This is a genomic window from Micromonospora zingiberis (assembly GCF_004331455.1).
GTDB lineage: Bacteria > Actinomycetota > Actinomycetes > Mycobacteriales > Micromonosporaceae > Micromonospora > Micromonospora zingiberis.
The window spans coordinates 1-230686 of record NZ_SJJR01000005.1; the positions used below are offsets into that span (position 1 = coordinate 1).

General features: G+C 72.4%; 196 protein-coding genes and 3 pseudogenes (1 of these 199 cut by a window edge). 115 read left to right on the top strand and 84 right to left on the bottom strand.

Features of this window, described 5'->3' with window-relative positions; translation table 11 throughout:
• Positions 1 to 174 precede the first annotated feature (174 nt).
• Both sucB and lpdA read right to left on the bottom strand, forming a co-directional pair.
• Positions 175 to 1950 (bottom strand): 2-oxoglutarate dehydrogenase, E2 component, dihydrolipoamide succinyltransferase, encoded by a 1776-nt coding sequence (gene sucB / locus E0H26_RS09500; protein ID WP_131303210.1) that lies wholly within the window; start codon positions 1948 to 1950, stop codon positions 175 to 177.
• A gap of 74 nt (positions 1951 to 2024) precedes the next feature.
• Complete coding sequence (lpdA, locus tag E0H26_RS09505; RefSeq protein ID WP_131303211.1) at positions 2025 to 3416, bottom strand: dihydrolipoyl dehydrogenase; 1392 nt, start codon at positions 3414 to 3416, stop codon at positions 2025 to 2027.
• A 180-nt stretch (positions 3417 to 3596) separates the two neighbouring features.
• Here lpdA and E0H26_RS09510 point away from each other — a divergent pair, with 180 nt between their 5' ends.
• The gene (locus tag E0H26_RS09510) at positions 3597 to 3926 is read left to right on the top strand and encodes a hypothetical protein (RefSeq protein WP_131303212.1); all 330 of its coding nucleotides are present in this window, start codon (positions 3597 to 3599) and stop codon (positions 3924 to 3926) included.
• Positions 3927 to 4001: 75 nt separating this feature from the next.
• Here the strand turns inward: E0H26_RS09510 and E0H26_RS09515 are convergent, their stop codons facing one another.
• Positions 4002 to 5573: a leucyl aminopeptidase gene (locus tag E0H26_RS09515; protein ID WP_131303213.1), complete on the bottom strand. Its 1572-nt coding sequence runs from the start codon at positions 5571 to 5573 to the stop codon at positions 4002 to 4004.
• 164 nt (positions 5574 to 5737) lie between these two features.
• Between E0H26_RS09515 and gcvT the strand changes: the two genes are divergently transcribed.
• Positions 5738 to 6862 (top strand): glycine cleavage system aminomethyltransferase GcvT, encoded by a 1125-nt coding sequence (gene gcvT / locus E0H26_RS09520; RefSeq protein WP_131303214.1) that lies wholly within the window; start codon positions 5738 to 5740, stop codon positions 6860 to 6862.
• Between the two features lie 165 nt (positions 6863 to 7027).
• Here gcvT and E0H26_RS09525 read toward each other — a convergent pair whose 3' ends face one another.
• From E0H26_RS09525 to E0H26_RS09540, 4 genes are all read right to left on the bottom strand, one after another.
• Positions 7028 to 8317, bottom strand: coding sequence for a DUF2314 domain-containing protein (locus tag E0H26_RS09525; RefSeq protein WP_131303215.1), 1290 nt, complete (start codon positions 8315 to 8317; stop codon positions 7028 to 7030).
• A gap of 66 nt (positions 8318 to 8383) precedes the next feature.
• Positions 8384 to 9157 carry an adenosylcobinamide-GDP ribazoletransferase gene (locus tag E0H26_RS09530; protein ID WP_131303216.1) on the bottom strand — a complete coding sequence of 258 codons (774 nt, stop codon included), beginning with the start codon at positions 9155 to 9157 and terminating at the stop codon, positions 8384 to 8386.
• On the bottom strand, positions 9147 to 11042 hold the full coding sequence (cobU, locus tag E0H26_RS09535; protein WP_131303217.1) for a bifunctional adenosylcobinamide kinase/adenosylcobinamide-phosphate guanylyltransferase: 1896 nt from the start codon (positions 11040 to 11042) through the stop codon (positions 9147 to 9149). Before cobU ends, E0H26_RS09530 begins: the two co-directional genes overlap by 11 nt.
• A 72-nt stretch (positions 11043 to 11114) precedes the next feature.
• A complete protein-coding gene (locus E0H26_RS09540) occupies positions 11115 to 11321 on the bottom strand; it encodes a hypothetical protein (protein ID WP_131303218.1) in 207 nt (68 codons plus the stop codon).
• Positions 11322 to 11488: 167 nt separating this feature from the next.
• Between E0H26_RS09540 and E0H26_RS09545 the strand changes: the two genes are divergently transcribed.
• Both E0H26_RS09545 and E0H26_RS09550 read left to right on the top strand, forming a co-directional pair.
• Entirely contained in the window at positions 11489 to 11689 is a 201-nt protein-coding gene (locus E0H26_RS09545; protein WP_131303219.1) for a hypothetical protein, read from the top strand.
• On the top strand, positions 11689 to 12477 hold the full coding sequence (locus tag E0H26_RS09550; RefSeq protein ID WP_131303220.1) for a site-2 protease family protein: 789 nt from the start codon (positions 11689 to 11691) through the stop codon (positions 12475 to 12477). Before E0H26_RS09545 ends, E0H26_RS09550 begins: the two co-directional genes overlap by 1 nt.
• A gap of 66 nt (positions 12478 to 12543) precedes the next feature.
• Here E0H26_RS09550 and E0H26_RS09555 read toward each other — a convergent pair whose 3' ends face one another.
• From E0H26_RS09555 to E0H26_RS09565, 3 genes are all read right to left on the bottom strand, one after another.
• Positions 12544 to 13542, bottom strand: coding sequence for an aldo/keto reductase family protein (locus E0H26_RS09555; protein WP_131303221.1), 999 nt, complete (start codon positions 13540 to 13542; stop codon positions 12544 to 12546).
• 170 nt (positions 13543 to 13712) lie between these two features.
• On the bottom strand, positions 13713 to 18674 hold the full coding sequence (locus E0H26_RS29800; protein WP_240742088.1) for a WG repeat-containing protein: 4962 nt from the start codon (positions 18672 to 18674) through the stop codon (positions 13713 to 13715).
• A 417-nt stretch (positions 18675 to 19091) separates the two neighbouring features.
• Complete coding sequence (locus E0H26_RS09565; RefSeq protein ID WP_131303222.1) at positions 19092 to 19652, bottom strand: helix-turn-helix domain-containing protein; 561 nt, start codon at positions 19650 to 19652, stop codon at positions 19092 to 19094.
• Between the two features lie 66 nt (positions 19653 to 19718).
• On the opposite strand from E0H26_RS09565, the gene E0H26_RS09570 reads away from it, so the two are divergent.
• Positions 19719 to 20507, top strand: coding sequence for an AzlC family ABC transporter permease (locus E0H26_RS09570; protein ID WP_131303223.1), 789 nt, complete (start codon positions 19719 to 19721; stop codon positions 20505 to 20507).
• Positions 20501 to 20809, top strand: a complete 309-nt coding sequence (locus E0H26_RS09575; protein ID WP_131303224.1) for an AzlD domain-containing protein — start codon at positions 20501 to 20503, stop codon at positions 20807 to 20809. The genes E0H26_RS09570 and E0H26_RS09575 overlap by 7 nt, the downstream gene beginning before the upstream one ends.
• A 4-nt stretch (positions 20810 to 20813) precedes the next feature.
• Here E0H26_RS09575 and E0H26_RS09580 read toward each other — a convergent pair whose 3' ends face one another.
• The 3 genes from E0H26_RS09580 to nadA form a co-directional block, all read right to left on the bottom strand.
• A complete protein-coding gene (locus E0H26_RS09580; RefSeq protein WP_131303225.1) occupies positions 20814 to 21419 on the bottom strand; it encodes a DUF3043 domain-containing protein in 606 nt (201 codons plus the stop codon).
• An 84-nt stretch (positions 21420 to 21503) separates the two neighbouring features.
• A complete protein-coding gene (gene murA, locus E0H26_RS09585; protein WP_131303472.1) occupies positions 21504 to 22859 on the bottom strand; it encodes a UDP-N-acetylglucosamine 1-carboxyvinyltransferase in 1356 nt (451 codons plus the stop codon).
• 223 nt (positions 22860 to 23082) lie between these two features.
• Positions 23083 to 24258 (bottom strand): quinolinate synthase NadA, encoded by a 1176-nt coding sequence (nadA, locus tag E0H26_RS09590; RefSeq protein WP_131303226.1) that lies wholly within the window; start codon positions 24256 to 24258, stop codon positions 23083 to 23085.
• Positions 24259 to 24326: 68 nt separating this feature from the next.
• On the opposite strand from nadA, the gene E0H26_RS09595 reads away from it, so the two are divergent.
• The 3 genes from E0H26_RS09595 to E0H26_RS09605 all read left to right on the top strand — a co-directional run bounded on the left by E0H26_RS09595 (position 24327) and on the right by E0H26_RS09605 (position 27256).
• Positions 24327 to 25466 (top strand): glycerate kinase family protein, encoded by a 1140-nt coding sequence (locus E0H26_RS09595; protein ID WP_131303227.1) that lies wholly within the window; start codon positions 24327 to 24329, stop codon positions 25464 to 25466.
• Between the two features lie 167 nt (positions 25467 to 25633).
• Positions 25634 to 26002 carry an iron-sulfur cluster insertion protein ErpA gene (gene erpA / locus E0H26_RS09600; protein ID WP_131303228.1) on the top strand — a complete coding sequence of 123 codons (369 nt, stop codon included), beginning with the start codon at positions 25634 to 25636 and terminating at the stop codon, positions 26000 to 26002.
• Between the two features lie 276 nt (positions 26003 to 26278).
• Positions 26279 to 27256 carry a carbohydrate kinase family protein gene (locus E0H26_RS09605; protein WP_131303229.1) on the top strand — a complete coding sequence of 326 codons (978 nt, stop codon included), beginning with the start codon at positions 26279 to 26281 and terminating at the stop codon, positions 27254 to 27256.
• 93 nt (positions 27257 to 27349) lie between these two features.
• Here the strand turns inward: E0H26_RS09605 and E0H26_RS09610 are convergent, their stop codons facing one another.
• Together E0H26_RS09610 and E0H26_RS09615 are read right to left on the bottom strand one after the other, a co-directional pair.
• Entirely contained in the window at positions 27350 to 27583 is a 234-nt protein-coding gene (locus E0H26_RS09610) for a sulfurtransferase TusA family protein (RefSeq protein ID WP_131303230.1), read from the bottom strand.
• A complete protein-coding gene (locus E0H26_RS09615) occupies positions 27580 to 28731 on the bottom strand; it encodes a cysteine desulfurase family protein (RefSeq protein WP_131303473.1) in 1152 nt (383 codons plus the stop codon). Before E0H26_RS09615 ends, E0H26_RS09610 begins: the two co-directional genes overlap by 4 nt.
• Before the next feature lie 197 nt (positions 28732 to 28928).
• Here E0H26_RS09615 and ctaC point away from each other — a divergent pair, with 197 nt between their 5' ends.
• Both ctaC and E0H26_RS09625 read left to right on the top strand, forming a co-directional pair.
• The gene (ctaC, locus tag E0H26_RS09620; protein ID WP_131303231.1) at positions 28929 to 29900 is read left to right on the top strand and encodes an aa3-type cytochrome oxidase subunit II; all 972 of its coding nucleotides are present in this window, start codon (positions 28929 to 28931) and stop codon (positions 29898 to 29900) included.
• 10 nt (positions 29901 to 29910) lie between these two features.
• Positions 29911 to 30339 (top strand): cytochrome c oxidase subunit 4, encoded by a 429-nt coding sequence (locus tag E0H26_RS09625; RefSeq protein ID WP_131303232.1) that lies wholly within the window; start codon positions 29911 to 29913, stop codon positions 30337 to 30339.
• Between the two features lie 189 nt (positions 30340 to 30528).
• On the opposite strand, the gene E0H26_RS09630 is transcribed toward E0H26_RS09625, so the two are convergent.
• The 4 genes from E0H26_RS09630 to E0H26_RS09645 form a co-directional block, all read right to left on the bottom strand.
• Positions 30529 to 30723, bottom strand: coding sequence for a hypothetical protein (locus E0H26_RS09630; RefSeq protein ID WP_131303233.1), 195 nt, complete (start codon positions 30721 to 30723; stop codon positions 30529 to 30531).
• Between the two features lie 298 nt (positions 30724 to 31021).
• A complete protein-coding gene (gene trpD / locus E0H26_RS09635) occupies positions 31022 to 32068 on the bottom strand; it encodes an anthranilate phosphoribosyltransferase (protein ID WP_131303234.1) in 1047 nt (348 codons plus the stop codon).
• An 81-nt stretch (positions 32069 to 32149) separates the two neighbouring features.
• A complete protein-coding gene (locus E0H26_RS09640) occupies positions 32150 to 32545 on the bottom strand; it encodes a response regulator (protein WP_131303235.1) in 396 nt (131 codons plus the stop codon).
• A 165-nt stretch (positions 32546 to 32710) separates the two neighbouring features.
• On the bottom strand, positions 32711 to 33694 hold the full coding sequence (locus tag E0H26_RS09645; RefSeq protein ID WP_131303236.1) for a cytochrome c oxidase assembly protein: 984 nt from the start codon (positions 33692 to 33694) through the stop codon (positions 32711 to 32713).
• 107 nt (positions 33695 to 33801) lie between these two features.
• Between E0H26_RS09645 and ctaE the strand changes: the two genes are divergently transcribed.
• The 4 genes from ctaE (at position 33802) to qcrB (ending at position 38060) form a co-directional block, all read left to right on the top strand.
• Positions 33802 to 34401, top strand: a complete 600-nt coding sequence (ctaE, locus tag E0H26_RS09650) for an aa3-type cytochrome oxidase subunit III (protein ID WP_131303237.1) — start codon at positions 33802 to 33804, stop codon at positions 34399 to 34401.
• Between the two features lie 71 nt (positions 34402 to 34472).
• The gene (gene qcrC, locus E0H26_RS09655) at positions 34473 to 35312 is read left to right on the top strand and encodes a cytochrome bc1 complex diheme cytochrome c subunit (RefSeq protein WP_131303238.1); all 840 of its coding nucleotides are present in this window, start codon (positions 34473 to 34475) and stop codon (positions 35310 to 35312) included.
• 70 nt (positions 35313 to 35382) lie between these two features.
• Positions 35383 to 36456 carry a cytochrome bc1 complex Rieske iron-sulfur subunit gene (gene qcrA / locus E0H26_RS09660; protein ID WP_131303239.1) on the top strand — a complete coding sequence of 358 codons (1074 nt, stop codon included), beginning with the start codon at positions 35383 to 35385 and terminating at the stop codon, positions 36454 to 36456.
• Positions 36453 to 38060 (top strand): cytochrome bc1 complex cytochrome b subunit, encoded by a 1608-nt coding sequence (gene qcrB / locus E0H26_RS09665; RefSeq protein WP_131303240.1) that lies wholly within the window; start codon positions 36453 to 36455, stop codon positions 38058 to 38060. Before qcrA ends, qcrB begins: the two co-directional genes overlap by 4 nt.
• Before the next feature lie 74 nt (positions 38061 to 38134).
• Here the strand turns inward: qcrB and E0H26_RS09670 are convergent, their stop codons facing one another.
• The 14 genes from E0H26_RS09670 to E0H26_RS09730 are packed head-to-tail and all read right to left on the bottom strand — an operon-like array spanning position 38135 to position 54716.
• On the bottom strand, positions 38135 to 39502 hold the full coding sequence (locus E0H26_RS09670) for a cytochrome P450 (protein WP_131303241.1): 1368 nt from the start codon (positions 39500 to 39502) through the stop codon (positions 38135 to 38137).
• Positions 39495 to 39764 carry a ferredoxin gene (locus E0H26_RS09675; RefSeq protein ID WP_131303242.1) on the bottom strand — a complete coding sequence of 90 codons (270 nt, stop codon included), beginning with the start codon at positions 39762 to 39764 and terminating at the stop codon, positions 39495 to 39497. Before E0H26_RS09675 ends, E0H26_RS09670 begins: the two co-directional genes overlap by 8 nt.
• Positions 39761 to 40975 carry a cytochrome P450 gene (locus tag E0H26_RS09680; RefSeq protein WP_131303243.1) on the bottom strand — a complete coding sequence of 405 codons (1215 nt, stop codon included), beginning with the start codon at positions 40973 to 40975 and terminating at the stop codon, positions 39761 to 39763. The genes E0H26_RS09675 and E0H26_RS09680 overlap by 4 nt, the downstream gene beginning before the upstream one ends.
• Positions 40972 to 42384, bottom strand: coding sequence for a cytochrome P450 (locus tag E0H26_RS09685; RefSeq protein ID WP_131303244.1), 1413 nt, complete (start codon positions 42382 to 42384; stop codon positions 40972 to 40974). Before E0H26_RS09685 ends, E0H26_RS09680 begins: the two co-directional genes overlap by 4 nt.
• Before the next feature lie 2 nt (positions 42385 to 42386).
• Complete coding sequence (locus tag E0H26_RS09690) at positions 42387 to 43697, bottom strand: cytochrome P450 (protein ID WP_165521802.1); 1311 nt, start codon at positions 43695 to 43697, stop codon at positions 42387 to 42389.
• Between the two features lie 10 nt (positions 43698 to 43707).
• Positions 43708 to 44331 carry a DUF6875 domain-containing protein gene (locus tag E0H26_RS29225; RefSeq protein WP_165521803.1) on the bottom strand — a complete coding sequence of 208 codons (624 nt, stop codon included), beginning with the start codon at positions 44329 to 44331 and terminating at the stop codon, positions 43708 to 43710.
• On the bottom strand, positions 44328 to 45371 hold the full coding sequence (locus tag E0H26_RS09695) for a methyltransferase (RefSeq protein WP_131303246.1): 1044 nt from the start codon (positions 45369 to 45371) through the stop codon (positions 44328 to 44330). Before E0H26_RS09695 ends, E0H26_RS29225 begins: the two co-directional genes overlap by 4 nt.
• Complete coding sequence (locus E0H26_RS09700; RefSeq protein ID WP_165521804.1) at positions 45365 to 46555, bottom strand: cytochrome P450; 1191 nt, start codon at positions 46553 to 46555, stop codon at positions 45365 to 45367. The genes E0H26_RS09695 and E0H26_RS09700 overlap by 7 nt, the downstream gene beginning before the upstream one ends.
• Positions 46518 to 47261 (bottom strand): transmembrane-type terpene cyclase, encoded by a 744-nt coding sequence (locus tag E0H26_RS09705; protein WP_131303248.1) that lies wholly within the window; start codon positions 47259 to 47261, stop codon positions 46518 to 46520. Before E0H26_RS09705 ends, E0H26_RS09700 begins: the two co-directional genes overlap by 38 nt.
• A 4-nt stretch (positions 47262 to 47265) precedes the next feature.
• A complete protein-coding gene (locus E0H26_RS09710) occupies positions 47266 to 50592 on the bottom strand; it encodes a thiamine pyrophosphate-binding protein (RefSeq protein WP_165521805.1) in 3327 nt (1108 codons plus the stop codon).
• Between the two features lie 5 nt (positions 50593 to 50597).
• Positions 50598 to 51338 carry a ubiquinone/menaquinone biosynthesis methyltransferase gene (locus E0H26_RS09715; RefSeq protein ID WP_131303250.1) on the bottom strand — a complete coding sequence of 247 codons (741 nt, stop codon included), beginning with the start codon at positions 51336 to 51338 and terminating at the stop codon, positions 50598 to 50600.
• Complete coding sequence (locus tag E0H26_RS09720) at positions 51335 to 52396, bottom strand: UbiA family prenyltransferase (protein WP_131303251.1); 1062 nt, start codon at positions 52394 to 52396, stop codon at positions 51335 to 51337. Before E0H26_RS09720 ends, E0H26_RS09715 begins: the two co-directional genes overlap by 4 nt.
• Positions 52393 to 53403 carry a polyprenyl synthetase family protein gene (locus E0H26_RS09725; protein WP_165521806.1) on the bottom strand — a complete coding sequence of 337 codons (1011 nt, stop codon included), beginning with the start codon at positions 53401 to 53403 and terminating at the stop codon, positions 52393 to 52395. Before E0H26_RS09725 ends, E0H26_RS09720 begins: the two co-directional genes overlap by 4 nt.
• A gap of 11 nt (positions 53404 to 53414) precedes the next feature.
• Positions 53415 to 54716 carry an aminotransferase family protein gene (locus E0H26_RS09730; protein WP_165521807.1) on the bottom strand — a complete coding sequence of 434 codons (1302 nt, stop codon included), beginning with the start codon at positions 54714 to 54716 and terminating at the stop codon, positions 53415 to 53417.
• A gap of 718 nt (positions 54717 to 55434) precedes the next feature.
• On the opposite strand from E0H26_RS09730, the gene E0H26_RS09735 reads away from it, so the two are divergent.
• A complete protein-coding gene (locus tag E0H26_RS09735) occupies positions 55435 to 56112 on the top strand; it encodes a DUF4142 domain-containing protein (RefSeq protein ID WP_131303254.1) in 678 nt (225 codons plus the stop codon).
• Between the two features lie 236 nt (positions 56113 to 56348).
• Here E0H26_RS09735 and E0H26_RS09740 read toward each other — a convergent pair whose 3' ends face one another.
• The 5 genes from E0H26_RS09740 to E0H26_RS09760 all read right to left on the bottom strand — a co-directional run bounded on the left by E0H26_RS09740 (position 56349) and on the right by E0H26_RS09760 (position 62011).
• Entirely contained in the window at positions 56349 to 56630 is a 282-nt protein-coding gene (locus E0H26_RS09740) for an Lrp/AsnC family transcriptional regulator (protein WP_131303255.1), read from the bottom strand.
• Between the two features lie 218 nt (positions 56631 to 56848).
• Entirely contained in the window at positions 56849 to 57745 is an 897-nt protein-coding gene (locus E0H26_RS09745; protein ID WP_131303256.1) for a sugar phosphate nucleotidyltransferase, read from the bottom strand.
• Complete coding sequence (locus E0H26_RS09750) at positions 57742 to 58284, bottom strand: NUDIX hydrolase (protein ID WP_131303257.1); 543 nt, start codon at positions 58282 to 58284, stop codon at positions 57742 to 57744. Before E0H26_RS09750 ends, E0H26_RS09745 begins: the two co-directional genes overlap by 4 nt.
• A 52-nt stretch (positions 58285 to 58336) precedes the next feature.
• On the bottom strand, positions 58337 to 60127 hold the full coding sequence (locus E0H26_RS09755) for a RelA/SpoT family protein (RefSeq protein ID WP_131303474.1): 1791 nt from the start codon (positions 60125 to 60127) through the stop codon (positions 58337 to 58339).
• Positions 60128 to 60256: 129 nt separating this feature from the next.
• Positions 60257 to 62011: a DEDD exonuclease domain-containing protein gene (locus E0H26_RS09760; protein WP_131303258.1), complete on the bottom strand. Its 1755-nt coding sequence runs from the start codon at positions 62009 to 62011 to the stop codon at positions 60257 to 60259.
• Positions 62012 to 62138: 127 nt separating this feature from the next.
• On the opposite strand from E0H26_RS09760, the gene E0H26_RS09765 reads away from it, so the two are divergent.
• The 3 genes from E0H26_RS09765 (at position 62139) to E0H26_RS09775 (ending at position 66222) form a co-directional block, all read left to right on the top strand.
• A complete protein-coding gene (locus E0H26_RS09765; protein WP_131303259.1) occupies positions 62139 to 63605 on the top strand; it encodes an NYN domain-containing protein in 1467 nt (488 codons plus the stop codon).
• 156 nt (positions 63606 to 63761) lie between these two features.
• The gene (locus E0H26_RS09770) at positions 63762 to 65021 is read left to right on the top strand and encodes a M48 family metallopeptidase (protein ID WP_131303260.1); all 1260 of its coding nucleotides are present in this window, start codon (positions 63762 to 63764) and stop codon (positions 65019 to 65021) included.
• A gap of 76 nt (positions 65022 to 65097) precedes the next feature.
• Positions 65098 to 66222 (top strand): glycosyltransferase family 4 protein, encoded by a 1125-nt coding sequence (locus E0H26_RS09775; protein WP_131303261.1) that lies wholly within the window; start codon positions 65098 to 65100, stop codon positions 66220 to 66222.
• A gap of 59 nt (positions 66223 to 66281) precedes the next feature.
• On the opposite strand, the gene E0H26_RS09780 is transcribed toward E0H26_RS09775, so the two are convergent.
• The 5 genes from E0H26_RS09780 to E0H26_RS09800 all read right to left on the bottom strand — a co-directional run bounded on the left by E0H26_RS09780 (position 66282) and on the right by E0H26_RS09800 (position 73169).
• Entirely contained in the window at positions 66282 to 67934 is a 1653-nt protein-coding gene (locus E0H26_RS09780) for a putative bifunctional diguanylate cyclase/phosphodiesterase (RefSeq protein WP_240742107.1), read from the bottom strand.
• A 76-nt stretch (positions 67935 to 68010) separates the two neighbouring features.
• The gene (locus tag E0H26_RS09785) at positions 68011 to 68820 is read right to left on the bottom strand and encodes an SAM-dependent methyltransferase (RefSeq protein ID WP_131303475.1); all 810 of its coding nucleotides are present in this window, start codon (positions 68818 to 68820) and stop codon (positions 68011 to 68013) included.
• Between the two features lie 164 nt (positions 68821 to 68984).
• Positions 68985 to 69653, bottom strand: coding sequence for a response regulator transcription factor (locus E0H26_RS09790; RefSeq protein ID WP_007072219.1), 669 nt, complete (start codon positions 69651 to 69653; stop codon positions 68985 to 68987).
• A 7-nt stretch (positions 69654 to 69660) separates the two neighbouring features.
• A complete protein-coding gene (locus E0H26_RS09795; RefSeq protein ID WP_131303263.1) occupies positions 69661 to 71355 on the bottom strand; it encodes a sensor histidine kinase in 1695 nt (564 codons plus the stop codon).
• Between the two features lie 14 nt (positions 71356 to 71369).
• Positions 71370 to 73169 (bottom strand): AMP-dependent synthetase/ligase, encoded by a 1800-nt coding sequence (locus tag E0H26_RS09800; protein WP_131303264.1) that lies wholly within the window; start codon positions 73167 to 73169, stop codon positions 71370 to 71372.
• 148 nt (positions 73170 to 73317) lie between these two features.
• Between E0H26_RS09800 and E0H26_RS09805 the strand changes: the two genes are divergently transcribed.
• The 6 genes from E0H26_RS09805 to E0H26_RS09830 all read left to right on the top strand — a co-directional run bounded on the left by E0H26_RS09805 (position 73318) and on the right by E0H26_RS09830 (position 78533).
• Complete coding sequence (locus E0H26_RS09805) at positions 73318 to 73773, top strand: SRPBCC family protein (protein WP_131303265.1); 456 nt, start codon at positions 73318 to 73320, stop codon at positions 73771 to 73773.
• Positions 73774 to 73813: 40 nt separating this feature from the next.
• A complete protein-coding gene (locus E0H26_RS09810) occupies positions 73814 to 74488 on the top strand; it encodes a hypothetical protein (RefSeq protein WP_131303266.1) in 675 nt (224 codons plus the stop codon).
• Positions 74489 to 74556: 68 nt separating this feature from the next.
• Positions 74557 to 75504 carry an ROK family glucokinase gene (locus tag E0H26_RS09815; RefSeq protein ID WP_131303267.1) on the top strand — a complete coding sequence of 316 codons (948 nt, stop codon included), beginning with the start codon at positions 74557 to 74559 and terminating at the stop codon, positions 75502 to 75504.
• Between the two features lie 16 nt (positions 75505 to 75520).
• Positions 75521 to 76210, top strand: a complete 690-nt coding sequence (locus E0H26_RS09820) for an endonuclease/exonuclease/phosphatase family protein (protein WP_420812813.1) — start codon at positions 75521 to 75523, stop codon at positions 76208 to 76210.
• Between the two features lie 92 nt (positions 76211 to 76302).
• Complete coding sequence (locus E0H26_RS09825; RefSeq protein WP_131303269.1) at positions 76303 to 77709, top strand: flavin-containing monooxygenase; 1407 nt, start codon at positions 76303 to 76305, stop codon at positions 77707 to 77709.
• Positions 77706 to 78533 carry an alpha/beta hydrolase gene (locus E0H26_RS09830; RefSeq protein WP_131303270.1) on the top strand — a complete coding sequence of 276 codons (828 nt, stop codon included), beginning with the start codon at positions 77706 to 77708 and terminating at the stop codon, positions 78531 to 78533. The genes E0H26_RS09825 and E0H26_RS09830 overlap by 4 nt, the downstream gene beginning before the upstream one ends.
• 15 nt (positions 78534 to 78548) lie before the next feature.
• Here the strand turns inward: E0H26_RS09830 and E0H26_RS09835 are convergent, their stop codons facing one another.
• The 3 genes from E0H26_RS09835 to E0H26_RS09845 all read right to left on the bottom strand — a co-directional run bounded on the left by E0H26_RS09835 (position 78549) and on the right by E0H26_RS09845 (position 82633).
• A complete protein-coding gene (locus tag E0H26_RS09835) occupies positions 78549 to 79964 on the bottom strand; it encodes an alpha,alpha-trehalose-phosphate synthase (UDP-forming) (protein WP_131303271.1) in 1416 nt (471 codons plus the stop codon).
• A 174-nt stretch (positions 79965 to 80138) separates the two neighbouring features.
• Positions 80139 to 80984, bottom strand: coding sequence for a DUF308 domain-containing protein (locus tag E0H26_RS09840; protein ID WP_131303272.1), 846 nt, complete (start codon positions 80982 to 80984; stop codon positions 80139 to 80141).
• Positions 80985 to 81196: 212 nt separating this feature from the next.
• The gene (locus E0H26_RS09845; protein ID WP_240742090.1) at positions 81197 to 82633 is read right to left on the bottom strand and encodes a serine hydrolase domain-containing protein; all 1437 of its coding nucleotides are present in this window, start codon (positions 82631 to 82633) and stop codon (positions 81197 to 81199) included.
• 1048 nt (positions 82634 to 83681) lie between these two features.
• Between E0H26_RS09845 and E0H26_RS29540 the strand changes: the two genes are divergently transcribed.
• The 3 genes from E0H26_RS29540 (at position 83682) to E0H26_RS09860 (ending at position 85004) form a co-directional block, all read left to right on the top strand.
• Positions 83682 to 83918, top strand: a complete 237-nt coding sequence (locus E0H26_RS29540) for a hypothetical protein (RefSeq protein WP_131303274.1) — start codon at positions 83682 to 83684, stop codon at positions 83916 to 83918.
• Between the two features lie 118 nt (positions 83919 to 84036).
• On the top strand, positions 84037 to 84216 hold the full coding sequence (locus E0H26_RS29545) for a hypothetical protein (RefSeq protein ID WP_131303275.1): 180 nt from the start codon (positions 84037 to 84039) through the stop codon (positions 84214 to 84216).
• A 95-nt stretch (positions 84217 to 84311) separates the two neighbouring features.
• Positions 84312 to 85004 (top strand): lysophospholipid acyltransferase family protein, encoded by a 693-nt coding sequence (locus E0H26_RS09860; protein WP_131303276.1) that lies wholly within the window; start codon positions 84312 to 84314, stop codon positions 85002 to 85004.
• A gap of 39 nt (positions 85005 to 85043) precedes the next feature.
• On the opposite strand, the gene E0H26_RS09865 is transcribed toward E0H26_RS09860, so the two are convergent.
• A complete protein-coding gene (locus E0H26_RS09865) occupies positions 85044 to 88700 on the bottom strand; it encodes an ATP-binding protein (RefSeq protein WP_131303277.1) in 3657 nt (1218 codons plus the stop codon).
• Between the two features lie 179 nt (positions 88701 to 88879).
• Here E0H26_RS09865 and E0H26_RS09870 point away from each other — a divergent pair, with 179 nt between their 5' ends.
• Positions 88880 to 89077, top strand: coding sequence for a hypothetical protein (locus E0H26_RS09870; RefSeq protein WP_240742091.1), 198 nt, complete (start codon positions 88880 to 88882; stop codon positions 89075 to 89077).
• Between the two features lie 78 nt (positions 89078 to 89155).
• Here E0H26_RS09870 and E0H26_RS09875 read toward each other — a convergent pair whose 3' ends face one another.
• Positions 89156 to 89848, bottom strand: coding sequence for a Crp/Fnr family transcriptional regulator (locus E0H26_RS09875; protein ID WP_131303279.1), 693 nt, complete (start codon positions 89846 to 89848; stop codon positions 89156 to 89158).
• A gap of 261 nt (positions 89849 to 90109) precedes the next feature.
• Between E0H26_RS09875 and E0H26_RS09880 the strand changes: the two genes are divergently transcribed.
• The 6 genes from E0H26_RS09880 (at position 90110) to E0H26_RS09905 (ending at position 94431) form a co-directional block, all read left to right on the top strand.
• Positions 90110 to 90607 carry a polyadenylate-specific 3'-exoribonuclease AS gene (locus E0H26_RS09880; protein WP_131303280.1) on the top strand — a complete coding sequence of 166 codons (498 nt, stop codon included), beginning with the start codon at positions 90110 to 90112 and terminating at the stop codon, positions 90605 to 90607.
• 79 nt (positions 90608 to 90686) lie between these two features.
• Positions 90687 to 91190, top strand: a complete 504-nt coding sequence (locus E0H26_RS09885) for a pyridoxamine 5'-phosphate oxidase family protein (RefSeq protein WP_131303281.1) — start codon at positions 90687 to 90689, stop codon at positions 91188 to 91190.
• Positions 91191 to 91347: 157 nt separating this feature from the next.
• The gene (locus E0H26_RS09890) at positions 91348 to 92376 is read left to right on the top strand and encodes a 6-phosphofructokinase (protein ID WP_131303282.1); all 1029 of its coding nucleotides are present in this window, start codon (positions 91348 to 91350) and stop codon (positions 92374 to 92376) included.
• A 69-nt stretch (positions 92377 to 92445) separates the two neighbouring features.
• On the top strand, positions 92446 to 93264 hold the full coding sequence (gene proC, locus E0H26_RS09895; RefSeq protein ID WP_131303283.1) for a pyrroline-5-carboxylate reductase: 819 nt from the start codon (positions 92446 to 92448) through the stop codon (positions 93262 to 93264).
• 127 nt (positions 93265 to 93391) lie between these two features.
• On the top strand, positions 93392 to 93760 hold the full coding sequence (locus tag E0H26_RS09900; RefSeq protein WP_240742092.1) for a DUF2203 domain-containing protein: 369 nt from the start codon (positions 93392 to 93394) through the stop codon (positions 93758 to 93760).
• A gap of 104 nt (positions 93761 to 93864) precedes the next feature.
• The gene (locus E0H26_RS09905) at positions 93865 to 94431 is read left to right on the top strand and encodes a GNAT family N-acetyltransferase (RefSeq protein WP_131303284.1); all 567 of its coding nucleotides are present in this window, start codon (positions 93865 to 93867) and stop codon (positions 94429 to 94431) included.
• 57 nt (positions 94432 to 94488) lie between these two features.
• Here E0H26_RS09905 and E0H26_RS09910 read toward each other — a convergent pair.
• Together E0H26_RS09910 and E0H26_RS09915 are read right to left on the bottom strand one after the other, a co-directional pair.
• Positions 94489 to 95178: pseudogene (locus E0H26_RS09910) on the bottom strand (NADPH-dependent F420 reductase); the annotation flags it as partial.
• Positions 95179 to 95299: 121 nt separating this feature from the next.
• Positions 95300 to 95785 (bottom strand): glutathione peroxidase, encoded by a 486-nt coding sequence (locus tag E0H26_RS09915; protein ID WP_131303286.1) that lies wholly within the window; start codon positions 95783 to 95785, stop codon positions 95300 to 95302.
• Between the two features lie 205 nt (positions 95786 to 95990).
• Between E0H26_RS09915 and E0H26_RS09920 the strand changes: the two genes are divergently transcribed.
• From E0H26_RS09920 to E0H26_RS09940, 4 genes are all read left to right on the top strand, one after another.
• Positions 95991 to 97610 (top strand): glycosyl hydrolase family 18 protein, encoded by a 1620-nt coding sequence (locus tag E0H26_RS09920; RefSeq protein ID WP_131303287.1) that lies wholly within the window; start codon positions 95991 to 95993, stop codon positions 97608 to 97610.
• Between the two features lie 310 nt (positions 97611 to 97920).
• On the top strand, positions 97921 to 98379 hold the full coding sequence (locus E0H26_RS09925) for a hypothetical protein (RefSeq protein ID WP_131303477.1): 459 nt from the start codon (positions 97921 to 97923) through the stop codon (positions 98377 to 98379).
• Positions 98380 to 98515: 136 nt separating this feature from the next.
• On the top strand, positions 98516 to 99922 hold the full coding sequence (locus tag E0H26_RS09930; protein ID WP_131303288.1) for a class II 3-deoxy-7-phosphoheptulonate synthase: 1407 nt from the start codon (positions 98516 to 98518) through the stop codon (positions 99920 to 99922).
• Positions 99923 to 100170: 248 nt separating this feature from the next.
• Positions 100171 to 101193, top strand: coding sequence for a threonine aldolase family protein (locus E0H26_RS09940; protein ID WP_131303289.1), 1023 nt, complete (start codon positions 100171 to 100173; stop codon positions 101191 to 101193).
• Positions 101194 to 101397: 204 nt separating this feature from the next.
• Here E0H26_RS09940 and E0H26_RS09945 read toward each other — a convergent pair whose 3' ends face one another.
• Complete coding sequence (locus tag E0H26_RS09945; RefSeq protein ID WP_131303290.1) at positions 101398 to 102270, bottom strand: deoxyribonuclease IV; 873 nt, start codon at positions 102268 to 102270, stop codon at positions 101398 to 101400.
• Positions 102270 to 104258 (bottom strand): Stk1 family PASTA domain-containing Ser/Thr kinase, encoded by a 1989-nt coding sequence (gene pknB, locus E0H26_RS09950; protein ID WP_131303291.1) that lies wholly within the window; start codon positions 104256 to 104258, stop codon positions 102270 to 102272. The genes E0H26_RS09945 and pknB overlap by 1 nt, the downstream gene beginning before the upstream one ends.
• A 230-nt stretch (positions 104259 to 104488) precedes the next feature.
• On the opposite strand from pknB, the gene E0H26_RS09955 reads away from it, so the two are divergent.
• Positions 104489 to 104872, top strand: a complete 384-nt coding sequence (locus E0H26_RS09955; protein ID WP_420812815.1) for an Rv2175c family DNA-binding protein — start codon at positions 104489 to 104491, stop codon at positions 104870 to 104872.
• A 149-nt stretch (positions 104873 to 105021) separates the two neighbouring features.
• Here E0H26_RS09955 and E0H26_RS09960 read toward each other — a convergent pair whose 3' ends face one another.
• Positions 105022 to 106104 (bottom strand): polyprenyl synthetase family protein, encoded by a 1083-nt coding sequence (locus E0H26_RS09960; RefSeq protein ID WP_131303293.1) that lies wholly within the window; start codon positions 106102 to 106104, stop codon positions 105022 to 105024.
• A 9-nt stretch (positions 106105 to 106113) separates the two neighbouring features.
• Positions 106114 to 106587, bottom strand: coding sequence for a helix-turn-helix domain-containing protein (locus E0H26_RS29550; RefSeq protein WP_206025000.1), 474 nt, complete (start codon positions 106585 to 106587; stop codon positions 106114 to 106116).
• Positions 106588 to 106805: 218 nt separating this feature from the next.
• On the opposite strand from E0H26_RS29550, the gene metF reads away from it, so the two are divergent.
• Together metF and E0H26_RS09975 are read left to right on the top strand one after the other, a co-directional pair.
• Entirely contained in the window at positions 106806 to 107723 is a 918-nt protein-coding gene (gene metF, locus E0H26_RS09970; protein WP_131303294.1) for a methylenetetrahydrofolate reductase [NAD(P)H], read from the top strand.
• 43 nt (positions 107724 to 107766) lie between these two features.
• Positions 107767 to 108456 (top strand): CDP-alcohol phosphatidyltransferase family protein, encoded by a 690-nt coding sequence (locus tag E0H26_RS09975; RefSeq protein WP_131303295.1) that lies wholly within the window; start codon positions 107767 to 107769, stop codon positions 108454 to 108456.
• Between the two features lie 73 nt (positions 108457 to 108529).
• Here the strand turns inward: E0H26_RS09975 and E0H26_RS09980 are convergent, their stop codons facing one another.
• The 6 genes from E0H26_RS09980 to E0H26_RS10005 all read right to left on the bottom strand — a co-directional run bounded on the left by E0H26_RS09980 (position 108530) and on the right by E0H26_RS10005 (position 113879).
• On the bottom strand, positions 108530 to 110008 hold the full coding sequence (locus E0H26_RS09980) for a phytoene desaturase family protein (protein ID WP_131303296.1): 1479 nt from the start codon (positions 110006 to 110008) through the stop codon (positions 108530 to 108532).
• 62 nt (positions 110009 to 110070) lie between these two features.
• Entirely contained in the window at positions 110071 to 111198 is a 1128-nt protein-coding gene (locus E0H26_RS09985) for a glycosyltransferase family 2 protein (RefSeq protein WP_131303297.1), read from the bottom strand.
• A complete protein-coding gene (locus E0H26_RS09990; protein ID WP_131303298.1) occupies positions 111195 to 112070 on the bottom strand; it encodes a carotenoid biosynthesis protein in 876 nt (291 codons plus the stop codon). Before E0H26_RS09990 ends, E0H26_RS09985 begins: the two co-directional genes overlap by 4 nt.
• Positions 112067 to 112633 (bottom strand): GNAT family N-acetyltransferase, encoded by a 567-nt coding sequence (locus E0H26_RS09995; protein WP_131303299.1) that lies wholly within the window; start codon positions 112631 to 112633, stop codon positions 112067 to 112069. Before E0H26_RS09995 ends, E0H26_RS09990 begins: the two co-directional genes overlap by 4 nt.
• The gene (locus tag E0H26_RS10000) at positions 112630 to 113394 is read right to left on the bottom strand and encodes a monooxygenase (protein ID WP_131303300.1); all 765 of its coding nucleotides are present in this window, start codon (positions 113392 to 113394) and stop codon (positions 112630 to 112632) included. Before E0H26_RS10000 ends, E0H26_RS09995 begins: the two co-directional genes overlap by 4 nt.
• Entirely contained in the window at positions 113391 to 113879 is a 489-nt protein-coding gene (locus E0H26_RS10005) for a YbaK/EbsC family protein (protein WP_131303301.1), read from the bottom strand. The genes E0H26_RS10000 and E0H26_RS10005 overlap by 4 nt, the downstream gene beginning before the upstream one ends.
• Before the next feature lie 450 nt (positions 113880 to 114329).
• On the opposite strand from E0H26_RS10005, the gene E0H26_RS10010 reads away from it, so the two are divergent.
• The gene (locus E0H26_RS10010; RefSeq protein ID WP_131303302.1) at positions 114330 to 114779 is read left to right on the top strand and encodes an SAV_6107 family HEPN domain-containing protein; all 450 of its coding nucleotides are present in this window, start codon (positions 114330 to 114332) and stop codon (positions 114777 to 114779) included.
• Between the two features lie 129 nt (positions 114780 to 114908).
• Positions 114909 to 115631, top strand: a complete 723-nt coding sequence (locus E0H26_RS10015) for a hypothetical protein (RefSeq protein ID WP_131303303.1) — start codon at positions 114909 to 114911, stop codon at positions 115629 to 115631.
• A gap of 176 nt (positions 115632 to 115807) precedes the next feature.
• Here E0H26_RS10015 and E0H26_RS10020 read toward each other — a convergent pair whose 3' ends face one another.
• On the bottom strand, positions 115808 to 116497 hold the full coding sequence (locus E0H26_RS10020; RefSeq protein WP_131303304.1) for a hypothetical protein: 690 nt from the start codon (positions 116495 to 116497) through the stop codon (positions 115808 to 115810).
• A gap of 326 nt (positions 116498 to 116823) precedes the next feature.
• On the opposite strand from E0H26_RS10020, the gene E0H26_RS10025 reads away from it, so the two are divergent.
• The 6 genes from E0H26_RS10025 to E0H26_RS10050 all read left to right on the top strand — a co-directional run bounded on the left by E0H26_RS10025 (position 116824) and on the right by E0H26_RS10050 (position 125806).
• Positions 116824 to 118437 (top strand): Y-family DNA polymerase, encoded by a 1614-nt coding sequence (locus E0H26_RS10025; protein WP_131303305.1) that lies wholly within the window; start codon positions 116824 to 116826, stop codon positions 118435 to 118437.
• A gap of 72 nt (positions 118438 to 118509) precedes the next feature.
• A complete protein-coding gene (locus E0H26_RS10030; protein WP_131303306.1) occupies positions 118510 to 121905 on the top strand; it encodes an error-prone DNA polymerase in 3396 nt (1131 codons plus the stop codon).
• 163 nt (positions 121906 to 122068) lie between these two features.
• The gene (locus tag E0H26_RS10035) at positions 122069 to 122815 is read left to right on the top strand and encodes a methyltransferase domain-containing protein (RefSeq protein ID WP_131303307.1); all 747 of its coding nucleotides are present in this window, start codon (positions 122069 to 122071) and stop codon (positions 122813 to 122815) included.
• Positions 122812 to 123996 (top strand): alkaline phosphatase family protein, encoded by a 1185-nt coding sequence (locus E0H26_RS10040; protein ID WP_131303308.1) that lies wholly within the window; start codon positions 122812 to 122814, stop codon positions 123994 to 123996. The genes E0H26_RS10035 and E0H26_RS10040 overlap by 4 nt, the downstream gene beginning before the upstream one ends.
• Before the next feature lie 39 nt (positions 123997 to 124035).
• A complete protein-coding gene (locus E0H26_RS10045) occupies positions 124036 to 125295 on the top strand; it encodes a DNA polymerase IV (RefSeq protein ID WP_131303309.1) in 1260 nt (419 codons plus the stop codon).
• A 115-nt stretch (positions 125296 to 125410) separates the two neighbouring features.
• Entirely contained in the window at positions 125411 to 125806 is a 396-nt protein-coding gene (locus E0H26_RS10050; RefSeq protein WP_131303310.1) for a DUF3040 domain-containing protein, read from the top strand.
• A 387-nt stretch (positions 125807 to 126193) separates the two neighbouring features.
• Here E0H26_RS10050 and E0H26_RS10055 read toward each other — a convergent pair whose 3' ends face one another.
• The 3 genes from E0H26_RS10055 to E0H26_RS10065 are packed head-to-tail and all read right to left on the bottom strand — an operon-like array spanning position 126194 to position 131037.
• A complete protein-coding gene (locus E0H26_RS10055; protein ID WP_131303311.1) occupies positions 126194 to 128668 on the bottom strand; it encodes a transglutaminase TgpA family protein in 2475 nt (824 codons plus the stop codon).
• Positions 128669 to 128684: 16 nt separating this feature from the next.
• Complete coding sequence (locus E0H26_RS10060) at positions 128685 to 129983, bottom strand: DUF58 domain-containing protein (protein ID WP_131303312.1); 1299 nt, start codon at positions 129981 to 129983, stop codon at positions 128685 to 128687.
• A gap of 1 nt (position 129984) precedes the next feature.
• Positions 129985 to 131037, bottom strand: coding sequence for an AAA family ATPase (locus E0H26_RS10065; protein WP_131303313.1), 1053 nt, complete (start codon positions 131035 to 131037; stop codon positions 129985 to 129987).
• Positions 131038 to 131543: 506 nt separating this feature from the next.
• Between E0H26_RS10065 and leuS the strand changes: the two genes are divergently transcribed.
• Positions 131544 to 134399 (top strand): leucine--tRNA ligase, encoded by a 2856-nt coding sequence (leuS, locus tag E0H26_RS10070; RefSeq protein ID WP_131303314.1) that lies wholly within the window; start codon positions 131544 to 131546, stop codon positions 134397 to 134399.
• A 707-nt stretch (positions 134400 to 135106) separates the two neighbouring features.
• Here the strand turns inward: leuS and E0H26_RS10075 are convergent.
• From E0H26_RS10075 to E0H26_RS10085, 3 genes are read right to left on the bottom strand one after another with little or no spacing between them, the layout of a single operon-like run.
• The gene (locus E0H26_RS10075; protein WP_131303315.1) at positions 135107 to 135835 is read right to left on the bottom strand and encodes a TVP38/TMEM64 family protein; all 729 of its coding nucleotides are present in this window, start codon (positions 135833 to 135835) and stop codon (positions 135107 to 135109) included.
• Positions 135832 to 136554 (bottom strand): type 1 glutamine amidotransferase, encoded by a 723-nt coding sequence (locus E0H26_RS10080; RefSeq protein WP_131303316.1) that lies wholly within the window; start codon positions 136552 to 136554, stop codon positions 135832 to 135834. Before E0H26_RS10080 ends, E0H26_RS10075 begins: the two co-directional genes overlap by 4 nt.
• The gene (locus E0H26_RS10085) at positions 136544 to 137791 is read right to left on the bottom strand and encodes a Mur ligase family protein (protein WP_131303478.1); all 1248 of its coding nucleotides are present in this window, start codon (positions 137789 to 137791) and stop codon (positions 136544 to 136546) included. Before E0H26_RS10085 ends, E0H26_RS10080 begins: the two co-directional genes overlap by 11 nt.
• Before the next feature lie 345 nt (positions 137792 to 138136).
• Between E0H26_RS10085 and mraZ the strand changes: the two genes are divergently transcribed.
• From mraZ to E0H26_RS10210, 25 genes are all read left to right on the top strand, one after another.
• The gene (mraZ, locus tag E0H26_RS10090; protein WP_131303317.1) at positions 138137 to 138568 is read left to right on the top strand and encodes a division/cell wall cluster transcriptional repressor MraZ; all 432 of its coding nucleotides are present in this window, start codon (positions 138137 to 138139) and stop codon (positions 138566 to 138568) included.
• A gap of 210 nt (positions 138569 to 138778) precedes the next feature.
• Positions 138779 to 139885, top strand: a complete 1107-nt coding sequence (gene rsmH, locus E0H26_RS10095) for a 16S rRNA (cytosine(1402)-N(4))-methyltransferase RsmH (RefSeq protein WP_131303479.1) — start codon at positions 138779 to 138781, stop codon at positions 139883 to 139885.
• Positions 139882 to 140487, top strand: a complete 606-nt coding sequence (ftsL, locus tag E0H26_RS10100) for a cell division protein FtsL (protein WP_131303318.1) — start codon at positions 139882 to 139884, stop codon at positions 140485 to 140487. Before rsmH ends, ftsL begins: the two co-directional genes overlap by 4 nt.
• A gap of 3 nt (positions 140488 to 140490) precedes the next feature.
• Complete coding sequence (locus E0H26_RS10105; RefSeq protein ID WP_131303319.1) at positions 140491 to 142695, top strand: peptidoglycan D,D-transpeptidase FtsI family protein; 2205 nt, start codon at positions 140491 to 140493, stop codon at positions 142693 to 142695.
• A 225-nt stretch (positions 142696 to 142920) separates the two neighbouring features.
• Positions 142921 to 143700 carry an IS5 family transposase gene (locus tag E0H26_RS10110; RefSeq protein ID WP_131303320.1) on the top strand — a complete coding sequence of 260 codons (780 nt, stop codon included), beginning with the start codon at positions 142921 to 142923 and terminating at the stop codon, positions 143698 to 143700.
• Positions 143701 to 143849: 149 nt separating this feature from the next.
• Positions 143850 to 145409, top strand: coding sequence for a UDP-N-acetylmuramoyl-L-alanyl-D-glutamate--2,6-diaminopimelate ligase (locus E0H26_RS10115; RefSeq protein ID WP_206025012.1), 1560 nt, complete (start codon positions 143850 to 143852; stop codon positions 145407 to 145409).
• Positions 145406 to 146830, top strand: coding sequence for a UDP-N-acetylmuramoyl-tripeptide--D-alanyl-D-alanine ligase (locus tag E0H26_RS10120; protein ID WP_131303322.1), 1425 nt, complete (start codon positions 145406 to 145408; stop codon positions 146828 to 146830). The genes E0H26_RS10115 and E0H26_RS10120 overlap by 4 nt, the downstream gene beginning before the upstream one ends.
• Positions 146827 to 147960: a phospho-N-acetylmuramoyl-pentapeptide-transferase gene (gene mraY, locus E0H26_RS10125; protein ID WP_131303323.1), complete on the top strand. Its 1134-nt coding sequence runs from the start codon at positions 146827 to 146829 to the stop codon at positions 147958 to 147960. The genes E0H26_RS10120 and mraY overlap by 4 nt, the downstream gene beginning before the upstream one ends.
• Before the next feature lie 602 nt (positions 147961 to 148562).
• Positions 148563 to 149972, top strand: a complete 1410-nt coding sequence (locus tag E0H26_RS10130; protein WP_240742108.1) for an FtsW/RodA/SpoVE family cell cycle protein — start codon at positions 148563 to 148565, stop codon at positions 149970 to 149972.
• Positions 149972 to 151078, top strand: coding sequence for an undecaprenyldiphospho-muramoylpentapeptide beta-N-acetylglucosaminyltransferase (murG, locus tag E0H26_RS10135; RefSeq protein ID WP_131303324.1), 1107 nt, complete (start codon positions 149972 to 149974; stop codon positions 151076 to 151078). The genes E0H26_RS10130 and murG overlap by 1 nt, the downstream gene beginning before the upstream one ends.
• Before the next feature lie 118 nt (positions 151079 to 151196).
• Entirely contained in the window at positions 151197 to 152726 is a 1530-nt protein-coding gene (gene murC, locus E0H26_RS10140) for a UDP-N-acetylmuramate--L-alanine ligase (RefSeq protein ID WP_131303325.1), read from the top strand.
• A 32-nt stretch (positions 152727 to 152758) separates the two neighbouring features.
• The gene (locus E0H26_RS10145) at positions 152759 to 153538 is read left to right on the top strand and encodes a cell division protein FtsQ/DivIB (protein WP_206025014.1); all 780 of its coding nucleotides are present in this window, start codon (positions 152759 to 152761) and stop codon (positions 153536 to 153538) included.
• Positions 153539 to 153778: 240 nt separating this feature from the next.
• A complete protein-coding gene (gene ftsZ / locus E0H26_RS10150; protein WP_131303327.1) occupies positions 153779 to 154894 on the top strand; it encodes a cell division protein FtsZ in 1116 nt (371 codons plus the stop codon).
• A 9-nt stretch (positions 154895 to 154903) separates the two neighbouring features.
• The gene (locus E0H26_RS10155; RefSeq protein ID WP_131303328.1) at positions 154904 to 155650 is read left to right on the top strand and encodes a YggS family pyridoxal phosphate-dependent enzyme; all 747 of its coding nucleotides are present in this window, start codon (positions 154904 to 154906) and stop codon (positions 155648 to 155650) included.
• 195 nt (positions 155651 to 155845) lie between these two features.
• Positions 155846 to 156538 carry a cell division protein SepF gene (locus E0H26_RS10160; protein WP_131303329.1) on the top strand — a complete coding sequence of 231 codons (693 nt, stop codon included), beginning with the start codon at positions 155846 to 155848 and terminating at the stop codon, positions 156536 to 156538.
• Positions 156539 to 156567: 29 nt separating this feature from the next.
• Positions 156568 to 156873 carry a YggT family protein gene (locus E0H26_RS10165; RefSeq protein ID WP_111212523.1) on the top strand — a complete coding sequence of 102 codons (306 nt, stop codon included), beginning with the start codon at positions 156568 to 156570 and terminating at the stop codon, positions 156871 to 156873.
• 44 nt (positions 156874 to 156917) lie between these two features.
• On the top strand, positions 156918 to 157718 hold the full coding sequence (locus tag E0H26_RS10170) for a DivIVA domain-containing protein (RefSeq protein ID WP_131303330.1): 801 nt from the start codon (positions 156918 to 156920) through the stop codon (positions 157716 to 157718).
• 71 nt (positions 157719 to 157789) lie between these two features.
• On the top strand, positions 157790 to 158350 hold the full coding sequence (locus E0H26_RS10175; RefSeq protein ID WP_131303331.1) for a hypothetical protein: 561 nt from the start codon (positions 157790 to 157792) through the stop codon (positions 158348 to 158350).
• 9 nt (positions 158351 to 158359) lie between these two features.
• Positions 158360 to 158677, top strand: coding sequence for a DUF167 domain-containing protein (locus E0H26_RS10180; protein WP_131303332.1), 318 nt, complete (start codon positions 158360 to 158362; stop codon positions 158675 to 158677).
• Positions 158678 to 159008: 331 nt separating this feature from the next.
• Entirely contained in the window at positions 159009 to 159428 is a 420-nt protein-coding gene (locus tag E0H26_RS10185) for a TraR/DksA family transcriptional regulator (protein WP_131303333.1), read from the top strand.
• A gap of 68 nt (positions 159429 to 159496) precedes the next feature.
• Positions 159497 to 160132, top strand: a complete 636-nt coding sequence (locus E0H26_RS10190; RefSeq protein ID WP_131303334.1) for a signal peptidase II — start codon at positions 159497 to 159499, stop codon at positions 160130 to 160132.
• Positions 160129 to 161073, top strand: a complete 945-nt coding sequence (locus tag E0H26_RS10195; RefSeq protein WP_131303335.1) for an RluA family pseudouridine synthase — start codon at positions 160129 to 160131, stop codon at positions 161071 to 161073. Before E0H26_RS10190 ends, E0H26_RS10195 begins: the two co-directional genes overlap by 4 nt.
• Positions 161074 to 161115: 42 nt before the next feature.
• Positions 161116 to 162138 carry a hypothetical protein gene (locus tag E0H26_RS10200; protein ID WP_131303336.1) on the top strand — a complete coding sequence of 341 codons (1023 nt, stop codon included), beginning with the start codon at positions 161116 to 161118 and terminating at the stop codon, positions 162136 to 162138.
• A gap of 96 nt (positions 162139 to 162234) precedes the next feature.
• Positions 162235 to 163647 carry an AAA family ATPase gene (locus E0H26_RS10205; RefSeq protein WP_131303337.1) on the top strand — a complete coding sequence of 471 codons (1413 nt, stop codon included), beginning with the start codon at positions 162235 to 162237 and terminating at the stop codon, positions 163645 to 163647.
• Between the two features lie 49 nt (positions 163648 to 163696).
• Entirely contained in the window at positions 163697 to 164596 is a 900-nt protein-coding gene (locus tag E0H26_RS10210; protein WP_131303338.1) for a DUF2567 domain-containing protein, read from the top strand.
• On the opposite strand, the gene E0H26_RS10215 is transcribed toward E0H26_RS10210, so the two are convergent.
• Complete coding sequence (locus tag E0H26_RS10215; protein WP_131303339.1) at positions 164508 to 165209, bottom strand: LON peptidase substrate-binding domain-containing protein; 702 nt, start codon at positions 165207 to 165209, stop codon at positions 164508 to 164510. The two genes, E0H26_RS10210 and E0H26_RS10215, sit on opposite strands and share 89 nt — an antisense overlap.
• Before the next feature lie 107 nt (positions 165210 to 165316).
• Here E0H26_RS10215 and hisD point away from each other — a divergent pair, with 107 nt between their 5' ends.
• The 8 genes from hisD to hisF all read left to right on the top strand — a co-directional run bounded on the left by hisD (position 165317) and on the right by hisF (position 171351).
• Positions 165317 to 166636 (top strand): histidinol dehydrogenase, encoded by a 1320-nt coding sequence (hisD, locus tag E0H26_RS10220; protein ID WP_131303340.1) that lies wholly within the window; start codon positions 165317 to 165319, stop codon positions 166634 to 166636.
• A 112-nt stretch (positions 166637 to 166748) separates the two neighbouring features.
• On the top strand, positions 166749 to 167867 hold the full coding sequence (locus tag E0H26_RS10225; protein WP_131303341.1) for a histidinol-phosphate transaminase: 1119 nt from the start codon (positions 166749 to 166751) through the stop codon (positions 167865 to 167867).
• Positions 167864 to 168475, top strand: coding sequence for an imidazoleglycerol-phosphate dehydratase HisB (gene hisB, locus E0H26_RS10230; RefSeq protein WP_131303342.1), 612 nt, complete (start codon positions 167864 to 167866; stop codon positions 168473 to 168475). The genes E0H26_RS10225 and hisB overlap by 4 nt, the downstream gene beginning before the upstream one ends.
• A gap of 34 nt (positions 168476 to 168509) precedes the next feature.
• Positions 168510 to 168683, top strand: a complete 174-nt coding sequence (locus E0H26_RS29230) for a hypothetical protein (RefSeq protein ID WP_165521808.1) — start codon at positions 168510 to 168512, stop codon at positions 168681 to 168683.
• On the top strand, positions 168680 to 169336 hold the full coding sequence (gene hisH / locus E0H26_RS10235; RefSeq protein ID WP_131303343.1) for an imidazole glycerol phosphate synthase subunit HisH: 657 nt from the start codon (positions 168680 to 168682) through the stop codon (positions 169334 to 169336). Before E0H26_RS29230 ends, hisH begins: the two co-directional genes overlap by 4 nt.
• Positions 169337 to 169396: 60 nt before the next feature.
• Positions 169397 to 169720 (top strand): hypothetical protein, encoded by a 324-nt coding sequence (locus E0H26_RS10240; protein WP_131303344.1) that lies wholly within the window; start codon positions 169397 to 169399, stop codon positions 169718 to 169720.
• 19 nt (positions 169721 to 169739) lie between these two features.
• Positions 169740 to 170465 carry a bifunctional 1-(5-phosphoribosyl)-5-((5-phosphoribosylamino)methylideneamino)imidazole-4-carboxamide isomerase/phosphoribosylanthranilate isomerase PriA gene (gene priA, locus E0H26_RS10245; RefSeq protein ID WP_131303345.1) on the top strand — a complete coding sequence of 242 codons (726 nt, stop codon included), beginning with the start codon at positions 169740 to 169742 and terminating at the stop codon, positions 170463 to 170465.
• Between the two features lie 118 nt (positions 170466 to 170583).
• Positions 170584 to 171351, top strand: coding sequence for an imidazole glycerol phosphate synthase subunit HisF (hisF, locus tag E0H26_RS10250; protein WP_131303346.1), 768 nt, complete (start codon positions 170584 to 170586; stop codon positions 171349 to 171351).
• A 539-nt stretch (positions 171352 to 171890) separates the two neighbouring features.
• On the opposite strand, the gene E0H26_RS10255 is transcribed toward hisF, so the two are convergent.
• Both E0H26_RS10255 and yczE read right to left on the bottom strand, forming a co-directional pair.
• Entirely contained in the window at positions 171891 to 172352 is a 462-nt protein-coding gene (locus E0H26_RS10255) for a hypothetical protein (protein ID WP_131303347.1), read from the bottom strand.
• 129 nt (positions 172353 to 172481) lie between these two features.
• Positions 172482 to 173150: a membrane protein YczE gene (yczE, locus tag E0H26_RS10260; protein WP_131303348.1), complete on the bottom strand. Its 669-nt coding sequence runs from the start codon at positions 173148 to 173150 to the stop codon at positions 172482 to 172484.
• Positions 173151 to 173208: 58 nt separating this feature from the next.
• Between yczE and yczR the strand changes: the two genes are divergently transcribed.
• Together yczR and E0H26_RS10270 are read left to right on the top strand one after the other, a co-directional pair.
• Positions 173209 to 174666, top strand: coding sequence for a MocR-like transcription factor YczR (yczR, locus tag E0H26_RS10265; RefSeq protein WP_131303349.1), 1458 nt, complete (start codon positions 173209 to 173211; stop codon positions 174664 to 174666).
• A gap of 69 nt (positions 174667 to 174735) precedes the next feature.
• A complete protein-coding gene (locus E0H26_RS10270) occupies positions 174736 to 176046 on the top strand; it encodes a low temperature requirement protein A (RefSeq protein WP_240742093.1) in 1311 nt (436 codons plus the stop codon).
• Between the two features lie 126 nt (positions 176047 to 176172).
• Here E0H26_RS10270 and E0H26_RS10275 read toward each other — a convergent pair whose 3' ends face one another.
• The 3 genes from E0H26_RS10275 to E0H26_RS10285 all read right to left on the bottom strand — a co-directional run bounded on the left by E0H26_RS10275 (position 176173) and on the right by E0H26_RS10285 (position 179825).
• A complete protein-coding gene (locus tag E0H26_RS10275) occupies positions 176173 to 177996 on the bottom strand; it encodes an AMP-dependent synthetase/ligase (protein ID WP_131303350.1) in 1824 nt (607 codons plus the stop codon).
• Between the two features lie 138 nt (positions 177997 to 178134).
• Positions 178135 to 179070, bottom strand: a complete 936-nt coding sequence (locus E0H26_RS10280) for a terpene synthase family protein (protein ID WP_131303351.1) — start codon at positions 179068 to 179070, stop codon at positions 178135 to 178137.
• A gap of 125 nt (positions 179071 to 179195) precedes the next feature.
• Positions 179196 to 179825 carry a TIGR03085 family metal-binding protein gene (locus E0H26_RS10285; protein WP_131303352.1) on the bottom strand — a complete coding sequence of 210 codons (630 nt, stop codon included), beginning with the start codon at positions 179823 to 179825 and terminating at the stop codon, positions 179196 to 179198.
• Positions 179826 to 179986: 161 nt separating this feature from the next.
• On the opposite strand from E0H26_RS10285, the gene E0H26_RS10290 reads away from it, so the two are divergent.
• Positions 179987 to 181852: an ABC transporter ATP-binding protein gene (locus tag E0H26_RS10290; RefSeq protein WP_131303353.1), complete on the top strand. Its 1866-nt coding sequence runs from the start codon at positions 179987 to 179989 to the stop codon at positions 181850 to 181852.
• Positions 181853 to 181854: 2 nt separating this feature from the next.
• Complete coding sequence (locus tag E0H26_RS10295; RefSeq protein WP_131303482.1) at positions 181855 to 183636, top strand: ABC transporter ATP-binding protein; 1782 nt, start codon at positions 181855 to 181857, stop codon at positions 183634 to 183636.
• On the opposite strand, the gene E0H26_RS10300 is transcribed toward E0H26_RS10295, so the two are convergent.
• From E0H26_RS10300 to E0H26_RS10310, 3 genes are all read right to left on the bottom strand, one after another.
• Positions 183637 to 184236, bottom strand: a complete 600-nt coding sequence (locus E0H26_RS10300) for a TetR/AcrR family transcriptional regulator (protein ID WP_131303354.1) — start codon at positions 184234 to 184236, stop codon at positions 183637 to 183639. It abuts the gene before it with no gap.
• Between the two features lie 67 nt (positions 184237 to 184303).
• Positions 184304 to 185059: an ABC transporter permease gene (locus tag E0H26_RS10305; RefSeq protein WP_131303355.1), complete on the bottom strand. Its 756-nt coding sequence runs from the start codon at positions 185057 to 185059 to the stop codon at positions 184304 to 184306.
• On the bottom strand, positions 185056 to 185790 hold the full coding sequence (locus E0H26_RS10310) for an ABC transporter ATP-binding protein (protein WP_131303356.1): 735 nt from the start codon (positions 185788 to 185790) through the stop codon (positions 185056 to 185058). The genes E0H26_RS10305 and E0H26_RS10310 overlap by 4 nt, the downstream gene beginning before the upstream one ends.
• 610 nt (positions 185791 to 186400) lie before the next feature.
• Here E0H26_RS10310 and E0H26_RS29810 point away from each other — a divergent pair.
• The 4 genes and pseudogenes from E0H26_RS29810 to E0H26_RS10325 form a co-directional block, all read left to right on the top strand.
• Positions 186401 to 186718: pseudogene (locus E0H26_RS29810) on the top strand (phosphoribosyl-AMP cyclohydrolase); the annotation flags it as partial.
• Between the two features lie 219 nt (positions 186719 to 186937).
• Positions 186938 to 187366, top strand: a complete 429-nt coding sequence (gene hisI / locus E0H26_RS29815; RefSeq protein WP_131303483.1) for a phosphoribosyl-AMP cyclohydrolase — start codon at positions 186938 to 186940, stop codon at positions 187364 to 187366.
• Positions 187363 to 188916 (top strand): anthranilate synthase component I, encoded by a 1554-nt coding sequence (locus E0H26_RS10320; protein WP_131303357.1) that lies wholly within the window; start codon positions 187363 to 187365, stop codon positions 188914 to 188916. Before hisI ends, E0H26_RS10320 begins: the two co-directional genes overlap by 4 nt.
• Before the next feature lie 55 nt (positions 188917 to 188971).
• Positions 188972 to 189514, top strand: a complete 543-nt coding sequence (locus tag E0H26_RS10325; protein WP_240742094.1) for a Trp biosynthesis-associated membrane protein — start codon at positions 188972 to 188974, stop codon at positions 189512 to 189514.
• A 129-nt stretch (positions 189515 to 189643) separates the two neighbouring features.
• On the opposite strand, the gene E0H26_RS10330 is transcribed toward E0H26_RS10325, so the two are convergent.
• A complete protein-coding gene (locus tag E0H26_RS10330; protein ID WP_131303359.1) occupies positions 189644 to 189895 on the bottom strand; it encodes a hypothetical protein in 252 nt (83 codons plus the stop codon).
• A 439-nt stretch (positions 189896 to 190334) separates the two neighbouring features.
• Here E0H26_RS10330 and trpC point away from each other — a divergent pair, with 439 nt between their 5' ends.
• From trpC to E0H26_RS10355, 5 genes are all read left to right on the top strand, one after another.
• Positions 190335 to 191138: an indole-3-glycerol phosphate synthase TrpC gene (gene trpC, locus E0H26_RS10335; protein ID WP_206025016.1), complete on the top strand. Its 804-nt coding sequence runs from the start codon at positions 190335 to 190337 to the stop codon at positions 191136 to 191138.
• A gap of 56 nt (positions 191139 to 191194) precedes the next feature.
• On the top strand, positions 191195 to 192424 hold the full coding sequence (gene trpB / locus E0H26_RS10340; RefSeq protein ID WP_131303361.1) for a tryptophan synthase subunit beta: 1230 nt from the start codon (positions 191195 to 191197) through the stop codon (positions 192422 to 192424).
• A 76-nt stretch (positions 192425 to 192500) separates the two neighbouring features.
• On the top strand, positions 192501 to 193304 hold the full coding sequence (gene trpA, locus E0H26_RS10345; protein ID WP_131303362.1) for a tryptophan synthase subunit alpha: 804 nt from the start codon (positions 192501 to 192503) through the stop codon (positions 193302 to 193304).
• Between the two features lie 187 nt (positions 193305 to 193491).
• A complete protein-coding gene (gene lgt, locus E0H26_RS10350; RefSeq protein WP_131303363.1) occupies positions 193492 to 194667 on the top strand; it encodes a prolipoprotein diacylglyceryl transferase in 1176 nt (391 codons plus the stop codon).
• 13 nt (positions 194668 to 194680) lie between these two features.
• Entirely contained in the window at positions 194681 to 195865 is a 1185-nt protein-coding gene (locus E0H26_RS10355) for an FAD-dependent oxidoreductase (protein ID WP_131303364.1), read from the top strand.
• Positions 195866 to 196063: 198 nt separating this feature from the next.
• Here the strand turns inward: E0H26_RS10355 and E0H26_RS10360 are convergent, their stop codons facing one another.
• Positions 196064 to 196909: a GNAT family N-acetyltransferase gene (locus E0H26_RS10360; RefSeq protein WP_131303365.1), complete on the bottom strand. Its 846-nt coding sequence runs from the start codon at positions 196907 to 196909 to the stop codon at positions 196064 to 196066.
• Between the two features lie 148 nt (positions 196910 to 197057).
• On the opposite strand from E0H26_RS10360, the gene gltB reads away from it, so the two are divergent.
• From gltB to E0H26_RS10400, 8 genes are all read left to right on the top strand, one after another.
• Positions 197058 to 201794 carry a glutamate synthase large subunit gene (gene gltB, locus E0H26_RS10365; RefSeq protein ID WP_206025002.1) on the top strand — a complete coding sequence of 1579 codons (4737 nt, stop codon included), beginning with the start codon at positions 197058 to 197060 and terminating at the stop codon, positions 201792 to 201794.
• Entirely contained in the window at positions 201787 to 203286 is a 1500-nt protein-coding gene (locus E0H26_RS10370) for a glutamate synthase subunit beta (protein WP_131303366.1), read from the top strand. The genes gltB and E0H26_RS10370 overlap by 8 nt, the downstream gene beginning before the upstream one ends.
• A gap of 206 nt (positions 203287 to 203492) precedes the next feature.
• Positions 203493 to 204293 carry an SGNH/GDSL hydrolase family protein gene (locus tag E0H26_RS10375; protein ID WP_131303367.1) on the top strand — a complete coding sequence of 267 codons (801 nt, stop codon included), beginning with the start codon at positions 203493 to 203495 and terminating at the stop codon, positions 204291 to 204293.
• Positions 204294 to 204464: 171 nt separating this feature from the next.
• A complete protein-coding gene (locus E0H26_RS10380; protein ID WP_131303368.1) occupies positions 204465 to 207101 on the top strand; it encodes an FtsK/SpoIIIE domain-containing protein in 2637 nt (878 codons plus the stop codon).
• Between the two features lie 2 nt (positions 207102 to 207103).
• Entirely contained in the window at positions 207104 to 208177 is a 1074-nt protein-coding gene (locus E0H26_RS29820) for a hypothetical protein (RefSeq protein ID WP_240742095.1), read from the top strand.
• A gap of 79 nt (positions 208178 to 208256) precedes the next feature.
• Positions 208257 to 208520: a DUF6244 family protein gene (locus tag E0H26_RS10390; protein WP_102660593.1), complete on the top strand. Its 264-nt coding sequence runs from the start codon at positions 208257 to 208259 to the stop codon at positions 208518 to 208520.
• Between the two features lie 18 nt (positions 208521 to 208538).
• Complete coding sequence (locus tag E0H26_RS10395) at positions 208539 to 208976, top strand: hypothetical protein (RefSeq protein ID WP_131303369.1); 438 nt, start codon at positions 208539 to 208541, stop codon at positions 208974 to 208976.
• A 108-nt stretch (positions 208977 to 209084) separates the two neighbouring features.
• The gene (locus E0H26_RS10400; protein ID WP_165521810.1) at positions 209085 to 213182 is read left to right on the top strand and encodes an NACHT domain-containing protein; all 4098 of its coding nucleotides are present in this window, start codon (positions 209085 to 209087) and stop codon (positions 213180 to 213182) included.
• A gap of 34 nt (positions 213183 to 213216) precedes the next feature.
• On the opposite strand, the gene E0H26_RS10405 is transcribed toward E0H26_RS10400, so the two are convergent.
• Both E0H26_RS10405 and E0H26_RS30405 read right to left on the bottom strand, forming a co-directional pair.
• The gene (locus E0H26_RS10405; protein ID WP_131303370.1) at positions 213217 to 213486 is read right to left on the bottom strand and encodes a flavin reductase; all 270 of its coding nucleotides are present in this window, start codon (positions 213484 to 213486) and stop codon (positions 213217 to 213219) included.
• Positions 213483 to 213998: a hypothetical protein gene (locus tag E0H26_RS30405; protein ID WP_338106203.1), complete on the bottom strand. Its 516-nt coding sequence runs from the start codon at positions 213996 to 213998 to the stop codon at positions 213483 to 213485. Before E0H26_RS30405 ends, E0H26_RS10405 begins: the two co-directional genes overlap by 4 nt.
• Positions 213999 to 214302: 304 nt before the next feature.
• On the opposite strand from E0H26_RS30405, the gene E0H26_RS10415 reads away from it, so the two are divergent.
• Entirely contained in the window at positions 214303 to 215106 is an 804-nt protein-coding gene (locus E0H26_RS10415) for a helix-turn-helix domain-containing protein (protein ID WP_165521811.1), read from the top strand.
• Between the two features lie 14 nt (positions 215107 to 215120).
• A pseudogene (locus E0H26_RS30570) lies at positions 215121 to 215192 on the top strand (DUF397 domain-containing protein); the annotation flags it as partial.
• A 58-nt stretch (positions 215193 to 215250) separates the two neighbouring features.
• Here the strand turns inward: E0H26_RS30570 and E0H26_RS10425 are convergent.
• Positions 215251 to 216435, bottom strand: coding sequence for a M14 family zinc carboxypeptidase (locus E0H26_RS10425; RefSeq protein ID WP_240742096.1), 1185 nt, complete (start codon positions 216433 to 216435; stop codon positions 215251 to 215253).
• Between the two features lie 678 nt (positions 216436 to 217113).
• On the opposite strand from E0H26_RS10425, the gene E0H26_RS10430 reads away from it, so the two are divergent.
• Positions 217114 to 217917 (top strand): TerC family protein, encoded by an 804-nt coding sequence (locus tag E0H26_RS10430; RefSeq protein ID WP_131303372.1) that lies wholly within the window; start codon positions 217114 to 217116, stop codon positions 217915 to 217917.
• A 324-nt stretch (positions 217918 to 218241) separates the two neighbouring features.
• The gene (locus tag E0H26_RS10435) at positions 218242 to 219093 is read left to right on the top strand and encodes an esterase/lipase family protein (RefSeq protein ID WP_131303373.1); all 852 of its coding nucleotides are present in this window, start codon (positions 218242 to 218244) and stop codon (positions 219091 to 219093) included.
• Between the two features lie 127 nt (positions 219094 to 219220).
• Here the strand turns inward: E0H26_RS10435 and E0H26_RS10440 are convergent, their stop codons facing one another.
• Positions 219221 to 220093: an aldo/keto reductase gene (locus E0H26_RS10440; RefSeq protein ID WP_131303374.1), complete on the bottom strand. Its 873-nt coding sequence runs from the start codon at positions 220091 to 220093 to the stop codon at positions 219221 to 219223.
• A gap of 139 nt (positions 220094 to 220232) precedes the next feature.
• Complete coding sequence (locus E0H26_RS10445; protein WP_131303375.1) at positions 220233 to 222152, bottom strand: alpha-L-fucosidase; 1920 nt, start codon at positions 222150 to 222152, stop codon at positions 220233 to 220235.
• A gap of 227 nt (positions 222153 to 222379) precedes the next feature.
• On the opposite strand from E0H26_RS10445, the gene E0H26_RS10450 reads away from it, so the two are divergent.
• The 5 genes from E0H26_RS10450 (at position 222380) to E0H26_RS10470 (ending at position 227271) form a co-directional block, all read left to right on the top strand.
• Positions 222380 to 222748 carry a YciI family protein gene (locus E0H26_RS10450; RefSeq protein ID WP_131303376.1) on the top strand — a complete coding sequence of 123 codons (369 nt, stop codon included), beginning with the start codon at positions 222380 to 222382 and terminating at the stop codon, positions 222746 to 222748.
• Positions 222749 to 222990: 242 nt separating this feature from the next.
• Positions 222991 to 224439 (top strand): pyruvate kinase, encoded by a 1449-nt coding sequence (gene pyk / locus E0H26_RS10455; RefSeq protein ID WP_131303377.1) that lies wholly within the window; start codon positions 222991 to 222993, stop codon positions 224437 to 224439.
• Positions 224436 to 225320 (top strand): acyl-CoA thioesterase, encoded by an 885-nt coding sequence (locus E0H26_RS10460; protein WP_131303378.1) that lies wholly within the window; start codon positions 224436 to 224438, stop codon positions 225318 to 225320. Before pyk ends, E0H26_RS10460 begins: the two co-directional genes overlap by 4 nt.
• 141 nt (positions 225321 to 225461) lie before the next feature.
• A complete protein-coding gene (locus E0H26_RS10465; RefSeq protein ID WP_131303379.1) occupies positions 225462 to 225923 on the top strand; it encodes an RrF2 family transcriptional regulator in 462 nt (153 codons plus the stop codon).
• Between the two features lie 394 nt (positions 225924 to 226317).
• Positions 226318 to 227271: a sulfite exporter TauE/SafE family protein gene (locus tag E0H26_RS10470; RefSeq protein WP_240742097.1), complete on the top strand. Its 954-nt coding sequence runs from the start codon at positions 226318 to 226320 to the stop codon at positions 227269 to 227271.
• Positions 227272 to 227371: 100 nt separating this feature from the next.
• On the opposite strand, the gene E0H26_RS10475 is transcribed toward E0H26_RS10470, so the two are convergent.
• Positions 227372 to 228826 carry a pyridoxal-dependent decarboxylase gene (locus E0H26_RS10475; protein ID WP_240742098.1) on the bottom strand — a complete coding sequence of 485 codons (1455 nt, stop codon included), beginning with the start codon at positions 228824 to 228826 and terminating at the stop codon, positions 227372 to 227374.
• Positions 228827 to 229035: 209 nt separating this feature from the next.
• Between E0H26_RS10475 and E0H26_RS10480 the strand changes: the two genes are divergently transcribed.
• Positions 229036 to 230686, top strand: the 5' portion of a protein-coding gene (locus E0H26_RS10480; protein ID WP_131303380.1) for a rhamnogalacturonan lyase family protein. It continues 581 nt past the right edge of the window; the window shows 1651 of its 2232 coding nt (coding positions 1-1651); the start codon lies at positions 229036 to 229038; its stop codon lies beyond the right edge, outside the window.

Consider the following 230686-nt stretch of genomic DNA (forward strand, 5'->3'; position numbering starts at 1 on the left):
GTTACTCTCCTCATCGAGAACCCTGCCCATTGATGATCTTTGTGTGAGAACTCAGATCATGGACAGGGTTCTCCCTGTTCCGCTAGACCTCGACCACCACAAATCCCCACGATGGTCAAAACACGAGAAGGGCGCCCCGGTCGGTGACCGGGGCGCCCTTTCGGTGTTGGGAGGTTACAGGCCCAGTTCGGGCTCGAAGTTGCCGGCCTCCAGGCGGTCCTTGACCGCGCTCAGGAAGCGGGCCGCGTCGGCGCCGTCGATGATGCGGTGGTCGTACGACAGGGCCAGGTAGACCATCGACCGGACCGCGATGACCTCGCCCAGCTCCGGGTCGTTGACCACGACCGGGCGCTTGACCACGGCACCCGTGCCGAGCATCGCCGACTGCGGCGACGGCACGATCGGGGTGTCGAACAGGGCACCCCGGCTGCCGGTGTTGGTCAGCGTGAAGGTCGCGCCGGCGATCTCGTCCGGGCTGATCTTGTTGGTCCGGGTGCGCTCGGCCAGGTCGGCGACGCGCTTGGCGATGCCGCCCAGGTTGAGGTCACCGGCGTTGTGGATGACCGGCACCAGCAGGCCGCGCTCGGTGTCGACGGCGATGCCGAGGTTCTCGGCGTCCGGGTAGGTGATCGTGCCGGCATCGAGGTCCATGCTGGCGTTGACGATCGGGTACGTCTGGAGCGCCTCGATCGCCGCCAGGGCGAAGAACGGCAGGAACGACAGCTTGACGCCGTGCCGCTGGAGGAACGAGTCCTTCGCCTGCGCCCGCAGCTTGGCAATCTTGGTGACGTCCACCTCGACCACCGTGGTCAGCTGCGCCGTCTCGTGCAGCGACGACAGCATCCGCTTGGCGATGGCCGCGCGGATGCGGGTCAGCTTCTCGGTGGTGCCACGCTTGGCGCTCGGCTGCGGCTTGGCGGCCGGCTGGGCCTTGGTCGTCGCGGCCGGCTGGGTCGGCGCCGGGGCAGGCGCGGCCTTGGCGGCGCGGGCCTTCGCCGCCGCGTCGATTACGTCCTGCTTGCGGATCCGGCCACCGACGCCGGTGCCGTTGACCGAGGCGAGGTCCACGCCGTGTTCACCGGCCAGTTTGCGCACCAGCGGGGTCACGTAACCGGCCGCCTCGCCGTTGCCGCTGGGTGCGGCCGGCTGCGGGGTCGGGGCCGGGGGAGTGGCGGCCTGCTCGGCCTTGGCCGGCTCCGGCGCGGTCTCGGCCTCCGCGGCCGGCTCGTTGTACGACATGCCCGGCGTCGGCTCGGACACCTGCGGCTCGGGCTTGGCCTCCGCCTTCGGCTCGGGCTTCGGCTCCGGCTTGGCCTCGGGGGCACCTCCGGCGGCACCGACCACGGCCAGGGTGGCGCCCACCTCGGCGGTCTCGTCCTCGGCGACCTTGATCTCCAGGAGGGTGCCGGCGACCGGCGAGGGGATCTCGGTGTCGACCTTGTCGGTGGAGACCTCCAGCAGCGGCTCGTCCACCTCGACGGTCTCGCCGACCTGCTTGAGCCAGCGGGTGACCGTACCCTCGGTGACGCTCTCGCCCAGCGCCGGCATCTGCACCGGGGTGCCCTCGCCCGACGGCGCCGCGGCCTGTGCCGGCTGCTCGGCGGGCTCCTCGACGGCCGGCTGCTCCGCCTCGGCCTGCGGCTCCTCGGCCGCCTCGGCGGCCTGCTCGGCGGGAGCCTCCTGCGGGGCGGCTCCGCCGCCGGCCGACTCGCCCTCGCCGGAGATCACCGCCAACTCGCTGCCGACCTCGGCCGTCTCGTCCTCGCCCACCACGATCCGGGTCAGCACGCCGGCCGCGGGGGACGGGATCTCGGTGTCGACCTTGTCGGTGGAAACTTCGAGCAGGGGCTCGTCGACCTCGACGGTCTCACCCTCCTGCTTGAGCCAGCGCGTGACGGTGCCCTCGGTGACGCTCTCGCCGAGCCGGGGCATGGTGACCGATACCGGCATGTTCTCCAGACTCCTTCATTTCCCTGGTGGGGGGATCATCGCCCGTCGCCGGACGCCGCGGGTTACGTCGTGGATCAGGCGTGCGCGTGCAGCGGCTTGCCGGCGAGGGCCAGGTGCGCCTCGCCCAGCGCCTCGTTCTGCGTCGGGTGGGCGTGCACCAGCTGCGCCACCTCGCCCGGGTACGCCTCCCAGTTGTAGATCAGCTGCGCCTCGCCGACCAACTCGCCAACCCGGGCACCGATCATGTGCACGCCGACCACCGGCCCGTCCTCGACCCGGACCAGCTTCACGAAGCCGGCCGTCTTGAGGATCTGGCTCTTGCCGTTGCCGCCGAGGTTGTAGTTGTAAGTCTTGATCTTGTCGGCGCCGTACTGCTCCTTGGCCTTGGCTTCGGTCAGGCCGACCGAGGCCAGCTCCGGGTCGCAGTAGGTGACCCGGGGGATGCCCGCCTCGTCGATCACCGCCGGGTTCTGGCCGGCGATCTCCTCGGCGACGAAGATGCCCTGCTGGAAGCCGCGGTGGGCGAGCTGGAGGCCGGGCACGATGTCGCCGACCGCGTACACGTTCGGCACGTTGGTGCGCAGCCGCTCGTCGGTCAGCACGTAGCCGCGGTCGGTCTTGACGCCCTGCTCCTCGTACCCGAGGTTGGCGGTGTTCGGGCCCCGGCCGACGGCGACCAGCAGCAGCTCGGCCTCGACGGTCTCGCCGCCGGCGATGGTCACCTTGACGCCGTTCTCGGTCTTCTCGACCTTCTCGAACGGCTTGCCGACCTTGAAGTTGATCTTCCGCTTGCGGAACGCCCGCTCCAGCGCCTTCGACGACTCCTCGTCCTCGGCGGCGACCAGCCGGGGCAGTGCCTCGATGATGGTCACGTCCACCCCGAAGGACTTCCACACGCTGGCGAACTCGACGCCGATCACGCCGCCGCCGAGCACGATCGCGGAGCTGGGGACCCGGTCCAGGACCAGGGCGTGGTCGCTGGTGATCACCCGCTCGCCGTCCACCTCCAGGCCCGGCAGGCTCTTGGCGTACGACCCGGAGGCCAGCACGACGTTGCGGCCGGTGTACCGCTTGCCGTCGACCTCGACCGCGTTCGGCGCGACCAGCTTGCCGTGCCCCTCGACGATGGTGATCGACTTGTTGCTCTTGAGCATGCCCTGCAGGCCCTTGTAGAGCCGAGCGATCACGCCGTCCTTGTAGGAGTTCACCGCGGCCATGTCGATGCCGACCAGTTCGGCCTTGACGCCGAACTGCTCGGACTCGCGGGTCTGGTCGGCGATCTCGGCGGCGTGCAGCAGCGCCTTGGTCGGGATGCAGCCGTTGTGCAGGCAGGTGCCGCCGAGCTTGGCCTTCTCGACCAGCGCGACCGTCAGTCCCAACTGCACGGCGCGCAGGGCGGTGGCGTAACCGCCGCTACCACCTCCGAGGATGACGATGTCGAAGGTTGCGTCGTTCGGCTCGCTCACGTCCAACTCCCAGGTCGCTTCGCTGCATCGGGGGTCACGGCGGGGTAACAGGGACACACCCCACCTCGGCCATCTTGTCACCACCGCGCCGCAGCCGCGTACCGAGGTGCCCAACGACACGTTGTCGCCACGTACCCTTGGCACTGCCTTCGATGACGCCACAGGTGGGGAGACGGCTCAGTGGGACTGTTCCGGCGACGCAAGCGGGCACGCGCGGCCGAACCTGACCGTACGGCCAATCGCGCCAATCTGGAGCACCTTGAGAACTTTGTCCGGAGCCGTAAGGGGGTCGAGGCGTTCATCGAGCCGCGTACCACGGTCACCGAGACCACGGTGATCCTGATCGCCGACGACGGCGAGTGGACGCGGCGGCGCATCGACGGGCCGGACGGTGCGCGGCGCTTCGCGTACCGGCTGAGCATCCCGATCTACGACGTGGCACTGATGGGCTATCCGCAGCGGATGCGCGACTACAACGAGCGCCGAAAGCGCCGCCCGGAGTTGTACTGAGTGCGCGCGGGCAGACGCGTTAAAAAGGGCCCCCTGCTATACGCGAGGCGTTAACAGGGGGCCCTTCCTTGCCCGTCAGCCGTTGGCGGCCACGTCGTCGATCAGGTGCAGCAGGGTACGCACCGGTACGCCCGTGCCGCCCTTGGTCCAGTAGCCGGTCGCCTCACCCGCGTGGTACGCCGGACCGGCGATGTCGATGTGCGCCCAGGCGACCTCGTCGGTGACGAACTCGCTCAGGAACACCCCGCCCTGCAACATGTGCCCGGCCCGCTCCATGCCCGCGTTGACCTGCGAGATGTCGGCCACCTCGGAGTTCATGCCCTTGCGTACGTCGTCCGGCAGCGGCATCGGCCAGGCCGGCTCGCCGACCGCGTCGCCGGCCGTACGGACCCGCTCGCACAGCTCGGCGGTGCCCATCACGCCGGAGATCCGCTTGCCCAGCGCGACCACCTGCCCGCCGGTCAGGGTGGAGGTCTCGAAGAGGTAGTCGGTGCCGTCCGCGCAGGCCCGCGCCATCGCGTCACCGAGGATCATGCGGCCCTCGGCGTCGGTGTTGAGCACCTCCACCTTCTTGCCGTTGAACATGGTGATCACGTCGCCCGGCCGGTACGAGGTGCCCGACGGCATGTTCTCCGCGATCGGCAGGTACCCGGTCACCGCCACCGACGGCTTCAGCTGCGCCACCGCCAACATCGTCGCGGCCACCGCCGCCGCGCCGGCCATGTCGGACTTCATCTCCCACATGCCCTGGGCCGGCTTGATCGAGATGCCGCCGGTGTCGAAGGTGATGCCCTTGCCGACCAGCGCCACCCGCTTGCCGGTGCCGCCACCGTCGGGGGTGTAGGTGAGCTTCACCAGGCGCGGCGGGGCCTCCGAGCCCTGCCCGACGGCGATGATGCCGCCGTAGCCGCCCTCGCGGAGCGCGACCTCGTCGAGCACCTCCACGCCGAGGCCGGCCGCCCGGGCGGCCTCGGCGACGGCGTCGGCGAAGACCGGCGGCCGCTGCTCGTTCGGGGCGATGTTGACCCAGTCGCGGGTGATCCGCACCGCGGCGGTCACCGCGGCGGCCCGGGTCACCTCGGCCTGGGCCCCGGCGTCCGCGGCGTCCGGTACGGCGATCAGCACCTCGGCCACCGGCTCGCGCCGGGTCGGCTGCGGCCGGGTCTTGTAACCGGCGAACCGGTACCCGCCCAACTGTGCTCCCTCGGCCACGGCACGCAGCGCGGCGCAGGCGTCGGCGTCGTCGGGCAGCGGCAGGGCGAGCGCCACCCGGGCCGAGCCGGCCAGCGACCGTACGGCGGCCCCCGCGGCCCGACGCAGGGTCTCCGGGTCGGGCGCCGCACCGCTCGGTTCCGGGCCGAGGCCGACCGCGGCGATCACCGGGGCGGTGATGGTGCCCAGGGTCGCCAACTTGATCACCTCGCCCGGCCCGCCGGTGGTGCCGAGCAGCGCGAGCGTCTCGGTCAACTTGCCGTCGAAGGCGGCGGCGATGCTCTCCGCGCCGCTGGCGAGCAGCAGGGTGCCGGTGAGGCCGCTGGTGGCGTCCTGGTCGCCGGTCGTGCTGTGCACGCCGATCACGATCGCGTCGACGGCGAGTTCGGCGGGGTCGGTGTCGACCAGGCTCAGGGTGGTGCTGGGCGATGTCACGGAAGCTGCTCCCGGGCAGGCCGGGCCGGTCGCGTGGTGGCGTACCGGCGGTGGAGTTGGCGGCGGATGGTTTACCCGCCGGACGTTGATGCTGCCCCGCCGGTTCATCCCGGGGGGTCCCGCCGATGCTAACCAGACCGGCGGGTCCCGGTAAGTTGCGACCCATGACCGACGTGACCACCGACGCCGCCGCGACCCGGCTGCGTCGTTCCCCGCTGGCTGAGCGGCACACCGCGCTCGGCGCCAAGTTCGCCCCGTTCGGTGGCTGGGAGATGCCGCTGGAGTACGCCGGTGGCGGGGTGATCCGGGAACACAACGCGGTCCGCACCGACGTCGGCGTGTTCGACGTGTCGCATCTGGGCAAGGCGCGGGTGACCGGCCCGGGGGCGGCGGAGTTCGTCAACGCCTGCCTCAGCAACGACCTGGGCCGGATCGGGCCGGGCCGGGCGCAGTACACCCTCTGCTGCGACGACGCCACCGGCGGCGTGGTGGACGACATCATCGCCTACCTGTACGCCGACGACCACGTCTTCCTGATCCCGAACGCCGCGAACACCGCCGAGGTGGTGCGTCGGCTGCGCGCCGCCGCGCCGCCGCAGGTCACGGTCACCGACGAGCACGAGGCGTACGCCGTCCTGGCGGTGCAGGGCCCGCGCTCGACCGACCTGCTGGACGCCCTGGGACTGCCCACCGGGCACGAGTACATGAGCTTCTCGCCCGCCACCCTCGACGGCGTCGAGTTGACCGTGTGCCGGACCGGCTACACCGGTGAGCGTGGCTACGAACTGGTGGTCCCGGCCGGCGACGCGGTCGCGGTCTGGGACGCGCTGTTCGCCGCCGAGCCGGCCCCGCAGGCGTGCGGGCTGGCCGCCCGGGACACGCTGCGCACCGAGATGGGGTACCCGCTGCACGGGCAGGACCTGTCGCTGGAGATCACCCCGGTGCAGGCCCGCGCGGGTTGGGCGGTCGGCTGGGACAAGCCGGCCTTCTGGGGCCGTACCGCGCTGCTCGCGGAGAAGGCCACCGGCCCGGCGCGTACGCTGCGCGGTCTGACCGCCGTCGACCGGGCCATCCCCCGCCCCGGCATGGCCGTCTACGACGGCGACACCCGCGTCGGCACGGTCACCAGCGGCACCTTCAGCCCCACCAACAAGCAGGGCATCGCCCTCGCACTGATCGACACCACCCCCGCACTCCCCGACGGCCACGAACTCCAGGTGGACGTCCGCAACCGCCGCCTCCCCGTCCGCCTCACCCGCCCCCCCTTCGTCCACCCCTCCGTCAAATAACCCACCCCCCCCACCCCCCCCACCCCCCACCCCGCGCCGCCCGCCCCCCGCGCGGTTGATCAAGAGGTTTGCGTCTCGAACGGCGCCGTTCGAGACGCAAACCTCTTGATCAACGAGGCGGGGCAGGTGCGGGGGCAGGGGCGGGGTCAGGTGGGTGGGGGTGGGTTAGGGGGTGGGGGGTTCGCCGGCGTCCAGGACGGCTTGGGTCCAGCCGCCTTCGATGACGCCGGTGGGGTCGAGTAGGGCCCAGTCGACGATGTCGGTGGCTTCGATCACCACGGGTGAGCCGATGCGTACGGTGGGGTCGGTGTTGGCGTCGCTGGCGCTGGCGCCGACCACCCGCTCCGGGGTGTCCCACGAGGTCACGCTGGCCCAGACGTACTCGGGGCCGTCGTCGCCGGGCAACCCGTACTTGACCACCAGTTGGGTCTCCGGCGGTAGCGCGTCGGCGCGGAACCGGGCCCGGATGTCGCCCAGGCTGGCGCGGGCGGTGGCGATCGCCCGGCTCATCGCGTCACCCGGTCGGGCGTAACGCACGTCGGGCTGGATGCCGGAGAAGAGGGTGGCGCAGGCGGCGGCGAAGTAGCGTCCGGCCGGACCGGGGTGCCCGGCCGGCGGGCGCAGGCTGAGGAACGAGTCGGCGTCCGGGTCGGTGGCCGGGTCGAGTTCCAGCCGTAGCAGCACCGGCGCGGTCGCGCCGTGCTGCTCCGGGTTGCCGTACGCCACCGCGATGTCGTGCCCGGTCACCGTCGCCAGCACCGGCAACTGTACGAACGCCGGCACCTCCTCGCCGGCCAGCCCGTCGGTCCAGTCCCGCAGCAGCCGGCGGGCGGCACCGGTCATCACCGCACCCCAGGCCCGGGTCAGGTGATCCGGCACCCCCTGCGTCTGCAACTCCAGCAGACCGAAACGGCGCAGCCCCTTGGTGGTGAACCACAGCCCTTCGGCGTCCGACGAGTACGGCACCAGGACCCAGTCGACGAGCCGGACCCGGCCCCGGGCGTCGGGCAGCGACCGCAGCGCCGTCGCCGGGTCCAGGAACTGCAACCCGAACACGTCCACCACGTCGCTGCCGACCGCCTCGGCGACCGCCGCGGCCACCGCCCGGGCCGCCCACTCGTGCGCCGGTGGCCAGCCCGGCCGGTACTCGGCCTGCACCACCACCAGGTGGCTGGCGGTGGCCAGCCGATCCAGCTGCGCCGCACTCGCGCCGAACGCCGTGAGCAGGTCCGGCGGCAGCTCGGGAAACTCGCCGATCGGGCGTACGTCGACGCTCATCAGCGGACTGTCGAGCATCTGCTTGGCCAGCCCGTGCACCGGCTCGGCCAGCCGACCGACCAGGCCACGCACCGCGGTCCGGGCGCTCACCGCCGGCAGTCCCGCCGTCGGCACCAGGTACGTCGCGCTGAGCGACTCGGGGACCGGAACGGGCAGGAAGTCGTCGGTGATGAGCATGAGGTCCCCCGGGAGGCCGCGCCGGTGCTGTCGTGGGAGAACGCTACCCGCCGGTGCCGGCCCAGCTCAGCCGGACAGCACCAGTCCCAGGTAGACCAGCGTGGTGACCAGTTCGACGCAGGCGCCGAGTACGTCGCCGGTGATCCCGCCGAGTCGGCGTACCACGTGTCGCACCAGCGTGGCCACGACGGCGAGGGCGGCGAGCACGGCCAGCGGCCCCTGCCAGGGGCGGCCCGGTACCGCCACCACCGCCAGCAGGGTGACCGCCACGATGCCGGCGGCCAGGGCGACCGGGCCGACGGTGCCGGCCACCAGCGCGCCGAGCCCGTCCGGTCGGGCCGCCGGAACACCCCGCCGGCAGGCCAGCGTCACCCCGAGCCGACCGGCTGCGGTGGCGGTGACGATCGCCGCGAGTACGGCCGGACCCGGCCCGCCGGCCAGCTCGGCCAACGCCGCCGCCTGCACCAGCAGGACGAGCACCAGCGCGACCACGCCGAACGGCCCGACGTCCGGCTTCTTCATGATCTCCAACGCGGCCGGTCCCCGCCGGTACGACCCCAGCGCGTCCACGGTGTCGGCCAGCCCGTCCAGATGCAGACCCCGGGTGAGCAGGGCGCTCACCGCGACGGCCACGGCGGCGGCGACCAGCGGCGCGGTGAACGAGCCGAGCAGCAGCAGTACGCCGGCGGTCGGTACGGCGAGCAGTGCACCGACCGCCGGGGCGAGCGCCATCGCCGTACCGGCGGTGGCCCGGTCGACGCGGCCGGTGGGTACCGGCGCGACGGTGAAGGTGGTCAGGGCCAGCCTCGCCCCGGCAGCGAGCCGGAGATCAGCCGGCACGCGAGCCGGAGTTCTCCGCCGGCTGTGCCGGTTCCGTGCTGGTCGGTCCGGGGCCGTCGGGCTCGGGTTCGCGGAAGTCGGGCTCGTCCTCCTCGACCGGCGCTTCCGGCGTCTCGTCGGTCTTGTCGCGGTCCGGGCGGGCCGGTAGCGCGGCGGCCAGCGTCAGCACCGAACGCAGCAACGGCAGCACGGTCAGCGCGTTCGCCCCCTCGCCGAGGTCCAGCTTCAGCTCGACCAGCGGGTCCAGGCCGAGCACGTCGGCGGCGAGCCGGACGGCGGGGTGCCCGCCGTGGTCGGCCAACAGGCACCAGTGCCGCGCCTGGCCGGCGAGATCCCGGCTGACCAGCCCTGCGGCCACCCCGACCGGGCCGTCGAGCAGCACCGGGGTCCGGCGCGCGGTGGCGCCCAGCAGGATGCCGGTGGCCAGGGCGATGTCCCCGCCGCCGAGTTGCGCCAGCACGTCCTTGGCGTCGCGGGAGGAGCGTCGGATGCGGTGCAGCGCGTCCCGGATCGCCGCGCAGCGCTGCATCCAGGCCGCGTCGTCGAACTCACCGTCCTCGGTGACCACCCGGCCGAGCACCGCGGGTGGTTCGGCCCCGGCGGTCGCCGCGAGCACGGCAGCCGCCGCGGCCTCGGTGCCGGCGCCGCACGCCGCCAGCACCAGCAGTTGTACGCCCGCGTCCACGGCCTCCTCGGCCAGCCGCCAGCCGTAGCGCAGCGCCGCCTCTACCTGCTCGACGGTGAGCGCCGGGCCGTGTTCGATCGGCGCCGCGGTCGGCGCCTCGATCACCTGGAGACTCGCTCCGCCCTCGGCGGCCAGTCGGGCGAGTACGCCCTGACCGGCGCGGGCCTGGTCGGCGCGGCGGGCGGACTCGCCGGGCCGGGTGCCCGCGGCGGCACCGCCCTCGTGATCGCCGTGCAGCAGCAGGACCCGTACCGACCGCCAGGGCGCCGGGGTCGGGGTGCCCTGGGTGGCGGCGGCGAACGAGACCACCTTTTCCAGGACACCGAAGCCGATGCCGGGTACGTCCAGGGTGGCCAGCCGGTCCACCGACTGCGGGCCGGTGTACTCGTCGGGCATCGGCAGTTCCATGCCGGGCTGGATGACCAGTCCGCTGGCGGCCACCGGCAGGCTCATGGTGGGTGCGGTCCAGCCGTTGACGTCGCCACCGGCGGACGCCGACCCGACCGGCACCTCCGGCGTCGTCACCGGCGGGGAGGCGGCCGGCGCGGGGACACCGCCGTCGACGACCGTCGGGCCGGCCTGCGCGGGCACCGTCGTGCCGGCCGCGGCGACTGCGTTGGCGGTGGGGCGCGGGCCGGACGTCGAAGCCGGCGCGGCGGCCGGCTTCAGCTGGGCCGGCTGGCCGGCGACCACCAGGACAACCCTGTCGCAGACGTCCGCCACGGCCCGGTTGACCACGCCCAGTGCGTCGGTGAACGCCCGGCCCAGCGGCGTCGCCGGCACCAGTGAGAGCCCGACCTCGGGGCTGACCAGCACCAGCCGGGCCGCACAGCCGTGCACGGCGGTGACCAGCTCGTCGATCGTGGCGGTGTCGTCGGCCGGCTGGTGAGCGGGATCGAGGAGCACCGTGACCCAGCCGCCGAGGTCGTCGACGAGCAGCGTCTCGTCCGGCCGGGCGGCAGCGATCACGTCGGCGAGCCGGCGCGGCTCGCTCGCGGTCTCCTCCGTGCTCCAGCTGACCGGCCGGCGTGCGCGGTGCGCGGCGAGCCGGGCCGCCCACTCCGCGTCGTCGTCCGCGCTCGCGGCCGTGGCCACGTACCGAACCGTGGCGGCGTCGGCCACCAGCGATTCGGCGAACTCCGACTTGCCGGAGCGGATGCCGCCCAGCACCAGGACCCTGTTCCACCCGTCGAGGGACATGTTCGTACCTTACGACCAGCGGGCCCGGACGGGCACCGCAGGTTCACCGGGCAGCCCGACGCCCGGCGTCGGTCACCGCCCGTCCGGGGCTTGGTAGAAGTAGTCGTTCGGGTTGACGTCGGCGGGCTTGGGGTCCTGCTGCCAGGCACCCTCGCCGGGGCGTGCGACGAGAGCGTCGATGAGTTCCTCCCGGTCCATCTCGCGTGCCCCCTCGATGCCTCCGCGTACCGCGATGTCGCGCAGTTCCGCCGTGTCCATCTCCGGTATCGGCTTGGTCATCGCCCCTCCTGTCCAGATCCCGTTTCAGGACGAGTTACCCGGCGGTGCGCTGGTGAACCTCGTACCACCACCCGATCGGCGCCCGTGGCCAGGCCGGCGCACCGGCGGACGACTACGCTGGCGAGGGTCCGTCCCACGGGACATCAGCGGCGAGGGGAGACGCGCACATGGCGTGGAGCTGGCGGTACGAGGGCGCGAACGGCGAGTCGGTCGACGGACCGGCCGAGTCGTTCAGCAGCCAGGCAGACGCCGAGTCCTGGATCGGCCAGACCTGGCGCGAGCTCGCGGCGTCCGGCGTCACCTCGGTCGCGCTCGTCGAGGACGATCGGGTGGAATACCGGATGAGCCTGCTGCCAGTGGCCGAGTGATGACTCCCCGGGACGCCGAGCCGTTGGTGCTCGGGGTGCCCCGGGCGGCCTTCCGACCCAGCCCGATCTTCCTCGCCCTGGTCGCACTGCTGGTCACCTGCGGCGTGCTGGCCTGGCACGGCATCGGCAACGTCCGGCTCGCCGTCTTCGGGTTCGTCGTCTCCGGCTGGGTGGTTTCGCTCTGTCTGCACGAGTACGCGCACGCGGTGGTGGCGTACCGGTTCGGCGACCGGGGGGTGGCCCATCGCGGCTACCTGACGTTGAATCCGCTGAAGTACACCCACCCGCTGCTGTCGATCGTGTTGCCGGTGGTGGTGGTGCTGCTTGGCGGCATCGGTCTGCCGGGCGGCGCGGTCTGGGTGGACCGGCACGTGATTCCCGGGCGGTTGCGACACACCCTGGTCAGCCTCGCCGGCCCGGCCACCAACGTGCTGTTCGCCCTGGTGCTGGTGGTGGTGCTGCGGCTCGGCGCGCCGGGCGGCGGCCCGGTCGAGTTCTGGGCCGCGGTGGCCCTGCTCGGCTTCCTCCAACTCACCGCGAGTGTGCTCAACCTGCTGCCGGTACCCGGGCTGGACGGCGGCAACATGATCCAGCCGTGGCTCAACTCGCAGTGGCGGCGGATGTACGACCTGTTCGCCCCGTACGGCTTCATCCTGCTCTTCGCCCTGCTGTGGAACCCGCGCATCGGTGGCTGGTTCTTCTCGGCGGTCTTCGTGGTCGCCGATTTCCTCGGCCTGCCGCCGTGGCTCTACGCCACCGGCCTGGAACTGGTCCGCTTCTGGAGCTGAGCCGACGGCGAGCGCCGGGACGTGACCGGGCCGGCCAGCACCACGTGCCGGCCGGCCCGGATCGGATCAGGGCCGCTCGGCCGGCGACTCGGTGCGGGCCGGGTCCCGTTCGGTCACCGGGTCGACGATCTCGTCGATCGCCTTGAGCAGGGCGGCGTCGAGCTTGACGCCCGCCGCCTTGACGTTGTCGTACACCTGCTCGGGGCGGGACGCGCCGATGATGGCCGACGAGACGTTCGGGTTCTGCAGCACCCAGGCGATCGCCAGCTGACCCATGGTCAGCCCCGCCTGGTCGGCCAGCGGGCGCAGCTGCTGGACGCGGGTCAGCACGTCGTCGGTGAGCCACTTGGCGATGAAGCCCGCCCCGGACTTCTCGTCGGTGGCCCGGGAACCGGCCGGCGGCGGCTGACCGGGGAGGTACTTGCCGGTCAGCACGCCCTGCGCCATCGGCGACCAGACGATCTGCCCGATGCCCAGTTCCTCACTGGTGGGGACGACCTCGCTCTCGATGACCCGCCAGAGCATCGAGTACTGCGGCTGGCTGGAGACCAGCGGGATGCGCAGTTCCCGGGCCAGCGCGTGGGCCTCGCGGATCTGCGACGCCTTCCACTCGGAGACACCGATGTAGTGCGCCTTGCCGGAGTGCACGACGTCGGCGAACGCCTCCATCGTCTCCTCCAGCGGCGTGCTGTAGTCGTACCGGTGGGCCTGGTAGAGGTCCACGTAGTCGGTGCGCAGCCGGCGCAGCGAACCGTTGATCGACTCCATGATGTGCTTGCGGGACAGGCCCCGGTCGTTGCGACCCGGGCCGGTGGGCCAGTACACCTTGGTGAAGATCTCCAGGCCCTCGCGCCGTTCGCCCTCCAGCGCCCGGCCGAGGACCTCCTCGGCCCGGGTGCCGGCGTACACGTCGGCGGTGTCGAAGGTGGTGATGCCGGCGTCCAGGGCGGCTCGGACGCAGGCGAACGCCGCATCCTCCTCGACCTGCGAGCCATGGGTGATCCAGTTGCCGTACGAGATCTCGCTGACCATCAGGCCGGAACGGCCCAGGTGTCGGAATTCCATACCCCGAGCCTAGTGCGCCCCTGTCCCACGCCGCCGAGTTGATCGAGCCGGATCGGGTGGGCGGGCGGCCAGTGCACCGAATCATGATGGAATGCCGGCCCTGGTCCGGGGCGTCAGCGCACCGCGCCCGCGTCGGGGCACCGGTCCCGCGTCAGCGCACCGCTCCCGCGTCAGAGCACCGGGGTGGCGTCGGTGAGCAACGCCTCGATCTCCGCGACGACCTCGTCCGGGTGGTGGAACACCGGATCGATCAGCGGCCCGCCCCGCCGGTCGAGCGCACCCCACCGCCCACCACCGTTGGTCGCCAGGAAGGCCACCGGGTGGATGAGCAGCACCGGATGTGCCGGCGCGACGAGCACCTGGCCGGTCCGGTCCACCACACCCTTGCGCCCGGCCAGGTCGACCACGGCCAACCCCTCGTCGGTGAAGCCGTCGACGTACCGGCCGTCGGCGAGAGTGGTGTGGAAGCCGTGGTAGCGGGTCGGCACCACGATCCGGCCGGTCCGGTCGACGGCCCCCCAGCCCTCCCGGCGTACCGCCGCCACTCCCTTGTGGAAGGGACGCACGTCGGCGAAGCCGGGCGGCACGACCACCTCACCACTCGCGTCGATGGCCAGCCAGCCGCTCTCGTCGCGTACCACCCAGGCCAGGCCGTCGGAGTACGGCCGGGCGGCGAGGTAGGTCGCTGCGATCACCACCTTGCCGGTCAGGTCGATCAACGACCAGCGGTCCGCCTCCGAGCCACGGACCCAGGCCAGCCCGTCCCGGAACGGCTGCGCCTCGACGTACCGCGCCGGCACGACCATGTCACCGTCGGCGTCCGCGTAACCCCACAGGCCCTGACCACCGTCGCGGGCGGGCACCGGGGCCCGGTCCCGGTCCAACACCTCGTCCCAACCACGGGGGTACGGCCCGAAGCCCCGCTCCGCGGCCCGTGCCGCCACCGCGTCCAGCCCGATCCGGACCCGGGCGAGCAACTCGGCGTCACCCTCGCCGCGCAGGTCGAGGGCCCGTTCGAAGTGATGGCACGCCTCCATCAGCCGGCCCTGGTCGTAGCAGCAGCGGGCGGCATGCTCGTGCAGGGCGGCGCGCAACCGGTCCGGCAGCTCCGCCGAGTTCGCCTCCGCGAACAGCCGATCGGCCTCGGCGAATTCCCCTCGCCAGCGCAGCACGTGCGCCAACCGCGCCTGGGCCAACGCGGCGCGGCGCAGTTCGCCGGTCGCCTCGGCGTAGGTCAGCGCCATCCGACCGTCGTCCAGCGCCTCGTCGAGGTCGCCGAGCACCCGCGAGGCCACCGCCCGCAGGCTCAACAGCCGCGCCCGGGACCGGTTGTCGAGGGCCGAGGCGAGCTTGTCGGTGAGCCGATCCCGGACCGCCCGTAGCTCCTCCGGGTCGTCCACGACCTCCCGCAGCGTCTCCGGTTCCAGGCGCCACCGGTAGCTGGCCAACACCTGTTCCGGGTCGGCCGGCGGCTCCGGTTCCGGCTCCTCGTCCGCCGCCGGGTCCGCCGCCTGCGCATCGTCGGCCGCCTGCACGTCGTCCGCGGGTGGCGCGGATACCGGCGGCGCCGACACCGGTGACTCCGGCGAGGTGGTGGTGGGCGCTGTCGTGACCGGTGCCCCGAGTTCCGGCGCGGCCGGGGGTGCGGAGATCGGTGCTGCGGTTGCCGGCGGCGCGGAGGTTGGTGCGGACGCGGGCACGGAGGTCGACGCCGCTGCCACCGGCGGTGCGGACACCGGCGTGTAAGGCGGTGCGGACACCGGCGTGTAAGGCGGTGCGGACACCGGCGTGTACGGGGGTGCGGAGATCGGCGGCGTGTACGGCGGTGCGGAGATCGGCGGCGCGGGCGGTGCGGAGATCGGTGCGGCGGTGATCGGTGGTGCGGGTGTCGTGGAGGCGGGCGGCGCCGAGACGGGTGCTGCCGGGAACGGCGGTGCGGAGATCGGTGCTGCGGGCGGTGCGGACACCGGCGGCGCTGGCGGTGCGGAGACGGGCGCCTGTCGCGGTGGTGCCGGGATCGGGCCGGCCGGCGGCCCGGAAACCGGTGCTGCCGGTGGTCCGGACATCGGCGGCCCGGAGATCGGCCGTTCGGCGGCCGGTGGTGCGGAGGCTGGCCGATCGATGGTTGGTGGTGCGGTGGCTGGCCGATCGACGGCCGGTGGCACGGAGTTTGGCCGAGCGGTCCCCGTCGACGATCTCGGCGACGGTGCCGACTGCACGGGGCCCTGGCTCGGCGGGGCGGAAACCGGCGAGGTGGGCGATCCCCGGCGCGGCGCTTCTGCCGGCGGTGGGGTGGAGACCGATCCGGCGGCGAACGGTGCTGGCGAGACAGGCCGTGCGGGTTCCGGCTCGGTTGCCGGCCACACCGGCCCGAAGCTGCTCGCGGCCTCGGAGTTGTTGTCCGACCCGCCGCGCCGGGTGCGATCCGGATGCTCGTCGAAAACCGGTGCGTCGGTGCGATCGGGCGTGGCGGCGGAGGCGGGAGGGGCTGAGCCGAACCACGCCTGCGGTCCATTCGACGGCGGCTCGGCCTGGGCCGGGGTGGACGGCTCCGGAGTCGGTGGGACGTACCGGGTGGCGGGCGCCGGGGGCACCGCCGCCGGGCCCTGACCACCGACCGGCGGTGCGGCCGGGAAACCGGCCCGCGCGGCCGGAGCGTCCATGACGTCGGGCCCGCCGCCAGAGCGGCCGGGCGGTGGGCCGACCAGCGGCTGATCCGTGGACCTCGCGGACCGGGCCACCTGGTCGGCGTACGGTGCGGACCGGTCCGCCTGGTCGGCGTACGGAGCCTGCCGGTCTGGCTGGTCGGCGTACGGTGCGGACCGGTCTGGCTGGTCGGCGTACGGTGCGGACCGGTCCGGCTGGTCGGCGTATGGAGCCTGCGGGTCCGGCTGGTCGGTGTACGGAGCGTGCCGACGCGGCGGCTGGTCGGTGGGCCGGCCCGGCGGCCCGGATGTTGGTCCTGGCGTTGCCGGACCAGGAACGGGCGACTGCATCGGCGGTGCCGATACCGGCGGGCGGGCCGGCGGTGCCGACACCGGCGGGCGGGCCGGCGGTGCCGACACCGGTACTGATGGTGGTGCGGAGACCGGTCGGTGGACGGGTGGTGCGGAGACCGGCGGGTGGATGGGGGGTCCGGCGGCCGGGGGTGCGGACGCGACCGTTGGCGCCGGGACCGAGGGCGGGGTGGCCACCACGGGTTGATCCTGCAGCGGCGCGGGCCGGACCTGGTGCTCGTGCAGTGGTGCCGGGCGAACCTCGTGCTGGTGCAGCGGCGCGGGGCGGACGGTGTCGCCGCCCGCTGCCCGCTCCGCTGCGGAGGCGGCCGGCTGCTCCTGAACCGGCCCGGGACGCTCGGGCCGGTGCTGGTCGGAACGCACGGCGCCGGGACGCTCCCGGCCCGGCCCGGCGGTGTCGGCCCAGTCGCGGGCCCGGACCGGGGTGTCGGGCCGGTCGCGGGCCGGGACTGATGCCGCAGGCCGGTCGTGGCGTGGCGGGGCGGTGTCGGACCGGTCCCATTCCGGGGCGGGGGAGACCGGTCGGGCCCGCCCGGCGGCGGGGGAGACCGGTCGATCCTGCTCCGGGGCAGGGGACACCGGCTGGTCGGGCACCACCGACAGGTGACGGCGCGGCGGATCGCGATCGGGCGCGGGCGAGACGGGCCGATCGGAACCCGGCCCCTGCGCGGCCGGACGGTCGACGAACCGTTCCGACCCGGGCAGGTCGTGACGTGCGGCTGGTCGCCGGTCGTCGCGTCGGTCGCCGGTTTCCGGAACTGCGGGACGCTGGTACTCCCGGTGGTCCCGGCCGTTGCTCGGGCGCAACGGGCCCGGCTCCGGCCAGGGCAGGTCGCGGCCCGGCGGTCCGGCGTACCCCTGCGGATCCCCGGAAGGCGGCTCGGTACGGGCACGCTCCGGCGACCAGTCGGGGCGACCCCCCTCGTCGCGCGGTCCACGGGCCGGCTCGTCGTCGACGTAACCGTCGGGGTACGGGGCCGCGTCGGGGTCGCCGACGCCGAACTCCTCCCGGTAGCCGTCCACCCTCGGCCCGTCGGCGTACGCGGGCTGACCGGGGTGGCTGCTCCACTGGTAGCGGGGGCGCCCCGAGGTGTCGCCTGTGGATCGTCGGTCGGAATCCTCGGCGGGGCGGTGGGCGGCGGGGCGGCGAACCTCCTCGCCCGGCTCGGATTCCCAACCGCGCTCCGGCCGACCAGCTGGGGAGACCGGAGCGCCACGCCGATACTGATCCCGATCGGTGGGCTCGGACCGGCGTGGCCGTTGGGCGTACCGGTCGGCATCGCGGTCGCGCCACTCCGGTTCACGCTGCGAATACCGGTCGGGCTCGCGCCGGTCAGGTTCGCGGCGGTCGGGCTCGCGCCGGTCGGCCTCGCGGCGGTCGGGCTCGCGCCGGTCGGCCTCGCGGCGGTCAGGTTCGCGGCGGTCGGGCTCGCGCCGGTCGGCCTCGCGGCGGTCGGGCTCGCGCCGGTCGGGTTCGCGGCGGTCGGGTTCGCGGCGGTCAGGTTCGCGCCGGTCAGGTTCGCGGCGGGAGTACCGGTCTGGGCCGCGTCGCTCGCGCGGCTCGAAGCCGCCTCGGTCCCGGCGATCCGGATCCCGTTGCGGGTACCCGTCGAGGTCGTGCGGGGAGTACCGGTCAGGGTCGCGTTGGTCGCGGCGCGGCGGCGCGCCGGTGGCCCCCATCGCCTGTGGACCCACGTCGGACCAGGTGACGCCGTCGCGTCCCCGTACCGGCTCGGCGGGCTGCGACCACCGCCCGTCCGGCCGGGGCTGCGCCGGCCGGTTGCCCGGGTAGGGGGCCTGGTCGTAGGGACGTGCTCCGTTGGCGCTGTCGGGCTGGCGCTGCTCGAATGCGTCCTGTCGACCCGGCCAGCCGTCCGGCTCGTCGTCCCAGGACCGACCCACGTACGTGCCGTCCGGCCTGGTCGGTGCCAGGGGTGGCACCTCGGCCCGCCCGACGGCACTGGCCCGGCCCCGGGCCGGTGGCGGCTGGTGGTCGATGCCGATGTCGCCCGGGTAGCGCTGCCCCGGAAACTGCGGCTGCCATTCGGTCGTCGGCTCGACGACCCAGGACGGTTCGGCGGGATCATGCCACCGGTCGGCGTAGCCGCGACTCATCCGCCGGACCCGTCGCGGCGTCCAGGGCGTGGCCGGTGGGCAGCGGGATGCGTGGGGACGAAGGTGTCCAGCCGTACGGATCCGGCCATGCGGAACCCCTGGACCGGCGTCCGCTCGCTCACGGCCGCGCCCCGGTGGTCGGCTCGCGTCCGCTCGCTCACGGCGAATGTCACCTCGTCGGAAATGGTCGCGCTGGGCACCCGTCCGGAACCGGCAAACTCGCTTGTCCGGGCACCGAATGGCTGCGGAAGGAGGGTAGCCGCGCGGGCTTGGTCACCGCCACTGTGGCACCCGCGACGGACCCAAACGTTATCCTACTGATCCGGACATTTAGCCCTATGGTGGAATCGGACTTCCGACGATAAGCCGGTCCCGCCGGTCGTGTCGCGCTGCCTGCCGGTGCCGGGTTGGTGTCGCTCAGGGATGTTCCATGACCAGCACGGCGAAGGTGCCCGGTTCGAGGGCCTCGTAGCGATGCGGCGCGTCGCCGGGGAAGGTGGCGTAGTCGCCCGGGCCCAGTTCCACCTGTTCGTGTTCCGGGCCGCAGCGCAGCCGCCCGGCGCCGACCACCAGGTGCTCGACGCTGCGTGGGGTGTGTGGGTCCGCGGTGCGTACCCGCCCCGGCTCCAGTTCGATCAGGTAGACGTCGCGGCGGGCGTGCGCGGCGCCGGCGGTCAGCAGCGTGCCGGTGAAGTCGGCGTGCTCGGAGCGGATTCGCGGACCCTCGCCGGCCCGGATCACCCGCACGGTGGTGGCCGGTGGCTCGACCAGCCGGCTGAACGGTACGTCGAGCGCCACGCCGAGCGCCCACAGCGTCTCCACGCTCGGGTTGCCGAGTCCCGCTTCGAGTTGCGACAGGGTCGACTTGGCGATGCCGGCCCGGCGGGCGAGCTCGGTCAGCGAGATGCCGACCCGCTGCCGCTCGTAGCGCAGGGCGGCGGCGATGGTGGCCAGCGGGGGCGAAGGATCCGAGGACATTGTTCGCTCCGTCGGTCAAGTTGTTCTATTTGACGAACGCAAGAGGCGTGTTCATCATGATGGACTATGCGTACGCCAGAACGAACATGGGGGGCCGGCATGGTCCGCGACGTCGCCGCCATCGGCGCGGCGATAGTGGCGGTCGGTGCCTCGTTCGGGGCGGTGGCCGTCGCCGCAGGGCTGCCCGCCTGGGGCGTGATCGCGATGTCCCTGCTGGTCTACGCCGGCGGCGCGCAGTTCATGGCGGTCGGGCTGGTGGTCGCCGGCAGCCCGGTGGCCGCCGTGCTGGCCGGGCTGCTGCTCAATGCCCGACACCTGCCGTTCGGGCTGACGCTCGGCGACACTGTCGGCCGCCGGCTGTGGCAGCGGCTGCTCGGCAGTCACCTGATGACCGACGAGACGACCGCCTTCACGCTCGCCCGTCCGGACGGTGACGCCCGGCGCCGGGCGTTCTGGCTCGCCGGCACCCTGCTTTTCGTGGCCTGGAACGTCGGCACCGGGCTCGGCGTGCTGGCCGGCGGGGTGGCCGGGGACCCGGCCGCGCTCGGGTTGGACGCCGCGTTCCCGGCCGGCCTGATCGCCCTGCTGCTGCCCAGCCTGCGTGACCGGGACATCCGGCGGGCGGCCCTGGGCGGCGCGGCGGTGGCGGTACTGACCACGCCGCTGCTGCCGGCCGGCCTGCCGGTGCTGCTGGCCCTGGTCGGGCCGGCGTTGCTGGCGGTACACCGGCTCAGGCAGCCGTCGGCGACCCCGACCGGCGCCACCGACGGGTCGGGCCCCGCCGATTCGCCCGCCGAAGCCCGCTCGCTGACCTCCGAGGCGGTGCCGGTCGGCCGGAAGGAGCAGTCGTGCTGATCGCGGTGATCGTGGCGCTGGCCGTCGGGACGTACGCCTTCCGGGTTTCCGGGGTGCTGTTGCGGGACCGGCTCGACCTGCCGGTGTGGGCGCGACAACTGCTGCCGGTCGGTGCGGCGACCCTGCTGGCGGCCCTGGCGGCGACCGCGGCGCTGACCGAGGTCGGCGGGTTCGCCGGCTGGGCGCGGCCGACCGGGGTGCTGGTGGGCGTGCTGCTGGCGTGGCGACGGGCGCCGTTCGTGCTGGTGGTGGTCGGCGCCGCCGCCAGTACGGCGTTGCTGCGTCTGCTCGGCGTGCCCTGAGCGGTCAGACCGGGTCGCCGATGGCGACCCGGGGCTCCGGGGTGCGCAACTTCCGGAAGGTGATCGCCCGCATGATCGCGTAGAGGTACAGCGACCCCATCCGCTGGGTGGACTGTGGGAAACGCTCCCGCACCAGCTTTTTGATCTTGCGCGAGATGAGCACCGAGTCGATCACCACACCGATGGCCAGCGCACCCCACAGCAAGTTGGAGGCCAGCCGGATCACCGGGGGCATCGCCTGGTTCGAGCCGATCAGCACGACCAGCGCGCCACCGAAGAACCAGGTGCCGACCGTACGCCGGGAGTCGACCACGTTGCGGGCCAGCAGACGCTCCGGACCCCGGTCACGGGGACCGCCCTCGCGCCGGAACTCCGCGGCCGCCTCGGCCCGCCGCTCCCGTCGCAGGACCTTCGCCTCCTCCTTGGTCAGGGGCTTCGTCGCACCCGGCGGGCGACGGCCACTGCTGGGGCGCTTCGGCGTCTCCCGTCCCTTGCTCGGGGTGTAGCCACGCGGACGGGCGGCCTCGTCCAACTCCTCCTCAGCCGGGGTCAGCGGCTCGGAGGCAGGGTCGGCGAGGTCGGCGGACTTACGGCGAAACAGCGACGGCACGCGGCAAGGGTAGCCAACGCCACGTGGTCGGTGCACATCGCGGTGCACCGGCCACGTGCGCGGCTGGCCACGCTGTGGCCCGGATTACGGCCGCTCGACGTGCGCGCCGAGGTCGGCGAGCTTGGCCTCGAAGTCCTCGTAGCCCCGGTTGATCAGGTCGACGCCGTACACCCGGGAGGTGCCCTCGGCGGCCAGCGCCGCGATCAGGTGGCTGAAACCGGCCCGCAGGTCGGGGATGACCAGGTCGGCGGCGTGCAGCTTGCTCGGCCCGGCGATCACCGCCGAGTGCTTGAAGTTGCGCCGGCCGAACCGGCACGGCGTCCCGCCCAGGCAGTCCCGGTAGACCTGGATGTTCGCGCCCATCGTGTTGAGCGCCTCGGTGTAGCCCAGCCGCTGCTCGTAGACCGTCTCGTGGACGATCGACAGGCCCCGGGCCTGGGTCAGCGCCACGACCAGCGGTTGCTGCCAGTCGGTCATGAAGCCCGGGTGCACGTCGGTCTCCAGGGCGGTGGCCTGAAGCTCGCCACCCGGGTGCCAGAAGCGGATGCCGCCCTCCTGACCCGGCTGTCCCGGGCGAGGGGGACGGGTGTCGGTCACCTCGTACTCGCCGCCGACCGAGCGGAACACGTTGAGGAAGGTCATCATGTCGGCCTGCTCGGCGCCGAGCACCTCCACGTGACCGCGGGTGGCCAGCGCGGCCGCCGCCCAGCTCGCCGCCTCGATCCGGTCCGGGATCGGCCGGTGCGTGTAGCCGTGCAGCCTCGGTACGCCCTGGATCTCGATCACCCGGTCGGTGTGCACCTTGATGATCGCGCCCATCTTCTGCAGGATGCAGATCAGGTCGATGATCTCCGGCTCCACGGCGGCGTTGCGCAGCTCGGTGACGCCCTCGGCCATCACCGCGGTGAGCAGCACCTGCTCGGTCGCGCCCACACTCGGATAGGGCAGCGCGAACTTGGTGCCGTGCAGGCCGTTCGGCGCGGACAGGTGCAGCCCTTCGGGGGTCTTGTCGACCGTGGCGCCGAACTCCCGCAGGGCCTGGAGGTGGAAGTCGATCGGTCGGGGCCCGATGTGGCAGCCGCCCAGGTCGGGGATGAAGGCGTGCCCGAGGCGGTGCAGCAGGGGCCCGCAGAACAGGATCGGGATCCGGCTGGAACCGGCGTGCACGTTGATCTGGTCGGTGCTGGCGCTCTCCACGTTCGCCGGGTCGAAGACCAGCTCGCCGTCCTCGACGCCGTCGCTGACCTTGACGCCGTGCAACCCGAGCAGCCCCCGGACCACCTCCACGTCACGGATCTTCGGCACGTCGAACAGCCGGCTCGGGCTGTCGCCGAGCAGCGCGGCGACCATCGCCTTGGAGACCAGGTTCTTCGCGCCGCGCACGCGGATCCGCCCTTGCAGCGGGGTGCCTCCGTGTACGACCAGGACGTCGTCGGTCAACGCAACCTCCAGCGCGTGCGTGCTGCCGTTTCGATGTAGGGACACCACGGGTCGCTACCCGGGAAGCGGTCGCGCCCAAACGCCCGCGCCCGCGTGTCTCGTCGCCCGGCAGCATAGCCCTCCGTGATGAGAATGGATCCGGTCACACCGCCTTGGAGGGCATTTATCGGTGATCCGGCACTTTCGTGTACCAGAGACGTCACTGAGGGTGACGGCTTTGCGGCTACGCGCCGGGCAGCGCGAGCATCTGATCCAGCGCCACCCGGGCGTGGTGCGCGGTCTCGGCGTCCACGGTGATCTGGTTGACCACCCGGCCGGCGACCAGCTCCTCCAGCGCCCACACCAGGTGCGGCAGATCGATGCGGTTCATCGTCGAGCAGTAACAGACCGCCCGGTCGAGGAACATGATCTGCTTGTCCGGGTGGGCCAGCGCGAGCCGGCGGACCAGGTTCAGCTCGGTGCCGACCGCCCACGCCGAACCGGCGGGGGCGGCGGAGATGGTGCGGATGATGTACTCGGTCGAGCCCACCAGGTCGGCCGCGTTCACCACCTCGTGCCGGCACTCCGGGTGCACCAGCACGTTGACGCCCGGGACCCGCTCACGGACGTCGTTCACGCTGTCCAGCGTGAACCGCCCGTGCACCGAGCAGTGCCCACGCCAGAGGATCATCCGTGCGTCGCGGAGCTGCTCGGGCGTCAGCCCGCCGCCCGGCTTGTGCGGGTCGTAGAGCACGCAGTCGTCCAGCGAGAAGCCCATCTCCAGCACCGCCGTGTTCCGGCCCAGGTGCTGGTCGGGCAGGAAGAGAACCTTCTCACCCTGCTGGTACGCCCACTCCAGGGCCCGCTGCGCGTTCGACGAGGTGCAGACCACCCCGCCGTTGCGCCCGACGAAGCCCTTGATGTCCGCCGAGGAGTTCATGTAGGTCACCGGGACGGTCTGCTCGGCGATGCCCAGCTCGGTGAGCACGTCCCAGGCGTTCTCGACCTGCGGCAGCGCGGCCATGTCCGCCATCGAGCAGCCGGCCGCCAGGTCCGGCAGGACCACCTTCTGCGCGTCCGTGGTGAGGATGTCGGCGCTCTCGGCCATGAAGTGCACGCCGCAGAAGACGATGTACTCCGCGTCCGGCCGGGCGGCGGCCTCGCGGGCCAGCTTGAACGAGTCGCCGGTCACGTCGGCGAACTGGATCACCTCGTCGCGCTGGTAGTGGTGGCCCAGCACGAAGACCTTGTCGCCGAGCGCGGCCTTCGCCGCGGCGGCCCGGGCCACCAGGTCGGGGTCGCTCGGCGCCGGCAGGTCACCCGGACACTCCACGCCACGCTCGGTGGCGGGGTCGCTGCCGCGGCCGAGAAGCAGCAGCGCAGTGGCGGTGTTGGAGGGCTCAACCCAGGTCGACGTCACGCCTCCCATGGTCCCACAGCACGACCAGTACGCCGCCCCGGCCGGTGTGGGCTGCCACACTGCCAGGCATGCGCGTACTGCTCTGCCCGGACAAGTTCGCCGGCACGCTGCCGGCCCCTCAGGTGGCCGCCGCCGTGGCCGACGGCTGGCGGGACGTCGCACCCGGCGACGACCTGCTGGTCAGACCGCTGGCCGATGGCGGGCCCGGCTTCCTCGACGTGCTCGCCGAGGCGCTACCCGGGTCGCGGGTGCCGGTGGCCACGGTCGACCCGCTGGGCCGCCCGGTCGCGGGTGAGATCCTGCTCACCGACGACGGTGCGACCGCCTGGCTGGAGAGCGCGCAGGCGTGTGGGCTGCACCTGCTCGACGCGGGCGAGCGTGACCCCAAGGCCACCACCTCGTACGGGCTGGGTCTGCTGATCACCGCCGCGGTCGAGGCCGGCGCCCGGACGGTGGTCGTCGGGCTGGGTGGCTCGGCGACCAACGACGGCGGCGCGGGGATGCTCACCGCGCTGGGCGCCGTCGCGCTGGACGACACCGGGTCGGCCCTGCCGTACGGCGGCGCCGCCCTGGCCGCCGTGGCCACGCTCGACGGCGCACCCCGGCTGCGCGACGCCCGACTGATCGCCGCCACCGACGTCGACAACCCGCTGCTCGGCCTGCACGGGGCGAGCAACGTCTTCGGGCCGCAGAAGGGCGCCGACCGGGCCGACGTGCTGCTGCTCGACGCCGCGCTGCAACGCTGGGCCGAGGTGCTGCAACGGGACCTGCCCGGCTGCCCCAGCGGGCTGGGCGCGCTGCCCGGCGCAGGCGCGGCCGGCGGCATCGGCGCCGCCCTGCTGGCGCTCGGTGGCCGGTGCGAATCGGGGATCGGGCTGGTCAGCCGGGCCGTCGGACTGGACGCCGCGCTCGACGGCGTCGACCTGGTCATCACCGGCGAGGGGAAGTTCGACCATCAGTCGCTCCGCGGCAAGGTGGTCGCCGGAGTCGCCGGTGCCGCCCGCGACCGGGGCGTACCGTGCGTCGTGCTCGCCGGCCAGGTGAGCACCGGACGACGGGAGGCGGCCTCGGTCGGCGTCACCGACGCGTACAGCCTGGTGGAGCACTTCGGCGGCGAGGAGCGCGGTGGCCTGACCGCGGCCCTGGAACGCCCTGGCGAAGGGCTGCGGGCGTTGGGTGCCCGGCTGGCCCGCCAGTGGAGCCGCTGACCGCCATCCGGGCGCCAGCCGGCGTACCGGCGGTCGGGCTGGTCACGCCTGCGGGTGAGCGGGCCGCGGGCGGCCTACAATCGGAAACTGGACCAATGTGGGAATCGCTGACCGGCGGCTGACGTTGGCCAGGGCAGACCACACCGCACGCGCAGGGAGACTTCCACGTGACCACGCCAGCGCAGACCGAGTCGACCGAGGCCAAGGCCCCCACGTCCGTCGTCCTCACCGACGTCGCGGCGCAGAAGGTCAAGGCCCTGATCGAGCAGGAAGGCCGCGATGACCTGCGGCTCCGGGTCGCCGTGCAGCCGGGCGGCTGCTCCGGCCTGCGATACCAGCTCTTCTTCGACGAGCGTTCGCTCGACGGTGACATCGTCACCGACTACGACGGCGTCGAGGTCGTCGTCGACCGGATGAGCGCCCCGTACCTGACCGGCGCCACCATCGACTTCGCCGACCGGATCGACGCTCAGGGCTTCACCATCGACAACCCCAACGCAGGCAGCTCCTGCGCCTGCGGCGACTCCTTCAGCTGAGTCTCGATCCACCCGACGGCGGGGGGACGGCCACCCGGCCGTCCCCCCGCCGCCGCCGTCTCCCCCTCCTCCTCCTCCCCCTCCCGGCCCCCCGGGCCCTGCCCGGGTTGATCAAGAAGTTTGGGTCGCGACACGCCCGGCGGAGAGGCGCAAACCTCTTGATCAACCGTGGGGTCGGGGGCCGTGGGGTGGGGTGGGAGATCGGGCGGACGGTCGCTCCGTGGGTACGGTGACGGGTAGGCTGTCCGCGCTCTGCTCCCGACCCTGAGGGTTGCCATGAAGATCGCCGTGACCGGCTCGATCGCTACCGATCACCTGATGAGCTTCCCGGGTCGGTTCGCCGACCAACTCATCGCCGACCAGCTGCACAAGGTGTCGCTTTCCTTCCTGGTGGACGACCTGGTGCTGCGTCGGGGCGGGGTGGCGGCCAACATCGCGTTCGGCATGGGACAACTCGGGCTGCGACCGGTGCTGCTCGGCGCCGTCGGTGCCGACTTCGCCGACTACCGATCCTGGCTGGAGCGCCACGGGGTGGACTGCGATTCGGTGCACGTTTCCGAGGTGGCGCACACCGCCCGCTTCGTCTGCACCACCGACACCGACATGTGCCAGATCGCCTCGTTCTACGCGGGGGCGATGAGCGAGGCCCGCAACATCGAGTTGCATCCGGTGGCCCAGCGCCTCGATGGGCTCGACCTGGTACTGGTCGGCGCCAACGATCCGGAAGCGATGCTGCGCCACTCCGCGGAGTGCCGCGATCGTGGCTACTCGTTCGCCGCCGACCCGTCCCAGCAGCTCGCCCGGATGGCGGGCACGGACGTGGTGGCGCTGATCGACGGCGCCGACTACCTGATGACCAACGACTACGAGAAGTCGTTGCTCCAGAGCAAGGCCGGGCTGAGCGACGACCAACTGCTGGATCGGGTACGGATCCGGGTCACCACGCTGGGCAAGCACGGAGTGGAGATCGCCGGGCGGGACATCGACCCGATCCACGTACCGATCGCGCGGGAGACGCAGGCGGTCGACCCCACCGGCGTCGGGGACGGCTTCCGCGCGGGCTTCTTCACCGCGCTGTCCTGGGGCGTGGGGCTGGAGCGTGCCGCGCAGGTCGGTTCGCTGCTCGCCACGCTGGTGCTGGAGACCGTCGGCACGCAGGAGTACCAGGTACGCCGCGACCTGTTCGTCAAGCGCCTCGCCGAGTCGTACGGCGACGATGCCGCCGACGAGATCCGTCCGTACCTGCTGCCCTGATCCAGGCGTCTCGGCTACTCCGTTCGGCGCGGCCGTCGGGTGTTAACAAGGGGCCCCGCCTATACAGCAGGCGTTAATAAGGTGCCCTTCCTTTCACCGGGAGCGGCGGATGTCGTAGGCGGGGCCGGGGGCGGCGCCGAGGTACTCCTGCTGCCGCATCCGGCACCAGGCGGGGATGTCGACCGCCGCCGCCGGGTCGTCGGCCAGCACCCGCACCACCGCGCCGACCGGCAGTTCGGGCAGCCGGCGGGCCAGCGCGATCACCGGCAGGGGACAGCGCTGACCGAGGCAGTCGATGATTTCGTCGGGGTGGGCGGGTGTGGTCACAGTCCCACCACCCCGGCCTGGCCCCGCAGGTCGGCGACGATGCCGGGCAGTTCGGCGAGGAAACGGTCCACGTCGGCCTCGGTGCTGCCGGAGTGCAGCGAGACGCGTACGTTGCCGTGCGAGAGCACGCCCATCGCCTCCAGCACGTGGGACGGTCGCAGCGTCGAGGAGGTGCAGGACGAGCCCGACGAGACCGCGAATCCCCGCCGGTCCAGTGCGTGCAGCAGCGCCTCGCCGTCGACGTACAGGCAGGAGAAGGTGACCAGGTGCGGCAGCCGGTGCTCGGGATCGCCGACCACCTCGACGTCGGGCACGTCGGCGGCCACCCGGGCCCGGATCCGGTCCACCAGGGGCGCCAGCCGGGCCGCCTGGCTCGCCGCGTCGGCCGTCGCTGCGCGCAGGCTCGCCACCGCCGCGACCACGGCCGGCAGGTTCACCGTTCCGGGCAGCCGCCCCGACTCACGCTCGTCGGCCGGCCAGGGCGACTCCCAGCGGGTGCCCTTGCGAACCACCAGCAGGCCGACGCCGGGCGGGCCGCCCCACTTGCGGGCGCTCGCGCTCAGCGCCGACCAGCCTGTCGGCACCGGCATCCGACCCACCATCTGGGCGGCGTCGACGTAGAGCGGGACACCCGCGTCGGCGCAGGCCGCCGCCGCTGCCTCGACCGGCTGGACGGTGCCGACCTCGTGGCTGGCCGCGATCAGGGCGGCCAGCGCCACCCCTGACGCGGTGACCGCCGTCGACCAGGCGTCGAGGTCCAACCGGCCGAGCCGGTCGACCGGCACCTCGGTGGCCGTACCGCCGCCGGCCACGTGCCGCTCGGCCGCGTGCAGCACCGCGGAGTGCTCGATCGCCGAGTGCACCAGGACGGTGCCGGCTCGCCGCCGCCCGAGCAGACCGCCAAGCACGGCGGAGTGCGCCGCCGTCGTACCGCTGGGGGTGAAGGAGAGTTCGTCGGGGCGTACGCCCAGGGTTTCCGCGGCGGCCTCGCGGGCGGCGTCGAGCAACTGACGCGCGCGACGGGCCTGCGTGTAGAGCCGGTCGGGGTCGGCCCAACCGTCGTCGAGCGCGGCCAGCAGCGCCTGCCGCGCGATTGGGTGCAGCGGCGCGGCCGTGGCGGTGTCCAGGTAGACGGAGGACGGGATCACATCCATGCACGCTATCGTCCTCGTCCGCCACAAGATCCCCCGTCGGGGGCGGACACTGACCCCAACCGGGTCGAGCCCGTCATGGTCGAGTAATCTGCGACCGTCGGTGACGCCTTTGCCGCTGGTGTGGCGGCTCCGCTCGGCGGAGCCGGCCAGATCGAGGAAGACACCGCGGCGCGCTAGGGAGGCAGGACCAGGTGGTCGCAAGGAGTTCGGAGGTACGGCCGACGGCCGTACGGCGCAGCGCATCCCCGGGAGCCGGTGCTCGGCGGGGGCGTCGTGCCGGGCGTCTCGCCGGGCTCGGATTCGGTGGGGCGGCGCTGCTGGTCCTGCTCACGGGCTGTGACGTCGGCGCGGCGTTCGGGGGCTTCGGCTGGCCGCAGGGTGGCATCACCCCGGAGGCCCGGCGGATGTACGACCTGTGGATCGCCTCGTGCATCGCGGCGCTCGCGGTCGGTGTCTTCGTCTGGGGCCTGATCTTCTGGTGCGTCGTGCGGTACCGCAAGCGGGGCAACCAACTGCCGGTGCAGACCCGGTACAACCTGCCGATGGAGTTCCTCTACACCATCGCGCCGGTGCTGATCGTCGCCGTGCTCTTCTATTACACCGCGGTCGTGCAGACCGACGTGGTGAAGACGAGCCGCAACCCCGACGTGACCGTCGAGGTGGTCGCCTTCAAGTGGAACTGGCAGTTCAACTACCGCGACGGCCAGGGCGTCGACGCCGGGACCACCGCGTCGGTGCTGGGCACCAGCGAGGTCATTCCGATCCTGGTGCTGCCGACCGACCGGTCCATCCGGTTCGAGGAGACCAGCAAGGACGTCATCCACTCGTTCTGGGTGCCGGAGATGCTGTTCAAGCGCGACGTCATGCCGGGCAGCATCCGCAACGTCTTCGAGGTCTCCTCGCTGGAGTCCGAGGGCGCGTACGTGGGCCGCTGCGCCGAGCTCTGCGGCAGCTACCACGCCTTCATGAACTTCGAGCTGCGGGTCGTCTCGCCGGAGAACTTCGACCGGTTCCTGGCGGCCAAGCAGGACGGCGCCTCGACCCAGGAGGCGTTGACCGCGATCGGCGAGGAACCGTACGCGGTGACCACCAGGCCGTTCGAGACGCGGCGTACCCAGGACAACTTCAACCAGGGCAGCGCGCCGCTGGGCGCGGGAAGCTGAGGCGGCGGCCATGAAGACCGAGTGGCGCATCTTCCTGATCATTGCCGCGTTCCTGCTCTTCGCTACTGCCCTGTACGGCGGCTGGACCTGGGCCGACTCGGGTGGTCACGTCGAGTGGATCGGCACCGTGGCCCTGCTGCTGTCGTTCCTGCTCTGCTCGATGTGCGGCGGCTTCTTCTGGTTCGTCTCGCGCCGGATCGACCTGCGGCCGGAGGACCGGCCGGACGGTGAGATCGCCGACGGTGCGGGCGAGATCGGCTTCTTCAGCCCCGGCAGCTACTGGCCGTTCGGCTTGGCGCTGGCTGCCGCCATCGCCGGCCTGGGCCTGGTGTTCTGGCAGCTCTGGCTGCTCGGCGTCGGCGCGGTCATGGTGATCTTGGCGGCCTGCGGCCTGCTGTTCGAGTACTACAGCGGTACCCGCCGCACCGCCGAGCACTGACACTCGCGCCGCTGCGGCGCCCACGACACCGCGAAAGCCCGCCTCCACCGGAGGCGGGCTTTCGCGTATCACCACCCCCGACGCTGATCAGCCGAGGACCGGGGCCAGGGCGGGTGTCGACATCGTCGTCCGGGCCCGCCGCAGGCCGCCCGGGGCCGTCGACACGCCTGTCGGGCGGCGGGGGAGAGGTCAGGCGGCGCGGCGGCGAGTGGGTCGCCCGTGCCGGCGGCGCAGGGAGGTCAGGGCGGGGGCGAGGATCAGGGCCGTGCCGCAGCGAATGCAGGCCAGTTCGGGGCAGGCGGACCCGTGCCCGTCGAGGCAGGGTGGCACCTCGAACGGCCGGAGGCACGCGCAGGTGTCGCAGTACAGTTCGCGCTCGGCCATCTGCGGCTCCTCCCGCTCGGCCGGTCCGCGAGGCCGCCGGTCGCGATGGCGCCGGTGCCGGCCGTCGCGGCGACCGTCAACGATCGTGGGAATTACTCACCTGTAGTTTCCCACGCCGCTCCGACACCCCCACCCCACCCACCCACCCAACCCACCCAACATCCCACCCCACCACCCACCCAGGCCGCGTTGATCAAGAAGTTTTGGTCGCGCCGCGCCGGCCGGGAAGACCAAAACTTCTTGATCAACGCGGAGGGGCGGGGGTGCGGCGGGGTGGGGGGCGGGGAGGGGGAGGGGGTTAGGTGGTGGTGGCTATTTCGAGCCAGTGGGTCAGGGTGCGGGTGGCGGCGCCGGAGTCGATGGAGTCGGCGGCGCGGTCCAGGCCGGCGCGCAGGGCGGTGGTCAGGTCGCCGTCCAGGGGACCCTGGGTGGCCAGCGCCGCGGCGGCGTTGACCAGGACGGCGTCGCGGACCGGGCCGGGCTCGCCGGCGAGGAGGCGTCGAGTCACCTCGGCGTTGTAGGGGGCGTCACCGCCGCGCAGGTCGGCGAGGGTGGCCCGGGGTACGCCGAGGTCGGTCGAGTCCACCACGGTCTCCCGTACGGTGCCGCCCTGGGCGATCCAGAACCGGGTCGGCGCGGCGGTGGTGAACTCGTCCAGCCCGTCCTCGCCGCGCATCACCAGCACCGAGTCGCCCCGGGCGGCGAAGACGGCGGCCATCACCGGCGCCATCGTCGCGTCGAAACAGCCGACCGCGCCGGCCCGGGGACGTGCCGGGTTGGTCAGCGGGCCGAGGAAGTTGAACGCGGTCGGTACGCCCAACTCCCGGCGGACCGGGCCGGCGTGCCGCATCCCCGGGTGGAACCGGGCGGCGAAGCAGAACCCGATGCCCGCCTCGGCCACGCACCGGGCCACCTGCTCGGGGCCGAGATCCAGCGGTACGCCGAGGAATTCGAGCAGGTCGGCGGTGCCGCAGGAGGATGAGGCGGCCCGGTTGCCGTGCTTGACCACGCGGACCCCGGCACCGGCGACGACCAGCGCGGTCATGGTGGAGATGTTCACCGTGTGGGCGAGGTCGCCGCCGGTGCCGACCACGTCCAGCGCGGTCGCGCGTACCTCTTCGGGCAGTTCCACCGGGACGGCCCGGCTGAGCATCGCCTCCACCAGCCCGCCCACCTCGGCCGGCGTCTCGCCCTTGGCGCGTAGCGCCACCGCGAAGCCGGCGATCTGGGCGGGCGCCGCCGAGCCCGACATGATCTCGCCCATCGCCCAGGCGGTGTCGGCGGTGGAGAGTTCCTCTCCGCGCAGCAGCGCGGTGAGCAGGTGCGGCCAGGTCCGTTCGCCCATCGCGGGCCTCCCGAGCAGACGAGTGCGGGTGGGGGACCGGCGCCGGCTCGTCCGGCGCCGTGGCGGTGCCGGTGCGGAACGTCAGGCGGGCGCGTGCGTCCGCAGCAGTTCGGTCACCGTGGCGGCGGCGGTCACCGGGTCGAGCGGGTGCACCAGGGTGGCGTCGACCTCGGCGTACGCGGCGAGCCATCGGTCGGCGGCGCGGGCGATCACCACACAGGTCGGGGGAGCCTTGTCGAAGTCGTCCTTGATCTGCCGGGCGATGCCGATGCCGCCACCGGGCGAGGCCTCGCCGTCGAGCAGCATCAGGTCGATCTCGTAGTCGTCGACCAGCCGGACACACTCGGCGTAGGTCGACGCCTCGACGAACTCGATGCGCAGATCGGCCGCGGGGCGGGTGCCGACGGCGAGCCGCATCCGGTCCCGTACCTGCGGGTCGTCGCTGTAGAGCAGGACGGTGCACAGACGATCGCTCATGCCGACACTCCGCTTCGCTTCCTGCCGTTCGCCACCGACCATGGCGGCGAGGCGCTCACCTCGCCCGCTGATGGCTTCGAGACGGCTCTCACCTCGTTGCTGCGTGGCCGATCGTACCGGTCGGTGTGCCTCGCGCCGCACACCCCCCGCTGCGGTCCGGGGAGGTCAGCCGGCGGCTTCGGCGGCGCGCTGGCGGGCTTCCTGGCGGTCCAGCTCGCGGTCGACCCGGCGGGCCTCGCGCTCGGCGTGGCGCATCCACTGCACGACCAGTACGGCGAGCATCGTCACACTGACGAACTCCCCGCCGGCCCACAGGATGCCCCCGGCGAGCACCTGGTCCTCCCACGGGTCGGCCCAGGTCAGCCCCAGCGAGGGGTACCAGTCGCCGCCGAAGAGGGTGGTGCTCTGCATGATGGTCAGCCCGAGCACGGTGTGGAACGGCACGGAGAGCAGCATCAGCAGGGCCCGGCCGGGGTACGGCCAGCGGCCCGGCAGCGGGTCCAGGCCGAGCAGCGGCCAGAAGAACACGCAGCCGGTCATGATGAAGTGCGCGTGCACCAGCTCGTGTGCCCAGGCGTGTTCCAGCGTGTAGCGGTACAGGTCGGTGAAGTAGAGCGCGAACGGGTTGACCACGAAGATGGCGAACGCCACCAGCGGGAAGGTGTAGATCCGCACGATCCGGCTGTGCACCACCGCGAGCAGCCGCTTGCGCGGGCCGGTGGGCAGCGTACGCAGCGCCAGCGTCAACGGTGCGCCCAGCGCCAGGAAGATCGGCGAGACCATGGAGAGCACCATGTGCTGGACCATGTGCACCGACAGCAGCGTGGTGTCGTACGCGTGCAGTCCGCTGAGGGTGACCGAGGCGATGCCGCCGAGGCCGGGCCCGAGGAAGAAGACGGTGCGGGCGATCGGCCAGCGGTCGCCGCGTACCCGCAGCCGGTGCACCCCGTAGAGGTAGAGGCCGGCGGCGAGGACCAGGCCGACGGCGAGCCAGCTGTCCAGTCGGGCCTCGGTGAACACACTGGTCACCGCGAATGGCGGCACAGTGGCCTCGGCCGCCAGCACCTCGGTGCCGCCCGTGCCGGACAGGCCCGCCGTGAGCTGCGGCGCGGCCGAGCTGGCCGGGGAGATCGGATCGACGTGCAGCACGCCAATCAGCCTAGGTCAGGCGAACCGGACGGTACCGATCGGGCCATACGCACCCGGGTTTGGCCCCCCGCTGATCGCCGGCCGTGGTCAACGGCAATAATGACCGCGTGACTGCGGCCCCAGCCATTGACAAGAGCCGGATCCACTCTCTGACGCGCCCCAACATGGTCAGCGTCGGGACGATCGTGTGGCTCTCCAGCGAGCTCATGTTCTTCGCGGCGCTCTTCGCCATGTACTTCTCCATCCGTGCGGCTGCGCCGGAGCAGTGGGAGAAGCACACCGAGGTGCTCAACATCCCGTACGCGACCACGTTCACGGTGATCCTGGTGCTCTCCTCGATCACCTGCCAGATCGGTGTGTTCGCCGCCGAGCGGGGTGACGTGCACGCGCTGCGCCGGTGGTTCACGATCACCTTCGTGATGGGCCTGATCTTCGTCCTGGGCCAGGCCAACGAGTACCGCGAGCTGGTCGCCCACGGCATCAAGATCAACGCCGATGGCTACGGGTCGATGTTCTACCTGACCACCGGCTTCCACGGTCTGCACGTGATCGGTGGTCTGATCGCCTTCGTGATCTTCATGATCCGCAGCACCATGGGCCGGTTCACCCCGGCGCAGGCCACCTCGGCGATCGTCGTGTCGTACTACTGGCACTTCGTCGACGTCGTGTGGATCGGGCTCTACGCCATGATCTACTGGCTTCAGTGATCTTGGCGCGCCTGACACCGCGCCGCTGCTCCACCCCCTGAGACAGGTCCAACCGGTTAAGGACACAGCTCATGACTTCTGACAACGACCGCCGAAGCGGTCTGTTCGCGCGGTTGCGCGGGCGGCCCGTGGCGCGCAGCAGGGGCCGCCGCCGGCTGGGTGCCGCGGTCCGGCTGGTCGCCGCGCTGATGCTGGCCGGCGGCGCCTACACGCTTCTCGCCCCGAGCGCGTCGGCGCAGGACAATCCGCCGCTGAGCAGCGCCGCCGCCGACGGCAAGGCGCTGTTCGACGTGAGTTGTGTGACCTGTCACGGTCGCAACGCGCAGGGGGTCGAGGGGCGCGGGCCGAGCCTCATCGGCGTCGGCGCGGCCTCGGTCGAGTTCCAGGTCAGCACGGGCCGGATGCCGATGGCCCGGCAGGAGGCCCAGGCGGCCCGCAAGCCCAAGGTGTACACCGCCGACGAGATCGACCAGCTGGCCGCGTACATCCAGGAGTTGGGTGGCGGCCCGGTCGTGCCGGCCGGTGACAACCTGCACGCCGACGGCAACGTCGCGATCGGCGGCGAGCTGTACCGGATCAACTGCTCGCAGTGCCACGCGTTCAGCGGCGGCGGCGGTGCCCTCTCCTCCGGCAAGTACGCACCGAGCCTCGCGCCGGCCACCGACCGGCAGATCTACGCGGCCATGCTGAGTGGCCCGCAGAACATGCCGGTGTTCGGTGACAACCAGATCACGCCGGAGCAGAAGGCGGACATCATCGCCTACATCCAGCAGGGCCTGAAGCACGACGGCGACCCGGGTGGTTTGTTCAACCTGGGCCGCTACGGTCCCTCGACCGAGGGTGTGGCGATCTTCCTGTTCGGCATCGTCGCGCTGGTCTTCGCCACCCTGTGGATCGCAGGCAAGTCGTGATCGAGTTGATCTCCCGAGTTAGTGCTGTGGTGCCGCCGTGTGGCGGCACCGTGCTGAGCGAGGTGGCGGCATGAGCACCCACACGGCCCAACCGGGCCACGAGCAGGTCGACGTGAACGACCCCCGGCTGAGCCGGTTCGACATCGTCCGTGAGGGCGCCCGCCGGGACGACATCGAGATCGTCCACTACGAGCCGCAGGTCGTGCCGGGCAGCAAGGCCGAGCGCCGGCTGGTCCGTACGGTGGCGGCGATGTTCCTGCTCACCGGGCTGGCGGCGACCGCCTTCCTGGTGGTCTACATCTGGTGGCCCTGGCAGTACGAGATGGGCCGGGGCGGTGACAAGTTCTACACCCCGCTGCTCGGCATCACCCTCGGCATCGCCCTGCTGAGCGTCGGCTTCGGCATCCTCACCTGGGGCAAGAAGCTGTTGCCCAAGGAGGTGTCGATCCAGGACCGGCACGAGGGCGTCTCGACCGAGGACCAGCGGATCACCGGCGAGACCATGGCGTACATGGCCGAGGAGCTGGGCGTGAAGCGCCGGCCGCTGCTCGGCGTGTCGCTGCTGGCCGGTCTGGCGCCGGTCGGCGCGGTTGCCGCCGCGCCGTTGGTGGGTGGACTGATCTCCGACCCGCACAAGAACAACCAGCTGATGACCACCGGTTTCGCCCCGCGCGACGGCCAGAAGATCCGGCTGATCCGTGAGGACGGCCGGCCGATCCGGCCGGCGGACGTCAGCGCGGGTGGCCAGATCACCGTCTTCCCCGGTGTCGAGCACGGCGTGAGCAACCGGTACGCCGACTCGCCCACCCTGCTGATCCACCTGCGTGATGCCGACGCCGAGCAGTCGCGCCGCAACAACGAGCAGGTCGGCCACGGCAACTACATGTGGGGCAACTTCGCCGCCTACTCGAAGATCTGCACGCACGCCGGCTGCCCGGCGAGCCTGTACGAGCAGCAGACCAACCGGCTGCTCTGCCCGTGCCACCAGTCCCAGTTCCTGATCACCGACAACGCCAAGCCCATCTTCGGTCCGGCCAGCCGGCGGCTGCCGCAGCTGCCGATCGAGGTGGACGCGGAGGGCTACTTCGTGGCGACGTCCGACTACACCGAAACCGTCGGGCCCGACTTCTGGGAGCGGCCGTGAAGCGGCGAAAGTTTGACATGGCAGCGGCGCCGGGCAAAACCGGCCGGGCGGTCGACGAGCGCTTTCAGGTGGCGACGCCCCTGCGTCAGCTGCTGAACAAGGTCTTCCCGGACCACTGGTCCTTCCTGCTCGGCGAGATCGCGCTCTTCTCGTTCATCGTCCTGCTGTTGACCGGTGTGTTCCTGACGTTCTTCTTCGAGCCGGCGATGACCGAGGTCATCTACAACGGCAGCTACGCCCCGCTGCGGGGCACGCCGATGTCGGCTGCGTACGCGTCGACCCTCGACATCTCGTTCGATGTCCGGGGCGGCCTGATCATGCGGCAGATGCACCACTGGGCGGCGCTGCTGTTCGTCGGCTCGATCATCGTGCACATGCTGCGCGTCTTCTTCACCGGCGCCTTCCGCAAGCCGCGGGAGACGAACTGGGTGATCGGCGTCCTGCTGTTCTGGCTGGGCGTGGTCGAGGGGTTCGCGGGCTACGGCCTGCCGGACGACGGCCTTTCCGGCACCGGCCTGCGCATCGCCTCGGCCCTGATGATGTCGATTCCAGTGGTCGGCACCTGGGTCACCGCGGCGATCTTCGGTGGCGACTTCCCTGGCACGATCATCGTCACCCGGTTGTACATCGCCCACGTACTGCTGCTGCCCGGCATCCTGCTCGCGCTGATCGCCGTCCACGTCGGTCTGGTCTTCAAGCAGAAGCACACCCAGTGGCCCGGCCCGGGGCGGACCAACAGCAACGTGGTCGGCGAGCGGATGTTCCCCCGGTACGCGATCAAGCAGGGCGGCTTCTTCATGGTCGTCTTCGGAATGATCGCCCTGATGGGAGGCCTCTTCCAGATCAACCCGATCTGGCTGTTCGGCCCCTATGAGGCATGGGTGGTGTCGGCCGCCAGCCAGCCCGACTTCTACATGATGTTCCTGGACGGCTCGACCCGTCTGATGCCCGACTGGGAGATCTACATACCCATCGGCGACGGGTACGTCATACCACCGATCTTCTGGCCAACGGTGGTGCTGCCCGGCATCATGACAGTGCTGGTACTGGCCTATCCGTTCATCGAAGCCCGGCGTCTCAAGGACACCCGGCGGCACAACCTGCTCCAGCGGCCGCGCGACGTTCCGGGTCGCACCGCCGTCGGTGCGATGGCCATCGCCTTCTTCATGGTGCTCACGCTCTCCGGGTCGAACGACGTCATCGCGGACAAGTTCCACATCAGCCTGAACGCGATGACCTGGGCTGGCCGGATCGGGCTGCTGGTCGTGCCGCCGGTGGCGTACTACATCACCTACCGGCTCTGTCTCGGTCTGCAGCAGCACGACCGGGAGGTGCTCGCCCACGGCGTGGAGACCGGCATCATCCGGCGGCTGCCGGACGGCCGGTTCGTCGAGGTGCACCAGCCGCTCGGCTCGGGTGACGGGCACGGTGAGCTGCCGTACGCCGGTTGGGTCGTGCCGAAGAAGATGAACCGGCTCGGGGCCCTGGGCCCGGCCATCCGGGGCTTCTTCTACCCGATCGAGAAGCCGGCCGAGGCGCCGGTCTCGCCGGGGCACCCGGAAGTCGAGTCCCGTACGGAACAGGAGATCGGCAGCGGTCGGTAACGACCAGCGACGAACGACCGAGCAGGCCCGCTGAACCCCTGAGGTTCGGCGGGCCTGCTCGTTGCGCCCGGTCCTCAGTCGACCGGGCGGATGCGGCACCGGACCGGACCGGTCGGGCGCAGGGCGGTGCCGATGGTGAGCTGCACATCGGGATCCGGGTCCGACACCTCGTACGAGCGCAGGATCAGGCCCAGCATGACGGCCGCCTCCAAGGTCGCGAAGTGCTGTCCGATGCAGGAGGCCGGTCCGCCGCCGAAGGGAAACCAGGCGTACCGGTGGCGGCCGGCGGAGCGGGCCGGCGAGAACCGTTCCGGGTCGAACCGCTCGGGCACCGCCCAGAATTCGGGGTGCCGGTGGGTCACCCAGGGGCTGACCGTGATGTCCACCCCGGCCGGGATGGTGTGGCCACTCACCACGTCCTCGGCCTTCGAGTTGCGTCCCAGTACGGGCACCGGGGGGTACAGCCGCATCGCCTCCTTGAGGACCATCGTGATGTATTCCAGCCGGTCGGCATCCTCTGCGGTCACCACATCGCCGGTGAGCACCGCCCTCGCCTCGGCGCGGCACCGTTGCTGCATCTCCGGGTGCTCGGCGAGGCAGCGCAGGGCGAAGGCGAGCGCGATCGCGGTCGTCTCGTAGCCGGCGAGCAGGAAGATCAGCACCTGGTCGCGGATCTCCTCGTCACTGAGCCGGTCGGCGCCGTCCCGGGCACCCACCAGCAGGCCCAGCAGATCCTGCTGCGCGCCGTCCCGGCGCCCGTCGATCAGCGTCGCGCAGACCCGGTGAAGGTCCTGCCGGGCCTGGTCGGCCCGCCGGTTGGCGGGGGTGGGCCAATGCCTCGGCAGGCGTACCGGCGACAGGGCCCGGCCCAACAGGTACTCGCTCAGCAGCGGGAACGCGTAGGCGACCACGTCGACAGCGGAGTTGGCGTCCCCGCCGAACAGCACTCGGGTCACCGCCCGCAGGGTCAGCGCGGTCATGTCCGCGTGCAGGTCGACCACGGCCGGGCCCGCCGCGCTGGCCCGCTGCCAGGCCGCCAGCGTCACCTCGGTTTCCCTGGTGAAGGTGGCCGCGTAACTGTTCACGTACCGCGGCGTGAACAGGGGCTGGCAGAACCGTCGCTGACGGACCCAGTCCTCGTCCTGACTGTTGACCAGCCCGACCCCGATCACGTCACGGGTCTCGGTGTAGAAGAACGAGTCCTTGCGGTAGTTGCGGCTGTTCGAGGCGAGGACTCGCTGCGCCCCATCGGGGTGGAAGACCCCGTGCAGGACCACCCGGAAGCCGGGTGGTCCGGCGGCGATCCGGACCACGTCACCACCGTCCCGCAGCGCGCGAAGGTAGGTGCCGAGAACGTCCCGGTGCAGGTCCAGCGCGGAGCCCAGCAGCGGGTTGCCCGGCAGCATGGGCGCGGGCGGGTACGACGTCTTCTGCTCAGTCATCGGCGTGCTCCTGCACCGGGGCCACAAGTGCCCCGGTGAGTTGGTCTCGCAGGGTTATCGCGCCGACCGGGCAGCCGTCGGCGACGAGGAGAAGCAGTTCGGTCGGCTCGGCCACCGGCCGCACCGGCCGCGACTTGATGCCGTCCGGGCGGAAGTGGCTGGCGGCACTGCCGTAACAGAACCCCGATCCGATGCAGACCCGGCGGTCCACCCGGACGCGCCAGCGTCCGTTCCGACCGCCGGTGTCTTTTCCGTCCGTCACCAGGTCACCGGCAGCGCTTCGACGCCCCGGGTGAGCCGGCCGACCCGGAACGGCACCTCGGACGCGGGGACCGCCAACCGCAGTCCGGGCAGCCGGTCCATCAGCACGGTCAGTGCCACCGAGAGCTCCATCCGGGCCAGTTGCGCGCCGAGGCAGTGGTGCGGCCCGTGCAGGAAACCGAGGTGCGGGTTCGGCGTCCGGCGGAAGTCCAACTCGTCCGGGCGATCGAACACCGTCTCGTCGCGGTTCGCCGAGTCCGCCTGCGCGAACACCACCTCGCCGGCGGCGATCCGTCGGCCGCTCAACTCGACGTCCTCCGTCGCCATCCGGGGAAAGCCGGACGAGGCACCGAGCGGAATGAACCGGAGGAGTTCCTCGATGGCACCGGGCAGCAGACTCCGGTCGGCCTTGAGCGCCGCGAAGTGCTCGGGGTGGGTGAGCAGGGCGAAGACGATGTTGCCGATCTGGTCGGCGGCCGTCTCGTAGCCCGCCACGAAGAGGGTGAGCGCGAGCACCACAAGTTCTCGCTCACTGAGCCGGTCTCCCTCGTCGCGGGCAGCGATGAGTGCGGAGATCAGGTCGTCGCCCGGCGCGGCCCGGCGGCTGTCGATGAGGCGCTGCATGAAGCCTTCGAGCATGCCGCGCGCGGCCCGCATCTCCGCCTCGCTCATCCCACTGACCGGTGGGGCGGCGCTGATCCAGGCGCGGAAGGCGGCCTGTTCGGCGGGGGGTACGCCGAGCATCTCGCAGATGACCAGCAGTGGCAGCGGTACGGCGAAGGACTCGACGAGGTTGCCCGGCTGCGCACCGGCGGTCAACTCGTCGACGAGCCGGTCGGCCAGCTGCTCCGCGCGGGGCCGCAGGTCGGCCACTCGGCGTGAGGTGAACGCCTTGGCGACGAGTCCGCGCAGTCGGGTGTGCTCCGGCGGGTCCATGTCGATCAGGACCGGGTCGTCGTCGAAGAGGGTGGACCGGATGTCGGGCATCACCCGGGGAATGTCCCTGCCGATCGTGGCCGCCCGACTGAACCGAGGATCGCTCAACACCGTCCGGTTGTCGGCGTGGGTGACCGCCAGCCAACCCTCGCCGCCGTACGGCAGGCGTACCCGGACCGGTCCGCCGGCCTTGCGCAGGTCGGCGTAGCGCGGATCCAGCTCCAGTTGGTACACCGGGTCGAAGGGGTACTCGATCGCTTCCTGCGTCAGGGTCATCGCTTCTTCTCCTGCTCGGGTGGGATCGCACGGGTGTTCTCGGTGTCCGGAGGGATTGCGCCGGCTCCGGAATCGGCATGCGTGGCGACGATCCGAACGGACATGCCGTCGCGCGGGTAGACGGCGGTCATCCCGGCCGGGCGCGCCTGCGGTACGCAGAGCCGCAGCTCGAACAGCCGGGCCAACTGCGCAAGGGTCACCACGAGTTCGCCGGTGGCCAGGGCGGACCCGATGCAGCGGCGGGGTCCGGCGCCGAACGGGATGTAGTCGAAGGTGCCGACCTCGTCGTACGCGGGATCAGACCGGTCCCACCGTTGCGGTCGGAACCGCATCGGGTCCGACCAGACCCGAGGATCGGTATGCGCGACGTACTCGCTGAACACCACGGTGCTGCCGGCCGGTATGCGGTGGCCGGCGAATTCCAGCTCGGCGGTGCAACCGCGGGCACCCACCACGGCCGGCGGGTGCAGCCGCAGCGTTTCGTCCACCACCCAACGGGTGTACCGGAGGCGGCGGGCCTGCGCCGCGGTGAGCGGGCCGGCGCCGACCACCTCGGCGACCTCGGCGCGGATCCGACTCCACACCGCGTCGTGGCTGAGCGCCGCATGCACGGCCCAGGCCAGCGCCGCGCTCGTGGTGTCGAAGCTGGCGACGACGAGACTGACCACCGCGTCCCGCAGGCCGCGATCGTCGAGCCCGTACGCGCCGTTGGCGGCGAGCAGCATGCTGAGCAGGTCGTCCGGCGGTTCGGTGCGGTGCCGCCGGTCGGCCACCTCCGCGGCGATCCGGGCGTCCACCCGCGCCAGCCCGGCCCGAGCCCGCCTGCGCCGTGGGCTCGGCACCGCCCAGGTGAGCAACTGCGCGGGAAGGGAGGCGTTGAGTACGTCGAGAGCGGGTTGCAGATCCCGGCCGATCGGCTCGGAGTCCGCCGCCAGGCCGGTGCCGAAGAGCGCCTCCACGACGGTGCCGCGGATCACCGAGCGGAACTCCCGGTAGACGTCGATCTCCTGCCCGACCCGCCAACCGGCGACCAGTTCCCCGACGTTGCGGATCATTATGGACAGGTAGTCCTCGACCCGGCGGCCGGTGAACGCCGGCTGGGTCACCGCCCGGCGGCCGTCATGACCGGGGCCGTCACTTACCAGCAGTGCGGTGTCGCCGGAGACCGGCAGCAGGGACTGATAACCACCGCGCCAGGTCAGCACGCCCGAGTTGCGGAAGACGAACTCGTTTGCCGCCGCGCCGAGCAGGAACACCGCACCGGCGGCGCCCCGCCCGCCCACGAAACAGACATCGCCGTACCGCTGCCGGAGTCGTAACAGCGCTCCGGGGGCGTCGTCGGCGAAGTCCCGGTAGAAGCGGATGGTTTCGCGGATCCCCCGGGGACCAGGGCGGCGCGTGCCGGGCATGGTCACTCCGCTGCCCGGTCGCGTGGCCGGTAGCAGACCCGGGCGCCGCGCGAGGGCACGATCACCACATGCCGGGGACGTGGCTTGTCCCGGGGACCGGGGGCCGGGCGCAGCTCACCCGCCGCCATCACGGTGGCCAGCGTCAGGCGCATCTCGTACAGCGCGAAATCGGCGCCGAGACAACGGCGGGTCCCGCCACCGAAGGGAAACCACGGGGGTTGCTGGCCCTTGCCGAGCCACCGCTCGGGCCGGAAATCGTCCGGCTCCGGGTAGTGCTCCGCGCTGCGGTGCACCATCCCGATCGACGGAGTCACCATCGTGCCGGCCGGCAGCCGGTATCCGCCGATGACCACCGGGGCGGTCAACCGCCGCGGCGACACCTCGTAGAAGATCGGCCGGATCCGCAGGCTCTCCCGGACCACCGCCTCGACGTACTCCTCGTCACCGGCGTCGACCCGTTCGGTCAACGTCCTGGTCAGCCCCGCGGTGTTGACCACGCATTCGAAGGTCCAGGCCAACGCCGTCGACGTGGTCTCGTAGCCGGCGATGAGCAGCGTCACGAGGTGGTCCCGGATCATGGCGTCGGTGAGTTCGTCGCCGGAGGTACGCAGCAGCACGCTCAGCACGTCCGGACGGTCCGCCGACTGGTCCCGGCGGTGGGCGCGTACCTCCTCGTGCAGCAGTTCCTCCAACCGGGCGAACATCCGTCGGTGTCGCCGCCACGGTCCGTAGAGTCCCAGGACCGGCCAGCGCCAGCCCAACATCTCGGCCACCCCCATCTCCAGCACCTCGGCCAGGATCCGGCGCAACTCCGCCTGTCGGGTGGGATCCTGACTGCCGAGCACGGAGCGGATGATCACGTCGATGGTGATCTCGCGGATTCGGGGATGCAGGGCGAACGGGCGGTCGATCGGCCAGCGCCGCATGTTGTCCCGTACCACCGCCACGATCTCGTCGTGGTGGGAGCGCATGGTCTCGCCCCGGAAGGGGCGCATCATCGGCCGCCGCTGCCGATGGTGTTCCTCCTCGTCGAGGCGGAGCAGCGAATGGTCGCCGAGCATCGGGCCGAGCGCCGCGGCGATGCCCTCACCCGCGTGGAAGACCTTCGGGTCACCCTTGAACACCGCCCGGATGTCGGCGGGTTCGGTGATGTCCACCCGTACGCCGTAGGGGTAGGCGCGCAGCGTGAACAGCGAGCCGTAGCGCTGGCGGCAGTGGTTCAGGAAACGCTCGGGGTGCCGCCAGAGCAGGTACGTCTGTAGCGCCGCCGGCAGTCTCGGGCCCGGCGGAAGAGTGGTCACGGGCGTCGTCACGTCGTCCTCCTCACTCGTCACCGAAGCGCGCCGCAGCCTGCCGGTAGAGCTGCACGAAGTAGGGGTCGGGCACGGCACCGTCGCGGTAGCGGTCGCCGAAGCGGTTCCGGTAGGCGGCGAAGCAGTCCGGGTCGTCGGCAAGGAACAGCACGTCGTGCAGGGCCATGTGGCGCAGCGCGAGCATCGGAATCGGCGCCTGGGACACCGGGAACGACGGGTTGCGCGCGGCCGGCTCGGCGCAGTCCTGATGGAACTGACCGAGCATCAGCCCCGCCTCGGCCAACTCCCGCTTGACCGCTGCCTGGGCGTCGTCCAGTGCCAGGGCGTGCCTGCGGTCCAGCTCCGGCAGGACCGTGACCAGCGCGTGGAGCAACCTGTTGCGGTGCGGCCAGTGCCTCGCCTGGAAGGTGGCGATCATGTCCCGGATCAGGGCGTCGACGGCGGCGGGCGCCAGGACGGGGCCGGTGCGCCGAATCTCCACCACGAGTGTCCCGGCCCGCATCGCCGACTCCACGAACGGACACACGGCGCCGTCCCGGCCGACACCGGCGTGATCCCGGGCGAGGTACTCCCGGCACCAGTCCAGCGCCGCCTGCCGGACAGCAGCGTCATCGTCGACAACCAGAGACCTCACCGGCGCACCGCCGTCATCACCGCGGCACCTCCCGGCAGGGGAGTCACCCGGGTCAGGTCGAGCCCGGCAGCGGCGAACAGTTCGGTGAGTTCCGCCAGGGACCGTTCCCGGCCGCCATCGAACAGCGACATCATGTACAGGTCCATCAGTGCCGCCACCTCCGCGTCCACTCCGGTGCCGGCCGGCTTCGCCGGCACCGTCTCGATCACCAGCAGGGTCGCCACGGAATCCATGGCCATCGCGCACCGGCGCAGCAGGGCGACACAGCGGTCGTCATCCCAGTCGTGCAGGATGTGCCGGAGCAGGTAGACCCCGGCGCCGCCGGGCACCTCCTGGAAGAAGTCGCCGACGTGCAGCCGGCACCGGTCGGCCAGTCCGGCCCGGGCTATCCGGTCGGCCGCGGCCGCGACCGCCTCGGACCGCTCCAGCAGTACGCCGCGCAATGTCGGTTCGGCCGTCAGCACTGCCGCGAGCAGGGCGCCGTCGCCACCACCGACGTCGACCACCGTGCCGACGTCGGGCTGGCCCACCGCCGCCAGGATGCCGGGCAGCTCGACCATCAGCCCAGCCTCCTGGGAGCGGTCGAAGACCAGCCTGGTCGTGGCGTCTCGACGGAGATGGTCGAAGAAGCCCTCCCCATGGGTCCGTTCGAACGCGGCCCGACCGGTCCGGACGGTGTCCCGCAGGTCGTCCCAGGCTTCGCCGACCTCGCCCGCGGCGAGCAGCGCGGTGGGGGCGGCGCTGGCTGGCACGTCCTGGCGCAGGGTGGCGCCGAGCGGGGTCAGGCCGAAGTGGTCGTCGGGTTCGGCCGCCACCACGTCGAACACGACAAGCGCGGTGAGCAGCCGACGCAGCGGACGCACCTGGGTCCCGGTCAGTCGGGCCAGCTCGTCGACCGTGCGGGGTCCGTCGGCGAGCAACTCCGGCACGCCGAGGGTCACCAGCGTCTGCACCGCTCGGCTGAGCAGCTGGCCGAAGAGCAGCCTGCGCATGGCGATCGCCGGGCCGGTGTCGATCGCCGGCAGCACCCCGGTCACCATGTGACCGGGAGCTGCTTCGGGCCCTCGACGACCATCCCGCTGCTGGCCTCGACCTGCTCGGCGGGCACCGCGAGCGCCAGTCGGGGGAAGCGCTCCAGTAGCCGGGTGAGGACCAGCTCCATCTGCAACCGGGCCAGCGCCGCCCCGGTGCAGTAGCGGATCCCGATCCCGAACGAGAGGTGCTGGTTGGGGCGGCGGGCGACGTCGAAGTGGTGGGCCTTCGGGAAGGTCTCCTCGTCCCGATTCGCCGACCAGACCCCGACCAGCACCGACTCCCCGGCGGCGATCGGCACTCCGGCCACCTCCAGGTCCGTCGTCGCGTGCAGGGGCATGCCGAAGCCGGCGTCCGGTGGGGCGAAGCGGAGGAACTCCTCCACGGCGGAGCCGGCCAGCTGCGGGTCGGCCCGCAGCGCCGCCAGTTGCTCCGGATTGCGGAACAGCGCCAACATGCCCTTGCCCAGCGAGTGGGCGACGGTCTGGTAGCCACTGACCAGCAACGCGTACGTCGTGGCGATCACCTCCTCCTCGCTCATCCGGACCCCGTCGACGTCGGGCGTGGTGAGCAGGGTGGACAGGTAGTCGTCGCCGGGCGCCGCCGCCCGCTCGGCCAGCAGGCCCCGTACGTAACGGTCCATGTCGGCCTGCGCGGCGACAGCCTTCTCCTGGTCCATGGCGGCGGGGCTGATCGACAGGAAGGTGTCGGCCCAACTGCGGAAGGTGTGCTGGTACTCGTGCGGCACACCGATGAGTTCGCAGATCACCCCGATCGACACCGGCAGTTGGACGAGACCGACCAGATCCGCGGGCGGGCCGGCGGCGGCCAGCTCGGACAGCGCCTCGTCGACCAGCCGGCTGACCGCTGGCCGCATCTGGTCGGCGCAGTCGAGCAGCGCCTTGCCGGCGACCCGGCGGAACCGGGCCTGCGCCTCCGGTGCGGCGAACACCGCCAGGTAGCCGAGGAAGCTGGCGAAGCCACCCGGCTGTGGTCCACCGAACCCGCGGGCGAACCGCGGGTCGCCGAGGACCTGGCGTACGTCCTCGTACCTGGTCAACAGCCAGGCGTTGCCGCCGGTGGGCAGCTCCACCGGCACCACCGGCCGCTCCACCCGCAGCCGGGAGAACTCGGCCGCCGGTTCCAGCATGTCGTCACGAGCGAAGGGGTAGCTCATCGGCTGTGCGGTCATCGAAGGACTCCTCTGGTGACGTGGGGACATCCGTCGGGCGGGTGGCCCGTTCCCGGCGGCGAACGATCAGCAGGCCGACCAAGTACGCGAGGTCGAGTAGCAGGCAGACCAGGGTCAGATAGGGCACCAGGACCGCTTGACCGAGTTCCTCGGTGGCCGGGTAGAGCCAGGCCCCACCACCGGCGCAGAGCGTGCCGAGCATCTTCGTCACGGCGATGCCCACCGACTGACCCCGGCTGGACCGGCGGGCTTGCAGCATGGCGAGGAACAGCGCCGACATCATCACGTTCTGGCCCAGCCCGGCATGCACCCCGTACCGGTCGTCGAAGGCCACGTTGACCATCACGACGGTGCCGAAGGCGAGTACGGTCACGCCCGCGAAGGTGCCGAAGAAGGCGGCCCGCGCGATGCCGGGGAACTCCTTCGGTCCGTAGCGCAGCGCCTGCCAGACGAGGAGCAGGTCGAAGATGAACCAGACGGCGTTGACCGTCACCTGGGCCACCCAGGTGGTGGGGTCCGGGTGCGGTGGCGGGATGATGAAGGCGTACAACGCCTCCCAGCTGATGTTGGCGCCGAGCGCCGCCAGCGGCATCGCGTAGGTCAGGTCCCGGTTGCCCTTACGGATCATCAGCAGGTACGCGATGGTCCAGAACACGCCGGCGGAGCACTGAATGACGAGGTTCAACACGTTGGTGCCGGGCTCCATGCGGTTACCACCCCTGACGAGATCGTGAGTCGGTGCCGGAACGGTCCGGGGCCGGCGCGGCGGAGAGGGCGATCGACCGGTACAGCGGGCCGTCTTCGGCGGTGGTGCCGCGCAGCGCCCGTCGGCCCTCCCGCAACAGGGCCACGGCGTAGCTCACCAGGTGGGTCGGCCGGGGGCGGAAACGCGCCGGCTGCGGTAGTTCCAACGGGTCGACGATGGCGTCGATCAACATCGGTCCGGAGTGGGATCGGGCCGCGGCCAACGCGGCGGAGAGTTCCTCCTCCGTGCCGACCCGGGTGGCCGGTATCCCGAACGCCTCGGCGGTGCGGGCCAGGTCCCCGTTGTGCAGACCGGCCGCGTACTCGGGCCACCCCATGATCTCTTGTTCGTACTTGATGGCGCCCAACCGGCCGTTGTTGAACACCACGACGGTGACCGGCAGGCCGGTGTCCGCCAGGGTGGCCAACTCGCTCATCGTGATTGCCAGCCCGCCGTCGCCCACCGCCGCCACGACCGGGCGTCCGGGCGCCACATCGGCCAGACCGATGGCGGCCGGCACCGCGAAACCCATGGTGGCGAAGGAGCCCGACCAGACGAAGTCGTGCACCCCCCAGGTGTGCCGGTAGACCCAGAGCGTCACCGTTCCGACGTCGACGGTGACCAGTGGCTTGTCGCCGAAGCTGGCCAGGGCGGTGGCGACGGCGGCGGGGCTGAGCCGGCTGGTCCGGCGGCCGGGCACCCGGCGGGGACGGTGCCGGGCTCGCGAGCCGTCCAGGGTACGGCGGCAGGCGCGCAGGAAGGCGACGCGCGCACGCAGTACGGCGTCGTCGGCGGCAGGAGCCAGCGCCACCCGTTGGGACAGCGCCTCCACCGTCACCGCCGCCGATCCGTGCAGCAGCAGCCCCGGGGAGGCCATGTTCGCCAACCGGGTCAGGTCCTGGTCGACCTGGATGACCGCGAAGTCGCCGACCAGGTCGAAGGCGGCCCCCCGGGGCGAGGTGCCGAGGACCAGCAGCACGTCGCAGCGGGCCAGTGCGCGCAGCGCCGAGGCGTGCCCCGAGGTGCCCACCCCGCCGCCGTTGTGTGGGTCGTCGTCGGGCAACAGCCCCCGGGCGGCCAGCGTGGTGAGCACCGGAGCGTGCAGCAGCCGGGCCAGCTCCGCCACCTCCGGGCCGGCCTCGCGTCCACCCCCGCCGACCAGGATCACCGGGCGGCTGGCCCGAGCCAGCAACTGGGCGGCGGCGTCCAGCAGGTGCTCCGGCGGGCTCAGGTCGCCGGGCGGAGCCACCCGGACACCGGTACCCGCCGGGACCGGCCGAGCCAGGTCGTCCCGATCGACCTCCAGATAGGTCACGGTGCGGGTCTGGGTCGCCAACTCGATGTGGCCGGCGGCCTGGTCCAGCGCGGCCACCGTCGGGACGACCAGCGCGGTTCGCGCGGCGTCACGGAACAGCTCGACTCCGGAGAGCGCCCAGTCGCGGTCGCGTACCCCGATCAGCACCAGCGGCGCCCGGTCCACCGCCGCGTCGTACGCACCATTGAGCTGCAGGATCAGGTCGGCGGCGCTGGCAGCGACCGCGACCGTCGGTGCACCGGTGTGTTTGGCCACGGCGGACGCGGTCATCGTCGCCGACTCCGGATGGCGCACCGGCCGTACCTGCATGCCGGCCCGTTGCAGGGCGGCGGAGAGCGCCTCGGGTACGCCTCTGCCGAACACGTGCCGGACCCCGGCGGCGGCGAGCGCGTCGGCGAGCCGACCGGCGAGCGTGCCGTCGGTGTCCACCGGCGCCCGCTCGCCGGGGCTCGGCAGCTGCGCGCCGTGCCCCGCGAGCACCAGCAGTGCCGGTCCGGACTCGGCCAGGGCGTCCGCCATCGCCGACGCGAGTTCGGCCGGACCGGCGACCGCCGTCGCGGCCAGGCCGGCGGCGGCACCCACCTCAGCCAGATCCGGCCCCGCTCCGGTGGCCAGGCACAGGATGGTGACCGGCAGACCGTACCGGCGCACGGTGAGCAGTTCGGGCAGGAAGTCGAGCAGACCGACATCGGTGCTGACGGCGATGACCGGTCGGTCCGGGCAGGCGAACACCGCTCCGATCGCCGCCGGCACCGCACAGCCGGCAACGGCCAACCCAAAGGACGAGGTGAGGGTACGCCCGGGCCCGGTCAGTCCGGCGAATGCGCCGTCCAGGACCCGGCCGGGCTCCAGGGCCAGCACCGCGTCCTCCGGCAGGACCTGGTCGAGCACCCGCCACAGCTGCGCATCGGGGCCCACCGGGGCGGGCAGCTCGTCCGGGGCCAGCCAGCCGTCCTGGCGGGTCGGCAGTGCCTGGGCCAGATAGCGCAGTTCGGCCGGGCCGGAACCCAGATGCCGGAGCCAACCGGCCCGGTGGGCCTCGGCGGCATCCCGCCCACCGTCGCCCACCTGGACGACCGGCCGGTCTCCCACCAGCCGGTCGACCGCTGCCGACCGGGGGCCGACGAGCAGTACGGCGTCGGCCCGGCTGACGACGGCGGCAGCCTGCTCGGCCACCGATCCGAGCACCCGCACCGCCGACTCCGGTGCGCTGCCCTGCGAGAAGAAGCGGTAACCCTCGGGTAGTACGAGGATCGGTGCGCCGAGCGCGGGCGCCAGGCTCGCCACCTCGTCGGTCAGCCCGGCCGCGTCCGGCAGGTCACCGACGACGATGGCCGTCCGGGCGTCCGCCAGCAGGGCCGACGCCGCCTCGAGTTCCCGTTTGTCCACCCGGTGACCGGGCTCGGGTGGCGCGTTCCTGCCCCGTCGAGCGCCGCGCGGCGTGGCCGCGGCGAAGGTGTCGGAGGAGATCGCCAGGTGTACCGGCCCGCTGCGGACCACCGCCTCGCTCAGCATCCGATCCAGCTGCGCGAGCTGGCTGGTGGCGGTCAGGTGCCCGCTGAGCAGCGTGGTGGGGGCGAACAGGGCGACGGCGTCGATCTCCTGGAAGGACACGAGTCCGAGGTGGGAGACGGGGACCTGCCCGGTGAGGGCGAGCATCGGTGCCCGGTCGGCGGCCGCCTCGGCGGCACCGAGCACCAGGTGGGTTGCGCCCGGTCCGGCGGTGCCCAGACACACGCCGGGTCGCCGGGTCAGCCGCCCGTACGTCGCGGCCATGATCCCGGCCGCCCCTTCGTGCCGGACGCCGATGAGTTGCAGACGGCCGTCCCGGCGTAGTGCGTCGACGAACGGGTTCACCGATTCCGCGGGCATGCCGAAGACGACCCGGGCGCCGGCGTCGACCAGTAGGTCGACCACCCGGTCCGCGAGCCGGTCCCGGCCGACGATCTCGGAGTAGATGTGGGTGTTGGCGCGCACCGCTGTCACTCCCTCCCGGACGTCCGGGTGTCCGGGCGTTCCGCTACGTGCAGCACGGCGATTCCACGGGTCAGCAACCGGCGCCGGTACCCGCCGAATCCGACACCGGTCAACAGGTCCCGGACGGCGTCGGCCCCCCGGTAGGTGCTGATCTCCTCGCGCAGGTGCCGGTAGCCGTCCACCCGGCGGATCCGGCCCGCCAGGCTCATCAGGGCGAGTACGCCCTGGTAGAGCCGCCCCATCACCGGACCGGGCGGAAGCCCGAGTTCCAGGACGATCAACCGGCCGCCCGGACGGAGCACCCGGAACAGTTCCCGACCGCACTCCTCCCGCTCCTCGACGTCGTCGATGGCGAACGCGATGGTGGCCGCGTCGAACGACTGGTCGGGGAAGGGGATCCGGTGCGCCGCCGCCCGGACCAGGTGCACCGAACCCGAGGTCGCGGCGGCGGTGCGTCGTCGGGCGACCGCCAGCATCGCGGCGTTGAGGTCCACACCCCACACGGACGCGCGCCCGCCGGTACGCCGGGCCTGCTCGACGATCGCCAACGCGACGCTGCCGGTGCCGGTCGCCACGTCGAGCACCCGGGGCCGACGCAAGGGATCCACCTCGCGGGCCACCGCCCGCCGCCACCGTCGATCCGAGCCCATGCTGAGCAGTGAGTTGAACCGGTCGTAGTAGGGGGCGGCCCGATCGAACATCTCCTGTGGGGTACGCGGGCGTACCCGGCTCGGTGTGGGGGTCATCGCGGGCCTCCCGGCTCCTCGGGGTCGTGTCGGGAGTCAAGTGCCAGGGCGTCGCTGAGCAGCACCACCGCCAGGCAGGCCAGGACCGTGACCAGGACGGTGACTCCCGGGTACGCCAACAGCAGCACCGTGGTCAGAAAGGCGAGGCTGAGGAGCATGTCCTGACGCAGGACCGTGTTGGCGACGCGCGGATCGGCGGCCCGGACGAGCCGGAGTCCCTGCCAGCCAGCCGGTACGACCCAGACGATGGCCAGGGCGACCTGCGTCGGCAGGGCATCGGCCAGCACCAGCAGGGGTAGGGCAAGGTAGGCCAGCACCGTTGCCCAGGCTGCCGTCGTCGCGGCCGCCCTGCGGCTCGGGAAGATCGTGGCCGAGGTCCGCAGGCCCGCCGCCCGGTCACCGGCGTAGTCGGGAACGTTCTTGACCAGCCCCTTGGCCATCGTCCACAGCAGCAGGAAGCCGAGCACCGCCAGGGTCGCGGCGTCTGGCATCCGGACGCTGCCGAGAGCACCGAAGTAGCCGATCAGGAACGGCCCGATCACCGCCCAGGCGAAGCCGACGAGTCCGAGCAGCGGATGGGCCTTGAGCCGGAGCGGCGGGAACGAGTACTGGTAGACGAGCACCAGACCGACCACGACGAACGCGACGAACTCCCACCCCTGCGGCACCGCCAACGCCAACGCGGCAAGAGCGAGTCCCGCGGTGATCCAGTAGAGCCGGCGGTGACCGAGCCGGGCCACCAGCCAGATCCGGCTGGGCAGGTTGGCGCTGTCCTCTTCGACGTCGGTGTAGGCGTTGGCGAGGTTCGCGACGAGTCCGGCGATGATCGTCAGCGCGGTGCCGAGCACCACGAACCAGCCGCCGGGCTCGGCGATCCGGGCGTAGCCCAGCAGAAAGGCCACCACACCGAGCACGCAGGTGCGGGGCCGCCCCAACGTCACCGTCAACCGGATCGCGAGTCCTACCGGCACCGGGCGGGACGGGGCCAGCGCGGCAGCGACCTGCTCGGTGCGAGGCAGCGCCCGGAACCGGGGCAGACTGAGCCGCTCGCTGGTCATCGTGCCCGACCCAGCAGGGAGACGGCCATGCCGCCGAGCGCGTCGACGGTGCCGGGATGCAGGGACTCCGCGCACTCGTGCAGTACCTCGACGGCCCGCCCGGTCCACTTGCGGGCGGCCGCCACCGTCTGCTCGGGCGCGGACGAGTCGAGGACCATCCGGGTGACGGTGGTGGTGTCACCGGCCCGCAGCGCGTCGCCGATCTCCGGACGGTCGGCCAACGCCAGCAACGTCGGCAGGGTGTACACGCCGGCGGTCAGGTCCTGCCCGGTCGGCTTTCCGATGGTGCTCGCCAGGCCACCGAGGTCCAACAGGTCGTCGACGATCTGGAAGGCCATGCCGAGGGCGAGGCCGAAGTCGGCGAGTTTCCGGGCCACCCGCTGCTCTCCGCCAGCGGCGAGGACGCCCAGTCGGCACGAGGCGGCGAAGAGCGCGGCGGTCTTGCCCTCGATGCAGGAGTAGTAGTCCGCCACGGTGCGCTCGGGGCGGAACAGGTCCCGGGTCTCCGCCGCCTGTCCCCGGCAGAGCTCGGTGAACGCGGCGGCGATGGTGGCGACCTCGGCGACGCCGACCGACGCCGCTCGGGAGAACGACAGGGCGATGAGGTAGTCACCACAGAGGATGGCGGTGCCGGTGCCCTGAGCCGCGTTGACGCTCGGCGCGCCGTGCCGGGTCTCGGCGCCGTCCATCACGTCGTCGTGCACCAGGCTGCCGGCGTGCAGCAACTCGACGGCGGTACCGAGGTCGATCAGCCGGCGACCGGCGGTGGCCAGCACCTCCTCCGGACCTGCCGCCGTGGCGGCGGCCAGCGTCAGCATGGGCCGCAACCGCTTGCCGCCGGCCAGCACGTCGGTGGTCGCCTTCGCGACCACCGGCACCTCCGGGCCGACCGCGGTGACGACGGTCACCTCCAACTCGGCCAGGAAGCGCGACAGGGTCTCCGGGCCGGTCAGTGCGCCGATCCGTTCCCGGTATTCGATCGGAGTGGGCGGGACGAGGGTGGACATCCCCGGCCGACTCATCGCATCGAGGCCTCTCGGACGTCGATCTCGCGGAGCACCTTGTCCAGGACGTCGACGGTGAGGTCCTCTTCGTCCTCGGTGAAGTTCAGTGGCGGCACGAGCCCGATGACGAAGATGTTGTGATCCACGAACAGGCCCTGTGCGGCACACCGTGCCTGCACCTCCGCCACCGCGGGCTGCGGCGCGGGCGAGCCGTCCGGGCTGACCAGATCCAGCACGAACAGTGCGCCCTTCGCGCGTACCGCACCGACGTTGGGGTTGTCGGCCAGCGCCTCGCTCAGTTTGGCGTGCAGCCGTCGAGCCATGGCCTGGCCCTGCTCGACGACGCCCTCAGCCTGGTACGCGTGAAGCACGGCGAGACCGGCGGCGCAGGAGATCGGGTGGGCGTCGGTGCTGGAGCCGTGGTAGAAGAACGGCTTACCGGGCTGGTCGAAAGCCTGGTAGACGGCTTCGGAGACGACCACCGCGCCGAGCGCCGCGTACCCGGCGGTGATGGCCTTGGCCAGGCAGAGGATGTCGGGCGCGACCCCGAACTCCGTCGAGCTGAACATCGGTCCGAACCGGCCGAAACCGGTGGTGACCTCGTCCAGTACGAGAAGGATGTCGTTGCGGTCGCAGTACTCTCGGACGGCGCGTACGTAGTGCGTGGGCAGCGGGGTGCCGAGCCCGATCATCGGGGAGAGCACCACTGCGGCGATCTGGTCGGCGCCAACCTCGTCCAGTTCCTGGGCGAAGCGATCCGCGCAGGTGGGGCCGCCCGAACCGAGTTCGTCGTCCCGGCAGGCAGGACAGGACGACGGGTCGGGGGCGGCGGCGTGGTGGAAGCCGGCGGGCATCGGCCCGAAGATCTGGTGCAGCATCGGGATGCCGCTGACCGCCATGCCGATCGCCGTGCTGCCGTGGAAGGCACCCTGGAGGCCGACCACGACCTGCTTGTCCGGTCGCTCGTGGTTGCGGTGGTAGAGGCGGGCCATGTGCACCGCCGCCTCCACGGCCGCGCTCCCGGTGTGCGTGAACCGCACCCGGGTCAGGCCCGCCGGTGCGGCCCGGGTGAGTTCGTCCGCGTAGTCGACGATCACCCGTGCCGGGCGGTCGTGCCGGAAGGTGGAGGTGAACGGCAGGGTTTCGGCCTGCCGGTGCATCGCGTCCGTCACGTCCCGCCGGCTGTAACCCAGCTGCACGTTGGCGATTCCGGCTCGGGCGTCCAGAAAGCGGCGGCCGGCGGCATCGACCAGCCAGGAACCTTCTCCCCGCACCAGCGTCTCGTCGGGCCCGGCGGTTGCCAGCACCTGGCTCATCGGTACTGAACCATGCCAGAATGCGTGCGTATCGCGGTTCCACGATTTCGTCATGAAGACCTCCAGCTATTGTCGAAAGGCGTGCGCATCTAAGCGCATCCCGCCTGCCGAAAAATGAGCAGGGAAATGGTATGCACCACGTCTGCGAGCATTGGCCGGATGAAGCGCTGAACAGCCGGTCGGAGCACGTCGAGACCGCTGTCACGCCATGTTTTGCCAAGAGAAATAGAGTCCTGGTATCACCCGTCCCCGTGTGTGGTCGTCGCCGCTCGCGCCGAACAATGGGGCGCGAGGCGGGCGGCTTCCGTGTGACGAGTCAACCGCGCAACGTCACGTCACGAGCCTCCCAGTACGATGCCAGCCAGTCAAGGTCGTCTATCGTAAAATTTTTCCTGCAATGCTGATTGCGTCGCATGCAACTGCTGTTGGCCTCGTATTCTGTGCGCGTCGCGCAGTGGTGTTAACGGCGCTGCCGGCGGTGCGAAGATCCGCTTTCAACCGTGCGACGTCCATGGGTTCCACCACTGTTCGCCCCGTCGACGGGCCCACTTTGGTCGCCTGCGGCGTGACGCCCCGCCCGCTGGGGCGCGGTGGCGACGGCGTACCACAATCCGGGCCTTCCGGACCGGGTCGGAGGTTCCCGCCCCTCGCCGGATCGCAGGAATAACCCCGGTCAGCCGGGTATCCGTGCGATCCAACGTCTCAACGGGGAGGAAGCATGTTGGGTATCAAACGCCTCGGCCTGCTGGCCGCACTGGTGCTGGTGGGTGTCGCACCTGCCGCAGCGGCGCAGGCGGCGGCGCAGCCGTCGGAACAGGACACCCAGTACCTGCAGGCAATTCACCAGGTCAACCTGTACGAGGTCCAGGCCGGTGAACTGGCGCAGAAGAAGGCGCAGAACCAGCAGGTCAAGGATCTGGCGCAGATGATGGTCACCGACCACCAGGAACTGGACAAGTCGGTGAAGGACCTGGCCGGGCAGCTGAACGTCCAGTTGCCGAACGAGCCCACCCCTGATCAGCGGACGGCTCTCGACCAGCTGAACAACGCCAGTGGTGAGGAGTTCGACCGGCTCTGGGTGACCCAGGGTCTGGCCGGTCACCTGCAGGCCATCCAGGCCACCCAGACGGAGATCTCGCAGGGCACCGAGACCCAGGTGGTCCAGCTGGCGCAGACCGCCCTGCCGATCCTGCAGGCGCACTACGACGCGCTGGTGCAGCTGGCCGAGGAACTCGGCATCCCGGTGCCGCAGGCCAGCCCGAGCGGCACGGCCAGCCCGGGTGGTACCGCCCCGGCTCCGGGCGGCACCACGCCGACCCCGGGTGAGACCTTCACCGAGCAGGCCCCGGCACCGGGTGGCACCGTCACCGAAAGCCCGGCGCCCCAGCAGAGCTGATCGACCGACCGACGGTACGCGGAGCCGGCCCACCCCACCCGGGGCGGGCCGGCTCCCCACCTCCCGCCCCACCCCGCCCACCCCTCACCGCCCCGCGCGTCACCGCGCCCCGACCACGCCGCGCCGATCATGGAGTTGTTGTCGGTGTAAAGGGTGCAAAAGGTGCATTAGGGCGACCAAGAGTGCATGATCGCGGAGACGGGGGGTGGGGAGGGAGGAGGGGAGGGGTTAGGGGGTTAGGGGGTTAGGCCGATGGCGAAGGCTTCTTCCAGGTCGTGGCGGGAGTAGGCGCGGAAGGCGATGTGTGACTCGGTGTTGAGTACTCCGGGGACCTTGGAGATGCTGCCCGCGATCACCTGCGCGATCTCCTCGAACTCGCGGACCCGGACCATGGCGATCAGGTCGACGTGCCCGGCCACCGAGTAGACCTCGCTCACCCCGGGCAGGTTGGCCAGGGCCTCGGCCACCTCGGGGATCGAGTCGGTGGCGCAGTCGATCAGCACGATCGCGGTGATCACTGGAGGTTCTCCGTTCGTCGGCGTTCCTCGCCCATGCTAGTGCTGTGCCTTCCGACGTCCGCCGGGTTGCGCGCGGACGGGTCAGGCATCGACCGCCGGCGGATCGCCTGGCCGGTAAGCGGATCCGTGGACAGGCAGCGCCCTGAAGACGATCGCCCCCGGCACGCCAGCCACGGTGTCCAGGTCCTGGACACCGCACCAAGGGTCCGCCGGTGGGTTCAGACCGCGGGGACGGTCAGGTCGTCGTCCACCCGGATCGCATCGTGCAGGTGTTCGTCGGCGCCGACCGTGGCGCCGGGCCAGACCACGCAGCGGGTCACCGTGCCGCGTACCGTGGCGCCCGCGCCGATCACCGAATGGTGGCAGCCGCCGGTGATCGTGGCGCCGGGGCCGATCAGCGAACGGTGGCAGCGCTCGGTGACGGTGGCGGTCGGCTCGACCTGAGCGTCGGCGGCGGCGTGCAGGTTCGCGGCGAGATAGTCGGCCGGGGTGCCGGTGTCGTAGAAGGTGCCCTGGTAGGGCACCACGGTCAGCCGGCCGGCGGCCTCGGCGGGGCGCCACACCGCCCGGACCAGGTCACCGAAGACCGGCGGCAGGTCACGGACCAGCCGCCAGGGCAGCAGCGAGTAACCGGTGAAGACGTGCCCGTCGAAGGTGCCCGGTGCTCCCGGGTCGGGTGCCGGCTGGCCGAGCAGGCGTACCGAGTCGCCGTCCCAGTCGTGCAGCAGCGCGGCGATGTCCGGCCCGGGTGGGGCCGCCGGGTCGGCGAGGTACGCGTCGGCGTTGCCGACCAGTACGCCCCGACCGGCGATCCAGTCCCGCAGTTTCCCCACCCCGCCGGCGGTGCCGAGTGGACTGCCCGGCTCCACCGAGAGGTGCGCCCGTGAGCCGACCCGGTCGACCACCTGGTCGCCGAGGTAGCAGGCGTTCACCGCGACTTGCTGCGGCCCGGTCAGGCCGAGCCCGGCGAGCCGGGCCAGCGCGCGGTCCAGCAGCGACACGTTGCCCACCGGGCAGAGCGCCTTGGGTAGCCGCTCGGTCAGCGGGCGCAGCCGGGTGCCCTCACCGGCGGCGAGCACCAGCGCGCAGACGTCTCCGCCGGCCGGCCCGGTCATGGTGCCGTGTCGGGCAGCGGCGGCGGGAACTGCCCGGCCAGCGGACCGATGTCGTAGTAGGCGAGCAGGCGCGCGGTGGGCCAGGTCAGCTTGGGTAGATCGTCCAGCGGATGCCAGGCGGCCTCGAAGACCTCCGCCCCGTCCACGGCCAGGGTGGTGCGCGACGCCGGCACCTCGGCGGTGAACACCACGTCCACCCAGCCCTTGGCGTGCACCACCGCGTTGGGTACCGCCGGGGCCAACTGGGTGGGGGCGAGCCGTACGCCCGCCTCCTCGTACAACTCGCGGGCCGCGCCCACCGCCGGGTTCTCGCCGCGTTGCAGCAGCCCCGCCGGCAGCGTCCAACCCCGGCCTGGCGGCTGGCGCAGCAGCAGCAGCCGTCCCGCTCCCGTGGCCTCGCTGTCGCGAACCAGGGTGACCGCCCCGACGATGTACTTCGACACGGCCAGCCGGACCAGTCGGCGCCGCACCGGCAGCGGCAGCCGGTAGAAGACCTGGTACGCGACGGCGCGCCCGATGCGACGCGTGCGGGGGATCATGGTTCCAGGCTAGTGGCCGCCAGCCGCGCTCGCCGCCGGGGACCGAGGTGCGTCACTGCCGGTGGTCTACGAGGTCGATGAGCTGGCGTACCACGGCGTCCGGTTCGAGCACCCGGTCGAAGACCGCGACCAGCAGGGTCTCCAGGTCGGGATAGCCGAGTTCCTCGGAGAGCCGCAGCAGCGGCAGGTCGCTGGCCAGACCCCGGTTGTGCTGGCGCAGCGCCAGCCCGATGGTGGCCCGGCCGAGTCGGACCTTGTCGCTGATCGAGATGCCCGGCTCGCTGTGCTCGGCGAACCAGCGGTTGATCTGCATCTGGGCGTGCGGTGACTTGACGAAACCCAGCCACTCGCGGCGCGGGCCGCGCGGCGCGACCTCCGCGTCGAGGCTGCTCTCCTCGTCGGTCTCGGTGAAGATCTCGACCACGTCGCCCTCCTCGAGTTCGGAGGAGAGCGGGACCAGCCGGCCGTTGATCCGGGCGGCGAGACATCGGTCGCCCCGGTCGGTGCCCAACTCGTAGGCCAGGTCGACCGGGGTCGCACCGTCCGGCAGGACGACCTGCCGGCCCTCGGCGACCACCTGGATCTGCGCTTCGGCCAGGTCGCAGCGCAGCGACTGGAGGAACTGCGCCGGGTCGGCGGCGTCCTGCTCCCAGTCCAGCACCCGGCGCAGCCAGTCGAGCTGTCCGGCGCGGGCCGCCGGGGCGCCGCTGGGGCGGGGAAAGCGGAAGTCGGCGGCCACCCCGTACTCGGCCGAGCGGTGCATCTCCTCGGTGCGGATCAGCACCTCCACGGTGCGGTCGCGCGGGCCGCAGACGCTGGTGTGCAGGGACCGGTAGAGGTTGTTCTTCGGGGAGGCGATGAAGTCCTTGAACCGGCCGGGCACGGGCCGCCAGAGCCCGTGGATCGCGCCGAGGGCCGCGTAGCAGTCGGTGGCCGGGCCGTCCACCACGACGGTGATACGGGGCAGGTCGTACGGCACGGTGTGGTCGCCGGCGACGGTGTCCTTCCAGATCGAGTAGAGGTGCCGGGGCCGGGGGGCGACGTGGGCGTCGACCCGGCTTCGGCGCAGCGCCACCTTGGCCTGGGCCACCACGTCGGCGAGGTAACCGTCCCAGCCGGGGCGGTCGTGCACGTGCCGGGCGATGCGGGCGTGCTCGTCCGGCTCCAGGTGCAGCAGCACCACGTCGTCCAGCTCCCGTTTGAGGGTCTGGATACCCAGCCGGTCACAGAGCGGTACCAGCACCTCCTGGGTCTTGCGGGCGATCCGCTCCCGGGAGGCCGCCGACCGTACCCCCAGGGTGCGCATGTTGTGCAGCCGGTCGGCCAGCTTGATGATCAGCACCCGGACGTCCTTGCCGGCCGCGATGATCATCTTGCGGATCGTCTCCGCTTCGGCGGCCTTGCCGTAGAACGCCTTGTCGAACTTGGTCACCCCGTCGACCAGGTGGGCCACCTCGTGGCCGAAATCCTCGGCCAGCGCTTGCAGCGTGTAGCGGGTGTCCTCCACCGTGTCATGCAGCAGCGCCGCGACCAGCGTGGTGGTGTCCATGCCCAACTCGGCGCAGATCTGCGCGACCGCGAGCGGGTGGGTGATGTACGGCTCCCCGCTCTTGCGGAACTGGCCGCGATGCATGTTCTCCGCGATCGTGTACGACCGCCGCAGCACCGCCGGATCGGCGCCGGCATGGATGCTGCGGTGGGTGCGGACCAGTTGACCGACCGGCTCGGTGTCGGCGGTCGGCCAGGTCAGCAGCGATCGGAGTCGGCGGGCGAGCGGCAGTTCACCCGGCTGGGTCGGAAGTGCGCCCCCCAGGGCGCCGCCGCGTCCGGCGTCGACGTCCACCTGGGACACCCCCTCACTCCCGCCCCGGACGGTCGGTGGACCGGCAACCGGGAGCAGAACCTCGAAACGGGCAGGACTGCACTTCCTTAACAGACTAAGTGAGTCGACGTAGTCCGATCGGACAGTTGCTCATGAGCGTTCGGACCAGAGTTGGTGGGACGCCGCGCTCTCGGCCTTGGTCAGCAGGTCACGGAACCGACCCGCGCCGGCCACTGGAGACGCCCAACCGGCCGACGTCTCGACCAGCCGGGTCTCCGGTCGCTCCAGCCAGGACAGGATCCGTTCCGACTCCTCGGGACTGGCCGCCGGGACCGGACCGTGTCCGGCCAGCACCGTCTCGGCGGTGGCCCGGATGGTGGCCAACGTCGGTCGAGGATGGACCCCGGGTGGACTCACCCCGGCGCCGGCCAGCCGGCCGTGCCGGACCAGCGCCAGCTCCCAACCGCCGGCGGCGGCCGGCCGGGCGGCGGCCAACTCGGCGATCCCGGTCAGCGCGGCCAGTCGTTGCATCCGCACGGCCGCCCGCAGCACCCCGGCCAACCGCGACCGCAGCACCGCCGCCTCCTCGTAGCGCTGGCCGGCCGCGAGCGCCTCGATCCGGGCGAGCAGGGCGTCCACCACCGGTTGGGGGTCACCGGTGGTGGACTCGGCGAACGGCGTGACCGCGCGGGCGTCGTACTCCTGCGGGGTGATCCGGTGCTCGCAGGGTGCCAGGCAGCGACCCAGCTCGGCCAGGGCGCAGGCCGGCGTGACGGTACGCAACGACAGCCGATGGGTGCACTGGCGCAGTGGCACCGCGTCGTGAAACCCGGCGGCGGCCAGCTCCGCGGCCCGCCGCGAGGAGAACGGGCCGAGGTAGGCGCGGTCGCCGGGGGAGATCTCCCGCACCACCGACAGCCGGGGATACGGCCCGTCGGTCAGTTTCAGCCAGACCACCCGCTCGGGAAACTTCGACCTCCGGTTGTACGGCGGCGCGTGCGCCCCGATCAGCCGTAGCTCACGGACCTCCGCCTCCAGCGAGTGCGCGCACTCCAACGCCTCGACCCGTTCGGCGGCGGCCAGCATCTCCGAGATCCGGGCGCGTTTCTCGCCGGCGGTGAAGTAGTTGCGTACCCGGGTGGCGATGTCCCGGGAGGTGCCGACGTACAGCGGGCGGTCGTCGGCGGCCCGGAAGATGTAGACCCCGGGGGAGCGGGGCAGGCCGTCGGCGAGGTGCCGCTTGCGGCGCTGCGTCGGGGTGACCGCGCGGGCGAACTCGATCGCCTCACCGATGGTGTCGACCCGGTGCCCGCCGAGCCGCCCGACCAGCCCGTGCAGCACGTCCACGGTCGCCCGGGCGTCGTCCAGCGCGCGGTGGGTCGGGGTGGTGGTGGCCCGGAAGTAGGCGGCGAGGGTGCCGAGTTTGCGGTTGGGTACCTCGTCGCGCAGCAACACCCGCCGGGCCAGCGCGGCGGTGTCCAGCACCCGGGGATTCGGCCAGCGATAGCCGTGCTTGGCGCAGGCGGCCTTGAGGAAACCGACATCGTAGGGGGCGTTGTGGGCGACCAGCACGGCATCGGAGACGAACTCCAGGAAGCTCGGCAACACCTGCTCGATCGGTGGCGCGGGCAGCAGCATCGCCTGGGTGATGCCGGTCAGCACGGTGATGAACGGCGGGATCGGCACGCCCGGGTTGACCAGCGTGGCGAGCACCCCCAGCTCCTCGCCGCCGCGTACCTTCACCGCGCCGATCTCGGTGATGCCCCCGCCGTCCGGTGCCCCGCCGGTGGTCTCCAGGTCGACCACCACGAACGTCGTCGCGTACAGCGGCAGGGCCGGGTCGACGCCCTCGGTGGTCGGGTCGAGCCCGGCCAGTGCCGGTTGGAGGTACTCCTGTGCTGCCATCGCCGGCACGGTAACCGCCCGGTCCGACACTCGCGCCCCACCGGCCCCATCAGCCACCACCGGTCTAGGATGAGAGATCGGCTCACTCACCAGGCGGTGGGCCCGGTCGCGGTGGGAGACTTGCCACATGCCCCTCACCGAGCCGTACGACGACAACCTCCCCCAGGAGGAGCAGGTCGTCGGTGTGCCGGCTGCCGGTGACGCCGCTGATTTCCCCGCCCCTGACGATGCGGCCGAGGCGCCGCGCGTCGGGCCGGCCACCGCTGACGACCCGGGCGAGCCCCCGGAGCCGGAGCCGATCCTGCCCGAGCCGGTCCGGCAGCGGATCGTGTCGCTGACCGCCGCCGTGCTGCCCGGCCTGCCCGCCGACGAGGTACCGGTGCCGTTGCGTCGGGTCGCCAAGTTCGCCCCCAACCGGCGGGCCCGCCTCGGCGCGCCGGTGATCGCCGCCCAACTCGCCGCCGACCCGTTGTTCCGCCAGCGGGTCACCGCCCGGGTCCTGGCCGACGCCGGTGACCTGGGTACCGCCGTGGTCGAGGGGACGGCACCGGCGGCCGCCGACCCGGTCGAGGTGGCCGCCCTGGCCTACCTGGCCCGGCCGCGTGGGTGGCGGGAGTTGATCGAGGCCAGCGGTGCGGCCGTACGCGCCGAGGCGGACACCGCGGTGGTGACCGAACTGGTCCGCCAGGCCGAGCAGCGGGCGACCCGGGCCGAGCACGACCGCGCGGTGGCCCGGGTCGAGGCCGACAAGCTGCGCGACGAGCTGGCCCGGGTCCGCGAGGAGCTGGGCCAACTGCGCGAGGAGGCCCGACAGCTCACCCGTACGCTGCGGGAGACCCAGGCCCGCGAGCGTAGGGCGAGCGAGCTGCTGGCCACCGAGCGGGGCCGTGCCGCGCGGGCGGCGGCCGACGCGGACGCCGAGCTGCGCCGGGCCCGGGCCCGGCTGGCCGAGGCCGAGGCGGCGGCCGGGGTGGCCCGGGCCAGCGCCAAGGAGGCCCGGTCGGTGGACGACGCGCGGCTGTGGCTGCTGCTGGAGACGATCGGTCAGGCCGCCGTCGGGTTGCGCCGGGAGCTGGCCCTGGACCCGGTGGATAAGCTCCCCGCCGACTTCGTCGCGGACTCCTTCGCCGACTCCTCGGCGGCCACCTCGACCGGCGCTTCGGCGCGGGCCCGGGACACCGACGACCCGGCCCGGCTCGACCAGTTGCTCGCCCTGCCCCGCGCCCACCTGGTGGTCGACGGTTACAACGTGACCAAGCGGGGCTTCGGCGAGATGTCGCTGGAACAGCAGCGCAAACGGCTGATCACCGGCCTCGGTGGGATCGCCGCGCAGACCGGCGACGAGGTCACCGTGGTCTTCGACGGTGCCGAACGGATGCACGGGCTACCGCCCACCCCCCGGGGGGTCCGGGTGTTGTTCTCCCGCAAGGGCGAGACCGCCGACGAGGTGATCCGCCGGCTGGTCCGCGCCGAGCCACCGGGCCGCCCGGTGGTCGTGGTCTCCTCCGACCGCGAGGTCGCCGACGGGGTACGCCGGCAGGGCGCGTACCCGTTGGGCGCCGACTCGCTGCTGCGCCGGCTGTCCCGGTCCTGATCGATCCGGCGATGATCGACTCGCGCGGAAACGGGGCGGGCCGAGCAATAGGATTGGCGCCCATGGCGACAGGAGCGACGGAATGAGGCGCAGGGCGGACGGCAGGTCCGGTCCGGGTCGCTGCGGCGGGTCGCCGGAACCGGGCGGGGTGGCCCGGTGAGCCCGCGTGGTTGGGCGGTCCTCACGCTGGCCGGTCTCGGCCTCGCGGTGCTGGTGGCGGCCTTGGTGTTGATCCCGTGGAGCCGTCCGCCAGCGCCCCGCGCCGACCAGCTCGCCGCGCTGCGTGAGCTGCCCGCCGACCAGGTCGAGCGGGCCCGGCAGTTCCGCGCGGCGCTGCGCCCCGGTGGCTGGGCGGCGCTCGGCGTCGGGCTGCTGGTGGCGCTCGCCCTCGGGCTCACCCCGCTGGGCAGCCGCCTGATCGAGCTGGCCGGGCGCCTCTTCGGCGACCACTGGGCCGCGCAGGCGGTCCTCGGCGGGCTGGCCGTGGTGCTCGTGGCCGACCTGGTGACGTTGCCGTTCTCCGCCTGGCGGCACGCCGTGCTCACCCGGTACGGGCTGGCCACCAACGGCTGGGGTGGCTGGGCGGTGGACCTGCTCAAGTCGTACGCCGTCAGTGCCGTCATCGGCGCGGTGGCGCTGCTCGGCTTCTACACCGTCGTCCGGCTGGCGCCACGCTGGTGGTGGGCGTTCGGTGCGGCCGGGGCGGCGACCCTGGTGGTGCTGCTCTCCTTCGTGCTGCCGGTGCTGGTGGAGCCGGTGTTCAACCGGTTCGCTCCGATGGAGCCGGGGCCACTGCGGACCCAGTTGATGGACCTGGCCGCCCGCGACGGGGTACCGGTGCGCGACGTGCTGGTCGCCGACGCCTCCCGACGCACCCGGGCGGTGAACGCCTACGTCTCCGGATTCGGCCCGACCCGCCGGGTGGTGGTGTACGACAACCTGCTGCGCGAGGCGACACCGGCCGAGGTGACCGCCGTGGTGGCCCACGAACTCGGCCACGCCAAGGACCGGGACGTGCCGACCGGTACGCTCACCGGCGCGCTCGGCGCGGCCGCCGCCGTGGTGGCGCTCTACCTGATCGGCTCCTGGCCGCCACTGCTGCGCCTGGCCGGCGTCGACTCGGTCGCCCAGCCGCGCGCGTTCGGGCTGCTGCTCGCCCTGGTCACGGTCGCCGGGCTGGTCTTCGCCCCGGTGCAGGCGCTGATGTCGCGCCGGGTGGAGGCCCGCGCCGACGCGCACGCGTTGGCGCTCACCGATGACCCGGCCGCCTTCGAGTCGATGCAGCGCCGGCTGTCCGCGATCAACCTCTCCGACCCGGATCCGCCGCGCTGGGAGTACCTCTACTCCGCCTCGCACCCGTCCACCGTGGAGCGGATCGCCGCTGCCCGCGCGTACGCCAGAAAGGCCGGCCCATGAGCGAGCACCGCGAGCGAACCAGCAGACACCGCGCGCCGGTGCCTGCTGGCGGCGCGCAGCGCGGCGGAGTGCCGGCATGAGCCGCACGTTGCTGGTCACGAACGATTTTCCGCCCCGGCCCGGTGGCATCCAGTCGTTCGTGCACAATCTCGCCGTGCGCCAGCCGGCGGGCTCGGTGGTGGTGTACGCGTCGAGCTGGCCGGGTGCCGACAAGTTCGACGCCGACCAGCCCTTCGAGGTGGTCCGCGAGCGGACCCGGGTGCTGCTGCCGACGCCGCTGGTGGCACGCCGGGCCGCCCGGCTGGCCCGGGCGTACGACTGCGACAACGTCTGGTTCGGCGCGGCGGCCCCGTTGGGCCTGCTCGCCGCGGGGCTGCGTCGCCGGGCGGGCGTACGACGGGTGGTCGCGCTCACCCACGGGCACGAGGCGGGCTGGGCGGCGCTGCCGGTGGCCCGGACCGCCCTGCGGCGCATCGGCCGGAGCACGGACGTGGTCACCTACCTCGGGGAGTACACCCGCAGCCGGCTGGCGCGGGCCCTGGACGGGGTGACCGAGTTGCGGCAACTCGCCCCCGGCGTGGACACCGAGCTGTACCACCCGGCCGTCGACGGCACCGGCGTACGGCACCGGCTGGGGCTGGCCGACCGGCCGGTGGTGGTCTGCGTCTCCCGGCTGGTGCCCCGCAAGGGCCAGGACATGCTGATCCGGGCGCTGCCGCTGATCCGGCGTCGGGTGCCCGACGCGGCGCTGCTGGTGGTCGGTGGTGGTCCGTACCGGGCGACCCTGACCCGGCTGGCCCGCCAGGCCGGTGTCGAGCGGGAGGTGGTCTTCACCGGCTCGGTGCCGGCGGCCGAACTCCCCGCCCACTACGCTGCCGGCGACGTGTACGCGATGCCCTGCCGGACCCGCAACCGAGGGCTGGACGTGGAGGGGCTCGGCATCGTCTACCTGGAGGCGTCGGCGACCGGGCTGCCGGTGGTGGCCGGCGACTCCGGCGGCGCGCCCGACGCGGTGCGGCAGGGGGAGACCGGCTACGTCGTGGACGGTCGGGACCTCGCCGACCTCGCCGACCGGGTGGGCACCCTGCTCGCCGACCGGGACCTGGCCCGCAAGTTCGGCGCGGCGGGCCGGGCCTGGGTGGAACGGGAGTGGCGCTGGGAGGCCCAGGCCCACCGGCTGAGCGCCCTGCTGACCGGCTGACTCAACTGTCAACAGGGGCCCCTTGCTATACCGCAGGCGTTAACAGGGGGCCCTTCCTTTCACCGGATGCGGGCGAGGATGTGGTCGGCGGGGGCGGGACGGCCGAAGTGCCAGCCCTGGCCGGCGTCGCAGCCGATCGCGCGGAGCCGTTCGGCCTGCCCGACGGTCTCCACCCCCTCCGCGGTCACCGTCAGGTCCAGCGCGTGGGCCAGGGAGACCAGCGAGGCGAGGATCCGTTCGTCGGCGGCCTCCGGGGCCCGCAGGCCCCGGACGAACTCCCCGGCCACCTTCAGCTCGGTCACCGGCAGGTCCCGCAGGTAGGCCAGGTTGCTGTAACCGGTGCCGAAGTCGTCGATGGCGATGCGTACGCCAAGGTCGGCCAGCGCCCGCAGGGTCCGTACCGGCTCCTCGGCGCCGCCCATCATCATGCTCTCGGTGATCTCCAGTTGTAGGCGGTTCGGTGGCAGGCCGGTGCGCCGTAGCAGGCTGCGTACCTCCTGCACCAGGCCGGGGCGGCGGAGCTGACGTACCGCCAGGTTGACGCTGACGTACGGTGGTTCGCCGGTGGCGGTCGACCAGCCGACCGCCTCCCGGCAGGCCTCGGCGAGCACCCAGGCGCCGAGCGGCACGATCAGGCCGGTCTCCTCGGCCAGCCCGATGAAACTGTCCGGGCTCAGCACCCCCAGCTGCGGATGCCGCCAGCGCACCAGCGCCTCGACGCCGAGCACCGAGCCGTCCTGTAGTGAGGTCAGCGGCTGGTAGTCGAGGTAGAACTCGCCCCGCTCCAGCCCGCCCGGGATGGCCGCGCTCAACGCCTGCCGGGCCTGTTCCCGCTCGTCGCGCTCGGCGTCGTACATGGCCCAGCCGGCGCCACCGGCGGTCTTGGCCCAGTGCAGGGTGCTGCCGGCGGCCCGCATCAGATCGTCCGGTGAGGTGTCGGCGACCCGCCGCTCCACGATGCCGACGCTCGCGGTGACCGTGCAGTCGTGCCCGCCCACCAGCACCGGCTCGGCGAGGGCGGCCAGGGCCGACTCGGCGACCGCCAGCACGTCCCCGGTGCCGGTGGACCGTTCGACGAGGATCACGAAGGCATCCCCGCCCAGCCGCGCCACCAGGTGGGGTTCGACGGCCCGGCTGAGCCGGTGCGCCGCCGCCACCAGCGCCCGGTCACCGATCTGGTGGCCGTACGAGTCGTTGATGCGTTTGAACCGGTCGATGTCGAGAAAACACAGCCCGACGCGGTGCACGCCGCTGGTCGACCCGTCGAGGACCGCGGCGAGCCGCTCGGCGAAGAGCGTCCGGTTGGGCAGGTCGGTGAGCGGGTCATGGGTGGCCTGGTGGCGGAAGCGGGCCTCGCTGGCCCGCAGCGCCCGCTCCGCGTCGGCCCGGGCGGTCAGCGTGGCCCGCCGGATCGCCTCCTGCTCGTCCAACGTGCGGTCGCGCAACGCGCGGGCGTAGCCGGTGGCGATCGCGGCGAGCAGCCGGGCCATCCGGTCGGCGGTGTCGTCGGCGACCAGATCGAGGTCACGGACCAGCCGGAGTTGGATCACCTCGACGGTACGACCGAGCGCCTCGGCGGAGGCGATGTGCGCGGCGACCAGTTCGCTGGCCACCCGATGCCCCGCCCGCAGGTCGAGTGGCTCCGTCCGCAACGCCTCGGCCAGTTGGTCGGTGAGCCGCTGCAACAGCGCCTCCAACTGGGCGTGCGTCATCGGCAGGTAGCTGGTGCCCGAGAGCGCCTTGGCCCAGGCCCGAGCGAACGCCCCGGGGGCAGGTCCCGCCGGGGGCTCACCCACCGAGCCGCCCGACTCCGCCCAGGAACACCGCACGCTCCGCGTCCTCGGCGCTGTCCGGGGTTTCCGGGCGCCACTGCGGCACCCAGACCACCCCGGGGTCGACCAGTTCGAAGCCGTCGAAGAACGCGGTCAGCTCGGCCCGGCTGCGGACCCACAACGGGCTGTCGGTCCGCTGGTAGACCTTCTGCGCCTCGGCCCGTTCGGCGTCGCTGCGGCCGTCGTCGCTGGCCTGCGACAGCACCAGGTGGCTGCCGGGGGCCAGCGCGGCCCGCAGGGTGCGCAGCACCTCGGCGGGCCGGTCGTGGTCGCCGACGAAGTGCAGCACCGCCACCACCAGGACGGCGACCGGCTGGGAGAAGTCGAGGTTCGCGCGGACGTCCGGGTGGGCGAGGATCCGTTCGGGGTGGCGCAGGTCCTCCTGGACCACCGTGGCGCCCTCGGTGCCGGCCAGGATCTCCCGGCTGTGCGCCACGGCGACCGGGTCGACGTCGACGTAGACCACCCGGGAGTCGGGGGCGTGCCGCTGGGCGATCTCGTGCACGTTGCCGACGGTGGGGATGCCCGAACCGATGTCCAGGAACTGCCGGATGCCGGCGTTGGTGAGGAACTGCACGGCCCGGCGCAGGAACGCGCGGTTGGCCTGGGCCATCAGCGGGGCCTCCGGCACCGCGGCCACCATCGCCTGCGCCGCCGCCCGGTCCACCGCGAAGTTGTGCGAACCGCCGAGGTAGTAGTCGTACATCCGAGCGACGCTGGGCCGCTCGACATCGATCGTCTCGGGTGCCCAGTCCGGCCGCTGCAAATGCCTCACTCCTCCGCACGCCGTATGGGGCGTCAGTGCCCCGGCGGGTATTCTGCCCCGCTTTCGTCGGGGAGACCATAGTGCGTTGCGCGGACGGAGGTCGATACGAAAAGATCCGTGCCCGCCCGAGCGGCGGACACGGATCTTTTGTCGGCGGTGGGCCGTCAGAACTTGGGCGCGTCCGGGGCTTCGAGCAGACCGAGCCGCAGCGCGGTCATCAGCGCCTGGGCCCGGTTGGCCGCGCCGAGCTTCTCGTAGAGCTTGGAGATGTGCGTCTTGGCGGTCGACTCGCTGACGAACAGCTGCTTGGCGATGCCGGCGACGCTCATCCCGTCGGCGAGCAGCCGCAGCACCTGACCCTCGCGCGGCGACAGCTGCGGCCCGGACGGGGCCAGTCGGCGCTTCATCGCCTCGGCCAGGTCGGCGGCGGTGAAGGCGCTGGGCGAGGAGGCGGCGTGCCGGGCGGCGGCGACCACCTCGTCGGCCGGCGCGGTCTTCGGCACGAACGCGCTCGCCCCGGCCTCCAACGCACCGAAGAGTTGGTCGTCGCCCGCGTACATGGTGAGCACCACGATGCCCATCGACGCGCTGGACTTGCGCAGCGCCCGGGTGGCCTCCAGGCCACTGCCGTCGGGCAACCGCAGGTCCATGATCACCACGTCCGGCTGCAACGCGCCGGCCTGCCGTACGCCCTCCGCCGCCGTGGCGGCCTCGCCGACGACCTCGAACTGCCGGTCGCGCTCGAAGGCGTGCCGCAGGCCCTTGCGGATCAAGTCGTGGTCGTCGACAAGGAGGACCTTGGTACGGGTAGCCGGTGTCGGACTTGTGGTCATCCTCGGGTTACTCCCCTTCTGCTGCGGCGGCGCTACCGCGAACGTTATCGCGCCGGGGGGAGGAGCCGACCACCACCGCCACGGTCGTCCCACTGGGCTGACGTGGTCTGATCTCCAACCGGCCCCGGATACGTTCCGCTCTCTCGGCCATGATCGCAAGACCATAGTGCCCATCCGAACGCTGGTCACCTATGCCGTGACCGTCATCCGACACTTCGATCTGAGCGAACGGGGGATCCACCTCACAGGTGACCCAGAGATTGGAGGCCCCGGCGTGCTTGCGGGCGTTGGTCACCGCCTCCTGGGCGATGCGCAGCAACTCGGCCTCGGTGGCGGCGGGCAGCCGGGCGGTGGACTCGTCCAGCGACAGGTGCACCCGCAGCCCGCCGGAGGCGCCGACGGTGCGGGCGTACTCGGCGATCGCGGCGGCCAGACCGCCGTGCCGGTCCACCTCGCTGCGCAGCTCGAACAGGCTCAGCCGCAGCTCGGTGATCACCCGGGTGACCTCATGGCGCAGCGTACGCAGGCTCTCGGCGGTCTCCTCGGTGTCGTCGTGCACGGTGGCCAGGGCGTTGTCGATGCCGTAGCCGACCATCACCAACTCCTGCGCCACCCCGTCGTGGATCTCCCGGGCCAGCCGCTGCCGTTCCTCGTTGGTGGCCAGCGAGCGCACCTCGTCGAAGAGCAGCGCGGCCTCCAGGCGCAGGGCGGCCGGACCGGTCAGCCCGGTCACCTGGGCCACCACCGGGGCCGGGTACGCCGCGGCGGCGTCGGCCTCCACCACCACCAGGCCGACCGTGCGGACCCCGGCGACCAGCGGCACGATCAGCGCCGAGACCTCCCCGCCCCGGTGCGAGCGGGACTGCGAACGCGCCGCGGTCTGCGGCTGCTGACTGGCCCAGGCGTCGGCGATCGCCGAGTCCGCGTCGAGCGTGGTCTCCCAGTCGACCCGGTCCGCGCCGATCTGGGCGAGCACCACCAGCCGCCCGCCGCCGCTGGCGGACAGCACCGCCCCCCGGTCGGTGCGGGCCACCGTGCGCAGCTCCTCCAGCAGGTGCTCGGAGATCCCGCCCGGGTCCAGCGTCGCGCCGGGCAGTTGGCGGGCGACGGTACGCAGCTGGGTCAGCAGCCGGGTCGCCTCCGCGTACGGCTGGGGTTTGGTGTCGTGCCGGACCTGCATCACCCGGTGCAGCGTCTGCGCCGCGTAGAGGCCGAGCACGGCCAGCACCAGCCACTGGGCGCAGACCGCCAGGTAGCCCGGCTGGCTCACCTGGCGTACCCCGCCGACCTCGGTGAGCGCACCGGCGACCAGCAGGGTGCCGGCGACGGTGGCGATCAGGATGGCGCCCTCGCGGAAGCGCCTGCGCAGCGCGGTGACCGTCACCGGCACCGCCAGGTACGGCAGCACCGCGGAGGCGCCGAGCCCGTCGATGTGCCCGCCGATGGTGGCGACCGCCGCGACCTGGCTTGCCGCCAGCCCGAGCACCGCCACCTCCGCCACCCGGCTGAGCGGCCCGATCAGCCAGTGCTGGGGGGCCAGCGACGCGGGCAGTCCGGCGACCGCCAGCAGGGCGATCCACCACAACTGGGCCAGGTCACGGGTGGCGAGCAGGGTCAGGACGGCGACCAGCGAGAGCACGACCACCCGCGCCGCCACGGCGAGCGGGTGGGAACGAGCCAGGGCGGATGTCGAGGCGGGCACGTGACGGATGGTAGTCAGCCGCGGTAGATGTCCGCGATTTCCGCCGCGTACGTCTTGTGGACAACCTGGCGCTTGACCTTCATGGACGGGGTCAGCTCGCCGGTGGCCTCGGTGAAGTCCCGGGGCAGGATCCGGAACACCTTGATCGCCTCGGCCTTGGAGACCGACTGGTTGGCCAGGTCCACCGCGCCCTGGATCTCCGCCCGCAGCCCCGCGTGCTCGCGCAGCGTCTCGGCGCTGGTGTCGGCGGGCAGGCCGACCGACTCCAACCAGGCCGGCAGCGCCTCCTCGTCGAGGGTGATCAGCGCGGCGATGAACGGCTGCCGGTCGCCCACCACGACACACTGGCTGACCAGCCGGTGTGCGCGTACCTGGTCCTCCAGCACGGCCGGGGCGACGTTCTTGCCGCCGGCCGTCACGATGATCTCCTTCTTCCGGCCGGTGATGGTCAGGTAGCCGTCGCTGTCGAGCGAGCCGAGGTCGCCGGTGCGGAACCAGCCGTCGGGGGTGATCGCCTCGGTGGTCGCCTCCTCGTTGCGCCAGTACCCCTGGAAGATCAGGTCGCCGGCGATGAGGATCTCGCCGTCGTCGGCGATCCGGATGGTCACGCCGGGCAGCGGTCGGCCGACCGTGCCGATCCGGGTGAAGTCCGGCAGGTTCGCCGACGCGGCCGGTGAGGTCTCGGTCAGGCCGTACCCCTCGCAGACGGTGACCCCGACGCCGCGGAAGAAGTGCCCCAGCCGGGCACCGAGCGGCGCCCCGCCGGAGATCGCGTCCCGGCAGCGTCCGCCGAGCGCGGCCCGCAGCTTGCCGTAGACCAGCTTGTCGAAGAGCGCGTGCTGGGCCCGCAACGCCAGCCCTGGCCCGGCGGAGGTCTCCAGCGCCTCGCTGTAGGCGATGGCGACCGCCTCGGCCCGGGCGAAGATCTTGCCCTTGCCGGCGGCCTCGGCCTTCTGCTTGGCGCCGTTGTAGACCTTCTCGAAGACCCGCGGCACGGACAGCACGAAGGTCGGCTTGACCTCCTGCAACTCGGCGACCAGGTGCTTGGTGTCCGAGCAGTGCGCCATGGTGGCCCGGGCCTGCACCACGCCGATCTGGATGAGCCGGGCGAAGGAGTGCGCCAGCGGCAGGAAGAGCAGCGTGGAGGCGTTCGGGCCGAACAGGTTCGGCAGCACCGGCACCGCGTTGGCGATGTCGGCGTACATGTTGCGGTGGGTGAGCACGCAGCCCTTGGGGCGGCCGGTGGTGCCGCTGGTGTAGATGATCGTCGCGAGGTCCGACGAGCGTAGGGCGGCCCGCCGTTGCTCGATTTCGGCGGGCTCCACGGTGGCGCCCGCGGCGACCAGCTCGTCGATCGCGCCGAGGTCGATCTGCCACAGGTGCGCCAGATCCGGCACCCGGTCACGGACGCCGGCCACCAGCGTGGCGTGCGCGGTGGTCTCCACCACGGCCGCGACCGCACCGGAGTCGGCCAGGATCCAGGCGGCCTGTTCGGCGCTGGAGGTCTCGTAGACCGGCACGGTCACCGCGCCGGCGGCCCAGATCGCGTAGTCGACCAGGGTCCACTCGTAGCGGGTCCGGCTCATCAGCGCGACGCGGTCGCCGGGCCGCACCCCGGCGGCGACCAACCCGCGGGCCACCGCCACCACCTCGTCGCGGAACTGCCGGCAGGTCACGTCCTGCAAGCCGCCGGCGGAGTCGCGGCGGAGAAACTGCACCGCGTCCGGTGCGGCCTCGGCGTTGTTCCAGACAGGATCGGTGAGGTTTGCCGAATCGCCGACGGTGACGATCGGTGGGACGGAGAACTCGCGCACCTGCACTCCCTCGTGCTCACACTGGCCGGTCGGGGCCCACCACCGGCGGGTCGGTTCTGTCGAAACCTACCTGCCCGACCCGTCGACGAGCACATCGCAGGTGGGGCGGCGCGGCACGGTGGTGTTGCCGGACGGGTAGCCTCCCCCCATGGCGGACTCCTCCACCCAGTCGATCATCATCGGCGCGTCACCGGACCGGGTGGCGGCGGTCATCTGTGACTTTCCGAGCTATCCCCAGTGGGCCGACGCGGTACGACAGGCCGAGGTCGTCGAGGAGTACGAGGACGGTTACGCCAGCCAGGTCCGGTTCGTCCTCGATGCCGGTGTGATGGCCGACGAGTACGTGCTGGAGTACGCCTACGCCGAGGACCTGTCCCGCATCGAGTGGCATCTGGTGGCGCCGTCGAAGATGCAGAAGGTCCAGCGCGGGTCGTACGACCTGGTCGGCAACGCCGACGGCGGCACCACCGTGACCTACACCCTGGAGGTGGAGCTCGCGGTCGGAATGCTCGGAATGTTTCGGCGCAAGGCCGAGAAGATGATCATGGACGCCGCGTTGAAGCAGCTCAAGCGCCGGGTAGAAGCAACTGGTTCGGCGCAGTGACGCGGCTGGCGGCGCGGTCGCCACGGTAGAGGAGCCCACGATGGGTGCAACGGATCCGGGTTCGGCCCGGGAGGAGGCGGAGCGGCTGGTCGCCACTCTGCTGGCTAGCGCACGGTTGGCCGCCGCCGGCCCCGGTGCGGGGCCGCTGGGCCCGTTGGGCGGGATCGTGACCAGTGTCCTCGGTCACAGCGATGCCCCGCATTCGTCCACCGGCGCACCCGGGGCGGGTTTCGCCACCGGTACGGCGGAATGCTGTGTCTGCCCGATCTGCCGGGGAATCGCCGCGTTACGCGATCCGAGTCCGGAATTCGCCGAGCGGCTGGCCACCGGCGCGGGTGATCTGGCCGCCGGGCTGGCGAGCTTCCTGCGGGCCTTCACCCCCGCCGAACCGGCCGCGGAGGCGTCCGACGGGCCGGGCGACGGCCGCGACGGTGACCAGGTGTGGCGCGAGACGACCCGTACCGGGCATGATTCTCAGCCGGCACCGGAGCGCGACGTCTGGTCCGCCGCGACCCGGGCGGAGGACGTCGCCGTCCCGGCCGTCCCGCCCGTCGATGCCGCCGGGCCGGTCGCGGACGCCGTAGGCCCGACGCCGGAGGCCGGCCGCCCGGTGGTGCCCGCCTCGCGGACGCGAGCCGGCGACGGTCGGACCGGGCCGGACGTCCCGGCGCCCGCCGGCGCCGGGCAGCAGGGCGCAGCAGGCGACGAAGCCTGATCTCAGGACGACCCGCACCACCGGCGAGGGCAGGTGCGCGCGGGGCACAGCAGAGGGGAGTGGCAGCGGTGACGCTGACCATCGGAGTCGACGTGGGTGGCACGAAGGTGGCCGGCGGTGTCGTCGACGACACCGGCGCGGTGCTGGTGCAGACCCGACGGGACACCCCCGCCGACGACGTGGGCAAGACCCGCGACGTCATCACCGAACTGGTCACCGAACTGGCCGCCGGGCACGACATCCAGGCGGTCGGCATCGGCGCGGCGGGTTGGATCGACGCCAGCCGCTCCACCGTCCTGTTCGCCCCGAACCTGGCCTGGCGGGACGAGCCGTTGCGGACGTATGTCAGCACGGCGGTCGGGCTGCCGGTGATCGTGGAGAACGACGGCAACGTGGCCGCCTGGGCGGAGTTCCGCTACGGCGCCGCCCGGCACGCCGACGACTCGATGGTCATGTTCACCATCGGCACCGGCGTCGGCGGTGGCATCGTGCTGGGCGGCGAACTGGTCCGGGGGGCCCACGGCATCGCCGCCGAACTGGGCCACATGCTCACCGTTCCGGACGGGCACCAGTGCGGCTGTGGCCGGCTCGGCTGCATCGAGCAGTACGCCAGCGGCAGCGCCCTGGTCCGCTTCGCCCGCGCCGCCGCCCGGCAGGAGCCGCACCGGGCCACCGCCCTGCTGGAGCTGGCCGACGGCGAGGCGGAAGCGATCACCGGGCCGATGGTGACCGCCGCGGCCAAGGGCGGCGACCCCGTCTCCGCCGAGGCGTTCGCCCAGGTGGGGCGCTGGCTCGGCACCAGCCTGGCGGACATGGCGCAGATCCTCGACCCGCAGGTGCTCGTCGTCGGCGGTGGCGTCATCGACGCCGGAGACCTGCTGATGGGCCCGACCCGGCGATCCTTCACCGAGGCACTCGCCCAACGCAGCCGACTGCCGGTGGCCGAGATCCGCCCGGCCGAACTGGGCAACTCCGCCGGGGTCATCGGCGCGGCCGACCTGGCCCGGCGAATCTGAGGTGGTCGACTCCGGCGTGCCGCTGCGCGTCGTGTCGTACAACGTCCACGGCCAGCGCGACGACACCGCCGCGCTGGCCGCGGTCGTCCGTCAGGTGGCCCCCGACGTCGTGATCGTCCAGGAGGGACCGCGTCGGTTCCGGTGGCGGGCGAAGTCGGCCACGCTGGCCGCCTCGCTCGGTCTGGTGGTGGCTGGAGGCGGGCTGCCGGCGTTGGGCAACCTGCTGCTGACCAGCCTGCGGGTACGGGTGACCGGCGTGCGGCACCAGCGGTATCCGCTCACCCCCGGCCGGCACCTGCGCGGTGCCGCGTACGCCGACTGTGTGGTGGGCACCGGCGCCCGGTTCACGGTGGCCGGCTCGCACCTGGCCACCGACCCCGCCGAGCGGCCCGGTCAGGCGCAGCTGTTCAAGCGGGAACTGGACGCCGCGCCGTACCCGGTGATCGCCGCGGCCGATCTCAACGACGATCCGGGCGGGCCGGCCTGGCGTACCGTCTCACGGGGACTGACCGACGCGGCGGTGGCGGCGGACCGGGCCGACCGGCTCACCTACTCCTGCGCGAATCCGCGGCGGCGCATCGACGCGGTCTTCGTCGACCCGCGGATCAGCGTCGTCGACTACGACGTGCTGGACACCCCGCTGACTCGCCGCGCCAGCGATCATTTTCCGATCCTGGTCGACCTGCGACTACCCGCCGTCGACTGACCGGCAGCGGCCGGTCGGGCTGGACATCCCGCGCGGATGTGGAGAGGATTTCGCGCGACCCGGCATGCGTGCCGAGACGAAGGAGATCCCCGGTGCCCACCCCCACCGAGCACGGCCGGCCCGATCCGGAGACGACCACGCTCGCCCGCAGCCGCGACGGCCGCCCGGTCTCCGACCGAGGCGACACCGTCTGTGTCATCGGTGCCGGAGCCAGTGGCCTGACCGCCCTGAAGAACCTCGCCGAGCACGGCTTCGGCGTCGACTGCTACGAGCGCGAGACCGGCATCGGTGGCGCCTGGAACTGGCGGCACGACCGTAGTCCGGTATACGCCAGCACCCACCTGATCTCGTCGCGGCCGTTCACCCAGTTTCCCGACTTCCCGATGCCGGACGACTGGCCCGACTACCCGCACCACAGCCAGCTGCTGTCCTATTTCGAGCGGTACGCCGACCACTTCGACCTGCGGCGGCACATCTGGTTCGGCACCGAGGTGGTGCGCGTCGAGCCGGTCGCCGACGACCGCTGGGACGTCACCACCCGCAGCACCGGCGGCTACGGCCCCGAGCGCACCTCGCGGTACGCCGCCGTGATGATCGCCAACGGGCACAACTGGTCACCGAAGCTGCCCCGCTACGACGGGTTGGCGGAGTACCGGGGTGAGGTGATGCACGCCTCGTCCTACAAGGATCCGGCGCAGCTGCGCGGCAAGCGGGTGCTGGTGGTGGGCGCCGGCAACACCGGCTGCGACATCGCGGTCGAGGCCGCCCAGCAGGCCTCGCGCTGCTGGCACTCCACCCGCCGGGGTTACTGGTACGCCCCGAAGTACGTCTTCGGTCGCCCGGCCGACCAGGTCAACGACACCCTGCTGGCCCTGCGGGTGCCACTGCGGGTGCGCCAGTGGCTCTACCACCGCACGTTGCGACTGACCGTCGGCGACCTGACCCGTTTCGGTCTGCCCAAGCCGGACCACCGGGTGTACGAGACCCACCCGATCGCCAACAGTCAACTCGTCTACTACGTCGGGCACGGCGCGATCACGCCGGTGTCGGACGTCACCCGCTTCCACGCCCACTCCGTGGAGTTGGCCGACGGCCGGCAGATCGATCCGGAACTGGTCGTCTTCGCCACCGGCTACCTGCCGCGCTTCGAGTTCCTCGACGCGAAGATCCTCGGTGACGACGAGGAAGTCGGCCGGCCCCGGTTGTGGCTCAACGCCTTCGTGCCGAACCATCCGACCCTCGCGGTGGCCGGCCTGGTCCAGCCGGACTCCGCCATCTTCCCGCTGGCACACTGGCAGGCGGTGCTCTTCGCCCGGCTGCTGAGGCTGCGTACCACCCGCCCGGAACGCGCCGCCGCCTTCGCCGCCCGGGTCTCGACCGGTGCGGGCGAGCGCTACTCGGGGCAGGTCAAGGACTCGACCCGACACTGGTTCGAGGTGGGCCACGTCGACTACCTGCGCGCCCTGGAGCGTGCGCTGCGCGACCTGGAGGGCAAGTGACGGAGTCGAGCGAGCGGGCGCGGGTTGTCCGGAGCTGGGAGTGGGCCCGGCCGGTCCGCCCGGTCCGACGCGAGGTGCTCAGCGCCATCCCCGAACTGGAAGAGGGCCACCCGCCGCTGCTGTTCGTGCCCGGCTTCGGGCACGGCGCCTGGGCGTACGCCGAGCACTGGCTCGGGCACACCGCCTCCCGGGGGTTCCCGGCGTACGCGGTGAGCCTGCGCGGGCATGGCGGCAGCGGCCCGGCGCCCGAGGCCGACCTGCGGGCGTACGCGCACGACGTGGCCCAGGTGGCGGCGGGCCTGCCGCGCCAGGCGGTGCTGGTGGGGCACGGCGCCGGGGCCCTGGTGGTGGCGCACGCGCTGGCCCGCTACCCGGCCCGGGCGGCGGTGCTGGTGGCCCCGGTGCTCGGCGGCTGGGCGAGCTTCGGTGCCGCGCTGCGCGGTAACCCGTTCGGCACCCTGCCGGCGGTGTTCGGTGGCGGCCTGCGGTTGAGCCGCCGTCAGCTGTTCAGCCGGGAATTGCCCGAGGCCGACGCCCGGCGGTACGCCGGCCGACTCGGCCGGGCCGCCCGGCGGGCCCAGTGGCAGTTGCTCACCGGCGCCGAACCGGAGGCGGCGGTGGGTCGGCCGCCGGTGCTGGTGCTGGGCAGCCCGGACGACCGGGTGGTGCCGGCGTCGGCGTTGACCCGCGCGGCCCGCCGCTACGGCTCGGCCCCGCTGCTCTTTCCCGGGATGGGGCACGACCTGATGCTGGACGCCCGGTGGCAGGAACCGATCGACGCGCTCCTCGACTGGCTGGTCAAGCACCCGACCGACCGGCGCTGACCGGGGTGGCCCGGCTCAGCCGCCGCTGAGCCGGGCGAGCAGCTCGCCGCTCTGGTCCAGAGTGGACAGATAGGAGCGGGCCCAGGCGCGGATGTCGTGCTCCCGCAGATGCTCGCGCATGGCCCGCATCCGCTCCCGCACGTCCGCCGGTTCGGCCCGCAGCGCCGCGAGCAGCCCCTGTTTGAGCCCCTCCAGATCGTGCGGGTTGACCAGGTATGCCTGCGGCAACTCGGCGGCGGCCCCGGCGAACTCGCTGAGCAGCAACGCCCCGGCATCGTCCACCCGGGCGGCCACGTACTCCTTGGCGACCAGGTTCATCCCGTCCCGCAGCGGGGTCACCGCCATCACGTCGGCCACCCGGTAGAGGGCGGCCAACTCGGCGCGGTCGAACGGCTGGGTCAGGTAGTGGATCGCCGGCTCACCGACCCGACCGAACTCGCCGTTGATCCGCCCGACCTCGCGTTCGACCCGCTCGCGGAGGATCTGGTACTGGCCGACCCGCTCCCGGCTGGGCACCGCCACCTGCACCAGCACCGTGTCGCGGACCTTGACGTGCCCGCCTTCGAGCAGTTCGCTGTACGCCTTGAGCCGCTGCTCGATGCCCTTGGTGTAGTCCATCCGGTCGACGCTGAGGATCACCTGCTCGGGGCTGCCGAGATCGTGCCGCAGCCGGCGGGCCCGGTCGGCCACCTCCGCCCGGCCGGCCAACGCGGACATCTCCGCGGTGTCGATGGAGACCGGGAACGCGCCGATGCGCACCATCCGGTCACCGACCGCGATCCGCCGGTCGGTGGCCGGCAGCCCCAACACCTTGGTCACCAGTTGGGCGAAGTTGTGCGCGGCCTGGGCCCGCTGGAAGCCGACCAGGTCCGCGCCGAGCATCCCGCGCAGCAACTCGGCCCGGCGGGGCAGTTGCATGAACAACTCCGGCGGCGGGAACGGCACGTGCAGGAAGAAGCCGATCCGCAGGTCGGGGCGCAGGGCACGGAGCAGGCCCGGCACCAGTTGCAGGTGGTAGTCCTGCACCCAGACCACCGCGCCGGGCTCGGCGACCTGCGCGGTCGCCTCGGCGAACCGCTGGTTGACCCGCTGGTACGCGTCCCACCAGCGCCGATGGTGCTCCGGCTGCTCCACCGCGTCGTGGTAGATCGGCCAGAGCGTCGCGTTGGCGAAGCCCTCGTAGTGGTCGCGCAGGTCGTCGCCGGTCAGCGGCACGGTCTGCATGCGTACCCCGTCGACGTCGGGTAGGGCGGGCGCGGCCCCGGTCCCGCCGGCCCAACCGACCCAGGTGGCCGGGGTGTGTTTCAGCAGCGGGTGCAGCGCGCTCACCAGTCCACCAGGGCTGCGCCGCCACTCGCAGGCGCCGTCGAGCGCCACGTTGTCGTTGATGGGTAGGCGGTTGGCTACCACCACGAGGGAACTCTGTCGCATCTCGGGCATTCCGATCAGCAGGGGAGTGACCGCCACGAGGAGGAACAACCGGGCAGCCAGGGGGTGACGTGACGTACTGCGGTATTCCTACTGACAGTAAGTTACACCACTGTTACACCCGCCGGCGCGGGCGGCCTGCGTCCCGGTATCCGGGCAGCTACTGCGCGCGGTGGCTCAGACGACCGCCCCGTCGTCGGGATCGCGTTCCTCGTCGCCGGGGCGCAGCCGCCACACCAGCGTGACGAAACCGGCGAGGATGGCGGTGAACCCGAGCAGCGTCACCACGCCGCGGTCGGCGGGGACCAGGTCGGGAAAGAGGAACAACACGAACCCGAGCACCACGGCGAGTACGCCGGCCACCGCGTACTTCGACACCCGGGGCAGTGGCGGAGGCGGCGGCGGGACGTAGCGTTCGTCGGCGTCCGGGTCGTCGGGCAGGTCGGTGCCGAAGGTGTCCAGGCCGTCCAGCAGTGACGGTCCGTCGCCGTCGCGTGGTCCGCGCCCCACCGAGACACCCGAGATGTCCGCCGCGTACGGCAACCGGCGTACGTCGGTGGCGGTCGGCCCCGCCGGCTCCTCGGTGCCCGGGCGCGGCACGGTGGTGGTGCCAGCCCGACCCGGCGGTTCGTCCACGTCCTCCGCAGCCGGCCACGGGTGCGCCCCGGTGCCGGGGGAGTTGTGGAAGCCCGCGACGATCGCGGCCCACTCGGCGTCGATGTCCGGCTCCTCGCCGGTGCGCCCGGACGCGCTCTCGTCGGCCAGTTGGCTGAGGTAATCCCGGGCGGTGTTCAGGTGCGACCGGTCCACGTAGAGCCGGTCGACCGGCCGGGGCGGCACGGTGGTGGTACGGGTGACCGGGTTCAGATCCGCCGACGGTTGCAGATAGGCGGCGATACCGCCGGCCGCCAGCACGTCGAGCAGGTGTTCGCCGACGCGCGGGTCGACGTCGCCGGCCACGGCGTACTCGCTCGCGTCGAGCCCGTTGTCCCGCCGTCCCCGACGGGCCCCACCCGCTGACACCGGAGCATCCTCCTCATCGCGCCGCCGGGCGCGCCCCGCGACCAGCCCTCTGAGCGCCACCCACACGCCGTGCTCTGAATCGTGACACGTCCGGACCAGGTTCGGGGAGTGCCTTGTGGCGCGGGGTACCCGGCGCGTCCCCTGGGCGCTGGTCGCGGCAGGGCTCTTTGTCCTTTTGTGCGCGGCGTGCCAGGGGAGCCCACGACGACCGGTCAGGCGCAGAGGTTGGCCACCGCGACGCGGACCGGGTCGGGGTTGGCCCAGCTCCAGTTGGGGTGCGCCCGGTTGGTGAGCAGGACGAGGACCATTCGGCTGGCGGGGTGCACGAGCAGCGACGTGCCGGTGAAGCCGGTGTGCCCGAAGGTGCGGCCGGTGGCGAGTTTGCCCATGAACCAGGGCTGGTTGAGCACCACACCGAGGCCGTGGTCGGAGGTGCGGTTGGGGCGTTCGGCGTCGACCGCGGGCAGGCCCCGGTTGACGTTGCTCACCATCTGCTTGGTGATCGCCTCGGAGAGGATGCGGGTGCCCTGGTAGGTGCCGCCGTCGAGGAGAAGTTGGCCGATGACGGTGAGGTCGGCGGCGGTGGAGAAGATGCCGGCGTGCCCGGCGATGCCGCCGAGGTGGTTGGCGACGTCGTCGTGCACGGTGCCGCGCAGCAGGCCCCGCGAGGAACGGGCATCGGTGGCGACGAGCCGGTTGGCCTGGTCGGTGGCGCTGAGCCAGGTCTTCGGGTTGAACCCGGTGTCGCGCAGGCCGAGCGGGCCGGTGATGCCGGACTTGAGCGCCTTGTCGAGCCGTTGGCCGGTGACGTGCTCGACCAGTTGGGCGGCGACCATGAGCCCGACGCTGGAGTAGCGGAAGACGGTACCCGGGGTGGCGCCCTTGATCAGTGGGGTGGCCAGGACGGCGGCGCGGCGGGCGGCGTCGTCCGGCAGGCCGGTGACCTTGGCGCCGACCGGCAGGCCGCTGGTGTGGGCCAGCAGCATGGCGACGGTGATCTTGTCCTTGCCGGGGCCGGCGAAGCCGGGCAGGTAGTCCACCACAGGGCCGTCGAGGGCGATCCGGCCCGCGTCGACCTGTTGCAGGGTCAGGATCGCGGTGAAGACCTTGGTCAGCGAGGCGGTGTCGAAGATCGAGTCGTGGCGCATGGCGACCTGCTTCGACTCGGGTAGCAGCACCGGCCCGGCGTCGTAGCGCAGCGCCTTGCCGACGCTGGCGCGGGCGAAAAGGCTGCCGTCGATCTGGCAGTACGCCACCGCGCCGGCATAGCCCGGATGCTTCGGGTTCTGCGCATTGGGTTCGAGGTGCCGGCTGAGTTCGGCGGTGAGGGCCCGGCCGAGCGGCGACGGCCCGCCGATTCCGGCCTGCCCGACGAGGTCGCCGCCGGTCGACGTGCCCGCCGAGCTGCCCGGCACTGCGCTGGCCGAGGCACTGGCCCCCGGTGACGGCGCCCCCGACGCGGACGCCGAGGCACCGCCGCCCGGACCGTTCACCGCGCCCGGACCGTTCGTCGCGGTGGGGCCGGCCGGTGACCCGGTGGCGGCACCGGCCTCCGCTGTCGACGGCGCAGACTGCTCGCGGCAGCCGGTGACGACAGCGGTGATGGCGGCCAGACCGGCGCCGAGCACGATACGGCGGTGCACAGACATGCGCCGCATCATGTCAGGCGGAGATCACGCCCGATAGCCCGGCTTCCTGGTCAGCCGCGCACCACAAGCGCAGCGTAAGTGATCATAATCAGGATTCCCGCTCTTGATTTAGAGCGGCCGGCAATTGGTGGTGGTGACGCAGCGGGAGGTCGAGCGGCCGGGCACATGCCCATGGGCCCGTCACTGACCCCAGGCAACCATCTGGCAGGCTCGCTGCCCCGCCAAGGCATCCGAGATCTTGGTACGAGGGCGCCCCTCAAGGGGCAGATTCGTACCAAGATCTTCCCCGCCCTGGGTGGCGGGCTGGCTATCAGGACGTGTCGGCCTATTGCCGGTCGCTCTTATTAGGGGCTCCGTGATTTCGCTTGAGTGGCGATCTCACTCATGGTGATCGGGTTGGTGGTGTCCGGTGCGCCTTCGGGCGCATCGGGCGATGTCGCCCTAGCCGCCGTTCCCCTGCTTGGCGGAGGCGTGGTGGGGCTCGTGCGGGTGGCGCGAGCCGCGAGTTCCGGGGCTGGTTGCTGACAGTGACATCGTGGTGGGCTGGCGGCTATCTGTCCGATTTGCGTAATCGGCCGGATGTGCTGTCCGTGGGGTGCAATTGCGCTGGCACTAGTGCCCGACGTGCGCCACCGTCAATATGTTGATCTCGAATTCGGCTCTCCCTACGCTGCCCAGAATTCCGCTCGGTGCGTTCTACGGGGAGGCTGACGGTGCCGGAACAGTGGGTGCGTGGCGGCGTGTTCGTCGCGTTGGCGGGCGATGGATTCGTCCGCTGGTGGCGACGGATCGTGGTGGTGGCCCTGGCGGCGCTGCTGGCAGTGACCATGTCGGACGTTCCGTTCCGGCCCGACAAGGCGGTGGCCGCGCCGAGTCCGGCCGCCGAGCCCAGGCCAGCCGCGAGGCCGGCGTGTCCGGAAGGCCGGCCGGATGAGGTGTCGGCGGCGGTGGCGGCGCGAAAGTCCGTCCAAGTGGCAGCAATTCAAGGGCTCCCATAAGCACATGCGTAGGGCGAAATGGTCGTGGTGGAGGGATCGAGGATGATTCGATGGGCAGAGTGAAGTTGCTGCTGAGCACAAGGCTGGGGTGGTCGCTGCTTATCGGAGTAAGCGTTCCCTACGTCCTTGCTCAGCGGTATCTGCCAGCGCCGTGGGCGACCTGGATCTCACTCGGGATACTCTTCGTGGGAATCCTGATCTCCATGGTTGCGATCAATGCCAAGTTCGAGAGTGGTCGATACCAGGGTGTCGACAGTCCTGAGAGTGATGGTGATCGAAGCAGGTGACTCTGGTGGCAGCCGGGTGGGGCAGCGCGGTCAGCTGGCGAGTGGCCGTGGGCCTGCCGGCGGCGTGGGCCAGGGCGAGCGGCCGGGCCTACCTGCACGGGTGGCGAGGATGGCGAGGGTGACGAGAGTCGGTGGGATTCTGGCGGGCGTGGGCTTTCTGCTCTGGGCTCTCTCGCCGCTGCTCTGGCTGGTCGGCAGCCTCCGGTTGGATGCGAGTCTCTTCCTCGGATCTACCGCGTTGCTGCCATGGATGATCTATCTGAGCATCAGGCGTCGGAGCGGGCAGTCGGCCGGGTAGACGTTGTGGTGGGGCGGTGAGGTTCGTAGTCTCGTGCCACGATCGCCCGGCCCGCCCGCGCCGTCGCGAACCACCCGCCCGAGGAAAGGACGCCGGTGCTGTACTGGCTGCTGAAGTACGTGATCCTCGGCCCGCTGCTGAGACTCATCTTCCGGCCGCAGGTGGAGGGCCTGCACCACGTACCAGCCACCGGCCCGGTGATCCTGGCCAGCAACCACCTCTCCTTCTCCGACTCGATCTTCACCCCGCTGATCGTGCCCCGGAAGGTCACCTTCGTGGCCAAGGCGGAGTACTTCACCGGCAAGGGCATCAAGGGCTGGCTGACGAAGATGTTCTTCACCGGCACCGGCACCATCCCGGTGGACCGCTCCGGCGGCAAGGCCGCCCGCGCCGCGCTGGACACCCAACTCACGGTGCTGCGGGCCGGCGGCATCGCCGGCATCTACCCCGAGGGCACCCGCTCCCCGGACGGACGGCTCTACCGGGGCAAGACCGGTGTGGCCCGGCTGGCGCTGGAGAGCGGCGCACCGGTGGTGCCGGTGGTGATGCTCAACCTCGACGAGATCCAGCCGCCCGGCACGATCGTCCCGAAACTCGACCGGGTCCGCATCCGGTTCGGCCCACCGCTGGACTTCTCCCGGTACGCCGGGTTGGCCGGCGACCGGTTCGTCGAACGCGCCGTCACCGACGAGATCATGTACGAGCTGATGGAACTCTCCGGCCGCGAGTACGTCGACGTCTACGCGCAGAAACTCAAGAGCCCACCCGCCGCACCGGTGGCGGCCTGAACCGTTCCCGAACCTCCGGCCCGCCGCCGTTGAGGGTCATCAGCCGGCGAGGATCTGGGTCTCGCCGGTGGCCGGTTGGGCCAGGGCGAGCAGGCCCGGCGCGGCGTTGCGGTGGGCGAAGGCGCGTACCTCGGCCAGCGGCGCGCAGACCTGCGCCCGATCACCCACCACCTCCAGTTCACGGACCGCGAAGGTCAGCGCCAGGATCCGATCGGTCACGTCGGGAATGCCGGCGTAGAGCTCGGCGGCGGCCAGATGCAGCTCGGCCGCGCGCCGGTGGTCGCCGTCGGCGCCGGCCAGCGCCCCGGTGACGGTCCGCAGCGCCGCCTCCGACCAGGGCGTACGGTGGCCGACCTGATCCAGCATGGCGCGTACCCGGGCGGCGGACCGCCGGCCGGTGAGGGTGGCCGCCCAGCCGGCGGCGGCGATCCACTCGCCGCTGGCCAGTGCCGGCACCGCCGTCCACGCCTCGGCCAACTCGTCGATCAGGGCGGCGGCGGAATCGGTACGCCCCTGCACCGCCCGGCACAGCGCGCCCATCGCCAGCATCGTCCAGTGCAGCCGGTGGAAGCCGCTGCGCCGGGCGGTGTCGAGCGCGTCGGCCACGTCGTCGCGGTTCGGCACGGTGAGCCTGCCCCGCTGGGCGAGGGAGGCCGCCGCCCCGCCGGAGCGCGCGGTCGGGTCCGCCGGGGCGCCCCGGACGGCGGTGCCGTCGGCCGGATCCGGGGCGGCGGGCGATCCGGCGGCCGGCGGCACCGGCTGGCCGCGCAGCACCAGCAGGCACGACCGCAGCCCACGCACCTGCATGTCCCAACTGCCGGTCGGGGTGTCCACGAACGCCTCGGCGGCGGCGAGCAGGCGGCCGAAGTCGCCCTCGAACCAGGCCCGCATCGCCTCACCGGAGTAGCTGGTGGTCAGCGTCTGCCCGCTCGCGGTCCGGGCCGGCGCGGCCGAGAGCAGGGCATCGGAGCGCAGCCAGTCACCCTCCTCGCGGACCGCGTACGCGAGGTTCTGGGTGGCCCGGGGCAACGCCAGCAGCTGCCGGGCCCGGCTGAACTCGACGATCGCGTACAACTCGTCCAGCCCGGACCGGTCGCCGCCCTGGTAACGGGCGGTGGCCGCGGTGATCCGGGCGTTGGTGCGGGTCTCGGTCAGCCCGAGCCGCTCGCCGATCTCGGCCGCGGTGTCGGCCGCCGCCACCGCCGGATCACGCTCGTAGTTGAGCATGTGCAGCCGGCCCAGCTCGGCGAAGGCGTCCGCCTTCTGGGCACTGTCCGGCAGCGGCTCGAACAGCCGCACCGCGCGGTCCAGGCAGGACAGCGCGGCCCGCCGGTCGGCCCGCAGCCAGGCCGCCTGACCCAACAGCGTCCAGGCCCGCGCCGCACACGCCTCGTCGCCGTAGGCCAGCAGCCGTTCGGCCAACGCCTGCACCTGCTCCGATCCACCACCGGAGAGGAACGCGTTGCCGTCCCGGTAGAACGAGATCTCGGTGCTGAGCAGTTCCAGCTGGAGCCGGCCCACCGGGTCGGAGTCGTCGGCCAGCCCGAGCGCCCGGCCCGCGTGGCCGGCGGCGGCGTCCAACCCGTGCAGGGCGTACGCCCGGCGGGCCGCCCGGTGCAGCGCCGCCCGCGCCGGGCCGGCGTACCGGGTGGTGTCCATGCCCAGCGACCGGGCGATCTCGTGCGCCGCCCAGCGGTGATGGGCCAGCACCTCGGCCAGGTCGGTGTCCCGGCTCTGCGACAAGGTGTCCAGCCAGTCGGCCGTCCGGTCGTGCCGGGCCACCCGCTCGGTACGCGGCAACCGCTGGTAGCAGACGTCGCGCACCAGCACGTGCCGGAACCGGTACTCCGGCTGACCGGCCATCGTGGACGCGCCCTGCTCGTGGACGAAATCCCGCTGCTCCAGCCGGCGCAGGGCACGCTCGACCGCCTCGACCGGCTGCCCGACCGCCGCCGCCACCGCGCCCGGCCAGAACTGCACCCCGACGACGGCCGCCGCGAGCAGCACCGCCCGGTCCTTCGGGTCGAGCAGGTCGACCCGGTTGGCGATGACCGCGTGCACGCTCTCCGGCATCGGCAGGTCGAGGTGCTTGTCCAGCGACCAGCCCCGCCCGGACTGACGCAACGCGCCCTGCTCGATCAGCATCCGGACGTACTCGTGGGCGTAGAGCGGGTTGCCGCCGGCCACCTCGATGAGCGGGGTGAGCAGGTCGGCGGAGAAGGCGGCCTGGCCGAACATGTGCGCGTACAACGCGGCGATGCCGGTGTCGCGCAGCGGCGGCAGGGTGATCGTCACCGAGCCGGTGATCGTCCCCGCCCAACTCGGATCCCGGTCGACCAACTCGGGACGAGCGGTGCAGAGCAGCAGCAGCGGCACGTCCCGGGCCGCCGCCCCGAGCAGCTCCACGAAGCGCAGCATGGCGTCGTCGGCCCAGTGCAGATCCTCGAAGGCCAGCACGGTGGGGCGGCGGGCCGCCAGGGCCAGCAGGAACCGCCGCCACGCCGACTCCGCCTCCTCGGCCGGCAGCGGCGTGCCGGGCAGCCCGACCAGCGGGCGCAGCGCGTCGGCCACCCGGTCCCGCTCGCCGGGGCCGACCAGTTCGCCGACGGCGGCGGCGAGCCGCTGCGCGGCGGTGCCGGCCGGATCGGTGTCGAGGATGCCCGCCTCGGCCTTGACGATGTCGGCCAGCGCGGCGAACGTGACGTTCTCACCGAACGGCGGGCAGCGCCCGATCCGCCAGGTCAACGGCTCGTCCACCAGCCGGGCGGTGTGCCGGTGCAGCTCCCGCACCAGCCGGCTCTTGCCGATGCCGGCCCGCCCGAAGACGGTGACCACCTGGGGCCGGCGGTCGCGCAGGCTGCGGTGCAGGGCGTTGACCAGCATGCCCAGCTCGTGCTCGCGGTCGATCAGCGGAGTGGCGTCCGGCTCCCGGTCGGCCGGCTGCTGGCGTACCGCGGCCAGGGCCAGCCACACCTCGGTCGGCGCGGAACGCCCGCGCAGGGTGACCGGCGGCTGGTCGGAATAGCGGATGGTGTCCCGGGTCAGCGCGTGCGTGGCACCGTCGACCAGCACCCCGCCGGGCGGCGCCACCGACTGCAACCGGGAGGCGGTGTTGACCACGTCGCCGGCCACGATCGCCTGCCCGCCGTCCCGGGCGGCGGCCACGTCCACCAGCGCCTCGCCGGTGGCCACCCCGACCCGGAAACGCAGCCCGTCGGTGCCGGTCGGGGTGAACCGGGTGAGCACCCGTTGCAGCTCCAGCCCGGCCCGGACGCAGCGCAGCGCGTCGGTCTCGGTGGCCACCGGCGCGCCGAACAGGGCCATCACCGCGTCGCCGATGTACTTCTCGACCACCCCGCCGTACTGGCCGACGACCCGACGGGCGGCGGAGAAGAAGCCGGTCTGCATGCCCCGGACCAGCTCCGGGTCGGCCCGCTCGACGTACGGGGTGAAGTCGATCAGGTCGACGAAGAGCACGCTGACCCGGCGGCGGTCCTCCTGCGGTATCGCCGGGGCCCGGTCACTGCCGGCCCGGGGCGCCCCGCAGGAGGTGCAGAAGGCCACGTCCGGTGCGAGCGGGCGCAGGCAGTGCGGGCAGACAGCACCGAGTTCCGCCCCGCAGCCACCGCAGAAGCGGTCGCCGTCGGTGGCGGTGCGTCCACAGCGATCACACTGCGTGGCGATGACACCCTCCACTGGCGAACCCGGGGCGCCCAAAAGGCGCAGGATCGAGTATTGCCGCCCGGCGCAGTGTCGGGTACCGGGCTGTTGGCTTGTGGACACTCCACCGGGCAGTCCAGCGCGTTGCGCAACGGCTAGATTCATGCAGCCGATTCGTTGACCGCTGATCAGGGGGACAGCTCATGGTGTACGTCATGTTGAAGAGTGACTGGACCGACGGTAACGGGGTCACCCATCTGGCCGGAGATTCGGTGGATGTGGACGCCGCGACCCTTGCCCTGCTGCAGGCGCAGGGGATCGTCGGCGAGGTGCCGGGTGGAGGCAAGGACGGTACGGACTGGGCCGGGCCGGGTGGCACGGACTGGGCCGGCCCGGGCAGCACCAAGCCCTGACCGGATAACAGCGCGGGCGGGGCCGGGGACGACGTCCCCGGCCCCGCCCGTTGTCAGCTCAGTGCGCGTACCGGCTGGTCAGCGATCGTTCATGCCGGCCCGGCGACGCAGCGCCGGTACGTCGGTGACCACGATCCGGCGCCCCTCGGTGCGCAGCCAACCCCGGTTGGCGAACGACCCGATCGCCTGGTTCACGCTCTGCCGGGAACCGCCGGCCATCTCCGCGAGTTGGCTCTGGTTCAGCTCGATGGTGATCATCGGTGCCTGGCTCTCGCCGGCGAGCCGGACCAGCGTCTTGGCGACCCGGCCGGGCAGGTCGAGGAAGACATGGTCGGCGTTCTGCTCGGTCAGGCGGCGGATGAGCGCACCGAGGGAGCGCATCACCGCGTCGAGGATGCGCGGGTTCGAGTGGACCAGCTCCATGAAGGCGCCCCGGGACAGGGCGAGGGCGGTGCAGTCCTCGATCGCCTCGGCCGAGGCGGAGCGGGTGGAGGCGTCCAGCAGGGAGACCTCACCGAGCACGTCCGGCGGACGGATCACCGACAGTACGGCCCGTTCGCCGGTCGGCGCCGTGCGGAACACCGCCACCGCGCCGCGCCGCAGCACGATCAGCGACTCGCCCGGGTCGTTCTCCACGAACAGCAGCTGACCCTTGCGGTACGTCCGGGGTACCGCGGCGGCGATCACGCGCTGGCGTACCTCGGGCTCCAGCCCGGCGAACATCTCCACACCCGTGAGCGCGTCGCCCGGCTCCGGCAGGCGCATGTCCACGGCCCCACCCCTCCCCGGTCAAGGACCCAACTCGCTCACCGGGTGAGCCTGGCGGCCCCTGACAAGGCGATCTGACACCCGTTCGGCGTCCGGCAGCGGTACACATCAGATCATGACGGTCCGGTCGCGTGCTGTACACCCCTCAAATCACTTCTGTGACAGCTTCAGCTGCGATGTCGCCGTGCCGCGAGCCCTGGAAGCGCTCCCGGGTCGCCCGCCCCGCCCGCCACCGCGGGGTCGGCGTCGGCGAGGATGGCAGGGATGGTCTACCGCTATTTCTACGACTGCGAATTCATCGAGGACGGCCGTACGGTCGAACTCGTGTCGATCGGCATCGTCGACGAGTACGGCCGCGAGTTCTACGCGGTCTCCACCGAGTTCGACGCGTCCCGGGCAGTGCCCTGGGTCCGCCGCAACGTGCTGGACAAGCTGCCCTCCCCGGCCGATCGGGCCTGGCGGTCCCGGGAGCGCATCCGCGACGAGTTGTACGACTTCCTCGTGGCGCCGATCCGGGACCGGCCCGGCGAGGAGCTGGAGCTGTGGGCCTGGTACGCCGCGTACGACCACCTGGCCCTGGCCCAGCTGTGGGGCGCCATGCCGGCGTTGCCCCGGGAGATTCCCCGGTTCACCAAGGAACTGCGGCAGCTCTGGGACGACCGAGGGCGACCCCGGTTGCCGAACGCCGACGCCGCCCGGCATGACGCGCTGGTCGACGCCCGGCACAACCTGGCCCGGTGGCGGGCGATGACGGGTTCGTAGGTTTGGCGGGTTCCGCCCTGGGCACGGGTTCGGCCCAGGGGGCCGACGCGAGGGAGCACCGCCATGAGCGAGCGCCAGCATGGGTGATGAGGCGATGACCGTCGGAGCGGCCCGGCAGCGGGTCGCCGAGCTGATCCGGGCGGCGGGCAGTTGCACGCTCACCACGATCTCGCTCGACGGCCGGCTGGTGGGTCGGCCGATGCTCCTGCAACGGACGGAGTTCGACGGCGAGCTGTGGTTCTTCGCGTACGCCAGGTCGGCGGTGGTGCGCCAGCTCCGGGTCAATCCGGAGGTCGAGGTGAGCTTCGCCGACCCGGCCGAGCAGGTCCGGGTGTCGCTGTCCGGCACCGCCCGCGACGACCCCGACCCGGCGCGGGCGCAGCGGCTGTGGCAGCCGGGGCTGGTCGCCTGGTTTCCGGACGGACCGCGGACCGCCGGCCTGACCCTGGTCGCCGTGCACGCCACCGCCGTCCGGTGCTGGGACCACACGGGTGCCTGCCGGCTGGATCTGGGCGGCGGAGCCGGCGCGGTGCCGGGCGGCCAGCCGCCGGGGGCCGGCGAACTCCGCGATGATGCCTACTGATCGGTAGTGGGGCGCCGTGTCCGGCGTGGGCCAGCGCCGACTACAGTCGCAGTGACGGCCCGCCCCGGGCCGGCAACGGCGCCGATGGTCTGACCTGACACATATCCTGGGGCTTGATCGGGCTTGACCAGATGCTCCCCAGGAGGATGAGCAGATCATGCGTATCGGCGTGCTCACCGGCGGCGGCGACTGCCCGGGTCTCAACGCGGTCATCCGGGCGGTGGTCCGTAAGGGCGTCGCCAGCTACGGCCATGAATTCGTAGGTTTTCGGGATGGTTGGAAGGGTCCGCTGGAGGGCCTGTCCCGGCCGCTGGGCATCGCGGAGGTCCGGGGGATCCTGCCGCGCGGCGGCACCATCCTCGGCTCCTCGCGGACCAACCCCTTCAAGATCGAGAACGGCGTCGAGCGGATCAAGGAGAACCTGGCCGCGCAGGGCGTCGACGCGCTGATCGCCATCGGCGGCGAGGACACCCTCGGTGTCGCCACCAAGCTGCACGAGCTGGGCGTCAACGTCATCGGCGTGCCGAAGACCATCGACAACGACCTCGGTGCCACCGACTACACCTTCGGCTTCGACACCGCGGTCAACATCGCGATGGAGGCGATCGACCGGCTGCACACCACCGCCGAGAGCCACCACCGCACCCTGGTGGTCGAGGTGATGGGCCGGCACGCCGGCTGGATCGCCCTGCACGCCGGCCTGGCCGGCGGCGCCAACGTGATCCTGCTGCCGGAGCGGAACTTCGACGTCGAGCAGGTCGCCGGCTACGTCGAGAAGCGCTTCCAGCACCAGTACGCCCCGATCGTCGTGGTCGCCGAGGGCGCCCAGCCGCTGGAGGGCCAGATGGTCCTGCAGAACCAGGAGCTGGACGCGTTCGGTCACGTCCGCCTGGGTGGCATCGGCCAGTGGCTGGCCGAGCAGCTGGAGGCCAAGACCGGCAAGGAGGCCCGCACCGTCGTGCTCGGGCACATCCAGCGCGGCGGCACGCCGACCGCGTTCGACCGGGTGCTCGCCACCCGGCTCGGCCTGCAGGCCATCGACGCCGCGCACGAGGGCGACTGGGGCAAGATGGTCGCGATGCAGAGCACCGACATCGTCCGCGTCCCGCTCGCCGAGGCCACCCGCGAGCTGAAGACCGTGCCGCTGGAGCGCTACGCCGAGGCCGAGGTCTTCTTCGGCAGCTGATCGTGATTCCGGCGTCGCGGCGGGCCGCCCGGTCCGCCGCGACGCCGGCGTCCAGAGGGGGTACGTCAGGTGTCAGCCGCAGTGCACACCGTCGCGGTGATCGGCGCGGGCAAGATCGGCGAGTTGATGCTGTCCGGGCTGCTGCGCTCGGGCTGGCCGGTGGACCGGCTGCTGGCCACCGCCCGGCGGCCGGCCCGCGCCGAGGAGTTGACCGCCCGCTACGGCGTACGGGTGGTGGACAATCTCGCCGCCGTCGAGGCGGCCGAGGTGCTGGCCGTGTCGGTCAAGCCGCAGGACGCGGCCGCGCTGCTGGACGAGATCGGACCGAAGGTACCCGCCGGCAAGCTGGTCATCTCGCTCTGCGCCGGCCTGCCCAGCAGCTTCTTCAGCCGCCGGCTGCCCGAGGGCACCCCGGTGGTCCGGGTCATGACCAACACGCCGGCCCTGGTGGACCAGGCGATGACCGCCATCTCCGCCGGGGCGTACGCCACCGGGGCGCACCTGGCGCTGGCCGAGGAGATGTTCAAGCCGCTCGGCGCGACGATCCGGGTGCCGGAGAGTCAGCAGGACGCGGTGACCGCCCTGTCCGGCTCCGGCCCGGCGTACTTCTACCTCCTGGTGGAGGCGATGACCGACGCCGGCATCCTGCTCGGCCTGCCCCGCCAGGTGGCGCACGACCTGATCGTGCAGACCGCGATCGGTTCGGCGGTGATGCTGCGGGACTCCGGCGAGCACCCGGTGAAGCTGCGCGAGGCGGTCACCTCGCCCGCCGGCACCACCATCTCCGCCATCCGTGAGCTGGAGAACCACGGCGTACGTGCGGCGCTGTTGGCCGCCCTGGAAGCGGCCCGGGACCGGGCCCGGGAGCTGGCCGCCCAAGCCGAGTGAACGGCTTCGAGCGGCTGATGACCAACTTCGTCGCGCCCGTCCGGCGGTTTCTCCCCGCCGGCGATGCCGCCAACCCGAGTCGATCATTGCTCTGCCGGCCCAGCGTTGGCTCCCCAGGAGCGCCCCGGTGACGCATACTGGCGCGGTGTTCACACTCGCCCAGGCCCGGTACCTGGTAGCCACCCTGCACCCTCGTGTCGACGAGCTGATCCGGGTCCGGGCCGACCTGGCCGAACTGCAGGCCGACCTGGCCGCCCACGGGGTCAGCGCGCTCGGCGGCCGGCCAGAGGTCAAGGCGTTGGAGGCCCGGCTGCACGCGATCCTCGACGAGTTGCGCCAGCCCGGCATCGAGGTCAAGAGCATCGCCCCGGTGCTGCTCGACTTCCCCGGTGAACGCGAAGGTCGGCCGGTGCTCTGGTGCTGGCTGGAAGGGGACAGCGACGTGCGCTGGTACCACCGGGCCGACTGTGGTTTCGCGGGCCGCCGCCCGATCTGATCTCCTGGACGGCGCAGCCCGAGCTGCCGCGCGCTCTACCGGGACTGTCGCCCCACGTCGACCGCCGCCATCCGGCGGCTCATGCCGATCACCGGAGGACACCGATGTTCGCCGTGCCGTTGACCGCCGACGCCGAACTGCGTCCCCTCAACCCCTGGCACGCCGAGGAGTTCCTGGCCAACCTGGACCGGGCCCGGGAGAACATCTCACCCTGGGTGTCGCCGTCCTTCGTGGCCACCGACCTGGACCAGGCGCGGCACGTGTTGCAGCGGTACGCCGACCGGTGGGCCCGCGACGACGGCGGCATCTGGGGCATCTGGTCCGGCGGCACGCTGGTCGGCGGGGTGCTGCTCGTGTCGCTCAACGCCGAGTTGGGCGTCTGCGAGGCAGGCTGCTGGCTGGAACCGGCCGCCGAGGGTCGTGGCCTGGTCACCCGCGCGGTCAGCCGGCTGATCGACTGGGTGGTCGACGAGCGCGGCCTGCACCGGGTCGAGTGGCGGGTGCTCGCCGGCAACGAACGCAGCATCGCGGTCGCCCGTCGGCTCGGCATGCGCCGCGACGGCGTACTGCGGGAGGTGTCACCGGGCCCGCACGGGCGGGTCGACCTGGAGATCTGGTCGCTGCTGGCCCCGCAGTGGCAGGCCCGCCGTGCCGGTACGCCAGTCGACTGAAGCGCTCACGGTGGGTGCGGGCTGCCCCCGGTCGGTGCTGGTCGAGGCTCGGGCCGGTCAGGTCTGGTCGGCCTTGGCGAGGGCGGCGCGCAGCGTCGCGGCGTCGCCGGGGGACTCCCGTTCCAAACTCGTCGGCTCGGCCGAGTAGATGAGGCCGTAGGCCGGGGTGTCCGGCTGGTACCGCCAACCGTCGGCGAGTGCGCCGACGTCCACCGCGTCGTAGCCGATCCGGTCGAGGAACGCGGTGACGACGGTCTTGGCCTGGGCGTCGTCACCGGCGATCGGCAGCGCGCTGCGGTCCGCCGCGCCGCCCGGCCGGGCCAGGGCGAGCAGGTGCCTGTAGTGGATGTTGTTGAACGCCTTCACCACCCGTGCCTCGGGCAGGTGGCGTTGCAGCAGTTCACTGCTGGTGATGCTGCCCTCGTCCAGTTCGGGAAAGCGGCCGTCGCGCTGCGGGTAGTAGTTGTTGGTGTCGATGACGACCTTGCCGGCCAGTGGCTGTGCCGGTACGGACCGGTACGACTTGAGGGGGATGGTGACCACCACCAGGTCCCCGGCGCGGGCCGCCGCGTCGACCGTGCCCGCGCTCGCTGCCGGTCCCAGCTCGTCGACCAGCCCGGCCAGGGTCTCCGGCCCCCGCGAGTTGCTCAGCACCACCTCGTAGCCGGCAGCCACCGCCAACCGGGCCACGGTGCCGCCGATGTGCCCACTCCCGATCAACCCCACGACCGACACGTCAACCCCCTGCCCACTGGACTCCCCACGTCGAACCTACTCGCCCGGCCGGCGCTTCGGTCCGTCCCGCGCCATCTCCCCGCCGCGCTCCGCCCGCTCTCGGCCTGCTCTCGTCCAGGGCGGGGCGGGAGGCTCAGGGGAGGGTCTTCTCCACGGTGGTGCGGAGGGCGGGGTCGTCGGGGGTGACCGTCGGGGCGAAGCGGGCGGCCACGGTGCCGTCCGGGGCGATCAGGAACTTCTCGAAGTTCCATCGGACGTCGCCGGTGTGCCCGTCGATGTCGGGAGTGTCCACCAGGGCCGCGTAGAGCGGATGGCGGTCCGGCCCGTTGACCTCGACCTTCTCCGTCAGCGGGAAGGTGACTCCGTAGTTGACCTGGCAGAACTCGCTGATCTCCGCGGCGCTGCCCGGTTCCTGGCCGGCGAACTGGTTGCACGGGACGCCGAGCACCACCAGGCCGCGGTCGGCGTACTCGTCCTGGAGGGCCTGCAGGCCGGCGTACTGCGGGGTGAGGCCGCACCGGGAGGCGACGTTGACCACCAGTAGGGCGCGTCCCCGGTACTGCGCGAGATCGGCCGGGCCACCGGCGAGGGCGTCGATCGGGATGTCGAAGACGGACATGAGGCGAGGCTACCGCTGGGCGCCGCGCCCTCGCCGGTTCGCCGCGCGGGCCCGCTTACCGTTGGGTAACCGGCCGTTGACCGGCGAGTGAGGCGGTTTCCCCCGGACAGGCAAATCGATACATCGACATCTTGACGAAGTGGTGGCCTGTGAGTAGCGTCTCCTCAACATTTTGGAAAGTTTCCTAACTGTTTGGAGACGCCACATGAAGAGATCGCTCCGCCGGGCCCTCTGGGTCGGCGCCGTGGTCGCGGTGACCGTCGCCACGGTCCCGATGGCCTCGGCGTTCGGCGCCGGAAGTGTGACCACCTCGTTCACCCGGGTGCAGGACTGGGGGACCGGTCACGAAACCAGGGTCACCATCACCAACGGGTCCAGCGCCAGCCTGAGCACCTGGCGCGTCGAGTTCGACCTGCCGTCGGGCACCAACATCAGCAGCTTCTGGGACGCCGACGTCACCCGCACCGGCAACCGGGTCGTGGCCGTCAAGAAGAGCTGGGCCGGTGCACTCGCCCCGGGCGCCTCCTTCAGCTGGGGTTACAACGGCAGCGGCCCGTACGCGGCGCCGCAGAACTGCACCATCAACGGCGCCGCCTGCGGCGGTGGCACGCCCCCGCCGACCACCACGCCGCCGACCACCACCCCGCCCACGACCACGCCACCGACGACCACCCCGCCGACCACGACGCCGCCCACCACGCCGCCCAGCGGCGACCGCAAGGTCGTCGGCTACTTCGTCCAGTGGGGCGTCTACCAGCGCAACTACCACGTCCGCAACATCCACACCAGTGGATCGGCGGCGAAACTCACCCACATCCTGTACGCCTTCGGCAACACCACCGGCGGCCGGTGCACCATCGGTGACAGCTACGCCGACTACGAGAAGGCGTACACCGCGGCGGAGAGCGTCGACGGCGTCGCCGACACCTGGGACCAGCCGCTGCGCGGCAACTTCAACCAGTTGCGCAAGCTCAAGCGGATGTACCCGCACCTCAAGGTGATCTACTCGATCGGCGGCTGGACCTGGTCCGGCGGCTTCACCCAGGCCGCGCAGAACCCGACCGCCTTCGCCGAGAGCTGCTACAACATGGTCAAGGACCCGCGTTGGGCGGACGTCTTCGACGGCATCGACATCGACTGGGAGTACCCGAACGCCTGCGGTCTCACCTGCGACGCCAGCGGCCCGAACGCGTTCAAGAACGTGATCAGCGCGCTGCGGAGCCGGTTCGGCTCGTCGGCGCTGGTCACCGCCGCGATCACCGCCGACGGCAGCAACGGCGGCAAGATCGACGCGACCGACTACGCCGGCGCGGCGGCGAACCTCAACTGGATCATGCCGATGACGTACGACTACTTCGGCGCCTTCGCCCCGCAGGGCCCCACCGCCCCGCACTCGCCGCTGAACTCGTACACCGGCATTCCGCAGCAGGGCTTCTGGTCCGACGCGGCCATCCAGAAGCTCAAGAGCAAGGGCATCCCGGCCAACAAGCTGCTGCTCGGCATCGGCTTCTACGGTCGGGGCTGGACCGGGGTGACCCAGACGACCGCGGGTGGTACCGCGACCGGCCCCGCTCCGGGCACCTACGAGCAGGGCATCGAGGACTACAAGGTGCTCAAGAACACCTGCCCGGCCACCGGCACCGTCGGCGGCACGGCGTACGCCAAGTGCGGTAGCAACTGGTGGAGCTACGACACCCCGTCGACCATCGGCGGCAAGATGACGTACGCGAAGAACCAGGGCCTCGGTGGCGCCTTCTTCTGGGAACTTTCCGGTGACACCAGCAACGGAGAGTTGATCAGCGCCATCAAGGGCGGTCTCGGCTGAGCCGACGGCCGACGCATCACCCACCAGACGGGGAGGGGCCGCACCAGCCCCTCCCCGTCCGCCCTGCTGTGTAAGGAAGGGCACCTTGTTAACGCCTCCGGTAGAGCAAGGGCCCCTTATTAACAATCCGGTGCCTCGCGGGGCGTCGCGTGTTAATAGGGGGCCCTTCCTATACAAAAGGTGATAACAAGGGGCCCTTCCTTGCACCTGGGGATGGGTGTGACAGACTCGCCGGTCGGATGGCTCGGTGTTCGCGGATGGGGAGGTGGCGATGCGGGTGTACCGGCGCTCAACCGCACTCGTCCTGCTCATGATCGTGCCGTTCGCGCTGGCCGGCTGCGGACTCATCGGCGGCGAGGAGGAACCGGCGGAGCAACCCGGCCGGGCGCCGGCCGAGGAGGCGCTGGCGAAGTCCCGCGAGCGGGTGCAGGCGTACCTCGACGCGATGGTGGCCAAGGACGTGGCGGCCGGGCGTAGCCAACTCTGCGCGGTGCTGCACGAATCGTTCGACTCGGCGGCCACCGGGCCGAACGGCGACTTCGCCGACCACTTCGAGGTCGCCCAGACCGAGATCACGGACATCCGCTCCGGCCCGGTCGGGCAGGAGGTCAGCACCGTGGTCACCGTGGCGGTGGGTAAGCGCGAGGCCGACCGGCGGCTGCTGTTCACGGTCACCCGCGACGGGCTCGACTGGTGCATCTCGGGCGAGCGACCCGGTGGGCACAACCCGACGCCGGAGCCGACGCCGACGCCGGAGCCGACGCCCTGACCTGCGGCGGCACCAACTCCCGGTGGCGCAGCCCGGCGCCAACGCCTGACCTGCGAGGACGCCCACTTTCGTCCATCTGCCGGAACCCGGCCCCTCGCTGGCCGTGCAGCCCGGCTGTCGCCGTACGCTGCATGTCATGCGCCATGAGTGGCATCAGCTGAGTCATCCGGCGGTGGGCAGCCCGGTGCTGCAGACCAGCCGCCCGACCGTCGACACCGCCGAGGACGCGGCCCTTGGCCTGGACCGCTGGCGGGAACTGCCCCGCGCCCAGACCCCACCCTGGTCGGACCAGGCCCAGGTCGCCGAGGTCTGCAAGGTGCTCGACACGGTCCCCTCGGTGGTCGCCCCGTACGAGGTCGACCAGTTGCGCCAGCGTCTCGCGCTGGTCTGCGAGGGTAAGGCGTTCCTGTTGCAGGGTGGCGACTGCGCGGAGACCTTCGCCGACAACACCGAGAGTCACCTGCTGGCCAACGCTCGTACGCTGCTCCAGATGGCGATCGTGCTCACCTACGGCGCGTCGCTGCCGGTGGTGAAGGTGGCCCGGGTCGCCGGGCAGTACACCAAGCCCCGGTCGCTGCCGACCGACGCCCGGGGCCTGCCGGCCTACCGCGGCGACATGATCAATTCGCTGGAGGCCACGCCGGAGGCGCGGGCCGCCGACCCGCAGCGCATGATCCGGGCGTACGCGAACTCCGCCGCCGCGATGAACATGCTCCGCGCCTACCTTGCCGGTGGGCTGGCCGACCTGCACGCGGTGCACGACTGGAACAAGGGCTTCGTGCGCAACTCGCCGGCCGGCGAGCGGTACGAGGCGATCGCCCGCGAGATCGACCGGGCCCTCGCCTTCATCCGCGCCTGCGGGATGACCGACGACGACGCGCTGCGTACGGTCACCCTCTACTGCTCCCACGAGGCCCTGGCGCTGGAGTACGACCGGGCGCTGACCCGGGTCTCCGGCAACCGGGCGTACGGGCTGTCCGGGCACTTCCTCTGGATCGGGGAGCGCACCCGGCAGATCGACGGGGCGCACATCGACTTCATCTCCCGCATCGCCAACCCGATCGGGGTCAAACTCGGCCCGACCACCAGCCCGGACGAGGCGATCGAGCTGTGCGAGAAGCTGAACCCGGACAACATCCCGGGCCGGCTCACCTTGATCAGCCGGATGGGCAACCACAAGGTACGCGACGCGTTGCCGCCGATCGTGGCCAAGGTCACCGCCGCCGGGGCGAAGGTGGTGTGGCAGTGCGACCCGATGCACGGCAACACCCACGAGTCGTCCAACGGCTACAAGACCCGCCACTTCGACCGGATCGTCGACGAGGTACTGGGCTACTTCGAGGTGCACCGGAGCCTGGAGACCCACCCCGGCGGCCTGCACGTCGAGCTGACCGGTGAGGATGTCACCGAGTGCCTCGGCGGCGCCCAGGGCATCGCCGACCTCGACCTGCCGGACCGGTACGAGACCGCCTGCGACCCGCGGCTGAACACCCAGCAGTCGCTGGAACTGGCCTTCCTCGTGGCGGAGATGCTCCGTGGCTGACGCGAGGAGTGAGCTTGCGAGCCCCGCAGTCGGCGGCCGTGAGGATCATGGTGGCTGACGCGAGGAGTGAGCTTGCCACCCTCGCAGTCGGCGGCCGTGAGGATCATGGTGGCTGACGCGAGGAGTGAGCTTGCCACCCTCGCAGTCGGCGGCCGTGAGGATCACGGTGGCTGACGTGCGGGGTGTGCTTGCCAGCCGCGTAGGCGGCGGGCGTGAGGATGACAGTGGTTGACCCGATGGAGCGAGACATGTCGATCGATCTGCGTTCGGATACGGTGACCCGGCCCACCGCCGGGATGCGGGCGGCGATGGCCGCCGCCGAGGTCGGCGACGACGTCTACGGCGAGGACCCGACGGTCAATGCCCTGGAGGCCGAGGTCGCCGCGCTGTTCGGCCACGAGGCGGCACTGTTCTGCCCGACCGGCTCGATGGCCAACCAGGTCGCCCTGCAACTGCTGGTGCCGCCGGGTGCGGAACTGCTCTGCGACGCCGACGCCCACGTGATCACGTACGAGATGGGGGCTGCCGCCGCGTACGGCGGAATCACCTCGCGGACCTGGTCGGCGGTGGGCGCGGACGTGGACCCCGACGTGGTCGCCGGCATGATCCGTCCCGACGGCTACTGGGCGGTGCCCACCCGGGCGATCGCCGTGGAGCAGACCCACAACCGCAGCGGTGGCGGGGTGATCCCCCTGGACACCTTGCGCCAGTTGCGCCGGGTCGCCGACGAGGCGCAGGTGGCGTTGCACTGCGACGGGGCCCGGATCTGGCACGCGCACGTCGCCGACGGGGTGCCACTGGCCAGCTACGGGGCGCTGTTCGACACGCTGTCGGTCTGCCTCTCCAAGGGACTCGGCGCACCGGTCGGCTCACTGGTGGTCGGTGCCGCCGACAAGATCGAACGGGCCCGGGTGATCCGCAAGCGGATGGGTGGCGGCATGCGTCAGGCGGGCGTCCTGGCCGCCGCCGGACGGTACGCCCTAGCCCACCACATCGACCGGCTCGCCGAAGACCACGCGAAGGCGGACCGGCTGGCCGAGGCGATCGCCCCGTTCGGGGTGCTGGCTGGGCCGGTACGCACCAACCTGGTCCCGCTCGACCTGACCAAGGCGCCGATGGACGCACCCACCCTCGCTGCGGCGGCCCGCGCCGAGGGCGTACTCATCTCGGTGCTCGGCCCCCGCACCGCCCGCCTGGTCACCCACATGGACGTCACCGACGCGGCAGTCGACCAGGCCGCCACCATCCTCCCCCACATCCTCCGCACCTAACCGCCCCCTCCACCCCGCCTCCCCACGTCCCCGCCTCACGTCCCGCGCGATCTTGCACTTTCTGTCGCCGCATAAGCCTCAAAACTCCCGAAAGGGCGACCCAAAGCGCAAGATCGCGGGTGCGCGGGTGCGCGGGTGCGCGGGTGCGCGGGTGCGCGGGTGCGCGGGTGCGCGGGGGCACGAGATTGCGGGGGAGGGGTGGTGTTAGGGGAGGAGGCGGCGGAGGGTGGCTATGTCGGCGGCGTGGCCCTCGTGCCGGTCGGTGGGGGTCTCCACCAGGATGGGTACGCCAGCGGTGGCGGGATGGCGCATCAGCTCGGCGAAGGCGGGCTCCCCGATGCTGCCCTTGCCGATGTTCTCGTGCCGGTCGCGGGTGGAACCGCACAGGTCCTTCGAGTCGTTGGCGTGCACCAGGCGTAGCCGGTCCGCGCCGACGGTGGCCACCAGCGTGTCCAGCGTCTCGGTCATGCCGCCCTCGGCGGCCAGGTCGTGTCCGGCGGCCCAGGCGTGGCAGGTGTCGAAGCAGACGCCCAGCCAGGGGTGTCGGTCCACCGCGTCCAGGTAGGGGCCGAGCTGCTCCACCCGGCAGGCCAACGACCGGCCACCACCCGCGCTCGGCTCGACCAGCAGCATCGGCCCGTTGCTGGCGGCGGCCGAGTCCAACAGCGGCAGCAGGGATTCGCGTACCTGCCGCATGGCCGCCTCGGCGTGCCCGGCGTCCACCGCGCTACCGGCGTGGAACACCACCGCGCGGGCGCCGATCGCGGCGCCCCGGCGTAGCGCGTGGGCCAGGGTCAGCACCGACCGTTCGACCGTGGCCTCGGTCGGCGAGCCCAGGTTGACCAGCAGCGACGCGTGGATGTAGGCGGCGACGCCCCGTTCGGCGCAGCCGTCGCGGAACAGGGCGTCCTGTGCCGGGTCGCCGGCCGGCATCGCCCAGCCCCGGGAGTTGCCGACGTAGACCTGCGCCACCTCGGAGCCGGCGGCGTCGAGGTACGGCAGGGCGGCCTTCGCCAGCCCACCCGAGGCGGGCGTGTGTGAGCCGATCGGCCGGTGACCGGGGTCCGTGGCCGCCATCAGAAGCATCCGATGGTGACCTGGGTGCCCGGCGGCACCTGGGCGTTCTCGTTCGGGTTCTGGAACCGGGCCACCGCCTCCGGGTTGAACTGCACCGCCACCGGGAAGCCCTGGCTCTCCAGCACCTGCTTGGCCTGCTGGCACGGCAGGTCGATGACCCGGGGTACGGTCACCAGAGGTGGACCTTCGCTGACCTCGAGCCGGATCTGGGCACCCTTCTCCACCCCACTGCCGTCGGCGGGGCTCTGCCCGATCACCTCGTCGCGGGGCTTGTCGGACTGCTTGTAGGTCGGCTCCACCAGCACCAGGCCGAGCTGCGCGATCTGGTTGCGGGCCTCGTTGAGGTTCTTGCCGACCAGGTTCGGCACGGTGACCGGGGCGCGCCCCTTGCTCAGGATGACGGTGATCTCGTCGCCCGGCTTGACTTCCTTGCCCGCCTCCGGCTTGGTGGCCACGACCACACCTTCGGGCAGCCCGTCGTCGTACCGGGCGGTGCCCTTGACGACTTCGAGTTGGGCGCTGACCAGGTCGGCCTCAGCCAGGTCGAACTCCTTGCCCACCACGTCGGGCATCGGGAACTTGGCCGGGCCCAGTGACAGGGTCAGGGTGATCGTGCCGCCCTTGAGGATCCGGTCGGTGGCGGCCGGCTGCTGCGTCAGCACGCCGTCGCGCGGAATCTGCTCGTCGTGGCGGGGGTCGGCGTACCGCAGGGTGAAGCCGCCCTGCGCCGCCTGCGCCTCCGCCTGGGCCTTGGTCATGCTGACCAACTGCGGCGCGTCGGTGTACCGGCCCACCCCGAACCACCAACCGCCGAGGGCGGCGACCAGGCCGAGGACCACCACCACGGCGGCGACGGCGAGGCGTCCGCTGGACTCGCCCAGCAGGCGGGTACGCAACCCGGCCAGCCGGGACCCCAGGCTCTCGTCGCCGTCCGGAACCGCCCGACGGCGGCCCCGGGTGGCTCCGCCACCCTCCGGCAGTCGGGCCCAGGTCGGGCGCTCGGCGGGACGGACCGTCGCCACCACCATGGTCGGCTGGGCGAGCGCCGGACCGTCAGCCACGGCGGACAGCATGGCGGTCTGGGTGTTCGGGTTGCCGAGCCCTTCCCGCGCCACCTGCACCTCGGCCAGCAGGGTGCCGGCGTCGGCGGGCCGGCCGGCGGGATCCCGCCGGGTGGCTCGGGCGACCAGGTCGTCGAGCACCTTCGGCAGGCCGGGCACCAGGGTCGACGGCGCGGGGACGTCCCGGTCGACGTGCTGCCAGGCGATGTCGATCGGCCGGTCGCCGTCGTACGGCACCCGGCCGGTGAGCATCTCGAACAGCACGATGCCGGTGGAGTAGACGTCCGTCCGGGCGTCGGCCCGGCCGTTGCTGACCAGCTCCGGGGCCACGTACGCGACGGTGGCCATCAGTTGGTTGCCGCTGTCGTGGTCGGTGCTCGCCTCGACGGCACGGGCCAGCCCGAAGTCGGTGACCTTCACGACGCTGTCGACCAGGTTGGCCGGTCCGCCGCTCGGTGCCTCGGCGACGAGCACGTTCTCCGGCTTGACGTCGCGGTGCACCAGGCCGGCCCGGTGCGCGGCGGCGAGCGCGGCGAGCATCTGCTCGGTGATGGCCAGCGCCTCGTCCGGGTTGAGTCGGCGGCGCTCGGTCAGCACCTCGCGCAGGGTGCGCCCACGTACGTACTCCATGACCAGGTACGGCATCCCGGCGTGGGTGCCCTGGTCGTAGACCGCCACCACGTTGGGGTGGGTCAGCCGGGCGATCGTCTTGGCCTCGTCGGTGAACCGGTCGACGAAGCCGGCCAGGCCGGCGCGACCCGGCTGGCTCTGGGTGGAGTGGATGAGTTTGACCGCCACGGTGCGTTCGAGTCGCTCGTCGGTGGCGGTGTACACGGTCGCCATGCCGCCACGGGCCACGCGACCGCGGATGCGGTAGCGCCCGTCGATCAGCGAGCCCAGCAACGTGTCGGCGACCTGTGTGTCCATCGGCAGGGAGTCTATGTGTCGGGGGATGAAGGTTGAACAGGATGCTACCGCCGCGCGGACATTTGCGGGTCCGTCGCGTGCTCACCGATGGTGGTCGACCCTGGTCGCGTGGCGGCCGGGAGGCCGTTGACCCGCCTGCCAGAAGACTGTTGGCCCGCCGCCGGGAGGCTGTTGACCCGCGGCCGGGAGGCTGTTGACCCGCTGCTGGGAGGACGTGGCAGGGTGGTCGAGTGACCGACTCCGTACCTACCGATGGCGCTGTGCCCGGGACCGCCCCCGCCGAGCCGACGGACTGGCTGACCCTGCCTGACGTCGCCGAGCGGCTCGACCTGCCGATCAGCAAGGTCCACCAGAAGATCCGGGACCGGGAACTGATCGCGGTACGCCGCGACGGCATCCGTCGGATCCCGGCCGACCTGGTGGCCAACCCCACCGTACTCAAGCACCTGCCTGGCGTGCTGAACCTGCTGGCCGACGCCGGCTACGACGACGAGGCGGCGCTGCGCTGGCTGTACGAGCCCGACGACACACTGCCCGGCGGCACCCCTGCCACCGCCCTCGGCGGCGACCAGGCCCGCGAAATCAAGCGCCGCGCCCAAGCCCTCGGCTTCTAACCCACCCCCCACCGTCGCGATCTTGCACTTCCTGCCTCCACGAATCAGGCGAAAAAACCCATTACGGCGACCGGAAGTGCAAGATCGGCGAGGCGAGGCGAGGCGAGGGGTGCGGGCGCGAGGGGGCGAGGGGTGCGGGTGGGGGGTGGTTAGTCGGCGCGGCGGGTGGCGGCGATGGCTAGGTCGACGAGGGCCTGGCGGGCCTCGGTGTCCAGGTCGACTGCGGTCAACGCGGCGAGCGCGGCGTCGGTGAGCGTGACGATGCGCTGTTCGGTGCGGGCCAGCGCCCCGGTGGCGGTGATCAGGTCCCGCAGTCGGGCCACTCCGACCGCGTCCAGGTTCGGGTCGCCGAGGCCGGCGAGCAGCAGCGCCCGATCCGTGTCGTCGGCCGCCTCCAGGGCCGCCGCCACCAGGTACGTCCGCTTGCCCTCGCGTAGGTCGTCGCCGGCCGGCTTGCCCGTCTGGGCGGGATCACCGAAGACCCCCAACACGTCGTCACGCAGTTGGAACGCCTCGCCCAGCGGAAGCCCGTACGCCGAGTAGGCGACCCGTACGTCGGCGGGGGCGTCGGCCAGCGCCGCGCCGAGCAGCAACGGCCGCTCGACGGTGTACTTCGCCGACTTGTACCGGGCCACCTTGCTGGCCCGCTCCAGGGAGGTGTCCCCGGTGGCCTGGGTCACCACGTCGAGGTACTGCCCGACGGTGACCTCGGTACGCATCTCGTCGAAGTCCGGCCGGGCCCGGGCCACCGCGCGGGGGTCCAGCCCGGCGGAGTGCAGCAACTCGTCGGACCAGACCAGGCACAGGTCACCCAGCAGGATGGCCGCCGCGTCGCCGAAGCCGTCGGGGTTGCCACCCCAACCGGCCGTGCGGTGCTGGGCGGCGAACCGGCGATGCATCGCCGGCTCGCCGCGCCGGGTGTCCGAACGGTCCATCAGATCGTCGTGGATCAGGGCGCTGGCCTGGACGAACTCCAGCGCGGCGAGGGCGGTCACCACCGCGTCGGTGTCCACCCCGCCAGCACCTCGGTATCCCCAGTAGGCGAAGGCGGGCCGGAGCCGCTTGCCGCCGCCCAGCACGAACGCCTCGATCGCCTCGGCGACCGGCGCCAGGGCGTCATCGACGTCGGCCATCCACAACCGGCGCCCGGCGAGGAAGTCGGACAGGGCCTGATCCACCCGTTGGCGAAGTCCGGCCCGGTCAACGGGGGATACAGGAGCAGCGTGGGTCACGTCCCGACGCTAATGGGTCAGGTCGCGGCGCGCTGACCCACCCGCGTCCCGGCGCGTCGTGGCCCGTCCGGTACGGCGTACCGGTGGGCGCGCCGGAGCCGGCCGGCAGCGACCGGCCCGGCGACCCCGACCTCCTGCCACCGGACCGGCCGTAAGGTCGGCCGGCGGCTCGGTCGCTGGGTCGGCCGCGCGGCCGGCTGGCGGGTCGATCGGCGAGGCGACCGCTGGGGCGGCCGGCGGGTCGGTGGAGAGGCCCTCCGGCGAGCAGGCGGGCGGGTCGAGGACCGTGGCCAGCCAGGCGTGCCAGAAGCGTCCGGGGATCCGCCGCTGTCGCTCCCACCGGGAAACCTCGTGCCGACTGAGCGTCGGTACGCCGGCGGCGGCGCACAACTCGGCGGCGAGTCGGGACTGGCTCCATCCCCGGGCGAGCCGTAACCGGGTCAGCAGCGGCCCGGACAGCGGGTCGGGCGGGTGCGGGGGCATCGGTCCTCCGGGGGTCGGCGCGTACGGTGGCCGGTCCGGACTGGACCGCCACCGGTGGAGCGTGACCCCCGCGCGGTCCCCCGTGCGATCGTCGACCACACCCGCGCTGGATCCAGAGATATCCCAGGGGTCCGACGTTTCCCGGCGGCCGCCCGGCACCGGTCCTTACCTGTGGGAAGGTGCTGGGGGTGGGCGCCGTGGCCGGCTAGAGTCGGTGCGTGGCGCTCGGTCTACCCTCGGTCCTCCCGAATCCGCAACCGGCGATCGGGGAGCTGGTCCGTGACTGCCAGCCGACCTTCTCCTTCGAGTTCATGCCCCCCAAGACGGAGCAGGGGGAGCGGCAGCTCTGGCAGGCCATCCGCGAGCTGGAGCCGCTCCAACCCTCCTTCGTCTCGATCACCTACGGTGCCGGCGGGTCGACCCGGGACACCACGGTCGCGGTCACCGAACGGGTGGCCACCGAGACCACCCTGTTGCCGATGGCCCACCTGACCGCGGTCAACCACTCGGTGGCCGAGCTGCGGCACGTGATCGGGCGGCTGGCCGGTGCCGGGGTGCGCAACGTGCTGGCGGTGCGGGGTGACCCGCCCGGCGACCCGACCGGCGAGTGGATTCGTCACCCCGAGGGCGTCGACTACGCCGAGGACCTGGTCCGCCTGGTGCGCCGCTCCGGCGACTTCAGCGTCGGCGTGGCCGCCTTCCCGTACCGGCATCCGCGTTCGCCGGACGTCGCCACCGACACCGAGTACTTCGTCCGCAAGTGTCGGGCCGGTGCCGCGTTCGCGATCACCCAGATGTTCTTCGACGCCGACGAGTACCTCCGCCTGCGCGACCGGGTGGCCGCCGCGGGCTGCGACACCCCGATCCTGGCCGGGGTGATGCCGGTGACCCGGATCGGCACGATCGAACGGTCGGTGCAGCTGTCCGGGGCACCGTTCCCGCCGGCCCTGGCCGCGCGCTTCGAGCGGGTCGCCGACGATCCGGAGGCGGTCCGCCGGCTCGGTATCGAGCAGACCAGCGAGATGTGCCAGCGGCTGCTCGACGAGGGCGTGCCGGGCATCCACTTCATCACCTTCAACCGGTCCACCGCGACCCGGGAGATCTGGCAGAACCTGCGGGTGGGCGCCCGGACGTGAGGCCACCGGCGCGACACCTCAGCGCCGCCGCGACGGTTGAACCGTGGTGGGCAGACAGCTGAACTGGAACGAGTACGCCACCGCGTGGGCCCGGCTGCACGGTGGGTTCGACCCCCGGGCCGCCACTCCGGTGGTACGCGGCTGGCTGCGCTTGTCGTACCACCTCGGGTTCCTGCTGGGCCGGCTACGGGTCGGCCCGACCGCGGTGACGGTGGTCGGCGTGCTGCTCTGCCTCTGCGTACCGTTGTTCGCGGTCCGGCCGGGCGACGGGCCGTTCCTCGGTGCCCTGTTCGTGCTGCTCGCCTCGGTGGCCGACAGCGTCGACGGGGCGGTGGCGGTGGCCACCGGCCGGACGACGCGCCTCGGCTACGTCTACGACTCGCTGGCCGACCGGCTCGGTGAGGCCGCCTGGCTGGTGGCGTTCTGGCTGGTCGGCGCGCCGGGTGCGCTGGTCGCCGCGGCCGGTGCGCTGTCCTGGCTGCACGAGTACGTGCGGGCCCGCGCGGTCGCCGCCGGGATGCGGGAGATCGGCGCGGTGACGGTGGGGGAGCGGCCCACCCGGGTCTGCGTGGCCGTGGCGGGACTGCTGTTGGCCGGCCTGACCGGGTTGATCCAGCCGGATCTGGCCGCCGGCACCATCACCATGGCGACCGCGGTGTGGGTGCTGCTGGCCGCCTTCGGGTTGGGGCAGTTGCTCTCCGCCGTCCGCCGGGCGCTGATCGACGCCGGCTGACCGCCGCACCCCCGGGTGTTAACAAGGGGCCCTTCCTCTACCGCAGGCGTTAACAAGGTGCCCTTCCTTACACCTACCAGGCGGGCCCGATCTCCTCGGCGACGATCTGCGCGGACAGGGTGACCATCGGCAGCCCGCCGCCCGGATGGCTGGAGCCGCCGACCAGCCACAGGCCGTGGACCGGGCCCCGGTTGGCCGGGCGGAGCAGCCCGCCGGCCGTGCCGTAGATCGCCCCGCCCGGCGTGCCGGCCAGGTCGGCGGGGCTGCGGACGTCGCGGAACACCAGCCGGTCGCGGACGTCCACGCCGCGTTCGGCCAGCACGTCGAGGATCCGATCGGCGTACGCCGCCGCCAGCCCCGGCCGGCGCCAGTCGATCGCACCGGGCGCGGTGCCGTGGCGGGCGGCGTTGACCAGCACGAACCACGCCTCGTGCCCGGTCGGGCGGACCGCCGGGTCGTCGGCCACGGTGACGAAGATCGTCGGATCGGCGGCCGGTCGGGCCCGTACCCCGCGCTGCGGGGCGCCGAAGACCGCGTCGAACTCGGCGTCGTAGTCGCGCGGGAAGAAGACGTTGTGGTGGGCCAGCCCGCTCTCGCCGCGTACGCCGAGCAGCAGCACGAACCCGGCCAGGCTGCGGTCGGCGAGACCGGCCAGCCGACGCGGGTCGGGCAGCAGGTCACGGTAGACGGTGAGCGCGTCCACGTTGGCCACCACCACGTCGGCGGGGATCGGGGCGCGACGGCCGGCGACGCGTACCCCGTGCACCCGGCCGCCCGCCGCGTCGATCCGGGTGACCGTGGCGCCGGTCTGCACCACCACCCCCAGGTCCAGGCAGCGCGACAGCAGCGCGTCGGCGAGGGTGCCCAGGCCGCCACGCAGGTACCAGCCGCCGAAGGTCAGCTCGGCATAGGGGACCGCGACCAGTGCGGCCGGCGCGCGGCGCGGATCGGCGCCGGTGTAGGTGGCGTACCGGTCCAGCAGCATCCGCAGCCGAGGGTCGGACAGCTGGGACCGGTCCAGCCCGCGCAGGCTCTGCCCGGGCCGGATCGCGGCCAGGTCGCCGAGCCGCCAGGCCAGTCGGGCCAGGTCCCGGGGCGAGTCGACGCGCCGCCGCAGGATGTCGTGTTCGCTGGCCCGCCACACCCGGGCGGCCCGCCGCCACAGCCGTTGCCAGTCGGCGGCGGCCCGGTCGCCGAGGGCCGCGCCGACGCGGGCGGTGAACTCCGCCGGATCGGCGCAGGAGTCGAGCACCGGACCACCGGCCGGGAAGACGTGCCGCACGATCGGGTCCAGCGGCACCAGGTCGAGGTACTCGTCCAGCTTCGCCCCGGTGGCCTCGAACAGGTCGTGGAAGACCTCGGGCAGGGTGAGCAGGCTGGGCCCGGTGTCGAAGTGGAACGACCCCTTGGGGGTGTCCCGGGTGTGCCGGCCGAGCTTGCCGCCGACCGCGTCGGTGAGTTCGAGGACGGTGACCTGGTGCCCGGTGACGGCCAGCCGGGCGGCGGTGGCCAGCCCACCCACCCCGGCACCGACGACCACGATCCGCGCCATGCCATGTCCTCCCAGGCCGGGGTCGAGTTCCTCGGTCGTTCGCCGCGGCACCGCCGCAGGCGTCAGCCGACCGGACGGCCCCGCCAGGACAGGCGTCGCCGCTTGCGCAGATGGTACGACCGCAGGGTCAGCCAACCGAGGACCGCGACCGACACGGGGTGGCTCAGCGCGTCGGGCCAGGCCCGCCCGCCGGTGGCCCGGGCGCTGACCACCCGCCCCGCCACCCCCATCAGGTACGTCAGGAAGGCCACCCCGGCCAGCGCCGGTGCTCCGGCCAGCAGCGCGGTCACGGCGACCAGCGGGGGCGCGGTGTAGAGCAGGAGCAGCACGGTCAGCACCAGCGCGGCGGCCGACGGATGCCCGAACGTGGCCCAGAGCGATTTGGTGTAGCCGTCGCGCAACTGCGGCCAGGTGTCGTACATCCGGCAGGAGGCCAGCCGGGAGCCGTCGGCCAGCGCGATCCGGCCGCCCGAGCGTTTCACCGCGCGGGCCAGTTCGATGTCCTCCAGCACCCGGTCGGCGACCGCCGCGTGCCCGCCGGCCCGCAGGTAGCCGGCCCGGTCGACGACCAGGAACTGTCCGCCGGCCGCGGCCAGCGCCGGCCGCGCCGAGCGTTCCATCGCCCGCAACGGCAGGAAGGTCAGCCACAACCACTGCAACAGCGGCTGCACCAGCCGGTCGGCCCCGTTCCGCACCACGATCCTCGGGTACGGCGACAGCAGCGTCGCCCCGGCGGCGCGCAGCTCGGTGACCGCCGCCGCCACGGCGTACGGGCCGAGCACCACGTCGGCGTCCACGAACACCAGCGCGGTGGTCGACTCCTCGGTGCGGCTGGCCAACTGCCAGCAGGCGTGTGGCTTGCCCAGCCAGCCCGGTGGTGGGGCGGCCCCGGTGAGCAGGGTGACCCGCGGATCGCCGGCGGCCACCGTACGGACCACGTCGGCGGTGCCGTCGGTGGAACCGTCGTCGAGCACCACGACCCGTAACCGGGGTACGCCGCGCTGGGCGAGCAGGGCCCGCAGGCACGGGGTGACCCGGTCGGCCTCGTCGCGCAGCGGGAGCAGCACGGTCACCCGTTCGGTGCTCTGCACCGGCTGGTCGCTCGGGCGGCGCAGCCACCGGCCCGCGTTGACCATGGTGTGCGCGGTCAGCGCGGCGACCACGAGCAGTACGACGAGCGGGCCGGTCATGCCGCGGCGTCGACCCGGGCGCGTTCCGTGGTGGCACCGTCGTCGCGGGCCGGTCGGTCGCGCAGCAGCGCCACCGCCAGCGGCACCGCGATCACGCCCATGCCGGCCGCGCCCCACAGCGCGGAGGCGGGCAGGTCGAGGAAGACCGCGTGGGCCAGCACGCTGGAGCCGTACGTCCACAGGTAGAGCGCGTACATCGGGTGGTCGCGGGGGCCGGTGCCGGTCACGGCGGGCCCGGCGAGCGGGCGCAGCGCGGCCATCACCAGCACCGCGAACAGCAGCCAGCCCAGGTAGTTGCTGACCGGGATGCCGGCCAGCCCGGGCAGCGCCGGGGTGGCGTCCCGCCACACCCAGTGGCCCTCGGCGACCATTTGCGGGTCGAGGAAGAGGTCCCAGGCGGCCAGCCCGACCGTGGCCAGCCCGATCCGCGCCGGCCACCGCCACCCGCGCCGAGACGGCCCGCCGGTGCCCGACGCCGGGGCGGTGCCGACGAGTCGGGTCGCCACCAGCCAGGCCGGCCAGGCCATCCAGGTCCAGGCCAGCGGGATGATCAGCGGTACCCCGGCCAGCTTCGGGCCGAGCTGCCCGGAGTAGTCGTAGCTGCCGAACGGAAAGCCGGTGGCCACCCCCAGGGCCTCGATGGCGAAACCGCCGCCGGTGGCCAGCGCGACCAGCGCGACCGCCGTACGCGGCCCCCTGCTCAGCAGGGCGTGGCCGACCGAGAGCAGGTAGCCGAGTACGACGGTGGCCACGGTCAGCCGGGCCCGGGTCGACCCGTTGGTCAGCGGGTAGCAGATCTGCGCCAGCACCAGCAGTGCCAGCAGCACCCAGGCGTAGACCCGGGCGGAGCGGACCGGTGATCGTCCGGTCATGACCGGACGGGCGGCTGCTCGGGTGCGGGTAGCGGCAGTTCCCGGCCGAGCACCCCGAACGGGCGTTCGTCGCCGGGGAAACGGAAGTCGCGCAGGATGTCCACGAAGCCGAACCGGCGGTACAACCGCCAGGCGCGCGAGGTGTCCTCGTCGGCCTCCGGGGTGGACAGCAGCGTGGTCGCCCCCTCGGCCATGGTGAGCAGGGCGCGTAGCTGCCCGGCGCCCAGGCCGTGTCCCTGTGCCGGTGGGCGTACGTGCAGTTCGACCACCTCGAAGCAGTCGGTCAGCCAGCGTTGCCGGGCGGCCGGGTCGAGTGCCCGCCAGACCTGGTCGTGCCACCACTGGCCCGGGCCGCCGACATAGCCGTAGCCGAAGCCGGCCAGGTGTCCCTCGCTGGTCAGGCTGGCGACGGCGCGGAAACCGGGCCGTCGTACGTGGGTGGCGATGTAACCGCGACGCGCCTCCAGCAGGTCGGCACGGTAGCCCATGGCCTCGCCGTAGACGGCCACCACGTCGTCCAGCCGCCGGAGGAGATCGTCCGGTGTCCACCGCACCAACCTCATGCCCGTCCACCCTTCGCCGGTTCGCCGTCGACCCACCCCAGTACCGTCCGGTCACCGATCACGTCACGCACCTCGAACCGGGCGAAGAGTTCCTCCGCGTACCACCGCTCGGTCGGGGTCCGGGTGATCGCGGCCCGGTGCTCCGGGTGACGGTACGCGAACGCCACCAGGTCCGCCGGGTCACGCCACACACTCACCGTGCCCTGCCAGCCCAGCGGGGCCTCGCCGACGCCGAAGCGGGCCAGCAGGCCGGGCGCGGTGCGCAGGGCGACGGCGACCGGTGGGACCGCCCGCCAGAAGGTGAGGGCCCGGGTCGGCCGCAACCGGGCCCGGGTCAGGGCCAGCACCGGTCCGGTCACCCGCCCACCGGCCGGCTCGCCGAACGGTCGCCGGCCGGACCACTCGCCCCGGCTGCTCAGCGGGCGCAGGTCGAGCCGTACGCCGGCCTCGGCGATGCCGGACCAGGCCCGGCCCACCGGCGAGTCGGTGAACCGGGTGGCCGCGTCGGGGGAGTCCCACACCGTCAGGGCCGCCCAGCGGGTCGGGTCGGCGTCGCCCGGCCCGAAGCCGGTGCCGGTCCCGGTGCCGAGCAGCTTGCCGAACCGTACGCCGGGAAGGGCGCGCAACCGCCGTGGATCCCGCGCCATCCGGACCAGCGCCCGACCCACAGCGGCCCGGGGGATCCGCCACACGTGCAGGGTGACCAGCTTCGGGACGGCCCCGGCAGGTGGTCCACCGGGGTCCGCGCTCGGCCCGTTCACGCCACGTCGGTCGGGGTCCCGCCGGTGACCCGCAGCAGCTCGGCGTACGTGGTGGGGAAGACCGCCTGCGGTACGCCACCGGCGGCCCAGATCTCGTCGTACTTGTCCAGGGCGGTGTCCACCAGCGTGCGCAGCGGCTGCGGATGGCCCACCGGAGCGACCCCGCCGATCACCTGCCCGGTGTGTTCCTTGACGAACTGTGGGGTGGCCCGGCGCAGCCGGGTGACGGCGAGTCGGACGGCCAGGGCGGCGGTGTCCACCCGGTGCGCGCCGGAGGTGAGCACCAGCAGCGGTGCGCCGTCGGCGTCGAAGACGAGCGAGTTGGCGATGGCGCCCACGTCCACGCCGAGCGCCTCGGCGGCGGCTGCCGCGGTGTGCACCGCGTCGGGCAGCAGCCGGACGGTGGCGGGTCCACCGGAGCCGTCCCGGGCGCTCGCGTCGTCCAGTGCGTCCTGCACCGCCCGTACGTTCGGGTGTGACTGCATCCCGCCATTCTTCCGGGTGCCCGGTCGGGCGGTGCAGCCGGCCACGCATGCCGGCGCGTCACACGTTGCATTTTCGTCGGGGGGAGGGTGTACTGTCAGCAGCAGTTAGAACGAGTGTTCGATTGCCTCGAACGTTCGTTCCAACCCCCTCGGGGCGAGTGTTTCGCGGCACCCGGCCCCCGAGAGGTGCGGTGCCGCGGACCGCACCGGGGCTCCGGGCAGTCGCGAGTCCGGACCCATCAGGCAGGAACGTCGCCCACCGCCCACGACCCCCGGGCGGTGGGCGACGGACCCGCCGGTACGCCGGCCGGGTGTGGTGTGGGGAAGCTCCGCACCCGGCCGGCCACCGATCTGGTGCGTCTTCCTCCGCACCGCCCGCCGCGGGTGTCCCGCGCCGACGGACCTGGTCCGCCGCGTGGTCGCCCGCCCCGGTCCACCTGGAGGAGTGACATGCCGACCAGCCCGGCCCAGGTGCCGACGGTGCCCGCGCACGTGCTGCCGCACCGCACCCCCGCTCAACTGCTGGCAGTGGCCCGACAAGGGCTGGCCGAGGCCGCCCGGACGGGTCCTGACGGCCTCCGGTACGCCGCCGCCCATCTCGCGGCCCTGCGCGCCGCCGCCGCGGTGCTCGCCGCCCGGGCCCGCCCCGCACCCACCCGACGCGGCCGGATCACCAGTGTCTGGGTCCTGCTCGCCAGCGTCGCCCCCGAGCTGAACGAGTGGGCCAGTTACTTCGCCGTCGCTGCCGGCAAGCGGGCCGCCGCCGAGGCCGGCATACCCCGGGTGGTCACCGCCCGGGAGGCCGACGACCTGCTGCGCGCCGCCGAGGAGTTCGTGGCGGTGGCGGAGTCCGCACTCGGCCTGGCACACCAGCCGGCGATCGACGGTCTCGTCGCCTGAGTCGCGGCGTCCGGTCACCACCGGCGGGACCCAGGGTGACCGGACGCCGTCCGGCGTCCGTCCTTATCTGATCAACGACAGCACCATCCCCGGGCCGGTGCCCGGGGCGACACGACGGGGGTAGATCCGATGGCGGGCCGCATGGTCGTCGGTTCCGCCGCGCTGGCTGAGCTGGTGCGTCCGGCCAGCGCGCCCGACCCGGCGGGCGGGCACCGGATGCTGCCGGTCCGACCCGAGTTGAGTGGGCTGCTGCCCGGCCGAGGGCTGCGGCGCGGCAGCACCATCGCGGTCGGCGCCGGGCAGCACCGGCACAGTGGCACCACGTCGCTGCTGCTCGCCCTGCTCGCCGAGGCGTCCCGCGCCGGTTCGTGGTGCGCGGTGGTCGGCATGCCGACCTTCGGTGCCGCTGCGGCGGCCGAGGCCGGGATCGTCCTGGACCGGCTCGCCCTGGTGCCGGAGCCCGGGCCCGAGTGGCCCACCGTGGTCGCCGCGCTCATCGACGGGGTCGACGTGGTGGTCACCGCCGTACCGGCCACCGTCTCCGCCTCCGTCGCCAGCCGGCTGGTAGCCCGGGCCCGGCAGCGCGGCAGCGTGCTGGTGCCGTACGGCCGCTGGGACGGTGCGGACGTGACGCTCCAGGTGGTTCGCGGGATGTGGGAGGGGATCGGATCGGGGCGGGGACGGCTGCGTCGCCGCGAGGTGACCATCTCGGCGCGCGGTCGCGGCGCGGCCGCCCGACCCAAGGAGGTCAAGGTCTGGCTGCCCGATGCCGAGTTGACCCGGGTCATCCCCCGGTCGGCCGGTGTCGGCCGACCGGTGCCCGGGCTGCTGCGGGTGGTGGCGCCGGCATGAGCGACCAGTTGCGCGACGCCCGTAGGGGGGTGGGTGCGGGTGTCGCCGGCAGGGTGGTCGGTGCTGAGCGGAGACTGCTGACGAGCGCCGGCCCCGCGATCCAGGCCCGCCGGGCAATGGTTCAAGCCCGTCGGCCGACGGTCCAAGCCGGTCGGTCGGCGGGCCAGACTGGTCGGTCAGCGGGCGGGGGTGACCGGCCGGCGGGCGGGGTCGGCACCGTGCCCGTCAGCAGCCGTTGCGCGTGCACCCTGCCACAGCGCCGCGGCGAGCCAGAGCAGCCCGGCGCCGAGCAGCACACCGTGCCCGATCCGGACGGCCGCCGGGGTGAAGAACTGCGGAAGGAAGAGCAGGAAGCCCAGGGCGAACGGCACCCCACTGAGTCGGGGCAGCAGGTCGCTGCGCCAGACGGCCACTGCGGCGAGGGTGGCGCCGACGGCGAGTGCCAACAGGCCGGCGGCGAAGGTGGCGACCGCGACCGGGCCGTACCGTACCTGGTCGGCCAGGGCGAGCAGGTCGATCTGCGGGTCGACGGCGGCCCGAGTGGCGATCGCGTGCAGGCCGAACGCCTCCGCGCCGTAGTAGGGCAGCACCAGTCCGGCACCGACCGTGCTGGTGACGAAGGCGGCGACGGCGGTGCGGCCCGCCCGGGTGCCGGCGACGGCCTGGGCGAGGGCCAGCAGGCCCAACGGCACCAGGATGAACCCGATCATGGCGAAGACGTGCGAGGGCACCCAGGTGCTGGCGGACATCGCGGCGATGGCGCCGGCCACGGTGGACTCGTCGTGCCAGGGCCGCAGGGCGGGGTAGAGGACGAACAGGGCGGCTGCGGCGGCGAGGGTCGCGGCGCCGAATCGGATTCGGTTCATTGCGTACTCCTTGACGGTCGTGAGCTCAGGCGCGACGGAGAGGGTTGGCTAACTGCCGTAGCCCGAAAGCTAATGCAATTAGCTTTCGGGGTCAAGTGGCGGGCACGTGATGTGACGCGGGCCGCGCGGCCCGCGTCGGGCGGCAGCCCCGTCGGGCTCGGGGAACCCGGCCCGCCACGACCGACGGGATGCGGTGCGCTGCCAGGCCGGCGGAGGACGCGATCAACGGGGTACGGCGCCACCCAGGCGCGCAGGCCGGCCAGGTGGGATTCGCGGTCGCCGGGTCGACGGGGTCGCTGGTCGCTGCGGGACAGCAGGTGCGGAGGATGACGCGGACCCTGCTGCTCTGGTGTCCGGACTGGCCGGTCCTCGCCGCCGAGATCGTCGACGGGGTGCCAGCCACCGGGCCGGTCGCGGTGCTCTACGCCAACCGGGTGGTCGCCTGCTCCGAGCAGGCCCGCGCCGAGGGCGTCCGCCGAGGACTGCGCCGGCGGGAGGCGCAGGGGCGCTGCCCGCGGCTCACCGTCGTCGACCACGATCCTGGCCGGGACGCGCGGGCCTTCGAGCCGGTGGTGGCCGCGGTCGAGGAGGTGGCGGTCGGAGTCGAGGTGACCCGCCCCGGCGCCTGCGCGCTGGCCGCCCAGGGTCCGAGCCGGTACCTCGGCGGTGAGGAGGCGGCGGCAGAGCGGATCGTGGAGCAGGTCGCCCAGAGTTGCGCGGTGGAGAGCCAGGTCGGCATCGCCGACGGGGTTTTCGCCGCCGGGCTGGCCGCTCGGCAGGGGCGGATCGTGCCGCCCGGCGGGACAGCGGAGTTCCTGGCCGCCCAGCCCGTCGAGGCGCTCGGCCGGCCCGCCCTGGCCGATCTGCTGCGCCGGCTCGGGGTGCGTACGCTCGGTGACTTCGCCGCGTTGTCCGCCGGTGACGTGCTGGCCCGGTTCGGCTTCGACGGGGCGCTGGCCCACCGGCTGGCCGCTGGCCGGGACGACCGCCCGCTCGCGGTCCGGCGCCCGCCCGCCGACCTGACGGTCACCGCCGACCTCGACGAGCCGATCGAGCGGGTCGACGTCGCGGCGTTCGCCGCCCGGACACTGGCCGAGCGGCTGCACGAGCGGCTCGCCGGTCACGGGTTGGCCTGCACCCGGCTCGGCATCGAAGCGGTCACCGCGCACGGCCAGGAACTGCACCGGGTCTGGCGGCACGACGGTCTGCTGACCGCGGCGGCGATCGCCGACCGGGTCCGCTGGCAACTGGACGGCTGGCTCACCGGCGCCCGCCGGGGCGGACCGCCTCGGCCCACCGCCGGGATCATCCGGCTGCGGCTGGTGCCGGACGGGCTGATCGCCCAGGCCGGTCTACAGGCCGGGCTGTGGGGAGAGGCCGGCGAGGAGCGCGAGCGGGCGCACCGGGCGCTGAGCCGGGTGCAGGGCCTACTCGGACCCGAGGCGGTGGTCACCGCCGTGCTCGGCGGCGGACGGTCACCGGCTGACCAGGTACGTCTCGTCCCGTGGGGCGACGAGCGCCGGGCTGGCGTTGGTGGGTCAGCCGGGTTCGGTGGGCGGCGGGTGGGCGCCGGGGCGGCCGTACCGTCCTGGCCGGGGCGGCTGCCACCGCCCTCACCGGCGGTGGTGCTGCCCACCCCGCTCGCCGCGAACGTGTGGGATGCCACCGGTGCGCTGGTGGTGGTGAGCGCCCGGCTGGCGGTGAGTGCCCCGCCGGCCCGGCTGGCCGTCGCCGCTACCGCCCAGTCCGGGGCCGTCGCCAGCATCACGACCGCGGCCGAGATCGTCGGCTGGGCCGGCCCGTGGCCGGTCGACGAGCGGTGGTGGGCTCCGGCCGAGGCCCGCCGCCGAGCCCGCTTCCAGGTTCACCTGGCCGACGGCACCGCCCTGCTGCTCGCCGTCGCCTCCACCCAATGGCTGGTGGAGGCGATCTATGACTGACGTGAATCTTGGTACGAAACGGCCCTCCCGGGGGCCGAAACGTACCAAGATCGTGACGGCGGGGTGCGGACGATGAGCTTCCACAATCCCCGGATGCCATGGTCGGAGTTGGAGCGGGTGCTCTCCGGGCGGGCGGCCGGCGGAAAGGGCAGCGCGGGCGGGAAGGGGCGGCGGCACCTGCATGTGGTGGATCCGCTCGCGGTCGACGCCGACGGGGGTGACTCGCCGGCCTGGAGCCGGCGCCGGGAGCACTACCAGCCGCCGGAGCTGACCCGGCCCGACGGGGTGGTGCCGTACGCCGAACTGCACGCACACACCAACTTCAGCTTTCTCGACGGTGCCAGCCATCCGGAGGAACTGGTCGAGGAGGCGACCCGGCTGGGACTCACCGCGCTCGCCGTCACCGACCACGACGGCTTCTACGGTGTGGTGCGTTTCGCCGAGGCGGCCCGCGCCCTGGACCTGCCGACGATCTTCGGGGCGGAGTTGACCCTCGGTCCGCCCGCCCCGCCGGGGAAGCCGGGGGGACGCAACGGCGTACCCGACCCGCACGGCAACCACCTGCTGGTGCTGGCACACGGCCACGAGGGGTACGCCCGGCTGGCCGCGACCATCGCCCGCGCCCAGCTGCGCGGCGGGGAGAAGGGCCGCCCGGTCTACGGCGAGCTGGAGGAGGTCGCCGAGCACCTGCGCGACCACGTGCTGGTGCTGACCGGTTGCCGTAAGGGGAACGTGCCGGCCGCGCTGCTCACCGAGGGGGTCGACGCGGCGGCCCGCGAGCTGGACCGGCTCACCGCGCTGTTCGGCGCGGAGACGGTGGCGGTGGAGCTGACCGACCACGGGCACCCGGTCGACGGCGACCGCAACGACGCCCTGGCCGAGCTGGCCGCCGCCGCCGGGCTGCCCACCGTGGCCACCAACAACGTGCACTACGCCGCCCCGGGGCGGCGTCGGCTGGCCACCACCCTCGCTGCGGTACGGGCCCGGCGCAGCCTGGACGAGATCGACGGCTGGCTGCCCGCCGCCGGCACCGCCCACCTGCGCAGCGGCGCCGAGATGGCGACCCGGTTCGCCGCGTACCCGGGTGCGGTGGCGCGGGCCGCCGAGTTCGGCGCGGAACTCGCCTTCGACCTCCAACTCGTCGCGCCGCAACTGCCGGCGTACCCGGTGCCACCCGGGCACACCGAGATGAGCTGGCTGCGGCAGCTCACCGAGACCGGCGCCCGGGAACGCTACGGCCCGCGCGAGGCGCACCCGCAGGCGTACGCGCAACTCGACCACGAGCTGAACATGATCGAGGAGCTGGGCTTCCCCGGCTACTTCCTGGTGGTCTACGACATCGTCGACTTCTGCCGGCGGGCGGACATCTACTGCCAGGGTCGGGGCTCGGCGGCGAACTCGGCGGTCTGCTACGCGCTGCGGATCACCAACGTGGACGCGGTCCGGCACCGGCTGCTGTTCGAGCGCTTCCTGGCCCCCGAGCGCGACGGCCCGCCCGACATCGACGTGGACATCGAGTCCGACCGTCGGGAGGAGGTCATCCAGCACGTCTACGCCCGGTACGGCCGGGAACACACCGCCCAGGTGGCGAACGTGATCTCGTACCGGCCCCGGTCGGCGGTGCGGGACGTGGCCAAGGCGTTCGGCTTCTCGCCCGGCCAGCAGGACGCCTGGAGCAAGCAGATCGACCGGTGGGGCGACGTGGCCACGGTGGACGTGCCGGAGATCCCCGAGCAGGTGATCGCGTACGCCAACGAGTTGCAGACGTTCCCCCGGCACCTGGGCATCCACTCCGGCGGCATGGTGATCTGCGACCGGCCGGTGATCGAGGTCTGCCCGGTGGAGTGGGGCCGGATGCCCGGCCGCAGCGTGCTCCAGTGGGACAAGGACGACTGCGCCGCCGTCGGCCTGGTCAAGTTCGACCTGCTCGGCCTGGGCATGCTCTCCGCGCTGCACTACGGCTACGACATGATCGGGATGACCCTGGATCTCGGCGACATGACGCTGGAGGACCCCGAGGTCTACGACATGCTCTGCCGGGCCGACTCGGTGGGAGTGTTCCAGGTGGAGAGCCGGGCCCAGATGGCCACCCTGCCCCGGCTGCGGCCCCGGACGTTCTACGACCTGGTGGTCGAGGTGGCGCTGATCCGGCCCGGCCCGATCCAGGGCGGCTCGGTGCACCCGTACATCCGGCGCAAGCGCGGTCAGGAGGAGGTGACCTTCCCGCATCCGCTGATGCGCAACGCGCTGGAGAAGACCCTCGGCGTACCGCTGTTCCAGGAACAGTTGATGCAGCTCGCCATCGACCTGGCCGGCTTCGACGCGGCCGAGGCCGACCAACTGCGCCGGGCGATGGGTGCCAAGCGGTCGGTGGAGCGGATGGCGAAGATCGCCGACCGGCTCTACGGCGGCATGGCGGAGCGCGGCATCACCGGCGAGCTGGCCGACGACGTCTACCGCAAGCTCACCGCGTTCGCCAGCTACGGCTTCCCGGAGAGCCACGCGATGAGCTTCGCCTACCTGGTCTACGCCAGTTCCTGGCTCAAGCGTTACCACCCCGGGCCCTTCCTGGCCGCGCTGCTCAGCGCCCAGCCGATGGGCTTCTACTCGCCGCAGACCCTGGTCGACGACGCCCGCCGGCACGGGGTGGAGGTACGCCGCCCGGACGTCAACGCCAGCGGGGCGAAGCCGGTGCTGGAGTCCACCCCGGACACCCGGTGGGGTAGCCAGCCGGGGGAGCCGCCGCACGCCTGGGGGCTGGCCGGCCCGGCGGTGCGGCTGGGACTGTCCAGCGTGCGTACCCTCGGCGATCCGGTGGCCGAGCGGATCGAGGCCGAACGGGCGGCGCACGGGCCGTACCGTGACATGCCGGATCTGGCCCGGCGGGTGGGTCTGACCGCCGCCCAGCTGGAGGCGCTGGCCACCGCGGACGCCTTCGCCTGTTTCGGGCTGACCCGGCGGCAGGCGCTCTGGGCGGCCGGTGCGGCGGCGCAGGACCGGCCCGACCGGCTGCCCGGCACGGTGACCGGCGCGACGGCACCGACCCTGCCCGGCATGGAGGCGGTGGACCGGCTGGTCGCCGACGTGTGGGCCACCGGTCTGTCCCCGGAGAACCATCCGGCCCGGTTCGTCCGTGCGCAGTTGGACGCTCTCGGCGCGGTGCCGATCGACCGGTTGGGTCGGGTGGAGCCCGGTCGGCGGATCCGGGTCGGTGGGATCGTCACCCACCGGCAGCGTCCGGCGACCGCCGGCGGCGTCACCTTCCTCAACCTGGAGGACGAGACCGGCATGCTCAACGTGACCTGCTCGCCGGGGCTGTGGCAGCGGCACCGGCGGGTGGCCCGTACCAGCGCGGCCCTGGTGGTACGGGGCCGGCTGCAACGGCACGAGGGGGTGGTCAACCTGGTCGCCGACCGGCTGGACGCGATCGAACCACCGGTCAGCCCCGCCTCCCGCGACTTCCGCTGACCGGCATGCGCCGCCGGGACCTCGCCTTCTGCCGGCGTGTGCCGCCCAGGGACCTCGGCGCTGAACGGCGCGCCGCCCGGGACCTCGGCGTTGAACGGCGCGCCGCCCCGGGGGCCGTGCCTCGCCTGACACGAACGGCAGCACAGGCCCTAGGCTCGACCGGGTGGAACAGACCCCGAATCTGGCCGGGCCGCCGCTCACCCCCCGTACCGCCGTGGTCTGGTCGGTGCTCCGCGCCGAGCTGGACCGTCGGTCCACCGCCGAGCTGACCGTGCTCGACGTGGGCGGCGGTACCGGCGGCTTCGCGGTGCCGCTGGCCCAGGCCGGGCACCGGGTCACCGTGGTCGATGCCAGCCCGGACGCGCTCGCCGCGCTCAGCCGCCGGGCCGCCGAGGCCGGGGTGGCCGATCGGGTACGCGCGGTGCAGGGCGACGGTGACGCGCTCGCCGGGCTGGTCGAGCCGGCCAGCGTCGACCTGGTGCTCTGCCACGCCGTACTGGAAGTCGTCGACGACCCGGTGCCGGTGGTGGCCGCGCTGGCCGGTGCGCTGCGTCCGGGCGGTGCGGCGAGCGTGCTGGTCGCCGGCCGGTCGGCGGCGGTGCTCGGCCGGGCGATGAACGGTCACCTCGACGTGGCCGCCGCGCTGGCCGCCGACCCCGACGGCACCGCCGGGCCCCGGGACACGCTGCGTCGGCGGTTCGACGCCGAGGGCGCCGCCGCGCTGCTGACCGCCGCCGGCCTCACCGTCGAGGAGATCCACGGCGTACGCGTCCTCGCCGACCTGCTGCCCGCGGCCGTGGCGGACGGCCAGCCGGCAGCCCTGGTCGAGTTGGAGCGGACGCTGGCCGCCCGGCCGCCCTGGCGGGACGTCGCAGCACAGCTGCACCTGTTCGCCCGCCGCCCGGCATGACCGACCCGGCCGACCGGGTCACCCCCGACGCCGTGCCCCTCCTCTCTCCGGTGGTGCCGGAGTATGGCGGGAGGAGCTTGGCCGACGTGCTGCCCAGCGCGCTGGCCGTGCTCGGGGTGCCCGGCGCCGCCGACCTGCTCGGGCTGGCCGGTGAGCTGGCCGGGGTACGTCGGATCGCGGTGCTGCTGGTCGACGGGCTCGGCTGGTACCAGATCCCGACCGCCGCGCCGTACGCGCCGACCCTGGCCGGGTTGACCGCCACCGTCGGCCAGCCGCTCACCTGCGGTTTTCCCTCCACCACCCCGACCAGCCTGGTCACCCTGGGCACCGGTACGGCCTCCGGCGCGCACGGCGTGCTCGGCTTCACCCTGCGGGTGCCCGGCACCGACCGGGTGCTCAACCACATCGAGTGGTTCGGCGAACCGCCACCGCTGCGCTGGCAGCCGGTCACCACCCAACTGGAGCAGGCCCGTGCCGCGGGCGTGGCGGTGACCGTGGTGAGCCGGCCGGAGTTCGGTGGCACCGGCCTGACCGTGGCCGCCAACCGGGGAGGCGACTACCGGGGTGCCACTGGCGTCGACGCGCTGGCCACCACGATGCTGGCCGCCCTGACCGCCGGGAGCGGGCCGACCCTGGTCTCCGGCTACCACCCGGACGTGGACCGGCACGGCCACCTCAGCGGCGTCGACTCGATGCCCTGGCGCGCGGCGGTGACCGAGGTGGACGGGCTGCTGGCCCGGCTGGTGGACGGGCTGCCGCCGGACGCGGCGCTGCTGGTCACCGCCGACCACGGGCAGCTGGACGTGCCGGCCGGGGACCGCTTCGACCTGGACACCGACCCACGGCTGACCGCCGGGGTGCGGGTGGTCGCGGGCGAGCCCCGGGTGCGCTACCTGCACGTCGCCCCGGGCGCCACGGAAGACGTACGGGCCGGCTGGGCGGGTGTGCTGGGTGCCGCCGCCCGGGTGCTGACCCGGGACGAGGCGGTGGCCACCGGCTGGTTCGGGCCGGTGCCCGAGGAACACCTGCGCCGCATCGGCGACGTCGTGGTGGTCTGCAACGACACGTACGCCGTACTGGCCAGCCGGTCGGAGAGCCCGGTGCTGTCCCGGCTGGTGGCCTTCCACGGCGCGGACACGGCGGCCGAGATGACCATCCCGCTGCTGGTCGTGCGGGGCTGACCGGCCGGGGATGTCGGTCGGGGGCGCTAACCTGCCCCGGTGGGCCGCAGCCAGTCGCTACCTCGGGGCGGTGATCCCCGGTTCGGGCCGGACGCCGACGACACCGGCTGTCCGATCCTGCACGTCGACATGGACGCCTTCTACGCCTCGGTGGAGGTGCGCCACCGGCCGGAGCTGCGCGGTCGGGCAGTCGTGGTCGGTGGGATCGGTCCCCGTGGGGTGGTCAGTTCGGCCAGCTACGAGGCCCGAAGGTACGGCGTACGCAGCGCGATGCCCACGATGCGGGCCCGCGCCCTCTGCCCGCACGCGGTCTTCCTCCCGCCGGACTTCACCCGCTACTCGGCCGCCTCCCGGGCGGTCATGCAGATCTTCCGTGACGTCACCCCGCTGGTCGAGCCGCTCTCGCTGGACGAGGCGTTCCTCGACGTCGCGGGCGCCCGGCGGCTGTTCGGCTCGCCAGCGCTGATCGGTCGTCGCATCCGCGAACGGGTCGCGGCGGAACAGGGGCTGACCTGCTCGGTGGGGGTGGGGCCGAGCAAGTTCGTCGCCAAGCTCGGGTCGACCCGGGCCAAGCCCGACGGGTTGCTCGTCGTCCCGGCCGCCCGGGTGCTGGACTTCCTCCATCCGTTGCCGGTCTCGGCGCTGTGGGGGGTGGGCGAGCGCTCCGCCGAGGCGCTGCACCGGCTCGGCCTGCGCACCGTCGGTGACCTCGCCGAGGCGCCGATCGGCATGCTGCGTACCGCGCTGGGCCAGGCCGCCGCCGCGCACCTGCACGAGCTGGCCTGGGGGCGGGATCCGCGTCGGGTGAGCCCGGAGCAGGTGGAGAAGTCGATCGGCGCGGAAGTCACCTTCGACGTCGACGTGGACGATCCGGAAGGGATCCGCCGGACGCTGCTCGCCCTGGCCGAGAAGGTCGGCGCTCGGCTGCGCGACGCCGGTCAGGTGGGGCGGACCGTGTCGGTGAAGGTGCGGATGTCCGACTTTCGCACCGTCAGCCGGTCCCGCACCCTGGACGTACCCACCGATGTCGCGCGGGAAATCTTCGACACGGCCTGGTCTCTGTTCACCGCCCTGCCACCCGGTGAGCGGATTCGTCTGGTCGGCGTACGGGCGGAGGGGCTGCACCCGGCGGACGCCACACCCCGGCAGCTCACCCTCGGCGAACCGGAGCGGGGATGGCGCGAGGCGGAAATCGCCGCGGATGCCGCAGCTGCCCGTTTCGGGCGATCCATCATAGGACCGGCCAGTCTTCTCACCGGCCGCGATCCGCAGCGAAAGGAAAATCCGACCCGGCCATAGGTCGTCCCGCTTTCCGACGCGCGAGGCCCCTCGTAGACTTGCGGGTAAGCAGCCGGTTGGCTGCCACGGTCTGTCGGTCCGACCGGACCGACCAACGTGACCGGGGAGGAGTGCCGTGCCGCTCTCGGAGCACGAGCAGCGGCTGTTCGAGCAGATCGAGCGGTCGCTTGCCGAGGACCCCAAGTTCGCCTCGGCCGTGCGCGCCAGCGATCCGCGCTTTCACGCGCGGCGTCGCCTGCTCGTCGCTGCCGGCGTGATCATCGCTGGCCTGGCGTTGTTGGTATATGGCGCGGTGATCAAGACTCCGCCGCTGGCAGTGGCGGGATTCGTTGTCATGCTGGCCTCGGCCGCGTTCGCGGTGCAGTCGCACCGTCGGTCGCAGTCGCCTGACCTGCACGTTGTCGGGGGCACGGCGAGTCGTCGTCGTTCCCGCGGTCGTGCCGGCCGGCGGCCGGGCTTCATCGACCGGATGGAGGACCGGTGGCGGCAGCGCCCGGAGGGACACCGCTGAACCGGCCCCGTCAGCCTTAGGGCGGCGGGCCGCGTCCACCGGCCCCACCGGACGGTTTCCTGCGCTCGATCGACCCCGCGTCGATCGAGCGGTTCGCCGTTCCCAAAACCCCCCACCGCCGTCCCGACCTGAACACCCCACCCACCCCACCCACCCCACCCACCCCACCCACCCCACCCCACCCACCCCACCCCACCCCACGCCGACCGCGATCTTGCACTTTCGGTCTGGACATAAACGCTCAAAACACCCATTTCGGCGACCGAAAGTGCAAGATCGACGGGGTGGGGTGAAGGGTGTGGGGTGAGGGTGGGGTGAGGGGTGAGGGTGTGGGGTGGTGAGGGCGGGGCGGGCCGGTGACGGTGGTTCGTCGCCGGCCCGGTCCGCTCAGCGGCTTGCGCGGTTGGCGATCAGTCGGCGTGGGTTGAACCGGAGCAGCCGGTAGCGGAGCTGCCCGCCGGCGGCCACCAGCCGCGCGGAGGTGTCCGCGATGGTGGTTCGCCAGCGGCCCAGCACGGACGGCGGCAAGACGGTCGCCATCAGCCGGGTTCGCCGGTCGGCCTGCCCGGCGAGGGCGCCCCGCACGGTCCGCAGGGCGGCCGGCAGGGGCTCTCCGGTCAGCGGATCCCGCGCGTAGCGGGCCCGCTCTTCGGCCCGCCCGAGCAGGCGTACGGCCGTGCCGGCCGCAGCATCGGTGCCGACGGAGTCCCGGGACAGCCGGTCGGCGGTCGCCCGGGGGGTTTCCGTCGGGTCCACCCGGACCCGGTAGTCGACCAGCGTGTCGATCAATTCGTCCCACGCGGCGTGCGCGTCCGCGCGGGCCCGGTCCGGATCGGTGCTGACCACCACGCTCGGCTGGCCTGCGGTGGCGGAGTCCGCGTCCGGCGGGTCGACCGTCCGGGCGACCGGGGCCAACCGCCCTCGCCGTCGGCGCAGGGCGAGCCGGCGCAGCGCCGGTACGGCGAGCAGGGCGAGCAACGCCAGCAGGCCGGCGACGGTCAACCAGGGCCAGGGCGACGTGCGCCCGGCCGGGGTGTCGGAACCGGTGCCGGCACCCGCGTCGAGCCCTTCCTCGAACTGGTTCGGATCGCGATCGGGCGCGGCCGTGGGGTCGGTCTCGTCGGGCGTGTCCGACGTGCCGTCCTGCGGCGTCGTCTCCTCCGGCGCGTCGGTGTCCGGTGCCCAGGCCGACCGGGTCGAGCCGGGCACCCCGTAGCTCGGGGTGGCGTCGAACGGCACCCAACCGATCTGGTCGAAGTAGACCTCGGTCCAGGCGTGCAGGTTCCGGTTGGTCAGGGTGAGGGTTTCCCCGCTGCGCCGGCTGCCGTTGGTGAAGCCGAACGCGACCCGGGCCGGGATGCCGGCGTCGCGCACCATCCAGGCCAGCGCGGCGGCGTACTGCTGGCAGTAGCCGGCCTTGTTCTCGAGGAAGTCGAGGATCTGCTGGCCGCTGGTGCCCTCCTCGGTGCTCAGCTGGTACGTGAAGCCGTTGTCCTCGGAGAAGTAGTCGTAGATGGCCCGCACCTTGTCGTACTCGGTGCGCTCGCCCCGGGTCAGCTCCGCGACGAGGGCTCGCACCTCGGGCACGTCCGGGGTGACGGTCTGCTGCCGGCGCAACGGCAGGTCGGCCGGCAGCGGCTGCGCCGAGCGCAGCGCCTGCGGGGTGTACGTCGACCGCACGTACTCGAACGAGAACTTCTTGCCCCGGGAGTCGTCCCGGTTGGAGAAGAGCACCTGGAGGTTCGGGTCGTAGAACCAGTTGCTGCCCAGGTCATCGAAGTTGGCCGGCTCGGCGTAGAACGGCAGCAGCGGCATGTTCAGCTCGCGGGACACCTCCACGGTGGCCTGGTGCCGGGTCCGCTCGACGCCGGGCCGTGGCCGCTCGGCCGGCTCGGGCAGGTCACCGGTGGCGCGCTGGCCGTTGGGTCCGCGGACCCGGAAACCGTTGGCCCGCAGGTCGTCGGCGACCCCGAAACGCAGGTAGAACGGCTCCTTCTCGGTGGTGGTGACCTTCACCAGGTCGGTCACCCGGGACTGGTTGAGTTCTCCGCTGAGCGCGGCGAACAGGTCCACCCGGCCGGGGGAGTTGCCCAGCCCTGGGCCGCCGAGGCCGGATCCCACGCCGGAGTTCAGCGTGTTCATCAGGCCGACCGTCATGCCCGGCACGGCCAGCGGCACCAGTACGGCCAGCGCCAGGCCCACCACGGCCAGCCGTCGCCCGGCGGCGGCCAACGGCGAGGCCTCCCACACGTCGACGTCGCGGCCGTCGCCGGTGAACCGTCGGCCGAACCGGCGGACCCGGTCCACGTTGTCCGTCACCAGCAGCCAGAGGAAGCCGGCGGCGCCGATCGCGAACGGCACCGGCGGGACGCTGTCCACGTAGACCGCCACCGGCACCGAGTAGATGGCCAACATCGGCAGCCCGGCCAGGGCGGGCCGGCGCAACCCGACACAGAGCACGTCCACCAGCACCGCCACCGCACCGATGCCGAGCACGGTGACGAACAGCAACGGGTCGGTGTCGGGGACCTTCACGCCGTAGGAGCGCATGTCCTCGACCGAGCCGGTGAGCAGCTCGGCGAAGTGCCCGAAGGTGCTCGGCGTGGGCAGGATGGCCAGCAGCTCGGCGCCGCTGGGGAACAGCCAGGTCAGGGCGAGCGTGAGGCCGCCCAGCATGGCGAGGACCTGGGCCCACAGTGGGGTCCGGCCGAGCCGGGCCAGCGCCGCGCAGGCGGCCACCGCGGCCACCGCGATGACGGCCTGCACCAGCCACGTCCAGCGTTCGAAGATGGCCGACAGGGGCGCGGCGGCGAGCAGCGTCGCCGCGGCGGCCACCAGGCCCAGGTTCCGATGGGCGATCATGAGGGGGACCTTCCGTTCATCGCACGCCGCCGGCCACCGTCTCGGCCATCGCCGCCCGCAGGGCGAAGCCCTGGGAGCCCCGGCCGGCCTGCGGCCAGAGCGCCGGTAGCCGGCCGCCGTGGTCGACGCCGATCACCCGCCAACCGGACTGGAGCAGGACCAGCGCGGCGGCGTCGTGTGCCTGGTCGGCCTCGGCCCGCGCTTGCGCCGGCAGGTTGAGCCAGGCCGAGCTGTCCAGCAGGAAGCACACACAGGTGGCGTTGTTGGCGCGCAGCCCGGCCAGCAGTTCCGCCTCGGCGGTGCTCAGCGACCCGAACAGGCCGATGATCAGGCCGCCGTCGGAGCGCTGCCGGACGTGCTGCATGAGGGTGGTGATCTCGACCCGTTGGTCCATCCGGACCTCCGCGAGATGGTCGAGCAGCAGACCGTCGCCGGCGCCCTCGCCCCCGTCGACGTCCGCGCCGCCGCCGGTGACCAGGCGCAGCTTGTAACCGGCCTGGCGCAGGTGGACGGCGATGCTGGCGGCGGCCGAGACGGCCCACTCGAAGCTGGCCGTCGGGCCGTCACCGTGGTGGCCGTACGCCCGGGTGTCCAGCAACACCGTGGCCCGGCTCTCCCAGGGTTGCTCCTCCCGCCGCACCATCAGCTCGCCGGTGCGGGCGGTCGACTTCCAGTGCACCCGGCGCAGGTCGTCGCCGCGCCGGTACTCCCGGGTGGCCGCGTCGTCCTCGCCGTGCACGGCGACCGAGCGGGCCCGGCTCTCGCCGCTGCCGGTGTACTCGCCGGGCAGCCGTACCGACGGCAGTGGCACCACCTGCGGTACGACGGTGAGCCGGTCGGTGCCGGGGAAGGCCCGGCTGAGTTCGCACAGCCCGAACGGGTCGGTCATCCGGACGATCAGCGGGCCCACCTCGTACCGGCCGCGTACGTCGGCCCGCACCGTGTACGCCACCGAACTGGCCTGGTGCGCGCCGAGCCGCTCCAGCACCACCCGGGGACGGCTGCCCAGCGCGTACGGCAGCCGGTCCTCCAGCAGCAGGGTGCCGGTGGGCAGCCGGGACATGTTCTGCAACCGCAGCACCACCCGGGCGCTGGCGCCGACCGGCATCCGGTGCGGCTCCAACGAGCGGTGGCAGGCCAGCTTGTACCGGCTGCGCCCGACGTAGAGGGCGGCGAGCAGCGGCAGTACGGCCAGCAGCACGGCCACCCGGAGCAGGTCCTTCTCGCCGAGGATGCCGGCGGAGATGGCCGCGGCCACCGCGGCGGCCAGAAACGAGCGGCCGCGGGTGGTCAGTCCGCGCAGCCCGTCCCGCACCTCACGGCCTCCGCGGCTCGAACGGGGCCCGACCGTTGCCGGCCGGCGGCCGGTTTTCGTACGGCGAGCGCTTGCGGTCGTGCGGCAGCGGCAGCCGGTGCACGATGTCGGCGATGATCGCGTCGGTGGTGCGCCGGGCGAGTTGGGCGTCGGCGGTGGGGATGAGCCGGTGCGCCAGCACCGGTACCGCGAGCACCTGGAGGTCGTCCGGCAGCACGTAGTCGCGCCCGTCGAGGGCGGCCACGGCCCGTGCGGTGCGCAGCAGTTGCAGCGTGCACCGGGGGGACGCGCCGAGCCGCAGGTCGGGCGACTCGCGGGTCGCGGTGACCAGGTCGACGGCGTACTGCTTGACCGCGTCGGCGACGTGCACCTGCCGGACGTGCCCGATCAGCCGGCGTACCGTGTCGGCGTCGGAGACCGGCCGCAGGGCCGGCAACGGGTCCACCGCGCCGTGCCCGTCGAGCATGGCCAGCTCGGCAGTGGGATCCGGGTAGCCCATGGCGATCCGGGCGGTGAAGCGGTCCCGCTGCGCCTCCGGCAGCGGGTACGTCCCCTCCATCTCGATCGGGTTCTGGGTGGCGATCACCATGAACGGCGTCTGGAGCTGGTACGTCACCCCGTCGACGGTGACCTGCCGCTCCTCCATGCACTCCAGCAGCGCGGACTGGGTCTTCGGCGAGGCCCGGTTGATCTCGTCACCGACCACCAGGTTGGCGAAGACGGCACCCGGCCGGAACTCGAAGTCGTGGGTCTCCTGGTTGTAGACGCTGACCCCGGTCACGTCGCTGGGTAGCAGGTCGGGGGTGAACTGGATGCGCCGTACCGAACAGTCGATCGACCGGGCCAGGGCCTTGGCCAACTTGGTCTTGCCGACCCCCGGCACATCCTCGATGAGCAGGTGACCCTCAGCGAGCAGGACGGCCAGGGCGAGCCGCACGGTGGCGGTCTTGCCCTCGATGACCTGTTCGATGTTGGTCACGATCGCGTCGCTCGCGGCGCGGAACTCGTCGTACGGCAGCAGACCGCCAACTTCGTCCCAGGTCTGTTGTGTCACGGGCCTCCTCCTCGTCGCCGTCACGGCAGCTCTGTATAGAGCACCTGGCCCCGCCGTTGGGTTCGCGACGTGCGAGCCTCGTCTGCCGCAGCAATCTCACTGGCCTCTCAGGCTAACCATGTTTGTCGCAGACGCCGACCGCCGCAGGTGTTTGAGTGCTTACGCAGCGATTTGTCATTCACCGAACGCATGTCAGCGATAGTGCGGGGTAGTGCCCACCGTTATGCGGTCGCACTCTTCTGTACGGGAGAACCATCGGAATGGTTCGGTGTTGGACGGCGGGCGGTGGCCGCGCGGTCGATGGCGGTACACTGCCGGACATGGCCGGAGTCTTCCTGCTTCTTACCGAGCCGTGCTGATGCGCTGAACGCGCGACAGCACGGCGGCCCCTCCTGCGTGAGGGGCTTTTTCGTGCCCGCCGCCGGTCCCCCGGGCGGGCCGGCGAGACAGACCCGGGACCAGCCAGCACTCCGACAGACTCGGCCGAGCGACGCGAGGAGAACGCCATGAGCGAGCCGACGAGCGACACCCCACCGTTCCGGTACACCGCGACGCTGGCCGACGAGATCGAACGCCGCTGGCAGGACGTCTGGGAACGTGAGGGCAGCTTCCACGCGCCGAACCCGTCCGGCCCGTTGGCCGACCCGGCCCACCCGCGTTCCGGCGCGGAGAAGCTGTACGTGCTGGACATGTTCCCGTACCCGTCCGGCGCCGGCCTGCACGTGGGGCACCCGCTGGGCTACATCGGCACCGACTGTTTCGCCCGCTACCAGCGGATGGCCGGGCGCAACGTGCTGCACGCGATGGGCTTCGACGCGTTCGGCCTGCCCGCCGAGCAGTACGCGGTGCAGACCGGCACCCACCCGAGGACCACCACCGAGGCCAACATCGGGCGGTACCGGGAGCAGCTGCGCCGGCTGGGTCTGGCCCACGACCAGCGGCGTTCGGTGGCGACCATCGACACCGACTTCTACCGCTGGACCCAGTGGATCTTCCTGCAGATCTTCAACTCCTGGTACGACCGCGACGCCGGTCGGGCCCGCCCGATCAGTGAGCTGATCGCCGAGTTCGCCGGCGGTACCCGGCGTACCCCGGACGGTCGCCCGTGGGCCGACCTGTCACCCGCCGAGCGTCGCGCGATCGTCGACGACCACCGGCTGGCGTACGTGTCGCAGGCGCCGGTGAACTGGTGCCCCGGCCTGGGCACGGTGCTGGCCAACGAGGAGGTCACCGCCGACGGCCGCTCCGAGCGGGGCAACTTCCCGGTCTTCAAGCGCAACCTGAAGCAGTGGATGATGCGGATCACCGCGTACGGCGACCGGCTGCTGGACGACCTGGACAAGCTGGACTGGCCCGAGCCGATCAAGCTGATGCAGCGCAACTGGATCGGCCGGTCGCAGGGCGCACACATCTTCTTCCCGGCCGTGACCCCTGATTCCGGTGCTGCGGGCGAGGCCCGCATCACTGTTTTCACCACCCGGCCGGACACCATCTTCGGCGCCACCTACATGGTGCTGGCCCCCGAGCACGAGCTGGTCGACACCCTGGTGCCGGCGGCCTGGCCGGAGGGCACCCGGGAGGCGTGGACCGGCGGGCACGCCAGCCCCCGGGCCGCCGTCGAGGCGTACCGCAAGGCGGCGGCGGCCAAGACCGACGTCGAGCGGCAGGCCGACACCAAGGAGAAGACCGGCGTCTTCATCGGCGCGTACGCCACCAACCCGGTCACCGGCGGGCAGATCCCGATCTTCATCGCCGACTACGTACTGGCCGGCTACGGCACCGGCGCGATCATGGCGGTGCCCGCCCAGGACGAGCGGGACTGGGAGTTCGCAGAGGTCTTCGAGCTGCCGATCGTGCGTACCGTGCAGCCGTCGGAGGGCTTCGACGGCAAGGCGTACACCGGGGACGGCCCGGCGATCAACAGCGCCGCGCCCGAGCGCGGCCTGGACCTGGACGGCCTGGGGGTGGCCGACGCCAAGGCCCGGATCATCGCCTGGTTGGAGGCGAACGACGCCGGTCAGGGCGCGACCACCTACCGGCTGCGGGACTGGCTGTTCAGCCGGCAGCGCTACTGGGGCGAGCCGTTCCCGATCGTGTACGACGCCGACGGCGCCGCCATCGCGCTGCCCGAGGAGATGCTGCCGGTCGAGCTGCCCGAGGTGGACGACTTCTCCCCGCGCACCTTCGATCCGGAGGACGCCGACAGCGACCCGGAGACGCCGCTGTCACGCCGCCGCGACTGGGTCGAGGTCGAGCTGGACCTGGGTGACGGACCCAAGCGGTACACCCGGGAGACCAACGTGATGCCGCAGTGGGCCGGCTCCTGCTGGTACGAGCTGCGCTACCTGGACCCGACCAACGACGGACGGTTCGTCGACGCGGAGAACGAGCGGTACTGGATGGGGCCGCGCGGTGAGGGCGACTGCGGCGGCGTCGACCTGTACGTCGGCGGTGCCGAGCACGCCGTGCTGCACCTGCTGTACGCCCGGTTCTGGCACAAGGTGCTCTACGACCTGGGCCACGTGTCGTCGTACGAGCCGTTCCGCAAGCTGTTCAACCAGGGCTACATCCAGGCGTACGCGTACACCGACGCCCGGGGCGCGTACGTCCCGGCCGAGGAGGTCGCCGAGCGGGACGGCGGCTTCTTCCTGGGCGACGTCCAGGTCAACCGCGAGTACGGCAAGATGGGCAAGTCCCTGAAGAACGTCGTCACCCCGGACGAGATGTGCGAGGCGTACGGCGCCGACACCTTCCGGGTGTACGAGATGTCGATGGGTCCGCTGGAGGTGTCCCGCCCGTGGGAGACCCGGGCGGTGGTCGGCTCGTACCGGTTCCTGCAACGGGTCTGGCGGGCCGTCGTCGACGAGCAGACCGGCGAGTCGCGGGTCACCGACGAGCCGGCCGACGAGGCGACCCGGCGGCTGCTGCACAAGGTGATCGACGGCGTCCGGGGCGACATGGAGGGGATCCGGTTCAATACCGCGATCGCCAAGCTGATCGAGCTGACCAACGGGGTGACCCGGCTGAACCGTACGCCCCGCGAGGTGGCCGAACCGCTGGTGCTGATGCTGGCCCCGGTCGCCCCGCACGTCGCCGAGGAACTGTGGCGCCGGCTGGGCCACGACACCTCGCTGACCTACGCCGACTTCCCGGTCGCCGATCCGGCCCTGCTGGTCGCCGAGACGGTCACCTACCCGGTCCAGGTCAACGGCAAGGTCCGGGGCCGCATCGAGCTGCCCGCCGACGCGACCGAGGACGACGTCCGGTCGGCCGCGCTGACGGCCGTGGCCGGCGTGCTGGCCGACAAGGAACCGCGCAAGGTCATCGTCATCCCCGGCCGCATGGTGTCGGTCGTGGTGTGAGATGTAAGGAAGGGGCCCTTGTTAACGCCTCGCGTATAGCAGGGGCCCCTTGTTAACGCCCGACGATAGGTAGCAACGCCCCGCCCATGGTCGGGTTCGATCCGGGTTCGGCGCCGGTCATCCCTGAGCAGTCGACGGGTACGGGAGCCCACCGGCAAGGTACGCCGGTGCGGGTCCGGTGCGGGCCCGTGCTGCGGCGGGTACCCGTGGGGCGACATTGGCGGGAAGAAGACGCGCGGCGTGTTCCGGCGGCACGAAGGCCACGTCCTCCAACTCCTGACCGGACAGGTGAATATCACCGAGCCCGGCGAGCATGCCGCAGTCGAAGGTGAAGTGGACGAGGGCACGAGGCCGCGGGCCGGTGGGAGGCGTCCTGGCCGAGATTGCCCGAGGGCGGCCCGCACCGGCCGGCGTGGCGCGGCTGGCCGCCCTGGTCGGCCTCACCCGGTGACCCCGGTTGCGGCGAGTCGCGGCGAGTGGGGAGCGCGGGTGGGCGCCCGCACCGACGCTGTCGACAATTTCAGGGAAAGTGCTGCCTCAGGCCCGCCGGGAGGCAGCACTTTCCCTGAAGTTGTGCGGATCTTGGTGGGCTCGGAGGGCGAGGGCGAGGGTGGGGGTGGGCTCGGAGGGCGAGGGTGGGGGTGGGGGTGGGGTGGGGTGGGGTGAGGGGCGTGCTCGGGTTAGGTGGGGAGCGCGGGTGGGTGCGGTCAGGTGGGGTCGGGGTGGCGGTGCCGGCGTTCGGCGCGCCACCAGCGGGTGAGCAGGACCGCGCTGGCGATGAAGCCCAGCGCGGCCGGGGTGGCGGCGAGCCAGTTGACCTCGCCGGGGCTGGTGGCGGCGGCGCCGACCGCCGCGTAGCCGAACGCCGTCGGGGCGGAGGCGATCACGCTGCCGACGAGGAACGGCAGGATCCGTGCGCCGGTGGTGCCGTAGCCGTAGCTGACCAGGCCGAACCCGGAGATCGGCAGCAGCCGTACGGTGATCACCCCGAGCACGCTCTGCCGGGTGAACCAGCGATCCAGCCGGGCCAACCGGCCCCGGACGCGCTCCGCGACGAAGTCACGCCCCAGCAGCCGGCCCACGACGAAGCCGATCGCCGCCGCCAGCAGGGCGGCGCCCAGCGCGTACGCGGCACCCTCCAGGGCGCCGAAGACGGCGCCCGCGGCCAGGGTGATGAACGTACGCGGGACCAGCGCCACCAGCAGCAGGGCTCCGCCGAGGATGCCGGCGACCGGGGCGAGGCCGCCCAGCTGGTCGCCGAACCGGGGCAGGGCCGTCGGGTCGGGGTGCGGCACCAGTAACAGCGTCACCCCGAACCCGGCGAGCAGGAGCAGCAGCAGGAAGAACCGGACGACCGACGGCCTGACGGCGACCCGGGACCCGTGCGGGTCCGCCGATCGCCTCTTGTCGAGCAGCCGTCGGACGGCCGGGATCATGGCCGGGCGGCAGCGGCCACCGCGGCCCGACGTTCGGCCCGCAGCCGGTCGGCCCAGGTGTCGTCCAGCGGCGGCAGCTGCTGGGCGCCGGTGGCCCAGCGCAGCAGCAGGTCGGCCAGGGCCGGATTGCGGGCCAGCGCCGGCCCGTGGGAGTACGTGCCGAGCAGCTTGCCCCGCCATGCCCCCTCGGTGGCGCCGTCGTTGCCGATGCCGGCGGTGACCCGGGCCAGCGGGGAGACCTCGGGGCCGAGCCGGGTCCGGCCGCCGTGGTTCTCGAAGCCGGTCAACGGCGGTACGCCCAACCGGGCGTCGATGTCACCGGCGAGTTCGCCGACCGCGCGCGTCTCACCCCGGTCGGAGCTGAGGTCGAGCAGTTCCAGGCCGCGGTACTGGGTGCCCTTGGCGAAGAACGAGGTGCCGAGCAGCTGGTAGCCGGCGCAGACCCCGAACACCACCGAACCCTGGGCCACCGCCCGGTGGAGCCCGCCGTCGGCGAGCAGCCGTTGTGCCCCGAGCGCCTGCGGCCCGTCCTCGCCGCCACCGATCAGGTAGATGTCGGCGGTGGTGGGCAACGCCTGGTCGGAGCGGACCTCCAGCACCTCGATGGGGAACCCGCGCTGGCGTGCCCGCCGGGCCAGGATCAGCATGTTGCCCCGGTCGCCGTAGGTGGACAGCAGGTCGGGGTAGATCCAGACGATGCGCAGGGTCTCAGTTGACACGGTCCAACTCCGCTCGGATGTCCTGGAACGCGGTGTAGTTCGCGATGACCTCCAGCCGCCCGGGCGGCACCGCCTGGATGGCCTCGTCGAACGTGCGTACGTGCTGGAAGGGCACGTCGTTGACGTCGAGGCGGACCGCCAGGTCGTACGCCCGGTCGCCGGTGATCAGCACCTGGCGTCCGCGCAGCGGGGCGAAGTCGACGTCGAACAGCCACGAGGTGTCCAGCCCGTCGGGATCCCGCGCGTTGATGGACAGCAGTGTCGGCGCCTCGTCGGCCATGTCGAACGCCTCCAGCCAACTGGCCGGGTTCTTGGCCAGCAGCAGCCGGACCGTACGCCCGTCCCGAACGACCTGGGCGTACCGGCCGGCGACCGAGGTGACGTCGGCCAGGCGGGGGACCGCGTCGAACGGGCGTACCCCGAACTCGGCGGCGAGGGCCAGCGCGGTGGCCGCGTTGCCGACGTTGACCTTGCCGGGGAGCTGGAGCTTGACCTTGTACCAGGCGCCGGTCGGGTCGACGACGCCCTCGTCGTCCACGGTCCACTGCGGATCCGGCCGGCGCAGCGGGCAGCCGGTGCACCACCACTGCTCGCCGGAGCGCTGGATGGTGGACCCGCACTCGGGGCAGACCCAGGAGTCGTCGTGCCAGCGCTGCCCGGCGGAGAACCAGGTGACGTGCGGCGGGACGATCCGCTGGTCGTGGCTGGCCGGCGGGGTGGCCGCCCAGACCACCATCGGGTCGTCGGCGTTGGCGACGATGCGGATGTCCGGGTGGCGGATCAGCGCCGCGCGCCAGAGCTGCGCCATCATGGCGACCTCCTTGGCGCGGTCCAGCTGGTCGCGGGAGAGGTTGAGCAACGCCACGACGTGCGGCTCGGTCGCCTCGATCACCTGCGCGAGGTAGTGCTCGTCGACCTCCAGCACGGCGTACGGGGTGCTGCCCGCCTTCGCCAGGGCGGAGGTGTGGCCGGTGGGCATGTTGGCGCCGAACGAGTTGGTGGCGACCCTGCCGAGCACGCCGACCGCCGCGGCGGCCAGTCGGGTGGTGGTCGTCTTGCCGTTGGTGCCGGAGACCAGCGCGATGGCGCGTCCGGCCGATAGGTGGGCCAGTAGGTCCGGGTCGATCTTCAGGCCGAGCCAGCCGCCGATCACCGAGCCGTCGCCACGGCCCGCGGCCCGCGACAGCGCCGCAGCGGTCCGAGACACGGAGCTGGCCACCTTCGCCCGCAGGGGCATCCTCGCGTCTGTCACGCGAGCGAGGTTACCGGACCACGGCAGGGGTCAGATCGCCGATCCGTTCGGGTGGCCTTTGTCGGCGATGCGGCCGGCGCCGCTCGGCCGGCCGGAGTCGATCTATGTCGGATAGCGGACCGGGCCCGGCCGCCCGTCCGGCCCTCCACTTCGCTCCACCCCGGCTGACGTGCGGTTTTGTCGTCCGGCGCGGCGCGCCACGCGGTCGAATCTGGTTGCGGGTGGAGGGAAGTGGAGTAGAGTGGGGCGCATTGGTGAGGCCGGGAGGGCCCACCGGCCCGGGGGGTCAGCGGCGCGCGAACGCCGCTAAAGGGCGAGGGGGTTGGGCCGATGTTTCTCGGCACCCACACCCCACGCCTGGACGACAAGGGCCGGTTGATCCTTCCGGCGAAGTTTCGGGATGAGCTGGCGGGGGGTGTCGTGATCACCAAAGGGCAGGAGCGCTGCCTCTACGTCTTTCCGACGCCTGAGTTCCAGCGAATCGCGGAGCAGTTGCGTGCGCAGCCGATGACACACAAGGCCGCTCGGGCCTACAGCCGGGTCTTCTTCGCCAGCGCACACGACGAAGTGCCCGACAAGCAGGGCCGGGTGACCATCCCGGCGCACCTGCGCAGCTACGCGGCGCTCGACCGGGACCTGGTGGTCATCGGCGCGAGCACCCGGGTGGAAATCTGGGACAAGGTCGCCTGGGAGACCTATCTCGCCGAGAGCGAAGACGACTTCGCCGACATCGAGGAAGGGGTGCTGCCCGGCGGTCTGTAGGGCGTGACGACGCCCGACGTACTGCGAGATCTCCAGCCGCTTTCGAGTTCCTGGCATCCCTTCCCCGGTGCCAGGCGCACGATCCGACACGGAGGGCCGTGGCCTGACGAGCGGGCGGGGAGCGGATGGGGATCTGGCGGTACGACGGCACGGCGTCGTCCGACGAACAGGACGCGGATAACCAGTTAGGTCAAGCCAGTGGGGGTCGACATGGGGGAGCTACGCGGCACGCACGTGCCGGTGCTGCTTGAGCGGTGTCTCGAGCTGCTCGCCCCCGCACTGGGCCGGGCTGGGCGCACGGTGCACGTCGACGCCACGCTGGGTCTGGCCGGTCATGCCGAGGCGGTCCTACAGGCGCATCCGGAGACGATCCTGGTGGGCCTGGACCGGGACACCGAGGCACTCGCCCACGCCCGGGTACGGCTGGCCCGGTTCGCCGATCGGGTCCACCTGGAGCACGCCGTCTACGACGAGCTGCCCGAGGTGCTCGACCGGCTGGGCTATCCGACCGTCGATGGTGTCCTGTTCGACCTCGGCGTTTCCTCGTTGCAGCTCGACGCGCCCGACCGCGGGTTCGCCTACGCACAGGACGCGCCGCTGGACATGCGGATGGACCAGACCCGGGGGGTGACCGCCGAAGAGGTGGTCAACACGTACACCCATCCGGAGCTGGCCCGGGTGTTGCGGGTGTACGGCGAGGAGAAGTTCGCCGGCCGGATCGCCTCGGCGATCATCCGGGAGCGGGACCGGGGCCGGATCACCTCGTCGGCGCGGCTGGCCGAGCTGGTTCGGGAGTCCATACCCGCACCAGCCCGACGAACCGGTGGACACCCGGCAAAGAGAACGTTTCAGGCTTTGAGGATCGAGGTAAACAGGGAACTGGCAGCGCTGGAGACGGCGTTGCCCGCCGCCCTGGACCGACTTTCCGTCGGCGGTCGCCTGGTGGTCCTGTCCTACCACTCGCTGGAGGACCGGCTCACCAAACAGGCGCTCGCCGACCGGGTCCGGAGCACCGGCCCGGTCGACCTCCCGGTCGAACTGCCCGGGTCGGAGCCGACGTTCCGGCTACTCAGCCGGGGCGCGGAGCTGCCCGGGGAGGCGGAGGTCGCCGCCAACCCGCGGGCCGCCTCAGTGCGGCTGCGGGCGGCGGAACGGATCGACCCGCAGGCCCGGCAGCAGGGGCGTACCGACCGCGAACGGTACCGCCGCCGGGTCAAGGCGATGCACCAACCGGGGACGGGAACGGCCACCGGATCCGAACCGGATCCACGGCGGGGGCCGGGGGAGACGACGGACGAAGAGGGGGAGGGAACATGAGCGTGGAGAAGCGCCGGAATGTCGCCGGCGTCGGGCAGCGCGTACCGCGGTCGGGGGGCCGGATCGCGGCGGAGCGGGCCCGGGGAACCGGGGAGACCACCCGGCGTACGGATCGGGTGAGCCGGCTGGAGGAGACTCGCGCCCGGGGGGCGCGCGAGTTCCCCACCCAGGGCAGCGCCGCCCTGCGTCCGGTCGAGCGGGCCGGCACCGAGCCGCAGCGGACGGAGTCGCCGCGACTGCGGGTCGCCCCGCCGCCGCCGGTACGGGTGCCCCGGGCGCCCTTCGCGGCACTGGTCGTGGTGCTGGTCGTCGGCGGGGTGCTGGGCATCCTCGCGGTCAACACGAAGATCAACGAGAATGCCTTCCGGTTGCTGGAACTCCAGCAACAGCAGGCCAAGCTCGACGTGGAGCAGCAGCAGCTGACCAAGCAGATCGCCGAGGCCGAGGCGCCGGGCAACCTGGCCGCGCAGGCCCGCAAGCTGGGGCTCGTCGAGTCCGGCGAGCCGGCGCTGATCCGGCTGCCGGACGGCAAGCTGCTGAGCGTGCCGCAGCCGGCCGGCGGGCAGGCGTCGATCACGAGCACCCAGGGCGCGGAGGGGTAGGCCGTGCCGCCAAGATCGGATGATCCGCGCCGGGATGCCACAGGCTCCCGGCGCGGATCGTCCCGTGAGCCGGGTGAGCGGAGTGCGTCGGGGCGTGGTGCCGGGGAGCGGGGCGCGGAGTCGGGCATCGGAGGCATCTCCGACGCCCGCGCGTACACCCCCCGGGGGCGCACCATCCGCGAGGGGGCCAGCCCGGCGGGCGGCCGGGCCGAGCAGCGGCGTACGCCGCGCAGCAGCCGGTCACAGGATCCGTTCCGGCCGGCGTTGCAGGTCCTCGACGGCGGCCGGGTGGCCGGCCGGCAGCCCGGCCCGGCCCGTCGGGACGGCGGCGCCGGACGGTCCGGCGTGGTCCGTACCGTCACCGCCCGCATCCCCGGCGACGAGCCGGCGGCCGCCCCACCCCGGCGCCGGGTCGCCGGTCGGGAACCACGTCGCCCGGACCGCCCGCCCGCCCGACGGGCCCCCCGCAAGCCACCCCGCCCGCCCCGGCTCGCCGACCCGAATCGCCGACTGCGACTGGGTACCGCGCTGGCCATGGCCATGTTCGTCGCGATCGGAATCCGGCTCGTCGTGCTCCAGACGGTCGACACACCGGCATACGCCGACGGCGGTCGGGCCGACCGGCTGCGGACCGTGCAGTTGCCCGCGCCGCGCGGGGCGATCTACGACCGGGACGACGCGGCCCTGGCCCACAGCGTCGAGGCCCGCTACGTGTACGCCGATCCCACCCAGGTGACCGACATACCGGCGACCGCGCGGACCCTCTCCCCGCTGCTGGGCATCCCGGCCTCGGAACTGGCGAACCGGATGCAACCCCGCAAGCGGATCAACGGCGTCGACTCGCGGTTCGAGTACCTGGCCCGTGGGGTGGACATCGCCCGCGCCCGGGAGATCGTCGCGCTCGACCTGCCCGGCATCTACACCCAGCGGGACGAGCGCCGCGAGGTGCCCGGCGGTGACCTGGCCGCCAACCTGATCGGCTTCACCAGCGACGACATGGCCGGGCTGGAGGGGCTGGAGGCGCGCTACGACGACCTGCTGCACGGCGAGGACGGCGAACGGGTCTTCGAGATCGGCCTCGGTGCGCCCATCCCCGGCGGCTACAGCCGCACCACGCCGGCCAAGCCGGGCAGTTCCCTGGGGCTCACCATCGACCGGGATCTGCAGTACGTCACCCAGCGGATCCTCAGCGAGCAGGCGAAGGCGGTGCAGGCCAGCACCGCGGCGGCCATCGTGCTGGACGCCCGTACCGGCGAGGTGCTGTCCCAGGCCAGCCACCCCACCTACAACGCCGCGAAGCCGCTGCCCAGCGAACCGACCGACCGGGAGGACGCGGCCACCAGTTTCGTGGTCGATCCGGGCTCGGTGCACAAGGCGATCACGTTCGGGGCCGCCCTCCAGGAAGGTGTGATCACCTCCGACACGTCGTTCCCGGTGGCCAACGCCATCCGCAAGGGCGACACCTGGTTCCCGGACACGCACTTCGCGAACGGCCGGCGGATGAGCGTGGCCGGGATGATGGCCTACTCGTCCAACGTCGGCACCATCCAGATCGCCGACAAGCTCGGCCCGGAGCGGCTGCTCGACTACCAGCGGCGGTTCGGCCTGGGCAAGCCGACCGGGGTCGGCATGCCCGGTGAGGCCAGCGGCCGGCTGCTGCCGTTGTCGGAGTGGAGCGACTCGTCGCGCGGGTCGGTGCCGATCGGGCACAGCGTGGACGCCACGCCGTTGCAGATGGCCGCCGCGTACGCCGCCATCGCCAACGACGGCACGTACATCCAGCCGCACCTGGTCAAAGAGGTGATCGGTCCGGACGGAAAGCGGACCGCGACCGAGGCACCGACGACCCGCCAGGTGCTCAGCCCGGACAACGCCGCCGCGTTGCGGACGATGATGGAGGCGGTCACCACCGTGGAGAACGCCACCGGCCTGGCCGCGGCGGTCCCGGGCTACCGCATCGCCGGTAAGACCGGCACCGGCTACCGGCTGGTCGACGGCAAGAAGCAGCCCGGCGACGTCGGCTCGTTCATCGGCATGGCGCCGGCGGAGAACCCGCGGTACGTGATCGCGGTGTTCGTACACAGCCCGAGTGGCGGTGGCGGAAAGGTCGCGGCCCCGGCGTTCCGGGACATGATGACCTTCACCCTCCGGCACTTCAAGGTACCGCCGTCGGCCGAACCGGCGCCGAAGTTCACCGTGTTCCCTTAGTGAGCGTCCGGGAACTTGGCAGGGTGCATGGTCACAACGCGGTGAAGCGTGGCGTGTAGTGGATCGATATGAGGCGAGCTCCTGGTAGATCGGCGGTTGTCTAGGCCAGCCGTTTACCAGGAGCTCGTCGTGTCATTGTCGCCTGCGTGTGTCTGCGTGTCCTGCCCGGCCCACCCGGGCGGCGTGTCAGCGTCGTCGACCTGCGGGTTCTACCCGTCGTCCTCGATGACTGACGCCCAGTGGGCGATCATCGAGCCGCTACTGCCCGCGCCGGGCAACGCCGGCGGGCGGGGCGGGCGGCCGGAGAAACATTGCCGTCGCCTGGTCCTGGACGCGATTTTCTACCTGGTGCGGGGCGGGGTCGCGTGGCGGCAACTACCGGTCGGGTTCCCGCCCCCGAGCACCGTCTACGACCGATTCCGCGCCTGGGCCAAGGCCGGCGTGTGGCAGGCCGTCCATGACGCGCTACGCGATCTGGTCCGTGTCTACGAGGGCCGCGACCCGCAACCGACCGCGGCGATCATCGACTCCCAGTCGGTGCGAGGCGCGGACACCGTGCCCCGCACCAGTCGCGGATACGACGCCGGCAAGAAGATCAACGGAACGAAACGACACCTTGCCGTGGACACCGGCGGCCTGCTCCTGGCCGTGGTCGTCACGATGGCCGGACTCCAAGACCGCGACGCCGCCCACCGGCTCCTCGCCCGACTCCGTGAACGCTTCACCAGCATCACCCTGGTCTGGGCCGACGCCGGATACACCGGACGACTCCTCATCTGGTCCCGAACCGTCCTGCAGCTGAGCGTCCGAATCGTCACACGCACCGAGCCAGGCTTCGTCGTCCTACCCCGCCGCTGGGTGGTCGAGAGAACGTTCGCCTGGATCAGCAAACATCGCCGCTGCGTACGCGACTACGAAACCCGACCCGACCACCACGAAGCCATGATCCACATCGCCATGATCATGACAATGACACGCCGCCTCGCCCGCACCGGCAACTGGTAATCAGAGTTCCCGGACGCTCACTTAGGGCGGTCGGGCGGATACCGGGTCGCCGGCTCAGGTGATCTGCGCCGGTGAGTCGATCCTGCCCGCTGCGCGCAGCCCTCGCCGACCTGCGGTTCGACTCCCTGTGGCGGAGATTCAGGCGCGCCGTGCGGCCCGGACCGGGCGACCGGGTAGGGTCTGACGCCGTGCGCGGCAATCCTCGTCCCCGTACCGTGACCGGAATCCGGCTCGGTGACCTAGCCGCCCGGCTCGCCGTGGCGTCCCCCACCAACGCCGATCCGGTGGTGACCGGGGTGACCCACGCGAGCCAGGAGGTCCACCCTGGCGATCTGTACGCGGCCCTGCCCGGCGCCCGCCGGCACGGCGCGGAGTTCGTCGCCGCCGCGGCGGCGGCCGGCGCGGTGGCGGTGCTCACCGACCCGGCCGGCGCCGACCTGGCCGCCGACCACGGTCTGCCGACCCTGGTGGTGGCCGACCCGCGTGCGGTGCTCGGCACCCTCGCCTCGGCCATCTACGGTGATCCGACCGAACAGCTGACCGTGATCGGGGTGACCGGCACCGCCGGCAAGACCTCGACGGCGTACCTCGTCGAGTCGGGGCTGCGCGCTGCCGGGCACACCACCGGGCTGATCGGCACCGTGGAGACCCGCCTCGGCGACCTGGTGCTGGACAGCGTCCGGACCACGCCGGAGGCGACCGATCTGCACGCGATGCTCGCGGCGGCGGTGGAGCGCGGGGTCACCGCCGTGGTCATGGAGGTGTCCAGCCACGCCCTGGCGATGGGTCGGGTCGGCGGGGTGCGGTTCGACGTCGGGGGCTGGACCAACTTCGGCTCCGACCACCTCGACTTCCACGCCGACTCGGCGGACTACTTCGCGGCCAAGGCCCGCCTGTTCGACGGCCGCTGCGCCGTCGAGGTGCTCAACCATGACGATCCGGCGTTGAAGGACCTGTTCAAGCCCGCCACGGTCAGCTTCTCGGCGGCCGGTGACCCGGCCGCCACCTGGTGGGCCGAGCACGTCGGCGGCACGGGGTACGCCCAGCGGTTCACCGCCCACGGCCCAGGCGGGCTGGTGCTGGACGCCGGGGTGGCGCTGCCCGGGCGGCACAACGTGGCGAACGCTCTGCTGGCCATCGCCCTGCTGGTCGCCGCCGGGGTCGACGCGGCCACTGCGGTGCGGGGCGTGGCCGACTGTGGCGGCGTACCCGGCCGGTTGGAGTCGGTGGGGGTGGCCGGCGGAGTTCGCGGAGTCGTCGACTACGCGCACAAGACCGACGCGGTGGTGGCCGTCCTGGCCGCGCTGCGTGAACTCAGCAGCGGCCGGCTGATCTGCGTGATCGGTGCGGGGGGTGACCGGGATCGGGGTAAGCGGCCGACGATGGGCGCCGCCGCCGCGGAGGGGGCCGACGTGGTGCTGGTGACCGATGACAACCCGCGTACGGAGGAACCCGCGGCGATCCGCGCCGAGGTGCTGGCCGGCGCGTGCGGGGCCGGCACGCAGGCCCGGATCGTCGAGGTGGCCGGGCGGCGCGCGGCGATCGACGAGGCGGTCCGCCAGGCCGCCCCCGGCGATGTGGTGGCGGTGCTCGGCAAGGGCCACGAACGGGGCCAGGAGATCGCCGGTGAGGTGTACCCGTTCGACGACGTGACCGAACTGGCCGACGCGCTGCGGGCCCGCTTCGGCAGCCTGGGAGGCCAGCGATGATCGCATTGAGCCTGGCCGAGATCGCGTCGGCCGTCGACGGGCGGCTGGTCGCCGCCGACCCCGCCGCGCAGGTCGTCGGCGCGGTGGAGTTCGACTCCCGCAAGGTCGCCTCCGGCGGTCTCTTCGTCGCCTTCGACGGCGAGAAGGTGGACGGGCACGACTTCGCCGGTACGGCTGTCGAGGCGGGTGCGGTGGCGGTACTGGGCAGCCGCGAGGTGCCCGGCGTGCCGATGGTCATCGTCGCCGATCCGCTGACCGCGATGGCCCGGTTGGCCCGGGCCGTGGTGGACCGGCTGCCCGGGCTGACCGTGATCGGGTTGACCGGTTCGTCCGGCAAGACCACCACCAAGGACCTGATCGCCCAGCTGACCGCGCGGCTGGGGGAGACGGTGGCGCCGCCCGGGTCGTTCAACAACGAGCTGGGCCATCCGTACACCGCGTTGCAGGCCGGACCGTCGACGCGCTACCTGGTGCTGGAGAAGGGCGCCCGGGGCATCGGTCACGTGCGGTACCTGTGCGAGGTGGCGCCGCCGCGCATCTCCGTGGTGCTCAACGTCGGGGTCTCGCACATCGGCGAGTTCGGTTCGCAGGAGAACATCGCGCTGGCCAAGGGTGAACTGGTCGAGGCGTTGCCGGCGGACGGCCTGGCGGTGCTCAACGCCGACGATCCGCTGGTCGACGCGATGGCCAGCCGTACGGCGGCCCGGGTGGTCCGCTATGGCGAGGCGGCGCACGCCGACGTGCGGGCCGTGGACGTGACGCTGGACGAGCGGGGGCGGCCCGCGTACACCCTGGTGACGCCGGAGGGCAGTGCGCCGGTGCGGCTCGGGCTGACCGGGCGGCATCAGGTGTCCAACACCCTCGCCGCCGCGGCGGTGGCCCGTGAGCTGGGCATGCCGCTGGCCGAGACGGCCATCGCGCTGGGCGCGCTGGGTCTGGTTTCCACCCGTCGGATGGACGTCTTCGAGCGCACCGACGGGGTGACCGTGATCGACGACTCGTACAACGCCAACCCGGCGTCGATGGCGGTGGCGCTGCGTGCGCTGGCCGGCGTCGGAGCGGGACGGCGTACGGTCGCGGTGCTCGGCTACATGGCCGAGCTGGGTGAGTTCGAGACGCAGGGGCACGCCGACATGGGCCGCCTCGCGGCCGAGCTGGGCGTCGCCCGGCTGCTCGTGGTCGGCGAGGCGGCGGCGCCGATCCACCACGGGGCGACATCGGTAGGTGACTGGGGAGGAGAATCGGTGCTGCTCACCGATCAGGCGGCGGCCGTCGAGGTGCTGCGCAGCGAGCTACGGCCGGGCGACGTCGTCCTGGTGAAGGGGTCCCGGTACCGGACCTGGGAGGTGGCCGACGCGCTGCGTGCCGACGCCGTCGGGGCCGGTACGGACACGCCGGCGGCCGGGGGTGGCGCGGCGTGAGAGCGGTCATCGTGGCCATCGGGGTGGCCTTCCTCGTCTCGCTGTTCTGCACCCCGATCGCGATCCGGGTCTTCACCCGGCTGAAGGCGGGCCAGCCGATCCGGACCGACGGTCCGCAGATGCACCAGGGCAAGAAGGGCACGCCGACCATGGGCGGCGTGGTGTTCATCCTCGCCACCGTGATCGCGTACGTCGCCGGTCACCTGGCGTTGACCACCCTGCCGGACGCGCAGATCGCCCAGGTCGAGCCGACCATCACGGCGCTGGTGCTGCTGGGCTTGATGGTCTTCTGCGGCGCGGTCGGTTTCATCGACGACTTCCTCAAGGTGCGCAAGCGGCACAGCGGTGGCCTGAGCGCCCGCGGCAAGCTGCTCGGACAGATCCTGGTCGGCGCGGTGTTCGGTGTGATCGCGCTCTGGTTCCCGTCCACCATGACCGACGCCTCCGGCGCGGTGACCAACACCGAGACGGTCGGCAGCACCACGCTGAGCTTCATCCGGGACATCCCGGCGCTGGACGTCACCAAGATCGGCGCGGTGATCATCTTCATCTTCGTGGTGATGGCGGCGACGAACGGGGTGAACCTCACCGACGGGCTCGACGGCCTGGCCACCGGTGCGTCGGTGATGGTCCTCGGGGCGTACGCGGTGATCGCGTTCTGGCAGTACCGGCACTGGTGCGCCGACCCGGCGTACACCGCCAACCCGAACAACTACTGCTACACGGTGCGGGATCCGCTGGAGATCGCGCTGATCGCCGGGGCGGCGGCCGGGGCCTGCGTGGGCTTCCTGTGGTGGAACACCTCGCCGGCCCGGATCTTCATGGGCGACACCGGCGCGCTGGGCCTGGGCGGACTGATCGCCGGCATGGCGATGTCCACCCGTACCATCCTGCTGCTCCTGATCATCGGTGGCCTGTTCGTGATCATCACGATGTCGGTGGTCATCCAGATCATCTCCTTCAAGACCACCGGCAAGCGGGTGTTCCGGATGTCCCCCCTCCAGCACCACTTCGAGCTGGCCGGCTGGAGCGAGGTCAACATCGTGGTCCGCTTCTGGATCATCGCCGGTATCGGCGTAGCCATCGCCCTGGGCCTCTTCTACAGCGACTTCCTAGCCAACATGGGCTAACCCCCCACCCCAAACCCCCTTCGTTGGGGCTGATCAAGAAGTTTGCGTCGGGATTCCGGCCGCTCGGTGACGCAAACCTCTTGATCAACCCGGGCGAGGGGCAGGGGTGGGGGTGGGTGGGGTGGGTGAGGCAAGTGCGACACGCCGAGTGGGGGATACCGGCGGTGTGGGGTGCCGGCAGCGGCGATGATGGCGCTGTGGGGGAGGCGCGGGAAGAGAGCGGCGTGGAGTCGGGTGGCCGGCGGCGGAGTGGCGGTGCGCCGGGCCGGGCCGGTGGGTCGGGTGCGGGCGGCGGGATGCCGGGCGAGGCTGCCGGTACGGCGGGCCGGGCTGCGCGGGCCGGCACCGGAGTGCGGACCGATGACGCCTCGCGTTCGGCGGGGTCGGGCCCGGGGGGTGCTTCGCGGACGGCCGGATCGGGTTCGGGAAGCGGCTCGCGTTCTGCGGGATCTGGTTCGGGGGATGGCTCGCGTTCTGCGGGGTCGGGGGAGGGCTCGCGCTCGGCGGGAGCGGGGGATGGCTCGCGCTCGGTGGGGGCGGGCGCCGCCGGCGGTACGGGGTCCGACGGTGGGCCGTGGCGCGGGCTGGACGCGGTGGGCGGGCTGGCCGCGTTGCGGGGCCTGCTGGCCCGGCCGCTGGCCTCGTACCATCTGCTGCTGGCCAGCTCCGGGCTGCTGCTGCTGATCGGCCTCACCATGGTCTTCTCGGCCACCAGCGTGCTCGACTATGCCAGGGACGGCAACGCCTCGGCCTCGCTGACCAAGCAGGCGATCTTCGCGGTGATCGGCATCGTGGCGTTCTGGGTGTGCCAGCGCCTGCCGGCCCGCACCTACCGGGCGCTGGGCCGGCCGACGCTGGCCATCGCGGTGGGGCTGCTGGTGCTGCTGAACCTGTTGGTGGCGTACGGGCGGTTGACCGGTGCGCCGGCGCGGATCGGGCCGCTGGAGGCCGGGCTGCTCGGGCTGTACGTCGGTAGTGTCGGACTGCAGCCCTCCGAGCTGGCGAAGTTCGCGCTGGTGCTGTGGGGGGCGTACGTGCTGGCCCGCAAGGGCGCGGCGCTGGGCTGGTGGCGGGAGTTGGCCACCCCGCTGTTCCCGGTGGTGGGCCTGATGTTCGTCCTGGTCGGCTACAACGACCTGGGCAGCATGCTCTGCATGCTGGCGCTGGTCGTCGGCCTGCTCTGGGCGGCGGGGGTGCGGTTGCGGGTCTTCGCCACGCTCAGCGCGATCGGGTTGGCCGGCATCGGCCTGCTGGTCGCGGTGGCCTCGCTCGGCGCCGGCTCCGGCGTCCGGGGCGAGGAAAACTACCGCCTGCAACGACTGACCATGTTCATCAGTCCACCACCGCTGGAGCAGTGCCGGGAGGAGCTCTGCTACCAGATGGTGCAGGCCCGCTACGCCATCGCCAACGGCGGTTGGTTCGGCACCGGGCTGGGCCAGGGGCGCAGCAAGTGGGACTGGCTGCCGGCGGCCGAGAACGACTTCATCTTCGCGGTGATCGCCGAGGAACTCGGCGTGGTGGGCTGCGCCGTGGTGGTCACCCTGTTCGCCGTGCTCGCCTACACCGGCCTGCGGATCGCCCGGCGGGTCGACGATCCGTTCCGGCGGCTGGCGGCGGCCGGGGCCACCGCCTGGCTGATCGGGCAGGCGTTCATCAACATCGGCGGGGTGATCGGGCTGCTGCCGATGACCGGCGTACCGTTGCCGTTCATCTCGGTCGGCGGTAGCGCCCTGGTCGTCACCCTCGCGGCGGTCGGGATGCTGGCCTCCTTCGCCCGCGCGGAACCCGATGCGGCGCGAGCGCTGCATGCCCGTCCGCCCGCCCGGTGGGTCCGACTAGTGTGGGCTCCGTTGCCGCCGCTTCCCGGTCGGCGTCGCGCTGCGGCGCCGTCGACGGCTGCCCGGGGGGCCGTACCCCAGGCACGCAAGCGGCGCAGGGACGAGCAGGCCGTACCGCGCGGCGCCCGGGACACCCGGGGCCGTGGCGGATCGGCGGACGAGAGGAGACGTTGATGGGTCCGCTGCGTTCGGTGGTACTCGCGGGCGGTGGCACCGGGGGGCACATCTACCCGCTGCTCGCCTTCGCCGACTGCCTGCGCCGGCACGACCCCGGCGTCCGGGTCACCTGCCTCGGCACACCGAAGGGCCTGGAGAACGAGCTGATCCCGCCGGCCGGCTACGACCTGCGGAACATCCCGGCGTACCAGCTGCCCCGTTCGATCAACATGAACCTGGTCCGCACGCCGGGCCGGATGTGGACCGCGGCCCGCGCCGCGGGCAAGATCATCGAGGAGGTACGCGCCGACGTGGTGGTGGGCTTCGGCGGGTACGTCTCGGTGCCGGCGTATCTGGCCGCCTGGCGGCGGGAGCTGCCGATCGTGATCCACGAGGTGAACGTGCCGCCGGGGGTGGCCAACCGGCTGGGCATGAAGTTCACCAAGCATGTGGCGGTGGGCTTCCCGCACCAGCCCGTGCAGGCCGAGTCGCTGCGTGACGCGCGGGTGGTCGGCGTACCGCTGCGGCGCAGTATCGCCGGGCTGGACCGGGTGGCCATGCGAAGCGCCGCCCGCGCCCACTTCGGGCTCCGCCCGGACCTGCCGGTGCTCTTCGTGGCGGGCGGCTCGCAGGGCGCCCGGTCGATCAACCTGGCGGTGGCCGGCGCGGCCAAGGAACTGGCCCGCAACGGCATCCAGGTGTTGCACGTGATGGGTGCCCGCAACGAGCCGGTGCCGATCCCCACCGACCTGCCGGTGCCGTACGTGACCCTGCCGTACCTGTCCGACATGGACGCCGGCTACGCCGCCGCCGACCTGCTGCTCGGCCGGGGCGGCGCGATGACCTGCGCGGAGGTGGCGGCGATCGGTCTGCCGACCATCTACGTGCCGTACCCGCACAGCAATCAGGAGCAGAAGCGCAACGCGCTGCCGGTGGTCGAGGCCGGCGGCGGCCTGCTGGTCGACGACGGCGAGCTGACCCCGGACTGGCTGGAGCGTACGGTGATCCCGCTGATCCGCGACCCGCAGCGGCTCCAGGCGATGGGCGCCGCCGCCGCGGCCTACGGCCGACGCGACGGCGACGAGGCGCTGCTCAACTTCGTCTACGAGGCGGTTTCCCAGTGAGCGCGAGGAGTGAGCCGGGTTTGCGAGCCCCGCAGTCGCGAACGAAGGTTGGTTCGGTGAGCGCGAGGAGTGAGCCGGGTTTGCGAGCCCCGCAGTCGCGAACGAAAGGTTGGCGCCGATGACCACGTTCAGCCCGGCCGGCACGCTGACCGCCGAGGATCTGGGTCACATCCACCTGATCGGGGTGGGCGGGGTCGGCATGAGCGGCCTGGCCCGGCTCTTCCTCACCCGGGGTCTGCCGGTCTCCGGCAGCGAGCTGCGCGAGTGGCCGTCGCTGGCCGGGTTGCGGGCGCTCGGCGGGACCATCCACATGACCCACGAGCCGACCAACCTCGACGGTGTCGACACGGTGGTCTACTCCTCGGCCATTCCCGCCGACCATCTGGAGATGGTCGAGGCGCGCGAGCGTGGCCTTCGGGTGTTGCACCGTTCCGAGGCGCTGGCCGCCGCGATGACCGGCCGGCGCACGGTGGCCGTGGCCGGCACGCATGGCAAGACGACCACCACCTCCATGGTCACCATGGTCTTCCAGCAGGCGGGTGTCGATCCGTCCTTCGTGATCGGTGGCGAGATCTCCGAGGTGGGTTCGGGCGCGCACCACGGCACCGGCGAGTACTTCGTGGTCGAGGCGGACGAGAGTGACCGCTCCTTCCTCATCTACCGCCCGTTCGTCTCGATCGTCACCAACATCGAGGCGGATCACCTGAACACCTACGGCGACCTGGCCAACCTGGAGGCCACCTTCGCCGAGTTCGCCCGGCTCACCGACCCGGACGGCTTCATCATCACCTGCGCCGACGATCCCGGTGGGCGGCGGTTGGCCGACACGCTGCGCGCCGAGGGGCGCCGGGTCTACACGTACGGCGAGTCCGCCGACGCCGATCTGCGGCTGAGCGAGATGGCCTCCTCGGCGCAGGGTGTGCGCTACCTCGCCCACATCGACGGCCGTTCGCTGGGGGAGTTCCGGCTGCCGGTGCCCGGCCGGCACATGGGACTCAACAGCGCCTCGGCGGTGCTGGCCACGTACCTGCTGGAGCTGCCGCTCGCGGCGGCGGAGGCCGCGCTCGCGGCCTTCCCCGGCGTGCGCCGGCGCTTCGAGCGCAAGGGGGTCGTCGACGGTGTCCTCGTCTACGACGAGTACGCCTACCACCCGACCTCGATGACCCTGGCCCTGCGTACGCTGCGCGAGGTGGCCGGCGACGGCCGGCTGGTCGTCGTCTTCCAGCCCTATCGGCTCTACCGCACCCGCGATCTCCAGTCGGAGATCGCCGAGGCGCTGGCGATCGCCGACGAGCTGGTGTTGCTGGAGGTCTTCGGCCCGGGTGAGCAGCGGGGCCCGGGGGAGGGGTCGGCGGCGCTGGTCGAGGCGGTGGCGTTGCCGGCGGAGCGGAAGGTCTTCGTCGACTCCTGGGACGCCGTGCCGGCGGAGGTGGCCCGCCGGGCCCGCCCCGGCGATGTGGTGGTGACGATGGGTGCCCCGCCGATCTCGTTGATGGGTGACGAGTTGTTGGCCGCGTTGAGCGCGCGTACCGCCGATCCGCAGGCGCCGGCCGGCACGGTCGCCGGTGGGCTGGCCGGCGGATCGGCCAGCATCGGCGGGACGGTTCCCGACGCCGGCCGCGACGGCGCGACGCCCCGGGTGGAATGAGTCCCGGCCCGGCCCGTGGGCGCGGCACCGGCGTGGACGGCGGCGGGGGGTGGCGCCCGGCCCGTCAGTGGCAGCTGGTCCGTGCCGGCCGTGACGCGGTTCCCGCCTCGACCCGCCGGTTCATGGCCCGGGCCCGGCGCCGCCGGATGCGCGCCGCGCTGCCGTGGGCGGTGGCCGGCGGGGTGCTCGCCGTGGCCGGGCTGGTGGCGTGGGTGGTGCTCGGCACCGGCCTGTTCGGGGTACGCGAGGTGCGGGTGGAAGGCGCCGAGTTGGTGACCGCCGTGCAGGTGCGTACCGCCGCCGGGGTGCCGGACGGCGCGCCGCTGGCCCGGGTCGACCTGGCCGAGCTGGCCGACCGGATCGGCGCCCTGCCGCCGGTGGAGCAGGTGTCGGTGGAACGTGACTGGCCGGCCGCGCTGGTCGTCCGGCTCACCGAACGCACCGGGGTGGCGGTGGTGCCACGCGGGGAGCAGTTCGTGGTGGTCGACGCCGCCGGGGTGGCGTTCCGGACGGTGCCGCAGCGTCCGGCGGATCTTCCGTTGCTGCGGCTGGCCGAGCCCGGTCCGGAGGATCCGGCGACCCATGCCGGCCTGGAGGTGCTCGGGGCGCTCACGCCGCAGTTGCGGGCCGACCTGGTGGAGGTCACGGTCGACGGCCTGGCGCGGATCAGCGTGCTGCTGCGCGGTGACCTCACGGTGTTCTGGGGGGACGCGACCCGGGGGACGGACAAGGCCCGGGTGGCCACCGCTCTGCTCGATCAGGACGCCACCCGGATCGACGTCAGCGCGCCGGACGTGGTCACCTTCCGGTGAGCGGCCGGTCAGGCTGTGAACCCTTGCGCTCGACCGGCGACACGCCGGAAAGGTCCTTGGCTCATCGCTCGGCTGCGCTTACGTTGCCCGGAAGAGGATCGGTGGTTGACATAACTGTAACCCTCTAGTAGAGGGTGAGGGTTTACCCCTCGGCCTCGCTGGTGACAGCTGCGTCGACCATGGTCTGGCCGCGCCGTAGCCGGTCGGGGAGTAGCCAATCTCGAAGGGAAAGGACCGGAGATGACACCTCCGCACAACTACCTGGCGGTCATCAAGGTCGTCGGCATCGGGGGCGGTGGCGTCAACGCCGTCAACCGGATGATCGAGGTTGGGCTCAAGGGCGTCGAGTTCATCGCGATCAACACGGACGCGCAGGCGCTGCTGATGAGCGACGCCGACGTCAAGCTCGACGTCGGCCGCGAACTGACCCGGGGGTTGGGCGCCGGCGCCAACCCGGACGTCGGCAAGAACGCCGCCGAGGACCACCGCGACGAGATCGAGGAGGTGCTCAAGGGCGCCGACATGGTCTTCGTGACCTGCGGCGAGGGCGGCGGCACCGGCACCGGTGGCGCGCCCGTGGTGGCGAACATCGCCCGCAAGCTGGGTGCCCTGACCATCGGCGTGGTGACCCGGCCGTTCTCGTTCGAGGGCAAGCGCCGCCAGGTGCAGGCCGAGGCCGGCATCGACGAGTTGCGCAACCAGTGCGACACGCTGATCGTCATTCCCAACGACCGGCTGCTGGCGCTCGGCGACCGCAACATCAGCATGATGGACGCCTTCCGTACCGCCGACCAGGTGCTCCTCTCCGGTGTCCAGGGCATCACCGACCTGATCACCACCCCGGGTCTGATCAACCTGGACTTCGCCGACGTCAAGAGCGTGATGAGCGGCGCGGGCAGCGCGCTGATGGGCATCGGCAGCGCCCGTGGCGAGAACCGGGCCGTGGAGGCGGCCGAGGCGGCCATCTCCAGCCCGCTGCTGGAGCAGAGCATGGACGGCGCCCGCGGCGTGCTGCTCTCCATCGCCGGCGGTTCCGACCTGGGTCTGTTCGAGATCAACGACGCGGCCCAGCTGGTCACGGACGCGGCGCACCCGGACGCCAACATCATCTTCGGTGCGGTGATCGACGACGCGCTGGGCGACGAGGTCCGGGTGACCGTGATCGCGGCGGGCTTCGACGGCGGTGCGCCGGCCTACAAGGCGGCCGAGCCGGCGCGCAAGACCAACCAGAACCAGCCCGCCCAGCCGAGTACGCCGGTCGTGCCGTCGCCGGCCACGCCGGTGGCGCCGCAGTCGCCGCGCCGGGTGCTCTTCGACGACGTCGACGTGCCCGACTTTCTCAAGAACGGGTCCTGAGCACCGACCATGACCGACAGCCCCGCTCTGGTACGCCCCGACCGACGTGCCGAACTGGCCGCCGGGCTGGCGCGCGTACGTGCCCGGATCGCCGACGCCTGCGCGGCGGCCGGCCGGGACCGGACCGAGGTGACCATGATCGCGGTCACCAAGACCTACCCGGCGGCCGACGTGATCGCGTTGGCCGGGCTCGGGGTGACCGACGTCGGGGAGAACCGCGACCAGGAGGCGGCGACGAAGGCCGCGCAGGTCGCCGCGGCCGGGGTCACCCCGCGCTGGCACTTCATCGGGCGGCTGCAACGCAACAAGGTGAAGTCGGTGGTCGGGTACGCCGATGTGGTCCAGTCCGTCGACAGCGTCCGGCTGGCGACCGCCCTGGACGCGGCGGCGACCGCCAGCCGGGACCGGCCGCTGGACGTGTTGGTGCAGGTCAGCGTCGATGGTGACCCGAGCCGTGGCGGTGCGGTGGCGGGCTCGGCCGATCCGGACGTCGGCCTCGGTCCGGTCGCCGCCGGGGTGGCCGCCGCGGCGGGACTTCGGCTGGCCGGCCTGATGGCCGTGGCGCCGCTCGGGTGGGAGCCGGAGCGCGCCTTCGCCCGGCTGGCCGCCATCGCCGAGGCGTTGCGGGTCGAGCATCCGCAGGCCACCGTTCTGTCGGCCGGCATGAGCGGTGATCTGGAGGCGGCCATCGGCCACGGCGCGACACATGTCCGCGTCGGCAGCGCGTTGCTCGGAATGCGTCCCACGCTGCGGTAGCCTGACCGCGAGGGAAGCAAATTACATCAGTGTTGTTTGTGGGAACGGCCATCCCGACGACCGGGGGGCGTGACGTGCAACGCGAATTGCGCGTCAGGGGATTGCCGCTCCGGTCCGGTGGGCAGGAATGGTCCACTCGCGACAGGCGACACGTTCGGGGGCGTGTGCCGCACGGCGGACGGGAAGGGCGCGGGGATGGGTGCACTGCGCAAGGCGGGGGTCTGGCTCGGACTGGTCGAAGAGGACGACGAGCGGGCCTATGACGACGGCGGCTATGACAAGGGCGGTTACCGCGAGTCGCGCTACCGGCAGAGCCGGTACGCCGAGGAGTTCGCCGACGAGGTGGACGACGAGGTGGACGAGCCGCCCGCGCCTCGTCCCCGACTCGGCGACCGGGGTCGGCTCAGCGAGCGGTCCGGCGGCCGGCTGGGCGACTCCGAGCGACTGGATTCCGAGCGTCCGGAGCGGGCCGAGCGGTCCAGCGTCCGCTCGATCACCCGGTCGAACGCGGAGTCGTCCGGTGCGCTGACCTACCACACCCGGGACAACCTCGCCCTGGCGCCGCAGGCGCAGCCCCGCGAGCGGGTGGTGGTGCCGGAGGAGGAGCAGCGTTACCAGATCACCACGTTGCACCCGACCACCTACCGCGAGGCCCGCACCATCGGTGAGCACTTCCGGGACGGGGTTCCCGTGATCATCAACCTCACCGAGATGGATGAGGCGGATGCCCGCCGTCTGGTGGACTTCGCCGCCGGGTTGGCGTTCGGACTGCGCGGTACGATCGAGCGCGTGACCAACCGGGTGTTCCTGCTCTCGCCGGCCAATGTCCAGGTCACCGCGGAGGACAAGGCCAAGATTGCCGAGGGCGGGTTCTTCAGCCTGAGTTGACCCGCCCGACCCGAGGGACTTCGCCTGCCGTGTTGTCGATCTTGCTACAGGTCCTCTACCTGATCACCTATGTCTTCCTGATCGTTCTTCTGGCCCGGTTCGTCCTGAGCGCGGTCCTGCAGTACGGCCGGCGCTGGCAGCCTGGTCGGGGAGCGTCGGCCGGACTGGAATCCGTGTGGAGCGTCACTGATCCCCCGCTCTGGGCGTTGAGGCGTGTGATCCCTCCGCTGCGAATTGGTACCGTGAGCATCGACCTGGCCTCCCTTGTGCTCCTGGTTATCCTGTTCGTGCTGATGAGGTTTGTGTTAGAGCCGGCGATCATCAGGACCGCCTGATGACCGACGCGCTATCGCGGCCGCAACTGACCCGAGGAGTTTCGATGCCGCTGACCCCGGCCGACGTCCACAACGTCGCCTTCAAGAAGCCGCCGATCGGCAAGCGGGGCTACGACGAGGAGGAGGTCGACGCCTTCCTGGACGAGGTCGAGCGCGAACTCGCCCGTCTGATCGAGGAGAACAACGAACTGCGCGCCCAGGTGGAGCGGGGGGGGCGGGGCGGTGCTCCCGCCGGTCCCGGCGGCGACGCCCGCCTGGCGGCCGAACTCAACGACGTCAAGACCCAGCTCGACCGGGTGCAGCGCGACAAGGCCGCCGCCGAGCAGGCCGCCCGTGCGATGCAGGCCGAGCTGGAGCAGGTCCGCGCCGCCGGTGGCGGTGTGGTCTCCGGCCCCGACGGGGAGCAGCAGGCGCTGCGGGTGCTGATGATGGCCCAGCGGACGGCGGACGACCACGTCTCCGACGCCCGGCGCGAGGCCGACCAGCTGCTGTCCGAGGCCCGCTCCAAGGCCGAGGAGGTCACCCGCGAGGCCCGCGCCAAGGCCGACGCGCTGGAGCGGGACGCCCGGCAGCGGCACCAGGAGGCCATGGGCGGTCTGGACGCCAAGCGCACCGCGTTGCAGAAGCACATCGAGGAGCTCAAGCAGTTCGAGCGGGAGTACCGCACCCGTCTCAAGGCCTACCTGGAGAGCCAGCTGCGCGACCTCGACGGTCGTGGCCAGGGCCTGGAGGCGGAGATGACCCGTGGGGACGGCACCCGGGCCGCCGGCAACGGGCTGGCCGCCGCCGGGCTCGCCGGTTCCTACGGCGGCGGTCGCTCCGGGGCACTCGAGGCCGGTCGCTGAACCGGGCGGCGGCCGTCGTGACGCCGGCCGCTGGCCCTGCCTCATCTCCTACGACGCGGCGGGGGTGAGCCGTGATAGTCATCAGTCTCGCGCTCATCCTCGTCGCGGTGGCGCTACTCGTGCTCGGGTTGGCCAGCGGGTCCAGCCTGCTGCTGGTCGTCTCGATCGGCGCCAGTCTGCTGGCCGCGGTGGCACTGGTCGCGGGCGCCCGCCAGGCGGCCGCCGGCCGAACCTCGCCCCTGCGGGAAGCAGCCGCCGATCCGGCGCCTGACATCCCGGCGCAGCACGTCCCACCGACCACGAACACCGGCGAGTCCGGGTGGCGGCAACCACCCGGTCCGCCGGTGGCGACAGCGTCGGACACCGATGGCGGTACCGGCGCGGTGCCGGCGTACGACGACGAGCCCGCCGCGCAGGAGGTCACCCCGGAGCAGGCCGTCCAGGTGTCCCGGCTGCCGGACGAGGTCCGGGTGGTCGACGGCCGGCCGCGTTACCACCTCGACGAGTGCGCGCACCTGGTCGGGCGGGAACACGAGCCGCTGCCGGTCGCCGAGGCGGTCGAACTGGGCTTCACTCCGTGCGCGCACTGCGCGCCCGACACCGCCCTGTTGTCACAGTCCGGGCGTCGCTGAGCCGATCCGATGGCCGATGCGTTGACCGTCGCCGTCCGGGTGAAGCCGGGGGCGTCCCGGGCCCGGGTGGGTGGCCGGTACGACGGCCCGCACGGGCCCGCGTTGGTGATCGCGGTCAACGCTCCGCCGGTCGACGGTCGGGCCACCGAGGCCGCCCGGCGTGCCCTGGCCGCTGCGCTCGGTGTCCGACCGGCCGCGGTGTCGTTGCGTACCGGCGCGGCGAGCCGCGACAAGATCTTCGTGATCGCCTCCCCCACCGCCGACCTGGCCGACCACCTGCACCGCCTCCTCACCGCCGCGACCCCACCGGCTGACCGCGCGAGTTGATCAAGAGGTTTGCGTCGCGGATCCGGCCAGGTGGCGACGCAAACTTCTTGATCAACCACGCCGGAGGGGGAGTTGGGTCGGAGTTGCGGTATGGGCGGGGGGTGGGGTGGGTTTCTGCTAGCGTTCCCTTTGCTCCGATAGGGCATAAATCGGGGTGGAACGGGCGTTCCGGTGCGGCACGTTGTCGGACGCCTTTACGTTCCGTATCCTTGCCAACCTCCGGAGTGCGCGGCCAGGTGCCGCGCGCCCGTTTTGTACCCGGGGCGGCCGATGCTGGCCGCCCCTGTCCAGGCGCCGCGACCACCGCGGCTCCGTGGCCGAGGGAGTGACGATGGCCAAACCAGCCGACACCAGGACCGCTGGGCGCAAGCCTGCGGCGAAGTCCACCCGCAGTGCCGCGGAGACCGAGAAGATCCGTGCCGCCCTGGCGGCACGGCATGCCGAGTTGCGCGCCGAGTACGATCAGACGCTGAGCGAGATCACCGAGCTGCAGCGCGACCGCTTGACCGACTCGGCCGGGGACGACCAGGCCGACACCGGCACCAAGACGTTCGAGCGGGAGCAGGAGATCTCCCTCGCCAACAGCATTCTGGAACGGATCACGCAGGTCGAGCGGGCTCTGGAGCGCCTCGACGAGGGTGGTTACGGCTGGTGCGAGCGGTGCGGCAACCCCATTCCGGTGGAGCGCCTGGCCGCCTTCCCGTCGGCCACCCTCTGCGTGACCTGCAAGCAGCTGGCGGAGCGACGCTGACGGCGGACTCCCCGGCGCTGGTGCACGGCGGTGCCACGGCACCGCCGTGATACGTCGATGGGGAGCAGATGAGCGCAGCACCGCCCGCTGGATCCGGCACCGCCGAGCCGGGCACCGCCACGAGATCACGGCGTACGCCCGTCACGATTCTGCTCTGCCTCGCGGCGTTCGCGGTGACGGTCGACGTGCTCACCAAGCACCTGGCGCTGGTCGAGCTGAGCGACCGGGAGCCGGTACGGCTGCTGGGCGGGGCCGTCTACTTCTCGCTGACCCACAACAGCGGTGCCGCGTGGAGTCTCGGCAAGGACTACACCTGGATCTTCCCGCTGATCGCGATCGGTGTGCTGGCCTGGATCGCCTGGATGGGGCGGACGCTGCGTTCGGTGCCCTGGGCCATCTCGCTCGGCCTGGTGGTCGGCGGTGTGACCGGTAACCTGATCGACCGGATCTTCCGGGCTCCCGGCTGGTTCGTCGGCCACGTGGTCGACATGATCAGCGTCTTCGACCCGTACGGCCGGGTTTTTCCGATCTTCAACGTCGCCGACAGCGCCCTGGTCTGCGGTGTGCTGCTGGCCATCGGGTTGGAGTTCACCGGCCGCCAGCGGGACGGCACCCGGCTGGTCGGCGACGACGGTAAGAGCACCGGTAAAGCGGCGGACACCGCCGGGGACACCGCCGACGGCGAGCGGCGGGAGCACGCGTGACGGCCGCCTTCGCCGCCCGCGGCGACCACCGCAGCCTGCCCGTCCCCGACGGCCTCGACGGGATGCGGCTGGACCAGGCCGTCGCCCGGCTGTTCGGCCTGTCCCGGACGACCGCCGCCAGCCTCATCGACGCCGGTGAGGCACTGGTCGACGGCGCGGTACGGCCCAACTCGCACAAGGTCCGGGCGGGTTCCTGGCTGGAGGTGACGCTGCCGGCGCCGGCCGCGGCCCCGGTGGTGGTGCCCCAGGCGGTGCCCGGACTGCGGGTGGTCCACGCCGACGACGACATCGTGGTGGTCGACAAGCCGGTCGGGGTGGCCGCCCACCCCAGCCCCGGCTGGAGCGGCCCGACGGTGATCGGCGGGCTGGCCGCGATCGGTCACACCATCGCCACCAGCGGCGCCGCCGAGCGTCAGGGGGTGGTGCACCGGCTCGACGTCGGCACCACCGGGATCATGGTGGTCGCCAAGAGCGAACAGGCGTACAGCGCCCTCAAGCGGGCCTTCAAGTACCGCGAGGTGGAGAAGCGCTACCACGCGGTGGTGCAGGGGCACCTGGATCCGCTGCGCGGCACCATCGACGCACCGATCGACCGGCACCCGCATCACGACTACCGCTGGGCGGTGGTCTCCGGCGGCAAGCCGAGCATCACCCACTACGACACCATCGAGGCGTTTCCCTCGGCGAGCCTGGTCGACGTGCGGCTGGAGACCGGCCGTACGCACCAGATCCGGGTGCACTTCTCCACCCTGCGGCACCCCTGCGTGGGTGACCTGACGTACGGTGCGGATCCCACTCTCGCCGCCCGGCTCCGACTGGACCGGCAGTGGTTGCACGCCAGAGAGTTGAGTTTCCAGCACCCCCGTACGGGGGACGAGGTCCGCTTCGTCAGCGACTACCCTGACGATCTGGGACGCGCGCTGGACATCCTCCGCGACTGACGCGCCCTGCCCGTCCCGACCGATCCGACGAGGGGGCCGCCCGTGCGCGCCGGCGATCTGCTGCGGCAGCTGGACCAGCGACTGCTGCCCCGCCTCGCCACCGTGTTGACCCGGTTCGACCAGGGCCCGGCCCGGAGTTCGCTGCTCGGCTGGGTGGCGGTGCTGTCCTGCGCCGCCGTGCTGTTCACCGCCGTGCTCGCCACCGGTGGCCCGCCGCTGCCCGACCGGACGGTCGGCGAGGTGACCCGGGTGGGCATCGCCGACGGCGACTCGATCCCCGGCTACGAGCGGACGGCCGCCGCGGACCTGGCCGAGCTGGCCCGTGGCGCGTCGCTGGCCGATGGCACGTACGCCCTGGTCTCGCTGTCGGAATACCTCACCCCGCAGTCGCTCGCCGCGGTGGTCGGAGACGTGGGGGTCTCCTTCGTCTTCGGACGGGTGCCGCTGCCCGACCGGCAGACCGAGATCGTGCGCATCCCGGCCCAGCGGCTGCCCGATGACGTCACGGCCGGCATGGCCGAGCTGGCCGAACGCAAGGAGCGCGAGGCCGCCGAATACCGCTCCCGGGCCGCCGCGCTGGGCGGCGGCGGGCCGCAGGAACGGGAACTGCGCCAGTTGTACGCCAGCGGGGCGCGACTGGCGGAGCAGGAGGCGGCCGCGTACCGGGCGAGCTGTGCCTGTGTCTACGCCCTGGTGGTCCGGGCTGAGCCGGCGGTGCTGCGGGGCGTGGCGGCCAGACCCGGGGTGCGGGTGGTCGACCCGGCCCCGGAGGTACGGCGGCTGGAACGCACGGTGTTCACCCCGCCCCTGCCGGAGCAGCGCGACGTGGCCCGACCACCGGTCGACCGCGACCTGCTGCCGGGTCCGACGCCCAGTGCCGAGCCCGAGACGACGGTGCCGTCGCCGGGTCCGGCGCCCGCCGAGAGCCGCGTACCGGCCGCGCCGGAAGTGACGGATTCGTCACCATCACCGGCGGTGTCACCAGTGCCGACATCCGCTCCGCCGGCGACGCCTGCCACCTCGACAGATGCGTTGAGTGAAGGCGATGCGGAGCCGACACCGTGAGGGTCGAGACCACATCGGTGGGTGTCCCGGTGTGGCCTGAACACGGTTTCGTTCGTAGCCTGTCAGACGGAGACCGAGGCGCTGGGGAGGCGAGCCGTGGACGGCAGCGAGACCGGTTGGGGACGGCCCGCCGAGCCCGCACCGCGGTGGCGGGCGCTGCTCGACCGAGCCCGCCTCGGCGGTCGCGGCGCCGAGCAGGGCAGCACCGAGCGGCGGGCCGAGGACGAGCCGCCACCGCAGACTGAGCCACTGCCGCGGCGCCCGGGGGGCTCCGGCTACTCGGGGCGGGCCCCGGCCACCGGACAGCCGCTGGATCGGCCGTACGGCGCGGACCCGGGCTACCGGGCCGAGCCGAACTACCGGCCCGATGCCGCCCGTCCGGCCCAGCCGTACCACGGTCAACCGGGCTACCCGCCGGAGCCGACCTATCCGGCGGTGCCCGAGCCGACCTATCCGGCGGTGCCGGAGCCGCGCCGGCCGGAGCCGGTGGAGTCCCGGTACACCCTGCTGGACAACGGTTACCGGCATGCCGCCCCGCCGGTGGAGTCGCGTTACGCGCTGCTGGACAACGGCGGCTACCAGCCCCCCGCGCCACCGGCCCCGCCACCCGCGCCCGCCGTCGGGCCACCCGCGCCGGTCGCGCCGCCGACGGTGGCCGGGCGTCCCGGCCGGATCGAGTGGCGGGCGCAGAGCGCCGAGAGTGAGCTGGATCGCGCCGCCGCCGTGCTGCGCAAGGACCTGGGTACGCCACGGGTGGTCGCCTTCGCGAATCCGAAGGGCGGCGTACACAAGACCACCGCCACCGTGTTGGGCGCGGCGACCGTGGGCAGCGTACGTGGGCGTGGCGTGCTGGCCTGGGACGACAACGAGTTGCGCGGCACCCTCGGGCTGCGTGCCGGCAGCGCCCGGCACGCCCGGACCATCCGGCACCTGGTCAGCGATCTCGCCCAGATCGAGATCCGCGAGGGCAACGACCTGCTGGAGGTGCTCGACGACTACCTGCGGCATGCCGCCGACGGGTCGTACGACGTGCTCGCCGGTGAGGAGAGCCCCCGGTTCGCCCAGCGGCTGGACCAGTTCACCGTGAAGCGGGTCCTGGAACTGCTCCGCCGGACCCACGACGTGATCTGCGTGGACACCGGCAACAACGTGGAGAGCCCGAACTGGCGCACGGTGATGCACGCCGCCGATCAACTGGTGGTCACGACCGTGCCCCGGGAGGACGCCGCGTTCAGCGCCGACTGGATGCTCGACCTGCTGCACGAGGAGGGGATGGGCGAACTGGCCGACAACGCGGTCACCCTCATCTCCTGCCCCACCCCCGGTCGGCTGCCGTTGCAGGACGACCTGGAGAAGCATTTCGCCACCCGTACCCGGGCGGTGGCCGTGGTGCCCTACGACCCGGCCCTGGAAACCGGCTCCTCGATCGAGTACCACCAGCTCCAGGCCGATACTCGACAGGCGTGGATGCGCGCGGCGTCGATGATGCTGGAGCCTTTCGCCCGCTGAGGTGACCACACCGTGTACGGCTCGCGCCGGGAACTGCGAGGATCATCGGGTGAGTCCGGACACCCCCGCCGTCGAACCGCCCGCACCGGCATCGCCGGCCGACCCGTGGGCCTTCGCCGACCCGCCGCGCCGGCCTGCCCGTACCGTGTCGGTCGGTGGTGCTGTCGTGCTCGTCCTGGCCCTGCTGGGCGTGCCGTTGGGGTTGCTCTGGGCGGCGGTCGCCCCGGCCACCCCGGTGGTCAAGACCGCCGACGGTGCCGCGTACGGCCAGACCCAACCGGAGCAGCCGGTCGCTGCTGACGGGTGGTTCACCCTGCTCGGCCTGGCCTTCGGGGTGCTCGCCGCGCTCGCCCTGTGGTTCGTGTTGCGCCGCCGCCGGGGCCCGGTCGGGTTGGTCGTGGTGACGGCCGGGGCGCTCGCCGCCGCGTTGGTCGCCTGGCAGGTCGGGCGCCGCATCGGGCTGAGCACGTACCAACGCATGCTGGAGACCGCACCGGACGGCACCGCCTTCAGCAAGCCGGCCGACCTGCGGGCCGGCGGGATCAACCTGGTGCTGGGCGTGCTGCCGGTGCCGTACGGCAACCTGCTGCTGCCGGCGTTCGGCGCCGCGGTGACGTACACCCTGCTGGCCGGCTGGTCCCGGTGGCCGTCGCTGCGTCCCGAGCCGGAGGCCGACCTGGTCCTGCCGCATCCGGCGGCCGGCTACCCGCCGGGTGCGCTCGGCCCGGGGCCGGCGGCGCCGTGGCCGGGCGGCCCGGACGCGGACGGCTCGCGGCCGGTGGCCTATCCGCCGCCCAGTTCGGGGCCGTGGCCGGCGGTGCCGGGTGGGCTTGGTTCGGGGCCGGCGGTGCCGGGTGGGCTCAGTTCGGGGCCGGCGGCGGCGTGGCCAGCTCCGTCAGCGGCACCGGAACCGCCCGCACCTGGCGCAGCAGAGCCGCCTCGCGGTTGAGCAGGCTCAGCTCGGCACGTAGCCGGGCCGCCGTGTCGTCGATCGCGAGCAGCCGCTGCCGGTCCGCCACGGTCAGCGCCGCGGTCGCGGCCACCAGGTGGGAGAGCACGGTCGGATCGTCCGGCAGTTGCTCGGTCAGCTCGCCGGCCTCGGCGCGCATCAGGCCGAGGTACTGCCGGAAGACGGCGATCACCCGGGTCGCCAGCAGGCTGGCCGGCTCGTCCGGACCGGTCGGCTCGGGCAGCCAGCTCACCTCGGCGGTCAGGTACGGCGCGGCATGGTGGTCGAGTTGCCCGACCCGGAACCGTCGCCGCCCCACCGTAACGATGTCGAAGCCGCCGTCGGTCAACTCGGTGACCTGCCGAAGCTCCGCGGTGCAGCCCACCTCGTGCAGCGTCACCTCCCCGGTGCCGGGGACCACCCGGCCGGATTTGGGCGCCACCTCCCAGCCGCTGCGGATCGCCACCACGCCGAATTCGCGCGGGCTGCCCTCGGGCAGCCCCATGAGGTGTCGGATCAGCGCGCGGTAGCGCTCCTCGAAGATGTGCAGCGGCAGGACAAGCCCGGGAAAGAGCACCGTGGCGAGCGGGAACACCGGCAGCCGTGCGGTCACGGGATCGAGGGTAGCCGCCCCGGCGGCGTACCGAGTGTCCCGGCTCACCGTCCCGGCCTGCGGGCGGCGCGGGCCGGGCCCGCGCGGGGCCGCCTAGACTCGCAGGGGTGTTGAACCGCATCGACCTGCGCGGTGGCGTGCCCGACCCGCGTGACCTGCTGCCTCGTGCCCAGCTCGACGTCTCGGTGGCCGTCGAGCAGATCCGGCCGATCGTGACGGCGGTACGCGAGCATGGCTACCACGCGGTCCGCGAGGCCAGTGAGCGGTTCGACGGGGTGGCTCCGGAGCTGCTGCGGGTGCCCGTCGAGGCCATCGCGGCGGCGGAACGCACGCTTGATCCGCAGGTCCGGGCCGCGTTGCTGGAGGCGATCGCCCGGGTTCGCAAGGTGCACGCCGACCAGCGCCGCGCTGACCACACCACCACGGTGGTGCCCGGCGGCACCGTCACCGAACGTTGGGTACCGGTCGACCGGGTCGGCCTCTACGTCCCCGGCGGACTGGCCATGTACCCGTCGACCGTGGTGATGAACGTGGTGCCCGCCCAGGCGGCCGGCGTCCGGTCGCTGGTGGTGGCCAGCCCGCCCCAGCAGGACAACGGCGGACTGCCCGACGCGCGGGTGCTGGCCGCCTGCGCGTTGCTCGGCGTCGACGAGGTCTACGCCGTCGGTGGTGCCCAGGCGGTGGCCATGCTGGCGTACGGCTGCGCGGTGGACGCCGCCGGCAGCGCGCACTGCGCGCCGGTCGACATGATCACCGGCCCGGGCAACATCTGGGTCACCGCCGCCAAGCGGTTGCTGCGCGGTGTGGTGGGCATCGACGCCGAGGCGGGGCCGACCGAGATCGCCATCCTGGCCGACGACAGCGCCGACCCGGTGCACGTCGCCGCCGACCTGATCAGTCAGGCCGAGCACGACCCGCTCGCGGCCAGCGTGCTGGTCACCCCCTCGCTGGCCCTGGCCGATGCGGTGGACCGCGAACTTGCCCGGCAGGTGCCGGCCACCAAGCACGCCGAGCGGGTCGACACCGCGCTACGCGGTCCGCAGAGCGGCATCGTGCTGGTCGACGACCTGACGGCCGGGCTGCGGGTGGTCGACGCGTACGCGGCCGAGCACCTGGAGATCCAGACGGTCGACGCCCGGGAGTGGGCGATGCGGGTACGCAACGCCGGGGCGATCTTCGTGGGTGCGTACTCGCCGGTGTCGCTGGGTGACTACTGCGCCGGCTCCAACCACGTACTGCCCACCGGCGGCTGCGCCCGACACTCGTCCGGGCTGTCGGTGCAGTCCTTCCTGCGCGGCATCCACCTGGTGGAGTACACCGAGGCGGCGCTGCGGGAGGTCGCTCCGCACGTGGTCACCCTGGCCGGCGTCGAGGACCTGCCGGCGCACGGCCAGGCGGTCAGCGTCCGCTTCCCGGAGATGCCGTGAGCGCGAGGAGTGAGCCGGTGTTGCGAGCCCCGCAGTCGCGAGCCGGAGATGCCGTGAGCGCGAGGAGTGAGCCGGTGTTGCGAGCCCCGCAGTCGCGAGCCGGAGGGACAGCATGACCCGGCTGGAGGACCTGCCGATCCGCGACGACCTGCGGGGCCGGTCGCCGTACGGCGCCCCGCAGCTGGACGTGCCGGTGCGGCTGAACACCAACGAGAACTCGTACCCGGTGCCGGACGAGGTGGTCGAGGCGATCGGCAAGGCCGTCGCGGCCGAGCTGCGTGACCTGAACCGCTACCCGGACCGGGACGCCCGGGCGCTGCGCGCCGACCTGGCCGGCTATCTCGGTCACGGGCTCACCGCCGAGGGGGTGTGGGCGGCCAACGGCTCCAACGAGATCCAGCAGCAGCTGCTCCAGGCGTTCGGCGGCCCGGGGCGCAGCGCGCTCGGCTTCACCCCGGCGTACTCGATGCATCCGCTGCTGGCCCTGGGCACCGGCACCCGCTGGGTGCCCGCCCACCGGTCGGTCGACTTCGGGCTGACCGTGGACGAGGCGGTGAGCCAGGTCCGCGAACACCGCCCGGACGTGGTCTTCCTCTGCTCACCGAACAATCCCACCGGGACCGCGCTGGACCCGGCGGTGATCGCCGCCGTGCTGGACGTCGCACCCGGGATGGTGATCGTCGACGAGGCGTACGCCGAGTTCGCCCGACTGGGCACGGTCAGCGCCCTGGCGGTGCTGCCCGGGCAGCCTCGGCTGGTGGTGACCCGCACGATGAGCAAGGCGTTCGGGTTCGCCGGCGGCCGGCTGGGCTACCTGGCAGCCGATCCGGCCGTGGTGGACGCGGTGCAACTGGTCCGGCTGCCGTACCACCTCTCCGCGCTCACCCAGGCCGCCGCCCGCGCCGCGCTGGCGCACCGCGACGCCCTGCTCGACACGGTGGCCGCGATCATGGAGCAGCGCGACCGGATCGTCACCGAGCTGCGCGGTCGTGGCCTGCGGGTGGCCGACAGCGACGCCAACTTCGTGCTGTACTCCGTCGACGGCGACCAGACCCTGGCCTGGCGGGCGATGCTGGATCATGGTGTGCTGGTCCGCGACGTCGGCCTGCCGGGCTGGCTGCGGGTGACCGCGGGTACGCCCGCCGAGACCGACGCCTTCCTGGCAGCCATCGACCAGATCCAGCGCGCGGGCCTGCCGGCCCCGCAGCCGCGACCGAAAGGCACACGATGAGCCGGACCGCCCGGGTGGAGCGGATCACCAAGGAGACGAAGGTCCTGGTCGAGATCGACCTGGACGGTGCCGGAGCGGCCGAGATCAGCACCGGGGTCGGCTTCTACGACCACATGCTGCACCAGATTGCCCGGCACGGCGGCTTCGACCTGACCGTGCGGACGGTGGGTGACCTGGAGATCGACGCGCACCACACGATGGAGGACACCGCGCTGGCGCTCGGTGCCGCGTTCGACCAGGCGCTGGGGGACAAGGCCGGCATCCGCCGGTACGGCTCGGCCACCGTCCCGATGGACGAGGTGCTGGTCCGCGCCGCCGTCGACCTGTCCGGCCGGCCGTACGTGGTGCACGACGAGCCGCCGCTGGCGCCGTACATCGGGCCGGTCTACCCGACCAGCATGACCCGGCACATCTGGGAGTCCTTCGGCCAGGCGGCCCGGATCACGCTGCACGTGGACGTGCTGCGGGCGGCCCGGCCGGGCGGCCACCCGGACGCCCACCACGTGGTGGAGGCACAGTTCAAGGCGGTGTCCCGTGCCCTGCGGGAGGCCACCGCGCTCGATCCGCGCTCGGCTGGCGCGATCCCGAGCACCAAGGGCGCGCTGTGATGGCCGCCGGGACCGCCGGGCGGGGGTGGCGGCGATGAGCGGGGTGCTGCCCACGCTGCTGCTGATCTTCGCCGGGGTGCTGGTGGGCGGCACGCTGTCCCTGCACCGGCAGGGCGCACCGCGCGGCGCGGTGGTGGTCACCGCTGTGCTGGCGGTGCTGGCCACCGTCGCCGGGGTGCTGTGGCTGCTGCCCGGGGAGGGATCGTGACGGACCACGGCGGGTCCGGTCGGCGCCGGGTGGTGGTGCTGGACTATGGCTCCGGCAACCTGCGCTCCGCCGAACGGGCCCTGGCCGCCGCCGGCGCCGACGTGCTGGTCACCGACGACCTGGCCGCCGCCGCCGACGCCGACGGCCTGGTGGTGCCCGGGGTCGGCGCGTTCGCCGCCTGCATGGCCGGCATCGAGGCGCTCGGCGCCGGTCCGGTGATCGCCGGGCGGGTCGCCGCCGGCCGCCCGGTGCTGGGCATCTGTGTCGGCATGCAGATCCTCTTCGAGTCCGGCGACGAACACGGCGTGGTCACCAAGGGGCTGGGCCTGCTGCCCGGCAACGTCACCCGGATTCCCGCCGCCCGGCTGCCGCACATGGGCTGGAACACCGTTCAGGCGCCGGTCGGCTCGGTGCTGTTCGCCGGCCTGCCGGCCGACAGCCGGTTCTACTTCGTCCACTCGTACGCCGTCTGCGACGCCGCCGCCCTGGCCGTTGCGGGGGCCCGGGTGACCACCGCCCACCACGAGGCGGACTTCGTCGCCGCCGTGGAGCGGGGCGCCCTGTCGGCCGCCCAGTTCCACCCGGAGAAGTCCGCCGACACCGGCGCCACGTTGCTCCGCAACTGGCTGGACACCGTACCCACCGATGGCTGATTTCGTGGTGGGCCGGTCGGGGCCGGCGGTGCTGGCTGGTCGTGCCCGGCGAGGGGCCCGGTGAGCAAGGAACGCGCCCGCCGCCGCGCGGCCCGTGAGGCGGAGTCGGCGCGCAAACGGGTGCTCCGGGAACGGGCGCTGGCCCGCCGGGCCCGACGCCGGGCGCTGATCCGGCGGATGGTGCCGACCGTACGGCGTGGCCGGACGGGACGGCTGCCGAGGTACTCCCGCCGCGAACGGGCCACCATCGTGGTGCTGACCCTGGCGGCGATCGCGCTGATCTGGTCGCTCGTGCCCGACCTGGCGCTGCGCGTCGTGCTGATCGTGCTGCTGCTGCTCGTACTGCCGGTGATCGTGGTGGTCGCCCTGGACCGCCGCTCCTGACCTGAGAGGGACAAGACCCGTGAGCCTCACTCTGTTGCCCGCCGTGGACGTCGCCGACGGCCAGGCCGTCCGGCTCGTGCAGGGCGCCGCAGGCAGCGAGACCACCTACGGCGATCCGCTGGAGGCCGCCCTGGCCTGGCAGCGCGACGGCGCCGAGTGGATCCACCTGGTGGACCTCGACGCGGCGTTCGGCCGGGGCTCCAACGCCGAACTCCTCGCCGACGTGGTGCGCCAGCTCGACGTGCGGGTGGAGTTGTCCGGCGGCATCCGCGACGACGCCTCACTGCGGGCCGCGCTGGCCACCGGCGCGGCCCGGGTGAACATCGGCACCGCGGCGCTGGAGGACCCGGCGTGGTGCGACCGGATCTGCGGTGAGTACGGCGACCGGGTCGCGATCGGGCTGGACGTGCGGGGGCGCACCCTGGCGGCCCGGGGGTGGACCCGCGACGGCGGTGACCTGTACGAGGTCCTGGAGCGGCTCGACAAGGCCGGCGCCGCCCGGTACGTGGTCACCGACATCACCAAGGACGGCACCATGCGGGGGCCGAACCTGGACCTGCTGCGGGAGGTGTGCGCCCGCACCGACGCTCCGGTGATCGCCTCCGGCGGCGTCTCGACGCTCGACGACCTGCGTGCGCTGGCCGCCCTGGAGCCGGTCGGGGTGGAGGGCGTGATCGCGGGCAAGGCGCTCTACGCGGGCGCGTTCACCGTCGCGCAAGCCCTCCAAGCCCTCGCCGAGCGGTAAGGAAGGGCACCTTGTTAACGCCTGCGGTAGAGGAAGGGCCCCCTATTAACACCGCTGTCGGCGGGACCGCCGATGGACGGCCGGGCCGACCCCGGGAGCACGGCGATAGGCTCGTGTCATGACGGTGGCGGTGCGGGTGATCCCCTGTCTCGACGTGGACGCGGGTCGCGTGGTCAAGGGCGTCAACTTCCTCGACCTGCGCGACGCCGGCGATCCGGTCGAGCTGGCGGCGGCGTACGACCGGGCCGGCGCGGACGAGCTGACCTTCCTCGACGTGACCGCCTCGTCCAGTGACCGGGGCACCATGCTGGAGGTGGTGCGGCGCACTGCGGAGTCGGTCTTCATCCCGCTGACCGTCGGTGGTGGCGTGCGGGCGGTCGCGGACGTGGACACCCTGCTGCGCGCCGGTGCCGACAAGGTCGGGGTGAACACGGCGGCCATCGCCCGACCCGAGCTGATCGCCGAGATCGCCGACCGGTTCGGCCGGCAGGTGCTGGTGCTCTCGCTCGACGTACGGCGGGCCCCGGCCGGCACCACCCCGAGCGGCTTCGAGGTCACCACCCACGGCGGCCGGCGCGGCACCGGGCTGGACGCCGTGCAGTGGGCGCGGCGCGGCGCGGAGCTGGGCGCCGGTGAGATCCTGCTCAACTCCATGGACGCCGACGGCACCAAGGCCGGCTTCGACCTCGAACTGATCGGCGCGGTGCGCCGGGTGGTCGACGTGCCGGTGGTGGCCAGCGGAGGCGCGGGCGAGGTGGCGCACTTCCCGCCGGCGATCGGCGCGGGCGCCGATGCCGTGTTGGCGGCCAGCGTCTTCCACTTCGGGGAGTTGACCGTCGGCCAGGTCAAGGACGCCCTGCGCACCGCAGGCCACCCGGTCCGCTGAGGCCAGGTTCTCGGCGCCGCCACGGGCGCTGCTCACCCGGTCCGCTGAGGCCAGGTTCTCGGCGCCGCCACGGGCGCTGCTCACCCGGTCCGCTGAGGCCAGGTTCTGTCTCGCGGATCTTGTTGGGCGGGTAGGCCGATCGACGGTCGGCGAGTCGAGCAACGTGTGGAAGTGGGTGCTATGTCGTACCTGGCCGCCTGGTCGCGCCAGTGCTGGTGCCGTTGAGGCCGCGTTCGACCGGCCGGACCTCCGTAGCTGACGCCGTCGGAGTTGCCCCGGACGAGGCGGGCGGCGTCGCGTAGCTCCACCTCCACCCTGGCTGCGTTGCTCGTCCATGGGGCGGCCCACCATCGCTGGTCGGCCTCCTGGCCCTAGCCGCGGATCGCCCCCACGGAGGCCGGTCCGTACCAAGATCCGCGAGACAGCACCTAGGGCCCGGCGCCACGGGCCCAGCTCGCTGGAGGGTGCCGCCGCGATGGGGCCTGATGTCGTTACGGGGTCAGCTCACCGGTCCGCTGAAGGCCGTAGTCGGCGCAGGGTCAGTCGCGCCCCGAGTGCCCCTCCGGGGACCGCCGGGGCATCGGGATGGTCCGTACCAGATATTCCTGTACGGCGGCCGCGTGCTCGGCTTCGTCCAGGTGCCACTCGGCGGTGCCCGGTGCGTGCCGGCGGCTGAGCACGCTCTGCACCGTGTCGACGGTGGTGGCCAGCCCGGCACTGGGCCGGGACCGCCAGAGCCGCTCGCCGTCCGGGGTGATCCGGAACCAGCCGTCGGAGACGTCGACCAGGCCGGCGCCGAGCAGCCGCCGGATCGCCTCCTCGATGTCGTGTCGTTCGGGGATGCTCTGGTCCAGGTGGTCGGCGGTGGAGAGCACGTCGGCCAGGCGAACGCCCTCGGGGCGGCGGGTGGTCGGGGACCGTCGGTGCCGTCCCGCGCCGCTGGCGATCACCAACGAGACGAAAATCCATGCGTCGCTTCGACGCCAGGCGTTCTCCCCCATGTGAGGATTCTGCCGTCCCACCCGGTGCCAAGAAAACACCGCCCACCCAAACGCCACGGTACGTGATTGGGTGGGCTCGACGGGTAGGCGCTGACCTGCACCGCCGTCACAGGTTCCGGTCGAGCGCGGTTACACCGGGTGGCCGTCGGTCGGCCGGGTCGTCTCGATCCGTGGCGGTGTCCCGGGATCCGGCTCGGGTACGTCGAAGCGCGGCAGGAAAAGCTGCGCCAGTGGCCCGATGGCCAGTGCGTAGGCGACCGTGCCGATGCCGAGTTTGCCGCCGAGCAGCGCGCCAACGGCCAGCACACAGACCTCCAGGACGGTGCGGACCAGGCGTAGCGAACGGCCGGGGCGGCGGGCGACGAAGCCGGTCATCAGCCCGTCGCGGGGGCCGGGCCCGAGGCGGGCGCCGAGGTAGAGCGCGGTGGCGATGCCGTTGCCCACGATCCCGGCGGTCAGCAGCGGGACCTGGATGGCGAGCGGCTCCACGGGCGGCAGCAGGGCCAGGGTCAGGTCGACCGCCAGGCCGACCACGACCACGTTGGCCAGCGTGCCGATGCCGGGACGCTGGCGCAGCGGGATCCAGGCCAGCAGCACCAGTACGCCCACGGCGATGACCACCGTGCCCATGCTCAGCTGGGTGAGCCGGGACACGCCCTGGTGGAACACGTCCCAGGGATTCAGGCCGAGTTCGGAGCGGACCATCAGCGCCATGCTGAAGCCGTAGAGGAGGAGCCCGACGAACAGCTGCAACAGGCGCCGTACCGGACGGTGCCGTAGGTTGCCAATCAGCGTCACGCATGCCACCCTAGGGGCCAATTGACGCCCATAAAGAGCCAATATCGGGGGAGTGGCTATGACGAGTCAGGTGCGCGGAGCCCAATTGGCTCGCCTGCTCGGGCAATGGCACGCACTCCCGGGCCGTCGGCGCAGCCCCGACTACGCGGCGCTGGCCGGTGCGGTACGCGGCCTGCTCGCCGACGGCCGGCTACCGCTGGGGGTACGCCTGCCGGCCGAGCGGGACCTGGCCGAGGCGTTGCGGATCAGCCGTACCACCGTCACCGCCGCCTACCGCGAGCTGCGCGACAGCGGACATCTGGCCAGCCGACGAGGTGCGGGTAGCTGGACGATGCTGCCCGGCACCCACCGGGTGGCCAGCAACGGACTGTGGATCCCGCTGGACGACCGGGACATGCTCGACCTCGGGGTGGCGGCGCTGGCCGCACCGCCCGAGTTGCTGCCGGCCGCCCGCGCGGCGGCCGAGGACCTGCCGCGTTACCTCGGCGGTGCCGGGTACCACCCGATCGGGATCATCGAGCTGCGGGAGGCGGTGGCCCAGGCGTACGTCGATCGCGGGCTGCCCACCTCACCCGATCAGATCATGGTCACCAACGGCACCCAGCACGCGCTGGACCTGGTGCTGCGGCTGGCCCTGGCACCGGGTGGCAGCGTGCTGGTCGAGTCGCCGAGCTACCCCAACGCGCTGGCCGCGCTCTCCGCCCGGCGGGCCCGGATCACCACCCACGGACTGGCCGCCGACATCAGCGGGTGGGACGCCGACCTGCTGCTCGGGTCGCTGCGGCAGGTGCGCCCCCGGGTCGCCTACCTGATTCCCGACTTCCAGAATCCGACCGGCCATCTGATGCCGGCCGAACTGCGGGAACGGCTGGTGGCGACCGCACACGCGGTCGGCACCGACCTCGTGATCGACGAATCCTTCGTCGACCTGTCGCTGGACGACACCGTGATGCCGCCGCCGACCGCCAGTTTCGACCGGCACTCCCGGGTGGTCAGCATCGGTGGCATGAGCAAGCCGTTCTGGGGCGGGCTGCGGATCGGCTGGATCCGGGCCTCCGCTCCACAGGTGCAGCGGCTGGCCGCCGCCCGGGTGGGCGTGGACATGGCGAGCCCGGTGTTGGATCAACTGGTCGCCGTACACCTGATGGCCGCCGCGCCGGCCATCGCGGCCGCCCGGCGGTCGCAGTTGACCGCGCAGCGCGACGCGCTGCTCGGCGCGCTGGCCACGCGGCTGCCGGAGTGGCGGATCACCGTGCCGCGCGGCGGCGTGACGCTCTGGGCCGAGCTGGACGGGCCGATCTCCAGCGCGCTGGCGCGGGCGGCCGAGGAAGTCGGCGTACGACTGGCGCCGGGTCCCCGGTTCGGCCTGGACGGCACCCTGGAGCGTTTCCTGCGGTTGCCGTTCACGCTGCCCTCGGCCGACCTGGTCGAGGCGGTCGGGCGGATCGCCGCGGTCCGCTACGACCTGGACCGCGCCGGGGCGCCCCGGTGGCACGAGCCCAGCGTCATCGCCTGAGCCCGCAGCGGCGGACCCGATCCGGTCGATCCAGCCCGACGACCCGGTACGGGCGGGCAGACTGCCCAGGTGGACAGCCTCCGGGGGGTGAGTTGGTCGCGCCGGGTGCGGCCCGGCGCTCCGGGCTCCCGCGCCACCCGCCTGGAACTCTTCTACGACCTGGTCTTCGTCTTCGCCTTCATCCGGGTCACCACGCTGACCGCCGGCAACCCGACCGCCCGTGGGCTGGTGCAGTGCCTGATCGTGCTGGCGCTGCTCTGGTGGGCGTGGACCGGCTTCGCCGTACTCGGCAACGTGGTCCGTACCGATCAGGGTGTCCTGCCGTTCGTCGCGTTCGCCACCATGGCCGCCGCTTTCGTGTTCACCTTCGCCATGGCCCAGGCGTTTCGGGACGGGCCGGGCGACCTGTCCGGCCCGCTGGTCTTCGCCGTCTGCTATTTCGCGGTGCGTGCCGGCCAGGTGGCGATCTTCGGGTGGCTCTCCCGGGGTAACCCCGAGTTCCGCCGTCGCTTCCTGCTCGTGGTCGGGCGCGGGCTAATCGTCGGGGCGCTGGTGCTGACCGCCGCACTGCTGCCACGATCGTTGGCCGGCGGGCAGGGTGAGATCAACCTGCGGTTGGCGCTGTGGATCGTCGCGCTGGTGGTGGAGTACGGCACCGGGTTGGCGCTGCGGGGCAGCGGCTGGACGGTGCTGTCGGCCGGGCACTGGGCGGAACGGCACGCGCTGATCGTGCTGGTGGCGCTCGGCGAGACGATCATCGCCCTCGGGCTGGGCAGTGGGTTCGGCGTCGAGTCGCCGTTGACGTGGCGGGTGATCGTCGCGGCGCTGCTCGCCGTGGCGGTGGTCAGCGCGTTGTGGTGGGCGTACTTCGACACCATGGCGCTGGCCATGGAGCAGGTGATGCACCGTACCCGGGACCGGGTGGCCCGCGCCCTGCTCGCCCGGGACGCGTACACCTATCTGCACCTGGCGCTGGTGGCCGGTCCGATCCTGTTCGCCCTGGGGCTCAAGGGACTGATCGGTGGGCACGACCGGCCGGCCGGTGCGCCCCACGGCGAGTTGCCGGTGTTCGATCTGGTGGTGCTCTACGGCGGGGTGGCGATCTATCTGCTCGGCCTGGTGGCGCTCGGCTGGCGGGTGCTGCGGGTGCTGCGCTGGCCGACCGTGGCCGGCGTGGCCGGGCTGGCGGTGCTGGCGCCGGCCGGCGTGTGGTTGCCGGAACTGGCCGCGTTGGGGCTGCTCACCGTGGTCGTGCTGGTGGCGGTCGGGACGCAGACGTTGGTGGACGCATCGCTGCGCCGGCAGGTCCGCGAGACGGCATGGGCGGAGCAGGTCGCCGCCGAGGCCGAACAGACCAACTGGCGTGGTCGCCACCTGTGACCCACCGCCGCCCCGCGCACTGTCCCCCGAGCCGGCACCACGCCGATGCCGAGCCGGCCCCGCGCCCGGGAATCGGGTGCGGGGCCGGCGGGTGAGGTGCTCGCGGCACCTCGGGCGGTGCTGCCGTCAGAGGTCGGCGATCGTACCGGCGTACATCTTGTCGATCTCGGCCGAGAAGTTGCTCTCCACCCCGCGACGCTTGATCTTCATGGACGGGGTGATCTCGCCGTCCTCGATGGTCAGGTCACGCGGCAGGATGGTGACCCGCTTGATGGTCTCCCAGCGGTTGAGCTTGCTGTTCAGCTGGGCGACGTACTCCTCGACCATGGCCTGGGCCTCGGGCGAGGCGACGATCTCGGCGTACGGCCGACCCTCCAGCGCGGTGCCCGCCGCCCAGCCGGTGATGGCGTCCGGGTCCAGCGTGACCAGCATGGTGCAGTAGTTGCGGGCCTGGCCGATGACCACCGCCTGCGAGGTGTACGGGCAGGTCGCCTTGAACATGCCCTCGATGTGGGACGGGGCGACGTACTTGCCACCGGAGGTCTTGACCAGGTCCTTCTTCCGGTCGGTGATGCGCAGGTAACCGTCGGCGTCGAGGTCGCCGATGTCGCCGGTACGGAAGAAGCCGTCCTCGGTGAAGGCGGCGGCGGTCTCCTCCGGCAGGTTGTGGTAACCGCGCATCACCGGGCGACCCTTGATCAGGATCTCGCCGTCGGTGTCGATGCGGCACTCCAGGTCGCCCATTGCCCTGCCGACGGTGCCGATGCGCAGCCCGTCCGGCGGGTTGACGAAGTTGCCGGCGCTGGACTCGGTCAGCCCGTAGCCCTCGGAGATCGGCAGGTTCGCGGCGGAGAAGAAGGTGGCGATCTCCGGGCTCAGCGGGGCGGCGCCGGACACCAGCACCCGGATCCGCCCGCCGAGGCGGGCCTGGAGCTTGCTGAAGACCAGCTTCTCGGCCACCGTGTACTTGACCTTCAGCCCACCGGGCACCGGCTTGCCGGCCTGTTCGAGGGCGACCTTCTCCTTGCCGACGCCGACCGCCCAGGCGAAGATCTTCGCCTTGGCGCCGCCGGCGCTCTGGGCGGTGGTCACCGACTTGTTGTAGACCTTCTCGAAGACCCGGGGCGCACCGCACATCAGCGTCGGCCGGACCACCGAGAGCAGTTCGACCAGCTTGTCGACCCGGCCGTCGACGTACGTCGGCAGGCCCACGTGGGTGGCGCCGCAGAGCAGCGTCTTGCCGAACGAGTGGGACAGCGGGAGCCAGAGGTACTGCAGGTCGTCCTCGCGCAGCAGCCCGACCGCCTCCTGCGCGACACCCTCCCAGCACCAGCCACCGTGCAGCAGTTCGACGCCCTTCGGACGGCCGGTGGTGCCCGAGGTGTAGATCAGGGTGGCCAGGTGGTCGGGGCCGATCTCGGCGACCAGGCGGTCGACCAGCTCCGGATCCTCGGCGAGCCGCTCGGCGCCCTGCTGTTCGAGCTGGGCGAGGGTCAACTGCGGCACGGCCGCCGACGGGTCGGGCTCACCGTCGAAGAGGACCACATGGGTCAGCGCGGGCAGGTCCGCCCCGGCGATCTTCGCCGCCTGGCCCGGGTCCTCGGCGAACAGCACGGTGGAGCCGGAGTCGGAGATGATGTAGGTGGCGTCCTCCGGTTCCGTGGTCGGGTAGACCGTGGTCGTGGCGCCGCCGGCGCACATGATGCCGAAGTCGGCGATGACCCAGTCGAGCCGGGTGTTCGCCAGGATCGCCACCGGATCCTCCTGGCCGACACCGAGGCCGTGCAGGCCGGCGGCGACCGCCTTGGCGCGGTCGGCGACCTGGGCCCAGGTCAGCCAGACGGGGGAGTCGTCCGGGCCGGGTCGACCGAAAGCGTGGCGATCCGGGGTGGCTGCCACGCGCTTGAGGAACATGTCAGGAATGGAACGGTACGGTACATCGAGAGCCATCGCTGTAGCCGCCTTCGGGGGTGGAGGCGTGACCGTCGTCACGTCGGTATTCGTTACCGAAGAGTATTGCCTGCGTTAAGCATCGGCTAGCCCTGGCGATCATCGGCCAGCCCTGTCCCGGGGCGTGGAACGCTCATCTCACGCGTAGCGCTCGGCCGCCCGTGACCAGTCGTACGTCGCCCGGATCCAGTTCCGTCGCGCCGCCAGAGCCGGCCGTACCACGTCACCATGGTTCGCCAGCAGATCACTCTCCGCAGTCAGATAGCTGCCGAGTTCGTGGTTGAAGCGGGCCGCCGCGGACCGCAGCGCCGCCGCCTCGTCGCCGGTCTCCTGGGCCAGCACGGTGACCAGGTTGTGCGCGTCCGGCCCGACCCGGTGCTCCTTGCCGTACGAGAAGACGTCGTTGCACCAGCAGACCAGGTTGGCGGCGAGCAGATCCAGGGCGGCCCACCGGGGATCGGCCCGGCGGTCGGCCGGCGGGAAACCGCCCAGCGCCAGGTCGGTCAGGGTGAGGCTGGGATACACGCCGCCGGTGTGCCGGCGCATCTGCACGTACTCGTCCACCGGGGGCACCCGGTCGTGCTCCCGGTTGGCCGCCTCCCAGAGCAGCGCGAGCAGGTACTCGCGCATGGCGGCGGTGAAACGCAGCAGTACGGCCGGGCGGCGGTGGGCGCGGACCCGCCCGCACAGGTCGGCCAGCGCCAGCCCCAACGGACCGGCGATGGCCGATACAGGCGCCGGCCCGCCGTTCCGGTCCAGCACGTCCAGCAGGGCCGCCACGGTGGGCGCGAGACGGGTCGGATCGTCGCCCAGGCCGTCCTCGTCGCAGGCGTCATCCATCACGAACAGCCAGGAGATCAGGTCGGACAGCAGCCGCAGACGGTCGCGCGGGGCTTGCGGGCAGGCCCGGCCGGCGAGCCCGGCCGCGTCCGCCCGTCGTAGCCGCTGACCGTTACTGATCAGCCCCAGATCCTGCGCCCAGTATTCGCTCTCCCGAGCCACCATGTCGGTGTCGTCGTGCTGGGCTCCGGTGAAGGGGGGCTCCCGCAGTGCCGAGAGCGCAAAGCTTCGCATCGGGCTCCCTGTCCCGCCACCCCGGGGCGGAGCGGCGCGGCCAGCGTACGGGAGCTGCGATCATCGTTTGGCACTGGGTGCATAACGTTTCGGGAATGGCTGGAGGCTGCTTCCGTACATAGGGATTAGAAGCCCAGCTTGGCGTCGTGTAGCCGCTGCGCCACAGCGGCCTCGCCGTCGACCTGCGCCCGGGCCACCCGCTGCCGGCCGGACAGGAACAGGACCAGCTCGCCCGGTGTGCCCACCAGGCGCAGCGGCGCACCGCCCCGGCCGGTGACCAACTCGCCATGCCCCGGTGCCTCGACGAGCACCCGCGCCGGAAACCGGCGCAGCGCCAGGCGGGCCAGCATCGACGTGCGCCGCCACAGGGCCCGATCCAACCCCGCCGGCAACTCGCGGGGCTGCCACCCCGGCTGGGCCCGGCGGACGTCCTCGTGGTGGATGAAGAACTCCACCGTGTTGGTCAGCTCGTCGGTCAGCGGGTTACTCACCGGGCTCCACACCGGAGGATGCCGTACCTGGTCGAGCAGGCCGGCCCAGTCACCCGCCGCGACCCGCCGGCGGACCTGCTCGCCGTGCCCGCGCAGCGGCGCGAGCAGGATGCCGGCCGCCGCGTCCGGCCGGCGCTCCCGGACCACGAGGTGCGCGGCGAGGTCACGCGTGGTCCAACCCTCGTTGATGGTCGGGGCGTCCGGTCCCAGCGTCGACATCAGGTCGGTGAGCGCCTCGCGCTCCGATCGGGCATACCGCGACATGACAGCGATGGTAGGCGCATTCCACCGCGGATCGGCCCGTCGCACGAAGACCGGGTTCATTCGCTCGGGGGTGACGTCGGACATATCTCCGCGGCTCGGCGGGACGGGCGCGCAACGGTAAGGATGAGGGAGGATTGTGGCGGCTTACGGCGGGGGAGACAGTGGCGAGCGGGACTAGTCGGGACGTGCTCGGTCGCGGGCTGGCCGTCCTGGGGCGGGCCATCCGGGAACAGCCGAGGATCTTCGCGGTCGCGGTCAGCGGCAGCGTGCTGTTCGGCGCGATGGTGGTCGCCAGCGCCTTCGTGGTCGGCCGGGTGGTCGGCGACGTGGTGGTGCCGGCGATCGAGCGCGGCTCGGTCGGGGTGGGCGGGCTCGCCCTCGCGGCCACGGCATTGTTCGGGCTCAGCGTGCTGCGGGTGGCCGGCATCTTCGGCCGGCGGCTCGGCGCGGGATACATGCAGTACCGCCTCCAGGCCGACTACCGGCGCCGGGTCACCCGCCGCTATCTCGACCTGCCGCTGTCCTGGCACCACCGCAACGCCACCGGCACGCTGCTGTCCAACGCGAACTCCGACGTGGAGGCGGCCTGGCACCCGATCGCACCGCTGCCCTTCGCGGTCGGCACCCTGGTGATGCTGGTCGGGGCGGTGGCGTCGCTGTTCTTCACCGACTGGGCGCTCGCGCTGGTCGGGCTGGGTGTCTTCCCGGCACTGTTCGCGCTGAACGTGGCGTACTCCCGGCGGATGGCGCCGCGTCAGGCCCGCGCCCAACGGCTGCGGGCGGAGGTCAGCGGCATCGCCCACGAGAGCTTCGACGGTGCGTTGGTGGTCAAGACGATGGGCCGGGAGGGTCAGGAGACCGCCCGGTTCGCCGACCGCGCCGGCCAGCTACGCGACGCGTTGATCTCCGTCGGCCGGCTGCGCGGCATCTTCGACCCGATGTTGGAGACCCTGCCCAGCCTCGGCACCCTCGCGGTGCTGGTGGTCGGCGCGTACCGGCTGCGGCAGGGCGCCATCGACGTGGCCGAACTGGTCAGCGTGGCGTTCCTGTTCACCGTGCTGGCCTTCCCGGTGCGGGCGATCGGCTGGGTGCTGGCCGAGTTGCCGCGCAGCGTCGCCGGGTGGGACCGGGTCCGCCGGGTGCTCGACGCCACCGGCGAGATGCCGTACGGCGAACTGCGGCTCGACGCCACCGCCGCGCCGGCCTCGCTCACCTTCACCGACGTCGGCTTCGCCTACGAGCCCGCCGAGGCGCACCTGCCCGACGCGGAGGTGCTCGGCGAGGTGTCCTTCACCGTCCCGGCCGGCAAGACCGTCGCCCTGGTCGGGCCGACCGGGGCCGGCAAGTCCACCATCGCGGCGCTGGCCGTACGGCTGGTGGATCCGCGATCCGGCACGGTCCGCGTCGACGGGGTGGACGTGCGGGACCTGGCCTCGGACTCGCTGGCCGACAACGTCGCGCTGGTGGCGCAGGTGCCGTTCGTCTTCGACGACACCATCCGGGCGAACGTCTCGCTGGACCGGCCGGGCATCGACGACGAGGCCGTCTGGGCCGCGTTGCGGCTGGCCGAGGCGGACGGTTTCGTCGCTGCCCTGCCCGACGGGCTGGACACCATGGTCGGCGAGCGGGGCACCTCGCTCTCCGGCGGGCAGCGGCAACGACTCACCCTGGCCCGGGCGTTGGCGGGGCGTCCCCGGCTGCTGGTGCTCGACGACGCGACCAGCGCGGTGGACCCTCGGGTGGAGGCCGCCATCCTGGCCGGGCTGCGCTCGTCGCCGAGCGGCGGCCCCGGCGCGTCGATCCTGGTGGTGGCCTACCGCCGGGCCACCATCGCCCTCGCCGACGAGGTGATCTACCTGGAGCAGGGCCGGGTGGTCGCCCGAGGTACCCACTCGACGTTGCTGTCCACCGTGCCCGGCTACATCGACCTGGTCACCGCCTACGACCAGGCCGAGGTCGACCACGAGCGCAAAGCGGACTACGAAGAGGTCACCCCACTGGCCTCTGGTCTGGAGGTAGAGCGGTGACGGTGGTCGCGGAGGAGTCGGCGGGGTCGGAGCGGGCCGAGTCGACCTGGCGGACCTTGCGCCGTGGCCTGGCCCTCTCCCCGGAGTTGCGGGTCGGGCTGGCCGCCACGCTCGGTCTGGCGCTGGTCTACATGCTCGGTCGGGTGGCCGTACCGGTGGCGGTGCAGCAGGGCATCGACCGGGGCATCGTCGGCGGGCTCGACCTGAACGCGTTGTTCACCGTGGTGGCGGTGACCGCTGCGGTGCTGGTGGTGACCACCGCCTGCGGCTACCTGATGATGCGGCGGCTGTTCACGGTCAGCGAGACGGCGTTGGCCGGGGTGCGGGTGCGGGCCTTCCGGCACGTGCACGACCTGTCCATGCTGCACCAGCAGTCGGAGCGGCGCGGTTCGCTGGTTTCCCGGGTCACCAGCGACGTCGACCAGATCACCCAGTTCCTCCAGTGGGGCGGCGTGATCCTGCTGGTGAACCTGGGTCAGTTGGCGGTCACCACCGCGGTGATGCTGGCGTACTCCTGGCAGCTGACCCTGGTGGTCTACGCCGCCTTCGTCCCGGCGGTCGTGGTGATCCGGCTGCTCCAGCAGCGGCTGGCCGGCGCGTACGGGGTGGTCCGGCAGCGTACCGGCGCGTTGCTCGGCGCGGTCGGCGAGAGCGTCGTCGGTGCGCCGGTGATCCGGGCGTACGGCATCGCCGGGCGGACCGCCCGCCGCCTGGACGAGGCGATCGACAGCCAGCGGCAGGCCCAGCAGAAGGCGATCCGGATCAGCATCCTGGGCAGCTCGGTGGGCGAGTTGGCCGCCGGTGTGGCGCTGGCCGGGGTGGTGGTCGTCGGTGTGTTCCTCGGCGCCGACCAGACGCTGAGCATCGGTGAGGTGACCGCGTTCCTGTTCCTCGTGACGTTGTTCATCCAGCCGGTGCAGATCGCCACGGAGGTGCTCAACGAGGCGCAGAACGCGATCGCCGGGTGGCGCCGGGTGCTGGATGTGCTGGACGTGGCCCCGGACGTGGCCGACCCGGGCGAGCGGGGCCGTACGTTGCCGCCCGGCCCGCTGGACATCCGCTTCGCCGAGGTGCGGTTCGCCTACCCGAACGGTCCGACCGTGCTGCACGACGTCACCCTGGACATCCCGGCGAAGAGCCGGGTGGCGGTGGTCGGCGAGACCGGCAGCGGCAAGACCACCTTCGCCAAGCTGCTCACCCGGCTGATGGATCCGACGGAGGGCGCCGTCCTGCTGTCCGGGGTGCCACTGACCGACATCCGGTTCGACTCGCTGCGTTCCCGGGTGGTGATGGTGCCGCAGGACGGCTTCCTGTTCGACGCCACCGTGGCCGACAACGTCCGCTTCGGGCGCCCGGAGCTGACCGACGAGCAACTGGTCGCCGCCTTCACCGAGCTGGGACTGGCCGACTGGCTGGACGGGTTGCCGGCCGGGCTGGCCACCGGCGTCGGTGAGCGCGGTGAGGCGTTGAGCGTGGGGGAGCGGCAGTTGATCGCGCTGGCTCGCGCGTACGTCGCCGACCCGGATCTGCTGGTGTTGGACGAGGCGACCAGCGCCGTCGATCCGGCCACGGAGGTCCGGCTGCAACGGACCCTGGACGCGGTGACCCGGGGCCGGACCACGCTGGCCATCGCGCACCGGCTCTCCACCGCGCAGAACGCCGACGAGGTGATCGTGGTGGACCGGGGCCGGATCGTGCAGCGCGGACCGCACGAGGAACTGGTCGCCGACCCGGACTCCGTCTACGCCCTGCTCTACGCCTCCTGGCTGGAGCAGACCCGCTGATCAGCGGTCGGGCAGCGGGCCGGTGAGGTAGCGCTGGACGGTGGGGGCGATCGCGGCGACCAGGACGTCGGGGGCGGCGGAGGCGATCGGTTCCAGCCGTACGACGTGGCGCATCATCGCCAGCCCGATCAGTTGGCTGGCCACCAGCGACCCGCGCAGCGGCAGCTCCGCCGGGTCGACGTCGAGGTGGTCGAGGATCCGGCGGAGCACCTGCGTGGTGAGGAAGTCGCGGAGCAGCCGGGCGGTCCACTCGTTGCTGACCGCGGAGCGCAACAGGGCGATCCCGGCGGTGCCGGCGGGCGAGTCCCAGATCGAGAGGAAGGTACGCACCAGCCGCTCGCCGAGGCCCGCGCGGTCACCGGCGAGCACCGTGGGCAACAGTTCCCGGGGGTCGACCGGCGCCTGCATGGCGGCCAGGAAAAGCTGGTCCTTGCTGCCGAAGTAGTGGTGCACCAGCGCCGGGTCGACCCCGGCGGCGGAGGCGATGGCCCGGATGGTGCTGCCGTCGAAGCCGCGTTGCCCGAACGTGGCCCGGGCCGCGTCCAGGATCGCCTCGCGGGTCGCCGGATTGCCGGGGCGTCGGCCGGTCCGCCGTACCATCGTCCTCCTTCGTTCGGTGCCACGCCCCCGTCCGGCCCCGGCTGGACGTCGGGGCCGGACGAGCGCGTCAACTGCTGCGTCGTCGCAGGGTGGCCGCGGCGAGCACCAGGGCCAGCACCGCCGCGGCGGCGACCACGACCACGTCGCGCCACATCGTCGCGGTCGGTTCGGCGTGCGCGCCGACCTCCTGAAGGGCCTCGACGGCGTACGTCAGGGGCAGCACGTCGCTGATCGCCTGCAACCAGCCGGACATCTGGTCACGCGGGACGAACAACCCGCAGAGCAGCAACTGCGGTGCGACCACGACCGGCATGAACTGTACGGCCTGGAACTCGGTGCGGGCGAAGGCGCTGCACAGCAGCCCGAGCGCCACGGCGAGCACCGCGTTCAACGCGGCGATCATGATCACCAGCCCGATGCTGCCGGCGGTGTGCAGGTCGAAGACCCAGTACGCCACGGCCGAGGCGATGGTGGCCTGCACCGCACCGGCCAGCCCGAAGGCGATGCCGTACCCGAAGAGCAGGTCGGCCTTGCCCAGCGGGGTGGTCAGCAGCCGTTCCAGCGTGCCGGTGGTCCGCTCGCGGAGCATGGCGATGCTGGTCACCAGGAACATGATGATGAACGGGAAGAAGCCGAGCATCACCAGTGCGATCCGGTCGAAGGCGGATGGCGCTCCGGGCCCGGCGGGCTGGTCGACGTACATGTAGTAGACCAGGGTGAGCAGTGCGCTGGGCACGATCACCAGCAGGGCCACGGTCCGCCGGTCGTGGCGCAGTTGGCGCAGGATGCGCCCGACGGTGGCGAACAGGATCCGCACGTTCACGACGCCTCCCCGGTACGGCCCGGCTCGCCCGCCTTGATCAGTCGCAGGAATGCCTCGTCGAGGTCCTCCACCCCGGCGGCGGCGCGGACGGCATCCGGTGTGTCGTCGGCGATCAGCCGCCCGTCGCGGATCAGCAGCAGCCGGTCGCAGCGGGCCGCCTCGTCCATCACGTGACTCGACACCAGCAGGGTCTTCCCGGTCGCGGCCAGTTCGTGGAAGCGGGCCCAGAGGTCGGCGCGCAGCACCGGATCCTGGCCGACCGTCGGCTCGTCCAGCACGACCAGTTCCGGCTCGCCGACCAGGGCGCAGGCCAGTGACGCGCGGCTGCGCTGCCCACCGGAGAGGTTGCCCACCAACTGCCGCGCCGCCGAGGCCAGCCCGACGTCGGTCACGGCGCGGTCCGCCTCGACGTGACCACGGCCGTGCAGGGCGGCGAAGTAGCGGGCGTTCTCCCGGACCGTCAGGTCGGCGTAGACGCTCGGCGCCTGGGTCAGGTAGCCGACCCGGTGACGCAGGGCTGCGGCGCCGGCCGGCTGACCCAGCACGGTCACCGTGCCGGCCGCGATCACCTGAACCCCGACGATCGCCCGCATCAGGGTGGTCTTGCCGCTTCCGCTCGGCCCCAGCAACCCGGTGACCGAGCCACGGGGCACGACGGCGTCGATGCCGTCCAGTACTCGCCGTCGGCCCCGGTTCACGACCAGGCTCCGGACGGCGATCGCGTCGTCCATCGTCCACCTCCCGAAAACTCATCATCTGTTGAACTCAACGCTAGTTGAGTTCACCTCGCCAGAGCAAGGGGCGGCTGGGGGCGATGGGGACCTGGGCCAAAATCCGAGTCGAGTGGGCGGGGTCCGCCGGTGGGTTGAAACGCCCGTCAAGGCGCGAATGCCATACCACGGGCGAGAGCCTTGCTAACGGACACCAGGTCCGTCATCGGGCATTGCACCCTGATCGGACCTGCGGCAGGATGATCCAGTGGATCACGCTCCGTCACCGGACAGTGGGTTTTTCGACGACTGGACCGCGCGGCTGCGGGCGAGCGCCGACCGGCCCGTGGTGGGCATCCTGCTCCGCGGCAGCCACGCCCGACGGGCCGCCACCGCGCACAGCGACGTCGACGTCGACGTGCTGGTCGGCGGGGCACCGTACGCGGTCCGCCGGGCCTACTTCGCGGAGCATTCCGGTCGGCTCACCCACGTCTCGGTCGCCGCTCGGGACGTCCGCTCCTGGGTGACCCGGCTGGGCGAGCCGGCCGACTGGGCGTTCGGCCTGCCCGTGACGGCCCCCGCCCGGCTGCTCTGGGCGGATCCGTACTGGCGGACCCGGATCGACCTGCCGGTGCTCTGCCAGCCGGCCGACGAACCCCGGCTGGAGGAACTGATCGCCACCCTCGGCAAGGTGGCCTCGGCCCGGGACGCCGACGACCCGCTCGGGGTCCGGCTGGCCGCCGCCGACCTGGCCCGGCTCTGCCCGTCGGTGCTGCGGTTGGCGAACCCCGCCGTGCGGGTGGTGTCCCGCCGGCTGGCCTTCGCCGCCGCGCTCGACCTACCCGTCGCGCCGCCCGGCTACCGGGAGGACATGCTGCGCTGCCTCGGGCTGCGGCCCGGCTCGACCGGCCAACTGTGGGCCGCCGCGGCCCGCCTGGTGACCGGCACGCTTCCGCTGATCCGCCCCTACGCCGCCGAGGTGGCCGAGGCCGCCGGCCCGGATCTCGCCGACGCACTGCTCGACGGCCGACTGGAGCGCTACGTGGCCCAGTTGGGGCGGCCCGCCGCGGTGGCTCCGGCCGGCGGTCCGGAGCCCGCCACCGGGCCGCCGTCCGGCAGTCGGGAGCCCGCTGGGGTACCCGCTCCGCGTACGGGACAATGGGTCACTGTGCCCGTACCTGACGCGCCGGTGACCGGCGCCCACCGCGAAGTGCCGCAGCCGCCCGGCGGCCCGGACCGGCCGTCCCGGCTCGATCCGGCGATCGCCGCCCGGCTGCGACGTACCCCCGACGGCCTGGTGGCCGCCGTGGTCCGCCAGCACGACAGCGGCGAGGTGCTGATGGTGGCCTGGATGGACGACGAGGCCCTGCACCGGACGCTGACCACCGGTCGGGCCACCTACTGGTCGCGCAGCCGCCGGGAGTACTGGGTCAAGGGCGCCACCTCCGGCCACCACCAGTACGTCCGCTCGGTGGCCCTGGACTGCGACGGCGACGCCGTGCTGGTCAGCGTCGAGCAGGTGGGCGCCGCCTGCCACACCGGTCAGCGCACCTGCTTCTCCACCGAACTTCCCGTCACCGGGGAGGTGACCTCGTGACCGACGGCCGGGTGAGCCCGGACGAGGCCACCTTCACCGAACTGGCCGCCCGCTGGCGGGTCGTGCCGGTGACCCGCCGGCTGCTCGCCGACGCGGAGACACCGGTCGGGGTCTACCGCAAGCTCGCCGGTGGCCCCGGCACCTTCCTGCTCGAATCCGCCGAGCAGGGGGTCGGCTCGGCCGGGCTGGCCTGGGCCAGGTACTCCTTCGTCGGCGTACGCAGCAGCGCCACGCTGGTCGAGCGGGACGGCGAGGCGGCCTGGCTCGGCACGCCGCCGGCCGGGGTGCCGGTCAGCGGCGACCCCGTCGAGGCGCTGCGGCAGACGGTCGCCGCGCTGGCCGGCCCGCCCAGCGACCCGGAAGGCGGGATGCCGCCGCTGACCGGGGGCATGGTGGGCTACCTCGGCTACGACCTGATCCGGCGGTTCGAGCGGCTGCCCGCACTCACCGAGGACGACCTGGCCGTGCCCGAGTTGGGCATGATGCTCGCCACCGACCTGGTGGTGCTGGACCACTTCGACGGCTCGGCGATCCTGGTCGCCAACGCGATCCTGCCGCCGTTGGACGAGCCGGGCCGCGCGGCGCTGGTGACCGCCGCGTACCACCACGCGGTGGGCCGGCTGGACGCGATGACCACCGCGCTGTCCCGGCCCATCCCGCCGATGGTCTCCACCGTGCACCGCCAGCCCGTCGGAGAGGTACGCAGCCGTACCCCCGACGGTGGCTACCCGAAGGCGGTCGAGGCGGCCAAGGAGGCGATCCGGGCCGGCGAGTGCTTCCAGATCGTCCTCGCCCAGCGGTTCGAACGCGACACCGACGCCGACCCGCTGGACGTCTACCGGGTGTTGCGGACCACCAACCCCAGCCCCTACATGTACCTGCTGCGCTTCGACGACTTCGACATCGTCGGATCGTCCCCCGAGGCGCACCTGAAGGTGACCATCGAGGAGAGCGGCGAGCGGCGGGCCCTGCTGCATCCGATCGCCGGCACCCGCCCGCGCGGCGCGACGCCGGAGGCCGACGCCCGCCTGGCCGCCGAACTGCTCGCCGACCCGAAGGAACGGGCCGAGCACGTGATGCTGGTCGACCTGGGCCGCAACGACCTGGGGCGGGTCTGCCGGCCCGGCACCGTCGAGGTGCCCGAGTTCGCCACCATCGAGCGCTACAGCCACGTCATGCACATCGTCTCGACGGTGATCGGCACGCTGCGCGACGACCGGACGGCCTTCGACGCACTCGCCGCGACGTTCCCGGCGGGCACCCTCTCCGGCGCGCCGAAGGTGCGGGCCATGGAGATCATCGAGGAACTCGAACCGGTACGCCGGGGCCTCTACGGCGGCACGGTCGGCTACTTCGGCTTCGGCGGCGATCTCGACATGGCCATCGCGATCCGGACCGCGCTGATCCGAGCCGGACGGGCGTACGTACAGGCCGGCGCCGGGGTGGTGGCCGACTCCGACCCGGCTGCCGAGGACCAGGAGACCCGGAACAAGGCCGCCGCCGTGCTCGCGGCCATCGCCGCGGCGGAAACCCTCAGGCCGGCCCGGTGAGCGCGAGGAACGTAGCGCAGCGGAGTCCCGCAGTCGTGAGCGGAAGGTGGGCTCGGTGAGCGCGAGGAACGCAGCGGCGCGGCGCGAGTTGGCGTACGCCGTGTTGCTCTGCCTGGCCGGCGCGGGGCTGGCACTCTGGGCGGTGACCCGGACCTGGGTGGTGGACGCCGCCGGGCCGTCGGCCCTCGACGAGACGGGCAGCGGCGCGCGACTGCTGCCGTGGATGCCGGCGCTCGCCCTGGTCGGGCTGGCCGGCGGCGGCGCGGTGCTGGCCACCGGGGGTTGGCTGCGCCGGGCGATCGGTGCGCTGCTGACGCTGCTCGGCCTGGCGCTGGCCGGCGGCGGGGGCTACGGGCTGGTGGCGGACCTCGGCGACCAGGTGAGCCGGCACTGGCCGGCGCTCACGCTGGTCGGCGGTCTGCTGGCAGCGACCGGCGGGGTGCTCACCGCGGCGCGCGGGAACCGCTGGCCGGCGATGAGTGCCCGCTACGAGCGCCGGTCGCGGCAGCCCGCCGAGCCGGCCGGCCCGATCCGGGGCGCCGGCACGGTGGACGCCTGGGAGGCGTTGGACCGGGGCGAGGACCCGACGGTGCGCTGAGACCAGCGGCGTAGATCTGCGTGGGCGGTCCGGCGTGGCGGCGGGCGGCCAGGTGCAGGGCGTGCTCAGCCGCTGGGACCGATGGCCCGCAGCGGTCCGCGAGTGCCAGGTGCGACGGGGTGGGGTCGGTCAGCTGACCGGTTGCCGGTCGCGGACCCGGGCTGCGGCGAGTTCGGCCACCAGTTGGTCCAGGGCGGCCCGCTGGTCGGCACGGGCCCGGTCGGCGCAGATGGCCTCCCAGGCGTTGCCGCGCGCGGTTCGCATTCGGGTCGGCCCGACCACGGCGCGCTCGACCGTGTGGACGACACCGACGGCGAGCGACGCGACGGTGCGCGAGATGGTGGTGAGTCCGATGGTCTGGTGCGGCGCGGAGGAACTCATGAGCACCCCGGGAGAGATCGTCGTGGTGATGGGGCAGGCGCGTCACCGAGTCTGCCCGAGAAAGATGCTGCTCGGCTCACGTTTCGTAGTGATGACTGCAACGTCAACTCTCCGGCAGCCGGCCTGACCAGGCAAAGAGTCCTTCGTCCTTGACCTAGCTCACAGTATCGACGCCGGTCGTGCTGGCCCGGGGAGACGCCCGAGTGGGCGCTGGCATGGGTGGCTGTCGATCGAGCTGTGACGTAGAGTCACGGCACGTTTGCGCAAGTCGGCCATTATGCCCCAGCCCATTTCGTGAGGAGCGCCATACCCCCGGCGGTCGCTGCCAGGCAGGGCCCCCTAGCATCGGCCCATGACACCCGGAGAGGGGAGTCCGTTGGTGACTGCTGAGCATGCGCACGCGGAGGGGGACGAAGCCGGTTCGGCTGCCCCCACCAGCGTGCTCGACGAGATCCTGGCCGGCGTCCGGGAGGACGTGGCCCGGCGGCAGGAGCAGGTTCCGCTGGAGCGGATCCGCGAACTCGCCGCGGCCGCACCGCCGCCGCTGGACGCGTACGCGGCCCTGCGTCGACCCGGCGTAGCCGTCATCGCCGAGGTGAAGCGCTCCTCGCCGTCCAAGGGGCAGTTGGCTGAGATCGCCGACCCGGCTGACCTGGCCGGCGACTACGCCGCAGGTGGTGCCCGGGCGATCAGCGTGCTGACCGAGGGGCGCTGGTTCGGTGGCTCGCTGGAGGACCTCGCCTCCGTGCGCGCCGCGGTGAACATCCCGGTGCTCCGTAAGGACTTCGTGATCTCCAGCTATCAGGTGCACGAGGCCCGCGCGCACGGCGCCGACCTGGTCCTGCTCATCGTCGCCGCACTCGAACAGAACGCGCTGGTCGGTCTGCTGGAGCGGATCGAGTCGCTGGGCATGACCGCGCTGGTCGAGGTGCACGACGAGGAGGAGGCCGACCGGGCCCTGGAGGCCGGCGCGCAGGTGATCGGGGTGAACGCCCGTGACCTGCGTACCCTGCAGGTCGACCGGTCGGTGTTCGAGCGGATCGCGCCCGGTCTGCCGAGTAGCGTGGTCAAGATCGCCGAGTCCGGCGTACGCGGCCCGCACGACCTGATCCGGTACGCCTCGGCCGGCGCCGACGCGGTGCTCGTCGGCGAGGGTCTGGTCACCAAGAAGAGCCCGCGCGAGGCGGTGGCCGAACTGGTCAACGCCGGCAACCACCCGGCCACGCCCCGGCCGGTGCGCTGACCTCGTACCGGTCCCGTCCGAGGGAGAGGATCCCCGATGAGCGAACAGGTCATGGCATGAGCACTGAGGCGCCGGCCGGTTTCCCTGACGCCGCCGGTCACTTCGGTCGCTTCGGCGGGCGGTTCGTACCGGAGGCGCTGGTCGCCGCCCTCGACGAGCTGGGCGCCGCGCACCGTACGGCGATGGCGGACGAGACGTTCCGCGCCGAGTTCGCCGCCCTGCTGCGCGACTACGCGGGCACCCCGTCGCTGCTGTACGAGGCCCACCGGTTCTCCGCCCGGGCCGGCGCCCGGGTGCTGCTCAAGCGGGAGGACCTGAACCACACCGGCGCGCACAAGGTGCGCAACGTGCTCGGCCAGGCGTTGCTGACCCGCCGGATGGGCAAGAAGCGGGTGATCGCCGAGACCGGTGCCGGTCAACACGGCGTCGCCGCCGCCACCGCCGCCGCCCTGTTCGACCTGGACTGCGTGGTCTACATGGGTCAGGTCGACACCGAGCGGCAGGCGCTGAACGTGGCCCGGATGCGGATGCTCGGTGCCACCGTCATCCCGGTGACCACCGGATCCCGCACGCTCAAGGACGCGATGAACGAGGCGATGCGGGACTGGGTCGCCAACGTCGACGACACGCACTACCTGATCGGCACCGCCGCCGGACCGCACCCGTTCCCGGCGCTGGTCCGCGACTTCGTGCGGGGCATCGGCGACGAGGCCCGGCAGCAGTGCCTCGACCTGACCGGCGAGTTGCCGGACGCGGTCACCGCCTGCGTCGGTGGCGGCTCGAACGCGCTGGGCATCTTCCACGCCTTCGTCGACGACCCCCAGGTGCGGCTGTACGGCTTCGAGGCGGGCGGCGAGGGGGTGGCCACCGGCCGGCACGCGGCCAGCATCACCGGCGGCTCCACCGGCGTCCTGCACGGCACCCGCACCTACGTGCTCCAGGACGACGACGGGCAGACCGTCGAGTCGCACTCGATCTCCGCCGGGCTGGACTACCCGGGTGTCGGCCCGGAGCACGCCTGGCTGCACGACACCGGGCGGGCCAGCTACCTGCCGGTCACCGACGACGAGGCGATGGCGGCGTTCGAGCTGCTCTGCCGTACCGAGGGGATCATCCCGGCGATCGAGAGTTCGCACGCCCTGGCCGGCACCCTGGCCGTCGCCGGGAAGCTCGCCGCCGAGCTGGGCCGGCCGCCCACCATCGTGGTCAACCTCTCCGGCCGGGGTGACAAGGATGTGCACACCGCCGGCGGATACTTCGGCATCCTGGACGGGGAATCGGCATGAGCGAGCGGTGCGAGGGAATCGTCAGGCTCGGCGTCGTGGTGCCTCATGACGGCACGGAGCGCAGCGGAGTGGCGGCATGAGTCGGATCGGGGTGGCGTTCGACAAGGCGCGGGCGGACGGTCGGGCGGTGCTGGTCGGTTGCATGCCGGCCGGGTTCCCGACCGTCGAGGGCAGCATCGCGGCGATGAAGGCGATGGTGTCGGCCGGCGTCGACGTGATCGAGCTGGAGATCCCGTACTCCGATCCGGTGATGGACGGCCCGGTCATCCAGCGGGCCAGCGACATCGCCCTGGCCGGCGGGGTACGCACCCGGGACGCGTTGCGGATCGTCGAGGAGGTCGCGGCCACCGGTGCTCCGGTGGTCACGATGACCTACTGGAACCCGATCGAGCGGTACGGCGTCGACGCGTTCGCCCGGGACCTCGCCGCGGCCGGTGGCACCGGGCTGATCACCCCTGACCTGATCCCCGAGGAAGCCGACGAGTGGCTCGCCGCCTCGGACTCCCACGGGCTGGACCGTACGTTCCTGGTCGCGCCGTCGTCCACCGACGAGCGGTTGGCGATGACGACCTCGCACTGCCGGGGCTTCGTCTACGCCACCGCCCTGATGGGGGTGACCGGTGCCCGTACCCAGACCTCGCAGGCGGCACCTGTGCTGGTGGCCCGGGTCCGCGAGGTCACCGACCTGCCGGTCGGCGTCGGCCTGGGCGTGGGCACCGGCGCGCAGGCGGCCAGCGTCGCCGGTTACGCCGATGGCGTGATCGTCGGCAGCGCCCTGATCCGCTGCCTCCTCGACGCCCCCGACGAGTCCACCGCCCTGGCGGCCCTGACCGCCCTCTCCGCCGACCTAGCCAACGGCGTCCGCCACCCCACCCCCTAACCTCCTCCCCCCTCCCTCCCTCACCCCCGCCCCACTTTCGCGCCGATCATGCACTTCTGGTCGGCGTACTGTCTGGAATGTCAGGTTTTGTGGGGACGGAAAGTGCAAGATCGCGGGGAGTGGGGGTGGCGGGGGTGGGTGGACCGGGGTGACGGTGGGAGGGTTGGCAGCGGTAGCGTGTGCACCCGTGAGTAGCGCCTCGCCGACGTACCTGGCCGCCATCCCCAGCCCGAGTACCGCTGTGTGGCATCTCGGGCCGATTCCCCTTCGGGCCTACGCGCTGTGCATCATCGCTGGCATCGTGGTGGCCTGCTGGGTCACCGACCGGCGGCTGCGTCAGCGCGGGGTCGCTCCCGGCGCGGTGCTGGACATCGCCCTCTGGGCGGTGCCAGCCGGCATCATCGGGGCCCGGATCTACCACGTGATCACCTCTCCGGAGAAATACTTCGGCACCGGCGCCGACCCGATCAAGATCTTCTTCATCCACGAGGGCGGTCTCGGCATCTGGGGTGCGGTCGCGGGTGGCGCGGTCGGCGCCTGGCTCGCCGCCCGGCAGTTGGGCATCCCGTTCGCGGTGGTCGCCGACGCGTTGGCGCCCGGCCTGCCACTGGCCCAGGCGATCGGCCGCCTCGGCAACTGGTTCAACAACGAGCTCTACGGCGGCCGGACCAACCTGCCCTGGGGGCTGGAGATCCACCGGATGGAGGGCGGGCAGGCGCTCCGCGACGAGTCGGGCCGGCCGATCCTGGAGGAAGGGCTCTACCACCCGACCTTCGCGTACGAGGCGTTGTGGAACGTCGGCGTCGCCGCGTTGGTGTTCTTCGTCGACCGTCGACTGCGCCTCGGCCGGGGTCGTGCCTTCGCGCTGTACGTGATGGGCTACACCGTCGGGCGGTTCTGGATCGAGCTGATGCGTACCGACGAGGCCAACACCATCCTCGGCGTACGGCTGAACGTCTGGACCGCCGGGTTGGTGTTCCTCGGCGCCCTGATCTACTTCCTGCGGGTCCGTGGTCCACGCGACTACCTGATCCCGATCGGCGGGCCGGCCGCCGACACGGCGGCCACCTCCGACGTCTCCCAGGTGGATCTGGCCGCTCGGCAGGCGAGCGGGCAACCGGCCGCGCCGGAGGGCTACCGGGTGGTCAGCGAGGAGCAGTTCCGCCACTGGCAGGAAACCGGCGAGGCGCCACCCGACCCGACCGACGCCGCCTCCGCGGCAACGCCCAGTGGGCCCGCGACCGGGGAGTCCGTCACCGGCGAGCCCGCGACCGGTGACTCGGCCACCGGCGGGTCCGTGACCGGCGAGCCCGCCGACGGTGGGGCGGCCGCTTCGGCTCGGCCCGCCGACCGCGACAGCTGAACGAGGGGGCGGTATGCGGACCGCGGTGGTGGTCGGCGGCGGGCTGGGCGGCCTGGCGGTCTCGGGTGCGCTCGCCCGGTCCGGCTGGCAGGTCACCCTCCTGGAGCGGGCCGACCGGATCCGCCCGGAACCGACCGCCGTCGTGCTCTGGCCGAACGGGCTCCGTGCCCTGCGCGCCCTCGACCTCGGTGCCGGCCTGGACGCGGTGGCCACCCCGCTGCCCGATGGTGGGGTGCGTCGCCCGGACGGCCACTGGCTGGTGCAGCCGCGACCGGTCCCGGTCGAGCGCCTTCCCGTCGTGGTGCACCGCGAGGACCTGCACGACGCGTTGATCGCGGGGCTGGGCGACCGGGTCGAGCTGCGTACCGGGGTGACCGTGCGGACGGTACGCGCGGCCCCGGGTGAACGCCCGGCGGTGGGCGACGGCCGGCACACCTTCGAGGCCGACCTGGTGGTCGCGGCCGACGGCGCGGACAGCGTGATCCGTCGTCAGCTGGCCCCGCAGGCCAACGTGGTCAGCTCCGGATGTGCCGCATGGCGGGCGGTGATCCCCTGGTACCGGGCGCCGAGCCTGCCCGACTCGGTCAGCGGTGAGATCCTCGGCGCCGGCTACCGGTTCGGGGCCGCCTCGCTGGGCGAGCGCGGTTCCTCCGGTGCCTCCAGCCGGGGCGGCATCTACTGGATGGCCACCGCCGCCGGTGCCCCTCGACCCGAGCCGCCGCAGACGCAGCTGGCGCTGTTGCGTCGCTGGTACGCCGGCTGGCCCGCCCCGGTCGACGAACTGCTGGCCGCCACCGAGCCGGGCGACCTGGTGCAGCAGGAGATCCGTGAGCTGCGCCCGCTGCCGAAGGCGTACGGCTTCCCGGTCGGGCCAGGCGGCGTGGTGCTGCTCGGCGACGCCGCCCACGCCATGCCGCCGCACCTCGGGCAGGGAGCGTGCCTGGCCTTCGAGGACGCCGCGACGCTCGCCTCGTTGCTGCGCGAGTCGACGCTGCCCGACGCGGTGCAGGCGTACGACCGGGCACGCCGCCCCCGGGCGGCGGCCGTGGTCCGCCAGACCCGTCGGATGTCCGCCGTCCTGCAGACCCGGGGCCGGCTGGCGCTGCGCGCCCGCGACGCCGCCCTCAACACCATCACCCCCCGCATCCTGGGCAGCGCCGCCGCCATAGCCGCCCAATGGCGCCCCCCAACCCCCTAACCCACCCGCACCCCCGCTTTCGCCCCGAACCGCGCTCCCACCCCCCGAACCGCGCGTCGATCATGCAGTTTCGGTCGGCCCAAAGCTGGCAAAACGGGGCGAAGTGGCGACCGAAACTCCATGATCGCGGGGAGCGGGGAGCGGGGAGCGGGGAGCGGGGAGCGGGGAGCGAGGAGCGGGGGAGGGGGGAGTGCGGGGTTAGGGGTGGAGGGTGGGGGGTTCGGCTATGCAGGCGGTGCCGATGCGGCGGAAGCCGGTGCGGAGGTAGACGCGGGCGATCTCGTCGCTGCCGGCGGAGAGGAAGACGATCTCGACGCCGTCGGCCAGCAGGGCGCGGGCCAGGGTGGCGGTGACGGCGGCGGCCAGGCCCCGGCGTCGGGCGCTGGGCAGGGTGGCCACCCCGGCGATCTCGGCGACGTCGCCGACCCGCATGGCCATGCCGCTGGCCACCGCACCCTCGTCGGGTGTCTCGGCGAGCGCGGCGAGCCGGCTACCGTCGGCGATGGCGGCCTGCTCGTCGTCCAGCGCCGCGACGTCCAGCCCGCGCAGGGCGGCGTCGCGCTGGGTCGGGCCGGCCTCGCCCCGGCCGGTGCCGGGGGCGGCGAACCCGATCGCCGCGACCGCCCGCCGGGCGGCCACGTCGGCGGCGGTGGTCGGCGCCGAGGCGGTCAGCAGCCGTACCGGTACGTCGGTGAAGGCGGTCGGTTCGGCCAGCGCGGTCGGGTCGAGCACCAGCAGCGGTGCCTCCAGCACGGCGAGTCCGGCCGAGCGAGCCACCGCGAGTAGTTCCGGGTTGACCTCGTGCACCCATTCCAGGGCCTCGGGCAGGCCGAGTTCCCGTTGCCGGGCCCGGACCGCGGTCAGGTCCGCCAGTGACGGCGGCCGGTCGGCGTCGCGACGGGGCCGGGCGTAGAACGGCCATCCGTTGCCTTTCCGTACGAACAGCACGCAACTGCCGTGCTCCTCCGCGCGAGCGGCGTCTCGCGGCACCGCGTCGTAGAACCGTTCCAGACGGTCCAGCAGGTCAGCGTGGTGTGCATCCACCGGGCGAGACTACCTGTCCCAGAGTCTGGACGGTGTGATCAATCTGCACTGGCCTTGCGCGCCTAGCCCTAACGTAGACTCAATAGTCCGTGTATAGGGCCGACGTCGTCCCGACCATGATCTACCCTGAGTGACGACAGGAGGCCCGGTGGCCTTTGCGTACCCACACCGCCCCCAACCGGCGCCGCGACACGGCCAGGTGACGTCCCCCGCCGGCCTCTACGACGCCGCCCACGAGCACGACGCCTGCGGCGTGGCCTTCGTGGCCGACCTGCACGGACGTCGCTCCCACACGGTGGTCGCCAACGGTCTCGGCGCGCTGTGCCGGCTGGACCACCGGGGCGCCCGGGGTGCGGAACCGAACACCGGCGACGGCGCCGGCATCATGATCCAGGTGCCGGACGGGTTCCTGCGCGCGGTGGTGGACTTCCCGCTGCCCCCGGCCGGCGAGTACGCCACCGGCCTGGTCTTCCTGCCCGACGACGACGCCGGTGAGGCCCGTGCCCGCCAGGTCGTCGAGAAGTACGCCCTGGTCGAGGGGGCCGAGCTGCTCGGCTGGCGGGACGTGCCGGTCGACGCGGCCGACCTCGGCGAGACGGCCCTGGCGGCGATGCCCCGGGTGCGGCAGCTCTTCCTCGCCGCCCGCCGGCTCACCGACACCGCCGCCGGCCCGGCCGGTTCCCCGCTGCGCGGCATCGAGCTGGAACGGGTCGCCTTCTGCGTACGCAAGCAGGCCGAGCGGGAGTCCGCCGAGCGCGGTGTGCCGGCGTACTTCCCGTCGCTGTCCGGGCGGACCCTGGTCTACAAGGGGATGCTCACCCCGGACCAGCTGCCCGCGTTCTACCCGGACCTGACCGACGAGCGGGTGGACAGCGCCATCGCCCTGGTGCACTCGCGGTTCTCCACGAACACCTTCCCGTCCTGGCCGCTGGCGCACCCGTACCGGTTCATCGCCCACAACGGCGAGATCAACACGATTCGCGGCAACCGGAACTGGATGCAGGCCCGCGAGGCGCTGCTGCGCACCCCGGAGCTGTCCGGCAACATCCGCCGGGTCTTCCCGGTCTGCACTCCGGCCGCCTCCGACTCGGCCAACTTCGACGAGGTCCTGGAGTTGCTGCACCTGGCCGGGCGGAGCCTGCCGCACGCGGTGCTGATGATGATCCCCGAAGCGTGGGAGAACGACCCGGACATGGCCGCCGACAAGCGCGCCTTCTACCGGTTCCACGCCAGCCTGATGGAGCCGTGGGACGGCCCGGCCTCGGTCGCCTTCACCGACGGCGAGATCGTCGGCGCGGTGCTCGACCGCAACGGCCTGCGGCCGGGCCGTTGGTGGCAGACCGCCGACGGGCTCGTGGTGCTGGGTAGCGAGGCCGGCGTGCTCGACCTCGACCCGTCCAGCGTGGTCGCCAAGGGCCGGCTCCAGCCCGGCAAGATGTTCCTGGTCGACACCACCGCCGGCCGGATCGTGCACGACGACGAGATCAAGACCGAGCTGGCCGCCGCCCAGCCGTACGCCGACTGGCTGCACGCCGGGCTGATCGAGCTGGACGACCTGCCGCCCCGCGAGCACGAGGTCTACACCCACGACTCGGTACGCCGCCGGCAGCAGACCTTCGGCTACACCGAGGAGGAGCTGAAGATCCTGCTCGCGCCGATGGCCCGCACCGGCGCGGAGCCGATCGGCTCGATGGGCACGGACACCCCGATCGCCCCGCTCTCCACCCGGCCCCGGCTGCTCTACGACTACTTCCACCAGCTCTTCGCCCAGGTCACCAACCCGCCGCTGGACGCCATCCGCGAGGAGCTGGTGACCAGCCTGGCGTCGACCATCGGCCCGGAGGGCAACCTGCTCGATCCCGGCCCGGCGAGCTGCCGGCAGATCGTGCTGCCCTACCCGGTGATCGACAACGAGGAACTGGCCAAGATCCTCTCCATCGACGAGGACGGTGACCTGCCCGGCTTCAAGGCCGTCCGGGTCTCCGGGCTCTACCGGATCCGGGACGGCGGCGCCGGGATCAAGGCGCGGCTGACCGAGATCTGCCGGCACGTCTCCGAGGCGATCGAGGACGGCGTACGGATCCTGGTCCTCTCCGACCGTGACTCCAACGCCGACCTGGCCCCGATCCCGTCGCTGCTGCTCACCGCCGCGGTGCACCAGCACCTGGTCCGCGAGCAGACCCGCACCCAGGTCGCGCTGATCGTGGAGTCCGGGGACTGCCGCGAGGTGCACCACGCGGCGGTGCTGATCGGCTATGGCGCGGCGGCCGTCAACCCGTACCTGGCCTTCGAGTCGGTGGAGGACATGATCTCCACGGGCGCGCTGGTCGGCGTCGAGCCGCGGGTCGCGATCCGCAACTACGTCAAGGCGCTCGGCAAGGGCGTCCTGAAGATCATGTCCAAGATGGGCATCTCGACCGTGTCGTCGTACTGCGGCGCGCAGGTCTTCGAGGCGGTCGGGCTGCACACCCGCCTGGTCGAGCGCTACTTCCGGGGCACGCCGAGCACGATCAGCGGCGTCGGCCTCGACGGCATCCACGCCGAGGTGGCCGCGCGGCACGCCCTGGCCTGGCCGGCGCCCGGCGCGACCGCCAGCGACCGGCTGCCCGTGGGCGGCGAGTACCAGTGGCGCCGCGAGGGTGAGCTGCACCTGTTCAACCCGGAGACGGTCTTCCTGCTCCAGCACGCCACCCGCAGCCGGCAGTACGACGTGTTCCGCGCGTACACCGCCAAGGTCGACGAGTTGGCCGCCCGGGCCGGGGCGCTGCGCGGGCTGTTCCGGTTGCGTACCGGGGAACGGCCGGCGGTGCCGATCGAGGAGGTCGAGCCGGCCAGCGAGATCGTCAAGCGGTTCGCCACCGGCGCCATGTCGTACGGGTCGATCTCCGCCGAGTCGCACGAGACCCTCGCCATCGCGATGAACCGCCTCGGCGGCAAGTCCAACACCGGTGAGGGCGGCGAGGACGTCGACCGCCTGCACGACCCGGCCCGCCGCTCGTCGGTCAAGCAGATCGCCAGCGGCCGGTTCGGGGTGACCAGCGAATACCTGGTCAACGCCGACGACCTCCAGATCAAGATGGCGCAGGGGGCCAAGCCCGGCGAGGGCGGTCAGCTGCCCGGCAACAAGGTGTGGCCGTGGATCGCCCGGACCCGGCACGCCACCCCCGGCGTCGGCCTGATCTCGCCGCCGCCGCACCACGACATCTACTCCATCGAGGACCTCGCCCAGCTGGTGCACGACCTCAAGTGCGTCAACCCGGCCGCCCGGGTGCACGTCAAGCTGGTCAGCGAGGTCGGCGTCGGCACCGTCGCCGCCGGGGTGGCCAAGCTCAAGGCCGACGTCATCCTGATCTCCGGCCACGACGGCGGCACCGGCGCCTCGCCACTGAACTCGCTCAAGCACGCCGGCACCCCGTGGGAGCTGGGCCTGGCCGAGGCGCAGCAGACGCTGCTGCTGAACAAGCTGCGCGACCGGGTCACCGTGCAGGTCGACGGCCAGCTCAAGACCGGCCGGGACGTGATCGTCGCGGCGCTGCTCGGCGCCGAGGAGTTCGGCTTCGCCACCGCCCCGCTGATCGTCTCCGGCTGCATCATGATGCGCGTCTGTCACCTGGACACCTGTCCGGTCGGCATCGCCACCCAGAACCCGGCGCTGCGCGAGCGCTACACCGGCAAGCCGGAGTTCGTGGAGAACTTCTTCCTCTTCCTCGCCGAGGAGATCCGCGGCTACCTGGCCGAACTGGGCCTGCGCAGCATCGACGAGGCGATCGGCCGCACCGAGCTGCTCGACGTGGCACCGGCGATCGAGCACTGGAAGGCCGGCGGGCTCGACCTGCACCGGGTGCTGCACCTGCCGGAGCTGCCCGAGGGCGCGGCCCGTCGGGGCGTACGCGCCCAGGACCACGGCCTGGAGCTGGCGCTGGACAACGAGTTGATCGCACTCGCCGAGCCGGCGCTGCGCGGCGCGGACGACGACGGGCAGGTCAGCCCGGTCCGGGCCGAGGTGGTGATCCGCAACGAGCACCGCAGCGTCGGGGCGATGCTCGGCGGCGAGGTGACCCGCCGGTACGGCGGTGCCGGGCTGCCCACCGACACCGTCGAGTTCACCCTGCGCGGCACCGCCGGGCAGTCCTTCGGCGCGTTCCTGCCGCGCGGGGTCACCCTGCGGCTGCACGGCGACGCCAACGACTACGTCGGCAAGGGGCTCTCCGGCGGCCGGCTGGTCGTCCGGCCGCACGCGTCGGCGCCGTTCGTCGCCACCGACGCCGCCTCGGGTGGCCGCGCCGAGGACCAGATCATCGCCGGCAACACCATCCTGTACGGCGCCACCTCCGGCGAGGTCTTCCTGCGCGGCCGGGTGGGGGAGCGGTTCGCGGTCCGCAACTCCGGCGCGGCGGCCGTCGTCGAGGGCGTCGGCGACCACGGCTGCGAGTACATGACCGGCGGCACGGTGGTGGTGCTCGGTCCGACCGGGCGTAACTTCGCCGCCGGCATGTCCGGTGGCACCGCCTTCGTCTGGAACCTGGACCGCCGCCGGGTCAACACCGAGTTGGTCGACCTCTCCGCGCCCAGCGAGCAGGAGCGGGTCCGGCTGCACGAGCTGGTGCAGCGGCACTTCGCCGAGACCGACTCGGCGGTCGCCGAGGCGCTGCTCAAGCGCTGGCCGGAGGCGGTCGAGGAGTTCACCGCCGTGGTACCCCGGGACTACCGCCGGGTCATGGAGATCATGCGGGCCGCCGAAGCCGCCGGCCAGGACGTCGACGACGCGGTGATGAGCGCCCTCGCGGTGCCCGCCGCGCAGCAACCGCAGCCGGCGCCCGCCGACGCGTCGCTGCCGGTCCCGCCCGCGCCGCGGGTGGTCGCCCAGGAGGTGGCTCGTGCCTGACCCGAACGGTTTCCTGCGCTACCCCCGGCAGTTGCCGGCGCGCCGGCCGGTGCCCGTGCGGATCAGCGACTGGCGGGAGGTCTACCCGCCGGCCGGCGCGGAACTGATCCGCGAGCAGGCCACCCGCTGCATGGACTGCGGCATCCCGTTCTGTCACGACGGTTGCCCGTTGGGCAACCGCATCCCGGACTGGAACGACCTGGTCCGCACCGGCAACTGGGACGCGGCGGTGGAGTCGCTGCACGCCACCAACAACTTCCCCGAGTTCACCGGCCGACTCTGCCCGGCGCCCTGCGAGGCCGCCTGCGTACTCGGCATCGCCGGGGGTGACCCGGTGACCATCAAGCAGGTCGAGGTGGAGATCGCCGACGCGGCGGCGGCCCGAGGGCTGGTCCCCCGCCCGGTGCCGGCACCGACCGGCCGGTCGGTCGCCGTGGTCGGCTCCGGCCCGGCCGGGCTCGCCGCCGCCCAGCAACTGGTCCGCGCCGGTCACGCCGTCACCGTGTACGAGCGTGACGACGCCATCGGCGGCCTGATGCGGTACGGCATCCCCGACTTCAAGCTGGAGAAGCGGCACATCGACGCCCGGCTGGCCCAGCTCGGCGCCGAAGGCGTGGAGTTCCGCACCGGTGTGAACGTCGGGGTCGACGTCACCGCCGAGCAGCTGCGCGAGCAGCACGACGCGGTGCTGCTGGCCTGCGGGGCGTTGCAGGGCCGTGACACCGACACCGCCGGGCGGCAGTTGCGCGGCGTACACCAGGCGATGGCGCACCTGGTGGCGGCCAACCGGGTGGTGGCCGCGGCCGGCGAGGGGCAACCCGCCCTGGCCACGCTGCCCGACGGCACGCCGATCGACGCGGCCGGCAAGCACGTGGTCATCATCGGCGGCGGCGACACCGCGGCGGACTGCCTCGGGGTGGCCCACCGGCAGGGCGCGGCCGGCGTACACCAGCTGGACCTGTACCCGCGCCCGCCGCAGGCCCGCGACGAGGACCGCGACCCGTGGCCGACCTGGCCGTGGATCCTGCGCGAGTACGCGGCCCACGAGGAGGGCGGCGAGCGGGTCTTCGCGGTGGCGGTGCAGGAGTTCGTCGACGACGGCACCGGCGCGGTCCGCGCGGTCCGCATCGCCGAGGTGACCGTCGAGAAGCGCGACGGCCGGCGGATCCTCACCGCCGTGCCGGGCACCGAGCGGGAGCTCCCCGCCGACCTGGTGCTGCTGGCGATCGGCTTCGAGGGCACCGAGGAGCAGCCGCTGCTGGCGCAGTACGGCCTGACCCGCAACGCCCGGGGCGCCATCGATTCCCGGGCCGACTGGCAGACCGACACCGACGGTGTGTTCGTGGCCGGCGACATGCACCGGGGCGCCTCGCTGATCGTCTGGGCGATCGCCGAGGGGCGGGCCGCCGCCGCGGCGATCCACGCCTACCTCGGCGGCACCGGCACCCTGCCCGCCCCCGTCCACCCCGCCTCCCGCCCACTGACGGTGTAAGGAAGGGCCCCCTTTTAACGCCTCGTGCAGAGCAGGGGCCCCCTGTTAACAGCTCACGCCCGGTCGGCAGCGACCGGGCGTGAGCCGTTGGTGGACGTCGGCTATTCACTTCATCTGCATGTTTCGATAGCATTACCGACCAGTAACAACCCCTGGCCACGCGCGCGGTTCTCGGGCTCCACCACCACCCGATGTGGAGGTCCGCCATGCCACACCGTCCGCTGGCCCGCGCCCTGGCCGCGCTGGTCGCCCTCGCCACCGCCACCCTCGGTGCGCTGGCCGTCCCGGTCGCCGCCCAGGCCGCCGCCCCCATCCACTACGTCGCCCTCGGCGACTCGTACTCCTCCGGTGTCGGGGCCGGTCCGTACGACCTGTCCACCTGCCTGCGCAGCCAGAAGTCGTACGCCCCGCTCTGGGCCGCCGCCAACGACGTGGCCAGCTTCCGCTTTCCCGCCTGCGGCGGCGCGGTCACCGCCGACGTGCTCGACAACCAGCTCGGCCCGCTCAGCGCCACCACCACAATGGTCACCATCACCATCGGCGGCAACGACGCCGGTTTCGCCGACGTGATGACCAGCTGCCGCTTCGGCAGCACCGCCACCTGCACCAGCGCGGTCAACCAGGCGAAGACCTTCGCCACCGGCACGCTCCCGGCCCGCCTCGACCGCACCTACGCCGCGATCCGGGACCGGGCGCCCAACGCCCGGCTGATCGTGCTCGGCTACCCGCGCCTGTTCGAGACCGGCTCGTGTGGCCTGCTGGCGATGAGCAGCTACAAGCGCACCATCCTCAACGAGGCCGCCGACGTACTGGCCGAGGTGACCGCCGACCGGGCCGCCGCGGCCGGTGCCATCTTCGCCGACACCCGACCCACCTTCGCCGGGCACGGTGTCTGCGGCGCCCAGCCGTGGATCCGCGACGTCACCGGCGTCATCGAGGCGTACCACCCGAACGCCGACGGCTACCGCTCCGGGTTCCTGCCCGCGCTCAACGCGGTGACCGGCTGAGACGTGCCCTCGACGGCCGGCGGTGCGGGTCCGCGTACCGCCGGTCGCGGCGCAGCGCTCCACAGTGGCGGACCTCGGGCCGACACGTCCGGGGGTGCGGACACGTGCCCGCCTCGCCGCAGTCCGTTAGGGTTTCAGCGGACCAGACGACGCTCGGCGGAGGTGCAGAGGTTGGGCAGGCTCGCGTCGGCGTACGGGCAGGCGATCGCCGCCCACCGGGCCGCCCGGGCCCACCTCGATGCCGCTCGGGAGGCGCTGCGGACACCCGCACCGTCCGCCCCGGCGGTCGACCCCGACCTGCTGGCCCGGCTACACCGGGTCGGCGCCGCCCTGGCCGCCCCGACGCCGGGCACCCCGCTGGCCGGGCAGCCCGTGCCGGTACGCCTCGGCGAGGCGGTCACCGCCGGTGGCGGCTTCCCCGTACTCGTGCCGCTCGGCGCCGGCCACCACCTCGCCGTCGATGCCGACGGCCGCGACCCGGCGGTGGCCGGTCTGCTGCGGGCCCTCGTGCTGCGCCTGCTGGCCACCGCCGCGCCCGGCGGTGTCCGGGTCACCGGGCTGGACAGCGCCGCCCTCGGCGCGACCTTCGGTCCACTGCGACCGCTGCTCGACTCCGGGGTCATCGACCCGCCGGCCACCACCGAGTCGGAGGCCGCCACGCTGCTCGACGCCGCCGAACGGCACGCCCGCACGGCCCGGCAGTCCGACCGACCGGACCAGGAACTGCTGGTGGTGGTCGCCGCCTCCGTCCCGTCGCCCCGCGAGGCCGCCCGGCTCGCCGCCCTCACCCACGCCGGGCCGGCCGCCGCCGTCTGCGTCCTGCTCGCCGGTTGGTCGGCCGGCGGGCCGGGCGAGCCGGCGCCGCCGCTGGGCGCCACCACCATGCTGCGGATGACCGACGGGTACGCCCGGGTCGGCGACCCACCCCACGCCCCGTTCAGCGCCGACGGCAGTGGCCTGGCCGCCCCGGTACGGCTCGACGGTGACCCACCAGCGGCCTCGGTCGCCGCCCTCGCCACCCACCTCGGCGAGGCCGCCCGCCGGGGGGCGACGGTCGGCTTCGCCGACCTGCTGCCGCCACAGCGCTGGATCAGCTCCGCCCGCGCCGGCCTGCGTACCGTGGTCGGTCGGGCCGGCCGTGAGCCGTTCACCGTGGCCTTCGACGACGCCACCCCGCACTGGCTGGTCGGCGGGCGCACCGGCGCCGGTAAGACGGTCTTCCTGCTCGACGTGCTCTACGGGCTGGCCGCCCGCTACGCGCCGAGCGAGTTGCAGCTCTACCTGCTCGACTTCAAGGAGGGAGTGAGCTTCACCGAGTTCGTCCCCACCGGCCGTGACCCGTCCTGGCTGCCACACGCCCGCGCCGTCGGCATCGAGAGCGACCGGGAGTACGGCGTGGCCGTGCTCCGCGAACTGCGCCGCGAACTGCACCGTCGGGCCACCACGCTGAAACGCCACGGTGTCACCAAACTCGCCGACCTGCCCGCCGGCACCGCCGTACCCCGGATCGTCACCGTGATCGACGAGTTCCAGGTGCTGCTGGCCGGCAACGACCCGATCGCCCGCGAGTCGGTGGACCTGCTGGAGGAGTTGGCCCGCAAGGGCCGCTCGTACGGCGTACACCTGGTGCTGGCCAGCCAGAGCACGACGGGCATCGAGGCGCTCTACGGCCGCGCCGAGGCGGTCTTCGGGCAGTTCGCGCTGCGGGTGGCGCTGCCCGGCGGCGGGGGAGTGCTCGACCCGCTCAACGACGCGGCGGCCACCCTGCCGGTCGGCTCGGCCGTGGTCAACACCGCCGCCGGGGCACCCGGAGCGAACACGGTGATCCGCTTCCCCGACGCGTACGCGGCCGGCGACGAGCTGACCCGGCTGCGGCACGAGCTGTGGCAGGCCCGCCCGGCGGCTGCCCGGCCGCCGTCGGTGTTCCGGGGATACGAAACCGCCCGGGTCGAGGACGACGCCACCTTCACCGGGCTGCGCCCGGGCGGCCGGCGCCCACTGGCCCTGGTCGGCCGGACCGTCGACGTGGACGGCACCAGCGCCCTGTTCATCATGGACACCGCCCCCGGCCGGCACCTGGCCGTGGTCGGCACCTCGCCCGCCGGTGCCGAGGTGCTGCGCGCCGCGACCCTGAGCCTGGCCCGGCAGCACGCCCCCGGCGAGGCGACGTTCCTGCTCGCCCCGCTGGTCGCCGCCGCCGACTCGGCCGCCGACGACACCACCGCCACGCTGACCGCCGCCGGCCACCCGGTGGTACGCCTCGACGCCCCGGCGCTACGCCAGCAGATCGCCACCCTGGCCGGCGACGCTGGCCCGGCCGGAGGTGCGGGTCTGGCCGGTGGTGCGGGTCTGGCCGGTGGTGGGGGTCTGGCCGGAGACGGCGGGTCGGGCGGGGTCGCCGGTGGCGGGCAGTCGTCGGCGCCGGGGCGCAGCTACCTGGTGGTGTTCGGGATGGACGCCGCCGCCGGACTGCTCGCCGAGAGCGACCCGGCGACCTTCCGCACCGGCCACGACGACCTGCGTACCCTGCTGCGCCAGGGCCCCGGCCACGGGGTACACCTGCTCGGCTGGTGGCGCGGGCTGCGCCGGCTCGCCGACGACCTCGGCGGTACGCAGAACCGCGACGACGTCGCCTGCCTGGTCGCGCTGAACGTGCCCGGCGCCGACCTGGGCCTGCACCTCGGGATGCACGACCTGGCCTACACGCCCCGAGCCGACCGGGCGCTGCTGGTCGACCGGCACGACCAGCGGGTCCGGTTGATCGTGCCGTTCGCCCGCGACGGCCACACCGGCGACGGTCAGGAGTGAGCGTGTCCACCTTCGACGAGTACGCGGCGCTGGCTCGGCACCTCTCCGTCCAGCAGCGTGCCGGCGAACAGGGCGTCGCCGCCGAAGCCGACCGGCGGCGGGATCTCGGTGCCACCGTGGAGTACCTCGACCGCCGACTGCTCGCCCAGGGCCAGCGCCTCGACCAACTCGGCCGGACCATCGGCGCCACCCCGCCGCCCGCCGGCCCGCCGCCGGCTTCCGGCCCGCCGGGGTCGCCGGCATCCGGCCCGCCGGGGTCGCCGGCATTCGGCTCCGCCTCCGCTGGCCGGTCGGGGTCGCCGGCTTCCGGCCCCGGCTTCGCTGGCCCGCCGAGGTCGCCGGCTTCCGGCTCCGCCTCCGCTAGCCCGTCGGGGTCGCCGGCTTCCGGCCCCGCCTCCGCCGGCCCGTCGGGTCAGCTCGGTTCGCCGGTTTCCGGGCCCGGCTTCGCCGGCCTGTCGGGTCAGCTCGGTTCGCCGGTTTCCGGGCCGCCGCTGGCTGGCGCGGGACTGGGGACGGGGGTGGACGGCGGCGCAGCCGCCGCGCCGGGGCGGTCGGGTGTCGGGGCGTACGCCCAGGTGGGTGGGGAGGAGACGAGCCGGGCGCTGCCGGTGGCCGTGAGTGCGACGGCGGCCGGGGTGCCGGCGCAGCGGGCCGGCGAGGTCGATGCGGCGACGGAACTGGAGATGGCGCGGCGCTGGGCCGACGAGGCCGACCGGTACGCGCAGCAGGCGGAGGTGCTGGCCCAGCGGCCGGCGCTGCTGCCGACCTGGTCGCCGATGGCCCGGGCGGTCGCCGTCTACCTCGGTTTCGCCGCCGTCTCGGTGCTGCTCATGCTGGTCATGGTGCTGGCCTCCGGGGTCGGCGTGGTCGGTGGCTGGACCCTTTACTCGTGGATGTGTGCCGGCCTGCCCGCCGTCTCGCTGATCGGCGCCTGGCTGGTGCTCGGCCGTTGGGGGCGACCCGCCGTCGGCGCCGCCACCCCGCCCCGCTATCCGGTGATCGGGTTCCTGCTCTGCTTTCTCGCCGTCCCGCTCGCCTACTGCGGCTACCTGATCCTGGTCCGGACGATGCGATGAGCGGACTTCCGATCTTGGTACGTTTCGACCCCTCCAGGGGCAGTTTCGTACCAAGATCTGTCTCTTCGAGGGAGGGTGTGTGAGTGCAGCGGAGATGATCGCCAGGTTGGCGGCGGCAGCACAGAAACTGGACGAGGCCAAGGCGAAGACGGCGGCTGCGGCCCAGGATGCGGCTGAGGCACGGCAGCTTGTCGCGGGGGCGTTGCAGGGCGTCGCCGCCGGCCCGCTGATCAACATGATCGACTCGTACCGGCAGGCACTCGCGCAGGCCGCGCAGGGCGGTGAGCCCGCCAAGCAGCACGTCCAGGAGACCATCGCGAAGGTACGTGCGCTGGGAAACTGACCACTGGGGAGGAAGACGATGCGCGACGGCGCAACGCTCGACGGGTTCCACATCGGACAGGTGCCGGACACGGTGGGCGAGGAGGTGTCCGACTTCGCCACCGAGTGGGAGGACGTGCAGTTCGCGACCCGGGTCTGGGAGCGGCAGACCGCCGACGGTTACCGGGTGGACCTGCGAGTGCATGTGCTGCGTGGGCAACGGCTGACCGACCTCGACGCGCTGCGCACCTTCCTCGCCGACTATCACGAGCGTGACCCTGCCGGCTGGCAGCTGACCGAGTTCACGCACGACGACGGGCCCGGCCTGGTGGGTGACGGCCAGGCGTTCTGGCTGGCCGAGCCGGGCGTCGCGGTGAACGTCCTGGCCGACCCGGCACAGGTCGACGGGGACGGGCTGCTCGCCGTGGCGTACGGCGTCGTACGGCAACAAGAGCCGGAGTCGCATTTTCGACCGTGATTCGGTGGCCATCGGTCGATAAACTGCCCGGCCGTGGAACCTGCTTCGCTTTTCACCGCGCTGGCGAAATCGATCTTGACCCAGGTTGGCAAAGAGTTGGCAAGCCCAATGGTCAAGAGCGTGAAGGCGCGGGTGCTGGGAGATCCGGAGCAGAAAGCGCTGGAGCGCGCGTTGGCCCGCGCGTTCGCCGAGATCCAGAAGACGTCCGGGTACGCCCTCGCCGAATTCGACATCAACCTGGACTTCTGGTCGTACGAGGGCGCCGAGGAGTTGGCGAAGCTGCTGCTCCCCGGTGCCCAACCGTCGGCGGCCGGTATGGCCACGCGCGCCGTCGCATCGCTCGGGCGGTTCCAGACCGAGGACGAGCAACTCGACCGGATCAACCTGCTCCGGCCGGTGTTCCGGGCCATGCTCGACGCGCTGGCCAACGAGGTACGCCGGGAGCCCGCGCTGCGCACCGTGCTCGGGCTCAGGGACGAGGCCGACGGCGCACGGGCGGGTGTGCGGCTGGCGCACCATCTCGGTGCCGCCACGGCGGGCGAGGACGACCGGTTCCACTACCTGAGCTGGGTGGTCGACCAACACCGGTACCTGCCGACGGTCGGAGTGGTCCGCAACACCACCGTCCAACTGCCCCTGGACGACGTGTTCATCGGGTTGCAGGCACAGGCCGACCAGCGCCCCGGCGACCGGGCCCGGCACTGGTTCGAACAGGAACGCGCCAAGCTGACCGCGCGGGTCCAGGCCGGGCAGCTCGACGAAACCGGGTTCGAGGCGGCCCTGGACCGCTTGCAGCTGACGTACGGCCGGAAGTTCCCCGCCGACGGCGACCGGGAGGCGGTGCCGGCGCAGCCGGTGCTGGATGTGGTCCACCAACAGGCGCAGCTGCTGGTCCTCGGCGACCCGGGTTCGGGCAAGACGACCCTGCTGCGCTACCTCGCCCTCACCCACGCCAAGGCCCTCGTCGCCGACACCTCCCCGCAGGACCGGCCGCCGCTGTTCCCGATCTACCTGCGGATCGGTGAGTACGCCCGGCACGGCCACCCCGACCACGGGATCGGTGAGTTCCTCGCGGTGTCCATGCGCCGCGACGAGTGCCGCACCCCGGGCCTGTCCGACCTGCTCCAGCGGCAGCTCGACGGCGGACGCTGCCTGGTCCTGCTGGACGGCCTCGACGAGATCGCCTCGGCGGACCTGCGCCGTGACGTGGTCGCGGCGGTGGTCAACTTCGTCACCGCGCACGCCCGACAGGGCAACCGTTTCGTGGTGACCAGCCGGATCGCCGGCTACCAGGCCGCACCGCTGCCGGACTCGTTCCACGCGGTACGGCTCCAGGACATGGACGACCCGACGATCGGCCGGTTCCTGGACGTCTACTGCCGCGAGGTGGAGCGGGCCGAGACGCCGAAGCGGACCGATGCGGCGATCCGGGACGCCGGTGCGCGGGAGGCGACGGCGATCGGGGAGGCCCTGCGGACCAATCCAGGAGTACGCCGGCTGGCCGCCAACCCGCTGCTGCTCACCGCGCTCGTCCTGGTACACCGGTCCAGTGGCCGGCTGCCGCATCGGCGGGTCGAGGCGTACATCGAGGTGTGTAACGCTCTGGGCCGCACCTGGCGCAGCGCGCAGGGCGTCGCCGCGGCGGACCTGCCCGACGAACGGATCCTCAACCGGTGGTTGTCGAGACTCGGGGCCTGGCTACATGAGAACCGCCCCGAGGGCGCGGCCAGCAAACTGGAACTACTCGAAGTGCTCGGCCCGCTCTGGGCCACGCACCACGGAAGCAGCTGGGACCCGGACGTGTTGCGGGACGCCGACCCGTTGCACACCGAACCGGGCCGAGGGGTGCTCGACTTCGTCAGAAAGGCCGACGAGCACACCGGACTGCTGGTCGAGCGGGCACCCGGCCGCTACGGCTTCGCCCACCTGACCTTCGAGGAGTACTACACCGGGCGGGCACTGGCCCTGCTCGGATCGATCGAGAACCGGGCCAGCCAGATCCGCCGCCGGCTGCACGATCCCCGCTACGACGAGCCGATCCTGCTCGCCCTCGGCCTGATCGGCACCGACTACGTCGAGCAGATCGACGAGGTGATTGCGCAGGCGATTTATCCCGGGCCGGAACCCAGCCCGTACGAGGATCTGCTCGGCCGCGACTTCCTGTTCATGCTTCGCGTGCTGGCTGACGACGTACCCCTGGCGCGGACCGCGACCATCGACGAGATCCTGCATCAGGCGATCGACGAGTACCTCGACCCCGATGCCAGTCGATGCCGCTTCACGACCTATCGGCAGGCCTTGGCCGAGCGACTGAGCGGCCTCGGCGACACCAGAGCCGCCGACCGCCTCCGCGTCGCCCTCGACGCGCGGGCGACCACGATCGACGCCTCCGCGCACGAACGATGGTGCGAACTTGTCGAGATCGCCGTTGCGTACGGGCAACTCCTGCCCACCACCCGCAACATGCTCGTGCAGATTGCCGGCGATGGTGCTCATGCGGATGCAGCTCTGCGGGTGCTGGGGCGTGACGTTGTGGTGAGTGGTGAGGTGGTTGCTGCGTTGGTGGTGTTGGCGGTCGGCGGTGGTGATCCCGAGGCGCGGGTGCGGGCGATGGAGCTGTTGGCCGGGGATGGTGCTTTGAGTGGAGAGGTGGTTGCTGCTGCGGTGGGGTTGGCGACGGGTGATATGGATCCGATCGTGCGGCTGCGGGCGGTGGAGGTGTTGGCCAGGAGTGGTGCGTTGAATGGTGAGGTGATCGCTGCATTGATGAGGGTGGCGACGGGTGGTGGTGATCCGTTCGTTCGGGTGCGGGCGGTGGAGGTGTTGGCCGCGAGTGGTGCTTTGGGTGGTGAGGTGGTTGCTGCTGCGGTGGGGTTGGCGACGGGTGGTGGTGCTCCGTTCGTTCGGTTGCGGGCGGTGGAGTTGTTGGCCCGCAATGAGCTTCTGACTGGTGGGGTGGTTTCTGCTGCGGTGGGGTTGGCGACGGGTGATGGTGATCCGTTCGTGCGCGTACGGGCGGTGGAGGTGTTGGCCGCGAGTGGTGCTTTGGGTGGTGAGGTGGTTGCTGCTGCGGTGGGGTTGGCGACGGGTGATGGTGATCCGTTCGTTCGGTTGCGGGCGGTGGAGTCGTTGGCCCGCAATGAGCTCCTGACTGGTGAGGTGGTTGCCGCTGCGGTGGGGTTGGCGACGGCTGGTGATCCCGTGGCACGGGTGCGGGCGGTGGAAGTGTTGGCCGGGAGTGGTGCTTTGGGTGGTGAGGTGGTTGCTGCGTTGGTGGGGTTGGCGACGGGTGGCGGTGATCCCGAGGCGCGGGTGCGGGCGGGCGAGTTGTTGGTCGAGAATGGTGCTTTGAGTGGTGAGGTGGTTGCTGCGTTGGTGGGTTTCGCGACGGGTGGTGGTGATCCGTTCGTGCGGTTGCGGGCGGTGGAGGTGCTGGCCAGCAATGATGTTCTGACTGGTGAGGTGGTTGCTGCGTTGGTGGGGTTGGCGACGGGTGGCGGTGATCCCGAGGCGCGGGTGCGGGCGGTGGAAGTGTTGGCCGGGAGTGGTGCTTTGGGTGGTGAGGTGGTTGCTGCGTTGGTGGGGTTGGCGACGGGTGGTGGTGATCCGTTCGTGCGGTTGCGGGCGGTCGAGGTGTTGGCCTGGAAAGGTGCTTTGAGTGGTGAGGTGGTTGCTGCGTTGGTGGGGTTGGCGACGGGCGATGGTGATCCGAAGGTGCGGGTACGCGCGGTGGAACTGTCGGCCACAGGTGATGCTTTGAGCGGTGAGGTGGTTGCTGCTGCGGTGGGGTTGGCGACGGGTGGTGGTGATCCGGCAGTGCGGGTGCGGGCGATGGGGGTATTGGCCGCAGCAGGGGCGCTGGCCGGGCCGGTCGCTGCTACCGCGCTGGAGGTCGTTGGCGAGGCTGAGGATTGGTTGACTCGACAGGACCTGGTGCGGCACCTGCGGTACGCCCCGCCGACGGAGCGGCTCATCACGGTGCTGATGTCACTGTTCCTGGACCCGGACAACGACGTGCGGGCCGAGGTCGGACGTACGCTTGTCGAGATTTCCCGTCGGCACCCAGAGGTCGCCGCTGACATCCGGTCGAGGCTGGTCAGCGCCTGCGCCAGCCCGGACTTCGCCGAGCAGGACGAGTACGAGTACAGAGCGGCGTGGGATTACGCGCACGAGGCACTTCAGCGTCAGGTCGAGGCCGCCGCATAGCGGCACGGTTTTGCCGGCCAGTGTCGATCGGGGTCTATGATCCGGGAGATCGTGGGCCCTCGATCGGCGCAATCGCCCTGGCCCAGCCGATGAACCGACTGTGCAGGCTGGTGGCAGGAATGTCGCCGAGGTGCACGCCGGCCTCCTCGTACAACCTGGCCAGGTAGACCATGAGTCCGGGCAGGTTGCCCCGATGCTCGGCGAGCAGGCGTAGCTTCGCGGGGGAGCACGGCCAGGCGGCCCCGCAGGCCCGGCAGCGCCACGTCGGGCGGGACGGGACGTGGTCACGCAGGTGCGCGCTCACCGGGCGGCCCCCGTCGTGCCGCGCCGGGCCGGAGCGCCTGGCCCGGTCGGCGGCGGTACGGGGCGCAGCCCGTCCGGGCGGACGTACAGCTCGCGGCGGTCCACCGCGTTGCCGCGTGCGTCGAGTTGGTACACCTCGATCCACGTCCAGCCGCAGTAGGTGTGCCGGTCGGTGCGCTCGCGGATCAGCCGTACCGTGATCGGCTTGCTGAACTGCGGCGACGCCTCGCATGTCAGCAGGTAGACGCCGGGGGACACCCGGGGTGTGCCGTCCTCGCGGGCCGACGCGGTGGTGGACCGGGCCGGCCCGGTGATGCGGGTCGAAGCACCGGAACCGGTCGGTGCGGCGCCAGGGCCGGTCGGTGCGGCGCCGGAATGGGTCGGTGCGGCAGCAAAACGGGGCGGTGTGGCGCCGGGGCGGTGCGGTGTGGCGCCGGGGCGGGTCGGTGTGGCGGCGGGGCGGGGTGCCCAGCGTGCGGCGGGGACGCCGTTGGCGGGCTTCGGCACGGTCATGGTCGTCTCCTTGCCTCGTCGGTGTGGCGGGTCGAGCCGCCAACAGTCGCCGCCGGGTGGCATGTCCTGCCGTCACGACCGCATGGTCTGGATCGGGGGTCGCTGCGGTTGCTCGCCCGGCAGCGACCCCCGGACGTACGCACCCGCCGGGTCGGGGGCAACCTCCACCGGGTACGCCGTGCTGCTTCCACCCTGGATGCAGGCCCCATACGGTGGGAATAGTCATCACTCGATCGCGGAACGTAGCGACCAGGTTCGAGCTGGCGCGGAACGGTGCACAGCGCCGGGGAAGGGTGTGGAAGCCGTGGGAATCTCGCCGTCGGAGTACCTGCTTCGTGAGCTGAGGCGTCGGCGTGGGGCCGCCGGGCTGACCCAGGCGCAACTCGGCGAACTGCTCTACTGCTCGGACTCTCAGGTGAGCGCGATCGAGACCGGTACCAAGGCGCCGACCTTGCCGTACCTGACCGCCGTGGACGGCGCACTGGGCACCGGCGGATACTTCACGACCCTCTGGGACGAGCTGGTCAAGGGCGACGCCGCACCGGTCTGGCAGCGGGAATGGCTGAGGCATATCGAGCGGGAGGCCACCGCGCTGCGCTGGTACGAGCACTCTTTCGTGCCGGGCCTGCTCCAGACCGAGGCGTACGTTCGCGCCACGTTCCGCGCGGCGTGCACGCCCGCTGCCGAGCTGGACCAGCGGGTCGCGGCACGGATGGCACGGCAGGTCGTCCTCGCCCGTGAGCCGAGTCCTCAGCTTTTCGTGGTGCTGGATGAGATGGTGCTTCGGCGGCCGTGCGGCGGTCCGGACGTGATGGCTGAGCAGGTCGAGCACCTGCTGGCCGCTGCCGAGCAGCCGAATATCCGGTTGCGGGTCGTGCCGCTCTCCGCTGGCATCTACTCAGGACTTGCCGGGGCGTTCATCCTGGCCGACCTACCCGACGGATCGCGTGCCGGGTGCACGGACCATCAGTTGGAGTCGCAGAGCACCGGGCAGCCTGATGCGATTGCTCGTCTGGCGCTGGTGTGGGACGCGGTCCAGGGCGAAGCCCTCACGGTGGGGCAGTCGCTCGACGTGCTCAAGGAGGCGGCGAAGAGATGGGCGAGCTGACTGGTGCGTGAAGGCCCGGCCCGGCGCTGACCTTCACTCCCACCGCCTGGCGGGCCTTCCTCGCCCAGTTCCCCGAGCGACCCTGATCGAACAGGTGTCGCCCCGGCCCTTGTGGGGCCGGGGCGACGTGGGTTTTCACAGATGTCAGCTACGCGGCACGTTCATCCGCTCGGGGATGAGTTCGTACCGCTCCGGGTCGATGTTGTTCAGCGTCCCGTCGGTGATCGAGTCGATGATTCCGAAGAGCCCGTCCTCGACCTGCTTGGTCAGCATCCCGTGCTGCTTCTGGCCCCAGGACTGCGTCTGCCCGCGCGTCTCGAACAGAATCGTCGCGCTTCCGCGAAGGGCGAACGAACCCAGCGCGGTGCCGGGCAGGTTCGTGTTCTGCGGGTAGAGCGTCACCTTGCTCTGCGGAGAGTTTCCGGACTGGAGGGCGTCGTACACCGCGACGTTCACCCGGCGCGACGCGTCGTAGTTGAACTTGGGCCAGTTACCGTGCTGGGCGGGGTTCGTGATGAAGCGCCCGGAAATGGAAAGGGTGGTGAAGTCGTCCATTCCCACGCCGGTGTAGCAGGCGGCCTGGTTGTGCAGGTCGGCGAAGACGTGGACGGTCCCGAATTCCTGCTCCAGCGCGCGATAAACGTCCCGGGCGGCCTGCGCTTCCGGCGTGATGTACCAACCGGTGGAGGCGCTGTTACCCGGGAAGTCGCCAGCCTGCGGAACGTAATCGAGGTTGGGGTTGAAGTCCCGGTTCACGTCGAACCCGCCGAGGCGGGTGTTGTAATTCCATGCCGTCCGCGCACTGGCGAGTTGCGGGAAGTCGGCGACGACATCGCTCCAGCTGCGGGCATTCTGCCGGGTGACCAATTCGCCGCCGTCAGGGTTGAGCTTCGGTACGGCGACAATGGTGACCGCCTTGCGAATCTCCTCGGACCGCTTCGAGTTGTTGCCGAGCGTACGAAGGGCGTCGAGCAGGGCGGCCGTACCGTGCATCTCGTTGCCGTGGATCTGGCTCTGCACCATGACGACGGTGTCGCCCTCGCCAACCCGAGCCGACCAGATCTCGCGACCCTGGTTCGAATAGCCGGCGACGTCGACACTCACGTGGCCGTTGCTGGACTGTTCGATCTGCTGGAGACTCCGGCGAAGTTCCTCGTGGCTGATGAAGCCCTGGACCGACTTGTTGCCGGTTTCGTTGCCGCAGTGCGACTCAAGCGGTTGGGCGGCTGCCGGCCCAGTGAGTGACACCGCTACCCCGGGGATACCGATGAGGAGCGCGGCGGCGACCGCGACGTGGCGCTTGACCCGACTTGGTGACGCTGTCGGCATAGCTTGACGCATGGAAAGCCCTCCACAGTGATCGGGTGGATCTAGTTCGCCACCTAAGCACAGGTGCGTGCGGCTAGCAATGGATGGCTGTTTGATCGGGCACCGTTTGAGGGCGAATGTCGGAACAGCGGTGACACCGCAGGTGGCGACGTTTTGCCGTGCCCGTCGCGCTGCCGTCTATATTGGACGGAGCGGCAAATCTCAAGATTTCCGCAACTGTCGAGAGGGACGCCTGACGAGGTTCATCGGCGCGTCTATTATGCCGCATCCGGCCGCGCATCATGGCCGGGCGAAATTGGAAATGCGTGCCATCAGTTCCTACGATTGTAGGAGGTTTGATACGTCAATCTGAACAGCTGTACGCAACCACTTCGTTGCCCCTGCTCCTGCGCGGGCCCCGGCTGGACCGGCAGCGGGGGAGTCCCGCGACGTCGACCCGGCCGACGCGGCGCGGGTGCTGCGGAGGTCGTCGAGTGGGGAGCCGCCGCGCCGACAAGCCAGCGAAGCCGAGGAGGCCGCTGAGTCTGGTGCCTGACCCGGCTGCCGGGCAGTGCGGGCCGCGCCGTCGACGGCGGGACGGGGTTGCGCGAGAGCGGGCGGCGCGGTAGGCCATGCGTGCGCAGATCGGCCGATGGTTCCGGGTGCCAACCCGGCGGCGGTCTGAAAGTCGAGGATGGAATGGAATTCTTGACCAGTCCCGAGCTGTGGATCGCGTTCGCGACCCTGCTCCTGCTGGAGATCGTGCTGGGCATCGACAACGTGGTGTTCATCTCGATCCTGTCCGGCCGGCTGCCTGAGCATCAGCAGGCCCGGGCCCGGACGATCGGCATCTCGCTCGCCCTGATCACCCGACTGCTGTTGCTGGGCTCGCTGTCCTGGATCATCGGGTTGACGGCGCCGCTGTTCACCGTGCTCGGGCAGGAGATCTCCGGCCGGGACCTGATCCTGCTGCTCGGCGGGTTGTTCCTGGTGGGCAAGGCGACGTACGAGATCCACGAGCACCTGGAGGGTGCCGATCACGCCAAGTCGAGCAAGAAGGTGGTGTCGTTCGGCTCGGTCATCGCGCAGATCCTGGTGCTGGACGTGGTCTTCTCGCTGGATTCGGTGATCACCGCGGTCGGCATGGTCGACGAGTTGGCCATCATGGTGGCCGCCGTGGTGATCGCGATGATCATCATGCTGGTCTCGGCCGGCGCGGTCAGCAGCTTCGTCAACCAGCATCCGACGGTCAAGATGCTGGCCCTGTCGTTCCTGCTGATCATCGGTGCGAGCCTGATCGCGGAGAGCTTCGACCAGCACATCCCGAAGGGCTACGTGTACGGGCCGATCGCCTTCTCGATCTTCGTGGAGTTCCTCAACCTGCGAGTCCGGTCGCGGCAGCGCCGCGCGCAGGAGGCGCAGCCGGTGCAGTTGCACCCCACGTACGTCAAGAACAGCCCGGCGCGCCCCGACCCCGAGCCGGAGGTGACGGCCGCCAGCTGAACCTCCCCGCGCCCGAGGTCACGCCGGCCCGGCGAGTCTCCTGGCCCGGCCGGCTGGCCTCCCGCGCGCGGGCCGGCCCTGTTGCGCACGAACCGGGTGTGCCCGCGCTGAGCAGGACGCCGCACGTACCCCTCGGGGTGCGTGCGGCGTCCGTCGTCTGTGGACGGCCGGCGGCCCGGACCGCTGGTGAGGCCGCCGCTACTCGCGCGTAACTTTTCATTGACGTTTCCAGATTGTGACGGGCATCATCATTTCACGGTCGATCGGAACACACCCCACCTCCACCCCGGCAACCCCGGGGTTCTCCCAATGGGAGGTGCAGCGATGCTGCTCCGAAAGGCTGTCCCCGTCCTCGCCCTCACCCTCGCCGCCGTCCTGTCGGCCCCGGCCGCCGCGTCGGCCGCCACTCCCGCCGCTCCCGCCGCGTCGGCTGCCACTCCCGCCGCCACCTCGGGCACGTCGGCGACCGAAGCCACCCTCGCGCCAACCGCCGACCCCGGTCTACGCGCCCTCGCCAGCGCCAACCCGGTCATCGTGGTCGGCGGGCTCAGCGGCTTCGCCGCGGTGTACGAGCCGCTCGCCGCCCGGCTGCGCGCCGACGGATACCGGGTCTGGATCTACGAGTTGCCCAACCTCGGGCTCGGCGACATCGCCGCCTCCGCCGCCAGTCTGCGCAACTTCGTCGGGCAGGTCCGCTCCAGCACCGGCGCGGCGAAGATCGACGTGGTCGCCCACTCCGAGGGTGGCCTGGTCAGCCGCTACTACATCAAGAATCTCGGCGGCGGCGACGCCGTCGGCCGCTACGTCAGCCTGGGCACCCCCCAGTACGGCACCTACGTCGCCAACATCGCGGCATTCCTCGGCCTGGGCAGCTGTGCCGGCATCGTCGCCTGCCAGCAGATGACGATCGGCTCGTCGTTCCTGACCGCCCTCAACGCCGGTGACGACACCCCGGGGTCGGTCCGTTGGACCACCGTCCGCACCTGGCAGGACGAACTCGTCCGCCCGGTCGACAACGCCATGCTGGCCGACGGCGCCACCAACGTCCTCATCCAGTCCAAGTGTCCGCTACGCGTAGTAGGCCACCTGGCCCTGGTCATCGACGGCACCACCTACTCAATCATCCGCCAAGCCCTCCGCGACCACCCCATCAACCCCTCCTGCCTAGCCCTCTAAACCCACCCCACCCACCCCACCCCCCAACCCTCCTGCCCCGCCCGGCGGCGTTGATCAAGAAGTTTGCGTCGGTGAAGCGGTCCTTCCTTGACGCAAACTTCTTGATCAACCAGCACGGGGGTGGGGGTTAGGTGGTGGTGGAGAGGGTTTCGTATTCGGCGTTGGTCAGGTGGACTTGGGCGGCGGCTACGTTCTCCTCTAGGTGGGCCACCGAGGAGGTGCCGGGGATGGGGAGGATCACCGGGGAGCGGCGCAGCAGCCAGGCCAGGGCGAGCTGGGCCGGGGTGGCGCCGTGCGCGGTGGAGATCGCGTCGAGTGGGCCGCCGGGGCGGGCCAGCTCGCCGGTGGCGATCGGGAACCACGGGATGAACGCGATGTCGTTGCGCTCGCAGTAGTCCAGTACGTCCTCGGCCTTGCGGTTTGCCAGGTTGTAGAGGTTCTGCACCGACACGATCGGCGCGATCTGGCGGGCCTGCTCGATCTGCTCGACGGTCACCTCCGACAGACCGATGTGCCGGATCTTGCCCTCCTCGCGCAGCAGCACCAACTCGCCGAGCTGGTCGGCCAGCGGCACCTGCGGGTCGATGCGGTGCAGCTGGTAGAGCCCGATGCTGTCCAGGCCAAGGTGGCGCAGGCTCAGCTCGCACTGCTGGCGCAGGTACTCCGGCCGGCCGACCGGCCGCCAGTAGCCAGGGCCGCCGCGGGTCAGCCCGGCCTTGGTCGCGATGAGAAGATCCTCGGCGTACGGGTGCAACGCCTCCTTGATCAGCAACTCCGATACGAACGGCCCGTACGAGTCGGCGGTGTCGATGAACGTCACCCCCAACTCGTACGCCCGGCGCAGCACCCGCACCGCCTCGGCCGGGTCCTTCGGGTCACCCCACACGCCCGGTCCGGTGATCTGCATCGCCCCGTAGCCGAGCCGGTCGACGGTCAGGTCACCGCCGATGCGGTACGTGCCGGAGGCCTTGGCGGGCCGGTTGTCAGGCTCGATCGCCATGCGTCTGATCCCCAATCATGTCCGGTGCTCACCGCCAATCTAGTGCGGTGTCCAGGACGTTTACCGGCCGTGCCGCGACACCGCCGACGTTCTGGACACCGCACTGACCGGGTGCCGGGGCAACCGGACCCGGTGGCGATCACACGGCGACGATGCCCCACTGCTCGTGGGCGCCCGACCCGTAGAGCCACTGGACGATGCCGGCGCCGTCGGCGGTGCTGGCCCCGCTGACGTTGAGCGACAGCCCGCTGAGCCGGTTGGTCAGCAGGTAGTGGCCGGCCGCGACGGGGGTGATCGCCCAGTGCTGCTGGAAGAGGTTCTGGTCGGCCCGCAGCACCACGGTGCCGCCGTTGACCCGGGATAGCCCGGCCACCTCCATCAGTTTTCCGCTGGCCACGCTGCGGATCTTGAAGTATCCGTCTCCGGTGCTGTCGAACGTCCACGTCTGGGTGGCGGTGCCCTGCCAGCTGGACTGGGCGATGTTCGTACCGTCCGCGGTGCCGGCGGTGGCTGCCTTGCCGCTGTGCCGGGCCTCGATCCGGTAACTGCCGGTGGTGAGCGGCAGCCGGGAGACCAGGGTGGGCCGGTTGCGACGACCGCCGATGGCCAGCCCGGAGACGTTGACGTAGTCGTCGGTACCCCGGTGGGCTTCCAACCGGAGGTAGCCGACGTCGCGCGGCGCCCACTCGGCGACCTTGGTGGTCATGTTCGGCGCCCACGTCCCCCGCGCGACCTCCGTGAAGGTGACCCCGTCGACGCTGGTGGAGATGGTGTACGAGGTGATGTCACCGTCGGTGAGGTAGTTGCGGCTCCACTGCTTCGGCAGGTACTCCAGGGTCGAGACGTGGCGCCACACCCCGCCCAGGTCGACGGTGATCGCCTGCGGCATCGGCAGCCGCCAGGTCGACCAGCAGGTCTCCAGGTTGGTGTTGCTCTTGCCGTCGATCGCCCGCATCGGGCCCTCGGTGCCGTAATAGGCGGTCGCGTACGCGGCGACCGGGGTGATCGGCCACTCGACGCGGCGTGGTTGGGCGGGTAGTGCCTTGCGGGGCTGCGGTTTCCACGCCGCGCCCACCTCGGCCAACCGGGCCACGATGTTGTCGTCGAGTCGACCGGCCCGGTTCGGCGGGCAGTTGAGGATCAGCGACGTCCACTTGGCCTCCAGGTCGGTCAGGTGGTCGAGGATCGCGTTGCGCTTCAGCGGCTCGGTGGTGGGGGTGTGCGGGTGCCAGAACCAGCCGTTGCTGATCGTCTGACCCTGGAGCCCGACGTAGCTGTTGCCCTGTGGGGCGGTGATCCCGAGCGGCTGCTCGAAGTAGATGGCGTCACCGAGCCAGGGCTGGGACAGCCCGCCGTGGTCGATCATGACGGTGTCCGGCTGCAACGACCGGACCAGGTTGCGCACCTGTTGGTACGGCAGCGCCTGCTGGCCCATCTGCCAGGCGTACCCGTCCATCACGAACATGTCGATCTTGCCGTAGTTGGTCAGCAGTTCGCGGATCTGGCCGAGCACGTAGCTGATGTCGCCGGGCTCGATAACCTCGCTGGCCGGTACGCCGTGCCGGGTGTCGTACGCCTCCACCCCCTGGGTGCGGTCCCAGATCGAGAAGTAGAGGCCCACCTTGAGCCCGCGTGACCGGAACGCCTCGACGTACTGCGCCACGATGTCGTGCCGGTAACCGCTGTTGGCCACGGTCTGGCCGGTGTACGCCGACGGCCACAGGCAGAAGCCGTCGTGGTGCTTGGTGGTCAGTACGCCGTAGCTCATCTTCGCCGCCACGGCGGCGTCGGCCCACTGCTCACAGTCCACCTGCGGCGGGGCGAACAGCGTGGGGGACTGGTGCGGCCGGGCCCACTCCTCGCCGGTGAAGGTGCCGAGACTGAAGTGGTTGAACATGCCGAAGCGCAGGTCGGCCAGGCGTTGCAGGATTCGTTGCGCGTGCTCCGGCGCCACGTTGCTCGCCTCGGCTGGGCCGGTCAGCGCGGGCAGGGCACTTGTCGCCGCGCCCGCTCCGGCGGCCGAGAGCACCGCGCGGCGCGACATCCGTACAGCAGGCATGAAGGATCACACTCCAAACCGGGGGTTACTGGCGGGATTCCCGCCGAGTTGATCGATGATCATACGTTTACGGATCGGAAATGTGAACGCTCACATTCGGTAGTCGCCGGGGCGGCGGGAGTCGGCCGAATTGTCGTAGTAGCCGGCCTTGTCGTCCTGACCATGAAAGGCTGGACGCGCTGCCGCGCGTGCCGCCGCCCCGCGCGGACACGCGGAAAGGGAGCGTCATGACCGGAGAGCCACGTCTCGACTTCGCGCTCGACACGTACGAGTGCATCGTGCTGTATCCGGGCACGGCGGGACGTTCGCTGCCCGCCGAGACCATCCAGCGGTTGCAGGCCGAGCACGCCGAGCACATGCAGGCGCTGCAGCGGCGGGGGATCATTCTGGTGGCCGGTGCGGTGGACGGCAACGACGCCCGGGAGCCGGACCCGCCGTTGGGATTCGGTCTGGCCCGCACCGGATCGGTCGACGATGTGCGCAGCGTGATGGAGGCCGACCCGGCGGTGCAGGCCGGGCTCTACCGGGTGGACGTGATGACCTTCCTCTGCCCGGCCGGCTCGCTGGAGTTTCCGCTGGTCAAGACGGAGGGCTGACCCGAACAGCGGGCAGGCTCGGCGGTAACCGGGTGATCACGATCGGTCGTGGGCGTGGAGCGGTTCGGTGCACCCTGGCATGGGAGGCGTACCATTCCGGCGCGCGGTCGCTGTTGCCCGCCATTGACGTCCGGTGTGGTTCCGCCCGCCGGCTGCGCGCGTACACCGTGCGCCATTGGACAATTGTTCCGCTTTGCGCAAGGGGTCGGCCGATGGTCCGACCCGGAGGAGAGACTAGCCTGATGGGCGTGACACGCCGCGCGAAGATCGTCTGCACTCTTGGCCCCGCCACCTCGTCGCCCGAGCGCATCCGTGGGCTCGTCGAGGCCGGAATGAACGTGGCGAGGCTCAACTTCAGCCATGGCAGCCACGCCGACCACGAGGCGGTCTACCGTCTGGTCCGCGAGGCGTCCGAGGCGACCGGCAAACCGGTGGCGGTCCTGGCCGACCTGCAGGGGCCGAAGATCCGGCTGGGCCGGTTCGCCGACGGCCCGCACGAGTGGCGCACCGGCGACTCCGTGGTGATCACCGGAGACGACGTGGTGGGCAGCAAGGAGCGGGTCTCCTGCACCTACCGGAAGCTGCCGCAGGAGGTAAAGCCCGGTGACCGGCTGCTGATCGACGACGGTCGGGTGGCCGTCGAGGTCACCGACGTCACCGGAAACGACATCCGGGTCCTGGTCACCGAGGGTGGGCCGGTCAGCAACAACAAGGGCGTGTCGCTGCCCAACGTGGCGGTCAGCGTGCCCGCCCTGTCCGACAAGGACGCCGACGACCTGCGCTTCGCGCTCGGCCTCGGGGTCGACCTGGTCGCGCTCTCCTTCGTCCGCTCCGCCGACGACATCAAGCTCTGCCACTCGATCATGAGTGAGGTCGGCGTACACCGGCCGGTGCTGGCCAAGGTCGAGAAGCCGGAGGCGGTCGACCACCTTGAGGCGATCGTGCTGGCCTTCGACGGCGTGATGGTCGCCCGCGGTGACCTCGGCGTGGAACTCCCGCTGGACGAGGTGCCGCTGGTGCAGAAGCGCGCCGTGCAGCTGTGCCGGGAGAACGCCAAGCCGGTCATCGTGGCCACCCAGATGCTCGACTCCATGATCGAGAACTCGCGGCCGACCCGCGCCGAGGCGTCGGACGTCGCCAACGCGGTACTCGACGGCGCCGACGCGGTGATGCTCTCCGGCGAGACCAGCGTGGGCAAGTACCCCGTGCTGACCGTCAGCACCATGGCCAAGATCGTGAGCACCACCGAGTCCGGGTCGATCGCGGTTCCCCGCCTCCAGCACGACCCGCGTACCCACGGTGGCGCCCTCACCGTCGCCGCCTCCTCGATCGCCCGGGCCATCGGCGCCAAGGCCCTGGTCGCCTTCTCGCAGACCGGCGACACCGTACGCCGACTCAGCCGGCTGCACTGCGACCTGCCGCTGCTGGCCTTCACCCCGGTGCCCGAGGTGCGTTCCCAGCTCGCCCTCTGCTGGGGTGTGGAGACGTTCCTGATGCCGTTCGTGCAGCACACCGACGACATGTTCCGCCAGGTCGACCAGGCGCTGCTCGGGCTCAACCGGGGCAACCCCGGCGACTACGTGGTGATCGTCGCGGGCAGCCCGCCCGGCACCCCCGGCTCGACCAACACCCTGCGGGTACACCAGCTCGGATCGCTGGTCGACGCCGCGTCGGCGCGAGCCCTGCAGTGAGCGACGGCCCGGCGCTGGTCGGCCAGGCCGCCGTCGACCAACTGCTGGAGGTCCTCGACCTGGCGCCGACCGGCACCATGTCGTTCCGGGGGATGAGCCCCCCGGTCGGCCCCCAGCGGGTGTACGGCGGCCAGGTCGCCGGCCAGGCCCTGGTCGCCGCCGGCCGTACCGTCGACCCCGAGCGGGTGGTCCACTCGCTGCACGGCTACTTCGTGCGGCCCGGGGACCCCGCCGAGCCGATCGAGTACGAGGTGGAGAACATCCGCGACGGCCGTTCCTTCTCGGTACGCCGCTCGGTGGCGCTGCAACACGGCAAGCCGATCTTCTTCATGTCGGCCTCGTTCCAGCGTTCCGAGGAAGGGCTGGACCACCAGGCTCCCGTCCCGCCGGACGTACCCGGGCCCGAGCAGGTGCCCACCATGTCCGACCGGCTGGCCCGCTACCCGGAACGGCTGGGCATCTGGGGGCAGATCCCCCGGCCCATCGACGTACGCTACGTCGGCGAGCCCGGCTGGGTGCGCCCCGGCGACCGGCCCGCCGACCCGCAGCAGCGGGTGTGGATGCGCATCGACGGCAAGCTTCCCGACGACCCGCTGCTGCACGCCTGCGCGCTGACCTACGCCTCCGACCTCACCCTGCTCGACTCGGTGCTCTCGGTGCACGGCGAGGTGTGGGGCCCCGGTGGTGTGGTCGGCGCCAGCCTCGACCACGCCCTGTGGTTCCACCGGTCGTTCCGCGCCGACGAGTGGTTCCTCTACGACTGCTGGAGCCCGTCGGCCTCCGGTGCCCGGGGCCTGGCCACCGGCCGGCTGTTCACGGTCGACGGGTGGCACATCGCCAGCGCCGTACAGGAGGGTCTGCTGCGTCGCGTCGGCGCGTGACCTGGCTCTCCTCCCACGCCTGACACCTGCCCCGACATGGCCTCGACCCGCGCGCCGACCAGCGGCGGTACCACCCGGGTCCGCCGATCGGTGTAGGGGTGATCGTCCGGGCGGAGCGGCGGGCCGACTAACCTGTCCGGCATGCGCCTCTCCGCCCGGGTGGACTACGCCCTTCGAGCCGTTACCGAGCTGGCCTCGGTGACCGGGGCCGGTCGTGGTCGTCCGGTGACCGCCGACCAGATCGCCCGAGCCCAGGAGATCCCACCCAAGTTCCTGGAGAGCATCCTGCTGCAACTGCGCCGGGGCGGCATCATGCAGGCCCAGCGGGGCCCGGAGGGTGGCTACTGGCTGGCCCGCCCCGCCGAGGAGATCTCCCTGGCCGACGTGATCCGGGTGATCGACGGGCCGCTGGCCCACATCCGGGGGCAGCGGCCCGAGCAGCTCGGCTACCAGGGTGCCGCCCGCGCGTTGCAGGACGTCTGGATCGCCCTGCGCGCCAGCGAACGCCAGATCCTCGAACTCGTCACCGTCGCCGACGTGGCACAGGGCACCCTGCCCGAACAGGTCACCAAGCTGGTCTCCGACCCCCGCGCCTGGACCTGACCCCGCTCGCCCGGCCCACCGCCGTCGGGGCGACGGTCGCCGACCGCCCCAATACGCCCACTGCCCGCCCGCCCGCCCCGCCACCCGCCCGCCCCGCCACCCGCCCGACCCGTACCCCGCCCGACCCGTACCCCGCCGGGACTGGCCGGACACCGGGCGCCGCCGCAGCGGCCACCCCTGCGGGTGACACCCCTCGATCCCCCCTTTGCTCTGCTTCACTCCACGCACCGTTTCGGGACGAAATCGGTGCGTGGAGTGAAGCAGAGCAAAGGGCGCAGGGGGAGGTGGGTCGGTGGTGTCGTCTCACTGACCGATCAGGGGCTTGACCGGAGGCCCTCCCGTGCCGCATTGTCGACCAAGTTGATAGGAGTTGCCGAAAAGTCAGGAGGCGGCCGTGCGCAAGCTGCTGGTCATCGCACTGGTCGGGCTCGCCGCTCAGTTGGTCGACGGGTCGCTCGGCATGGCGTACGGGCTGACCTCCTCGACGCTGCTGCTCCTGGCCGGGGTCGCGCCGGCCGCCGCGTCCGCCTCGGTGCACCTGGCCGAGATCGGCACCACGCTGGCCGCCGGCGCCGCGCACTGGCGGTTCGGCAACGTCGACTGGCGGGTGGTGAACCGCATCGCCATCCCCGGGGCGGTCGGTGCGTTCGCCGGTGCCACCTTCCTCAGCGCCCTCTCCACCGAGGCAGCCGCACCGTGGATGGCCGCGATCCTGTTCACGCTGGGCGCGTACCTGCTCGTGCGGTTCTCCCGGCCGCTGCGCCGCAACCCGGCAGCCGGCCGGCTGCGCGGGCGTTTCCTCGGCCCGCTCGGCCTGGTCGCCGGCTTCGTCGACGCCACCGGCGGTGGGGGATGGGGTCCGGTCGCCACGCCGGCCCTGCTGGTCAGCGGGCGGATGGAGCCCCGCAAGGTGATCGGCTCGGTGGACACCTCCGAGTTCCTCGTCGCGGTCTCGGCCAGCCTCGGCTTCCTCATCGGGTTGGGCACCGAGGGATTCCTGCTGCCGATCGTGCTCGCCCTGCTCGTCGGCGGCCTGATCGCCGCGCCGATCGCCGCCTGGCTGGTGCGTATCGTCCCGGCCCAGCTGCTCGGCGCGGCCGTCGGTGGCGTGATCGTGCTGACCAACGCCCGCATCCTGATGCGCAGCGCCGACCTGGGCGGTTCCCTGCCGGTGCTGGTCTACCTGCTGCTGGCGGCGGGCTGGGTCGCCGCCCTGGTGCTCGCGGTGCGGCTGGTGCTGCGCACCCGGCGCCAGCGCACCCTCGCCGAGGCGACCGGCACGGACCAGGCCGCCGCCGACGCGCGTCCGGCCGACGAGGTCGCCGCCCTCTCCGGCGCCGACCGCTGACGACCCACACCTGCCACCGCGCCCCCGGCCGGCGGTCCGGCGACGGCGCAGCGCGACCGACGTCCGCCACCGTCAAGCTCGACCTGGGCCGGCGCTGACGTCAGCCGACCGGGGCCGCCGACGGCGTCGTCCCGGCCTCGGCAGCCGCCTGTGAGATCAGCTCCCACGCCTCGTCGACGTGGGCCTCGGTGGTCTGCGGTGCGCCGACGGCGAGGCGCAACGTGTGGCGGCCGGCCACCCGGGTGTGCGTCAGGTACACCCGGCCGGTGCCGTTTACCGTCGCCAGCAGCCGTTCGTTCGGCCCGTCGGCCCCGCGCAGCCGGAAGCAGACCAGGGCGTACGGGTGCCCGGTGACCAGTTCGAAACGGTCGTCGGCACGTACCCGGTCGGCGAACCGGGCGGCCATGGCCACCCCGCTACGGACGTGCTCACGCAGCCCTTCGACGCCGTACCAGCGCAGCACGAACCACAGTTTCAGGGCACGGAAGCGTCGGCCCAGCGGCACCTGCCAGTCCCGGTAGTCGATCACCGCGCCGGACTCGGTGGCCGCGTTGCGCAGGTACTCCGGCAGCACGGACAGCGCCTCGACCAGTTCACCGGCGTCGGCCACCCAGAACGCGTCGCAGTCGAAGCCGGTGAGCAGCCACTTGTGCGGGTCGAAACAGTAGGAGTCGGCGTACTCCAGGCCCGCGTGGCCGAAGCGCAGCTCCGGGCAGATCGCCGCCGCTCCCGCGTACGCGGCGTCGACGTGCAGGAAGATCCCGTACTCGGCGCAGATTGGCCCGATCTGCGGCAGCGGGTCGATCGCCGTGGTGGAAGTGGTGCCCACGGTCGCCACCACCAGGGCCGGTACCACTCCGGCGGCCCGGTCCGCCTCGATCGCCGTCCGCAGCGCCGCCGCTGACATGGCCCGGGTAGCCGGGTCCACGTCGATCAGTCGTACCCCGTCGGCGCCCAGCCCGGCGATCCGGGCTGCCTTCTCGATCGACGAGTGCGCCTCGGTCGACGCGTACACCCGGTAACGGCGGTCGACGCCCGCCTCGCGCCACCGCCCGCCCCCGGCCCGGTGCAGCGCGACCAGGGTGGCCACCAGCGTGGCCGAGGAGGCCGAGTCCTGGATGACGCCGCCGCCGGGGCCGGCGGAGCGGAACCGGGCCGGCAGGTCCAACGCCTCCGCCAGCCAGTCGAGCAGCACCGTCTCCATCTCGGTGCAGGCCGGTCCGGTGGACCAGAGCATGCCCTGCACGCCGAGACCCGCGCTGACCAGGTCGCCCAGCACACTGGGGCCGCTGGTGTTGGCGGGGAAGTACCCGAAGAAGCCCGGATGCTGCCAGTGGGTCAGCCCGGGGGTGACCAGCTTGTCCAGATCGGCGAGGACGGCCTGGACCGGCTCGCCGTGTGCCGGTGGACCGGCCGGCAACCCGGCGGCCACCGTGCCGGGCGGGTCCTGCGAGGTCACCGGGCGTTGGGGGAGCGTGGCCCAGTAGTCGGCGATCCAGTCGACGACCGCGTACCCGGCCTGGCGGAACTCCTCGGGGGTCATGTGCGCTGCCACCCGGGAAGTCGACCAAGAAGCAGGCGCGGTGGCAACCGTGCCGGACCGATTGTGGGCAGCAAGCGCTTGCCCTAGCATCGCAGCTGCACGGGGCCACGCTTGCCGACGTCGATGCGTCGGGATCTCTGCCGCCAGCGCGGCACCCCGCCGGCACCGGGCAGGCCGGCGACGCCACCGCCGCGCGCCCGACCTCCACCGGAGGACACCCCATGCCCCGCACCGCCCGTCGGCTCATCGTGCTCGCCACCGCCACCCTCACCACCCTCGCCGCTGGCGTCCTGACCAACCTGACCGCCTCGGCCGCCGCCACCGGCTGCCGCGTCGACTACCGCGTCACCAACCAGTGGACCGGCGGCTTCGGCGCCGACGTCACCGTCACCAACCTCGGCGACCCGCTCAACGGCTGGACGCTGACCTGGGCCTGGCCCGCCGGCCAGCAGGTCACCCAGGCGTGGAACGCCACCGTCAGCCAGTCCGGCGCCCAGGTCAGCGCCCGCAACGTCGACTACAACGGCGCGCTCGGCAGCAACGCCAGCACCGCGTTCGGGTTCAACGCCTCCTGGACCGGCAGCAACCCGGCCCCGACCAGCTTCGCCCTCAACGGCACCACCTGCACCGGCGCCCCGACCCCGACCACCGCACCGCCGACCACGCCACCGCCGACCACGCCACCCCCGACCACTCCGCCGGCCGGTTCGATGCAGGCGGAGAACCTGGACCGAGGGCTGGTCAGCGTCCGCGCCGGATCGGCCAACCTGGTTTCCTGGCGGCTGCTCGGCACCGAGACCTCCGGCGTGGCGTTCAACCTGTACCGGGGCGGCACCCGGGTGAACGCCAGTCCGATCACCGGGGCGACCAACTACCTCGACGGCGGTGCCCCGGCCGGTGCCGCGTACACCGTGCGGGCCGTGGTGGGCGGCGTCGAGCAGACCCCCTCCGCTGCGGCGGTGCAGTTCCCGGCCGGCCACCTCGACGTACCGTTGCAGATCCCGCCGGGCGGCACCACGCCCAGCGGCGAGGCGTACAGCTACTCCGCCAACGACGCCAGCGTCGGCGACCTCGACGGCGACGGCCGGTACGAGTTCGTGCTCAAATGGGAGCCGTCCAACGCCAAGGACAACTCCCAGTCCGGCTACACCGGCAACGTCTACGTCGACGCGTACACCCTCACCGGCACCCGGCTGTGGCGCATCGACCTGGGCCGCAACATCCGGGCCGGCGCCCACTACACCCAGTTCCAGGTGTACGACTACGACGGCGACGGCCGCGCCGAGGTGGCCATGAAGACCGCCGACGGGACCCGCTCCGGCACCGGCCAGGTGATCGGCAACGCCGGCGCCGACCACCGCAACTCCAGCGGCTACGTCCTCGCCGGCCCGGAGTACCTGACCATGTTCGACGGCCGCACCGGTGCCGCCCTCTCCACCGTCGACTACGACCCGCCGCGCGGCACCGTCTCCTCCTGGGGCGACTCGTACGGCAACCGGGTCGACCGGTTCCTCGCCGCCACCGCCTACCTCGACGGACAACGCCCCTCGCTGATCATGGCTCGCGGCTACTACACCCGCGCGGTCGTCGCCGCCTGGGACTTCCGCACCGGCAGCCTGACCAAGCGCTGGACCTTCGACTCCAACACCAGCGGCAACGGCGCCGCCGCCGGCCAGGGCAACCACAACCTGTCGGTGGCCGATGTCGACGGTGACGGCCGACAGGAGATCGTCTACGGTGCCGCCACCATCGACGACAACGGCCGACTACTGCACTCCACCACCACCGGCCACGGCGACGCCATGCACGTCGGCGACCTCGACCCGACCCGCCCCGGCCTGGAGGTCTTCAAAGTCAACGAGGACGGCAGCA

What these genes read in the sequence shown, in the direction of transcription:
- E0H26_RS10445 (WP_131303375.1), bottom strand. Translation starts at nt 222,152, where the DNA reads ATGCCTGCTGTACGGATGTCGCGCCGCGCGGTGCTCTCGGCCGCCGGA.
- trpB (WP_131303361.1), top strand. Translation starts at nt 191,195, where the DNA reads ATGAGCACTGAGGCGCCGGCCGGTTTCCCTGACGCCGCCGGTCACTTC.
- E0H26_RS09925 (WP_131303477.1), top strand. Translation starts at nt 97,921, where the DNA reads ATGATCGTGCCGTTCGCGCTGGCCGGCTGCGGACTCATCGGCGGCGAG.
- E0H26_RS09780 (WP_240742107.1), bottom strand. Translation starts at nt 67,934, where the DNA reads ATGACGCACGCCCAGTTGGAGGCGCTGTTGCAGCGGCTCACCGACCAA.
- E0H26_RS09605 (WP_131303229.1), top strand. Translation starts at nt 26,279, where the DNA reads ATGAAGATCGCCGTGACCGGCTCGATCGCTACCGATCACCTGATGAGC.
- E0H26_RS10120 (WP_131303322.1), top strand. Translation starts at nt 145,406, where the DNA reads ATGATCGCATTGAGCCTGGCCGAGATCGCGTCGGCCGTCGACGGGCGG.
- E0H26_RS09550 (WP_131303220.1), top strand. Translation starts at nt 11,689, where the DNA reads ATGACTCCCCGGGACGCCGAGCCGTTGGTGCTCGGGGTGCCCCGGGCG.
- E0H26_RS09990 (WP_131303298.1), bottom strand. Translation starts at nt 112,070, where the DNA reads ATGACCGGACGATCACCGGTCCGCTCCGCCCGGGTCTACGCCTGGGTG.
- ftsZ (WP_131303327.1), top strand. Translation starts at nt 153,779, where the DNA reads ATGACACCTCCGCACAACTACCTGGCGGTCATCAAGGTCGTCGGCATC.
- E0H26_RS09980 (WP_131303296.1), bottom strand. Translation starts at nt 110,008, where the DNA reads ATGGCGCGGATCGTGGTCGTCGGTGCCGGGGTGGGTGGGCTGGCCACC.
- E0H26_RS10280 (WP_131303351.1), bottom strand. Translation starts at nt 179,070, where the DNA reads ATGCGAAGCTTTGCGCTCTCGGCACTGCGGGAGCCCCCCTTCACCGGA.
- E0H26_RS09930 (WP_131303288.1), top strand. Translation starts at nt 98,516, where the DNA reads ATGCGCCATGAGTGGCATCAGCTGAGTCATCCGGCGGTGGGCAGCCCG.
- qcrA (WP_131303239.1), top strand. Translation starts at nt 35,383, where the DNA reads ATGAGCACCCACACGGCCCAACCGGGCCACGAGCAGGTCGACGTGAAC.
- E0H26_RS09695 (WP_131303246.1), bottom strand. Translation starts at nt 45,371, where the DNA reads ATGGTGACCGGGGTGCTGCCGGCGATCGACACCGGCCCGGCGATCGCC.
- E0H26_RS09810 (WP_131303266.1), top strand. Translation starts at nt 73,814, where the DNA reads ATGGGTGCAACGGATCCGGGTTCGGCCCGGGAGGAGGCGGAGCGGCTG.
- E0H26_RS10155 (WP_131303328.1), top strand. Translation starts at nt 154,904, where the DNA reads ATGACCGACAGCCCCGCTCTGGTACGCCCCGACCGACGTGCCGAACTG.
- E0H26_RS10030 (WP_131303306.1), top strand. Translation starts at nt 118,510, where the DNA reads ATGAGCTTCCACAATCCCCGGATGCCATGGTCGGAGTTGGAGCGGGTG.
- cobU (WP_131303217.1), bottom strand. Translation starts at nt 11,042, where the DNA reads ATGTCCCTCGACGGGTGGAACAGGGTCCTGGTGCTGGGCGGCATCCGC.
- E0H26_RS10085 (WP_131303478.1), bottom strand. Translation starts at nt 137,791, where the DNA reads ATGCCCCTGCGGGCGAAGGTGGCCAGCTCCGTGTCTCGGACCGCTGCG.
- E0H26_RS09835 (WP_131303271.1), bottom strand. Translation starts at nt 79,964, where the DNA reads ATGCGACAGAGTTCCCTCGTGGTGGTAGCCAACCGCCTACCCATCAAC.
- E0H26_RS09565 (WP_131303222.1), bottom strand. Translation starts at nt 19,652, where the DNA reads ATGTCCTCGGATCCTTCGCCCCCGCTGGCCACCATCGCCGCCGCCCTG.
- E0H26_RS09625 (WP_131303232.1), top strand. Translation starts at nt 29,911, where the DNA reads ATGAAGACCGAGTGGCGCATCTTCCTGATCATTGCCGCGTTCCTGCTC.
- E0H26_RS29230 (WP_165521808.1), top strand. Translation starts at nt 168,510, where the DNA reads ATGAGCGGGGTGCTGCCCACGCTGCTGCTGATCTTCGCCGGGGTGCTG.
- E0H26_RS10425 (WP_240742096.1), bottom strand. Translation starts at nt 216,435, where the DNA reads ATGCCGACAGCGTCACCAAGTCGGGTCAAGCGCCACGTCGCGGTCGCC.
- E0H26_RS30405 (WP_338106203.1), bottom strand. Translation starts at nt 213,998, where the DNA reads ATGACCGTGCCGAAGCCCGCCAACGGCGTCCCCGCCGCACGCTGGGCA.
- E0H26_RS09870 (WP_240742091.1), top strand. Translation starts at nt 88,880, where the DNA reads ATGTTGAAGAGTGACTGGACCGACGGTAACGGGGTCACCCATCTGGCC.
- E0H26_RS09525 (WP_131303215.1), bottom strand. Translation starts at nt 8,317, where the DNA reads ATGCTCATCACCGACGACTTCCTGCCCGTTCCGGTCCCCGAGTCGCTC.
- E0H26_RS09570 (WP_131303223.1), top strand. Translation starts at nt 19,719, where the DNA reads ATGCGTACGCCAGAACGAACATGGGGGGCCGGCATGGTCCGCGACGTC.
- E0H26_RS09715 (WP_131303250.1), bottom strand. Translation starts at nt 51,338, where the DNA reads ATGACCCCCACACCGAGCCGGGTACGCCCGCGTACCCCACAGGAGATG.
- E0H26_RS10040 (WP_131303308.1), top strand. Translation starts at nt 122,812, where the DNA reads ATGACCGACCCGGCCGACCGGGTCACCCCCGACGCCGTGCCCCTCCTC.
- E0H26_RS10160 (WP_131303329.1), top strand. Translation starts at nt 155,846, where the DNA reads ATGGGTGCACTGCGCAAGGCGGGGGTCTGGCTCGGACTGGTCGAAGAG.
- E0H26_RS09905 (WP_131303284.1), top strand. Translation starts at nt 93,865, where the DNA reads ATGTTCGCCGTGCCGTTGACCGCCGACGCCGAACTGCGTCCCCTCAAC.
- E0H26_RS09730 (WP_165521807.1), bottom strand. Translation starts at nt 54,716, where the DNA reads ATGAGCCAGGTGCTGGCAACCGCCGGGCCCGACGAGACGCTGGTGCGG.
- E0H26_RS10020 (WP_131303304.1), bottom strand. Translation starts at nt 116,497, where the DNA reads ATGAACCGAATCCGATTCGGCGCCGCGACCCTCGCCGCCGCAGCCGCC.
- hisB (WP_131303342.1), top strand. Translation starts at nt 167,864, where the DNA reads ATGAGCCGGACCGCCCGGGTGGAGCGGATCACCAAGGAGACGAAGGTC.
- E0H26_RS29800 (WP_240742088.1), bottom strand. Translation starts at nt 18,674, where the DNA reads ATGAGTCGCGGCTACGCCGACCGGTGGCATGATCCCGCCGAACCGTCC.
- E0H26_RS09685 (WP_131303244.1), bottom strand. Translation starts at nt 42,384, where the DNA reads ATGCCCGGCACGCGCCGCCCTGGTCCCCGGGGGATCCGCGAAACCATC.
- E0H26_RS10285 (WP_131303352.1), bottom strand. Translation starts at nt 179,825, where the DNA reads ATGTCGCGGTATGCCCGATCGGAGCGCGAGGCGCTCACCGACCTGATG.
- gcvT (WP_131303214.1), top strand. Translation starts at nt 5,738, where the DNA reads ATGACCGACGTGACCACCGACGCCGCCGCGACCCGGCTGCGTCGTTCC.
- E0H26_RS10430 (WP_131303372.1), top strand. Translation starts at nt 217,114, where the DNA reads ATGGAATTCTTGACCAGTCCCGAGCTGTGGATCGCGTTCGCGACCCTG.
- E0H26_RS10275 (WP_131303350.1), bottom strand. Translation starts at nt 177,996, where the DNA reads ATGGCTCTCGATGTACCGTACCGTTCCATTCCTGACATGTTCCTCAAG.
- E0H26_RS10255 (WP_131303347.1), bottom strand. Translation starts at nt 172,352, where the DNA reads ATGGGGGAGAACGCCTGGCGTCGAAGCGACGCATGGATTTTCGTCTCG.
- pyk (WP_131303377.1), top strand. Translation starts at nt 222,991, where the DNA reads ATGGGCGTGACACGCCGCGCGAAGATCGTCTGCACTCTTGGCCCCGCC.
- murG (WP_131303324.1), top strand. Translation starts at nt 149,972, where the DNA reads ATGGGTCCGCTGCGTTCGGTGGTACTCGCGGGCGGTGGCACCGGGGGG.
- pknB (WP_131303291.1), bottom strand. Translation starts at nt 104,258, where the DNA reads ATGGACACACAGGTCGCCGACACGTTGCTGGGCTCGCTGATCGACGGG.
- E0H26_RS09995 (WP_131303299.1), bottom strand. Translation starts at nt 112,633, where the DNA reads ATGAGGTTGGTGCGGTGGACACCGGACGATCTCCTCCGGCGGCTGGAC.
- E0H26_RS10055 (WP_131303311.1), bottom strand. Translation starts at nt 128,668, where the DNA reads ATGATCGCCCATCGGAACCTGGGCCTGGTGGCCGCCGCGGCGACGCTG.
- E0H26_RS10435 (WP_131303373.1), top strand. Translation starts at nt 218,242, where the DNA reads ATGCTGCTCCGAAAGGCTGTCCCCGTCCTCGCCCTCACCCTCGCCGCC.
- E0H26_RS10310 (WP_131303356.1), bottom strand. Translation starts at nt 185,790, where the DNA reads ATGGACGACGCGATCGCCGTCCGGAGCCTGGTCGTGAACCGGGGCCGA.
- E0H26_RS10010 (WP_131303302.1), top strand. Translation starts at nt 114,330, where the DNA reads ATGCCGACCAGCCCGGCCCAGGTGCCGACGGTGCCCGCGCACGTGCTG.
- E0H26_RS10005 (WP_131303301.1), bottom strand. Translation starts at nt 113,879, where the DNA reads ATGCAGTCACACCCGAACGTACGGGCGGTGCAGGACGCACTGGACGAC.
- E0H26_RS09985 (WP_131303297.1), bottom strand. Translation starts at nt 111,198, where the DNA reads ATGACCGGCCCGCTCGTCGTACTGCTCGTGGTCGCCGCGCTGACCGCG.
- E0H26_RS09880 (WP_131303280.1), top strand. Translation starts at nt 90,110, where the DNA reads ATGGTCTACCGCTATTTCTACGACTGCGAATTCATCGAGGACGGCCGT.
- E0H26_RS10170 (WP_131303330.1), top strand. Translation starts at nt 156,918, where the DNA reads ATGCCGCTGACCCCGGCCGACGTCCACAACGTCGCCTTCAAGAAGCCG.
- E0H26_RS09940 (WP_131303289.1), top strand. Translation starts at nt 100,171, where the DNA reads ATGTCGATCGATCTGCGTTCGGATACGGTGACCCGGCCCACCGCCGGG.
- E0H26_RS10300 (WP_131303354.1), bottom strand. Translation starts at nt 184,236, where the DNA reads ATGGTACGGCGGACCGGCCGACGCCCCGGCAATCCGGCGACCCGCGAG.
- E0H26_RS10375 (WP_131303367.1), top strand. Translation starts at nt 203,493, where the DNA reads ATGCCACACCGTCCGCTGGCCCGCGCCCTGGCCGCGCTGGTCGCCCTC.
- E0H26_RS10075 (WP_131303315.1), bottom strand. Translation starts at nt 135,835, where the DNA reads ATGATCCCGGCCGTCCGACGGCTGCTCGACAAGAGGCGATCGGCGGAC.
- murC (WP_131303325.1), top strand. Translation starts at nt 151,197, where the DNA reads ATGACCACGTTCAGCCCGGCCGGCACGCTGACCGCCGAGGATCTGGGT.
- mraZ (WP_131303317.1), top strand. Translation starts at nt 138,137, where the DNA reads ATGTTTCTCGGCACCCACACCCCACGCCTGGACGACAAGGGCCGGTTG.
- qcrC (WP_131303238.1), top strand. Translation starts at nt 34,473, where the DNA reads ATGACTTCTGACAACGACCGCCGAAGCGGTCTGTTCGCGCGGTTGCGC.
- E0H26_RS09915 (WP_131303286.1), bottom strand. Translation starts at nt 95,785, where the DNA reads ATGTCCGTCTTCGACATCCCGATCGACGCCCTCGCCGGTGGCCCGGCC.
- E0H26_RS09890 (WP_131303282.1), top strand. Translation starts at nt 91,348, where the DNA reads ATGCGTATCGGCGTGCTCACCGGCGGCGGCGACTGCCCGGGTCTCAAC.
- E0H26_RS09945 (WP_131303290.1), bottom strand. Translation starts at nt 102,270, where the DNA reads ATGGCGGCCACGGACCCCGGTCACCGGCCGATCGGCTCACACACGCCC.
- E0H26_RS09920 (WP_131303287.1), top strand. Translation starts at nt 95,991, where the DNA reads ATGAAGAGATCGCTCCGCCGGGCCCTCTGGGTCGGCGCCGTGGTCGCG.
- E0H26_RS10395 (WP_131303369.1), top strand. Translation starts at nt 208,539, where the DNA reads ATGCGCGACGGCGCAACGCTCGACGGGTTCCACATCGGACAGGTGCCG.
- E0H26_RS09545 (WP_131303219.1), top strand. Translation starts at nt 11,489, where the DNA reads ATGGCGTGGAGCTGGCGGTACGAGGGCGCGAACGGCGAGTCGGTCGAC.
- E0H26_RS09640 (WP_131303235.1), bottom strand. Translation starts at nt 32,545, where the DNA reads ATGAGCGATCGTCTGTGCACCGTCCTGCTCTACAGCGACGACCCGCAG.
- E0H26_RS09720 (WP_131303251.1), bottom strand. Translation starts at nt 52,396, where the DNA reads ATGACCAGCGAGCGGCTCAGTCTGCCCCGGTTCCGGGCGCTGCCTCGC.
- E0H26_RS09790 (WP_007072219.1), bottom strand. Translation starts at nt 69,653, where the DNA reads ATGACCACAAGTCCGACACCGGCTACCCGTACCAAGGTCCTCCTTGTC.
- ftsL (WP_131303318.1), top strand. Translation starts at nt 139,882, where the DNA reads ATGAGCGTGGAGAAGCGCCGGAATGTCGCCGGCGTCGGGCAGCGCGTA.
- E0H26_RS09670 (WP_131303241.1), bottom strand. Translation starts at nt 39,502, where the DNA reads ATGACTGAGCAGAAGACGTCGTACCCGCCCGCGCCCATGCTGCCGGGC.
- trpD (WP_131303234.1), bottom strand. Translation starts at nt 32,068, where the DNA reads ATGGGCGAACGGACCTGGCCGCACCTGCTCACCGCGCTGCTGCGCGGA.
- E0H26_RS10465 (WP_131303379.1), top strand. Translation starts at nt 225,462, where the DNA reads ATGCGCCTCTCCGCCCGGGTGGACTACGCCCTTCGAGCCGTTACCGAG.
- E0H26_RS09745 (WP_131303256.1), bottom strand. Translation starts at nt 57,745, where the DNA reads ATGACCGGGCCGGCCGGCGGAGACGTCTGCGCGCTGGTGCTCGCCGCC.
- E0H26_RS10185 (WP_131303333.1), top strand. Translation starts at nt 159,009, where the DNA reads ATGGCCAAACCAGCCGACACCAGGACCGCTGGGCGCAAGCCTGCGGCG.
- E0H26_RS10190 (WP_131303334.1), top strand. Translation starts at nt 159,497, where the DNA reads ATGAGCGCAGCACCGCCCGCTGGATCCGGCACCGCCGAGCCGGGCACC.
- E0H26_RS10015 (WP_131303303.1), top strand. Translation starts at nt 114,909, where the DNA reads ATGGCGGGCCGCATGGTCGTCGGTTCCGCCGCGCTGGCTGAGCTGGTG.
- E0H26_RS09750 (WP_131303257.1), bottom strand. Translation starts at nt 58,284, where the DNA reads ATGATCCCCCGCACGCGTCGCATCGGGCGCGCCGTCGCGTACCAGGTC.
- E0H26_RS10450 (WP_131303376.1), top strand. Translation starts at nt 222,380, where the DNA reads ATGACCGGAGAGCCACGTCTCGACTTCGCGCTCGACACGTACGAGTGC.
- E0H26_RS09885 (WP_131303281.1), top strand. Translation starts at nt 90,687, where the DNA reads ATGGGTGATGAGGCGATGACCGTCGGAGCGGCCCGGCAGCGGGTCGCC.
- hisF (WP_131303346.1), top strand. Translation starts at nt 170,584, where the DNA reads ATGACGGTGGCGGTGCGGGTGATCCCCTGTCTCGACGTGGACGCGGGT.
- E0H26_RS09705 (WP_131303248.1), bottom strand. Translation starts at nt 47,261, where the DNA reads ATGGAGCCCGGCACCAACGTGTTGAACCTCGTCATTCAGTGCTCCGCC.
- rsmH (WP_131303479.1), top strand. Translation starts at nt 138,779, where the DNA reads ATGGGGGAGCTACGCGGCACGCACGTGCCGGTGCTGCTTGAGCGGTGT.
- E0H26_RS09845 (WP_240742090.1), bottom strand. Translation starts at nt 82,633, where the DNA reads ATGTCTGTGCACCGCCGTATCGTGCTCGGCGCCGGTCTGGCCGCCATC.
- E0H26_RS09630 (WP_131303233.1), bottom strand. Translation starts at nt 30,723, where the DNA reads ATGGCCGAGCGCGAACTGTACTGCGACACCTGCGCGTGCCTCCGGCCG.
- E0H26_RS10330 (WP_131303359.1), bottom strand. Translation starts at nt 189,895, where the DNA reads ATGAGTTCCTCCGCGCCGCACCAGACCATCGGACTCACCACCATCTCG.
- E0H26_RS09725 (WP_165521806.1), bottom strand. Translation starts at nt 53,403, where the DNA reads ATGTCCACCCTCGTCCCGCCCACTCCGATCGAATACCGGGAACGGATC.
- E0H26_RS10110 (WP_131303320.1), top strand. Translation starts at nt 142,921, where the DNA reads ATGACTGACGCCCAGTGGGCGATCATCGAGCCGCTACTGCCCGCGCCG.
- E0H26_RS29550 (WP_206025000.1), bottom strand. Translation starts at nt 106,587, where the DNA reads ATGCCCCCGCACCCGCCCGACCCGCTGTCCGGGCCGCTGCTGACCCGG.
- E0H26_RS10225 (WP_131303341.1), top strand. Translation starts at nt 166,749, where the DNA reads ATGACCCGGCTGGAGGACCTGCCGATCCGCGACGACCTGCGGGGCCGG.
- E0H26_RS09555 (WP_131303221.1), bottom strand. Translation starts at nt 13,542, where the DNA reads ATGGAATTCCGACACCTGGGCCGTTCCGGCCTGATGGTCAGCGAGATC.
- E0H26_RS09735 (WP_131303254.1), top strand. Translation starts at nt 55,435, where the DNA reads ATGTTGGGTATCAAACGCCTCGGCCTGCTGGCCGCACTGGTGCTGGTG.
- E0H26_RS09595 (WP_131303227.1), top strand. Translation starts at nt 24,327, where the DNA reads ATGCGCGTACTGCTCTGCCCGGACAAGTTCGCCGGCACGCTGCCGGCC.
- trpA (WP_131303362.1), top strand. Translation starts at nt 192,501, where the DNA reads ATGAGTCGGATCGGGGTGGCGTTCGACAAGGCGCGGGCGGACGGTCGG.
- E0H26_RS10355 (WP_131303364.1), top strand. Translation starts at nt 194,681, where the DNA reads ATGCGGACCGCGGTGGTGGTCGGCGGCGGGCTGGGCGGCCTGGCGGTC.
- E0H26_RS09540 (WP_131303218.1), bottom strand. Translation starts at nt 11,321, where the DNA reads ATGACCAAGCCGATACCGGAGATGGACACGGCGGAACTGCGCGACATC.
- E0H26_RS09765 (WP_131303259.1), top strand. Translation starts at nt 62,139, where the DNA reads ATGCCCCTCACCGAGCCGTACGACGACAACCTCCCCCAGGAGGAGCAG.
- E0H26_RS10400 (WP_165521810.1), top strand. Translation starts at nt 209,085, where the DNA reads ATGGTCAAGAGCGTGAAGGCGCGGGTGCTGGGAGATCCGGAGCAGAAA.
- E0H26_RS29540 (WP_131303274.1), top strand. Translation starts at nt 83,682, where the DNA reads ATGGGCAGAGTGAAGTTGCTGCTGAGCACAAGGCTGGGGTGGTCGCTG.
- E0H26_RS09775 (WP_131303261.1), top strand. Translation starts at nt 65,098, where the DNA reads ATGAGCCGCACGTTGCTGGTCACGAACGATTTTCCGCCCCGGCCCGGT.
- leuS (WP_131303314.1), top strand. Translation starts at nt 131,544, where the DNA reads ATGAGCGAGCCGACGAGCGACACCCCACCGTTCCGGTACACCGCGACG.
- E0H26_RS10440 (WP_131303374.1), bottom strand. Translation starts at nt 220,093, where the DNA reads ATGGCGATCGAGCCTGACAACCGGCCCGCCAAGGCCTCCGGCACGTAC.
- E0H26_RS09680 (WP_131303243.1), bottom strand. Translation starts at nt 40,975, where the DNA reads ATGACCCTGACGCAGGAAGCGATCGAGTACCCCTTCGACCCGGTGTAC.
- sucB (WP_131303210.1), bottom strand. Translation starts at nt 1,950, where the DNA reads ATGCCGGTATCGGTCACCATGCCCCGGCTCGGCGAGAGCGTCACCGAG.
- E0H26_RS09700 (WP_165521804.1), bottom strand. Translation starts at nt 46,555, where the DNA reads ATGACCGCACAGCCGATGAGCTACCCCTTCGCTCGTGACGACATGCTG.
- yczR (WP_131303349.1), top strand. Translation starts at nt 173,209, where the DNA reads ATGACGAGTCAGGTGCGCGGAGCCCAATTGGCTCGCCTGCTCGGGCAA.
- E0H26_RS09760 (WP_131303258.1), bottom strand. Translation starts at nt 62,011, where the DNA reads ATGGCAGCACAGGAGTACCTCCAACCGGCACTGGCCGGGCTCGACCCG.
- E0H26_RS10180 (WP_131303332.1), top strand. Translation starts at nt 158,360, where the DNA reads ATGGCCGATGCGTTGACCGTCGCCGTCCGGGTGAAGCCGGGGGCGTCC.
- E0H26_RS10025 (WP_131303305.1), top strand. Translation starts at nt 116,824, where the DNA reads ATGACGCGGACCCTGCTGCTCTGGTGTCCGGACTGGCCGGTCCTCGCC.
- E0H26_RS09805 (WP_131303265.1), top strand. Translation starts at nt 73,318, where the DNA reads ATGGCGGACTCCTCCACCCAGTCGATCATCATCGGCGCGTCACCGGAC.